A 230,686-nucleotide genomic window follows, 5' to 3' on the forward strand; every position below is an offset into this window, starting at 1 on the left:
AAAAGAAGCTACCTGTCGATACTGTACTTACAAAAAATATAGGAGAGCATCAAGTGTCTCTTTTATTTGGTGCATTACATCCGAATGAGGCAACGACATTAACATTTCAGTTTCAAGCGAAAAAGGGAGAAAAGCTGAAATTAAATTCAGGGAGAGGCGAAGTCAACGCGCTATATATCGTTGATGAAACGAGGGGACATTTTTTATATGCCATTCCTGTTGATACGGATGAGCAATTACAATATCGTATTACATTTCCAGAAGAAGGAACATATAAAATATGGGGGGATTTCTATATAAATGGTAAGAAGTATGAAAAGGAGTTTAGTATACAAGTGCAAAAACGAAAAAACAGCTAAGTACTTAGCTGTTTTTTCGTTTTCCTATTAATTTTGTTACAGAGAGCATTGTAATTGGTAAAGAATGATTCTTTCGAAATGCTAAATACTTTCCACTCCATGCAGGTTTGTATTTTTCTTTAAAATGTCGTAAACCGCTGAAGCTATATGTGTAACGAACGTTATTAAATATTGCAGCAGCAACTCGTTCAGACCAGAACGATTGCGTTGATAAACCGACATTTGAGAGTGGTGCCATACCAATATTAAAGGAATGGTATTCATTTTCTTTTGCCCAGTGGAATAAGTGGATAAAAATTGCATCCATAATTCCGCTAGGGGCATCTGGATAATAACGCATTAAATCAACAGATAATATGCCACTTTGATATACTGGCATAAAGGTTGTGAATGCAATGATTTTTCCTTCTGCATCAGATAATGTAGCGATAGGGGCACGACTAATATACTCACGATCGAAGTACCCAAGTGAAAATCCTTTCTCTTTTTTTCCGCCGAGCCAAGCATCAGAAACTTTCTTTAATTCCTCGTATAATTCGTCTGAGAATGGTGGCTGATGAATAGAGAATGTATAACCTTCTCGTTCAAAACGGTTGAAAGTGGCTCGCATACCAGCACGTTTCTTTCCTGTTATTGTAAACGTATTTAAATCAACGACAGCCTCTTCACCAAGTTTAAAGAAGTTGTAGCCAAAATCGTGGTATAAGCTCATCCATTTGCTTTCAATTTGATAGAATACGCAAATATACCCAAATCGATCAGCTTCAGTTAAAAATTCTTGCAACACAGTGCGGTAGGAGGATGGATCACCAATTGGATCACCTAGTACAACAAGACGCTTTCCAGTAATTGAAAAGAGAAGAAGTGCTTTTCCGTCACTACTGAAGAAGAACTGTTTATCTCCTAAAAAACCTAAATGACTAAGTACATTCCCGCCATGTTCATCTAAGAAGTTTTCTAACCTTTTATCATTAGCTGGTTGCCCGGGAAATTGACTACGGTAACGATTGGCAATTAGTGAGCCGATAAGTAAAAAAGTAGGAACGAAAAAGGCTGCTGCTAATGCACTTCGTTTAACTTGTGTAATATTTCGAACGACAAAATCAGGTTGGAACGCTTCTTTTGCACCCGCAAATAAAATACCTAAGTTTTTATATAAATATAGCGTAAGTAATAAGAAGATAAATACTTTTACGATATCAGAAAGTGAGACTTCCATTTTCTCGCGTATAAATCTTTTACGAAGCATATACAACACAGCAAGTACGATTAATAAAATAAAGGTTTCTTCAATGTCAATTCCTTTTAGGGTATTAAAGATTGCTGCTCCAATTAAAGAAACAATCGTCATATAGTAAGAACGCTTTGTTCCATAATATATGCCTCGCGAAAGAATCAGGAGGAGAATACCGAATGTTAATGATAAGCTAAAAGAAAATTGAATAAGGTGCTTTGGAGCTAAAATATGTAAGGCGTGAGCTCGATTTATACTAGTCGGTAAAATTGTTGATAGAATAACCATTAAGCCAGCGAATACTGTTAAAGCGGCGGATGCCCATGAACCTAATTTCCCTAAAAAATCACGTTGTAAAGTCCAAATTACACCAGTTGTTTCTAACGCAGGTGCAATAAATGGTTTATCTTCAATTTTTTTTATGGCAGCTCCTGTCATTTCAAAGGCTGCAAAAATGAGACCTAGGCAGAATGGTAAGATGTAATAGACAAGTCGGTATAATAACATAGCAGGTAGTAATACGCCTGTATCAACGCCGTATTGTCCTAGTCCAGTTAAGAAAACAAGGTCAAATGAACCAAGGCCACCAGGAACAAGACTTACGACACCAGCTAAAGCAGCAATTACGTAAACACCTAAAAACTTTTGAAATTCGATATCAATTCCAAACAATATTAAAATGACGTACATAACGATACCGGCAGATACCCACTCGACTAATGAAACTAATGAATATAAAACAGTTGGATTTTTCTCTTCTTCTTCTTCCTCTTGTCCGTCTAGCTGTTTTGTTTTTCTATTTTTAATTTTAGAAAACCCAATATATATAGGAACGAAAAGAGCAAAGAAGATAAGAACAGGCCATAACCACGGTTTTTCGTGCAGAATAAAACTAGTGTCTAATATTCCAATAAGGCCGAGGAATGACAGAATGGCTAATCCGTTAATAAAAGCGGTTGTCATCCAAGCAATACTTTTAATAAGTTTTCCATTATCTTTTATATGCGGACGATATAGCATTGTACGTACACCGGCACCAACAAGACCACCAAAACCGATAAATCCATTTAAAGTGTTGGCAATCCATGAGATGCGGAAGATCTTTTGTACAGGTATATCTGCTTTTAAGTAACGAAGCATAACAAAGTCATAAAAGAACATTGTTGAAACGGCAAATGCACCGAGTGTAATCGCTAAAAATACCCCACCAGTTGGAATGTTTTTAATTGTTTCAATTGCTTCTAAAAAAGAAATGCCTGCTAATTCTTTTTTAGCTTGAAAGAAAACAATTGTTAAGACAACAAATGGGAAGATTATTTTCCCGATTTGTAAGAAACGTTTCCATGAAAACGACATAAATACAACTCTCCTTGTGTAAGAAAACTGAGACAATAATATTATTATGACAAACTTCAAGAAAAATAAAAAGGTAAATTCCTGTATAGGGAAGCTATTTTTTATATAGGTTATATTTAAAAGAATATTTCGTTTATTAGAAAATTGAGTTAAGATAAGGTGAAAGAAGGAAGAGAGGGGAAGTAGATGATTATAATAGGTTATGCAGGATATGAGTTAGAAAAAGCAAAACCGAATACATCAGAAGATTTTTTTAATAGATCTGAAGTAACATATATATTAAATAATCAAGAGAAAACCTTTTCTGTCTTATATGTTCGATATTTTGAAGAAATTTTACAAGAAATTATCCCTTTTGAAGGAAATCCAGTTTATAAAGTAGAAGAACAAGACGTATATTTACGAGATATTGTAGCGATCGCTTGTTTAGTGAAGGATAAAGAGCTACGCGCGCAGAAGCGCTTGTATCTCAATGAAGTAACAGACTTTCAACGATACTTTGATGAGGGAACAGTGGTGAAAGTACAAGAAATATTAGCTGAATTACATAAAAATAAAAGAGTAGAAATAGCGTAAAACGGCAAAGGAGAGAGAAGCCATGTCTAATTTGATGGTTGAAAATCAAACAGAACAAGTTTCTATATTTTTAGAAGATGTAATTTCCTTGATAACTAATTATGTAAATTATCATACGTTACCTTCTTTATTGGAGGAGACACCAACAGGAAACGAGCAATACTATAAAGGGATATTAGCATCAATAAGAAGACTTCTTGTTTTTTGTGAAGAAGGACTTGATGCATGTTTTGTTTTGTTGAATAGCCAACCATTTCGAAAGACCGCAGCTGAAACAGTTTTATATAAGATTTACCATCAAGTAATTGCAGAGTTTTTTTCGCCAAAGAATGATCATTGGTATGAAAATAGTCGTTCTGCTTATACAGGGAAAAATTCTATTGTTTTTCAGCAAATCCCCCCTGGATCTATAGAACGAATGATGAAGGATTTAGAAGGGGAATTTCAATTGATGCGTGAAGAACTAGAATATTATGAGACAGATTACCAAACAAAAATGTTGCACAAATATTAATTAAGGAAAAGAAGCTAAGGATACTTAGCTTCTTTTCCTTTTGTCCAGTTATATAAGGGATTTTAATTGAATATAGTTAAAGTGGATAGCATCAAGGAGGTGTGACATGAGTCAGCAAGGTGTATTTACAGATTACTTTCATGAAGTAGAAAGCTGGTGTGAAAGTGTTCTTCAAGTATTAGATAGCCGTGCAATGGAAGTGTATGATGTCCATATGCTTGCTTATAAAATTCAAACGTTATTAGAGCGTATGAAAGAGCATGAATACGACACAGATGCCGAGTTTATGTATGAAATAAGTGATGATGTAGAACATATTCAACACCATTTACAGGAAGTATTTATGCAAGAAGGAGAGGAATATGAACTATGTGAAAGAGGGGATAGCGAACGAGCTGTTCCGATTGGGGGGCATACCCTTCCGCCATTACCTTATCCATATAATGCGCTAGAACCGTACATTTCACGAGAAATTATGATGTTACACCATGATAAACACCATCGTAGTTACGTGGAAGGATTAAATAAAGCAGAGAAGATGATGGAAGAAGCGAGAAAAACAAATCAATTTGATTTAATTAAGCATTGGGAAAGAGAAGCGGCTTTTCATGGATCAGGTCATTACTTACACACGATATTTTGGAATAACATGAAAAAAGATGGTGGTGGAAGTCCGAGAGGGGCTTTTTCACAACAAATTGAGCAAGATTTCGGAAGTTTTTTACGTTTTCAAAAGCATTTCACGGAAGCCGCTTCTAAAGTGGAAGGTTCAGGATGGGCAATTCTTGTATGGGTACCCCGTTCAGGAAGGTTAGAAATTTTGCAAAGCACGCTTCATCAATTGTTTACACAGTGGGATACGATACCACTCCTTGTACTGGATGTATGGGAACATGCGTATTATTTACAATATCAAAATCGAAAAGATGAATATATTAAAAATTGGTGGAATGTTGTAAATTGGCCAGATGTAGAAAAGAGATTTGAAAGTGCGAAGCAAATTGAATGGACACCGTATTAGACGCATATCTCATGCGTCTTTTTTAGTGGAGGTGGAAGGAAGATTTCGTTCATATTTTAAAAGGCCAAGCATACACTTGTACAAAAAGTGCCAAAAGGACGTGGGGGGAAATATGAGACGAATTTGTATAATAATTACGCTAATTATAATGTACGCAAGCGTTATGCCAATTCCTGCATATGCAAAAATGAACGGTGGTGTTAGTGCTCGTAACGCAGTCTTAATGGAACAACAATCCGGTCGTGTGCTATATGGGAAATTAGAACATGAGCCACAAAAAATTGCTAGTATAACAAAAATTATGACAGCATTGTTAGCTGCTGAATCAGGAAAAATGAAAGAGTTAGTATCGGTAAGTAATGAAGCGGTACGAGTAGAAGGATCGGCAATTTATTTAAAACCTGGACAAAAAGTTAAGTTAGAAGATTTAGTTTACGGATTAATGCTTAGATCTGGTAATGATGCAGCACAAGTAATTGCTGAAAATGTGGGAGGGAGTATAGAAGGATTTGTATATTTAATGAATGAAAAGGCGAAAGAAATCGGAATGAAAGATACGCATTTCTCAAACCCGCATGGCTTGGATGGGGATGGATCACATTATTCGTCGGCTTATGACATGGCATTATTAACGAAATATGCAATGGGGAACGAGACCTTTAAGAAAATTTTTGGAACAAAAACGTATAAATCAGATTCTTGGGATTATCCGTGGAAAAATAAACATAAGCTTGTGACATCTTATTATGAATTTGCAACAGGGGGAAAGACAGGTTTTACGAAGAAAGCAGGACGGACGCTTGTCACAACAGCTTCAAAAGATGGACTAGATTTAATTGTCGTAACTTTGAGTGCTTCTAGTGACTGGGATGATCATATGAATTTGTTTGATAAAGGCTTTGAACGCTATAAGCAAGCGAAAGTTTTAGGACAAGGCGCACTCGCTGAAATAAATGAAAAGAAATATGCCAATCATGTTTATACGAAAAATAGTTTTTCTGTACCTTTAACTGAAGAGGAAAGAAAGAGCGTGTTATTGAAAGTTGAGCTCGATAAAAGTGCAAAACTTACGGATGGAGTAAAGATTGGGAAGACAGAAATTTATGTAGGGAACGAGAAAGTTGGAGAACGAAATTTGTTTTACAGTAAACGAAAGTTAGTAGCTACAACGGGAATGTATTGGAATAACGTGAAAGAAATCTTCTCTTACATGATAGGTGTTGGGATAGATGGTTAATCTCGTATGGGCAGCGATGGCAGTTATAGGGATTGTGTATGCCATGATAAATGGAACGATGGAAGAAGTGACCAAAGCAGTGTTTGAAGGGTCAAAAGATGCTGTAACGATTTGTATTGGACTTATTAGTGTTTTAGTATTTTGGCTCGGTTTAATGAAAATTGCTGAGGAAGCTGGATTGTTAAAGAAGTTAGTATCACTTTTTATGCCGATAGTAAAAAGATTATTTCCAGAAATACCGAAGGATCACCCGTCAATGGGATTCATTTTATCAAATATGATGGCGAACTTTTTTGGGTTAGGTAATGCAGCAACACCTTTAGGTATTAAAGCAATGGAACAACTGAAAGAGTTAAATGGTGGAAAGGATTCAGCAAGTCGTTCTATGGTGACGTTTCTAGCATTAAATACTTCAGCGATTACATTAATTCCGACTACTGTCATTTCGATTCGAATGACTTATGAATCAGCAAACCCTACTGAAATCGTTGGCGTAACATTTATAGCACAAGTGTTATCGATGATTGGAGCGATTTGGATTGACCGCTATTTTTACCGGAGAAGGAGTAGAAAGGGGCGGAAAAAATGAGTATTGTAAATACAATTTCATTATGGGTAATTCCTTGTGTAATTGGTTTTATCCTTTTGTATGGCACGATAAAGAAAGTTCCAACGTACGAATCGTTCGTTGAGGGCGGAAAAGAAGGGATTCAAATTGCGGTTTCCATTTTGCCGTTTATGGTTGGAATGCTTGTATCTATTTCTATTTTCCGGGCATCAGGTGCTTTAGATGCGATGATATCGGTAATGAAGCCGGTGTTAGACTTTATTCATGTACCAGCCGAAATCGTTCCACTTGCACTTATACGTCCGATTTCGGGATCTGCTGGTTTAAGTATTACGACCGACTTAATCGCTACATATGGGCCAGACTCGTTTATTGGTAGGTTAGCTTCAACGATGCAAGGTAGCACAGATACGACTTTTTATATATTAACAGTATACTTTGGGGCTGTCGGTATTAGAAAAATGGGAGATGCATTAAAGGTAGGACTTTTTGCAGATTTAATCGGAATTATTTGTTCAATTGTGTTTGTTTCCCTATTGTTTCGGTAATGCTATTCATTTTTTGCGCTATTTAGCTTATAATACGTATACGACCACTATTAACGTGTAGTTTAATAGTGGTTTTTTTATGCGGTGTTTTTGACAAAATGATGAACTTTTAGCGTGGACAACATGAAAAAGTGTAAACAATAATAAAGGGTGAAAACGTGATATGCCTTTAGACGTTTATCATCATTGCTATGTTGTTAAAGATAGGCGAAGTAAATGGCATAAAGCTTAGGCGGTTGCCAAGTCTTTCTAATGTAAGGTAAGATAAATTTGAGGTGAAAAAAAGAAATGGAACGATTACAAAAAGTGATTGCGCAAGCAGGTATTGCATCGAGAAGAAAGGCTGAGGAATTAATTCAGCAAGGGAAAGTGAAAGTTAATGGGAAAATAGTAAAGGAGTTAGGAACAAAAGTAACTCCTCAAGATAAAGTGGAAGTAAATAACATCCCTCTTGAAAAAGAAGAACCTGTTTATTTTTTACTATATAAACCAACTGGTGTAATTTCAAGTGTATCAGATGATAAAGGAAGAAATGTTGTAACAGACTTTTTCCCTGAAATTAGACAACGTTTATTCCCAATCGGACGCTTAGATTATGATACGTCTGGCGTATTATTGATGACAAATGATGGTGAATTTGCAAATGTATTAATGCATCCGAGATATAAAGTTGAAAAAACGTATGTTGCAAAAATTAAAGGGCCATTAACAGGTGAGAAAATTCGCATGTTAGAACGAGGTGTTGCATTAGAAGATGGGAAAACAGCACCAGCACAAGCGAAAATTATTTCTTGGGACAAGCGTAAAGAGATGGCAATTGTACAATTAACGATTCATGAAGGACGTAATCGTCAAGTACGCCGCATGTTTGAAGCGTTAGATTGTAAAGTAGTGAAACTAAAGCGTGAACGCTACGCCTTTTTAGAAGTAGGTAGCTTGCGACCTGGTGATGCAAGAGAATTGACACCACATGAGGTGAAACAATTACGTGCATTGGCTTCTACAAAGCCGCGCTAATCGATAGTGTGAAACTTTCACCAGTGGAATGCTCCGCTGGTGATTTATTAAAAAATACATATATTCATCACTCGTCGAAGAGAGGGGAGACAATATGAAAAAAAATCGCTTATTATTTCGTGTTATTATTCTACTCATTTTATGCGGTGCTGTAGGATTTACACTTTATCAAGGATTTTTTGCTGATAAAGAGAAAATGCAAATTGGAAAAGAAGCACCTAACTTTGTTGTGACAGATTTAGAAGGAAAGAAAATTGAACTGAAAGATTTAAAGGGAAAAGGTGTATTTTTAAATTTTTGGGGCACTTGGTGTAAACCGTGTGAAAAAGAAATGCCTTATATGAACGAATTATATCCAAAGTATAAAGAAAAAGGCGTTGAAATTATTGCGTTAGATGCAGATGAAACAGATATTGCTGTTAAGAACTTTGTGAAACAATATGATTTGAAATTCCCAGTTGCTATTGATAAAGGAACAAAAATCATAAGCACATATGGGGTAGGACCATTACCGACAAGCTTTTTGATTGATAAAGATGGAATAGTAGTCGAACAAATTATAGGTGAACAAACGAAAGAACAGTTAGAAGGATATTTAAAGAAAATTACTCCGTAATAAAGAAAGCCTTTACATATGAGGTGCATCCTTATAGTGCCTCTGATTTAAAAATTCTGAGTATTGCGGTAACTTGAGGTTAGAATATACAATAGTACATATAGATATAGGGGCGGTGAGAGTGTTGAAAGAAATTAAGTGTGAATGTGGACATGTTAATCCGATAGGAACCATTTTTTGTGAAGCATGTGGGAAACCATTTGAAAGTAATGAAAATATAAAATTATTGGATATGAGATATGAGGGGAGTGCTCGGAGATCTCTCACACATACAAAAACGATAGTCGATAAAATTTGGAGTTTTTTCTCTTCTGTAAAAGTAGGTGTATGGTTAATCGTAATAACTTTAGCTGCATCGGCAATAGGAACTATCTTTCCCCAAGAAATGTACATAACTCCAGGAATCGAACCAGCTGAATATTATAAGACCGAGTATGGATTTTTAGGACAATTATACTATCAATTAGGATTTAATAATTTATATGGATCATGGTGGTACATGATTTTAATTGCTTCCATTGGTATTTCACTTGTTATATGTAGTTTAGACCGTGTCATTCCTCTTTATAAAGCTTTAAAAAAACAAGGGGTGAAAAGACACCCAAGTTTTTTGAAAAGACAGAGAGTGCACGGGACTGGTACGCCGCATGAAGGTGACTTAGAACGAGTTCAAATTAATTTAAAGAAACGTAATTATAATGTGAAAGTGGAAGACGGTAACATTTTAGCTGAAAAGGGACGGTTTTCACGCTGGGGTCCATATGTGAATCATATTGGTCTCATTATCTTTTTATTCGGTGCAATGCTCCGTTTTTTACCGAGTATGTACGTAGACGAAGCCCTTTGGTTACGTGACGGTGAAACGAAAGAAATACCAGGAACGGATGGTCAATACTATTTAAAAAACGAGAAATTTATTAAGGAAGTTTATGATAAAAGTAAGGACAAGGAAGTTTTTGATGAAGCGATTGATCGTGTAGGCGATAAAATGATTGCGAAAAACTTCCAAACGAATGCTGTATTATATAAAGCGGTCGGCGAAAATATAGCAGGACAAAAACCGAAATTAGAAAAAGTAAAAGAAGCGGAAATTCGAGTGAATGAACCGCTGAAATTTGATCAATTTGCTGTATATCAAGTGGATTACAAAGAAAGTGAATTTAAAAGCATGTCATTCCATTTGCAAAACAAAGAAAATAATCAAAAGTGGGGACCGATTAAAGTAGATTTAACGAATCCTACAGAAAAATTTGATTTAGGAAATGGTTATTCTTTAGAACTATTAAGCTATTTTCCAGATTTTTATTTTGACGAGAATGGAAGACCAAATACGAAAACGAAATTACCAAACAACCCTGCATTTGTGTTTAAAATGTTTACGCCTGAAACACCAGATGGTGAAGTGAGTTTTGTCGGTATTCAGCAAAATATAGAACCAGATGGGAATAACAAATATAAAATGTCCTTTGCAGGTGTGGAAATGCAAAATGCAACAGCACTTACTGTAAGGAAAGATTTAACGCTTTGGATTCTCGGTATTGGAGGATTTATATTTATGGTTGGTGTGATTCAAGGGATGTATTGGAATCATCGCCGTATTTGGATACAACGCGTTAATGATGAATGGTGGATTGCAGGACATACGAATAAAAATTGGTTCGGTTTAAAGAAAGATATTGAAAGAGTACTAGAAGGTACAGCAATTCCGCAGCCAAGCGATAAAGTAGTGGATAAAAAAATTAGTTAAGGTGGGGAAACGATATGGTGCAAATAAGTAGTAACTTTCTCTTTACCGCATTTATTTTATATTTAATTGCAACTCTATTTTTCGGGGGAGCAATTAAAGAAAAAGGTCATAAATGGGCAAATATAGGAATAACGATTACAATTTTAGGGTTTATTGCACAAACAGTATATTTTGTTACAAGATGGATTGCATCAGGACATGCACCAGTTAGTAACTTTTTTGAATTCGGTACGTTTTTCGGCATGATGCTTGTTGGAGCATTTATTGTCATGTATTTTATGTACCGCGTAAGTATAATTGGACTCTTTGCATTACCAGTTGCGCTTTTATTAATTGCATATGCGAGTATGTTTCCGAGGGAAATATCTCCGCTTATTCCATCTTTAAAAAGTAATTGGTTACATATTCACGTGACGACTGCAGCAGCAGGGCAAGCAATTTTAGCAATTAGTTTTATTACGGGCGTTATGTATTTATTGAAGAATGTAGATCAATCAACGAGAAGCAAACGTACATTTTGGTTAGAAACGGTAGTGTTCACACTTGTTTGTACAGTTGGTTTTATTGGAGTGACAACGGTATTTTCTAGTATGAAATATGAAGCGAAGTTTCAATGGGTTGATAAAAATGAACAACAAGTGGAAATGAAGTACAATCTTCCGGCTTTAGTGGGACCGCACGAAGGAAAGTTATTGTCAGAAAATAAATTAGAGCCGACAGTTGAAGTTCCGGCGATTGTAAATGCGAAAAAATTAAATACAGTAATTTGGTCTGTGTTAGTCGGAACATTGCTATATATCGTATTAAGGCTTACATTACGTAAACGAGTATCAGCGGCGCTTCAGCCGTTAGTGAAAAATACGAATAGTGATTTGTTAGATGAAATTGGATATCGCTCTATTGCAATTGGATTCCCAGTTTTCACATTAGGTGCATTAATTTTCGCCATGATTTGGGCTCAAATCGCTTGGACGCGCTTTTGGGGTTGGGATCCAAAAGAAGTTTGGGCGCTTATTACTTGGCTCTTTTATGCTGCGGTATTACATTTACGTTTATCTAAAGGATGGCATGGAGAAAAATCCGCCTGGCTTGCAGTGATTGGTTTTGCAATCATTATGTTTAACTTTATTGTAGTAAACTTAATTATTGCGGGTTTACATTCATATGCATAGAGAAATAAAATAGGAGAGTGTATGTCACTTTCCTATTTTATTTTTGTCAAATTTTCTTCTTTTTTGAGAAAAACATGACAAAGTAGCGGTTGATTCTGTAAAATGATGTCGAGGACCAAATATACTGTTCAAAAAAAATACATAGTTTTGGAAAAAAAATGAACAAACTTTATTATTCTTGTGAAGCATAATATGGGAAGTGGAACGTTAAAAAATGCTTAATTAAACGAGGATAGGTGCAACATTATATTGTAGAAGGGTAGGTGTAAACCGTTGTGGTAAAAGTACGCAGCGGGTAGAAATGGAAAATGAATCAAGAATTTTAATTGTAGACGATGAGGATCGTATTCGTCGTTTATTAAAGATGTATTTAGAAAGAGAGCAATACACAATTGAAGAAGCGGATAATGGTGATACAGCTTTAGAAATGGCGTTACAAAATGATTATGATTTAATCCTACTGGATATTATGATGCCTGGTAAAGATGGTATCGAAGTGTGTAAAGGGATTCGTGAGAAGAAAGCGACGCCAATTATTATGCTGACAGCAAAAGGTGAAGAAGTAAATAGGGTACAAGGGTTTGAAGTTGGAACTGATGATTATATTGTAAAGCCGTTTAGCCCGCGTGAAGTAGTACTTCGTGTGAAAGCGGTATTACGCCGCGCTGTACCAACGACATTCTTTACACAAGATACAACGACGAAAGATGTTACTGTTTTCCCTCATTTAACAATTGATAATGATGCGCACCGCGTTACAGCGGATGGTAATGAAGTAAACTTAACACCGAAAGAATATGAATTACTATTATTCTTAGCGAAATCCCCGGATAAAGTTTTTGACCGTGAGCAATTGTTAAAAGAAGTATGGCAATATGAGTTCTTCGGAGATTTACGTACAGTTGATACGCATGTAAAGCGTTTACGTGAAAAGTTAAGTAAACAATCACCAGATGCAGCGAAAATGATTGTTACCGTTTGGGGCGTAGGTTACAAGTTTGAGGTTGTGAACGACTGATGCTTTGGAGAAGTGTAGTAGGGAAGTTATGGATGACCATATTACTTCTCGTTTCGTTTGTTCTTGGATTTGTTGCTATTTTACTTTCACAGTTTTTTAGAACGTATTATGTTGATATGAGTGAAGCTAGGCTTCAGAAAGTTGCAACAAGTGTCACGGAATTAATTGAAGAAGGTGCCGATGTAAAAACGATTGAGGATATTGCTTACAAATTTTCTGATCCACTTTCAAGGATTATCATTGTAGAAGACGGTAAGGAAATTTCTTCTTCGCCGAAACAAGAAGGATTAGTTACTCTTACAATAGATGATTTGAAAAATGATAAAGAATTAGCAGCTGTTTTTACAGATAAAAAGGATATTAAGAATAATATTAGAAAAGCTTCTAATAGTAGGAAGAATAAAAATACTGAAAATGATATTATGATCGTCGGGAAACCAGTACAGTCAAAAAATCAAAGTGCAGTGTTTGTATATGAATCATTGCAAGTTCCAATACAAGGTATGGAGAGAACGACTGATTTTATTTTCTTATCAGCCGGGATTGCGATTATTTTAACGACTTTCTTTGCATTTTTCTTATCTACTCGAATTACGGCACCACTTCGTAAAATGCGTGAGGTTGCATTTGAGGTAGCGCGCGGGAAATTTGATACGAAAGCCCCTATGGTGTCGCAGGACGAAATTGGTGAGCTTGCAACTGCTTTAAATCAAATGGGAAAACAGTTGAAGTTTAATATGAATGCCCTGCAGCAAGAAAAAGAGCAGTTAGCTAGCATTTTGAGTAGTATGGCAGATGGTGTTGTTACGTTAAATCAAGAAGGTGAAGTCGTTGTTATCAACCCACCGGCAGAACACTTCTTACAAGTTTGGCAAGAAGAAAAAGAAGTAGAGTTAATTAAAAAACTGCCTTCTGAACTTGTTGAACTATTCCATCTCGTTGTAGAAAGTGAGCAACAACAAGTTGTTGAAATTAATTTGCAAAAAGGTAACTACGTAGTTCTTATGACACCGCTTTACAATCAAACAAAAATTCGTGGAGCTGTAGCAGTATTGCGAGATATGACGGAGGAGCGTCGTCTTGAGAAAATGCGTCAAGACTTTATTGCGAATGTATCACATGAACTTCGTACACCGATGGTAATGCTTCAAGGATATAGTGAAGCAATTTTAGATGATATTGTGCAAACGAAAGAAGAAATTAATGAGTTTGTTCAAATTATTTATGATGAATCTGTTCGTTTAGGTAAACTTGTAAATGAGTTATTAGATTTAGCCCGTATGGAAAGTGGACATGTAGAGTTACATATAGGGGAAGTAGATATTCATCCATTTGTCGAAAAAATTGGCCGTAAATTCCAGGGGATTGCAAAGGATAAAGAAGTCCAATTAACAGTGGATTTCCAAAGTCCAATTGAACAATATCCGTTTGATGCAGACCGTATGGAACAGGTACTGACGAATTTAATTGATAATGCAATCCGTCATACAAATGCAGGTGGACATGTTACACTTGTAATTAATACGAAAAATAGTGGCCTTACTTTCGAAGTGCAAGATTCAGGTGCTGGTATTCCAGAAGAAGATATTCCGTTCTTGTTCGATCGATTCTATAAAGCTGATAAAGCGAGAACTCGCGGGAAAAAAATTGGAACAGGACTCGGGCTTGCGATTGCTAAAAATATTGTTCAAGGTCATGACGGGAAGATTTTTGTATCAAGTGTCGTTGGAGAAGGAACTACATTCTCTGTATATTTACCAAATCGTATAATTTAGATATATATGTTTTTTGAAAGTTGATCATGAATAAAAGCTTTACTGTTTTTTTATTTTTTTGTAAGTGCAATTAAATAAAGAATGGTAGAGTTTTTTTCTTTAATAATCAGAATGAAAATAAAAAGAGAGGTGTCATAATGAAATGAAACTTTATACAAAAACAGGTGATAAAGGGGAAACGAGTGTCATAGGTGGCCGAGTGGATAAAGATCATATACGTGTAGAAGCTTATGGAACAATTGATGAGGCGAATTCTCATATCGGATATGCCATGTCTAAATTACAAGAGGAATGTTTTCGTAACATTTATAACGAACTTGAAAATATTCAACATGAACTATTTGATTGTGGAGGGGATTTAGCAATAGTAGAGAAGAAAATCCCTTATAAAGTAACGATAGAGATGGTCGAGTATTTAGAGAGACGAATTGATTCGTATACAGAAGAAGCGCCGCCTTTAGAGCGTTTTATTTTACCAGGCGGTAGCGAGATATCGGCTGCACTACACATTGCACGTACAGTTATAAGAAGAGCAGAACGTTGTATAGTGTCATTGCAAAAAGAAGGAGAAACCAATGAAATTGTTCTAAAGTATATAAATAGGTTATCTGATTATTTATTTGCGCTTGCTAGAGTAATAAATGCGCGTTTACAAGTGAAAGATGTGGAGTATAACCGCAGTGCACTTGTTTTTCGTAATAAAGAAGAGAAGGAAGTGGAGTAATACACTTTCTTTTTTTTGTATACTTTTTTCTGTAATATCCCACAATAGAGAAGGTATGACGGTTATTAGAAAACGGAGGATGTATATGAAAGCGTTAAAATGTGGCGTGGTGATATTGAGTGTATTATTTTTATCTCAATTACATGTTTACGCTGAAGGGAATCAGTGGATATGGCCTGTTGATGGGCAGATAAGTGATTATTTTGGGACAAGACATGGGAAACACTATGGTATTGATATAGCTGCGCCTATTGGAACGCCTGTTGCAGCTATTCAAAATGGTAAGGTGACAAAGTCTTATTTTTCAAGTAGTTATGGAAATGTTGTGTTTATTAAACATGGAGAATATGAGGCTGTTTATGCGCATTTAAATAAGAGATATGTAGTTCAAGGTGATAACATTTCAAAAGGAGAGCTAATTGGAGAGGTAGGGAATACAGGAGAATCGCGAGGAGCGCATTTACATTTAGAAGTGCATCAAGGGAGATGGACGATGGAGAAAAGGAATGCGATGAATCCGTTGCTTGTTTTAAATGAACAAAAAAATCAAGTTGTGTCATCATCACTATATATTGTACAAAAAGGTGATACTTTAGTTGGTATTGCCCGGAAATTTAGTATGACAGTTGAGGAAATTAAAGTGAGGAATGGATTGCGACAAGAGCAAATCTATCCGAACCAACAACTATACGTCAAGTAAAGGCAACGTCTCAAAAGCATAACTTTTGAATAAATTTATTTTTTTCTTATTTAAGATTGCGATAGTAAATGAAATTATATCGAACATAGCTCTTATTATATCGACATTTCGACAAGAATTATCGACTAACAATAAAATGCGACAGTAAGAGCAACCTATTCCTAACGAAAAACCGTCCCAAAAGATCTTTTGGGACGGCTTCTTTTACCAAAAAATAAAGACACATATAAATCCAGTAATAGCTAAGTAGCTATATAAGTAAAAGACTTTTGTTCTTGTTTTTTCTTTTGTCCGAAATAGTACGATAGTTGGTTCGATTAGACCAATTGTAAGACAAAGTAAACCAAGAAGCATAAAGCCAATTGAAAGAGAATACAGGGCGATTTGTGGTGCTTGAAATGGAATCATCCATTTTAATAAAAATGCAATAAGTGCAGTGTAACAAATGCAACCGATGTATTTATTCAATGGTGTATCAGAACGGAAACCAGGAAGTTTCTTGGAAAACGGACGGGAAACAACTTCCGTTTGTAAAGATGTATGTTCTTCAATTATTTTTTGAGCTTCTTTTCCTTTTTGGAAAAGGGATAAAATCCAGTTTCGCTCACCTTGGAAAATAAATTGAGAAGTTGTTAAATAGTGATCAACTTTTACCTTATTCCAACTCTTCCATGGATGACGCTCACACAATTTTAATTTACTTTCTGTTTTTTTATCATACTGATAAATACTTATGCCATCTTGGTCAAAAGTAGCGTAGTATGTCTCTCTTGAGAATGTGCCTAGATCAATTGGACAGTAGAAAAGTAATTCTTTTTTCAAATAAAAGTATTCTTTTCTTAAGTTCTTTTTCATTGCTTCTCGAATAGAGTGTCTTTTATCTTTCTTCATGACATTTCCTCCATAACTCAGAAAATGTTCTTATCTTAACAATTCAACATCTTATCACTTTTGACGACATATGACTAGGGGGATTCATAAGAGAAATACCGAATTATAAAAAATATGGGTTGTATTGTAAAATATAGTGATCGTTTCTTTAATTATATAAAATCAATAACTTATTTTTAGTAAGTTACACTTTTTTTGTTCACAATACGATCATGTTGTTGTATAATGAAGTGGAAAATAGAATATCGGTCTATCTTCGGGGCAGGGTGAAAATCCCGACCGGCGGTGATGAACATTTAATAATTTCGTTCTAAGCCCGCGAGCCGTTAAGGCAGGATTTGGTGTGATTCCAAAGCCGACAGTACAGTCTGGATGGGAGAAGATGGAGGTTCAAGCGTTCAAAAAAGATAAGTATTTGAACGTCTGTTTGATGTGCCTTAAAATTCTCCCTTTGTGTAAATCACAAAGGGTTTTTTCGTTCTATGAAAAAATAGGCATAGCAGAACCTTTCCACTTTCCATGAGAAGATCGATGGAAAAGGAGAGAGAAAGATGAAACAAAAAAACAGTGTAGTGCAGATGGTGAGTGTAGCGATGCTAAGTAGTATTGCGTATTTACTAATGATGTTGGATTTTCCATTCCCAGGGCTTCCGCCATTTTTAAAAATTGATTTTAGTGATGTGCCAGCTTTAATTGCGGCGATAATTTTTAGTCCAATTGCAGGTGTAATTGTAGAAGCGATAAAAAATATTTTGCATTACGGAATTCAAGGAAGTTTAACGGGAGTACCAGTAGGAGAAGTAGCAAACTTTATAGCGGGATGTTTATTTATTGGTCCAGCAGCATTCTTATTCCGAAAGTATCGCACAGTAAAAAGTTTAACGACAGGATTAATGCTAGGTACAATTACTATGACAGTTATTATGAGTGTGTTAAACTACTTTATTATTTTACCAGCGTACACTTGGTTTTTAAATTCACCAGCTATGTCTAGTGATATTATGCGACAAACTATTGTAACGGCGATATTACCGTTTAATGTAATTAAAGGAATTGTTGTAACAATTGTATTTGTAGCACTATTTTCACGCTTGAAAGTATGGGTATTTGCAAAAATGAAAAATGCTTAAAAATATTAAACCATTGGCAGCGTAACTGCTAATGGTTTTTTTGTTAGTGAGAATGAAAAAGAGTGCAAAAAATCCCCCTCATACTTATGAGGGGGATTTTTTGAAGTTAATAAAAGACTATTCGAATTTTAAAGAGTCGCCATCAAATGATTCGTCAGCAACTTTAATTGAGTCAGTTGGACAACCTTCGAATGCATCCATCATATCTTCAATTAATACATCTGGAATTTCAACGATACCTTGGTTATCGTCTAATGTTACAAATGCAATGCCTTCATCATCATAGTCATAAATGTCTGGTGCAGCAGCACCACAAGCACCGCATGCAATACAAGTATCTTTGTCAACGATTGTATATTTTGCCATATTTTTTCCCTCCTGATAATATGTATGTGAAAAGTTCGCCAAAAAATTATAATCTTATTGTAAAACGGTTTTAAAAACTTTTCAACATAAAATTATAATGATAATGCTTATCAATTAGAGTGTCAACTTATTTTTGAATTATTTCATAAGATTTTCAAAATACTTAAATGTTATTTCGTTTGATACAATAGAATATATACAAGCATGTAGTGTGAATATGATAAGTTAAATGAATAGCAGTTAATGTGCAATCGTATTGAAAAAGGAATGAAGTTAGACTGAGAGGTGGAAGCGGTAATGCAGCTACAATATACTTTATTATATTGTTTAAAACAATTGAATGGTGAAAGAACCGTTTCTTCGATTTATTATTTATTAAAAGGAAAGAGATCGTCGCAAACATTACAAGATGGGAATATGTTTCAAATTTCTTTTTTGTTTGGGATTTATAAGTCATTAAATAGAGCTGATTATGATCAAGAAGTTGCAAAGTTGTTACAAACGGATTTAGTTCAAGGTATACATGATAATACATATGTGTTAACGACGGCTGGTAACGTGCAATTAAACAAATGGGAAGGTGACTTTGCCTTTCCGACATATTTAAATGGTTTACACTATGGTGAAATAGGTGAAACGTTTTGGAAGAGGTTATCATTGATCGTTCAAACTATTTCGAATTTACAACAGGCGAATACGAAATTTATTCCAATTCAACAGGATACAGAAATAATGATGTGGGTGAAACGTTTTCTCACTGGAATACCGTATATGAGAAGTGAATTGGCTAAAAGATTATGGAAGGAAATGCATACTCTTTTACAAAAAAATAATCCAGTAGAGGCGACAATCGTAATATATCGGTTAACTGGGTATAAACGTATTGGGTGTACTTTACAACAATTAGCGGAAATTACGAAACAAGATATATTTCGAGTGTATTTTTTATTTTGGGGTACAATCCATTTCCTTATTCAAGAAGTTCGCAATAAAGAAAATGAGTTTCCATTATTAGCTGAAATTATATCTTATCCAAATGAGAAAGCTGATTTATTTAGTTTATCAACGAAAAAAACATATAATCTTTGGAGACAAGGACGCTCTTTAGAAGAAATAGCAACAATTCGGAATTTGAAGGTTGCCACGATAGAAGACCATTTTGTAGAAATTGCTTTACGAGAAAAAGAATTTTCTATTGAAATGTTTATGGAAAAAGAAAAAATGGAAAAAGTAACAAAAGTAATTGAAGCATTACAAACACGTAAATTGCGAGTGTTGAAGCAAGCGGTTGGAGAGGAAATCTCTTATTTTGAAGTACGTCTTGTATTGGCACGGATGGAGGGTATAAATGAAGCTTGAGGAATATTTATATAAGTGGTTTGGATATTCTGAATTTCGTCCGGGGCAAAAAGGAGTTATTACGGACTTATTGGAAGGAAAAGATGTTGTAGCAATGCTTCCGACTGGAAGGGGAAAGTCAATGTGTTATCAACTTCCGGGGCTTCTGCAAGAGGGTACGGTGCTTGTTGTATCACCATTATTATCTTTAATGGAAGACCAAGTTACGCAATTAAAGTATGTCGTGAAAAATCGAGTTATTGCATTGAATAGTTTTCGGACGTTAATTGAAAAAAGAGAAGCAATGAAAAAGCTATCTTTTTATAAATTTGTTTTCGTATCACCAGAGATGTTGCAGTCGGAACTTCTAATAAGAGAATTGAAAAAAATTCATATTTCATTATTTGTCGTAGATGAAGCGCATTGTATTTCACAATGGGGCTATGATTTTCGGCCAGATTATAAAAAATTAGATAAAGTAATTGAGAGTATCGGATCTCCGACAGTATTAGCATTAACAGCAACTGCGACAAAGGATGTATTGCGAGATATAGCGGAAAGTTTAAATCTAAAAAATATTGCTGAGCATGTGTACTCAATTGATCGTCCAAATATTGCGATGGAAGTGCAATTTGTGGAAACAATAGAAGAAAAAAAAGAGGCGCTTTTTGAGCATGTAATGTATTTGCAAGGGCCTGGTATTGTTTATTGTTCAAGTAGGGCCTGGACAGAGCGTTTAACCGAGTATTTAAGAGGAAAAGGAATTACAGGTGTAGCTTTTTATCATGGTGGTATGGAACATGAAGAGCGTATGTTAATTCAACAACAGTTTATGAATGACCAGTTGCAAATTGTAATATGTACAAGTGCTTTTGGGATGGGGGTAAATAAGGCGAATACAAGATATATTATTCATTTTCAATATCCGACAAATGTAGCTTCATATTTACAAGAAATTGGAAGAGCGGGAAGAGATGGAGAATTGAGTATAGCCATTTTATTATGTAGTCCATTGGATCACGATTTGCCAATTTCAATCATTGAAGATGAATTACCAAGTAAATCGCAAATACAATTTTTATTTTCGTTACTACAAGAAAGAATGTTTCAAACGAAAGTATTACCATTAGAAGATGTAGAAGAAATTTGTTATAATGCAGCAAGATTTAATGAACAGTATTGGCGCTTTACACGTTATCATCTCGAACATCTTGGAATCATACAACAGCGAAATCTCATGTTAGAGAGCTTGTCAGATGAAATAATGCACAGATTAATAGCGGAAGTGGAAGTGAGAATGCGTAATAAATATAGTGAGCTAGAAAATATGAAGTCATGGATACAAGTTCAAGGATGTAGACGTGAATATTTATTACAACAATTCGGTTATAGAAAAGAAAAAGAGATAGAAAACTGTTGTGATTACTGTGGTATTACAAAAACGGATTATAAAAAAAGACGAGCGCAACAGTTAGTTTTCGACTATAATTGGGAAACAGAGTTACAAAAGCTTTTCGGCCTAAGAAAGATGGAGGAATGATGAACATTCAAAGGCATAATGTTGAAGATATGAGTCCGAGAGAAATAAGACTGAATCTCTACATAACACAACTAATCATTATTGGTATCGGTTGTTTACTAGCATATATATTATTTCAAGATAAAAGAGAAGTTTATAGTTTATGGAAATGGGAACCGGTTTCTATACTTTTAATAGGTAGCTTGTTAGCGATTTGTATTGTGTTATTAGATTATGTTGCAATGCGAGTGTTTCCAGAATCTTGGTTTGATGATGGTGGCATTAACGATAGAATGTTTCAAGGGATTTCTGTCATGCATTTACTCGTTATCACGTTTATTATTGGCTTTGCGGAAGAGTTTTTATTTAGAGGTGTAGTGCAGACTCATTTCGGAATTGTAATAGCGAGTTTAATTTTTGCTGTGTTACATATTCGGTATATAACGAAGCCTTTTTTGTTTTGTTTCGTCTGCTTTATTAGTTTTGTTTTTGGTTATGTATTCGAGTGGACAGGAAATTTGTTTATAACAATCTTTGCACACTTTCTTGTTGATTTTATAATGGGGCTCCAATTAAGAAAATAAATGGAAGGTGGTGGTGAACAACATGAGAAAACGAATTCCTGATTTTGAAGAGGAGTTAGAAGTTGAGCAAGTGGAAGAAGATGAAAGTTTACCGCCGCGTAGTGAAATTCATAGAAATAAAGAGAACAAACCAAAGTTTAAAATGAATCACATTTTCGTCCGAGTGTTAACATTTTTGTTCATATTGTTACCTATTAGTATCCTATGGTATACAGATAAGTATATACAGGTAAAAAGTGATAGTAATAATGCTGAGAAAAGTGCGTTTGAAGTAATTTTCTTTGATTCCGCTAAGACTGAATCAAAGAAGCAGTCTGAGAAAGTAGCAACTCATGTTGTGAAAGATGGAGAAACTTTAGAAAGTATAGCGAAGCAATATTTCTCAGATGAAGATGGGATAGAAATAATAAAAAAGTATAATGATTTACAAGAAGACGAAGTGAAGGTAGGACAAGAATTGAAAATTCCTATAAAAGATAAGTCCACGAAGTATGAGAGCTAGCTAAATGAGTGATATATAGCTCCACATAAAATTAAGGACTATACTTTACGAGGAAGGAGAGTAAAAAATATATGTCATGGATTATATTATTATGTACTCTCATATGCATTGGTTTTGTATGTCTTCTTGGAATGTATAAAGAAGCGATGCGTAATACAGTGTTGGAACATACTTTAGTATTCGAAGAATTTCCGGAAAGTTTTCAAAAAGTTAAAGTTTTTTTTATTTCGGATATTCATAGAAGGATCATTTCTAGCTCGCTAATTGAACGAGTGAAAGGAAAAGCAGATATCGTAATTATTGGCGGTGATTTAGCTGAAAAAGGAGTACCTTTATCGCAAATCTCTTTAAATATTCAAAAGTTAAGAGGAATAGCCCCTGTATATTTTGTATGGGGAAATAATGACTATGAAATTGAATATCACGAATTAGATGCTTTATTAATAGAAAATAATGTGAAGGTATTAGATAATACAAGAGTTGTATTTGAATCTGAATTAGGAGAGAAAATTTGCTTACTCGGTATCGATGATGTTGGATTAGAACGAGATCGTTTAGATTTAGCGTTGTCTGATTGTAAAGAAGAAGGTTTTCGCATTTTAATTAGTCACAACCCAGATATAATAAAGAAAATGTCTGGTAATGAACAAATTTCGCTCGTATTAAGTGGACATACACATGGAGGCCAGATTCGGTTGTTTCCATCTGAAAAGTATTTAAAGGGTGGCATATATAAGCATTCTAATACGACTCTCTTTGTTAGTAATGGGTATGGAACAACATTGTTCCCTCTTCGTTTTCGGGCACCTTCCCAAACACATATCATTACGTTATGCGGAGGGAAATAATGCCGAATTCAAATGGAAAATATAATATAAAAGCTGTCTCAAATATACTCGGAATTCAACCGAGTACACTTCGCGCATGGGAAAGACGCTATCATATTATTGCCCCAAAGAGAAATCGTGCGGGGCATCGTTTATATACAGAAGAGCATATTCATATTTTGAAATGGTTAATGAACAAAGTTTCTGAGGGGATGATGATTGGACAAGCAGTTCAGTTATTAGAAGGGAATCGGTTGCAGAACAACGTTCAAAAAGAAAAAATTACTGATACAGAAGTTGTTTTAGTGGACGATATACTACAAGCTTTGTTAGAATTTGATGAAATTACAATTTCTGCATTATTAAACGAGGTTTTTAGTATATATTCAACGGAAAAGGTTGTTGCAAGCATCATTCTTCAAGTGGCAAACAAGTTGTTAACTTTAAAAAGTAATAATGAGATTACAATGTCGCAATTCAAATATGTTGTATCATTCTTACAAACACGTTTAGGAATGATCTATCATAATGCGTCGGTGTATTCTTCCGTTAACAAAGTTTTCGTTTTAGAAAATAATATATTAAAAGGATTTATTTTCGCGACGTATTTACGACTAAAAGGATATCAAACAATGTATATGGGGACAAGTTTAGATGAAGAAGGTATTTTACTAGCTATTGAACAATTACAACCTAAATATTTGTTTATATCTTTTGATGATGAACGAGAACTTGAAGAGGCAGTAGAGTTTATTGACTTGTTGCAAGAAAAAAATGAAAACATCTCTGGTGGTTTTATAGGAAGAAAAGGCATTGGAGATCAATTAAATCTTCAAAATATCCTAATTGGTAACACGAAAGAAGAATGGGATGGATGGTTAAAGATGTCGGAATAGTCGTTCGAAAAGAACCATCTATTTTCTATTTCATATAATAAAAATTAGATGCAATGGTTACGTAGGGAGGGTATGAGATGAGACTGGAACGTTTAAATTATAATAAGATTAAAATTTTCCTAACATTTGATGATTTATCTGAACGAGGATTAACGAAAGAAGATTTGTGGAGAAATGCACCGAAAGTACAGCAACTATTCCGTGATATGATGCAAGAAGCAAATACAGAATTAGGGTTTGAAGCGGATGGACCGATTGCTGTTGAAGTATTTTCTCTACAAGCTCAAGGTATGGTTGTAATTGTAACAAAAGAAAATCACGAAGTGGACACAGAAGATGAGTTCCGTGACGAGTTTATTGAAATGCAAGTGACTCTTGATGAAAGTGAACATATACTTTACGAGTTTGCTACATTAGATGATGTAATCAATTTGTCAAATCGCTTATATAACCTTGGTGTAACTGATGGGAAGTTGTATACGTGGGATGATCGTTTTTATCTTTGGATAGAAGAAGAAGAGCAATTTCAATTATTGAAGGCGGATTTTATAGCTATTTTAGCGGAGTACGGTAATCCGTCAACAGCAACAATTTACCGCGTAATGGAATATGGTAAAGAATTAATGGATTCTCAAGCGATTGAACAAATATACAATTACTTTGTGAAAAAACAAAACCTCAGCTAATGTAACGTAGCTTGAGGTTTTATTTTTATTCAGCTGAAAATCTAAAATCTATAAAACGAAGTGTAGGTAACAAGACTAGCCGATCTGTATGTTAAAATGTAATCAGTATTTCTTGATGAAATAATGGTTTTATCGAATGTATTTTGATGAAAATAAAAAATATTTAAATATTTAAGTATTTTACTTTTCTAAAAGCAATAAAAGGACTATAATAATAGTGAAAACGCTTGCAATACAAAATAGTTTGTATATATTTGTTAGCGTTTTCTATTGCATTCCAAATTTAACGGTGTATACTAGGCAATGAAGGTTTACTAAACAAGTGAAATTACAGGGGGTTTACTTACTATGGTAGCCGAAAAGGGAACTCAAACGAAAACACAACAACAAGGGGAACAACATTTTGAATTGTTAAATTCAACACAAATTGTAATTAATGAAGCATTAGAAAAATTGGGTTATCCAAACGAAGTATATGAATTATTGAAAGAACCAATTCGTATGATGACAGTGAAAATTCCAGTTCGTATGGATGACGGGACTGTTAAAATATTTACAGGATATCGTGCACAACATAATGATGCTGTTGGTCCAACGAAAGGTGGAATTCGCTTCCATCCAAACGTAACAGAAAATGAAGTGAAAGCACTTTCTATTTGGATGAGTTTAAAATGTGGTATTGTTGATTTACCATATGGTGGAGGTAAAGGTGGAATCATTTGTGACCCACGTGAGATGTCTTTCCGTGAATTAGAAAGATTAAGCCGCGGTTATGTACGAGCAATTAGCCAAATTGTTGGTCCGACAAAAGATATTCCGGCTCCAGATGTATTTACAAACTCACAAATTATGGCATGGATGATGGATGAGTATAGCCGTATCGATGAATTTAATTCACCAGGATTTATTACAGGTAAACCACTTGTATTAGGTGGATCACACGGACGTGAAACAGCGACTGCAAAAGGTGTAACAATTTGTATTCGTGAAGCTGCGAAAAAACGTGACATTGATATTAAAGGTGCACGCGTTGTTGTTCAAGGATTTGGTAATGCGGGTAGCTTCTTAGCTAAATTTATGCATGATGCAGGCGCGAAAGTAATTGCAATTTCAGATGCTTACGGTGCATTACATGATCCGAATGGATTAGATATTGACTACTTACTAGATCGTCGCGATAGCTTTGGTACTGTAACAAAACTATTTAATAATACAATTTCAAATACAGAACTGTTAGAACTTGATTGCGACATTTTAGTTCCTGCTGCAATTGAGAACCAAATTACAGAAGAAAATGCTGATAAGATTAAAGCGAAAATTGTGGTTGAAGCTGCAAATGGTCCAACTACATTAGAAGCAACAAAAATCTTAACAGATCGTGGTATCTTACTTGTTCCAGACGTATTAGCAAGTGCTGGTGGCGTTACGGTATCTTACTTTGAGTGGGTACAAAATAACCAAGGTTACTACTGGACTGAAGAAGAAGTAGAACAACGTTTAGAAAAAGTAATGGTAAAATCATTCGATTCAATTTATGAAACATCACAAGTTCGTAAAGTGAACATGCGCTTAGCTGCATACATGATTGGTGTTCGTAAAATGGCTGAGGCTAGTCGCTTCAGAGGTTGGGTATAATATATAATGTTTTGAGAAAACGTGATTTCCTTTCGAGGGAATCGCGTTTTTTTGTTGAAGTATTAAATGAGGTGTTGTATATGGGGAATGAAATAATGGAACGAGTAGACCAATTAGAAGAAAAGGTTAAGGTGTTAGAGGGTGAACTTGCAAGAGCTAAGAGCCCGAAAAACAAGTGTCGTTCGGGTGTTCGGCGAAGGATTATTATTTTTAATATTTGGTGCAGTTGTAGTTGGACCAATTATCGCGTTTATATTCACAATTATTACTTGGTTTGGTGAAAAATAGAATAAAAAATAAAAAAGAACGCTTGTTCTACACGAACAAACGTGCTATACTTTCCTTAGATAAGCAAAACGGAAATGATTTTAAGGAGAGATAAATGATGAAAATGACAGTAGACCAAAGATTTATGATGCCAGCAGATGTTGTAGAACGAGTGGAAGTATTACGAAACAAACAAAGCAAGCGTGGCACATTATTACAATCGGTAAATAAATTTTTCGGTTTAGATACGAAAGAAGATTGTATTTGGTTTTACGGTTTTTACGGAGTGGCTGTAAGTATTGTATTATTTATGGTATTCACATCAAATATTTTCGATGTTCTCTTCGCATAAGAAATATGCCATAAGGACATTGCCACCGAATACATATATAAGGAAGTAAGGTAATTTTTTAGAGCGGGAGTTGGTAGTAATGGCGATGTTCCCTATAGAGCGTAACTATATTGGGTATGGAAATTCACGACCAGGAATTCCTCTTTCAAAAGTAAGATTTATTGTAAGTCATGACACGGGGAACCCTGGTAGCAATGCGATAGGAAATCGGGATTACTTTAATGAAATACAACCGAAAGCTTCAGCGCATACATTTATTGATGATAAAACAATATTAGAAATTGTCCCTATAAATGAAGTTGCGTACCATGTTCGATACAATGTGCCAACGGATAATGAGTTATTCGGTTATGATGCGAATAAGGCTGCAATTGGGGTTGAACTTTGCTATGGTGGCGACGTAAACTTTTGGGAGGCGTATACTCGTTTTACGTGGTATCACGCTTATTTATGTCAAAATTTCGGTTTAAATCCTAAAAAGGCTATTGTGTCACACAAAACGTTGGATCCTACTCGGAAAATCGATCCTGAGAATGTATTAGGGCAACAAGGAATTAAATTTCAGCAGTTTTTAGCAGATGTCTATCGGATGTATGTTTCGTTTAGATGACAAATATATGAAAAATGAATACAATAAAGATAGATGCCTACTGCTGTAAGTAGGTTTTTTCTTGTTTATATAAATAGAGCAGAGGTAGAAGACTAGGAGTGAACTAAGTATGCAAAAAGAAACAGTTGTTATTATCGGAGGCGGTCCATGCGGATTAGCAGCGGCGATTTCGTTGCAAAAAGTGGGGTTAAATCCGTTAGTAATCGAAAAAGGAAACATTGTAAATGCAATTTATAATTATCCAACTCATCAAACATTTTTCTCCTCTAGTGAAAAATTAGAAATTGGTGAAGTTGCTTTTATTACAGAAAATCGTAAGCCATTTCGTAATCAGGCGCTTGCGTATTATCGTGAAGTAGTAAAGCGTAAATCTATACGTGTAAATGCATTTGAACGAGTGGAACAAGTTCAAAAAGATGGTGATGTTTTTAAAGTTGAAACGACGAAGCGTGACGGAAACAAAGAAATATATGTTGCGAAATATATTGTTGTCGCAACTGGATATTATGATAATCCGAATTATATGAATGTACCTGGTGAGAAACTTGAGAAAGTAGCTCATTATTTCAAAGAAGGACACCCTTATTTTGATCGAGATGTCGTTGTAATAGGTGGTAAAAATTCAAGTATAGATGCAGCGTTAGAGCTTGTTAAATCGGGTGCACGTGTAACAGTTCTATACCGTGGTGGGGAATACTCGCCAAGTATTAAGCCGTGGATTTTGCCGGAATTTGAGGCGTTAGTACGAAATGGGACAATTCAAATGCATTTCCATGCGCATGTAAAAGAAATTACTGAGCATACGTTGACGTATACAGTAGATGGTGAGGCAAATACAATTCAAAACGATTTTGTATTTGCTATGACGGGTTACCATCCAGACCACAGCTTCTTAACAAAAATGGGAGTTCGGATTGATGAAGAAACAGGGCGCCCGATTTATATAGAGGGTAGTATGGAAACAAACGCTGAAAATATTTTTATTGCAGGTGTAATTGCTGCGGGGAATAACGCAAATGAAATATTTATCGAGAACGGTAGATTCCATGGAGATGCGATTGCGCAAACCATTGCATCAAGAGAAGAATAAAAAGAAGCTGTCGAAATCTTCGACAGCTTCTTTTTTAATCGTGCATAAACATATGTTGGATTGTTTCGTGAGAGTTTGTGTTTTCTAGTGCGACTAGTAATTTAATTCGCGCCTTTTGAGCGTTTAAACCGTAGGTGAAAACAATGCCCATATCTTTTAATTGTTTTCCGCCACCTTCATAAGAGTATACGTCTTGAACGATACCGTTAAAGCAGCGTGAAACTAATACAATTGGAATGCCTTTTTCTATTAATCGCCTTAGACTAGGAAGTGTTCTTGGAGGTAAATTACCTTGTCCAAGTGCTTCAATAACAATTCCGTCTACTGGTAGTGTTTCGATTGCTGATAATAATGTATCATCCATACCTGCGTATGCTTTTAGAACGACAACGTTTTTAGAAATCTGTCGTACTGTGCATGTTTCGTGATGCACTAAAGCATGATGGAAAACAACACCACGTTTTGTTACCATGCCAATTGGTCCGTACTGTGGACTTTGGAATGTCGCGACATTACTTGTGTGCGTTTTTGTTACATTTGTAGCACAATGTATTTCGTCATTTAATACGACTAGAACACCTTTTTCAGCAGCTTCATTACTACTAGCAACTTTTACAGCTGATAAGAAATTATATAGACCATCGGCACCTAATTCATTACTAGAACGCATTGCCCCTGTCACAACGATTGGGATAGTTGCTTGAACTGTTAAATCAAGAAAATAAGCTGTCTCTTCTAATGTATCGGTACCATGCGTGATGACTACGCCGTGAATATCGTCTTGTTTTACTCTTTCGTCAATGATGACTTGCAATTGTAGCATTTCGCTAGGAGTCATGTGAGGAGATGGAAGATGGAACACATCTTCGACAATTAAATCAACATCGCCTTCTAAATCAGGAATGAATTTTAAAAGAGGATTCTTTTTACCTGGTTGTACGACCCCAGTTTCTTTATCTTCCTCCATTGCAATTGTTCCACCTGTGTGTAAAACTAGGATTCTTTTCAATGCTTATACCCCTTTCAAGTTGAAAAATACATTTAGAACATAACATGTTTTGAGTAAATTCGACAATGAAAATGTATAAAAGTATGCTTAGAAAATGACAATAAAATAAATTACTTTAAGTGTGCTCCGGTAAGTGGTTATTAGGTTAGGTTTTGTTTATGGAAATTTATGAGAGTGGATGTGTAAGTGTAGAGAGGGAAGGAGTGAGTTTTTTTGAAAAAAGTGGAGAAAATTATAATTCGTATATTACTGATTCAATTTATTTTTCTTTCTGTCGTCCAACTGCTTTTTATACATAAATCTTCAGTGAAATATTTATCGAAAATTGTTTATTACGAAGGTGTCGTCACGAAAAATAAGGCGGAAATCTTACAGGTGAATAAGTAGTTTTCATTTTCTTCTATGATGGATTATGCTACAATTATTGAGGATTTAATGACGTGAGGCAAATGAGAAGAAGCAGGGGGAAAATACCTGCTTTTCGTTTTGTTTTATAAGTGAAAAATGAGGTGTTACAATGGATAAACGAATTTCGATTGCTATAGATGGTCCAGCGGCTGCTGGGAAAAGTACAGTGGCAAAAGTTGTTGCAAAAAAACTTTCATATGTTTACATTGATACAGGCGCAATGTACCGTACTATTACATATGCAGCCCTTGAACAAAAAGTGGATATTGAAAATGAAGAAAAGTTAATGGAAGTTGTAAAAAATGTAAATATTGAATTTCAGCAAGGGGAAAATACACAACTTGTATTTTTAAATGGACAAGATGTTTCTGAAGTGATTCGTACGCCAGATGTGACGAATCGTGTATCTATTGTAGCGAAGCATCGTCTTGTTCGTGAAGAAATGGTACGTCGTCAACAAGGATTAGCTAAAAAAGGCGGCGTAGTAATGGATGGCCGTGATATTGGTACACATGTACTACCGGATGCTGAAGTGAAAATCTTTATGCTTGCTTCTGTAGAAGAAAGAGCGGAAAGAAGACATTTAGAAAATATGAATAAAGGTTTCGATTCTAATTTAGAGCAGTTAAGAGAAGAAATTGCTAGGCGTGATAAATTAGATTCAGAACGCGAAGTTTCTCCTTTGAAAAAAGCTGATGATGCATTGGAATTAGATACAACTTCTTTATCAATTGAAGAAGTTGTCCAAAAAATTATGGGTATTGTTTCAGGAGTATTTGCGAAATAAAGAAAGAGGACTATCCTCTTTCTTTTTTTTTTGAATTGTAAAGGATAAGTGAATTATAAGTCTCTTTTCTTGACAAATGGGCTAATTTGTAAGAAGTTAGTTACAGAGGAAAAAAACTGTCAGAATATATTCGCTATTATATTTCAAATCATACTTTCTTCAAGATGATTTTGCTGTATACTATTTATATAGATTTAATATAGTTTCTTGTGAACTGTATTGAAACAGAATATGTGATGATAAATTCTTAAACATGCAAATGAAAACATTTGTTTTCATTTCGTATATACATAAAAATGCTTTGTCAATTCTGTAGGGAGGTATTTCCATGGTAGAGAAAATGAATGAAGAAGTTATGAATTCAAAAGAATTACAAGTTGGTGACGTTGTTACAGGTTCTGTAACGAAAGTTGAAGAGAAACAAGTTCTTGTAAATGTTGGATACAAAACAGATGGCGTAATTCCGATTAGTGAATTAGCTAACGTTCATATTGAAAAAGCAAGCGATGTTGTAGAATTAGATCAAACACTTGAATTGAAAATTATTAAATTAGAAGATGATGATCTTGTTTTATCTAAGAGAGCTGTTGACGCAGAAAAAGCGTGGGTAGAATTACAAGAAAAATTTAATTCTGGTCATGTATTTGATGTTATTGTAAAAGATATCGTGAATGGTGGGTTAGTTGTGGACCTTGGTGTTCGTGGTTTTATCCCAGCTTCACTTGTAGAAGTACATTATGTAGAAGACTTTGCTGACTATAAAGGAAAAACATTAGCGGTGAAAATTGTTGAATTAGACCGTGAAAAAAATCGTGTTATTCTTTCACATAAAGCGGTAGTAGAACTAGAACTAGATTCTAAGAAAAAAGAAGCAATCTCTTCGTTAAAAGAAGGGGATATTGTTGAAGGAACAGTACAACGATTAACGGATTTTGGTGCTTTCGTTAACGTTGGTGGTGTGGACGGTTTAGTTCACATTTCACAAATTTCACACGAACGTGTAGAGCAACCTTCTGAGGTATTAGAGCAAGGTCAAAAGGTAAAGGTAAAAGTGTTATCTGTTGATGCTGATACGCAACGTATTTCTTTATCAATTAAAGCAGCTCAGCCAGGACCTTGGGAAAATGTTGCTGGCGAAATAAAAGCTGGAGATATTCGTGAGGGAGTAGTAAAACGCCTTGTTACATTCGGTGCATTTGTTGAAATTTTACCTGGTGTTGAAGGGCTTGTACATGTATCTCAAATTGCAAATCGTCACGTGAAAAATCCAAATGAAGTATTGGAAATGGGACAAGAAGTAAAAGTGAAAGTACTTGAAGTCCATGTAGCAGAAAAACGTATTTCTTTAAGCATAAAAGAAACGCTTGAAGAAAATAATGTAACAGAAGATTATAGCCAATATGAGCCAAATGCTGATTCGGCTACTTTCCAGTTAAGTGATATTATTGGTGAACAACTGAAAAAATTAAAGAAATAAAGAGGGGTACAAGTGGTAAGGGCAAAACGTAAATTAGATCATATTGAATATGCTCTTTCTACTGGTCAGTCTCGTACGCATGGCTTTCATGATATTGATTTTGTGCATCAAAGCTTGCCAAATTCAAGTTATGACACTATAACATGTGAAACAAAAATCGGCGAACTTTCACTAAGTTCGCCGATTTTTATCAATGCGATGACTGGTGGTGGAGGAGAGCAAACATTACATATTAATGAGCAATTAGCATATGTAGCGAAACATCATAACCTTGCTATGGCTGTAGGTTCGCAAATGGCAGCTTTAAAAGATGAAAGTGAAGCGGCTTCGTATAAAGTTGTTAGGAAAGTAAATCCGAATGGGATTTTTTTCGCAAACTTAGGAAGTGAGGCAACTGTCGAACAGGCAGAGCGTGCCGTTGATATGATTGAAGCGAATGCACTGCAAATTCATTTAAATGTCATACAGGAGTTAACGATGCCAGAAGGAGACCGTGATTTTACTGGTGTACTTCAGCGGATTGAGAAAATAGTTTTAAAAAGTAAAGTACCTGTCATCGTAAAAGAAGTCGGTTTTGGAATGAGTAAGGAAACAGTACAACAGTTAGCGAATATAGGTATAACAGCAATTGATATTGGCGGACAAGGTGGTACGAATTTTGCTGCTGTTGAAAATGAAAGAAGACAGCGAATGCTTTCTTATTTTAATAACTGGGGCATACAAACAGCTACCTCGATTATTGAAGCAACCTCTACAAATAATAACCTCTCTTTTATTGCATCTGGGGGTATACAAACAGCACTTGACGTGGCGAAGGCAATCGCATTAGGGGCGAATACAACTGCGTTTGCTGGATACTTTTTACGTATTTTAATGCAAGATGGTGTTGAGGATTTAGTGGATGAAATTGATCTTTTACATACAGATTTAAAATTTATTATGACAGCTCTTGGCGTGAAGACGATAGAAGAGTTACAATCTGTACCTCTTGTTGTAAAAGGTGAAACGTACCATTGGTTAGCGCAGCGAGGGATTGACACTGCACATTATAGTAGGCGATAAAAAATCAACCATCCGGTTGATTTTTTTGCGTTTTATTTTCGTAAAATGAAGAGGGAGGGCGAGAAGTTATCATTCTATATAATTCTATAAATGGAAAAAAGAGAGAATTTAAATTATAATAAAAGTATATATAAATATCGTGCGGAAAAACATGGTAAAAGTAAGAAAGTATTCTTCTCTATATAGCTGGTTAGCGATAAAACAAGATAAGAGATTGCTATTTAAGAGTCAAAAGAAACAAGGAAAAATTTACGATAATTTAGGGGATGAGGATGTTAATAAAAAAGGAGATAATGTATCTTCAAATAGTAAAAATACAATAGGACGCATTACATATAATAGTGAAGATGTTAACATCCATGCACGAAATATAAGAGAAGATACAGCGGTTTCTGGATATAATAAAAAGGTTGAAATTTCATTAACTTCAAATGTAAGAGAAGGAGATTCTAGTTCAACAACAGCACAATCAGCAATTAAAACGGCGAATATTACAATCGCAGTCGGGAATAAATTGTATAGGAATCCAACGGTGAATGCAGGAAGTGGAATAGAAGCACTAATTTTGCCAAGGGAATTAGGAGAAGACAAAAATCCATCGGAAGATTCGTATGCAAATTATTATTTTAATATACCAAATGAAGTGAGTTTAAGTAATGCTGAAGTAGTATTACTTTCTGATCAAGGATATACCATTGTGAGTAGGGAAATTAAAGGAGAAAAAGAAGATATTGTAGGTGCGAAAAAAGAGGTTGAGCGAAAGTTAAATGAGATAGGAGAGACAGATTATGTACGTGTAGAGGTAAAGAGTAAAAATCCTTCTCTACATACGTATTATGTTATTACATATTCTAAAAAACCAACAGGTGTAGTTACGATTGATGCCTCGTTGAGTGATAGGGTTTATAATGCGAAAACAAAAGAATTATATTACGAGTAGAAATAAATAAAATAATTGTGTGAAAAGACGGTTTCGTACAATATCGAAACCGTCTTTTTGTATTGCCTATTTGAGGGCAACTTGATTGGTGTGAGCTAATAATCAGTGGGGATGGATACCCCCCCACTGAGGTTTCACTTTATTTAATGCTGATTCTGCTTTCGAGCTTGTTCCGGTGTATCAAGACTTGTTGCACCGGGATATTGAAGTGATTGGTCGCGATCAGATTCAACGCGGCGTGATTCTCTTAGCTTTCGTTCTTGGCGATCTTTACCCATTGTGAGTTACACCTCCTTATTAAAAGTTTTGCTGTTATGAGAAAAACTATGCACAAAGAAAAGGAGGATTAACTTTCATAAAAAGTTCCCATAATGGAAATCATAGGAGGTGAAATGATGGATGGGAGTACTTTTTATTTTGTTGCTTGGATAGGGTGGATTGTCGTGACCTTTTTTATGAAAAAGGAATCTATTCGTTGGAAGATAAGTGCTTGTATATTAATTTTTATTATTTGTTCTCCGTTAAATGTGACGATTGCTTCTTTCACGATATCGGTAAATGCCCTTTTGCTTTGTATTATTTCTTTTGTAGGTATCGCGTTATATTCTATTTGGAAAAAATTATATACCTTACTTTCGGCACTTATTATTGCAATGTTATATACAAGCTTTCATTTGTTAGAAGTATATGATCCAATTTGGATTGTGGTTGATAGGTTGTTGCTGTTAAGTGGTGCACTTGTGTATGCATCGGTTTTATTGCACGGGGATCGCATATTACGATTATGCTCCTTATATATAGGGATGTTACAAGGAGAATTATTGGTGACGCTGATTTTTCGTAAATTACATTTTCCTTATGAATACGGCAGTTTAGCTTTTTTAGATGTTGCTGCTGTTTCCACTTTATTTATGGCGATTTTACTTTGGATTACAAAGGCATCGGTATATATGGAACAATTTAAGAGGAAAACACGTAAAAGAAAGGCGAGGGTAATACATGACTGAATATACACCAGCTATTTTATGTGGCGTAATTGCAGGTACAATAACTAGGTTGTTAATGCTTCGTACCGATACGAGGCAATATCCGACGAGGCTTCACGGGAAAATTATTCATATCGCGATGGGATTAATTGCGGCTGCCTTAGGAGCAATTGCGATTCCGTCTGTTTTGAAAAAAGATTTCTCTGCAATTACATTTCTTACGTTAGCAGCGACGCAATTTCGTGATGTGCGCAATATGGAAAGAAATACGCTTCAACAATTAGATGGATATGAGCTCGTACCACGTGGTAATACATACATTGAAGGAATTGCATTAGTATTTGAAAGTCGTAACTACTTGGCGATGTTAACGTCGTTTGTAACAACGTTTGCGTATATAGGATTCGATTCATGGATTGCCGGGGTAATTACTGGTATAGTAAGTTTTTTCATTGCGAAAAAATTAATGTCAGGTAAAAGACTTCATGACCTTGTAGAAATAGAGCACGTTCCACTTCGTTTTGAAGGAGCGGGACTTTATATTGATAATATTTACATTATGAATATTGGATTGCCAGCAAGGCAAGAAGAAATTATGAAATATGGAATGGGATTTATTTTAAAACCGAAATCGATAGATGCGATGGTTACAATCTCAAACTTAGGACAACGGCAAGCTATTTTACATGATGTTTCGGTTGCTTTAGGAATATATAGAGATTCTGGAACGCCGGCACTTGTACCGTTAGCGAAGCGTGATTTAGAGGATGGGAGAGTTGGGATTTTTGTTCTGCCGCAAGATCAAGATGCAGAAAAAGCGATAGGGGTAATCGGAAATGTACCAACATTAGAGAGTGCTGTTCATATGTCATCAGAAGCTCCGAAAGGAAGGGGAGATAAGAGATGATGTTAGAAAGTGTTATTCTCGCAGTCATTACAACAACGCCAGAGAAATTTGCAGGTGGTGCCCCTTTATTTATTTGCGAGTCGACAGAGGAACTGGAATTTGTTGCAAATAATTTAGAGGCTATTTTAGATGGTATTGCACATCGCTTACAAGATAATGTATATATTATTGTGAAACATTAGTAACGTGTGGTATAATGTGAGGTGTTTTGATACGTTGAGAAATATTCTGGAATGCAAATCCCTTCTTGCACAAAGAAGGGTTTTTTACATAATAAACAGAAGCAAGTTGAAAGGATGAAAGTATATGCCGAAACCAGTAATAGCGATAGTAGGCCGCCCGAACGTAGGGAAATCTACTATTTTCAATAGAATTGTTGGAGAAAGAGTTTCAATCGTAGAAGATATACCAGGTATAACGCGAGACCGTATTTATAGTGCGGGAGAATGGTTAAATCATGAGTTTAACATTATTGATACAGGTGGAATTGATATTGGAGACGAGCCGTTCTTGACACAAATTCGTCAACAGGCGGAAGTAGCGATTGATGAAGCAGATGTTATCATTTTTATGACGAATGGTCGCGATGGTGTAACTGCAGCAGATGAAGAAGTTGCTAAAATTTTATACCGTTCTAAAAAACCAATTGTACTTGCGGTAAATAAGGTTGATAATCCAGACATGCGTAGTGATATTTATGATTTTTATGCATTAGGATTTGGCGAGCCATTCCCGATTTCAGGTACACACGGTTTAGGACTTGGTGATTTGTTAGATGAAGCTGCAAATCATTTTCCAAAGATTGAAGAAGAAGCGTATGACGATGAAACAATCCGTTTCTCTTTAATTGGACGTCCAAACGTAGGGAAATCATCACTTGTAAATGCACTTCTTGGTCAAGAACGTGTAATTGTAAGTAATATAGCGGGAACGACACGTGATGCTGTTGATACACCATATAGTAAAGATGATCAAGATTATGTAATCATCGATACAGCTGGTATGCGTAAAAAAGGGAAAGTATACGAAAGTACAGAAAAGTATAGTGTACTTCGTGCACTTAGAGCGATTGAACGTTCTGACGTTGTTTTAGTCGTTTTAGACGGAGAAGAAGGAATTATTGAGCAAGATAAAAAAATCGCTGGATATGCTCATGATTCAGGACGAGCTGTTATTATCGTTGTAAACAAATGGGATGCAGTGAAAAAAGATGAAAAAACAATGAAAGCATTTGAAGAAAACATCCGTGCTCATTTCCAATTTTTAGAGTATGCACCGATTGTATTCTTATCTGCGAAAACGAAAAAGCGTACACAAACGTTATTACCGGTTATCAATGAGGTAAATGAAAGCCATAGCATCCGTGTACAAACGAATGTATTAAATGATGTAATTATGGATGCGGTAGCGATGAATCCAACGCCGACACATAATGGTAGCCGTCTGAAAATCTTCTATGCGACACAGGTTGCGGTAAAACCACCAACATTTGTTATATTTGTAAACGATACAGAATTAATGCACTTTTCATATGAGCGCTTCTTAAAGAACCGTTTACGTGAAGCGTTCGGTTTTGTAGGAACGCCGATTCACATTATCGCTAGAGCAAGAGACTAATGGAGAGGATGTGATTTTATGACAAAAATCACAGTAATAGGAGCAGGTAGCTGGGGAACAGCGTTAGCGATGGTATTAGCTGACAATGGGCATGATGTACGTATTTGGGGAAACCGTCCTGAACTCATGAATGAAATTAATACGAAGCGTGAGAACAGTAGATATCTTCCAGGGATTACATTGCCAAGCACAATCGTAGCCTATTCTTCTTTAGAAGAAGCATTAGTAGATGTAAATACAGTACTGCTAGTAGTACCGACGAAAGCGTACCGAGACGTATTGCAAGAGATGAAAGAAATTGTTACAGAGCCAATTACTTGGATTCATGCAAGTAAAGGAATCGAACCAGGTACGTCAAAACGTATTTCGGAAGTGATTGAGGAAGAAATTCCAGAGAGCTTGATTAAGGATGTTGTTGTACTATCTGGGCCGAGTCACGCTGAAGAAGTTGGATTGCGTCAAGCGACAACTGTTACGTCTGCAGCAAAGCGCATGGAAGCGGCTGAGGGAGTACAAGATTTGTTTATGAATAGCTATTTCCGTGTATATACAAACCCAGATATCGTTGGAGTTGAACTTGGTGGTGCTTTAAAAAATATTATTGCACTAGCTGCGGGGATATCTGACGGGCTTGGATTAGGTGATAATGCGAAAGCGGCATTAATGACACGTGGTTTAACAGAGATTGCTCGTTTAGGAAGAAAAATGGGCGGAAATCCGTTAACGTTTGCTGGTCTAACTGGTATGGGAGACTTAATTGTAACTTGTACAAGTGTGCATAGCCGAAATTGGCGCGCTGGAAATATGCTTGGAAAAGGGCACTCTTTAGAAGAAGTGCTAGAAAGTATGGGTATGGTTGTAGAAGGTGTAAGAACAACGAAAGCTGCTCATGAATTGGCAGAGAAAATGGAAGTTGAAATGCCGATTACAGCTGCTTTATATGACGTGCTGTTCAATGGGAATAATGTGAAAGATGCAGTAGGCTCATTGATGGGACGTGTTCGAAAACATGAAGTTGAAGCGATACCTGATTTGTTATAAAGAAAGCGGTAGAAGTACATTTCGTACTTCTACCGTTTTTTATTTTTTATGGGTCTTTTCACCAATTTTTCATCTCTGCATAGGATGAAGAGTAACTTGAGGAGAGGGTGAAAAGAATGGATAACAACATTTTTAATAACATTGAAAAAGAAGCGAAAGTGAACAAAGAAGATATTTTTAAATTAGCGTCGTCTGTTCAAAATGCGAACTTACGTGATGAGACAGTGCTTCGCCAATTGATTCATCAAGTTGCTCTAATGGCAGGACGCGAAGTGCCGAAAGAGCAAGAGGATCAAATTGTAAAAGCGATTATTAACAATAATATGCCGGCGGATTTTGGTTCGTTAAGTAAAATGTTTAAAAAATAAATTATGAGAAACAAAGAGTTTAGAGAATGCATATGATAGTTATGAAAGAATGGGAATAGAGCTGTTAAGGGCATATTTGGTCAACCGAAGCGCATTATTTCGTGCTTCGGTTTTATTATTTTAAATAAAAATCATCAATTCACGGAAAAATGATGATTTTTATTTGTTTAAAGATTTTAATTTGTTAAAATAGTATAAAAATAGATTGAAAGTAAAGGGGTGTATATATGTCGGAAGGGCTTATGAAAATGTGGTTTGCTTTAGGGGCAATTGGATTTATGTTTCTTGCAGTAAGTTTTATTTTATTGAGTAGGCATAAAATGAAGAATAAATTTTTGAAAGGGATTACAGCTTTAGTAGCGTACACCCTCATGATTGTATCGGGAATTGTTATTTTCCTTGTTGTATTTAGTGGCCCTATTGAGCAATAAAGGATGTGTAGTCGGTAAATGTTACAAAAGCAACAGTCCATACTAGCATGAAAAGGTGATTGTCAGTGAAAAAAATCCATATTATTTTAATATTTTGTTGTATGAGCATTTTAACAGGGTGTATGTATCCAAGAGAAAATATGAAACAAAGTGCTATTCCTTATGAAGACCAGTTGCAAGTTGTACAAAAAGCCATTAATACATATAAGGAGCAAACGGATGGTTTATTACCAATTAAGACGCGTGATATGAGTACGCCGATTTATCAGAAGTATCCAATTGATTTTCAAAAAATTGCTCCAAGGTACATACAAGAGGCACCAGGGAATGCGTATGAAAGTGGTGGAGTATATCAATATGTATTAATAGATGTTGAAAAAAATCCGACAGTAAAGTTAATTGATGTGAGAATGGCGGAACAAATTCAAGAAGTGGCATTGAAGCTAAGAATGTATCGTGATGAACATCAATATCCACCTTTTAAAAAAGTGATCACAGATGGTGTTTATGAATTAGACTTCAAAAAACTAGGATATAAAGATGTACCACAAGTGACAAGTCCGTACTCAGGAAAAGGTCTCCCTCTTGTAATTAATGAAAAAGGAGAATTGTTTGTTGATTATAGAATCGACTTATATGAAGCGTTGAAAAAAAATGAAGGACAATTTAAAGAAGGTGAAGATATCCGGAGTATACTATCGAAGGATTCCCCGTTTGTTCCTGCATATTCTTTGCCGTACACAGTAAAAAATGGAGAACCAATTTTTTTAAAATCATAAGTCATGAACCTTTCTTTTAGTGAATAAGTTCTAGAAGAAAGGTTTTTTATGTTATACAACTTGCGATGCAAACAAAAGGTATTTTTAAATAGTCATATGAAATTGGACAAAATTATATGATATATTGTCCGAACTTCTAGAATACCATTATATTATATCAGATATTATAGGCAACATTAGAGAAGGTATTAGTTGACTATAAACGTGGAATTATTCCCAAAAATATTGAGGGAGGGAATCACTTGGAAAAGGTAGATATTTTTAAAGATATTGCGGAACGCACAGGCGGTGATATTTATTTTGGAGTTGTAGGAGCTGTTCGAACAGGGAAATCAACATTTATTAAAAAATTTATGGAACTTGTTGTTATTCCCAATATTGAAAATGAGTCAGACCGTCAAAGAGCGCAGGATGAACTGCCTCAAAGTGCTGCTGGTCGTACAATAATGACGACGGAACCGAAGTTTGTTCCAAACCAAGCGGTTTCTATCGAAGTAGATGAAGGTCTTGAAGTGAATATTCGATTAGTAGATTGTGTTGGATATACGGTTCCAGGAGCAAAAGGCTATGAAGATGAGAATGGTCCGCGCATGATTAATACTCCTTGGTATGAAGAGCCTATTCCATTCCATGAAGCTGCAGAAATCGGAACACGTAAAGTAATTCAAGAGCATTCAACAATTGGTGTCGTTATTACAACAGATGGAACAATTGGTGAAATTCCAAGAAGAGATTATATAGAGGCAGAAGAACGCGTTGTAAATGAGTTAAAAGAAGTAGGAAAGCCTTTCATTATGATTATCAATACTGTACAGCCATACCATCCAGATACGGAGCAGTTACGTCAAAGTTTATCAGAAGAATATGATATCCCAGTAATTGCGATGAGTGTAGAGAGTTTAAGAGAAACAGATGTGTATAACGTACTGCGAGAAGCATTATTCGAGTTCCCGGTTTTAGAAGTGAATGTAAACCTTCCGAGCTGGGTAATGGTACTAAATGAAGGGCATTGGTTACGCCAAAGTTATCAGGAAGCGGTTCAAGAGACTGTAAAGGATATAAAACGTCTTCGTGATGTGGACCGTGTCGTTTGGCAGTTTAGTCAATATGAATTTATTGATCGAGCGAGTCTAGCTGGCATCGATATGGGGCAAGGTGTGGCAGAGATTGATTTATATGCGCCAGATGAATTGTATGATCAAATTTTAAAAGAAGTAGTAGGAGTAGAGATTCGAGGGAAAGATCATTTATTAAAGCTTATGCTCGATTTATCTCATGCGAAAACAGAATATGACCAAGTGGCGGATGCCTTGCGGATGGTAAAACAAACCGGATATGGAGTAGCAGCGCCTGCATTAGCTGATATGAGCTTAGATGAACCGGAAATTATTCGTCACGGCTCAAGGTTCGGTGTTAAATTAAAAGCGGTTGCGCCGTCTATTCATATGATTAAAGTGGATGTAGAATCAACATTTGAACCAATTATCGGTACTGAAAAACAAAGTGAAGAACTAGTTCGTTACTTGATGCAAGATTTTGAAGATGACCCGCTATCAATTTGGAATTCTGATATATTTGGGCGCTCTCTTAGCTCTATTGTTAGAGAAGGAATTCAAGCGAAGTTATCTCTAATGCCAGAAAACGCTCGTTATAAATTAAAAGAAACGCTAGAAAGAATTATTAATGAAGGATCTGGCGGATTAATTGCGATTATATTATAAGAAAAAAATCCCTCTAATTGCAGAGGGATTTTTTTCTTTTTGAGTACGTAATAGAAAAATAAACAGTCATTATCTAATATTTTGTTGTAAATTGTCAAGTTTCATCAGAATTTCACATTTTTAGAGTAACAATTTCCTTAAAAATATTGAATTATAAAGGAGAATCGTATAATATAGGCGTTGATAATGATTTATCTACATCTTTGTAGTATAGAATTTGTAAAAATTGCCTACAAATGAAAGTAAGACTCATTTTATGATCATTATACAGTCTTATCTTTGGGAGGAGGTGAATGGCATGAACAAGACAGATTTAATCAATGCTGTTGCAGAAGCAAGTTCCCTTTCTAAAAAGGACGCAACAAAAGCAGTGGACGCTGTTTTTGATTCTATCTTAGAAGCTTTAAAACAAGGTGATAAAGTACAACTAATCGGATTCGGTAACTTCGAAGTTCGTGAGCGTGCGGCTCGTAAAGGTCGTAACCCACAAACAGGTGAGGAGATTGAAATCGCTGCAAGTAAAGTACCTGCATTCAAACCTGGTAAAGCGTTAAAAGATGCGGTTAAATAATCCTTACATATTAACAGGGAAGAAGAGTTTCCTTTTTGGAAACTCTTCTTTTTGCTTTTAAAAACATAAATATGCTAGAATGTGTTCGTATCACTTTTAGGTTTTTCGGGAGGGCTAGCGGATGGCAAAAGTTAATTTAGAACAAATTGAACATGCAGTACGTCTTATTTTAGAGGCAATCGGAGATGACCCAAATCGCGAGGGAGTACTTGATACACCGAAACGTGTTGCGAAAATGTACGCAGAAGTATTCTCAGGAATGCATGAGGATCCGAAAGAGCATTTACACAAAGTATTCGGAGAAGACCACGAAGAGCTTGTGCTAGTAAAAGATATACCATTCTATTCGATGTGTGAGCATCATCTTGTTCCGTTTTATGGAGTTGCTCACGTTGCATATATTCCGCAAGGTGGAAAAGTAACGGGACTAAGTAAATTAGCTCGTACTGTAGACACAATTGCGCGTCGTCCGCAACTACAAGAACGTATTACATCAACAGTAGCTAACTCTATTATGGAAGTACTAGAGCCGCATGGTGTAATGGTAGTAGTAGAAGCAGAGCATATGTGTATGACGATGCGTGGTGTGAAAAAGCCTGGTGCGAAAACAGTAACGACTGCAGTGCGCGGCGTGTTAGAAAATGATGCAGCAGCACGTAGTGAAATTTTATCGTTTATTAAGACGAATTAAAGAAGAGCGGGAAACTGCTTTTCTTTTTTTTATATACAAAAAAATGATATAGTTTTAATGTTAAAGAGCAAGAATATAAAGGTTGAAAATTACTTCTGCCTTTTGTGTAAATGAATGTTTGTAGTTGTTAGAGACGAAGATAACTTGTATGAATAAAAGTTGAGGCTTTATTCGGTGGCAGTTTGGCAGAAGTAGCCAAGTTTTGATTATAGAAAATAGAATGTATGTGTTATAATAAATTTTATGAATTAGAAAACAAGGGTGATTTTTTGTGTGTGACATCTACGGAGGGTATGCGGGTATTAAAGAGAAATTGATGGAGAAATTACGCCATCCTTATTTTATAAACTATATTGAAGAACCATTTATTGATGAAGAAAAAATAGCGCTGTTATACGGTGCATTAAAAAGTGCAAATATACATAAAGAACAAATTGATCATTATGTCGTAACGATTATGCTTGTACAAATTGCTCTTGATACACATGAAAAAGTATCAAATAAAGCAAACGAAGAGACGAGTGGATTCCATAAGCGTCGTCAATTGACAGTTCTTGCAGGGGATTATTATAGTGGTCTATACTATTACTTATTGTCAATGAATTGTGATATTATCTTAATTCGTGCACTTGCTGAAGGAATTAAGGAGATTAATGAACATAAAATTATGCTGTATCAAAAAGCACATGTGACGATTCAAGACATAATGGAAAGTGTAGTAATAATTGAATCTGCGCTTTTGCAAAAAACATGTGATCATTTTCAGTTATCTAATTGGAAACCATATATAACTTATGTGTTAGGAAAAAATCGTCTTCAAAAAGAGTGTCAATTGTATGCTGATAAACAAAATTCACCTGTTTTTCAAGCAGTCCAAAAAATCTCATTGGATGATAATAAAAATTTGGAAACAGTTATTAATGAATGGCTTATGGAAATGAGAAAGCAAGAAGAAAATTTTTTAGAGAATCATACAGAAGTTAATGAGATAATTTCTATGTTAAGAGATAAATCAAGGACATAAGCAACTTTACATTGGAAGAAGGTACGAGCATGCAACAATCAAAAGAAGAAAGAGTACATGACGTATTTGAGAAAATTTCTGATAAATACGATGTGATGAATTCTGTAATTAGTTTTCAAAGGCATAAGGCATGGCGCAAAGAAACGATGCGAATTATGGATGTGAAACCCGGGAGTAAGGCACTTGACGTATGCTGCGGGACGGCAGATTGGACAATTGCACTAGCGGGAGCTGTAGGTGAAGATGGGAAGGTTTACGGTTTAGACTTTAGCGAAAATATGCTAGCTGTCGGTAAACAAAAGGTAGAAGCTTTAGAATTAAAGCAAGTAGAACTTATGCATGGAAATGCAATGGAACTTCCTTATGAAGATAATACGTTTGATTATGTAACGATTGGTTTTGGGTTACGTAACGTTCCGGATTACATGCAAGTATTAAAAGAAATGACGCGTGTAGTAAAGCCTGGTGGAAAAGTAATTTGCCTGGAAACATCTCAACCAACGATGATAGGTTTTCGTCAAGGATATGTCTTATACTTTAAATATATCATGCCGTTATTTGGAAAGATGTTTGCGAAAAGTTATAAAGAATATTCATGGCTTCAGGAATCTGCTAGTACATTCCCAGGGATGAAAGAGTTAGCACGTATGTTTGAAGAAGCTGGGCTTAAGAATGTGCAAGTGAAACCATTTACTTTTGGTGTAGCAGCTATGCATTTAGGTATTAAACCAGAATCAAAATAGAAAATAGAAAAAAGACGTTTTAGGTTAAGGTGAACAATATGAAGTTACAACTTATGTACTCTTTTTTACGATCGGATATTAATGTTATAGAAAAAGAATTGAAGAAGACAGTTGCTTCTGAGCAGCCGTTAGTAGAAGAAGCGGCATTACAGCTTATTGAAGCAGGTGGGAAGCGGATTCGCCCTGTTTTTGTTTTGCTTGCAGGGAAATTTGGGGATTATAAGTTAGATGCAATTAAGCATGTTGCGGTTGCATTAGAACTAATTCATATGGCTTCGCTTGTTCACGATGATGTCATTGATGCTGCGTTTTTACGACGCGGTAGCGCAACAGTGAATGCGAAATGGGGAGATCGTATTGCAATGTATACAGGAGACTACTTGTTTGCGAAGTCTCTTGAATGTATAACAAATATAGAAATTCCAGATGCACATCAAGCGTTGTCTCATACAATTTTAGAAGTTTGTAAAGGTGAAATCGAACAAATTAAAGATAAGTATAACTATGATCAAAATTTACGAACGTATTTAAGAAGGATAAAACGAAAAACAGCATTGTTAATCGCCGCAAGTTGTCAGTTGGGAGCGATTGCTGCTGGTGCTAATCGTGATACTGTAAATCGTCTATTTTGGTACGGATATTTTGTTGGTATGTCTTATCAAATTATTGATGATATTTTAGATTTCGTATCGACAGAAGAGAAGCTTGGAAAGCCTGCTGGTGGTGATTTATTACAAGGTAACATTACATTACCTGTTTTGTATGCCATGGAAGATCCAGTTCTTCGTCAAAAAATTACATCTGTGCATGAAAATACAACAGCAAGTGAAATGAAAGAAATTATTGATGATATTAAAGCGAGCGAAGCTATTGATAAAGCATTTTCGTTTAGTGAACGTTATTTACATAAAGCATTAGAAATAATAAAACCACTCCCTCGTGGACAGGCGAAGTATGCGTTGCAAAATGTCGCAAAGTATATTGGAAAACGAAAATTTTAGTGTTTTGTCTAAAAAATAAAATAATCTCTCTATTTCAAAACTATTGCGCAATTGTGATAAGGGTGTTAATATGTGTGTGGGGATATACAATTACATACATAATTCAGAAGTGGAGAGATTTTTTATGGAAAAAACATTTCTAATGGTAAAACCAGACGGTGTACAACGTGCCTTCATTGGGGAAATTGTAGCTCGTTTTGAGAAAAAGGGCTTTCAATTAGTTGGTGCAAAATTAATGCAAGTTACTCCGGAAATTGCTGAACAACACTACGGTGAGCATAAAGAAAGACCTTTCTTTGGTGAATTAGTAGACTTTATTACATCTGGTCCTGTATTCGCAATGGTATGGCAAGGTGAAGGTGTAGTAGATACAGCACGAAATATGATGGGTAAAACACGACCTCATGAAGCTGCTCCTGGAACAATTCGTGGAGATTTCGGTGTAACTGTTGCGAAAAACATTATCCACGGTTCGGATTCTTTAGAAAGTGCAGAACGCGAGATTGCTATTTTCTTTAAGGAAGAAGAATTAGTAGACTACTCAAAATTAATGAATCAATGGATTTACTAATTATTTTGAAATAATTTGTAAACGCTTTAATAACTGTGATAATAGTAAAAAGTGTGAGAAGAATAGGGGTATTCTTCTTGCACTTTTTTTATTTCGATCAGTTACGAAGTTAGGGCTGTTATGATATATTGGTATGTAAAGTAAAAGGTTTACTATTATGAAAATAATCGAACAATTACAAGTAGGGAAAGCAAACATTCGATTTACTATATAATTTCTTTGTATTTTAAAGAGTGATGGAAGATAATATAGCTGCTTTATGTAGCGGGATAAATACATATGCGAAAAGAGGAATAACGTATGCGATATATTACAGCTGGTGAATCCCACGGTCCGCAACTTACGACAATTTTAGAAGGTGTTCCGGCAGGGGTATCTTTAGTAGCGAATGATATAAATGAAGAATTAGCTAGAAGACAAAAAGGATATGGACGCGGTAGACGCATGCAAATTGAGAAAGACCAAGTGCAAATTGTAAGTGGTGTTAGGCATGGGAAGACGATGGGGTCACCGATTGCACTTGTTGTTGAAAATCGTGATTTTACACATTGGACAAAGGTTATGGGTGCAGAGCCGTTAACTGAGCAGGAAGAGAAAGAAATGAAAAGGCAAGTTACGAAACCTAGACCTGGACACGCAGATTTAAATGGTGCGATTAAATATGGTCATAGAGATATGAGGAATGTATTAGAGCGTTCTTCAGCACGTGAAACGACAGTTCGTGTTGCAGCTGGTGCAGTTGCAAAAAAAATATTAGCGGAATTAGGTATACAAGTAGCGGGACATGTTATCGAGATTGGTGGTGTACAGGCAGCAAATATTAAATATAACTCTATTGTGGAATTACAAAGTACTACAGAAGCATCTCCTGTACGTTGTTTAGATGAAGAGGCCGGTAAAAAGATGATGCAAGCAATTGATGATGCGAAGGCAAATGGTGATTCTATCGGTGGTATTGTTGAAGTAGTTGTAGAAGGAATGCCAATTGGAGTAGGTAGCTATGTACATTATGATAGAAAATTAGATGCAAAATTAGCAGCGGCAATTATGAGTATTAACGCTTTTAAAGGTGTTGAAATTGGAATTGGTTTTGAAGCAGCACATAGACCTGGAAGTGAAGTGCATGATGAAATCCTTTGGGATGAAGTGCAAGGGTACAGAAGAAAAACGAACAATGCAGGTGGATTAGAAGGTGGCATGACAACTGGTATGCCGGTTGTTGTGCGCGGTGTTATGAAACCGATACCGACATTATATAAACCGCTTCAAAGTGTTGATATTGATACGAAAGAACCTTTTACAGCGAGTATTGAACGTTCAGATAGTTGTGCAGTGCCAGCAGCTAGCGTTGTGGCTGAAGCTGTTGTGGCTTGGGAGCTCGCAACAGCTTTAATTGAACAATTTGGATTAGATCGTATCGATCTTATACGTGAAAATATTGAGAAACATAATGAATATGCGAGGGGATTTTAATGGAGAACATACATATTCAAACGAAATCAAAAGAATATGATGTACATGTTGGAAGGGAGGCGTTGTCACACTTAACAACGCTTATTCAAAAAATGAATCCTGCAGTATCTAACATAATGATCATTTCTGATGAAGCTGTTGCATCACTGCATTTACAGACAGTTGTTGATGCATTGCAAGTAGAGCAAAAAGTATTTTCGTTTGTTGTACCGAGTGGCGAAAAAGAGAAGTCTTTTGAAAATTTCTATGAGGCTCACACTTCGGCTCTTGAAAATAAATTAGATAGAAATTCTTTAATCATCGCACTTGGAGGCGGAATGATTGGAGATTTGGCTGGATTTGTTGCCGCGTCGTTTATGCGTGGTATTCGCTTTGTCCAAGTTCCAACGACTTTATTAGCTCACGATAGCGCAGTAGGCGGGAAAGTAGCAATTAACCATCCACTAGGAAAAAATATGATTGGAGCGTTTCATCAGCCAGAAGCTGTTGTATATCATACGCCATTTTTACATTCACTTCCTGAAAAAGAGTGGCGATCAGGTTATGCAGAAGTGATAAAGCATGCTCTTATTGGTGATGTAGAGCTATATCATTGGTTAAAAGAAGAAGTACAAACGTTAACGGATCTTCGTGATGAAAAGTTAATTCATATATTAACGAAGGCGATTCCTGTGAAAGCGAATATTGTGTCGCAAGACGAAACAGAAAAAGGTGTACGTGCCCATTTGAATTTTGGGCATACGTTAGGACATGCTCTTGAAAAAGAGTTAGGATATGGAAATATTACTCACGGTGATGGAGTAGCGGTTGGCATGCTATTTGCTATGTTTTTAAGTGAGCAAGTGTACAAAGTTGATCTTTCTTATAAAGAAATAAAGCAGTGGTTCTTGAAATACGGTTATCCAAAAATGCCAAGTGACTTGAATGTAGAACGTCTCGTTCAGTTGATGAAACAAGATAAAAAAGCAAATGCTGGAACAATTCATATGGTGCTTATGCAGGAATATGGGGGAGTGAATGTCGTATCTATTTCAGATGAGACTGTTCATATTGCGTTAGAAGCATTTCAAAAGGATATGGTGTAAAAAAGTCATAGAACAGGTATGAAATGCATATTTAAAGGTATTCTCGTAATGGTGACGGTTATGATTAAAGATGACAGTAAGACATTATAAATCATATCAATGACTGGGGGAAGAAAAGTGAGAGTAAAAGAGCAATTGTTAACTTTGAGAGCATATGTACCTGGGAAAAATATTGAGGAAGTAAAAAGAGAATACGGATTGTCAAAAATTGTAAAATTAGCATCGAATGAAAATCCGTTTGGCTGCTCTGCGCGTGTGACAGAAGCATTAACTTCGTTAGCTAATCATTATGCACTCTATCCGGACGGGGCGGCATTTGAGCTTCGTGAGAAAGTAGCAGAGCATTTAGGTGTAAAAGCGGAACAGCTTTTATTTGGTAGTGGGCTAGATGAAGTCATTCAAATGATTAGTCGTGCTTTGCTACATAATGGAACAAATGTTGTAATGGCGAACCCTACGTTCTCGCAATACCATCACCATGCTGTTATTGAAGGAGCAGAAGTTCGTGAAGTACCACTTAAAGATGGCATTCACGATTTAGATGCAATGTTACAACAAGTAGATGAGAAAACGAAGATTGTATGGATTTGTAATCCGAATAATCCGACAGGTACATATGTAGAAAAACAAAAATTACTTTCATTTTTAGAATCAGTTCCAAAGTCAGCGCTCGTTATTATGGACGAAGCATATTATGAATATGCTGGGGCAGAAGATTATCCGCAAACATTACCTCTTCTTGAAAAGTACGAAAATCTTATGGTGTTACGCACATTCTCAAAAGCATATGGATTAGCTGCTTTTCGTATTGGATATGCGATTGGTGATGCAAAGCTTATTGGGCAGCTAGAGGTAGCAAGACTACCATTTAACACATCAACTATCGCCCAAGCGGTAGCATTAGCGGCAATAGAGGATCAACAGTTTTTACAAGAGTGTGTGAAGAAAAATGCCGGAGGATTAAATCAATATTATGCATTTTGTAAGGAATATAACGTATTCTACTATCCATCTCAAACGAATTTTATTTTCTTGAAACTTGGTATACCTGGTAATGAAGCTTTCGAACGATTAATGAAAAAAGGATATATCGTTCGTTCTGGTGCAGCATTTGGTATGCATGATGGTATTCGTATTACTGTTGGATTAAAAGAAGAAAATGATGAGATTATTGAATTACTTACGGAACTTGTAAAAGAACAAGTGAAGAAAGAAGAAACGTATTCTTAAGAAATGGTGGAGGCTCCTGTTACAGGAGCCTTTTTCATTTGAACTGCAATAAGGGGAGTTGTTTGCACGTTCAAGAAAGAAAACGTTACAATAGAAGTAGACGTATAAGAAGAACTATTGTACATATAACTTATTTAAAATGTGAGGAGGATACAGTTTGAAACTAGTAGGACGAAAAAATAGTTTGAATGGGAAAATTGTTGTTCCAGGAGATAAATCTATTTCGCATCGCTCTGTTATGTTTGGAGCGATAGCGGAAGGGACGACGAAAGTATCAAATTTTTTATTAGGAGAAGATTGTTTAAGTACAATTGCATGTTTTCAAAAACTAGGTGTCCAGATTGAACAGTTTGGTAACGATGTCACGATTTACGGTAAAGGATTACATAATTTACAAGAACCGAAAGAAGTATTAGATGTGGGGAATTCAGGGACGACTATTCGTCTTATGCTTGGGATTTTAGCAAATACGCCGTTCCATAGTACGATAATTGGTGATGCATCAATTGGAAAACGTCCTATGAAACGTGTTACAGACCCGCTTAGTAAGATGAATGCTCAAATTGATGGTAGAGAAAACGGACAATATACACCTTTATCTATTCGCGGTGGTAAGGTAAAAGGTATGCATTACCATTCACCAGTAGCAAGCGCACAAGTGAAGTCAGCAGTTTTACTTGCGGGTTTGCAAGGGGAAGGGATTACTACGGTAACAGAGCCTATGCAATCTCGTGATCATACGGAAAGAATGTTGCGTGCATTCGGTTGTACCGTAGATGTTAATGGACGGACTGTTTCATTACAAGGTGGACAACAACTTAAAGGTGCAGACATAGAAGTTCCAGGAGATATTTCTTCGGCGGCATTTTTCTTAGTAGCTGGTGCAATTGTCCAAAATAGTAAGCTTGTATTGGAAAACGTTGGTTTAAATCCGACGAGAACAGGGGTTTTAGATGTATTAACAAAGATGGGTGCACTTATTTCTATCGATCATATTAGAAATGAAGAGTTTGAACCGTGCGGGGATATTACGATTGAAACATCTAAACTAAAAGGAATAGAAATTGGTGGAACTCTTATTCCAAGATTAATTGATGAAATTCCTGTAATTGCTTTATTGGCAACGCAGGCAGAAGGAATTACTGTTATTAAAAACGCTGAGGAGTTAAAAGTAAAAGAAACAAATCGTATCGATACGGTTGTAGATGAATTAGGCAAATTAGGTGCGAAGATTGAAGCTACACCAGATGGTATGATTATATATGGTAAACAAAGTTTAAAAGGAAATACTGTTAATAGTCACGGCGATCATCGTATTGGGATGATGCTTGCAATCGCATCGTGTATTATAGATGGAGAAGTGAAAATAGAGAATAGTGATGCGGTCGCTGTATCGTATCCGGAATTTTTCGAACAATTAGCTGCGCTATGAGAGAAAGTATAGGAAGAGGTAGCTCACTCAAAAGGTTGCGTTCTTACACCTAGTTGCTTATGATAAATGAACAGAAGAGAATATTTTTTGAATTAAAGGAGACGTTTATGCAAAAGTTTGAACAGGCTGTTTCTTATATTGAAAACGGTGAAGCAGAAAAAGGATTACAATTATTAAAAGAACAACTACGAGTTGCTAATGATGAAGAGAAGTATGATATCGCTCGTTACTATCATACACTTGGGTTTATGGATGAGGCGTTAGCAATTACTGAAGACTTACGCTTGCTATATCCGGAAGAAAGTGAATTTACGGTATTTTTAGCAGAATTATATATTGATTTAGATAAAGAAGATGAAGCGATTGAAGTGCTTCATGATATTCCAGAAAACGATGATTTATATGTTCAATCGTTATTACTTGTAGCGGATTTATTCCAAATGCAAGGTTTTGATGATGTAGCAGAACAAAAACTATTAAAGGCGAAAGAAATGATGCCAGACGAACCTGTTATTACGTTTGGGTTAGCAGAATTATATAGTAGTAAAGGTGAAGAGCAAAAGGCGATCACTTATTATGAATCGTTACTAGCAGAACATAAAGTTATGGGTGGTGTTGTCATTGCGCTTCGTCTAGCAGAAACTTTAAGTGCTATTGGAAACTGGGAAGAGGCAATCTCTTACTATGAAGCGGGGTTAGAAGAGCAAAAAGATATTCACTCATTATTTGGATATGCCTTCACATTATACCAAGGAGAAGAATATCAAAGAGCAATTGGTGCTTGGCAAGAATTAAAAGAATTAGATCCTGAATACGCATCGTTATACATGTATTTAGCGAAAAGCTATGAAAAAGAAGGCATGCTTCAAGAAAGCTATGAAGCACTTCAAGAAGGAATTAAAGTAGATGAGCTGTCTGTTCCTTTCTATGTAGAATTAGCGAATATTGCGGCGAAATTAGGTAAAATAGCGGAGGCAGAAGAAGTGCTTCAAAAAGCACTGGAGCTAGATCCGGGACATTTAGGTGCGATATTAAAATATGCGTATATTTTAAAAGAACAAGAGAAATACGAAGAGCTAATTGCAGTTGTAGAGCGTGCAATTGACAGTGGAGAACCAGATACACAACTACTTTGGGATCTTGCATTTGCAAAAAAACAATTAGAAATGTATTCGGATGCATTAAAACACTATGAAAGTGCATATACTTCTTTTAAGAATCATCCAGATTTCTTGGAAGAGTACGGTTATTTCTTATTAGAAGAAGGAATGCGAAAAGAGGCGAAAGAAGTATTTACGCAGTTAATACAACTAGACCCGACACAAATTCATATTGAAGAATTGTTATATAATTTAGAGGATTTTTCATAAGTTGGAAGGAAACTGAATGCCGCTTCTTGAATCTAAAAAGAAAAGAGAAAGACAGAGGAGGGACTTAATCGCTATGAATACCCCTGTTTCTGTAAACGAGAAGAAGGATTTTGTAAAATGGTTTTTGAATAATTACCAACTGAAACAGCGTGAATGTGTATGGATTTTGAATTATTTAATGAGTCACGATCAATTAATGCATAAAGTCCACTTCGTAGAACATGCAAAATATTGTCCGCGTGGCTTAGTAATGTCAGCAAATTGTGTGAAAGACACACCGTTTCACTTTTTCAAACAAAATGTAATGACAACAGATGCAGAAAAATCGTTTCATGATATTCGTTTGAATCGAGATGAGGATATTTATATTCAGCTTAATTTTAAATCATCGTTCCAAAATGCAAACTATGTAGCTGTATTAGAAGAAAACCCATATTTGCCAAAGCATATTGAAGTGAATGAAAAAGATCGATTGCTTGCAGAACGATTTTTAGAAGAAAGTGTATTCTCATTTAGAAGAGAACGTCTTTTGAAACAAATTGATGAAGCTTTGGATAAGCAAGATAAGGAAGCATTTCATAGGTTAACAGCAGAGTTGAAAATTTTATAGAATTCATTTTGATTATGTAATCTTTACGAAATTCAGACTTTTTAAGAAAAACTACTTAATAATAGGTAGTTTTTCTTTTTTTACCTCTTTTAGTATGGTTTAATATATATAAAGTGAAAGTTCTGTTATTTCGAATGGAGGAGGGGAGAAAAGGTGAAATGGATTGTAAAAGATGTAGAACAGTTTGAGCAAGCGAGGGAGTATGTAGATACAGGGATTATACCCCTTTTGTCTATTTCGGCAGCAAAAGGGATGAAAATGGTTGTAGAGCAAGGTGAATTTATTGAGGCTTTGAGTATGGAGTTGGAAAGGGAGTATAAAGGAAGAGTGCTTTTACTGCCCGCATTTACGTATTTGGTAGAGAGCCAAAAGAATGAAAAAGACCGTTTGCAAGAATGGACAGATCATTTAAAAAGGCAAGGTTTTAAGCATATTGCCTATGTGACAAGTGACTTTTCATGGAAAGAAGATATGAGAGATGTGCAGGGTGATTTATTTTGGTTTCCATCGTTATCATTAGAGCAATTTAGTGACCAAGCGAAAAGGGAAGTTATTCGTGCACACATAAAAAATATTATGGAAATGTTGGAAGAAAGATGGATAAAATAATAATAAACAGAAAGTTCTTATTATTATGAGTAGTATGATATTGACCTATGCAAGAGGGTATTATATCATGATAGTGTCCTAGTTTTTATTTTTTATATAATTTTTTCACGAGGGGACAATTTCTGATAGAGGGGGGAAATTTTCGTGAGCGAGAAAGAACATCGTGTGTCAAGAAGACAGTTTTTAAATTACACACTTACAGGGGTAGGAGGCTTTATGGCGGCGGGTATTTTAATGCCGATGACGAGGTTTGCGCTTGATCCGGTGTTAAGAAAAGAAGTGGGAACAGATATGGTTGCTGTTGGACAAGTAAAGGATATTACAACAGAGCCGAAGCGCTTCGATTTTAAGGTGAAGCAGGTTGACGGATGGTACAAGTCTGAAGAGCCAAAATCTGCTTGGGTGCATAAAGATGAAAGCGGAGACATTGTTGCATTTTCTCCAGTGTGTAAACATTTAGGTTGCACAGTGAACTGGAATTCGGACAAAGCACATCCTAATCAATTCTTTTGCCCATGTCACGGGGGACGTTACACAAAAGATGGGATGAACATTAAAGGCACACCGCCTCTTGCTCCGCTTGATGTGTACGAGTCTAAAGTGAAAGATGGAACGCTGTATTTAGGAAAAGCGAAGCCAAGAGGGGGTGCAAAGTAGATGTTAAATAAAATTTATGATTGGGTGGACGAACGTTTAGATATTACACCGATATGGCGTGATATCGCTGATCATGAAGTACCTGAGCATGTTAACCCGGCACATCACTTTTCTGCATTCGTCTATTGCTTTGGAGGACTTACCTTTTTCGTTACAGTAATTCAAATTTTGTCCGGAATGTTTTTGACGATGTATTATGTGCCGGATATTAAAAATGCTTGGGAGTCGGTTTATTATTTACAAAATGAAGTAGCTTACGGGCAAATTGTTCGTGGTATGCATCACTGGGGTGCTAGTCTCGTAATTGTAATGATGTTTTTACATACACTCAGAGTTTTCTTCCAAGGTGCGTATAAAAAGCCTCGTGAGTTAAACTGGATTGTTGGTGTTCTTATTTTCTTTGTTATGTTAGGTCTTGGTTTTACCGGATATTTATTACCGTGGGATATGAAAGCGTTATTTGCTACGAAAGTAGGGATTCAAATTGCAGAGCAAACGCCGCTCATTGGTCCTTATATTAAAACATTACTCGCTGGTCATTCCGAAATCGTTGGCGCTCAAACATTAACTCGCTTCTTTGCTATTCACGTCTTCTTCTTACCAGCAGCACTTCTAGGTTTAATGGCCTTCCACTTCATCATGATTCGCAAACAAGGTATTTCCGGTCCGCTATAAGAGATTGCTAAATTAAAGGGGAAAGAACAAAAGGAGGGAGATTATGCATCGCGGCAAAGGGATGAAGTTTGTAGGAGATTCTCGGGTACCAGTAGCCCGGAAACCAAATATTCCAAAAGATTATTCTGAATATCCAGGGAAAACAGAAGCGTTTTGGCCGAATTTCTTGTTAAAAGAATGGATGGTTGGTGCAGTTTTTTTAGTCGGTTATTTATGTTTAACAGTGGCGCATCCGTCACCGCTTGAGAGAATGGCGGATCCTACAGATGCAGGATATATACCACTTCCAGATTGGTATTTCTTATTCTTGTATCAGTTATTAAAGTATTCGTATGCTTCAGGCTCATTTACTGTAATTGGTGCGTTTATTATGCCGGGGATTGCGTTTGGAGCGTTACTATTAGCTCCGTTTCTAGATCGAGGCCCAGAAAGAGCACCATTGAAGCGTCCTGTAGCAACGGGGTTTATGCTTTTAGCAATTGCATCGATTATTTTTTTAACTTGGGAATCTGTAGCACACCACGATTGGGAAGCTGCAAAAAAACAAGGAGCAATTGTAAAAACAGCACCAGTTGATAAAAATGATGACGGCTACAAGTTGATGCAAAAAAATACTTGTTTAACATGTCATGGTGACAATTTACAGGGCGGAGCGGCAGCACCGGCTTTACAAAACTTAACTTTAAAACCAGAAGAAATCGCTAAAATTGCGAAAGATGGAAAAGGCTCAATGCCTAAAGGTGTATTTAAAGGTACAGATGAGGAACTGAAAAAGCTTTCGGAATTCGTTGCAAAGTATAATAAAAAATAATAGAAAAGCTGACTACAAAATCTGTAGTCAGCTTTTTATTTTGCGTGCCCAGCTAAGCTGGGCACTGTTTGATGGTGAAAGGTTTAAATAGAATTCTACAAGGATTCAAAAATTATTATAGCCTATCTTCAATTGGACAGAAGTGGCTCGGTAAAATAGATTGGTACGTCTTAGAACGGCTTAACCTTTTTTGGAATAAGAAAAGAAATGTTCGAAAGAAACATGGTCGTATCAAGGACTTGATGAAGAAAATAACATACACACTCGTGAAAGTAGGAAGCTAGAACAAACTGAAAGCTAAAGAAGGAAGAGCATCGGAAAGCCGTATGAGGGAAAACCTCACGTACGGTTTGATGAGGGGAAGCTGAAACAGAAAAGGGATAGCAAAGCCATCCCTAAAGAAAATTTAATCTGTTTCAGTTTTCTACTCTACGATGACGGAAAGTTTGCTATATAATAGAGTAGAGTTCGATGAAAGAATTACTTTGTTTGAAAGGTGTTGGACATACAGATTGGCTTACTTGTATGCAATGTTAAGGCAACGTTCGGTACTATTATTTTTATTGGTTGTTAACATATTAGGTACAATTTACGGATTCATATGGTATGGAAATCAATTAAAAGAAACCTCACCTATATTTTGGCCGTTTGTACCAGATAGCCCTATGGCGACTCTCTTTTTTGTCTTTGTTTTAATTGCTTTCTTGATGAAGAAGAACTGGGGGTTAATAGAAGCGCTAGCGATAGTTACTTTAATAAAATATGGTGTTTGGGCTGTTGTTGTAAATGCAATTATGATTTATGTAAAAGGCCCTATTGGCCTTATGGGATATATGTTAATGTTATCTCATTTTGCGATGGCAGTGCAGGGAATGTTATATGCTCCGTTTTATCGGATAAAAAAATGGCACTTCACTGTAGCTGGCATATGGACATTACATAATGATGCAATTGATTATTTATTTTGGCAAATGCCGAGATATGGGATTATGCATTTATTTGTAGAGAAAATTGGTTATTTTACGTTTTGGTTAAGTATTGCTGTACTGTGTATTACATATTATTATTGCTTACGTGAGAACCGAAAACAGTTTTCTTTATGATGGTGAGAACATTTAGGGGGAGAAAATGAAGAAAAATAAGAGCGGTATAAACATATTGGATCGATTGATCACTTTAGTAGTTTCCTATAGCATAGCATTTTCTGTTTTCGCTCTCGCGACAACGGTAGTTATATATGGAAAATGGTTGTATTATTTTGAAATTGATTTTTTAAATATTCCAGATTTAGCGGATATGACGAAAGATGAAATTAAGAGAAACTATGATGTGCTTATTACATATTTATCGCCGTTTTATGAAGGTGCATTACAATTGCCGACATTAGATATGTCCACAAATGGACGCATTCATTTTGTAGATGTTAAAAATATTGTAGTCAAGATTCAATATATAATGTATGGAACGATTGTAATTGCTGTATTAGGAGGAGCGTATTTATTAAAAAAGAAAAAGGAAAAGTTTTTACTTCACGGAGCGATTCTTACAATTATTTTTCCAATAGCTCTTACGTTACCAATTGCTATTAATTTTGAAAAGAGTTTCGTATTATTTCATAAGCTTTTATTTAGCAATGATTATTGGATGTTTGATATTGAAACAGATCCGGTTATTTTAATGTTACCGGAAGAATTCTTTATGCATGCTGCATGTATTATTTTATTATTGATTTTAGGTGGTAGCATGCTTTGTTACGGTGTGTATAAATATTTAGTGAAAAAGAAAAGGGTTTCAAAGAAAAAATTCTCTGTTTAAAGAGAATTTTTTTGTTTTCATAGAGATAATATATTTTTTGGTTTTGTTCTGTTCTATTCTTGTCCAATTCCACATATTTTGTACTAGTAGTTATAGGGGGGACCGGGATGAAGAGAACATTAATTGGACTGATAGCATTTCTAATTATAATGTTTCCAGTACGTATATATGCTGAAGAGTGGAGTGAACTAACTGGATTGCTAGATGACTCTTTGCAGTTAGTGAAGAAAAAAGAAGATGAAAAGGCAATACAAGTACTGTACCATTTCTCAGAGCAATTTCTATCAAAGGAGAATGAAAATAATTCAAAAGTAACTCCGGGACAAATTAGAGTCGTTTCTTTAGCATACGATAAGGCGAAACAATCTCTCGCGGAAGATTCAGATAGGCAAGTTAAAGTGGATAATATGTTAGCGTTACAACTTGCTGTTGATGCACAAGTATCTAAATATCAGCCACTTTGGATGGAAAGAGAAAGAAAGATAATGAATGCTTTTTCTCAAGTAGAAAAGGCGATGGAAAAAGAAGATGATGGACAGTTCCAACAGACGCTAAATACATTTTTAAATGAATTTAATATTATTTATCCTAGTTTAATGATTGCTCTGCCAGAAAACGAAGCGCAGCGTGTAAATGCACATTTATCTTATTTGGATGAATTTCGTAACGTTATGTTAAAAACGAAAGGTGGACAAATGCAACTAGGGATTATTAAAGGTGATTTGCAAAAAATATTTCATACAGTAAAAAAAGATGAGATTGCTCCCTCTCTCATTTGGTTTATGACAATTACTGGAGGACTTATTTTGTTCACTTTAACGTATGTTGGATGGAGAAAGTATAAAGGGGAGAGAGAGAAGCGGAGAAGCAACTTGCATTCTAAAGATAGATAATACGCATAAATAAAGATACGGATTGTAAGGTTTATTTATTGACAACGGTGGAAGAAAAAAATAGAATGAGAAGTACTATAATTAAAACTTCAATGGAGGTTTATGATGTTTTATTTAATTTACTTCGCGATCATTTTGATCATACCGTTGTATGCACAGTCAAAAGTACGTAGTGCCTATAGCAAGTATTCACAAGTTTATTCAACATCAGGTATGACAGGAGCGGAAGTGGCTCGAAAAATTTTAGATGAAAATGGATTGTACAATGTAGCCGTAGAAGAAACGCCAGGTCATTTGTCAGATCATTATGACCCGCGTGTAAAGACGGTTAGATTATCGACAGATAACTATTATGGTCATTCAGTTGCTGGTACAGCTGTAGCAGCACATGAAGTAGGACACGCAATTCAAGATGCGAAAGATTATAACTTTATGCGTGTACGCCATTCGTTAGTGCCAGTTGCTAATTTTGGTTCAAACATGTCATGGGTTTTTGTCCTAATTGGTGTATTTGCACAAATGTCTGGTTTGTTGTTACTAGGAATTATTTTAATGGCAGCAGGTGTTATTTTCCAACTTGTTACATTACCAGTTGAGTTTGATGCATCAAAACGCGCAATGCAACAAATTGAAGCACTTGGTATCGTATCAACAGATGAGTACGGTCAAGCTCGTAAAGTATTAAATGCGGCAGCATTAACATATGTAGCAGCAGCTGCTGTAGCAGTATTTGAATTATTACGTCTCGTATTAATTTATACTGGTATGCAGCGTAGCGACGATTAAAGACTATCAATTTTGATAGTCTTTTTTTTGTTTTGTGGATTGAATCTTATAATATGTTACAAATGGAAATAATAGAGAGAATATGGGGTATAGAACTAGTTAAAATAAAGATAAGTATGGAATGATGAAAGAAGGTGACGGACATAGAATATCCATATCATTTAGTTAAACAAGTGAAGGAGCGTAGTGCTATATACCAATTAGAAGGTTTTTTAAGTGGACAGGGCCCTAAAAACCCGAAATTAATGCTTGTTGGAGAAGCACCTGGTGAAACAGAAATTCATAATGGGATTCCATTTAGTGGGAGAGCGGGAAAACATTTAATGGAATTTTTAGAACGTATTCACGTTACAAGGGAAGAAGTATATATTACGAGTGCGGTCCGGAGTAGACCTTATAAATGGAGAGAGAAAAGGGAACGAAATGGCGAAATAATACAGAAGAAGTACAATAGAACACCGAATCAAGGTGAGATACTTGCCCATGCACCTTTGCTAGATTATGAACTGGAATTTATACAGCAGCCGGTTATTGTCACACTTGGTAATATTGCATTACAGCGTTTAGTTGGTAAAAATAATAAAATTACGGATGTTCATGGAGAATTGTTAAAGCAACCTGTGCAGCGATTGAAAGATAGCAGCAGTACAGAATTTATTTGGTCAGAAAAAGAATATCATATTTTTCCGACCTTTCATCCAGCTTCTATTTTCTATAATCGGAGTTTGTTGGAGCTTATTTATGAGGATTTGGAGAAACTTAAAAGATTTATAATAAAAAACTAGAAAAGCTACAGAGCTTTTCTAGCTGAATTTAATTATGTAACGGTTTTTTATTTTCATCTAATGTAAATCCTTCACCAACAACATCGTGTACATCACTTACAGCGACAAAGGCATGTGGATCTACTGAAATAATGATATTTTTTAATTTTACGATTTCATTTTTAGCAACAACACAATATAGTACATTACGTTCTATTTTTGTATAGGATCCAACTGCTTTTAAAAAGGTTGCTCCGCGCTCCATTTCTGATAAAATTTTTGAAGCAATTTCATCGTTTTTATCAGAAATAATAGTTGCTCCTTTTGCTGCATAAGCACCTTCTTGCATGAAATCAATAACCTTGGCCCCGATAAAAACAGCAACTAACGTATACATGCCCTCGCGATATGATAAATATGTAAGAATAGAGATAATGATAACGACCGCATCAAACATAAACATCGTTTTTCCCATACTCCAGCCAACATATTTGTGAGCTAGCCTTGCGATAATATCAACACCGCCAGTAGTCCCGCCGTATTTGAATATAATTCCAAGTCCTATGCCGATAAATGCCCCAGCGAATAAAGCAGCCAGTGTCATATCATTTTGCAAGTTTAAATGTAAGTTGAGAACCTCGTAGCGCTGAAACACCCAAAGGAATAAAGAGACGCTAAATGTACCGATTAATGTGTATAAAAATGTTGTTCGGCCGAGTAATTTCCAGCCAATGAAAAATAGAGGGACGTTTAAAATTAAGTTTGTATAGGAAGGATCAAGTGAAAATTTAAAATATAATAATAGCGTAATGCCGGTAAATCCACCCTCTGCAAGATGGTTTTCAATATTGATATTCACAATACCGAAAGAAAAAATAGCGGAACCGATTAAAATAAAAATGATATTCCGAATCTTCAAATTTGATGTCATTTAGAAATCCCCCTAATTATGTAATGATTGCATTGCTCCTCTTAAACGATAGAACATAATAATAAGTTATTTCTAGTTGATAGTAAAAATAGAGAATGGTATAAGAGCTTAATTAGTTCAGCCTGATATTGTGCGGAAAAACTGCAAAAGAAAGTTTCACTTTATCCCGTCCCAACGGCTGGTAGAGGGAAAAGCAAAGAAGAAAAGGTCGAACCAGCCGCAGGGACCCGATTGGTTCAGGCTGATCTTTTGCAAAAAACCGCAAAAGAAAGTTTCACTTTATTATAGTCTATCCTAAAAAGAGTCGTAAATAGTGATATGAGGGAATAATATTTGTCAAATCGCGATGAATTGGCTAACATGAAAGAGGAAGGAATAAGAGGTGACTAGTATGGAAGCAAAAACGATGAAAGATATGCAGAAAGAAGTAGATGCATATATCGGTCAATTTAAAGAAGGTTATTTTAGTCCGCTTGCAATGATGGCTCGTTTAACTGAAGAAATGGGAGAGCTTGCAAGAGAGGTTAATCATTATTATGGTGAGAAACCAAAGAAAACGACTGAGAAAGAACGAAGTGTTGAGGAAGAGCTTGGAGATGTTTTATTTGTTATGATTTGTATGGCAAATAGTTTAAATATTGATTTAGAAACAGCGCATAACATTGTAATGAATAAATTTAATACACGTGATAAAGATCGTTGGACACGTATTGATGAGGGAGAGAAAGACGCATGAAAGAAATTAAAGTAATTATCGCTGGACCACGAGGACGCATGGGATATGAAGCAGTCCTTCTTATGGAAAGAACAGCGCATTTCAATTTAGTAGCAGCAATTGATTATAAGCATGGCGGAGAAAAAATTTCTGATTTACCGGGAATGCCAGCGCTAGATGCACCTATTTACGCGGATTTACATACTTGTTTAGATGAAGTAGAAGCAGATGTATTGTTAGATTTAACAACACCAGAAATTGGAAAGAAACATGTGACACTTGCAGTTGAACGTGGACTTCGATCAGTTATTGGTACAACTGGATTTACTGAAGAAGAACTAAAGCAATTAACAGAAAATGCAAAAGAAAAAGAAGTAGGAACAATTATCGCTCCAAATTTTGCGATTGGTGCAGTTCTTATGATGAAGTTCTCTCAAATGGCAGCGAAGTACTTCCAAGATGTTGAAGTAATTGAATTACACCATGATCAAAAATTAGACGCACCATCTGGTACAGCTGTAAAAACAGTAGAATTAATCCGTCAAAATCGTGTACCAAAAGAGCAAGGGCACCCTAATGAAACGGAACAATTAGAAGGGGCACGTGGTGCAAATGTAGACGGTATTCACATTCATAGCGTACGTCTACCAGGGCTTATTGCACACCAAGAAGTAATGTTCGGCGGAGATGGACAAATGTTAACAGTTCGTCATGATTCATTCAACCGTGCATCATTTATGTCAGGTGTAAAACTATCAATTGAAACAGTAATGAACCTTGATCATCTTGTGTACGGTTTAGAAAATATTATCGACTAAAGGGAGAGACAACGGATGAAAATTGCCTTAATCGCACATGACAAAAAGAAAGATGATATGGTTTCGTTCGCATACGCATATAAACCAATTTTTGAAAAACATGAACTTTTTGCAACTGGAACGACAGGACTTCGTATTATGGAGGCAACTGGTTTAGTTGTAACAAGATATCAATCCGGTCCTCTAGGTGGCGATCAAGAAATTGGTGCAATGATTGCAAAAAATGAGATGGATATGGTGATTTTTTTCCGGGATCCACTAACAGCCCAGCCGCATGAACCAGATGTTAATGCGTTACTTCGTTTATGTGATGTATACGCCATCCCATTAGCAACAAATATGGCAAGTGCTGAAATGCTAATGCATGCATTAGAGCGGGGAGATTTAGATTACCGAAAGTTAAGAAAATGAGGGGAACAATTATGAGTGGATTACATATATTAGCGTTTGGTGCTCATGCCGATGATGTTGAAATCGGCATGGCAGGTACCATTGCAAAGTATACGAAGCAAGGATATGAAGTAGGCATTTGCGATTTAACAGAAGCTGATCTTTCTTCAAATGGAACGGTAGAACTAAGAAAAGAAGAAGCAAAGGCTGCAGCTCGTATTATGGGAGTAAAAACGAGAATTAATTTAGCAATGCCAGACCGTGGTTTGTATATGAAAGAAGAATATATACGTGAAATTGTAAAGATTATTCGTACATATAAACCAACACTAATTTTCGCACCATATTACGAAGATCGTCATCCAGACCATGCTAATTGCGCGAAACTTGTGGAAGAAGCTATCTTTTCAGCGGGAATTCGTAAATATATGCCTGAACTTCCGCCGCACCGTGTAGAGTCTTTTTATAATTATATGATTAATGGTTTTCATAAACCGAATTTTTGTATAGATATTAGTGAATACCTTTCTAAAAAGGTGGAAGCGTTAGAAGCGTATGAAAGTCAGTTTTCAACAGGGAGTGATGGTGTTAAGACGCCATTAACCGAAGGATACGTTGAAACTGTAATCGCTCGGGAGAAGATGTTTGGGAAAGAAGTTGGAGTGCTGTATGCCGAAGGATTTATGAGTAAGAAACCGGTTTTATTACATGCTGATTTAATAGGGGGATGTAAATGAAATTGAAAATAGGTATTACATGTTATCCTTCTGTAGGTGGTTCTGGGGTTGTTGGGACAGAGTTAGGAAAGCAATTGGCGGAACGCGGGCATGAAATTCATTTTATTACATCGGGTGTACCATTTCGGTTGAATAAAGTGTACCCGAACATTTATTTTCACGAAGTAACAGTAAATCAATATTCTGTTTTTCAATATCCACCTTACGATTTAGCATTAGCGAGTAAAATGGCAGAGGTTGCTCAAAGAGAAAACCTTGATATTTTACATGTGCATTATGCAATCCCGCATGCTATTTGTGCATATTTAGCAAAACAAATGATTGGGGAGCGTATTAAAATTGTTACGACCTTACATGGAACGGATATTACTGTGTTAGGTTCCGACCCTTCGTTAAATAATTTAATTCGCTTTGGTATTGAACAATCTGATGTTGTTACAGCTGTGTCACATTCGTTAATTGAAGAAACAAATGAACTTGTAAAACCAGATAAAGAAATTGAGACGGTATACAATTTTGTAGATGAACGTGTTTATTTCAAACGTGATATGTCTCAATTAAAAAAAGAATATGGTATACGAGAAAATGAAAAAGTGTTGATTCATATTTCAAATTTCCGAAAGGTTAAGCGTGTACAGGATGTTGTGCAGTCATTTGCCAAAATTGTAAAGGAAGTAGATGCGAAATTGCTTCTTGTTGGTGATGGACCAGAGTTCTGTACTATTTTACAATTGGTGAAAAGTTTACATATTGAGGAACGTGTCTTATTCCTAGGAAAGCAAGATAATGTTGCAGAGCTTCTTGCGATGAGTGATTTAATGCTACTTTTATCAGAAAAGGAAAGTTTTGGTCTTGTTATATTAGAAGCGATGGCGTGTGGTGTGCCTAGTATCGGAACGAGGGTTGGGGGCATTCCAGAGGTCATTCAACATGGTGAAACAGGATATATATGTGAAGTTGGAGATACAGACGGAATAGCTAAGCAAGCAATTCAGCTACTAGAAAATGAAGAACTTCACCGTAATATGGGAGAGCGAGCGATGAAATCTGTATATGAGCAGTTTCGTTCGGAAAAAATCGTTTCACAGTATGAGGCGATTTATTATGACATACTAAGGGATGACAAGAATGGAAAGATTTAAAAAAGCTAGTTCAATTATTGAGATGTTAAAAGAGCACGGACATGAGGCTTACTTCGTTGGTGGAAGTGTACGCGATCTTATTATCGATAGACCGATTGGAGATATCGATATCGCAACATCTGCTTTACCAGAAGAAGTAATGGCTATTTTCCCAAGACATGTTCCGGTTGGTCTTGAGCATGGAACTGTAATTGTTGTAGAAAATGGTGAACCGTATGAGGTAACTACTTTTCGAACAGAAAGCGAATATGAAGATTTTCGAAGACCTAGTAGTGTTCAATTTGTCCGTTCATTAGAAGAGGATTTAAAACGACGTGATTTCACGATGAATGCAATTGCAATGACAGAGGAAGGCGAAATGGTTGATTTATTTGCTGGGAAAGAAGCGATTCGTCTGAAGGAAATTACAACGGTTGGAGATGCTGCAGACCGTTTTCAAGAAGATGCACTGCGAATGATGCGTGGTATTCGGTTCGTAAGTACGTTAGGTTTCTCTTTGGAAATAAAGACGAAACAAGCAATTGAAACGTATGGGCATTTGCTCGAACATATAGCGATTGAAAGAATTACAGTTGAATTTGAAAAATTGTTGACCGGTACATATTGTGTGAATGGTCTTCAAGAGTTAGTAGAAACTAAGCTATTTTCTCATCTGCCATATTTGCAAATGTCAGAAGAAAGACTCTTGAAAGCTACGCAGTATAAATGGGATTCTTTCGAAACAGACGTTGAGGCGTGGGCATTTTTCCTATATTGTATCGGAGAAGAGCATCCATCTGTCTTTCTGCGTCAATGGAAGTTCTCGAATAAAAAGATTAAAGATATCGTAGCGGTTTTATTAGCAATTCGTTCTAGAAAGGAGAAGGAGTGGGATACAATCCTTCTTTATAAAACTGGGATTCGCATCGCTGAGATGGCGGAAAGAGTATATGAAGCGATAATAGAAAGTTATAATAGTGCGTCTGTTAAGCAAGTACAATCATTATTTCATGCATTGCCGATAAAAAATCGTCAAGAAATGAATGTGACTGGTAATGATTTATTAAGCTGGACAGATAAAAAGCCAGGTCCGTGGGTTGCCGAAATGCTTCAAAATATTGAAGAAGCAATCGTACAAGGAGATTTAGTTAATAAGAAAGAGGATATAAGGGAGTGGCTACAAAGATGCAATCTACTATAAGAAAGCAGTTATTACAAGTTTTTTCTGAAGCAGATGGTGCATTTGTATCTGGTCAAATACTTAGTGACAAACTTGGTTGTTCGAGAACCGCTGTATGGAAGCATATGGAGGACCTTCGTAATGAAGGGTATGAACTAGAAGCTGTACGCCGCTTAGGGTACCGAATTGCTAGTAAACCAGATAAAGTAACTGCGAATGAGATTCAATTAGGATTACAAACAGAGCGTATCGGTAGAACGGTTTATTTTGAAGAATCGGTTGAGTCTACTCAGCATATTGCAGCGAGACTTGCTTATGAAGGCGCAGAAGAGGGAACAATTGTCGTTGCTGAAGAACAAACAGCAGGTAGAGGACGTTTAAGTAGAAAATGGTATTCCCCAAAAGGAACAGGAATTTGGATGAGTATTATTTTGCGTCCCTCGATTCCAGTTCATCATGCACCACAGCTTACTTTATTAGCAGCTGTTAGCGTAGCGCAAGCAATTGAAAAATGTACCGGTGTAAACGTAGGGATTAAGTGGCCGAATGATATTTTAATTCAAGGTAAAAAAGCTGTCGGTATATTAACGGAGATGCAAGCTGATCCAGATAAAATTAATGCTGTTATTATGGGAATTGGCATTAATGCAAATCAGAAACAAGAACATTTTGATGAGGAAATTCAGCAAATTGCAACTTCATTAGCAATTGAATCGGGTAAGCCGATTGTTCGTGCGGAACTTATGCAACAAATTTTCTTGCAACTAGAGAAATTGTATGAAGAGTATTTAAAAAATGGCTTCTCTGTTATTAAAATTCTTTGGGAAAGTTACGCAGTAAGTATCGGAAAAGAAATTACAGCTCGAACGATGAAGGAAACTATTAATGGGCTAGCAAAAGGAATTACGGAGGATGGTGTATTGTTACTTGAGGATCATCAAGGACAAGTGCACCACATTCATTCTGCTGATATAGAAATTAAGTAAAAGAAGTTCCTATTTTGGAGCTTCTTTTTGTCATTTAGATACTAATAAATTTCACATACCGTAATAGGGATAAAAAATTATTTTTTCGAAAAAATGTAGCAATTCCTTTTCAGAGTTTGCTATAATTAGTTCGAATATGGGCAGTATCAAAGCGAACTGCACCATTATTTTACGCAGTATGAAAAAATAATAATTTGGATTCTGCCTTGATCCAATAATGGACTGGGACAGAGGGATGAATAATGCCGACTAACACACAACCCTTCTGCCCTTTTATGGCCAGAGGGGTTTTTTATATGATTTCGGCCATCTCCTCTCTCCTGCATAAAGGAGGAGTAGTTTTTGAAAACAAAAACAGATTTTTTGAAAATGAAAGAGCAAGGTGAGCCGATTACAATGCTAACGGCGTATGATTATCCATCTGCTAAATTAGCAGAAGAAGCTAAAGTCGATATGATTTTAGTGGGTGATTCTCTAGGAATGGTTGTACTTGGGTATGATTCAACAGTTCCAGTAACAGTAGAGGATATGATTCATCATACGAAAGCTGTACGCCGCGGAGCGAAAGAGACGTTTATTGTAACTGATATGCCATTTATGTCTTATCATGTCTCATTGCAAGATACGATGATTAATGCACGTCGCATTGTTCAAGAGAGCGGGGCACATGCATTAAAGGTAGAAGGTGCTGGAGAAGTTATATCAACTATTCACTACTTAACGAATGCGGGAATTCCCGTTGTGGCGCATTTAGGTTTAACTCCTCAATCTGTAGGAGTGCTAGGTGGGTATAAAGTACAAGGGAAAGATGCTGAAAGTGCAAAAAAATTAATAGAAGATGCAAAGAAATGTGAGGAAGCTGGTGCGATAGCACTTGTGCTAGAATGTGTGCCAATGCAATTAGCAGAACTTATTTCAGAGCAGTTAACAATTCCTACAATTGGAATTGGAGCAGGACAAAAAGTAGATGGGCAAGTTCTTGTATACCACGATCTTATCTCGTACGGCGTAAATCGTGTTCCGAAATTTGTGAAGCAATATACGTCTGTTCAAGAGGAGATTGTGCGAGGGATTTCGCAATACGTTACTGAAGTAAAGACAGGGCAATTTCCTGAAGAAAAACATTCATTTACAATGAAAGAGGAAGAGTGCTTAGCGTTATACGGAGGAAAACAATAATGAAAATCATAACTACAGTGCAAGAGATGCAGCAAATTACAAACGAACTGCATGCAAGTGGAAAAAGTATCGGTTTTGTTCCAACGATGGGGTATTTACACGAAGGGCATGCTACGTTACTACGTAAGGCAAGGGAAGAAAATGAAATTGTAGTTTTAAGTGTATTTGTAAATCCACTACAATTTGGACCAAATGAAGATTTAGATCGATACCCACTTGATATTGTTAGAGATGAAAATGTAGCAAAAGAAAATGGTGTTGATTATTTATTTTATCCGAGTGTAGAAGAGATGTATCCAGCAGAACAAACGACAACAGTAGAAGTTGTGAAGCGTACCGACGTATTATGTGGCAAACAAAGACCTGGTCATTTCGCTGGTGTGGCGACTGTACTAATGAAACTATTTAATATTACATTGCCAACGCGTGCTTATTTCGGTATGAAAGATGCACAGCAAGTAGCTGTAATTGAAGGATTCGTAACTGATTTTAATATTCCCGTTACGATCGTACCAGTTGATATTGTAAGGGAAGAAGATGGATTAGCGAAAAGTTCTCGTAATGTGTATTTATCACTAGAAGAACGTGAAGAGGCTCCTCATTTATACGGCAGTCTATGTATAGCGAAAGAACGAATTGAGGCAGGCGAACGTAATCCGGAAATCATTATGAATCTTGTGAAAGAGCATATTGAGAAGTATACGAAAGGCACTGTAGATTATGCTGATTTATATGCATATCCTTCATTAAAAGCAATAAATAAAATTGAAGGAAGAATCATTTTAGCGATTGCGGTTAAGTTTGAAAATGTACGATTAATTGACAATATAACATTAATGGGGAAATAAGGGGGAGCATCTATGTTTCGCACAATGATGAGAGCGAAGTTACATCGTGCAACTGTAACAGAAGCAAATTTAAATTATGTAGGTAGTATTACAATTGATGAAGATTTAATGGATGCGGTAAATATTGTAGAAAATGAAAAAGTACAAATTGTAAATAACAACAATGGAGCTCGCTTAGAGACATATGTTATTAAAGGAGAGCGCGGTAGCGGTGTTGTGTGTTTAAATGGTGCAGCTGCAAGGCTTGTACAACCGGGTGATAAAGTTATTATTATTTGCTATGGTTTAGTGGCAGAAGAAAATATTCATAAACAAGAGCCGAAAATTGCAGTATTAGACGATGATAATCAAATTATTGAAATGTTAGGTGCTGAAAAAGCTGGCACGATATTATAAGTAGGAAGGCTATCTCTAATTAAGGAGATAGCTTTTTTGTGCATCTTTTCATTAAGATGAGGTAAAACGTGGTATAGTAACATTATATAATTTTTGTGTTTGATAGGTAAGAAATTGAGGTGTTACATATATGAGTAAGCGTTATGTCGTTGTTGATTTAGAGACGACAGGGAACTCCTGGAAGGATGGGAAGGATAAAATCACCCAAATTGCAGCTGTTGTAGTGGAAGATGGAGAGATATTAGAGATTTTTTCATCTTTTATTAATCCGAAGAGAGAGATTCCCCTATTTATTACAGAATTAACTGGGATTGATGAAGATCTTGTAAAACAAGCCCCGTTATTTCGAGATGTAGCCCCGATGATTGTTGAGCTATTACAAGGTGCGGCTTTTGTTGCACATAACGTTCACTTTGATTGGAATTTTTTAAATGAAGAATTAAGGCAAGCTGGATATACAGAAGTACATTGTCCTAAAATTGATACAGTTGAATTGGCGCAAATTCTTTTGCCGACAGCTGATAGTTATAAATTACGTGATTTAGCTAAGCAGCATGAACTAGAGCACGATCAACCACATCGGGCGGATAGTGATGCTCTTGCAACAGCGGAGTTGTTTTTACAATTTTTAAGTGAAATTGAAAAGTTACCACTTGTCACATTACAATCGCTTTATGAATTAAGTGATGTTTTCCAAAGTGATATAGCTGATGTACTTTCTGAAAATATTTTAAAGAAAATGATGCATGGTAAAGAAGAGGCAGAGGAGTGTGAGGTGTATCGAAATATTGCGCTTCGAAAGCGGAATTATTCTTTAAGCCTCAGTGAAACATACTCATCTAAATTTGATGCTTTCTTACATAAGACAATCGATAAACTTGAATTGAATATGCCAAAGTTTGAAAAAAGAGAAAGCCAACAGATTATGATGAAGGAAATATATACAGCGCTAAGAGATTCTAGGTTTTCACTGATTGAAGCAGGAACAGGTACGGGGAAGACGCTTGCATATTTACTTCCAAGTATTTATTTCGCAAAGAAAAAAGAAGAACCTGTCATTATAAGTACACAAACTGTACAATTGCAACAACAAATACTAGAAAAAGAAATTCCTTTATTAAAGAAAATAATGCCATTTTCATTTGAAGTAGCTCTTCTGAAAGGAAGAAAGCATTACCTTTGTCTACACAAATTTGAATATGCTTTGCAAGAGGAAGAGAAAAATTATGATATGGCGCTCACAAAGGCAAAAATTTTAGTGTGGTTATTGCAAACGGAAACTGGCGATCGTGATGAATTGAATATTCCTGAGGGCGGCAAGTTACTTTGGAACCGTATTTGTAGTGATGTACATAGTCCAGGCGGGATGCAAAGTAACTGGTATAGTCGTTGTTTTTATCAAAGAGCAAAGAATAAAGCATTATTTGCAGATATCGTTATTACAAATCATGCGTTATTATTTCAAGATTTTTCAAGTGAAGAACCACTATTTGCTTCATGTGAACATATTATTTTTGATGAAGCTCATCATATCGAGGAAGCGGCGAGTAGAACATTAGGTGAACAGTTCTCATGCATGTATTTTCAATTAGCTTTATCTCGTCTTGGTACGCTAGAAACAGATGATGTACTTTCTAAAGTATATAAAATGATGAAAAAATCAGAGCAAGCATCGCGTTCGACTTTCCGTATGGTGAGTCATAGTTTGAAGGAATTGAAATTTGATGCGGATGAACTATTTCAAATGTTACGGACTTTCGTATTTAAACAAACAAAGCAGGAACAAGGGATGAGCAATATGCCACTCATTTATCGATATAACACGGAAGTAGAGAAAGGTAAGTTATGGGATAGCATTACCGAGTTAACAAATCGATTTGTGTATGATGTAAGAAAGTTATTGACTACACTTGAGAAGCAAGCTGAAATATTGCAAAGTAAATTAGAATGGGAGATGCACGTCGTTACAGGTGAATTTATGCATTTAATTGAGTTGTTGAGAAAGATGGCACAATCTTTACAATTACTCATTTTAGAAAAAAATTCATACGTGACATGGATGGAGACTGAAACGAAGGGAACGATTCATTCAACAGTTCTATATGCGCAGCCTGTTCATATTGGTGAAAGATTTGCTGATGAATTTTTAACCCAGAAAAAGAGTGTTATTTTCACATCAGCAACGTTAACAGTTAATGATTCATTCGACTATATAAAAGAGGAGCTAGGTTTACATGATTTTGCTCCCAATACATTAAAGGTTCCATCACCATTCCGTTTTGAAGAGCAAATGAAATTAATGGTTTCAACGGATGTACCTTTTATTAAGAAAGCAAGTAATGAAGAATATATTGAGTCTATATCGGCACATATTGCGAAAATAGCGAAAGCTACAAAAGGTAGAATGCTCGTTTTATTCACTTCGTATGAAATGTTGAAAGAAGCGTATACGAATTTGAAAAATGATGAGACATTAGAAGGATATTTATTATTAACGCAAAGTGTGAATAATAAGAGCCGAAGTCGTCTAATCCGCAAATTCCAGGAGTTCGACAAATCGATTTTGTTAGGAACAAGTAGTTTTTGGGAAGGGATAGATATACCTGGAGATGCCCTAAGCTGTCTTGTCATTGTCCGTCTGCCTTTTACCCCTCCTCATCAGCCGATGATGGAAGCAAAAGGAGAGTGGTTAAAAAATCAAGGAGAAGACGTATTCGATAAGTTGGCGCTCCCGCAAGCAATCTTGCGTTTCAAACAAGGGTTTGGTCGTCTTATTAGAACAAATACAGATACGGGAACTGTATTTGTATTAGATCGTCGTTTGACAAGTTCTTCCTATGGAAAACGATTTTTACAATCAATCCCAACTGTACCGCTCTATGAAGGACCGTTAGAAGAATTGTTAGTACAGTTAGAAGAATCGTCAAATGAATAAAATTGGAAGAAAAATACGCCTGAAGTACATTTAAACTTCAGGCGTAAAAAATGTGGGTAGGAGGAATTTTATTTTTCTTACTTCTTGTATACAAAATATATTGCTTTTCGATTTGAAACCTTTTTTTGCTGTACATGTCCTGCTATAATAGATGGGTGATGAAGCAGGGGTTGTAAAGAATGTACTCTTATTGTAACCGCATTGCGTTCTTCTATAATTAGAAATTTTTGTGTAACGGAGGAGTTTTTTCATGGATAAGAAAATCGAAGTCCTATCAACGACGCGTATTAAATATTCGTCTGACTTGTATAAAATTGTTGATGGTTTGAATCGTACGTTAAAAGAGCAGGACCTCATGTTCGGATTAGCATTAGACGAAAAAGATAAAGAAACAGCTGTATTTACGATTTACAGAACGTAGTGATACAATGAAAAAGTGGATCTTTACAATCATTATCGTTATCGTTGCTAGCGGAATATATGGGGCATATGTTTATAATAAAGCGATGGAAAAGAAAATTCCAAAAGAGTCAAAGTCTGTAGAAATTGCGAAAGAAAAGGCAAAGCTTACAAAGGTAAATACTGTTGATTATTATAATGGAAAATCTTCATATACAGTCGTACAAGGTACAGATGAAAAAGGAGAACAACTTATCGTTTGGGTGCCTGAGAAAAAAGGGGAAACTATAGTAAGGAAAAAGAGCGAAGGTATTTCTGAAAAAGATGCTTTACAAAGAACGATTGAACAAGTCGGAGATGAAAGTAAAGAACCCAAAAGTAAGCCGAAAGAAATTTTAAAAGCAAAATTAGGCTTTGAAAATAATATACCATTATGGGAAGTTACATATATTGATGATGACAATCGTTATAGTTACTACTATCTTGAATTTAAAGATGGGAACTTTTTAAGACGATACAGCATTGAAAAATAGATGTAGGGGGAACTACAAATGAAATTAGCAAAGCGAGTAGCTGCTTTAACACCATCTGCAACTTTAGAAATTACAGCAAAGGCACAAGCATTAAAAGCAGAAGGTCATGATGTAATTGGATTAGGAGCAGGAGAACCTGACTTTAATACGCCAAAACATATTATGGATGCTGCGCATAAAGCGATGTTAGAAGGACATACGAAATATACACCAACAGGTGGATTACAAGCGTTAAAACAAGAAATTGTGAAGAAGTTTACTCGTGATCAAGGAATTGCGTATGATCCATCTGAAATTATTGTATGTAATGGTGCCAAGCATGCATTATATACATTATTCCAAGTGTTACTTGATGAAGGAGATGAAGTTATCATCCCAACTCCTTATTGGGTAAGTTATCCTGAGCAAGTAAAGCTTGCTGGTGGTAAGCCAGTTTATGTAGAAGGTCTAGAAGGCAATGAGTACAAAATTACAGCAAAGCAGCTGCGTGAGGCAATTACAGAGAAAACGAAAGCTGTTATTATTAATTCACCGAGCAATCCAACAGGGATGATTTACAGCAAAGAAGAATTACAACAGCTTGGAGAAGTATGTTTAGAGCATGATATCTTAATCGTTTCAGATGAGATTTATGAAAAATTAATTTATGGTGACGCGGAATATACTTCAATTGCCCAGCTTTCTAATGTATTAAAAGAACAAACACTTATTATTAATGGTGTATCTAAATCGCATTCTATGACAGGTTGGCGTATTGGATATGCAGCAGGAAATAAGCAGCTTATTAAAGCGATGACGAACTTAGCGAGTCATAGTACGTCAAACCCTACTTCAATTGCTCAATATGGTGCAATTGCTGCGTATGCAGGCTCACAAGAACCTGTAGAAACAATGCGTCAAGCGTTTGAAGAAAGATTGAACATTATTTATGATAAATTAATTCAAATTCCTGGTTTCACTTGCATTAAGCCACAAGGTGCTTTTTACTTATTCCCAAATGTAAAAGAAGCCGTAGCGTTAGCTGGGTATGATACAGTTGATGAGTGGGCAAAAGCATTATTAGAAGAAGAAAAGGTGGCTCTTGTTCCAGGTACAGGATTTGGTGCACCAAATAACGTTCGATTATCGTATGCGACATCTCTTGAGCAAGTTGAGAAAGCATTAGAACGAATTCATACGTTCATGAAAAGTAAAGTACAGGCTTAATCGTCTGTTTCTTGTAGTAAATGGCAAAAAACCTCCCTATATATAGGGAGGTTTTTTTGACGAATTGTGGCAAAAAGAAATGGCTAAAGGTGTGTTATACTAGAGAACGAGGTGTTTGGTGATGAAAAAGAAAATGATGTTACAATGGTTTGAACAGGGAAGCATAGCGATTCCTAAATTGCTTATGATGCATTATAAAAAGCTAGGTTTAAATGAGACGGAATTTATGGTAGTACTTCATGTACACACATTTTTAGAATCAGGTAATTCGTTCCCGACTCCTTCAGAGATTTCAGAACGGATGACGATAACAGAAATGAAATGCATGGAAGTGATTCAGACTTTAATCCAAAAAGGTTTTTTAGCACTAGAAGGTGGACGAAGATCTGAAGCGATGATGTGTGAAAGTTATTCTTTACAACCACTGTGGGAAAAAATATTGCACTTTTTAATGAATGAATCTATAGAGGAAGAGCAAAAAGAACAAAAACAAATTCAAGTAAATTTATATACAGTATTTGAAAAAGAATTCGGAAGACCACTTTCGCCATTTGAATGTGAAACATTAGGGATGTGGGAAGATCAAGATCAACACCATCCGAATTTAATTCAAGCGGCTCTTCGTGAAGCTGTTATGAGTGGTAAACTTAATTTCCGGTATATTGATCGTATTTTGTTTGAGTGGAAAAAGAACGGAATTAAAACGGTAGATCAAGCGCAAAATCAAGGCCAGAAATTTAGAGCGAATCAACAACGCGCACAACAAACGACAAAACAAGAGACGAAATTTACTGGGAAAGTGCCTTTTTATAATTGGTTGGAGCAGTAGTGTAGGAGGAAAGATATGTTGAACAAAACGCAAATTCGTTATTGTTTAGATACAATGGCGGATATGTATCCAGAAGCGCATTGTGAATTAATTCATGATAATCCATTTGAACTTGTAATCGCAGTGGCATTATCTGCACAATGCACAGATGTACTTGTGAATAAAGTGACGAAAAACTTATTTCAAAAATATAAAACACCAGAAGATTATTTAAGTGTGTCTTTAGAAGAATTACAACAAGATATACGTTCCATTGGATTGTTTAGAAATAAGGCGAAAAATATTCAAAAATTGTGCCGGATGTTACTAGATGATTATAACGGGAAAGTTCCAGAAGACCGTGATGAGCTGACGAAATTACCAGGAGTAGGGAGAAAGACGGCGAATGTAGTTGTTTCGGTAGCGTTTGGGATTCCAGCGATTGCTGTTGATACGCATGTAGAGAGAGTGAGTAAACGGTTAGCAATTTGTAGATGGAAAGATTCTGTGTTAGAAGTGGAAAAGACATTGATGAAGAAAATTCCAATGGATGAGTGGGGAGTTACACACCACCGTATGATTTTCTTCGGACGTTATTACTGTAAGGCGCAGCGACCACAATGTGAAGAGTGTCGATTACTAGAAATATGTCGTGAAGGAAAGAAACGAATGAAGGGGAAATAAAGGATGGAGCGAGTTATAGAAATACCGAAAGAGTTTCGGTGCGTACCATTTTTTAAAGAGAGTGCAAATTCGATTACGTATCACACAGACCAATCTTTTGAAGAGATAATACAAAATACTTACTTTATATTTGATATTGAAAGAAAATATGAGCCATGGAATGAAATTGAAACAAGTATTCCAGCGGTGTTAAATATATGGAAAAGCAAGCATGAAGAAATTGCTATACTATTTCGGAACAGAAAAAAACAAGAAGCTGAGGGTCCGATGATTCTTTTTGCAGCGCACTTTCTATCGGTTATATATTGGTTAAATGAGCAGCCTGTTCATAGTTTGAATGAGATGCAAGTAAATACGAATAAATTGGAAGTACAACCTGTTAATTTTATGGAGCGATATTCATTTATTATAAAGAAACCGAGTAATTACCATTCGTATATTCAATTAGCACAGTTGTATATCGAAATAGAAAAGCTATATGTAAAGAAAATGATAACAAAAAAGAAGTCGGTTTCTCATTAAGAGAAACCGACTTCTTTTTTTGTTTATTAAGACTCTGTTGTAACAACATTTCCGTCCGCGTGAGGTGTATCTTCCCCGGTATTTTGTTGCTGTTGTTGCTGTTGTTGCTCTTCAGCTTTTTTTCTAGCTTCTTCGTCAGCTTTTCTCTTAGCTTCTTCGTCGGCTTTTCTCTTAGCTTCTTCGTCAGCTTTCTTCTTAGCCTCTTCGTCAGCGGCTTTCTTTTGAGCTTCTTCTTGCTGTTTACGTTGTTGTTCTTGTTGCTGCTGTTGTTCTTGTTGCTGCTGTTGTTCTTGTTGTTTACGTTGTTGTTCTTGTTGTTGTTGCTGTTGCTGCTGTTGCTGTTCTTGCTGTTTACGCTGATCTTCATCAGCTTTTTTCTTAGCTTCTTCTTGTTTTAGTTTATCTTCATTGGTCTTTTTCAGGGCTTCTTCGTCAGCTTTTTTCTTAGCTTCTTCATCAGCTTTTTTCGCATCTGGAGTTCCGCCAGGGGCAGTGAAGGATGCACCAACTGCAGGGCTTGTTCCAGTACCCTTTTTCGCTACTACAGAGAAACTGTAAGTAACACCTGGTTTAATACCACCAAGAGTAGCTGTCGTACCGCTTACTGATAAGCTACCACTAGAACCGTCAGTAGCTTTATAGCTTGCTGCGTATGCATCAACATTTGATGATGGTCCAGACCAGTTCAGTGTCACTGTGCTAGCGCCATCGAAAGCGACATTAAGACCACTAGGCGGATCTACTTTAATTTGTTTAATTGCATCTTTCTTCGCACCTTTTACGTATAACTCTCCGTTTATTTCTTGTACAGAAGAAGGACGTTCAAAACGAGATTTATCTGTAGCGAATTTGCTCATCATTACTTGGAACATTTGCTGTGCAATTCTAGTAGAGCGATCGCTAATGTAATTTTCTGGACTATCTTTTTCATAACCAGTCCATACAGCCATTGTATATTGTGGTGTATATCCAGCGAACCAGCTGTCTCTGTTTGCGTCATCTGGGATACCATATTTTTTTATAACTGACTTATCAAAGTTTTGTGTTCCGGTTTTACCTGCTACGTCTAAACCTGAAACATATGCTGTTGGACCTGTACCGCCAGAACCTGGTTTTACTACGTCACGAAGAACGTCAGTGACCATGTAAGCTGTATAGTCATGCATTGCGCGTTGTTCTTTCGGTTTAAAGCTTTTCTTTTTCCCGTCTGGGAAGATAACTTCTTTTACGAAGTGAGGTTTATTATAAACACCATCATTTCCAAATGCTGCATAGGCACCTGCCAATTCTAATGGAGAACTATCGTTACTACCGATTGCTGTTGATTCATATACTTTTCCTTCTTTAAATGTCATGCCTAAACCTTCAGCAAAGTCTTTTGATTTATTAAGACCAACCGCTTGAGCTGTCTTTAAAGCAGGGATATTTAAAGATTTTTTCAGTGCTTCACGTAGTGAAACGTCTCCTTTATAACTACCTGTAGCATTTTTAATCTTTGTTCCATCAGAGTAAGTATAGTCAGAGTCATTTAATTGATGATAAGTAGACCATTGAAGATTCTCAACGGCTGGACCATAATCGAAAACTGGTTTCATTGTTGAACCAACTTGGCGTTTTAAATCGATTGCCATATTATGACCTTTGAAAGTAGATTTACTTTCTTTACGACCAGCGCCGATTGCTCGAACTTCCCCAGACTGAGTATCCATAAATACGAATGATCCTTGGAATTGATCGTTTGGATACTTGATGAGATTCCCATCCATTATTTTATCAGCATAGTCTTGAGCATCAAGATCAAGAGTCGTTTGGATCGTTAAACCGTCCGAACCGATATTTATATCAGGAATTTCTTTTTCAACTTCTTTTACAACTGCATCTAAAAATGCTTGGTATTTCATTTCAGTTACTTCTGAAGATGGAAGAAGTCCTTGTATTACAGGGATTTGCATCGCATCATTCATTTCTTGTTTCGTTATATACCCGTGTCGGTTCATTAATGTTAATACGATATTACGACGTTTCGTTGCTCTATCAACGTTATCTGGTTTTGTTGGATCATAAATGTTAGGACCTTGGGGTAAACCAGCGAGCATTGCAGCTTCGTGTAGTTGTATGTCTTTTAAATCTTTGCCGTAATATTTTTTTGCTGCTGTTGAAATACCGTAAGAGCGATTACCGAGGTTAATCTTATTTAAGTACATTTCTAAAATTTCATGTTTTGAGTACTGTTGCTCTAACTTATAAGATAAGTACCATTCCTGCACTTTTCTTTTTGCAGTTTTGTCCATCGTTAGAAAATAGTTTTTAACTACTTGCTGTGTAATCGTACTACCACCTTGTGATCCAAAACCACCAGTGACATTTTCCATGACTGCCATTCCAGTACGTCTAAAATCAATTCCATTATGATCGTAGAAACGAGCATCCTCAGTCGCAAGGAATGCACTTTCAATTACTTTTGGAATTTGATCGTATGTAACATGGGTTCGTTTTTCAGCACCGTATTCATAGAAGAAATTCCCGTTTTTATCAAGGAATTTTGTTGATAAAGGATTGACTAGCTTTGATTTGTCTAGTTTTGGAGCGTCCTTTACCATAACAAAGAAGGCCGAAACGCCAGCTACGAGACCGACGATACCAAGAAGTAGACAACCTATAAGAAATCTCTTGAAAAAGGAACCTTTTTTCTTTGGTTTTTCTTCTTTATTATTTGTTTCTTTCGTTTGATTTTTTACATGATTTCGTTCTGTACGAGAACGATAATTATCTGACATTATACTTTCTCCTACCTTTCATTCTCTCCCCCAAAAGTCGAAAAAAGAGCCTTAGTGATGACTCTATCACGAAAAATAAACCGTGTCTAGTACGCGGATATAATCAATTCGAGGGTGATAACCGCATGATAATAAAGCCCCATGCTCTTCTATTTCTTGTTTTGTAATCGATTTACGTCCACCAGTATTTTGACGATTCCAAAATGCAATAATATGTTTTGCATCTAATAAATAAAATTCATCAAAAAGTGTAAATTTAATAATAACAAATGCAATTCCATTATGAGCGACTACTTGCTTCATATGTTCAATTTGATGAAGGTGGAAGTTTTGAAGTGGAAAACTGGTTTTATTTTTAGTTTCTTTCGCTTCAAAATCGATGTATTTCCCTTTGTATACACCGTTGTAATCTGTTGTAGAAGGTTGTTTGAAATACGCTTCTTTTACCACTGCAGCACTTCGAGCGGGGTAATCTACTTTTACAATTTGAAGAGGTGTAGGTTTTTTATGTACGCATGCAATATTATGGGTTAAGTAATATTGATTGGTGTCATTCAATTCCTCTTCAAGGGACATACCTCTATTACTGTAAGTATGTTTTTTTATTGGTGTTTTATGAGGTTGTGAAGCTTGATCGTACCTTTTTCCATTTGGGTAACGAATGGTCATATTTTGTCCACTCCCAACTTGATAAGATTTACTTACAAAGGTGATTATATCAAAAAATGAAAAAAGATGTGACCTTTTTCAAGAAAGGTATGGTGACTTACTCATGTTTCGATGGAATGATTACGAAAAAATTAAACAGACCCGTAATGATATTTTTTGTACAGAAGAGGAAAAAGCTATAGTTCTTACTATTAAGGAGAGCACGGATGTAGCTAACGTAGATAATATTTCACGTACACAATCTTACCAAGAATATTATTTGAGAAATAGAGAAATTAGATGGTCTTTTTTAGCAAGCATGGTTTCAAGGAATGGGGGATGGAACATGACAGATTTAGAAGGAGAATATTATTCTAATCTTTTATCTCAAACAGTTAAGAGACGATTATTTCATTTGTATGAGAAAGCCAATTGGCTCATTTTTTTAGATGCATTTCCTCAACTATTACTGTATGAGGAAAGTAAAAAGAGATGTGCGCCGCTCTTTCATTTGTTACAATTTTTCAACATATCAATTTTTATGGAAAAAGAATGGGTCGCGTTTTGGGAGAAAAAAGATATAAATAGGCTTATGACGGCACTTATTATTAATGAACAAAATAAAATTCAAAAACCAGTAATTGAGAATGCATACTTTCAAAAACATGTATTTGATACTGCACTATTCAAATTTCAAGAAATATTTCACGTTAGTGCAGTTATTTTTCCAACGGTGGAAGGGGGAATGTATGGATTTTCAGTTTATCAATTTGAAACGTTGCAAAAACGTATAGAACTGGGGAAACAATTAGCTTGGTTATTATTTCATTCAAAGTATAAGGCTTCTTTTTATAAATTTGCAGTGCAAACTAGGCATACAGGATCAAGGATGGATTATGAATGTAATATAAGGGGAATTAGAAAATCATGTACGCCGGCTCTTCGGGATGTGTATTCTATTGTCACTCATGAAAAATTAATTGAAAAAGATTGGTTTAGTGAAGGGGTGGAAATAGATTCATTATTTTTACTTGAAAAACCTAGGGGGGAAATTAATATAACAGAATGGTATAGAAAGAAGAGGGAGCAAATACATACTCTTTCTATATTAAGTAGTTTTGTTAAAAGAATAGATGAGTTCATGATATAATAAAGAAGTCCCGCCTTCTTAAATGAAGGCGGGACTTCTTTATTAAAAGTAATATGCTCTACAACAAGTTACTTTCTAATCGGTTATTTGCCAGCAGTACGACTTTAACTTCAACACTTATCGAAAGCGAAGAGGTAAGGTAGACTAGAAAATAGTTGTTTGTAAAAGCCACTTTGGTTAAAGTGTCTTTTTATCCCGCTATTTGCGGACAGTAAAACTCCCACCTCAAAATTTGGCTGGAGCAAAGAATGTAGGTGGAAGCCCTGCTGTCCGTAAACACCCGATTGGTGCGGGCTAATAATCAGTGGGGGATGAACAAAACCCCACTGATTAAAGTTTCACTTTATGTAGCGGGGAAATTTGGACCATCAAGCTTTGGATTACCAGTCTCAGGTTTGTTTTGTTGTTTGTTTTGCTTTTTCTTTTTTTCGTTTTTATTTTTTGTCATCGTAATACACCTCCTTTTTGTATTGTTACCATTTCTAAAAATGGCATACTAAATGATTTCTTTGACGAATATCAACTAGTTTTGTCATGTGAGAAGGAGTAAGTAATCAATCGGCGAAATTACATGACAAAGGAAAGGCAAAGAAGGGGGCGTTTTAAATATGGCGATGGTTCAGAAGGAAGATGTTATGAAAAAAATGGATCAAATGTTAAGTTCTCTCGATTTGCTGGAAATGAAGATTGGGATTAGAATGAATCATGCATTGAAGGATAAAGGTGAAAAAATACGCAATAAGATAGAAATAACAGAAATGCATATAGAACATATGGAAAATAAATTAGTGCATCACGAAGAAAAAGGGAGCTGGGTAAAGACATTTCAAAACGTCGTAGTGAGTGCATAATAAGGTGGGAACAAAATGGGACATGAAGCATTAATCCAGTCTTCGGAGAAGTTAATGCAGTATAATGATGAAGCGAATGTGAAAAAAAGAGAGATGGCTGAATACGATTTTTATAAGGATATGAAGCCATTTGTTGATATTGTAGATGCGGAGTTAGAGATGTGGAAAGAATTAGCTTATAGGTGGATAAAGGAAGAACGACCTAAGTATATACATGTACAACAAATTGATCAAGTGTATGATAATTTACAAACTAATGTGCTACAATGTTTTGTTAATAAGGGAAAAGGCAAACGTTTCTTTGAAACTCATCAAGCTATTTCGTATACTTTGCAAAATATCGTAGATCAATGTAAATAACAAGAGGGAAAACCCTCTTGTTTTTTTATGCCTCTGTCACTGTTGTAGGTTTTGTTGCACCGTTTATTTCTAATTCACGTATTAATGTCCGGTAATCTGAAATGCATATTTTTCCTTCAAGATAACAATGTCTTGCAAAGTCTAACAGTTCATTCAAATTTTCTGTGTAATACCCCTTTTTTTGAGAAAACGCTTGTTTTAAATCCCCTAATACCATGTTGATTCCTCCCCAATGAGAATCTTCTTCCTTATTATCATAGCATGGAAGGGTTACTTTCTAATTTTTTTAAAAATTTAAACTTCCGACAAAAACAGACAGATACTCCTTTACACATTTTATTTTATAGGTACATATTCTATATGTAGAAACTTATGTGAAGGAGGAGAGTATGCATGTTTCAACAACCTAATGTATATCAGCAAACAGATCCATATGCACAGCAAAATATGTACCAGTATAATCCGGATACATATTTACGGTATAATATGTATCCTTTCGAACCTCATTATGGAAACCAAAATTATTATCAACCATTTGAAGTGTCATTTGGGAATCAACCGCAGCAAGCGCATATGAATCAACTGCAGGAAGCGCATATGAATCAACCGCAACAACCGCATATGAATCAACCGCAACAAGCGTATACGAATCAACCGCAGCAAGCGCATATGAATCAACCGCAACAACCGCACATGGATCAGTCGCAACAACCACATATGAATCAACCGCAGCAAATGTATATGAATCAACCACAGCAAGCGTATATGAATTCACAAAACTACATGTCGCCAGCTCAATATGTAAATCAACAAGCTATGTTTTATCCACCAAAACAACCATATCCAAAGATGAATAAACAAAAGCAACAGCAACAGCAACCAAGTCAGTTTTCTAGTTTTGTTTCACAATTTAAATCATCAGATGGTAACTACGATGTAAATAAAATGATGAACACAGCTGGACAAATGATGAACGCGATGAATCAAGTAACAGGGATTGTTAAGCAAGTCGGGGGCTTTTTTGGTAAATAATAGTAGGGGGTTGTCTATAATAGGTATTACGTATGAAATTGGATACTAGACAAATTTCCATGAAATAAATGGGTATATATAACAAGCGGCTTTCCCCCCTCGCTCATATTGTAAAGTGTAGTCAGATTTTTTTAATGAGAGAGGAGAGAAAAAACTATGCATCATTGTCATCCTTGCTTTGGAGGGCATAAGCCTGTAGGACCGATTTGTACGACAGCTCCTGTCATTCATCCAACAAAACAATGCGTAACACATTCTTTTTCAACAACGGTGGTGCCACACATTTTTCCAACCCATACAACGCATGTTCATCATCAACAAATTAAAAATCAAAGCTTCTTCCCACAAACAAACTCGAACGTAAACGTTGTAGATCCTGGTGATCCAGGATTTGGCGGTGGATGTGGTCATGGTCATCATCACCATGGTCATCAAATATCACCATTTGGACCAGGACCGAATGTGTCACCATTTGGACCAAATATGGGACCGAATGTGTCACCATTTGGACCAAATATGGGACCGAATATATCACCATTTGGACCAAATATGGGACCAAACATTGGTGGAATGTTTAAAAAGTAAATGATATGTTAGAACTAGCAAAATGCTAGTTCTTTTTTTTGTAATTGGAGTGTTGATATGAAGGTTGTTGCTGTAACAGGATATAAGCCGTTTGAACTTGGAATATTTAAAAATGATCATCCAGGAGTAGAGTGTATAAAAAAGGCGCTGCGTCGTAAATTAACTGTTTTTGTAGAAGAAGGTTTGGAATGGGTTATTATAAGTGGTCAATTAGGAGTAGAGCTATGGGCTGCTGAAGTTGTTTTTGAAATTCAAGTAGAATATCCAAATTTAAAATTAGCTGTATTTACTCCTTTTTTAGAACAAGAGGAAAATTGGAAGGAAGATAACCGTGAATATTACGAATTTATTCTTTCACAAGCAGATCATATTGATAGTATTACGAAACGGAAGTACGAAAGCCCAGAGCAATTTAAATTAAAGAATCAATTTTTTATTGAAAAAAGCGATGCACTTTTAGCTGTATATGATGAAGAAAAGTCTGGGAGCCCTAAATATATTGTAGAAGCAGCTAAGAAAAAAGGAGAAATAGAAAATTATCACAGTTATTTCATTCTTTTTTCTGATTTACAAGATATAATGGAAGAGGAACAGTGGAATAATGCAGAGTAATATGTAATATAGTACTCGTATATTTGATTGACAAAAGGCGTTGTTTCTGAAAAAATTTAGTTAATGAAAGCTTTGGCAAAAATTTGAGGTGAAGAAAATGATTTCGGATAAAATTAAATTAACAGCGAAAGATATTTTAGAAAAAGAATTTAAAACAGGTATGAGAGGTTATCAACAAGAAGAAGTAGATAAGTTTCTTGATATGATTATTAAAGATTATGAAGCTTTTCATAAGGAATTTGATCAATTAAAACAACAAAATGCTCGTTTGAAACGTGAATTAGAAGAACAAAAAGTAGCGGCAACACAAGTTCCGCAACAACCGGTACAAACACCAGTTGCACAACCAGTGTATAACAATACGAATACGGATATTTTAAAACGTCTATCTAATTTAGAAAAAGCTGTATTTGGAAGTAAGTTATACGAATAAATTAAGGTAACAAAAAGGTTAAAGCATTTTACATAGAAAAAAACATTGCAAAATCTTTTTGTTTCCACTATACTAATGTTTGTCATAACGTTTGGGTAATCGCTGCAACGCCAACGTTGTAGAGGAAAGTCCATGCTCGCACGGCCTGAGATGGCTGTAGTGTTCGTGCCTAGCCAAGTCATAAGCTAGGGTATTCTGGCTGCAAGGCTGGTTTAACGGCAGGGAAAAAACCTAAGTCCTTTCGGATATGGTTTGACTACCTTTAAAGTGCCACAGTGACGAAGTCCTTGAAGAAATGATAGGAGTGGAACGAGGTAAACCCCACGAGCGAGAAACCCAAATAATGGTAGGGGAATCTTTTCCAAGGAAATGAACGACGGAAAAGGACAGGTTTTCGTAACCTGTAGATAGATGATTACCACCGGAGTACGAGGCGTGGGCCGTTTGCAGTACAAAGGAACAGAACATGGCTTACAGAACGTTATGAACCAACTATGAAATAACTCAGCTCTCCTTTGTTAGAGGAGGGCTTTTTATTTGTATGAAGTTATAAGTTGTGAGTTAAAATGGTAAGTGAGAATATTCTTCGTAATATGTGATAATTAATAGGACAACATGTTATTAATTATTGTTTGATTATACATAAGAGGTGAATGCAAATGGGAAAAGTTACTTTAATTGCAACAGCGGCAATGGGTATTGAAGCGTTAGTTGCCCGAGAAGTTCGCGATCTTGGTTATGAATGTGAAGTGGAAAACGGAAAGGTAACGTTTGAAGCGGATGAAAAAGCGATTTGTCGTACGAATTTATGGTTACGTACTGCAGACCGTGTGAAAATTAAAGTCGGCGAATTTAAAGCAACAACATTCGATGAGTTATTTGAAAAAACAAAAGCGTTAAACTGGGGAGATTATATTCCAGAGAACGGAGAATTTCCTGTTATTGGGAAATCTTTGAAGTCAACATTATTTAGCGTTTCAGACTGCCAACGTATCGTTAAAAAGGCTGTTGTTGAGAAATTAAAAACAACGTATAGACGCACAACTTGGTTTGAAGAAGATGGACCGTTATTCCGTATTGAAATTGCAATGCTCAAGGATATTGCGACGTTAACAATCGATGCAAGTGGTGTAGGTCTTCATAAACGTGGATACCGTCTTGAGCAAGGTGAAGCGCCTTTAAAAGAAACATTAGCTGCGTCTTTAATTAAGTTAACAAACTGGAAGGCGGATCGTCCTTTCGTTGATCCTTTCTGTGGATCTGGTACAATTCCAATTGAAGCTGCATTAATTGGACAAAATATCGCACCAGGATTTAACCGAGGCTTTGCATCGGATGAATGGGGCTGGGTTGGTAAACAAAATTGGCGCGAAGCTCGTCAAGAAGCTGAAGATTTAGCTAATTATAATCAACCATTGCAAATCATTGGATCAGATATCGATCACCGTATGATAAGAGTTGCCCAAGATAACGCAGAAGAAGTTGGATTAGGGGATCTTATATCATTTAAACAAATGCAAGTAAAAGATTTCACGACAAAAGAGGAATATGGCTATGTTGTAACGAATCCTCCATACGGAGAACGTTTAAGTGAAAGAGCGCTTGTTGAAAAATTATATAAAGAAATGGGAGAGGTATTCCGCCCATTAGATACGTGGTCAATGTATTTATTAACAAGTTATGAAGCATTTGAGAAATGTTATGGGAAAGATGCATCGAAAAAGCGTAAACTGTTTAACGGATTTATCCGTACAGATTACTATCAATACTTCGGAAAGCGTCCACCGCGTAATTCATAGTATAAAACTCCTCCAGCACGCATATACTGGCTATTATGTAATGCGTAAAGGAGGAAGTGATATGGATAGTTTCCAATTATCGATGATTCAAAAAGCTATTCACCGTACGTATGATGAGCTCGGAAAAGAAGTGGATAGTCAAGGTGCAATTGTAGATGGAATACAAAAAGCGCAGGAAGAATATTTGTCAGCTCTTTCACATGAAACAGCGATTGATAAACGTTATTTAAGGTTATTAATATAGAAAAAAATTTTCCTTTTTCGAAAGGAAAATTTTTTTTCGTGTATTTCTATGTATTGTAACAGGGGAAAGTGGCTGCGCACATGTGAGTAGCAGTTGCTATATCTTTTTATAGAAAAACTGTTTGGTTGGAGGCTAAGGATGTTTACTGAGAATAGGTTACCATTTGAAGTAGGAAAACAAGATAATTTTTATGATAAGTTGAATGAGTGGATTGGAGATGTGTTTTACGACATTCTTCCGGAAAAGGGCTTTGAAGAGCGTGATGAACAGATTTTTATGGCGTTTCAGTTAGAGCGCGCTTTCCAAGAGAAGAAAGTTATGTTTGCAGAAGCGGGTGTAGGAACAGGGAAAACAATTGTATATCTTCTATATGCAATTTGTTATGCACGTTATACAGGGAAGCCGGCTATTATCGCTTGTGCAGATGAAACGTTAATTGAGCAGCTTGTGAAAGAAGAAGGAGACATTGCTAAGTTATCTGAAGCATTAGGGCTATCTGTTGATGTTAGACTTGCGAAGTCAATGGATAATTATTTATGTTTACGTAAACTTGAAGATGTTATGAGTGGACGAGCTCCAGAAGTAATTGAAGATGTATATTACGAATTACCTCAGTTCGTATTCGATCATGGTACGATGCAGAACTTTACTCACTATGGTGATCGAAAAGAATTTCCACTGTTAAATGACGAGGAATGGTCAAAGGTAAACTGGGATTACTTCCAAGATTGCTTCACTTGTGATTCTCGTCATCGTTGTGGTCAAACTCTTTCGCGCGAGCATTATCGTAAAGCGGCAGATTTAATCATTTGTTCTCAAGATTTCTATATGGATCATATTTGGACGTACGAAGCTCGCAAACGTGAAGGACAAATTCCGTTATTACCAGAAAGTAGCTGCGTTGTATTCGATGAAGGGCATCTTGTAGAATATGCAGCTCAAAAAGCTTTAACGTACCGTTTAAAACAAACGATGATGGAGCAACTTTTAACGAGATTATTACAAAATGATATTCGTGAAGAGTTCGCACATTTAGTAGAAGAAACAATTTGGCAAACTGAACAATTCTTTGGGGTACTACAAGAGAATAAAAAGGAAATTGAAGGTTCTGATCGTTTAGAAATTACTGTGACAGAAAAGGTAACTGCAGAAGCGAAAAGACTTTATGCGAAAATCGGTGAAGTCGGTGATGCATTAGTATTTGAAAGTGAAATGCATACAGTAAACACATACGATTTAAATATTGTTGATGAGCATTTAGATGTGTTAGAGCATTCACTTCGTCTTTTCATGCACGAGAAAAATGTAATTACGTGGGGTGAAGAAGGCGATGGTGCTTTCACATTAGTTATTATGCCGCGTGCAGTTGAAGAAGTGTTACAAGAAAAAGTATTCTCAAAGAAGATTCCATATATTTTCTCTTCTGCGACATTATCTGACAATGATTCGTTCGCATTTACTGCAAATAGTCTAGGGGTAAAAGATTACTTATCATTCTCAGTTGCTTCGCCGTTTGATTATGAAGAGCAAATGACAGTAAACTTACTTCCGTATACGAAAGAAAATGAATGGGAAAGAAAGTGTCAATATACACTTGAAAATATACAAAAAACAAATGGACGTACACTCGTATTATTCCGTACAACGCAAGAACTTGCAGCGTTTAAAGAATATGTAAGTAAAGAGCAAATGTCAGTTCCGTTCCTATATGAAGGAGATCAAGAAATTAGTCAGCTCGTTTCTCGTTTCCAAAATGAAGAAGAGACTGTACTTTGTGCCGTTCATTTATGGGAAGGTTTAGACATTCCAGGTTCATCATTATCACATGTTATTATTTGGTCATTACCATTCCCTCCAAACGATCCTGTGTTTGAGGCGAAGCGTAAACATGTGAATGATCCATTCTGGGATGTAGATGTGCCTTATATGATTTTACGTCTTCGCCAAGGAATTGGACGTTTAATTCGTACAAGTGAAGATAAAGGTGCTATATCATTATTCTTATCAGATAATGAAGATGAAAAAGTTATAGAAGCAGTGAAGAAAGTACTTCCGGTAGAAGGAAAAGTACTTTAAGCGAAAAAATGTTGTAGGGAAAAGTTTGGCATTTGCCAAGCTTTTTTTCTATTAGAAAAGGAATTTATGTTTCAGTGTCGAAATAAGTTTGAGGTAGAAAAAGGAGGTTTTTTATACTATGACAGTTGCTACATATGAAGTGGAAAAACAATTTTTAACATATGTGAAGAAGATAGAGAATTACGGAGAGGCATTAAGCTTAATGTTTTGGGATTTAAGAACAGGTGCACCAAAGCAAGGAGTAGACCAGCGTTCAGAAGTAATTGGAATGCTTTCATCCGAAGTGTTTGTGATGTCGACTTCAGATGAGATGGGGAACTATTTAACTGAACTAGAATCTGTAATTGTTGAAAATAAACTTTCTGAAACGACAAAGAAAATGGTTGAAGAGTGTCGTAAAGAATATGATAGAAATAAGAAAATTCCACAAGCGGAATATGAAGCGTATGTGAAATTAGAAGCGAAAGCGGAAAGTGTATGGGAAGAAGCTCGCGAAAAATCTGACTTCGAAATGTTCCGTCCGTATTTAGAAAAAATTGTTGAATTCAAAAAGAAGTTTATTACATATTGGGGTTACGAAACGTACAAATATAACACGCTATTAGACATGTATGAGCCGGGAATCACAGTAGAAGTGTTAGATCATGTATTTGGTCAACTACGTGAACGTATCGTTCCGCTTGTGAAAGAAATTTCTGAGTCTAAAAAAGAATTAAAAACAAATGCTTTAGCTGAACATTTTTCAAAAGAAAAACAAAAGAATTTTACTTTAGAGTTATTAAAACAATTGAACTATAACTTTGAAGCGGGTCGTCTTGATGAAACGGTACATCCTTTTGAAATTACATTAAATAGAGGGGATGTTCGTATTACGACTCGTTACGATGAGAAAGACTTCCGTATGGCTGTTTTCGGCACGATTCATGAATGTGGTCATGCTGTATATGAACAAAATATTGCAGAGGAATTTGAAGGTACACCGCTATGTAGTGGAACTTCTATGGGTATTCATGAGTCACAATCATTATTCTTTGAGAACTTTATCGGTCGTAATAAATCATTCTGGAAGAAAAATTATGATTTATTAAAAGAGTATAGCGATGGTCAATTCAATGATATATCAGTAGATGAGTTTTATGATGCGATTAACGAATCGAAGCCATCGTTTATTCGTATAGAAGCAGATGAGCTTACATATCCGCTTCACGTCATGGTTCGTTATGAACTTGAGAAAGAATTATTTGATGGTACATTACAAGTGAAGGATTTGCCAGCGGCTTGGAATGATAAGATGGAAGCATATTTAGGAATTCGTCCGGAAAACGATGCACAAGGTGTATTGCAAGATGTTCACTGGGCTGGTGGTTCATTTGGATACTTCCCATCTTATGCGCTTGGTTATATGTATGCAGCGCAATTTAAACATAGGATGCTAAAGGATATTCCAAACTTTGATGCATTATTAGAAGAAGGAAACGTGACACCAATTCGTGAATGGTTAACAGAGAATATTCACCAATATGGCAAAACGAAAAAACCACTTGAAATTTTAAAAGATGTGACAGGTGAAGGTTTAAATGCAAACTACTTAGCTGATTATTTAGAAGCTAAATATAAAGAGATTTATGAGTTATAAAACAGGAGCTGCTTAATTGCAGCTTTTTTTTATGAGGGAGTGAGAGAAATGGGCTATATGTTTACAGTAATGTCGCAAGCGGAAGCAGAAGAAATTGCATATAACTGGCATTATGAAGGGGAGTATACCTTTTATGATATAGAGGCAGATGAAGAAGATTTAGCTGAGTTTTTAGAGGATGAGAGTAGAGGGAATCATACATTTTCTGTGAAGGAAAATAGTACTCTCATTGGTTTCTTTAGTTTTAGTAACATAAATAATCAAACGGTTGATATAGGTCTTGGAATGAGACCTGATATAACTGGGAATGGATTTGGTCTACAGTTCGTAAAAGCTGGACTAGCTTTTAGTAAAGAAAAATATGGATGCAATTATATAACACTATCAGTAGCGACATTTAATGAAAGAGCGATTAAAGTGTATAAAAGAGCAGGATTCGAAGCTGTTGGAACGTTTATACAGAAAACAAATGGTAGTTGTTTTGAGTTTTTGAAAATGAATTATATATGTAAAAATGATTAAAAAACAGAGGAGAACTTCTGTTTTTTTATTTTGATGTAGAAATAAATGATGTTTGTTTTTGTACTTGTTGTAATTAGAAGTTTTGAAATTTTGGAAGAGGATGTGTATGATTGAAGTTTAGTAGCAAATAGCAAGTTTAGTAAGGAGAGGTAGAGGTAGTATGATTACAATTAAAACGAAAAATGAAATAGATTTGATGCATGAATCGGGGAAGTTACTAGCTTCTTGTCATAGAGAAATTGCAAAAATGATGAAACCAGGTATCACTACACAAGAAATTGATACGTTTGTTGAAGCATATTTAGAAGAGCATGGTGCCAGATCCGAACAGAAAGGGTATAACGATTATCCATACGCAATATGTGCATCTGTGAACAATGAAATGTGTCATGGGTTTCCAACAGATGTTCCTTTAAGTGAAGGCGATATTGTGACAATTGACATGGTAGTAAACTTAAATGGTGCGCTTTCGGATTCTGCATGGACGTATATAGTTGGAGATATTTCTGATGAAGCAAAAAGGTTATTGTTAGTGGCAGAGAGTGCTTTATATAAAGGGATTGAGCAAGCAATAAGTGGTAACCATGTTGGAGATATTGGATACGCAATTGAAAGTTATGTAGCCTCTGAAGGGTTTTCTGTTGCAAGAGACTTTACGGGACACGGAATTGGTAAAGAAATTCATGAGGAACCAGCAATTTTTCATTTTGGTAAGCCAAGGCAAGGACCAGAATTACAAGAAGGAATGGTAATTACAATTGAACCTATTGTAAATGCCGGTATGCGATATTCTAAAGTAGATTTAAACGGATGGACTGCACGGACGATGGATGGGAAATTATCTGCACAGTATGAGCATACAATTGCGATTACGAAGGATGGTCCTATCATATTAACGACGTTGTAATATGAAATGTGAAAGTTTGAAAAACTCGAACAAAAATGGTGTTTTCATAAAATTCGTACGTGTTTTTTCGATAAATGCTTTTCAAAGTGAAAAAAGTGCGTTATAATCCTTCTATAAATAAATAAGTTAGCTACACTCATATAATCGCGGGGATATGGCCTGCAAGTTTCTACCGAAGTACCGTAAATACTTTGACTATGAGTGAGGACGAATATATTTGCTTGTTTAGCATTCTTTTTTGCGAAACTCCAAAAGCACGTCTCTCACTTGTAACGAGTGGTGGCGGCTTTTGGAGTTTTTTTATTTGCATAAGAGGAGGAACTAACATGAAAGTATTACAAGAAAAGATTTTGAACGAAGGAAAGGTTTTATCTGGTGATGTATTAAAGGTAGATGCATTTTTAAATCATCAAATTGATCCAGTACTTATGCAAGAAATCGGAAAAGAATTCGCTAAGCGTTTTAAAGAAGAGAACATTACAAAAATCGTGACGATTGAATCTTCAGGCATTGCACCAGCGGTTATGGCTGCTTTAGAGCTTGGTGTAAAAGTAGTTTTTGCAAGAAAGCGTAAATCGTTAACGTTACAAGATAATATGTATGTTGCAAACGTATACTCATTTACGAAACAAGAAACGAATGAAATTTCATTATCTCGAAATCATATCGATGAAAATGATCGCGTTTTAATTATCGATGACTTTTTAGCAAACGGTCAGGCTGCTTTAGGTTTAATGAGTTTAGTAGAGCAATCTGGAGCAAGTATTGCAGGAATTGGTATTGTTATTGAAAAAGCATTTCAAGATGGAGGAAAGAAGCTTCGCGAACAAGGAGTTCGTGTTGAGTCACTAGCAGAAATTGCATCACTTGATAACGGCACAGTTACATTTGTACAGCAAGAAACTGCGGAGGTGAAATAAACGATGAAGCAACATCCATTTAAAATCGCATCGCTTGGTATGCAGCACATGCTTGCCATGTACGCTGGCGCAATTATTGTTCCTCTTATTGTCGGCGGGGGACTTGGTTTAAATCAACAAGAGTTAACATATTTAGTCTCAATTGATTTATTAATGTGCGGCGTTGCGACAATTTTACAAGCATTATCAAATCGCTTTTTCGGTATTGGACTTCCAGTTGTACTTGGTTGTACATTTACAGCGGTTGGACCGATGATTGCAATCGGAAAACAATACGGGGTGTCTTCTATTTATGGAGCGATTATTGCTGCCGGGTTATTCGTTGTTATTTTTGCGAAATTATTTGGAAAGCTTGTAAAACTGTTTCCACCTGTTGTAACAGGATCTGTCGTTACCGTAATTGGAGTTACACTTGTTCCAGCAGCAATTAATGATATGGCTGGAGGAGTAGGAAGTAAAGATTTCGGTAGTCTTGAAAATTTAGCGTTAGCATTTGGTGTATTATTATTTATCATCATTATGTATCGTTTCTTTGACGGATTTATTCGTTCAATCTCTATTTTACTAGGTCTATTGTTCGGTACAATCGTTGCAGCATTTATGGGGAAAGTAAGTTTGCAAGCGGTTGGAGAAGCGGATTGGTTCCACGGTATTCAGCCATTTTACTTCGGTACACCAACATTTGAATTAACGCCAATTATTACGATGATTCTCGTTGCTTGCGTAGGAATTGTGGAAGCAACAGGGGTATATTTTGCATTATCTGATATTTGTAATAAAAAGATCGGTGAAAAAGAATTAACAAAAGGCTATCGCGCAGAAGGATTAGCGATGGTTCTAGGTGGTATTTTTAACGCATTTCCATACACAACATATTCTCAAAACGTAGGCCTTGTTCAATTAACTGGAGTAAGAAATCGCGTCATTATCTATACTTGTGGTGGTATGTTAATTGCTCTTGGGTTTATTCCTAAAATCGCAGCCATTACAACAATTATTCCGAAATCAGTACTTGGCGGTGCAATGCTAGCAATGTTCGGCATGGTTATGGCATATGGTATTAAAATGTTAAGCAGTGTTGATTTTGGAAAACAAGAAAATTTATTAATTGTTGCATGTTCTGTCGGAATCGGACTTGGAGTTACAGTCGTTCCAACGTTATTCTCACAGCTTCCGGAAAACATCCGTATTTTAACTGATAACGGAATTGTACTTGGAAGTGCATCAGCAGTACTTTTAAATATTGTATTTAATATGGTGCCGCAGCGTAAAGTGAAAGTAAAAGAAGAGCCAGTTCCGATGCAAAGTGCAGTAAGAGAAGCGTAAAAAAGCAAGGTCTCATTATGAGACCTTGCTTTTCTTTTTAAGTGGCATTATCTTACCGTATGTACCAAGGCGCCAAATGTATTCAAGTGGCCCATATTGGTAACGTGAAAGCCACCAGCGGCTAATAAAGATTTGTAACGTATAAAAGCCGATGCAAAATAGTGGTCCCACCCATAATGGAGCGGGATAATAATTTTTGAAAAATAGGCCGAATACAAGTAACGTAACAATCGTATGCGTGATGTAATTTGTTAACGCCATTCGTCCGACATATTGGAACGGACGTAATAATGTTTGCCATCTTTCTTTTTGTAATAAACGCATGAGCGTGAAAATGTAGAATATGAATAATGTTTTTCCACTAAACATTGTAAAGGCCTGCATATAAAATGGTTCATAAGATGGTTTTGATAAGAAGTAACGGACCATGAAGAACCACATTGGTAATGTCAAAATGAACATAATGATTTGCCATTTTTTAAGCTTTGGATCTAACTCTTTCGTGCGGCGGAAAATATCTTTTTTTCCGGCGTATAAACCAAGTAAAAATAGTCCAACTGTTTCTGGGAGCATGAATACATTTAGTCCAATTCCTTCAGAATAAAATGCATGGAAACGATTTTGTATTTGTGACACCCAGTCTTCAAGTGGCATGATCGGTAAGGAAAACCCTAACTCTGCCTTTGGTACTAAGGCAACCACTATACTAGCGATTAGCATGAAAAATTGAAAAATACTTAGTAAAACTAATGCCCATATTAAAATAGTACGAGGCTCTCTCTTATAAAATAACAATAAGAAAAATCCAGCGATGGCATAACTATGTAAGATGTCTCCGTCCCATAAAAGAACGTAATGCAAGAAACCAAATAATAATAAAATGAGCAAGCGGCGAACAAATAAAGTTTTTGGGCGATCTGTTTTCGCTTCAGCACGAGTCATAAAAATGTAAAAGCCTAGGCCGAATAAAAACGAAAAGATAGTATAAAACTTTGTTTGAATAAACATATCGTAAAATAGACGGATATAGCTATTTAGCCCCTCATAAACTCCTGAAAGATCACGTGAGTCGATCCCAGCGATAACAGGCCAGTTAACAAGAAAAATACCTAGTACAGCTATTCCTCTAATAATATCGATGGAATGTATCCTCTCGCCTTGTGAAATATTTTGTGTCATTATTTTCCTCCTTGTTAAGTAATTCCCTTTTATCCCGCATTAACAAGCAGTAAGACTCCCACCTCAAAATTCAGTGAATACGAGGAAGTTAGGTGGGAGATCAACTGCTTGTAAAAGCCCGATTGGTTCAACTAATAATTAGTGGGGATGGGAAATATCCCCACTAATTACAGTTTCACTCTATTATACAAAATGTAAAGAGGAGGGTATATAGGTAATTTCCAATTTTTAAAACTGCTAAGATGTGCATTATGAGATATAATAAGAGTGCACAGCAAGTTTTAAACTTCTTTAAAACAGGCAGTAAAGCTCCTTTTCCCGAAGGAGCTTTCTTTTTTTAGAAATTTGTTGATAATGATTCTCTTTAATGATAAAATGTATTCAAAAGTGATAATCATTATCAAAAAAGGTTGGTGTGTTAATATGGTGTATGCACTTGTTGCAGGAACGATTGCTATATATGTTGGTGTTACAAAGTATGTTTTAAATGGAGTAGGAACAACAAAATGAATAATATTACATAAAATCCCTTTCATTTGTAAAAAGAATGAAAGGGATTTTTTATTTTTGATGTGAATATGCTGAAAATTTAGTATGATAATAAAGTGAAACTTTAATCAGCGGGGAGGTCTATCTCTCACTGATTACTAGCCCGCACGAAACGGGTTTTTACTGTCCACAAATAGCGGGATAAAGTATATACATCTTGGATAAAGGGGAACAAGGGGATGACAAACATAGTACAGACAAACGGTATGAAAAAACTTGTTTGTTTTTATGAAGAGTGGCAAAAAAACGGCGATGTAGAGAATAGTTTGAAGTTGTTTGAAGTGATTCAAAAATATAAACAAGAGCAGCTTATGCTAGCTTTTTGTGGTCATTTTTCTGCGGGGAAATCGACAATGATGAATCACCTATATAAAGCGCAATTATTACCGACAAGTCCGATTCCAACGAGTGCTAACGTTGTTAAAATTGAAAGAGGATCTGATCGTGTTGTTGTAACGATTAAGTCTGGAGAACAGTATGAATATGACGGCGCATATTCAGCAGAAGAATTAAAACAGATATGTAAAGACGGTGATGAAGTAATTGGTGTTCATATTTATCGAAATGATGCGCCAATTCCTGATGGGGTTATGTTAGTTGATACGCCCGGAATTGATTCTACGGATGATGCCCACCAATTAGCGACGGAATCAACACTGCATCTAGCAGATGTTATTTTCTATATGATGGATTATAACCATGTCCAATCAGAGGTTAACTTACAGTTTGTTAAAGAATTGAAACAACGTAATAAAACGGTTTATCTCGTTGTAAACCAAATAGATAAACATAAAGCAAATGAGTTATCGTTTGAAGAGTATAGAGATAGTGTAAAACAGTCTTTTTCTAACTGGGATATTGAAGTAGATGGTATTTTCTATACATCATTGCGAATGATGAATCATCCATACAATGAAATTCAAAGTTTAGAAGCATTAATCTTTTCTATCATGAAAGAAAAAGAGCAGTATGTAAGAAAGGGAATGGAGCGAGAAACAGAATATTTACTGCAAGAACATTGTTCGTTTATTCTTTCTGAAAATGAAAAACATCTCATGAAATATGAAGAAGAATTAACATCACCACTGTCACTTTCAGAGATAGTTGAAAAAAAGGAAGAGTTAACTGAAAATAAAAATCGGGTGGCTAGTAAAGAATCTGATGTGAGAAATGAATTTATAAAAGGTTTACAAGCCATATTAGATAACGCGTATTTAATGCCATTTGAAATGAGAGAATTGGCAAATAAATATTTAGAAACGAAATTAACGAAGTTTAAAGTTGGTTTGTTATTTGCGAAAGGAAAGACGGAGCAAGAAAAACAGAGACGTGTAGATGCTTTTTATTCTGCTCTTCAAAAGACTGTTGAAACGCAACTTGATTTTCATGTGAAAGAATTTATTGTAGCCTTCTTAAAAGAAGAAGGGTTATTTACAGAGGAAATAGGGAAAGACATATATGCGTTAGAAATTGCTTTCGGACCGGAAGTGTTGGCTGAAACAATTAAACAGGGGGCTGGATTTACCGGTGATTACTTACTTCTTTATACTGCTGACGTTGCAAATGAGTTAAAGAAAAGATACTTTATGAAATCTCAGCAAATCTTTGGAAAAAGTACGGGTATATTGCAGAAGAAAGTGAAGATAGAGATTGCTCGTATTGAAGAAGAAATTGAAAAATACACGATGTTACAAACAGCAAAAGAAACAAAATTACAGTACATTAAGACGTATGAGGAATATGAGAGCTATTTAGGAGATATTTGGAATGAAAATATTTCTATACCAGATGGATTGCAAATAGACGAAATATTACAAAGTAAAAAACAAGTTGTTAGTGAGAAGTTTACACTACAAGAGCAAGAAATTGTAAATGATAACGTAGCGGCTAGTGAAGAAGAGATTAAAGGAACGAAAGCTTTAAATATTCAGCGTATATTAGAAAAGGTGAAGAAAGCTGAAACGATATTAGATCCATTGCCTACACTGAAACATCTACAGCAAGAAGTAGTTGGAAAAAGACAGCGTGTAGAAACGAAGCAATTTACAGTAGCGTTATTTGGAGCTTTTAGTGCTGGGAAATCATCATTTGCTAACGCATTGCTCGGTGAAAAGGTACTTCCTGTATCGCCAAACCCAACGACAGCAACAATAAATCAAATTTTGCCAGTTACAGAAGATAAACCACATGGAACGGTAATTGTCCAGTTTAAGTCAGAGCAAGCGCTGTTAGAAGATATGAAAGCTGTTTATAAAATGTTTCACTATGAAATTGCTACATTGGAAGAAGCGTTAACGAAAATTGATCAAATTATGAAATACCCTTCACCAAGCGGGAAGCAAAAAACAACATTTAGCTTTTTGCGAGCGGTACAAAAAGGATATGAGGCAGTTGCTAATCATTTAGGGGAACAATTACAAGTTACGTTAGAGGAGTTCTCTGATTATGTAGCTAATGAAGAAAAATCATGCTTTGTTGAGTATATGGAGCTTTATTATGATTGTGCTTTAACAAGGCAAGGAGTAGCTCTTGTAGATACACCAGGGGCGGATTCTATTAACGCGCGCCATACGGATGTTGCATTCCAGTATATTAAAAACGCAGATGCTATTTTATTCGTAACATACTATAATCATGTTTTCTCTCGTGCGGATCGTGAATTTTTAATTCAGCTCGGTCGTGTAAAGGATACATTTGCACTTGATAAAATGTTCTTCTTAATAAATGCTGCCGATTTAGCACAATCTGAAGAAGAACTTGAAATGGTAAAAGGTTATATTGCCGATCAGCTCCTGCAATACGGTATTAGAAGTCCACGTTTATTTGCAATTTCAAGTTTATGTGCGCTTGAAGAAAAGCAAGGGAAAAGTATTGATAAAGAAAAGTATGGTATTTTACAAAACTCCGGGATTACTAAGTTTGAAGAATCATTTACGTCCTTTATGATGAGGGATTTAATGCTTGTATCTGTGCATGCTTTATATGGTGCATTGCAAGGAGCGAATCAGCTTCTTGTAAATATGATAAATGGCGCAAAGCAGGGAAATGATGAGAAAGAGAAGCAAACAAAAAAATATGAAGCAGAGCGTAATCAGCTACTTCATATTATTTCATCATATAGTGTACTTGCTGAAGAGCAAGCAATGCAAAATGAAGTGAAAGAATTGCTTTATTATGTACACCAACGTCTATTTTTACGCTATAACGATGTGTTTACTGAATTTATTAATCCGGCGTCGTTACGAACAGATGGGAATGTGAAAATGCAGTTACAGCAATGTGTAATGGAATTAGTTTCATTTATTCAACATGATTTATTACAAGAAATGCGTGCGACATCATTACGTCTTGAAAAATGGATAGATGAAGCGATGAAGCGTGCAAAGGATGAAATTGTTGTGAATTGCAAAGTGGAAAATGAATCGATTTCTATGGGTGGAACAGTGGATTATGAATATAAAATTATTACACATAAAGAGCCGTTTCCTTCAATAGAAATAAAAGATTTTAAAAAGGCACTAGCACATTTTAAAAATGAGAAAAGCTTTTTTGAAAAAAATGATAAAGCTTTTATGCAAGAAGACGCTAAAGGAGTGTTAGAACCTTTCGTATCAAACTATGTAGTTGATGAAGAAGATTTATTCGTTCATCATTATAAGCAAGAGTGGGATGCAAAATGGAACCTATTCCAAAAAGTGATGCAGCAAGACGTTGAGAATTATTATGAAAGTATATTATTCGCTTTAGCTGAAACAATTGATGTATCGCTATACGAACAAAGTAAAGAAGAGCTACAAAAGCAGTTAGTAGAAATTGAAAAAGAAATTTATATTAAATAGCTGTTATGAAAAAAAGATTCGTTCAATTTTCTTTTGTAGTACAGTATCTAAAGATTTTACAAACCCTGCAAACTCATCAGTAGAAATCATATGGGTAAGAACTAAGCGTCTGCCGTCTGGTGTTTCACCGCATAAGACGAATGAAGAAAACTCATACGTTTTGTTTTCTACTACTAATTTTGGATAGGAATATGTGTCGCTCTTCTTTTTCTTTCCATCAATAGAGATGACGTTGCATTTTTTCTCATTGTTGTCCATGGTGAATCCCTCCTTTCTATTATCTATGGTAGACAAGGGGGGTTTAGAACAATAGAGGAGGGGGAATTTTTATGTCTGTTGTCATAGAGCGTATTTCGAAAGAAGCTATACCGAAATCTTTATTACTTCTTGCTGATCCAAGTGAAAGCCAAATTGATGCATATGTACAGAGAGGGTTTACGTATATAGCTAAACAAGAAGAAAGAATCATCGGTGTATATGTGCTTTTGGAAACAAGACCAAGGACAATGGAAATTATGAATATTGCGGTTGTAGAGCATTTGCAAGGAAAAGGGATTGGAAAGCAGCTATTAAGTCATGCCGTAGAAACTGCTAAAGGATATGGTATGTCAAAACTTGAAGTTGGTACAGGCAATTCTAGTGTTTCACAACTTGCTTTATATCAAAAATGTGGATTTCGTATTTTTTCTATTGATTTTGATTACTTTTCAAAGCATTATGAAGAAGAGATTATTGAAAATGGGATTGTATGTCGCGATATGATTCGGCTTGCAATGGAATTGAATAAGAACGTATAACTTATTTAGGGGGAAGAGAAGATGGAAGTACATAAAGCAATTACAGCACATTCTCGTAAACAAAATGAAAGTGTAAAAGCATGTTTACAATTAGATGCGCAGCGTGAAGCAGCTATTGAAGCAGCCGTATCTCTTGCGTTAAAGGGGAAAGAATTTTCGGTTGATATCATTAATGTTGTAACAAAGCAAATTAATGATCTTGCAAAAAATGGTGTTACACTGCAGCGTAAATTTGTTACAGAAGAAATGGTTATGGAGTATGTAAGTCGTTTGCAAGAGAAAGAAGGTCGTTAAAGATGATAGTTACAGTCGAATGGTTACGTGAGCATATAGAAGATGAGAATGTCCGTATAATCGATTGTCGTTTTGATTTAGCGAATCCTAATTGGGGTAGAGAAAAGTATGAGGAAGAACATATTCTTCATGCGTTATATTTTGATTTGAATGTAGATTTATCAAGTCCTGTAACAGAACATGGTGGTCGCCATCCATTGCCGAATATTGAGGAGTTTGCAGACAAGCTTTCACAAGCTGGTATTGGTGAACATACGACAGTAATTGCATACGACAGTCAAGCGGGTGCAAATGCTTCTCGTCTCTGGTGGTTATTAAACTATGTAGGACATGAGAAAGTATATATATTAGATGGCGGATTTCCAGCTTGGAAAGAGAATGGACTACACACAACGCCGAATATCCCAGTTATTGCACGAAAACCTTTTATACCGGAAATACAAGAAAATATGCTTGTAACGATGGAAGATGTGAGAGGGAATATTCGTGCAGGTGCAAATATGACATTAATTGATTCTAGGGAACCAAAACGTTATGCTGGTGCGGAAGAGCTCGTTGATTTGAAGGCAGGGCATATTCCGACGGCAGTAAACTATTTTTGGAAAGATGGGATTTTAGAATCGGGACACTTTAAAAACGAAGAGGAACAGCAAGGGCGTTTCCAAAATCTTGATAAAGAGAAGGAAACAATCGTATATTGTGGTTCTGGTGTTACAGCGTGTCCGAACATAGTTGCATTAAAATTAGCTGGTTTTCAAAATGTTAAATTGTATACAGGTAGCTGGAGTGATTGGATTTCTTATCCAGAAAATCAAATTGCAAAAGAAGAAGATTAATCACTTGCATGCAAAAATAATTTGTATTAAAATAAGGTCACAAGCAAGAGATTGCTTCAAAAAAATTATATTTTACACATTGGAAACAATGTGATAATATAACGACAAGTAAATAATACATCCTGCGGTGTGCGTAACTTATTTATGTCTAAAACCGATGTTAGTTTTACGGAAGCTCAATATTTAGTGACCATTATCAAGCCTTCCTTGTGGAGGAAGATATACGGTAACTGTGAGGGCATCCACCTGCGAGTAGCGGGTTTTTGGACATTTACGAGAGACGGCACTTGCGGGGGTCTTATTTCAACTAATAGTATATAAAATTCCTACGGTGTACGTAGCTTGTGTATGTCTTAAACCAATAAGTATAATGCGGAAGTTCAATATTTAAATGTAGATAGCAGGCCATCTTTTTAAGAAGGAAGTTACAAACATTTGTGAGAACATCCACCTGTGAAAGCAGGTTTATGGACATCTATAGATAACGGCATATGTGGGACTATATAAAAAACCTTACGTTTTATACGTAAGGTTTTTTTGTTGAATAAATATACTCATGTTATCTAGATTTACCTGTAAAGTTCCCATAATAAATATAGCACTTGCGGTCTTCATCAATTTCTCTTGAATCGAGGGTGAATTCCAAATGTATTCCATCCCGTTGAATATATATAATATCTGAATGGAGAGAGGGTAAGATATCCTCGTAATTCCAAATATCTTTACTTTCTATCATAATTGAGCAGGTTTCCTTTAGTTCTCTAATTTCAAAACCTATGTGCGAGTATGTAGGATCTGAAGGGTCGTTGAAAAAAACTTCCTTTTGTATATATAACACTGCTGTCCCGTCTGGATCTACTGAAGTTGCAGTAACGATATATGTATTTCCATCTTTTATAAAATATTCACAAGTCATGCGCGCGACAATTTCAGAATTAGAAATATTTGCGTAGTTCCATAAAGCTGGATACCCGTTTGTTTCATCATTGAGCCGATATTCCAATCGCATTTTATCCCTCTTCTTCCTTTTTCTTCTACTTTATCATGACATCTTATATAATAGAAATATAATTTAAAAAGGGGAGTGCAAAGGTGACAAAAACGAAATGGCTAGTAGGTGGTGTCCTAACATCTTTAATGACGGGCACTTTATTTGGCTGCGCGCAAGATATTCCCCCCGAACCGAATGATAATAGTTGTTCTGATTGGGATTGGGATGATGAGCTTGGTGTTTGGCAGTGTGATGATAGTAGTTCAGGTTATCGTGGACATTACTTTTATGGTGGTACATACTATCAAAATAAATCCACCTTCAAAAATTCATCAGAGTTTAAAACTTATCAATCTTCGGCCGAATTTAAAGGTGGAATTGGAAGCGGTTCAAAAGGTGGATTTGGAGGTTAAAATATGTCGCAATACATAAAGAAAAGAAAAGAATTTTATTCGAATTATCCTCATTTCTGGTCGGATTTATATGAATGTGAGTATAGTTTGTTTCATGTTTTCCCGATAACAGAGCAAACGATGAAACAATTACAAGTAGCAACTGAACGAATGGGGAAAATATTTTTTAAGACTGCTAGAATTCTTCGGAATTTATCTAATGAACAGCTTCTTGAACTCGGTTTTCCAACTGCAAGCTTGCCTTTTATTAGACTGAAAGGGATGTATCCTGAATCTGTTATTTCACGATTTGATTTTGCTTTAACAGAGGATAATCGTATTAAAATGCTTGAGTTTAATAGTGATACTCCAACTTTTATTGTGGAATGCTTTCAAATGAATGGAAAAGTTTGTGAAGAACTTGACTTTGATGATCCAAATGCAAATCAAGAGCGCTTACTTTCTTCTGGTATTACAAAAGCCGTAATGGAGTTTACAAAAGGAATGGAAGATCCAAATGTTGTTTTCACAGCTCATCCTGAACATATAGAAGATTGGAATACGACTATGTATTTGAGTAGGCTATGTCATGTTGAAAATAAAGTAATGCCAATGACAGAACTTAGAATTACAGATGATGCTTTAGTAGATAGAGATGGTGTACCAATTGATGTTTTGTATCGCCAAACATATCCAATTGAAGACTTAATTGAAGATCAAGATCCCGAAACGGGGGATTTGGTGGGAGTAGAACTTTTGCAACTTGTAAAAGAAGGAAAGCTTTTTATTATAAATCCTTTGTCGGCCTTTTTACTTCAGCCGAAATCAATTCAATGTCTTATTTGGGGATTAGCAGAAGAAGGTGCTTTTTACACAAGTGAGGAACAAAAGTGGATTAAAGAATATATGCTTCCTACATATTTAGAGCCAGATTTATTTTTGGGGAAAAGTCCGTTCGTTCAAAAACCTTCGTTCGGTAGGGAAGGTGACACGATTACGATTCGTGATAAGGATACAAATATTATGATTCGAAATGCACATGAAACGTATAAATCGTCACTGCCTATATTTCAGAAATATACAGAGCTTCCAGTTGTATTTTTGGAAACTGAAAAAGGAATTGAGAAGCTGTCGTACGTGTTTGGGGCTTTTTTAATTGCTGGAAAAGCGAGCAGCATCGGTATACGTGCCGGAGAAAAAATTACGGGAAATGAATCGTATTATTTACCGGTAGGTATTAAGAAGGAGGAAAATAAATGATTAATTTTTTACTATATTTAGCAGTATCACTTGTACTTTTGTGTATCGGTCTTTTTCTTATGGAAGTGACAACGAAAGTTAAGGAATTTAAGTTAATGGCTCAAGGGAATAAAGCGGTAAGCTATGTACTTGGAGGAAGACTACTTGGTCTTGCTATCGTTTTATATTCAACGGCTGCTAATTCTATTTCAATTCTTGATATGGTTTCATGGGGAGCTGTTGGGATCTTAGCTCAAATTATTGTCTTTTATTTAGCGGAATGGCTTACACCACGTTTTAATATTAATAAAAGTCTTGAAGAAGATAATCAAGCAGTTGGTCTTTTCCTTATGTTTTTATCACTTTCCATCGGAATTGTAATTGCTGGTTGTGTAACGTATTAAAACCCTTACATTTTAACGTAAGGGTTTTATTTTTCATTTGCTAATTTTTTGCAATATGTGTTCAATTAATTTATGTAGCCGAACGCTGAGCAGGATGCGTATTAGTGTACTAAACTCGAGATAGTTATTGTAATAAGGAAAAGTTTCCATACAAAGTGTTGACATCTATTTTAAATAAGAGTAACATTTTCTATGTAATTATAATAAGTCTCTGTTAGGTGAGGCTCCTGTATAGAGAAATGCTACTGCCCAAAAATGTCGAGAGACGCCAATGGGTCAACAGGAATGATCGAATTAAGGTTTTTCTTAACGTAGCTGGTAATGAACCTATGCTATACAGTGCTAAAACTCGGCGAGGGAGAGGTCCGTAGATTTCTAATTGTATTAGGAATCGCTTATTTGTGTATGCAATGACCTTTGCTCTCTTATGAGTAAGGGTCTTTTTTGTTACCAAGCTATGAGTAATTTCATAGTATAGATTATAACTAAAAAATTAAAGAGGAGGTGAGGAGCATGTCAAATTCTGACTCGGTTCCGTTACCCATATACTTCAAATCAAAAATATATGATGTAGGCAGGAAACGACTTGTTCCTCCCTCTATATTTATCATAATGTAGCGTTTATTCGAGTATTTAAGCGCTAGACACTTTCACAGTAAAGTGGATAAATTGAGAAACAAAGCGTTTCTTCCTATGTTGTAAAGGAGGAGACGATAATATGTTATATGTAAATAAAAGTGTGGGTAACACTTCGTATAAATTAAGTAAAAAAGCAATGAAAGAACAAACAATGCTTCAAAAAAATAAAGATTTATTAATTGAAATCGCAACAAGAGATGTAAAATCTGTATTTGCGTATTTTAAAACAACAAGAGACGGACTATCTATGAAAGAGGCACAAAAGCGTATTCAAGTATACGGCCGAAATGAATTAACTTCAAAAAGAGCGCGTATTGCGGAAGTAATGATGAAGCTAAGTGGAATGATCCCAGGTCTTTCAAAACAAAATATGGGTGATGAATTACAATGTGAAACAGTTACTGTTTCTAGAGTAGCTGGCTGTAGCGTAACAGGGCTAAACAGTGAACTAAAAATGATGAAATTACCAGTACAAGAGCTTGTACCTGGAGATATGATTTTTCTTGCAGAGGGCGATACAGTGCCAGCAGATGTACGTATTATTTATGCAAATGATTTATTAGTAAATGAATCTATGCTGACAGGAAATGATGCTAGTATTGAGAAATTTGAAAGTTGCTATCATCTTGAACGTAAACGATTTATTCCATTAAAACGGATGAAAGACTATAATCCACTTGAACTTGAAAATGTATGTTTCAAAGGTACGTATATTGTTGACGGAAATGCAAAGGCTGTAGTTGTTTCGACAGGTAAAAATACGTATTCAGGAATACTTCATACTTGCTGCGGTAGAATGTCTTAATGTGTTAATGATGCTAAATATACAAAAACAATGTATAATAGACAAAGTTGAACAAAAACGTAGAATGGTAATCTATATATAACCTTACGTGATAACGTGAGGTTATTATTTTTTGTTAGTAGGAGAGGAATTATGAAAAAAGTATTATTAGTTGATGGTATGGCACTATTATTTCGTGCTTTTTACGCAACAAGTGTATATGGACAATTTATGAAACGACAAGATGGTACCCCGACGAATGGGATTCATGGTTATATGAAGCATTTATTAACAGCAACACAAGCAATCGAACCAACGCACATTGTAACGTGCTGGGATATGGGAAGTACGACATTTAGAACGGAATCTTTCTCGAATTATAAAGCAAATCGTGCAGCACCGCCGGAAGAATTAATTCCGCAATTTGATTTAGTGCAAGAAATGACTGCGAAATTATCTATGCCTGTAATCGGTATGAAAGGTTATGAAGCGGATGATTGTATCGGTACGCTTGCAAAACAATATTGCAATGAAGCGGAAGTTTATATTTTGACAGGTGATACAGATTTACTTCAACTTGTTGATACGAATGTTACAGTTATGCTTCTTCGTAAAGGAATTGGAAATTACGAGTATTACACACCGGAAAAAATCATGGAAGAGAAAGGTGTAGAACCTTGGCAAATTGTTCATGCGAAAGCTTTCATGGGAGATACAAGTGATAATTATCCGGGTGTAAAAGGTATTGGTGAAAAAACAGCGTATAAGCTGATTCAAGAATACGGGACAGTATCGGCAGTGCTAGAAAATATAGCATCATTAACGAAAGCGCAGCGCACAAAAATTGAAAGTGATTTAGAGAATTTAAATATCTCTTTACAATTAGCGCAAATTCATTGTGAAGTTCCAATTTCATGCTTATTAGAAGAAGGGTTACACACGATGGACGAAGAAAAACTACGCTTTGTTTGTAACGAAATGAATTGGGGAAGACCTGAAATATTAATTAATATGCTTTAAAGAGCATGGAAAGGTTGATCAAATATATTTTTGATTAACCTTTCTTTTTTTTGTTCACAAAGTTGTCAGAAAATAAACGGAATTTTCATATGAAGTTCAAATGGAATTCACAACAATCAACTATTATAAGGACACACAGATAAATCCTTATCCCGCATTAACGGGAGATAGGACTTCTATCTCAGTATTATAGCTGAATAAAGAGTGATGATGGAAGAGTAACTCCCTGTAAAAGCCCGATTGATGTAGGCTAATAATTAGTGAGGGTAAATCCTCTCATTGATTAAAGTTTCAAGTTATCTTTTATATAAACCATCCCCCAAGGAGGAAAATAAACATGCGAAAAAAAGTGAGAAAATCCTTTAAACAATTATTAATAGAAAATAAACAATCCCTACTAACTAATAAAGAGAATATGAAAGAAATTGAAGAACGGATTGAGAAACGACATGTAGCATATAGTGCTGCTAGCAATTGATAATTTTGTTTATGAAAAAAGCTTGTAGTTTGGATATTATCCGAACTACAAGCTTTTTCTTTTTTGATTAACGCCACCAAATCCAAGTCCAAAAGTAATTTCGTATATTTCGAGGAGTAATGCGTATGAAACGTTCACCGTCAAAGAAACAATTTAAATTTGGAAGTGTTTCATCTGGATTTTCTGGAATGAAGGTGACGATGTTTTCGTTACTTGTAATGGTTACTGTGATTGGTGGATCGGTAGGAGAGACTTGAAGTTGTAAAGAAACGTTTGCCGTGTTTTTAAATTCATTATTAATAGGTGGACTTATCACTTGTACTGTGAATAACACGATAATTGTTTCGTTCGGTTCCAAATTAGTAGCGACTAGGAAACCGATATTCGGATTCGCTAGTGGAGAGCGTTCCCCATTAATGAAGACCGTACCGTTCATAAATTGTAAACCTGCTGGAATGGTGTCTTGTAATGAAATATTTGTAATTGAAAATTCCGAGGTATTCGTAATATGCACCGTATAATCAAAATATTGGTTTAAATAAGCAGAGCTAACGGAAGCGTTTTTAAGCACAGTTGCAGTTATAAATTGAACTGGTATGCGAACAATGTTCGAATTAACGATGAAAGTAATAATCGGATCCTGTGGTGTCAATTGGAAAGCAGCTGTAACTGTTGCGGAATTGATAATTGTACTGTTTGAAGGGATAGAAGTTACGAGAACTTTAAATGTTATAGTTGCTACTCCATCTGCCGATAAGGAACCAATGTTAATACCAGTGTCTGGCCGAATATTTGGAAATAGTATTCCATTAATTGTTACACTATTTTCAATAAATGTTGTACCCACTGGAATCGTATCTAAAATGGAAGTACTTATAGTCGGAATCGGAGAATGATTAAATACGTCTAGTGTGAATGTAATGATATCTCCTGTAATAGTAATAGATTTGTTAGCGATTTTTGCAATACCAACCATTGGATCCACTATTGTTGTTGTGACGACATTTGTTTGTTTGGTCATTGTAATAGGTGGTTCATTCGGATCAATGATAACAGTATAGGAAACAGAAGCATCGTTATTGATTGCAGGTAGAAGAGTCGAAGAAGATATTGTTACTTGGAACGTAATGACAACAGATTCATTAGGAGCAAGGTTTCCTAATGGAATACCATTTTCAGGATTCGCATTAGGCTGATTGATCCCGTTAATCGTAACACTGCCAGTAATGAAAATTGTATCTACTGGTACAGTGTCTATGGCAAGAAGGTCTTCAATCGTTACATTACCGCTATTAGTAATTGTAATTGTATACGTTAAAGTTTGACTAGGTAATGCATTCGTGGCATTAACAGATTTTATGGCAACGACATTATCATTTTGGACAGTTGTTGTGACAGTATTTGTTGTAGTCGTATTTGTAACAGGTAAGTTATTTGGGTTGACTATATAGTTAAAAGTAGTAATTGCTTTGTTGCTGAGTTCATTTGGTGTTGGAATAGAAGTTACAGTTACTTGGAAGGAAGCGATGGCATCTCCACCTACAATTATAGTACCAATTGGTATGCCGCTTACTGGATTAACTCCCGGAACAGTTTCTCCGTTTACAATGACACTATTTTCTATAAACGTAGTACCTTGAGGAATAATATCTTGAATGACTACATCATCTGCTGAAACATTACCAGTTTGATTTAGTGTAATCGTATACGTTAACGTATCACCGACTGTTGCAAATGCACGGTCAACGGCTTTATTACTATTCAAATTCGCATGATTAATTGTTGTTACGGTAGCTGATGAAATAGTAGTTTCTGTAATAGGTGGTTGATTCGGTAACGTGTATTGGTATTCAATTGTACTCGTGTTAGAGATTGGATTTGTTTGCGGAATCGAAGTAACCCGGACTTGTAATAGAATAGTTGCTGTCGTATTAGGCAGAATGTTGTCAATTGGTATACCGCTAAGTGGATTGTCATTTGGACGAGCGTTGCCATTCACAATAACACTATTCTCTATAAAGCTCGTATTTGCTGGAATGATATCTGTAACAATAATGTTTTCAACTTGTATATTCCCATTGTTCGTGATGGAAATTGTGTAAGGGATAATCGTTTGTAGGTCAGCGTATTGGATAGATGTTGTTTTTGTTGCAATTACATTAGCAGAAATAACTTCAGTGAAGGTAATGTTACTAGTCGATATTTGCTCTTCCCCGTTTATCGTATAACGAGAAGTTGATTGATTTTGAATACGATCGCTAGCTGGAAGAGCTACGACGGTAATAGAAAAGGTGACTGGGATAGAAACGTTAGGTGCAATCGTTCCTACAAGTATACCAGTACTTGGATTCGCGTTAAGCTGAGGAATATTATTTACTAAAACGCTACCTTCTATAAAGGTTGTTCCATCAGGTATATTGTCTGTAAATACAACAGCAGTAGCATCCGTATTTCCTATATTCGTTAAAGTTGTTGTATAAGTTAAAATGTCACCAATCGTTACAGAAGTCAAATCAACAGTTTTCAGTGAAACGATATCAGCGTCGTTAATTTGAACGAAAGTAGTATTGGAAGTAGTAGATTTTTGAATTGGTGCAAAATCAGGATTGAAAATAAAGTCATAGACGATGTTTGTCGTATTAGGTGTTGGATTTAAAGCTGGTAAATTCGTAACGGAAACTTGGAACGTTATTGTAGTCGCTTGCCCTGACGCAATATTAGGAATGAAAAAGCCGATATTCGGATCTGCTACAGGAAGTACAGTGTTGTTAACTGTTACACTTCCCGGAATAAATACTGTTCCATCTTCTATAGTATCTGTAAAAAAGATGGAGTTAGTTGTAGTAGATCCGTTATTTTGAATGAATACTGTATATTCAATGGTGTCATCAATATTAGCTAATACTTTATTAGCGGATTTTGTAGCGATAAGAATCACATCAATAAATTGTATATTTGTAGTATTGGAAGAGGTCGTTTCTGAAATTGGTGGTGCGCTTGGTTCCGGTTTATATTCATAGTGTATAACAGCGATATTATTAATAGTATTTTGTGTAGGTATAGAGACTACATTTACTTGGAACGTAACAATAATCGTATTATTTGGAAGGATAATACCAAGATTGATACCGGTAATTGGATTTTCATTAGGTCTTGGTATGCCATCTACAAGGATGCTATTTGGAACGAATGTAGTGCCAGCAGCAATTGCGTCAATTAGGAGAGTATTTGTAATAGGTACTGTACCAGCGTTTGTAACTGCGACTGTATATGTGATGATTTGACCGATACGTGTAATAGATCTGTTAGCAGATTTAATTGCACTAACATTTGCCGTCCGCACTTCAGTATTTACTGCATTTGATAATGATCTACGCTGAATAATCGGAGAACTAGGGTCAATTTGGTATTCATATGAAGTGTCTGAAATGTTAATGACTGTGTTGCCCTCTGGTATATTTGTAAGTTGTACTTGAAATGAAATAGTGACTGTTTCATTTTGTTGTATCGTGCCGAGAGTTACTCCATTTTGAGGATTTGCACCAGGCTGAATCACATTATTTATTGATAAGCTATCTTCAATGAATATAGTACCTTCTGGAATGTTGTCAATGAACACCGTATTGTTAGCTGGAACAGTTCCTATATTTTGTAGTGTATTTGTGTAGGTAATATTTTGCCCAATGGCTACGAAAGTAACATCCGCCTGTTTAACAGAAATAATATTTGCATTTTGAAGTGATGTTGTAACGATATTAGAATTTGCAGAGCGATTCACTGGTGGAGCTGTAGGAATACTTACATATTGGTAATTTACAGATGATTGATTTACAATTTCGGTTTCAGTTGGTGGATTATTTGTTTGTACTTGAAATAGTATTGTTTTGGAACTGTTTGGTGGAATCGTTCCAATTGGTATTCCGTTTTCAGGATTTGCACCAGGCTGAAGTACACCGTTAATTGTGACACTGTCGGGAACGAATGTAGTTCCAGCTGGAATAGAATCTGTAAAAATAATATTTATTGCGTCAACGTTGCCGATATTTTTCACTTCAGAAATATAAAGTATAGTTCCGCCAATATCTACAGTTATTGGATTGGACGTTTTTGTAACTGTCAATTGTGCTTGCACGAAATTTGTAATGACAATGTTACTTGTAGATGTTTCAGTAATAGGCGGTTGTCCTGGGTCTGGTTGAATTGTATATGTTGTATTAGATTGATTTGTAATCGATTGTTGCGAGAATGAATCGTTAATAAGAATTTGAAACGAAATAAGGTGAGTAGCGTTTGCTACTAGGTTAGGCAAAGTAACACCTGCATTTGGATTTGCACCAAGTATAGCTGTTCCGTTAAGTGTAAAACTATTTTCTACGAATGTAGTCCCTTCTGGAATCGTATCTGAAAATATGAGATTAGTAGCTGGAATATTTCCGGTATTTTCTAGCGTTATCGTATAGGTCAAAATGTCACCGGTTGTTGCTTGCTGTGCATTGACAGCTTTTAAAGAAAGAACATTCGCATCCGAAATTTGTGTGAAAGCTGGATTAGACGTAATTGTTCGAGAGATGATAGGAGCAGTTGGATCGGCGATAAAAGTATAGTCAATACGGGCTATATTAGAAATTGGATTCACGCTTGGAATGGATTGAACGATAACTTGGAATGTGACGGTGACGATTTCTGAAGGTGCAATGGCGTTTAAGGAGATTCCTACGTTTGGATCAGCACCCGGAGCTGAAACGCCATTTATGGTTACGCTATTCGGAATAAATGCAGTTCCTTCTGGGACCAAATCTGTTAAAGTAACTGTATTTGCAGTTGTATTTCCGTTATTTTGAACGACTACAGTGTAAGTGATTGTACCGTCAGTAGATTGTACGAGAGAATCTGTATTTTTAATTACAGATAGCGATGCATCAACGACAGCTGTATTTACCGTATTAGATGAAGATGTTGCTGTAACTGGAGGTTGACTTGGGTCGACAATATAAGTGTAACTTGTAAGTGCTTGATTTATAATCGCTCCTTGCGGTGGAATAGAACTTGCAAGAAATTGGAACGTAATAGTAGCAGAATCACCTGGTGCGATAATACCAACTGGAATACCGAGAGTTGGACTTGCATCTGGAAGTGAAATCCCGTTAAGCGTGACACTATTTGGAACAAATAATGCCCCTTCAGGAATTCCGTTAATGAGTAATACAGAATTTGCAGGGAAGTTTCCAGTATTCGTTAATGTTGCTGTATACGTAATTATATCTCCGATGGATACGATTGATCGATTTGCTTCTAAAACAGTAGTAACGGTAGCGTTATTAATTTGTGTTGAAGCGCCATTAGAATTTATTGTGCTTGTAACAGGAGGAGCTGCCGGGTCAACAATGAATGTGAATTGAATAGATGCAACGTTTGTAATTGGGTTTGAGGGTGGAGTAGATGTGACTATGACTTGGAAAGTAACAGTTAAGGAACTGTTCGTACTAACGGTTCCGATATTAACTCCGTTATTTGGATTTGCCCCTGGAATGATACTTCCATTTACAGAAAAACTATTTTCAACAAAGGTCGTTCCAGCTGGAATAAGATCTGAGAAATTTACATTCGTAGCGTTTGTATTGCCGCTGTTTTGAATCAAAACTGTATAAGTGATTGTGTCTCCGATATTCGAAAAGGCTGTATTAGCAGTTTTTACAGCTGAAAGTATTGCTGAATTAATAGAAGTAACGAAGACGTTCGTCTCCACATTGCCAGGCTGAGCCTGTAATGAATTGCCTACGTTATATTGGAAGTTAACAAATCCTAAGTTTTGGAGTTCAGGTGTGAAGGTTGTTGGATTGCTTATTATTTGGACTTGGAACATAATTGTTACGATTTGATTTGGAGTTATCGTATTTATGCCAACACCGCTAATAATAGAAGCGGATGGTAATGGAGTGCCATCAACAACAACTGATCCAGCAACAAATTGTGTCCATGTTGGTATAGGGTCTGAGAAAACAACGTTGTTAGCAGAGATATTTCCTGTGTTCGTAATAGTAGTTGTATACGTAATCGTATCACCGATAGTTGCAAAAGCTTTATCTCCTATTTTAATAGTGTTTAAAATTGCACTTTCAATTTTTGTTGTAACGCTATTAGAAGTAATATTTTTTGAAACAGGTGGATTAGCCGGATTAACGATATGCTGGAAGCTAACGCTAGCTTGATTGGTAATTGGATTTATAGGCGGAATTTCATTGGCATTAATATGAAATGCTACGATGACAGATTCGTTTGGCGCGATATCACCAATTGGAACGCCTGTAATGATATTTGCATTTGGGATGCTAATTCCGTTAAGTGTAAAACTATTCGGTTCAAAGGAAGTTCCGGCTGGAATAAGGTCGGTAAAAATAACATTCGTTGCACTAACATTTCCGCTATTTGTAATTGTAACGGAGTAGACAATATCCTGCCCGATATCTACCGTTTCCGCATTTGAATTTTTTTGTGCAGTAAGGATAGCACTATTAATTTGTGTTGTCGTTGTATTAGATTGATTGGAAGTTGTAATAGATGGCTGGCTAGGATCAACGACGTAATGATATGTGGTAGAAGCAAAATTAGAAATTGGATTAAGTGTTGGAAGTGTAGTAACAGTTGCTTGGAATGTAACGATTGCTGTATTACCTCCATTAATTGAACCTATGTTTACACCAGTAGACAAATCAGCGTTTGGAATGGTTTGCCCATTAACTGTGAAACTGTTTGGAATGAAACTTAAATTGCTATCAAGAATATCGATAATAGTTACATCAGTTGCAGCCGCATTCCCTGTATTAGGAAGGTTAAGTGTAAATGTTATTGTATTACCAACATCCGCAAAAGTAAGATTTGCTGTTTTTGTGCTAATAATATTTGCGTTGTTTATTTGAAGAAGTGTAGTGTTGGAGCTAGCTGTATTCGATACCGGCGGATTACCTGGATCAACAGTAAACTCATATGTCGTTGATGCTGTATTCGGTGCTGGATTAATAGGTGGAATGCTGTTCACTGTAACTTGAAAGACGATACTATATATTTCATTTGGTGGAAGTGCTGCAAGTAATACACCTGTATTTGGATCCGCATTAGGTTGTAAAATGCCATCGACAGTTAATGTGTTAGGAACAAATGTGAGTCCACTTGGTAATACATCTGTGAATACAATATTAGTTGCATCCGTATTGCCTACATTGGCAATAGAAGTAGTGTAAAAAGCAGTTTGCCCGACATCTGCAAAGGATAGACTTTCATTTTTCGTCATAGATAATATAGCTTCTCTAATTTGTGTTGAAACAGGATTACTAATTGAAGTTTCTGCATCAGGCGGTGAGACTAATTGATACGATGTTGATGAGAAATTTACAATTGGGTTTTCGGTTGGTAATGACGCCACGTTTACTTGGAATGAAACAGTTACTGTAGACCCAGCTGTTATAGGCCCAATATTTACACCGTTCGATGGGTCCGCACCACTTTGAGAAACCCCGTTAATAGAAAATGAGTTTGCAATAAATGTAGTTCCGCTCGGCATTGTATCTGAGAAAATGACATTTTGTGCGGATGAGTTTCCATTGTTTGTTAAAGTAACAGTATAGGTGAGTGTGTCTCCAACACGACTAAAGGATTTATCGACTTGTTTTAATGAAAGAATGGTAGCTGTGTTAATTGTAGTGAACACTGTGTTTGAAGTAACATTCCTTGAAACAATAGGGGCATTAGGGTCAGCGATAAATGTGTAAGAAGCACTAGCCGAATTGGCAATAGGATTTTGAACGGGAGTAGAAGTAGCGGTAACTTGAAATGCTATTGCTATTGAGCTGTTAGGAGCAATTGATCCAATTGTAATACCTGTATTAGGATTAAGACCAAGTTGTGTGATGCCATTTATTGTGACACTATCCGAAACGAACGTTGTACCGTCTGGAATAAGGTCAGTGAACGTAATATTCGTAGCATTTGTATTCCCACTATTCGTTAAAAGTGTCGTATAGGTAATAGTATCACCTAGTGTTACAAGTGTTTGATCAACTGATTTAATCATCGTTATCATAGCATCTAGTACAGGGTTTGTAACGATGTTCGTTGAAGTAGAAGTAGTAACAGGAGCTGCGCTTGGATCAACGGTATAAGAGTATAAAATTGTATCGTTATCCATAATTGAACTTGAAGGGGGAACAGAAATAACAGTTACTTGGAAAGTAACGGTTACTGTTGCGCCAGGAGCGATATTGGGTATATTGACTCCAAGTGCTGGCCGTGCACCAAGTTGCTGCATACCATTGATTGTGACCGAATTTGGTATAAATGTAGTGTTGGCTGGAATAGCGCTTGTGAAAGTAATATTCGTTGCTGCAGTATTTCCCGTATTTGTAATAGTAGTTGTATACGTAATCGTATCTCCGACAGAAAGAATGGATTTATCAGCACTTTTTGTAGTAGTTAATATAGCACTATTAATAGTTGTCGAAACAGTATTAGATATATTCGTTTGTGATACGGCAGGTTGGCTAGGATCGACCACATGTGAATACTGTACAGAACTAAAATTTGAAATTGGATTTATACTTGGAATGTTTGTTACAAGTACGTTTATCGTAATAGCAATCGTACTGCCAGGATTTATATTTCCAATTTGAATCCCGTTAGCGGGGTTTCCAATTTGCTGAGCACCAGAATCATTTACAAGAGTACCAGATATAAATGTCGTTCCATCAGGCAAAATATCCGTGAAAATTATATTTTGTGAAGTGACATTTCCAGGGTTGCTTAATGAAATTGTATAGGAAAGTGTATCCCCGATCTTTGCAAAAGTTTTATCTACAGATTTAACTGCCAAAATTTCTCCGGAATTTATTTGTGTTGAAACCGGATTAGATGTTGTACTTCGTGAAACAAGTGGTAAATTAGGTCCTGTCATAAATTGATAATTAATAGAAGCTCCGTTTACAACGGGTGAGTTTGGTCCTCCAGGTCCGATTGTAAAAATAGGATTTGGGATGCTAACTACTTGCACACGGAAGGTGACGTTTATAAAATCTCCTGCAATAATATCCCCAATTGGTATCCCATTCGCCGGATTTACTCCAGGTAATAAAACCCCACCTACTCGAACGCTATCTTCTATAAATACTGTATTATTTGGAATCGGATCTGTAAAAGTGATATTAGTAGCAGTTGTGTTTCCTATATTTTCTAATAAAACTGTATAAGTTAAAAATGAATTTCCGGGTGCGATGTCAGAAAATAGTCGATCGACACTTTTTGTTGCTTGAATAATTGCTTCGTTAATTTGCACTAAAGTTGGATTACTTGTAGCTGTTTCTGTCACTGGCGGCTGGGTAGGATCCACAATGATAGAATATGTCGTACTGGATTGATTCAACGTAGGATTTGTAGCTGGTATTGAGCCGACGATCGCTTGAAAACTAATTGTTGTCGTTCCTCCAACTGGAATTGGGTCTAAAGGAATCCCGTTATCTGGCCTAAATCCGAGTTGTGGGGTGGTATTAATTTGTACGCTATCAGGAACGAATGAAAGTTCAGGTGGTAATATATCGATAAAAACAGGTGTGTTTGCAGTTGTATTTCCGTTATTAGTGAGAGTAGTTGTATACGTAATTGTATCGCCAACAGCAGCAAATGCACTGCTCGCAGTTTTTGTTGCGATAACGGAAGCAGTATTTACTTGTGTAAAAGTTTTATTGGATTTAACTGTTCGTGAAACAGGTGGTTCATTAATATCTACAATAAAACTATATTGAAGCGATGATTTGTTAGGAATTGGATTCGGATTTGGGATCGTTGTAATGTTTACTTGAAAGCTGAGTATAACTGATGCATTTGAATTTATGTTACCGATATTGATACCATTTTGTGGATTTGCATTAGGAATGGTTGTTCCATTTATTGTAAAACTATTTGGAATAAACGTTGTACCATCTGGAATTAAATCTGTAAAAATAACATTGTTTGCGGTAGTGTTACCGGAATTAGTAATGGTAGAAGTGAAAGTAAGTGTATCTCCAATAGTAGCGAATGTTGAATTGACAGTTTTATTTATAGATAGAGTAGCATCAATAATTGGAGTAACCGTTGTGTTTGTAATTGTACTACCAACAGCAGGTGATTGGTTTGGATTCACTGTATATTCATAATTTACAAGGGCGTTATTTGTTAATGTGCCACTAAGCGGTATCGCTAAAATTTGTGCTTGAAAAGAAATAAATACAGTATTACCTGGTGGAATATCTGCTAAGTGAATACCAAGTGATGGATCTAATCCTGGTTGTGGAACATTATTGATAGTTACGGAATTTTGAATAAATGAAGCTCCTGCGCCAAGCCCATCCGTTAAAACATTTGCACTAGCAGGAATATTTCCAGTGTTTGTAACTGCAATCGTATAGGTAACGATATCTCCAATTGCAGCTGTCGGTGTATTCACTGATTTAGTAGCGACGATCGTAGCATTATTAATTTGAGTTGTTATTACGTTACTTAACGCATTGGCGGATGCTGGAGGTAAGTTAGGATTTACGAAATATTGGTACGTTGTATTACTTTGGTTCGGGATTGGATTTGGATTAGGGATGGAATTTACTATTACTTGAAATGAGATTGTTGTATTTGTATTGGGGTTTATTGGATCAATTGCTACGCCATTTGCTGGATTTACATTAGGGAGTGTATTCCCATTTACTGTTACACTATTAGGAATAAACGATGTCCCGTTTGGAATTACATCTGTAAATATTACATTTGATGCAAGTGTGTTCCCACTATTCGTTAAAGTAGTCGTGTACGTAATAATATCATTTACGTTAGCAAACTGTTTATCTGCAGATTTTGTAGCGGCAATTGAGGCGTTATTAATAGTTGTCTGTACCGTGTTAGAAGCCACCATCTGCATTACAGCTGGTTTGGATGAATCGTACGTATATTGGAATGTTGTGCCTGATTGATTTGTAATCGGATTTACAGCAGGGATATTTGGTACAAAAACCTGGAATGAAACGGTACGTGATGAATTCGCCCCGATCGTACCGATCAAAATACCGTTAGCAGGATTTGCATTTGCTATAGGGACATTGTTAATCGTTACAGTATTAGGAATGAACAGGGTACCCGCTGGAATGATATCTGTAAACGTTACATTAGAAGCAGGGATATTCCCGTTATTTGTTAAAATAGTCGCATATAATATGACATCACCAACATCAGCGAAATTTGTGCTCGTTAGTTTTGTAGCAACAATATTAGCAGTATTAATTTGTGTAGTTACTATATTACTAGTAGCGTTTTTCACAACAACAGGTAAATTTGGATCAGCGATAAAGCTATATTGAAGTGAAGCGCTATTTTGAATTGGATTTGGTGAAGGTAGCCCATTTGCACTTATTTGAAAAACAATCGTTGTAAAACCACCTGCAGGAATGGAGCCGACTTGAAGGCCGGTACTTGGGTCTGCACCTAGCTGTAAAGCGCCACCTATAAAAATACTATTTGGTACGATAGTGGTGCCGGGAGGGATTATATCGGTAACAACAACATTGTTTGCTGTAGTATTCCCAAGGTTAGCTAAGGAAATTGTATATGTGATTGGTTGCCCGACATCGGCAATAGTTAAATCTACCTCTTTGACAATAACTACATTTGCTAAATTAATTTGTGTACTTACAGTATTACTTAAAGATGTTTCTATAATTGGTGGATCACCTGGATTTAGAACGAAACTATACTGTGTACTCGATGAATTAGTTGTTGGATTTTGGGCTGGTAAAGCAGTGACAGTTACTTGATAAGAAACGGTAATTAATCCGCTAGCAGGAATAGAAGGTAACAGGACACCGATATTTGGATCTGCATTGTTTTGCAAAACGCCATTAATAAGAAAAGTATTTGGAATAAAGGTAGTACCATCTGGATTTATATCTATGAAAGTAGGATTATCAGCAGAAACGCTTCCTGCATTCGTTAAAATAACGGTATAAGTTAATATATCTCCAACAGTAGCGAACGCTCGATCCACTGATTTTGCCGAAATTACATTTGCATCATTAACTTGGATAAATGTAGTGTTTGTAGTTGTGTTTGTACTTACAGGAGAAGCGTTTGGATCAACGATAAAGTTATAGGAGATGGAAGCGCTATTCAAAATAGGATTAGGATTTGGAATACTAGTTATTAATATTTGGAATGAAGCTGTAATTGTAGTATTAGCATTGATGCTACCAATATTGATGCTAGCTGGTGTTGCGCCCGGCTGAGTAACACCGTTAACTATAACACTGTTCGGTACAAAGGAAGTGCCAGTCGCAATGGAATCGGATAGTAATACATTGTTCGCTGTAACATTTCCATCGTTTGTAAGAGCAAAGGTGTAAGTTAATACATCTCCAACTTCCGCAAACGTTTGACTTACAGATTTATTAGCATGAAGATTTGCTAGTCTAATTGTTGATGTAACAGAATTAGAATTTGCTGTTTTTGAAGTTGGTGGCAGGCTTGGATTTACAGTGTAAATATAAGAGGAGAAAGCGTTATTAATGATAGGGTTTTGTGCAGTAATGTTAATGACTGTTACTTGGAAGGATAAGGTGAAAGTAGCTCCACCAGGAATTGTGCCGATAGGTAAAGCAACGAGAGAATCTACATTTTGCAAAACGCCGTTGAGCGTTACAGAACCTAATGTTAATATCGTTCCATTTGGAAGTGGATCTGTTAGTTGAACGTTATTAGCGGGCGTATTTCCACTGTTTGTAATAAGGATTGTATAACTTATAGTTTCGCTAATTGTGGCAAATTGTTTATTTGTAGATTTTGTTAATGATAAATTCGCATTGTTAATTTGAGTAGAAACGAGATTAGAAGAAATGTTTTTCGTAACGGGCGATTGGCTAGGGTTGACGGTGTACTGATAAGAAGCGCTTGATCCGTTAGATACGACATTTGACGCGGGTATTGTATTAACTACTACTTGAAATGAAACGTTTTTGGTTGTGCCAGTTGCGATGGATCCTATATTCACACCGTTAGCCGGATTTGCTCCAACTTGTGTCGTACCATCTATTGTTAAACTGTTTAGGACAAAAGTTGTTCCTGTAGGAATGACATCTGTAAAAATAACATTGTTCGCATTCGTATTACCTGTTCCTGTAAAGGCAACAGTGTAAGTCAGTGTATCGCCAATATCTGCATAGTTTTTATCTACTGCTTTTGTCATTGTTACAGTAGCATTATTCACTTGAGTGGAGATAATATTTGTCGTATCAGTTCCACTTACTGCCGGCTGATTTGGTACAGGAATGTATTGATATGTTGTTGTACCACTATTTAATATTGGATTTGTTTGGGGGATAGAAGGAACGAATACTTGAAAGGAAATGGTAGTAGTAGAATTTGCAGCAATAGATCCAATTGATATACCATTAGCAGGATTTGCTCCCCCTTGAGTAACCCCGTTAACAGTTATACTCCCTGGAATGAAAGTAGTCCCGCTAGGAATCGGATCCGTATATATAACGTTCGTTGCAGCGATATTTCCTATATTAGCTAAGGCAATACTGTAAGTTAACGTTTCACCAATATCGGTAAAAAGTTTGTTAACTGATTTTGTGCCATTAATATCTGCGAGGTTAATTTGTGTTCCTGCAGAGTTACTTGTTGCAAGACCGTTAAAAGTCGTTCCTCCGGCAATCGGTGTATATTGAAATGTAATATTCGCAGTGTTAGAGATAGGATTTTGGCTTGGAAGAGAAACGACAGTCGCTTGGAAAGCTACTGTACGAGAAGAGCCATTATTAATTGTCCCCAGAGATATACCGGCGACCGGATTTGCGTTTGCTTGTGGTACGTTATCTATCGTTACGCTTCCAGGTATAAAGGAAGTACCGTTAGGGAGAACATCTGTAAAAGTAACGTTATTTGCAGGAAGAAGCCCGATGTTAGGAACAGTAACTGTATAGGTTAGAATATCTCCAATTGTAGCGACACTTTTATTCACGCTTTTAGTTGCTTGTATATTAGGTGAGTTTATATTGATTTGTAAACCGACTGTATTTAACATATATGCATCCCCGTTAGTAGTTAAACGAATTGCGGCAGATACTTGGGAATTTGTTAAATAAGGAGAAATATCAATGGAAGTAATGTCCCATCCTTGTCTTCCAGCGGAGATATTTGTACTTGTAGAGGCACTCTGGTTTCGCGTTCCAAATGTACCAGTTGTATCTAAGTTCCCTGCAGCATTATTAATTTGAGAACCGAAGAAATTATTAACAGCATTATTTGGCCCAGATAATGCATTTAATGAACTGAAATTTGGTCCAAATAAAGCTTGATCCCCAGTTAAATCAGCATCCCCTTCAGTAGAACTTAAAAATAATCTCCCGCTTACAGGTCCCCCTGCAGGTGTTAAAAACCCTGAGACAGATACATCTGCACTACCGGTTTCTACAGAAACACGGTTACCAGCTACGTAAATTGTTAAATTTCTTGCGGGTAAGGAACCGTTTTGATAAGCGACAATAAGCGTCCATCCTGCAGAATTAATGGCTCCATTAGAAGCGTCTAAAGGATCTACAAGTCCAGGAACAGAACCTGTTGTATAAGATCCAGATCCAGCAGCTTGAACGAGTGACGTTACATCCGCTGAGCGTGTATAAAATCCAAATGTGACAGATCCAGAAACGAATGTTTGATTTGAAGCTGTAACAGCCGAAGGGGTAATTGAGTATGTTGACACAGGTGTTGTAAAAGAAACGGGGTTTCCTAATACACTCGTAATGTTTTGATCCCGAGATAAATAGTTTCCACCCCAAACGAGTTCTGCGTAAAGAATAGTACTACCAGCAGGGATATTTAAAAGAGCGGTAGAACTATTTTGTGTATAGTTTAATGTTGTACCAGCAGGAAAAGTAGGTACTTGTAAAGCAGTATTCGTAGTTACGAATGCACCAATTGCACCGATTGTACCAGCACGGTTTAGATTGCTAATTTTACTTAAACCTAGTGTGTTTCCTGTAATAGCGAGTGCGCCGTTAGTGGTGGTAGAAAATCGATTCGTAATGGGCATGTTGTCACCTCATTTACAATATAGTCTTGGTCAAAATAGGATATGTGTGTGAGTGATAAAGGGAAACATGTACAAGTTGATTCATGCAGAATGGTTCAAACGTCTAAAGAAGGAGATGGAGAATGAGTGAATTGGAAATTAGAGTGGAGCGTCTTAGGAAAGGAAAAATAGAGGATATTGTAGCATTATCTTCTCATATTGGCTGGGATTACAACAGAGAGGAAATTGAGACGATTTTGCATACGGGTATAGTATATGGTGTAGTAAATGAGAGGGAAGAGCTTATTGCTAGCGCAGCAATTATACTATACGGGGAGACATTAGCTTCAATTGGAATGGTAATTGTACATCCAGATTATAAAGGAAGAGGGATTGGAAAGATAATAACGGATTCATGTGTTAAAAGCGTATCAACTCAAACCCCAATTATGCTTATTGCCACGGATGAGGGAAAAATTTTATATGAAAAACTAGGATTCAGGGCTGTTAGTTATGTTTCTAAATACATATGTAACTCGTACAATGCGAATTACCATTGTGTAGGAAATGAAGAGTATATTGTGAATTATGAAGAACGTGATTTAGAAGATATAATACAAATAGATAAAGATGCATTTGGAACAAATAGAGAAGAGTTTTTAAAGTATCGAATTATACAAAGTGAACAATGTATTGTTACAAAGGATGCACAACAGAATGTATTAGGATACGGTATAAGTATACAAACGCCAGAAAATAAAATAATAGGACCAATTGTTGCTAAAAATGATAAGATGGCAATGAGAATGGTACATTATTTAGCAAAAGGGCATAATGGGAAATTAAGAATGGATGTACCAGAAGGAAAGAAAGGTTTCATGAAAGAATTAGAGATTATCGGTTTTAAAAAGGTTAATACACCACCAATTATGATGAAAAATAGCGATAAATTATTAAAAAGGAATAATGAGCTATATAGTATTGCGGCACAAATTTTTGGATAAAAAAGAATCCTTCTGAATGAAGGATTCTTTTTCGTTAATCACGATATTGGTCGTGAGTTGGCTGAAAGAGATCTTCCTCGATATCTCTCACCATAGAAAAATGATCAACATTATAATGACCGTGTAGAGTTTTATTATGATGACCAATAATTTGCTCTGCAGACAATACGTCAGAATCAGTTGTGGAATGACCATTTTTAATTAATGTAACGTCAAATCCTTGTACAGTAGCTGTTCTAACTGCGGTGTCAATGCAATGTTCTGTTTTACATCCCCCTATAACAATATGATTAATTTTTTCTTCTTTTAAAAGTTCAAGTAAAGAAGTGCCATAGAATGAGTTTGTTGCTGCTTTATTAATAAGGATTGCAGACTGAGGTACTTTAATTTGATTATGTACTTCAAATCCTACACCACTACCAGAAGCAACATCGATATCTCTTACGAAAACAATAAGGGCATTTGAATCTATTGCTTTCTGTACGGCTGTATTTAGTGTAGATAATAGCTCGGTTTTACGAAAAACTTCATTTTCTTGTTCATTTCCATCAATTAATTCTTGCTGAGCATCGATAATTAATAGTGCTTGTTTCATTCGATATCCCCTTTAATATAAAATAAATTCCACTTTACATATTCTTTTATATTGTAAGGAACTCCTCTTTTTTCTAAGAAGTAGACGATAGATTTACAAAGTTGTCAAATAAATTTCATTCTCATAGAGTATAAAAACATGTATGATAAGAAGTGGAGAATTTTTGAGTAGGTGGGAATATCATGCAAACAGTAGAAGATTATCTTTCATTCTTACATACGAAAGGATTTAAATTATCAGAGGAAGCACAAGGATTTATTATGTTCGGACAAGGATATACTGGTGCATCTGATGGGATTGTGAACGTAGCAATAGAAGCGACGATTAAACATCAATTACAGTTTGATGGCAGTTATTTTGTTGCGTTATTAGAACGCTTGAAAGAAGAAGAAATTACAGATAAAAAAAGCGCTAAGGCTTTTATGCGGAAGTTACAAGCGTAACTTCACGCAGCCCGCGCTTCTTTTTTCGTTTTGGAAGGTAGTTCAACAAAAACCATACCTAGGAAAATACATAGACATCCAATAATGGCAGAAATAGAAAGCTGTTCATTTGCTACTAGAACACCTGTTAATGCTGCAAAAACAGGCTCCATTGCGAAGATTATTGCTACTCTCGTTGGAGAAGTGTGTTTTTGTGCAGAAGTTTGAATGAAAAAGGCAATTGATGTCGCAAATAGGGAAGTTAGAAATAGAGCGAATAAAAAGGATTGATTCGTCCATAGTGAAACTGAAAATGTTTTTTCCCAATCTTCAAACAAAAAAGCGCAAATAGAAGAAAATATACCGACAGCTAATACTTGAGAGGTGCTTAGTAATAAAGGTGATATTTTCTTAGAAAAGAAACCGTTAACAAGAATATGGGCAGCAAAAGCAACTGCACAACCGAGAACGAGTATATCTCCAATGTTTAATTGAAAAGAATCACCAGCCGTTAATAAGTATAAACCTGCTGTTGCTACAGCAATACCAAGTACGATGAAAATTGTAGCCCGCTGTTTTAAAAAGATAAAAGATAGGATTGGAACCATAACGATGCTAAGTCCAGTTAAGAAACCAGCTTTTGAAGAGGTTGTATAAAGTAAGCCGAATGTTTGTAATAAATAGCCAACACATAAAAAGAATCCAACAATCAATCCAGCGAGACTACTCTGTTTTATATCTTGTTTTGAAGTTTTTTGTGAGAAAATCATTTGAACGAATAATAAAATAATTCCAGCGAATAAAAAGCGAATCCCATTAAAAGTAAATGGACCAACGAAAGACATAGCATTTTGGACGACAACAAACGTAGCTCCCCAAATAAAAGAGACAAATAATAAAGCAAGAGGAGCAATCCAATCTTTTTTCACACTCATCCCCCCGTTAATTTTGTAAGATAGCTTTTCTAGCTAATTCATCAGCAACTTTATTTTGACTACTTGGAATCCACTTAATAAAAAAGAGATCGAAACTTTTTATGTACTGCAGTGCTTCCTCTAATAGTGGTGCGAATATTTTGTTTTTTGCGTATTCTTTTTCGACAGCTCGCTCGACAAGCTGCGAATCGGTACGAAAAGAGACAATGTTATAATTATGCTCTGTGCAATATTTTAATGCCGCAAGTAAAGCGTGGTATTCTGCTTCATGATTGGACATTGTCCCAAGGGGCAATGATAACTGTACAGCTGGTTGCACCCCTTTAATAAACACTCCTGCACCAGAAGGACCAGGATTTCCTTTTGATGCACCATCAATATATACTTCAATCAAAATGAGAAACCTCCAAATTATAAGATGATCCCCTACTTATATGTTTCTTTGAAGTAGGGGATAGAGTAACTTAGCCGATTGTAATACTATAACGACATGTAAATGTTTCATTCGTTTGTAAAGATTGAATTCCTTTTTTTTCCTTGAAATCTTTTGCCGGATTTACTTCATCAGCAATCCCGTACCAAGGTTCAATACATAAGAAAGGTGCGTTCTCGCCTGGTGTCCATACACCGACAAATGGGAATCCGTCAAATTCTACTTTTACAAATTTATTATGTTTATGAGAACGAATAGAGATTTCATCCGTATTCATATTTTCAAAAATAAGTGCATCATTTTTGAAAAAATCGTATGTAAGTGGTAATTCATTCGTATTTTCAGCGATTAATTGCTTTTTACTTGAAAGATAAGGTCCTTCTAATACGCTTGTTTCTAAGCGTTCAGAACCATTAAATGCTAAATGATAATCAGTAAATGATTCGCCCTCTAATAAGGGGAAGTTGAAACCAGGATGTGCTCCGATTGAGAAGAACATCTCTTTTGAAGCAGGATTATTTACTTCATATGTTACATGGACGATTTGTCCGTCTAGCTCATAAGAAACGAGTAATTCGAATTCGTATGGGTATTTTTTTAATGTTTCTTCATTACTAGTTACAATATAAGTGATTTTCGTTTCACTTTGTTCTTGTACAGAGAATGTAAGATCACGAGCAAAGCCGTGTTGTGTTAAAGAATACGGTTTACCATCTACGTAGTATGTATTATCTACTAATCGGCCGACAATTGGGAATAAAATTGGTGCGCGGCGCCCCCAATAAGTAGAATCGCCTTGCCATAAGTATTCAGTGTTATCTTCTTTTAAGCGAACGCTTTGTAATTCTGCACCTTTGTCAGAAATGGAAACGATCACTTTTTCATTTTGAATTGTTGCTGTCATGAAGTGAAACCTCCTAAAACTTTCATATGTTTTATTATACGTTTTCTAAAAGAAAAAAGGTAGTTAATGATAGGAATCTATTGACGAGAGAGTGTCTATTGCGTAGAATATATTCTTGTTGCTTAAAAAACGAATAACGTGGTTCGAAACCATCCCACGTAAAAAAACTAAGGAGATTTTGTCATGAATATAAGGACATTAGTCGGTAATGGTATTTTAGCGGCATTATATATTGCTGTTTCTATGCTTATTCAGCCATTTGGCTTTACCAGTGTACAGTTTCGTATTTCAGAGATGTTTAATCATCTTGTTGTATTCAATAAGAAAGCAATTTACGGGATTGTATTAGGTGTATTTTTAACGAATCTCTTTTTCTCACCTATGATCGCTTATGATTTAGTATTTGGAGTAGGGCAATCCATTCTTGCATTACTTGCAACTATTATTTCTATGCGCTTCATTAAAGGTGTTTGGGCTCGTATGATTTTTAATACAGTTATTTTTACAGTCACAATGTTTATGATTGCAATTGAACTTCATCTTGCGTTTGATCTGCCATTTTTATTGACATGGCTAACTTGTGCAGTTGGTGAATTTGTTGTAATGGCAATTGGTATGCCTGTAATGTACTGGATTAATAAGCGAGTGCAATTTGAAAGATTTATGCAATAGATGAAAGAGCTGTCCTTACTTAGGGTGGCTCTTTTTGTATGTGATTAAATTGTATATAATACTGTGACTCTTGGTCAACTATCACCACTGTGATGAAACGTTTCAGTGGGGGCTTGAGTTAGAACTCTAGGTCTTTTCATCTATCGCTAGACAGTTTGACGCTCTAGAATTCATGCCACCTTACGGTAACACCCCAAGTAAGTTTTTGGTTGGTACTAGAAACGAACAATCGTTTCCCCACTTGCACCACCCTTTTGAAAAAGAGCAGTTCTTCCTTATGGAAGAAGCCACCACTCAGATGAATCCGGCGTGCGCTACAAGCCCCGACAAGTCGAGTACACATGGATGGTTGACACACCCACTAAGCTATGCCGAAGCAACAGCCTTACGTGTTTGCACTTCTAATAGAATCGGCGTTTTCACTTTAAGATTTTCATCCAATTCTACAACTCTTGATTTTTCCAATGTATTCAACGCACCATTAATATCAGCATGGATACATGTTCCTGCTTTACTTTGGTACAGACCACGAGTGATTCGTTTGCCACTAAAGCGATAATGCGTCCTATCATCCTTAGACCAAACTGGAACCCTATCTTTATCAAGAAAACTAGCTTTTGAAGTATAGCTTTCTTCTTGTTTTAAAAATCGGATGCCTTCTTTTACACATTTATTCTCAATTGCTGCAATCAGTTTATGAAATGGAATTTGAACAAACTTTTGATTATTCTTTTTTCCTATATCAGATTTTTGTTTCCAACCAGTGTTATACCCTACGACAACCGTATCTATGTTACATGCTTTCACTTTTTTGAACAACAAACCTACAGTTTGTGAAATGTAACCATTTATTTGTCTTTCTCGTTTATGCCAAAGTGCAGCCATTTTATTCGTTACAACACGTTTGGAAAGTCCATTTTCCACATTTTTCAGTTGGAGATTACGTATCATTTTGTTGAAGTACTGGTTAATGGATTTTAATTTTTTCCCATCAATTAAAAATGCATCACCTGTATTTGTTACGCAACTTAATAATCTATCTACACCTAAATCGCAACTCAAAGCGTTACTAGTAGTCGTGGATTGTTTCTTCATTTGAGAAACGTGCATCTCATATGTGTAATGCACCTCAAAGAACCGACCTTTTTGCTTCGGTACAATCTCAATGTAGGAGATTTTTTTATGTCTTAAGTTTTTTGGCATACGTATTTTAATGGAACCGAATTTTTTTCTAAATGCCACATTCATGGGAATCATCCAATACCCGTTATCATCTACTTTTGGAACTTGATAGATTTCAATAATTCGTTTATCAGTTGAACGAGAATAATTCGGAAACTTAGGACGACCTGTGAAGGTTTCAGGTTTTTTCTTCCATTGTTCCAGTGCTTTAAAAAAGCTCTTCACTTCTGTAAATAAGGTTCTACGAATCGCTTGAACAGAGTTTGATTGAATGCCCCAGTAGTTCATATCGGCTTGCATGGCAGTGTCCACTTCTTTTACAGTAGCCATTTTATTATGGGTCAAATAACTTTGTTTAATCGTGTACAATCCAACATTTCGTAACGCTTTTGAACTATGTGACATGCGTTGCAGTAAGCGGAATTCTTTTGCTGTGAGACAAGCTCGTCCGATATTCTGTTTCTGCGTGAATCGTTGCATGGTTTCTCTTTTCTTTTGTTTACGTAATACTTTCACTGCTTTCTTTCTAGCCATTGTTTTCACCACCTCGTATGATTAAGTTAGGTTTTTTAGGAATGGGATTCACCTATAAACCCAAGAGTATCCAGCTTTATGAGATACTTATATTTGTAGATAGAGTGTTGCCGATCACCACCTTGAATCCTTGTATTCGATTGAAAGATTGGTACCTCTGTCTAATAAGTAGTTTACGAATGAGTTGGATGTTGATGACCATTGGTCATTCTTCGTATCTCTTACGAGGTAGTAGCGCTTATTAGTTCAGAGGAGGATAACACTATCTAAAAATCATCAAAATAGGGGTGTATACTATGTTCTACTTAGGTATTGATATTGCCAAACACAAGCACTATGCTTCCATCATTGATTCCACTGGGAAACCTATTACCAAGCCATTTCCTTTCCACAATCATAAAGAAGGTGGACAAGCTTTATTAACTTGGCTTTACCGATACATTAGTTCTCCGACAGAACTGTCAATCGGGATGGAGGCCACTGGTCACTATTGGATAGCTGTCTATTCTTTTCTACTAGATCATGGTTTTTCTGTGATTGTACTGAACCCACTCCAAACCAATGCATGGCGAAAGGGAACAGAAATTAGAAAGAGAAAAACAGATGCCATTGACGCCACTATGATTGCCGATGTCATACGATTTGGCCGCTTCCTTGAAACTCCACTCGTAGACGAGAAAATGTTCGCTTTAAAACAACTAAGCCGGTTTCGTAATTCTCTTGTACGTAATATAAGTGATTTAAAACGCAAGGCGCTTGTCGTGTTAGATCAAACCTTTCCAGAATATCAAAGTATTTTCTCTAATGTCTTTGGCAAGACGTCTTCACAGCTCCTAATTGAATATACATCTCCTAGCGATTATGAAAGACTGTCTATTGATGATTTGACACTAATAATTGAGCAAGCAAGTCGTTGCCGACTTGGAAAAAAAACAGCCAATCAACTGATGGAATTAGCCTCAAACTCATTTGGTGTCACCTTTTGTAAAGATGCTTTCTCATTCCAATTAAAAATGTTGATGGAGCAAATCCGCTTTATTGAAACTCAGTTGAGAGAATGTGAGAATCAAATGTCTCAACTATTAAGTGACTTAGATACACCAATCACTACTATTCCGGGTATTGGTCCTATATTAGGTGCCACCATATTAAGCGAGATTGGGGATATAGGCCGCTTTGACAAGCCTTCTAAACTTGTGGCTTATGCCGGTATTGATGCCACTATTTCTCAATCAGGTCAATACGAATCAACTGGTATGTCTATGTCCAAACGTGGCTCCTCTCATCTACGTAGAGCATTATTTCAAGCGGCTATTACTGCTTATAAACATGACCCTGTATTAAAAGCTTTTTATGAAAAGAAACGAAATCAAGGAAAACACTATTATGTTTGTATAGGAGCTGTAGCTAGGAAGTTGTGTTATATTGTCTATGCCATTCTAAAGAGTAATAAACCCTATAAAATTCCTCCATTCCCATGCCAGAGATAACTTTTTTATTTTTTGAGACTTCTCAAGGTTTATTTAAGTTACCCTTTTTTAGGGTAAACACTCTTCATTTATATTGTATTTCACGCTTGACATTTCATAGTTGGTCTTTCTCAGAGAGTTCATTAAAATTATTGCTTTCCTTGTGATTCAATGTACTTACGGATAGAATCTATAGGTACACCGCCCGTTGTTAAAAGACAATAACTTCGAGACCAAAACATTTCTTTCCATAGATCATGTTTTATCTTAGGAAAATCTCGTTTCAGGAAACGAGAACTAACACTTTTGTAACTGTTAATCGCTTTTGACAAAGCATTATTTGGAACGAAACGGAACAAAATATGAACATGATCTTCATCGTAATTCCTTTTGGCTCAAGTAACCAAATGATTATTATTATCCAATTTCGTTGTCTTACGATATATTCCCTCCTTATCTACGACAGATTATATCGTAAGACAAAAAGAAACAAATATTCGCCCTCAAAAAATTGTTATGAACGAAACAAAAGTGTTTGGTCTACCTTCTGACGGCAATTCATCTCCACCTGAATTGTTGGGTTTCACCCGTAACGCAAATCAGATGGAGTCTGCTTGCCGAAAGGGATAAAATAAAGTGAGGCTTTCATTAGCTGGCTACATATAAGAAGTCTTATAAAAGGGGAATCTAGTATGAAATATAAAATACATTGGTTGTATAAAACGAAGCGTGGTTTACAAACTGAATTAACAACAGATTATATGAACATAGAAGAAGTGCTTCAATTTGCGGAGGATTTTGAGAAAACAGGTAGGGTGAAAGAACTTTTATTTTTCGATGAAATGGACGCGGAATGGTCATTAAAAGAAATGAAAAAACTGAGTAAGCAAGTGGAGGAAGATCCGCAAGAAATTCAAGTTTATTTTGATGGTGGTTATGATGTACAGACGAAAGAAGCTGGGGTTGGTATATGTGTATACTATAAAAAAGGAAATACAAATTATCGAATTCGTCGCAATGCATACATAGAAGGCATATATGATAATAACGAAGCCGAGTATGCAGCATTATTATACGGGATGAATACACTCGGGGAATTAGGAATTAAATATGAAGCAGTTACACTTCGTGGAGATTCTCAAGTTGTACTGCAGCAATTAGCTGGTGAATGGCCTTGCTATGATGAACATTTAAATCATTACTTAGATCAAATTGAACAAAAAGCGAAGCAAATGAAATTAAAGCTTATTTGTGAACCGATATCTAGAAAACAAAATAAAGAGGCACATCAATTAGCAGCGCAAGCATTAGAAGGGACGACAATTGATAGTCATAAAGAAATAACCGAATAGAGAGGTGCACACGTGAAGAAGAAGCAACTCATTACAGAGGTAAATGACTTATTAGAAACGTATTGCGGAGGGTGTTTCCTGCAGGAACATAATCGGAAAAATCATAGTAAATACTATGCCCATTCTTTTTGTATACGGCAATGTACGGTTGGAGAGAAGTTGAAAAAGTATGGGGAGCAATTGTCATAAAAAAACATCCAGAGAATTTTCTCTGGATGTTTTTTAGTGCTTCGCTTCATGTAATTGATGCTCGCATTTACTTAATTTTTTTTCTTCATTCATTAGAAATGGCTCATCTAAATCCGTTGCAACGGATTTCATGATTTCAAGCTGAGAACGAGCCGATTCTACTGCAGTAGTGGCATGCTCTAATGTGTCTGGATCCATTGAAATTGTTGCAGAACCTACCATTTTTTGTGCAGTTTCTACACGGAATTTTACCTCTTCAAAATCATTTACATGTGACCCCATTGTTATTGCCTCCTTTGTATTTTGCGCATTTCATATAGTTTTTGCTCTGGAAAACGGAAATATACAAAGGAATAACAAAGGAGGTTACCAAGTAAGGTAACCTCCTGTCATATGTGGGATTAAAGTTTTGCTACGTTAGCAGCTTGAGGTCCACGGTTTCCTTCAGTAATGTCGAAAGATACTTCTTGACCTTCCTCTAAAGCCTTGTAGCCGTCGCTTTGAATAGCAGAGAAATGTACGAATACATCTTCAGAGCCTTCCATTTCGATAAATCCAAAACCTTTTTCATTGTTAAACCATTTTACTTTTCCTTGCATGTCACAATTCCTCCTAAAAACGATTCCTTTTTTCATTTAGTGAAATTCATTAAAAAATAATAAAAATAAAAAATGCTATATTATCGAATATTCTGCTAAATGATTAATTTAAATATACATGAATTGGTAGAATTTAGTCAAGTAAGCGTTTTTAAAATTTTGTATTTTTAATTAATTTTTCTCGGATTTTTAAAAAGGTATAGGACAAGCCTAGTATGTAATATTCTTAAGTGAATGCTGTACATAATGAGGTGAAAGAATGGATGAGTCTTATTTATTAGATAATGAAGGGATGAAAAATAGAGTCGACATACCGAATTGGGTTGCAAAAGAATTTCATGATTTTTCGAGTGTCGTGTTAGAACCAACCTTCCCGTGTTATTTCGGTTTAACAGCTTTGAAGAAGAATGAACTTCGTTATTCATTTCTCTCTCATAATGATTGGAGTCATTTGCCCAATACAATGTTAACTTTTTTGGAGCTAATGAAAGAGCGGCCGATTGTAAGAAGAGGATTTTTTCTTTTTGTGGAACCGGAATGTGAAGAAAAATCAATCGAATATTATCGAGATTATTTTTGGAAAGTACTACAATATTTGCATGAACAAGATAATCAATTATGGCCAAAGCAAATCCCGAAAAATCCAGACCATCATTTATGGGAATTTTCATTTGGTGGTGAACCAATATTTGCATTTGGGAATGCGCCAGCTTATAAACAGCGAAAGACTAGGCATTTAGGAAATTCTCTCGTTATTGGATTCCAGCCACGAACTATTTTCGATGGATTAGAAGGAGATCGTCCTAAAGGGTCGTATTCAAGACAAATGGTCCGTGAACGAGTTGAAAAGTGGGATCAGTTGCCGAAGCACCCTAACATTAGTCACTACGGCGATCCTAATCATCGTGAATGGAAACAATATTTCATAGGGGATGATATTGAGCCGATTAAAGGTAAATGTCCTTTTCATCATAGAGTAGAGAAATAAGAGCCATCAACTGGATGGCTCTTTTGCATATTTTGGATAAAAAAGGGTATTGTATTAGTGAATAATTTTTATGAAAGCTAGTCTATTTTCTTTATTTGCATCATTACTTAATAGTAAAAGAAGTAGAAAGGATAGAGTGATGTTTGGAGCAATTATACAACAAATAGTATTAGGTATTTCATTAGCTGCACCTGTAGGTCCGATTAATATTGAAATGTTAAAACGAGGAATTGAACGTGGATTTTGGCATGCGTGGATTGTTGGAATCGGAGGAATGACTGCTGATATTTTGTTTATGCTGCTTATTTATTTTGGTTTATCTTCTGTGTTTATGTATACATATGTACAAGCTTTTATGTATTGCGCTGGTTTTTTCTTATTGTTTTATTTAGGGTTTCAAAGTGTAAAACAAGGAATTTCTCACTCTAATATGGAATATAAACAAGAAGAGATAGGTGGACTTAAACAATCTTTTATGGCAGGATTTCTAATTGCGATATCCAATCCATTAAATCTCGTTTTTTGGTTTGGTATATATGGAAGTACACTTAGCTCGTTGCTTACAAAGGTAACGAAACAAGAAGCTTTTTTGTACAGTCTTTGTATTATTGTTGGTATTATTTTGTGGAATTTAAATATTGCTTTTTCTGTACATTTTGGAAGAACTTTATTAAAGAAAAAAGCACTTGGTTATATTACAGCCGGAGCAGGTATTATTTTAGTAGGATATTCTATCCATTTTGCATACAAAGCTTTACAGTTGTTCATATAAGATTGAAGGGGAGATTTTTATGTATCGAACCACTATTGACGGAAAAGAAATTATCATCACTTTAGCACCAAAAATCCGAAAAGAAATTACTGATAGGAATCCACTATATGAAGCGGTATTTAAAAATGCAGCAAGGTTACTGCAAACGAAACAACCAACGTTTGCGGTAAATCATGAAGTATTTGGTCTCATTATTGGAGAAGTACAAAGAGGAGAAGTAACAGTGTTTGCAGTAGAACACATTATCCCAAAGCAAAATATATTTGGTCCGAACACTTTTTTCTCGACAATAGAACAGCAGGCAAATTTGTAAAGTGAATAGAATAAGAATAAAATAGAAAAAAATGGTCGTAACGATATGTTGCGGCTGTTTTTGTGGAAAAGGGGGAAGTAAGATGAAGAGAGTGGTGAAAGAGTTTTTTTTACAACATGATATTGTTATTATGTATAGTGTTCTATTAATTTTTATTATTATTTTAAAAATGCAATTTTTTACATGGATTGGTATGTTAGCGTGTATGTTTGGGATTGTTTTTTATACGTTTAACGAATATATGACACACCGTTTTTTATTCCATTTAAAGCCGCCTAAAAACGCATTTTTATTAAAAATGTTAAGAAGATTACATTATGATCATCACGTATATCCAGATGATTTAAAACTTTTATTTTTGCCTGTATGGTTTAGTATACCTAGCTTTACTATATATTTACTTATAACGTATGGTATTACAAAAAGTGTTACTGTTACACTTTCATTCGGAATCGGAATGATTATCATGCTCCTCGTTTATGAATGGAAACATTATATTGCACATAAACCGATTCGTCCCTTCACTAAGTTTGGAAGATGGCTAAAAAAACAGCACATATTACACCATTATAAAAATGAAAAGTTTTGGTTCGGAGTTTCAAATCCAGTATTCGATTTTATATTTAGAACACTTAAAGATGGAAAAGACGTTGAATTAAGTGAAACAGCTCGTAATTTAGAAAAGGAGACAAAGAAAGAAGTAGTGCGATAAGCACTACTTCTTTCTTCTATTTTAATGGGAATAAAAGTTTAATCGAATCAATCAAATTTTATGTTAAAAAAGTATATTGAAAATTTAGGAGAAAATGACGAAAAATGTCTATCGAAAAATCTTTGCAGGAATGTATAGATTGTCTAAAATGGAAATAAGTTTCTGAATATTTATAAAATTTAGTCTTTAGGTATGCAAGGAGGAATTGTATTTTAAGTTAAGAGAGGGGACCAGAGAATGAAACGAGATGATACGTCAGCACGTAAGTTAAAAAATGAGGTGAATTATACAGAAGTTGTTCAGTCTGAAGAGTTTCAATTGTTATTAGATACGAAAAAGAAGTTTATCATTCCGATGAGTATTTTCTTTTTAAGTTTTTTTATAGCACTACCTATTTTAACATCGTATTCAAAGGTGCTTAATACACCGGCGTTTGGTGATGTGACATGGGCATGGGTATTTGCTTTTGCGCAATTTATTATGACATGGTCATTATGTATGATTTACAGCAAGAAAGCCGAATCCTTTGATGAAATTTCGCAAAAAATTCTGCAAGATATGCAAAAAGGGAGGGGCTGAATTTGAATACTACTGCGTTTGCACTATTTTTAATTATTGTTCTTGGTACGCTCGTCATAACCTATTTTGCATCAAAAAAAACGAAAAATGCGAGTGAATTTTATACGGCTGGAGGGGGATTAACTGGCTGGCAAAATGGTCTGGCTATTGCTGGGGATTACATGTCTGCTGCGTCATTTCTTGGTATAGCCGGAGCGATAGCGTTAACTGGGTTTGATGGGTTCTTTTATAGTATCGGCTTTTTAGTTGCTTATTTAGTTGTTCTATATCTTGTCGCAGAACCGCTTAGAAATTTAGGGAAGTACACGTTAGCAGATATGATTGCGGCACGTTTTGATGCGAAAAAAGTTCGTGGTATAGCAGCGCTTAATACGATGACGATTTCAATTTTTTATATGATTGCACAATTAGTTGGTGCGGGTGCACTTATTAAACTATTATTAGGTATTGAATATACAACATCTGTATTAATCGTAGGTACACTTATGACTGTGTATGTTATTTTTGGAGGAATGACAGCTACGAGCTGGGTTCAAATTGTAAAGGCTGTACTACTTATGGCAGGGACATTTATTATTTCTGTTATCGTTTTCTCCAAATTTAATTTCAGTGTGACTGAAATGTTCGCTCACATGAAAACAGCTACTCCATTAAAAGATTCGTTTTTAAATCCAGGAGTAAAGTATAAGGATGGTCTTGATACACTTTCTTTAAATTTAGGACTAGTCCTTGGTACAGCGGGATTACCACATATTCTTGTCCGCTTTTTTACAGTACGTGATGCAAAAACTGCACGTCAATCTGTTGTATATGCGACGTGGTTAATTGGCGCGTTTTATATTATGACAATTTTCTTAGGGTTTGGAGCAGCAGCGTTTGTAGGAAATGAGGCGATTATTAAAGCAAACCCTGCTGGTAATATGGCAGCACCTTTATTAGCAAAAGCATTAGGCGGAGATTTCTTATTTGCTTTCGTATCAGCAATTGCTTTTGCAACTATTTTAGCTGTAGTAGCAGGACTTGTGTTAACAGCAGCATCAGCATTCGCGCATGATTTTTATAATGAGATTATCCGTAAAGGAAAATCAACGGAAAAAGAGCAAGTGTCAATGGCTCGTTATGCGTCTATTGGAGTAGCGATAGTATCTATTATACTTGCTTTATTTGCTCAAACATTAAACGTAGCATTTTTAGTATCACTAGCATTTGCGGTTGCAGCGAGTGCAAATTTACCGGTTATATTATTTACAATCTATTGGAAGCGTTTTAATACAACAGGAGCAATTTCTGGTATGATTGTTGGTCTTGTATCAGCGATTGTTCTTGTAGCGTTAAGTCCAAATGTTTGGAACCCAGTAGCTGGAAAAGCTATTTTTGTTGGAGAAGCGATATTCCCATATACGACACCTGGAATTATTTCGATCCCGCTCGGGTTTCTTGCAGCATATTTAGGAACTGTTTTCTCTAGTAAGAAAGAAGATGCAGCGAAATTTGATGAAATTCTTGTGAAATCTAATACTGGTCATGGTATTAGTGATGCATCTTCGCATTAAAAAAGAGGAGCTTTTCGAAATATAAGAAAAGCTCCTCTTTCTTTTGACATTTTCTTATAAATATTACTTTAATTTTGGTAGGATTTGTCTTGTGTTTGTGGAATGAAAATAGGCAGGGAGAAATTTAACTCATCATGGCACCAGCGCAGCTTTGTGAAAAATAAGTTGTTATGGAAGGTGGAAGAAATGATGAAGACAAAACAAACCGATGAATTATTAGCAAAAGATGAGCAATATGTGTGGCACGGAATGCGTCCCTTTAGTCCAAGTAGTACAATGGTAGGGGCAAAAGCAGAAGGGTGCTGGGTTGAAGATATACAAGGAAAAAGATACTTAGATGGTATGAGTGGTCTTTGGTGTGTAAATAGCGGATATGGAAGAAAAGAGCTTGCAGAGGCAGCTTATAAGCAATTGCAAACATTATCATATTTTCCGATGTCACAATCACATGAACCAGCAATTAAGCTCGCTGAAAAGTTAAACGAGTGGCTTGGTGGAGAGTATGTTATTTTCTTCTCTAATAGTGGATCAGAAGCGAATGAAACCGCTTTTAAAATAGCAAGACAATATTATGCTCAAAAAGGTGAACCGCATCGTTACAAATTTATGTCACGTTATCGTGGTTATCACGGAAACACAATGGCAACGATGGCGGCAACTGGCCAAGCACAACGTAGATACCAATATGAGCCATTTGCTTCAGGGTTTTTACATGTAACGCCTCCAGATTGTTACCGCATGCCAGAAATGGAATCACAAAATATTTATGATGTAGAATGCGTAAAAGAAGTAGATCGTGTTATGACATGGGAATTAAGTGAAACGATAGCAGCATTTATTATGGAGCCAATTATTACAGGCGGAGGTATTTTAATGCCACCACAAGACTATATGAAAGCAATTCACGAAACATGTCAAAAACACGGAGCACTACTTATAAGTGATGAAGTTATTTGTGGTTTCGGGCGTACAGGAAAAGCATTTGGGTTTATGAACTATGACGTTAAGCCTGATATCGTTACGATGGCAAAAGGTATTACGAGCGCATATTTACCATTATCAGCAACAGCTGTAAAAAAAGAAATTTATAAGGCATTTAAAGGAACAGGAGAATATGAATTCTTCCGCCATATTAATACATTTGGTGGAAATCCAGCGGCTTGTGCATTAGCGCTTAAAAACTTAGAGATTATGGAAAATGAAAATTTAATTGAGCGCTCTGCACAAATGGGTTCGCTTTTATTAAATCAATTAAAAGAAGAAATTGGGGCACATCCGCTTGTTGGAAATATTAGAGGGAAAGGGTTATTAGTTGGAATCGAACTAGTAAATGATAAAGCGACGAAAGAACCAATTGATAATGACAAAATTGCAAGTGTTGTAAATGCTTGTAAAGAAAAAGGGCTCATTATCGGACGCAACGGTATGACAACAGCAGGATATAATAATGTCTTAACATTGGCACCGCCGCTCGTTATATCAAGTGAAGAAATTGCTTTCGTTGTTGGTACGTTGAAGACGGCGATGGAGCGTATTTAATTAATTGAGCGAGCTGTAATATACAGCTCGCTTTTGTTTATTACGTGAAATAGGATAGCTTTTTAAAGGAAGGGATATTAATGGAGAAATATGACCCTAGTAAACATTATCACATCGGATATTATGAAGATGGATATGATTTAGAAGTGACAGCGTATAAAAGAATAAATGAACCAATTTGGGATGCCTATATTCCACACTATGAGGTAGATGATTTTTACAAAAAAGTGGAGGAAATGAAGCTAGGTGAATATATAGATGATTATGGCATTAAGGTGTATTCATTTAGTAATGATATCGATGATGAAGAAGCGCGAACTATGTTTGAAAACTGGTTAAAAATGAATGGAATTGTTTAAAGATAAAATGAAAAAGGAGATTGCTATCTTATAAGAGAGCAATCTCCTTTTATTATATGAAACTTATTTACTTGCTTTTATTGCTTTATCTTTTGCACCAAAAGTGTATTTTAACATTGGTGGTGTAATCATCGTTGTTAAAATAACTACGATAACGATTGCTGTAAAGTAATCTTGTGCTAATAGGCCAGAAGAAAGTCCTGTTCCTGCGATGATAAGTGCAACTTCACCACGAGAAACCATACCAGCACCGATAATTGCAGAAGACTTTGCATCAAATCCAGTCATTCGTGCACCGAATCCACAACCAATTAGTTTTGTGAATACAGCGATAACTGTTAATGCTAAGATGAACCAAATTTGATCGCCAATACCGTCAAATGTAATATTCATACCGATACTAACAAAGAATACTGGAACGAACATAGCGTAAGCAATTGGTTCTACTTTCTTTTCTACTTCATGTTTGTAGTTCGTTTGAGAAATAGCGATACCAGCTGCGAAAGCACCGATAATACCAGCAATTCCTAATAGTTCGCCGAAGTATGCGAATGAGAAACAGATGATAAGCGCAGCACTAACGATAGACTCAGATACGCGAAGCGGTGATAACCAACGCATGATTGCTGGAACACCTTTCCAACCAATTAAAATGATAGAAGCAAAGAATACTACTTTCTTCAAGATAATCATTGTTAAGTTAACGTCATCTGTGCCTAAGAAGCTCATTGCAAATGCTAATAAAATAACAACAAGAATGTCATCAAATACAGCGGCTCCAAGCATCGTCGTACTTTCACGTGTTTTCATTTTACCTAAATCACGAAGTGTTTGAACGGAAATACTAACACTTGTTGCACATAGAAGTAATCCTAAAAAGACAGCATTCCCTTGTTCCATACCGACAACAAGACCGGCAACGTAACCACCTACGAATGGAAGAACGATACCTCCAAGTGCAACAGCTAAAGAAGAATTACGATTTGCGTTTAATTCTTCTAAGTCTGTTTCAAGTCCTGCCATAAACATTAAAAGAATAACTCCGACATTACTTAATTGTGTTAGAAGCTCTGAATTTTCAATCCATCCGAATATAGCTGGACCGATAACGATACCAACAATTAATTTACCGAGTACAGAAGGTTGACCTAATCTAACACTAAGGTCACCAGCGAGCTTTGTACTTAATAAAATAAGTGCAATCTGAAAGAAAAATTCGAATTCCATTTGATCCTCTCCTCATCATTTTTTATTTTTATCATACGATTTCTCGGAATTTGCCTAATGATAATATGTAAAGATCCATTAAACAAAGGGTCTGATTACGAGTTCTTTTGAACTTGTAATTTGAACCTGTAATTAATATATAATAAAATTTATTAAAAATCAATGAAAAAATAGCAGATTTTCATGAGAGGATTCGTTTTAGAAACGGGGGATATAGATATATAATAGGAAGTAATAAAGTTTACATATAATGAATGGAGAAAGAAAAATGTTATTAAATCAACGTTTTACAATTGGGGAAATGGCGAAAATGCATAATATAGCGGAATCTACATTACGTTATTATGATGAAAAAGGGATTTTTCATCCGTCAATTGTTGACCCTCAAACCAATTATCGTTATTACACAATTGATCAGTTTTCACTATTAGATACGATTAAATTTTTACGCCAATTGAACATCCCGTTAAAGGAAATAAAGAAATATATTGATGAACGAAATCCATCTTATGCACTGAATTTACTTGAAAAACAACAAGAAATGATGCTGAAAAAACAAAGAGAAATCGAGTATGCTTTGGCAAAAATGGAACATAAAATCCATTTAATGAAGAAAGCGACGAAATCTGAAGCAAATCAAATTATTTATAAAAAGATACCGAAGCGAAAAATTACAGCAATTGCAGTTGCACCAAATACAACGGATGATATGTTTGAATATTATATCCATTCGTTGCAAAAAAATATGAAGCAAATTGATAATAGTTTATTTTCAGGTGATATCGGTGTAACAGTTTCAAAAAAAGCATTAATGCAAAATGAGTTTCAAGCATATAACAGTGTGTTTATTTTATTGGATTACATGCCTTTTGAAGCGCATACTTCAGATGAAATAAAAGAAGGGATATTTGCCTGTTCTTATCACCATGGACCATATGAAGAAACAGACGCAACGTATACGGAATTATTAAAGCACATTGATAACGAAGGATATGAAGTGTGCGGAGATGCACTGGAACTTGCATTAATTGATTGGTCCGTAACAGAAAATCCGAAGGAGCAAGTAACGGAAATTCAAATACCTGTTGTTAAAAAATAGGCTTATATATTTTTCGATTCTCTATTGACCTTCAAGTAACTTGAAGGTTTAAACTGTGAACAGAGCATTGAAAAAGGAGCATTTATATGATGGAAACAACAGAAAAATTAAGAGAAAAACCAATTAAAAGTTTATTTATTACGTATTTAATACCAGCTGTTCTTGGGATGGTATTAATGTCGGTTAATATTGTGATTGATGCAGTCATGATTAGTAGAGGAGTTGGAGCGAACGGTTTAGCCGGAGTAAACGTAGCTATTCCAGCATTTTCAATTTTCTTCTCTATTTCATTATGGATTGGAATGGGCGGAGCAACGCTATATTCCATTGCACTAGGTGAAAATAAACTGGAAAGAGCAAGGTCTATCTTTACTCAATCTATGACAGTAGCAGTTGTTATCGTTGGCGTTTTAGCGGCTATTTGCTTATGGAGAATAGAAGATTTAGCATATTTATTTGGTGCGAATGAAGTGATTTTACCATACGCATTAGACTATTTACAGGTGTTATTAACATTTGGAATGATATACGTTTTAGAAAATATTTTAAGTACATTTATACGAAATGACGGAAATCCTAATTTAGCAATGGCAGGTCTTGTTGTAACGGCTGTATTAAATATAGTGTTCGACTATATTTTTATTTTCATCTTTGGATGGGGTGTAACTGGTGCTGCTTCAGCGACTATTCTTTCGGCAGCAATTGGTTTCCTTGTATTATTAACTCACTTCTTTAGAAAAAGTAGTATTTTAAAATGGACGAAATTCCACTTTGAATGGGATACGGTTAAACAAATTATGGTGATCGGTTTCCCAAGTTTTACAGCAGAAAGTACAGTGGCAATCGTAACGATTGGTTTTAACATCGCATTCGTTCAATATGCAGGAGAAATAGGAGTCGCTTCCTATGCGATGGTGAATAGTATTCATGCAATGACATTACTATTATTCTTCGGTGTTGGTGCAGCGTTACAACCAATCGCTAGTTTCCATTACGGTGCAAACTTATCAGAAAGATTGCGTGAAGGATTGCAGTTTGCTGTAAAAATTGCGCTTGTACTCGGAGGCATTGCGATTGTTGTCGGTTTATTCTTCGGGAAATATATTATAGGTTTATTTAATGTTCAATCGCCAGAACTATTGGAGTTAACGTTAACAGGTATTAGTTTATTCTTTATTCAATATGTATTTTTAGGATATAACATTGTGTATGGAGAGTATTTCCAATCAGTGCGACAAACGAAAAAATCAGTACTTATAATAATGAGCCGAGGTTTACTATTTGTTATCCCATTGTTATGGATTATGCCAAAAGTATTTGGTATAAACGGAATTTGGCTCGTGATGCCAGTAGCGGAAGTATTGACAGCAATTATCGTATTTACGATGAATCGTATGAAACATCCTGTTCCGTTAAACATGGCGAGAGAGAAAAAAGCAATATAGTGAAGAAAATCCCCTTGAACAAGTAATGGGATTTTTTTTCATTCTTTTAAACTAATCGCAAAAGATCCATCTGTCTCCTGCACAGAAGCGAAAGCCACATTTTTAATATTTGTAACGCCTTTCTCCATTAACTCTGCATGTAACCACTTTTCATTTTTATGGATTAATTTTAAGTTATCGTATTGAATTTGTGAATCAACGATAAGAGCAATTGGTAAGCCTGCATACTTAACATTTATATTCATATCTTTTGGAGTCAGAGGCACAAGTTCTCTTTTTGGTAAAATACTAATAGCTCCATTCGCTTCTAATATCGCATACTCAATTTCATGAACACTTGGATATCCTGCGACGCGAAGGTTAGAAAGCAATTCAGGGATCGGATATCTACTTTTTTGTAAGTTCTCAAAAATAATATCACCATGTTTAATTAAAATAATGGGGTGTCCGAGAATAAAACGATTTAGTTTGTTGAGTAGGCTTAATTTTGTAAGAAGCAAATGCAAACATGTAATAACGACCATACCGAGAAATGCTTGTAAAGCACCAGCGACTGGTATGGCTTGAAAAGCTAAATAAGATAAAAAGATAATAGCCCCAAAATCATGAGGAGTTAGTTGTGCTAATGCAGATTTACCAAGTAGCTTAAGTGATAGTAAAAATAAGATGAAAAAGAATGATACGTTACATAAAAAGAGAAGCAATAGGGACACTCCTTCGTGCGAAGTTGTACTTACTATTCCCAAAATTAATAGAAATATTACCTTTTGGAGGATAAATTAGGCTTAATTGGAATTCGTCTGTATACAAACGAATAAATGGATATTATGATAAAGGAAGTAAAGGGAATAGGGGTATATGGATATGAGAAAGAAGAAAATAATCAAGTATATTTTAGTTGTTATAATGATTTGCGCCGTATATGCGGGGTTTTTACAATATAACATTTATAAGCATGGGCATATGAATGCAATTGATGATGCGGATTATATAATTGTACTAGGATCGAAAGTAAATGGAACAAAACCTTCTTATTCATTGCAATATCGTATTGATAAAGCAGCTGAGTATTTAAAATTACATGATAAAACAATTGCTATTGTATCTGGAGGCCAAGGAAAAGGTGAAGATATTACAGAAGCATTAGCGATGAAACAAGGATTAATGAAACAAAATATTGCAGAAGACCGCATTATAATGGAAGATAAGTCGACGAGCACAGATGAAAATATTAAATTCTCAAAACCGTTAATTCCAGCCAATATGAAAAAAGGTATGATCGTAACAAACGATTTCCATATGTTTAGAGCGAAAAAAATAGCTACAAAACAAGGTTTGCAATTAGAAGGGCTTCCGGCCAAAACACCGAAGCCAATTATCATTCCATCGAATGTACGAGAATATTTAGCGATTACGCAATATTGGTTTATGAATCGAATATAGTTAAAGTAATCCCGCCCAAAATTTGAGGCGGGATTTATTTCGAGGAAAATCTTACAAAAATGTCATGTTCATGAAAGGTAAAGCGATAGTTTCTGGAAAGGTTTCCTGACATAATGAAGGTAACAAAAAACTTTAGAGGTGAATCGTATGAAAGGAAATAATATTTTATCCTCGCTATGTTATTTTAGTATCTTTTTTGCACCATTTTTACTACCAATTATCGTTTACTTCGTTGCGGAAGATGAAGTGAAATATCATGCGAAAAAAGCATTTTGGTCACATGTTTTCCCATATGCAATTTTATTTGGAGGGTTAGCTTTATCAGGAGTATACGGTTTAAGTTTCAATCAGTCTGAGAGCGTTGGAATTGGGATGGTTATAACGTATGCAGTGTTTATTCTTGTAGGGATTTACTACTTCATTTGGAATATGGTTAAAGGTATTAAAGTATTGAAAGCAGCTTAACGTTGTCGTTATGTGTGTAAAGTCGATATAATTTCATTTACCATATTAATATGTATTTAAAAAAGAGCAACTCACAAAGGAGTGCTCTTTTTTTGCTTATAAGTTGTGAATAATGAAAAAGATATGTTAATTTTTTATTATGAAGAGAAAAAAGGAGTGGTTTTTATGAATGAGATGATACATAAAATGGAGCAACACGTTTCAGTTCGTAAATATAAAGAAGAACCAATTTCAAAAGAGATAGTAGAAAGAATGGTGCAAGCTGCGCAGCATGCAGCTTCCTCACATTTTGTACAGGCGTATTCTCTTATATATGTAACAGATGAGGAACTAAAGGCTAAACTAGCTGAATTATCAGGGAATCGTCATGTGAAAGACTGCGCAGCATTCTTTGTATGCTGTGCGGATTTAAAACGTCTAGAAACTGCATGTGAGAAACATGGAACAGAAATTAAACATGAGGGAGTAGAGGACTTTATTGTAGCAACAGTAGATGCCTCATTATTTGCACAAAACTTAGCACTTGCAGCTGAATCATTAGGATACGGCATTTGTTATATTGGCGGAATTCGTAATAACCCGAAAGAAGTGAGTGAATTGCTTCATTTACCGGATAAAGTATATCCGGTATTCGGAATGACAGTGGGCGTACCAAATGAAGATCATGGAGTTAAGCCACGTTTACCGGTAGCGGCCATTCTTCATGAAAATGGATACGATGAAAAGAAATATGATGAATTATTAAACGAATATGATGAAACGATGAGTGCGTATTACAAAGAAAGATCGTCAAATCAAAAAAACGTAACATGGACGGAATCAATGAGCTCATTTATGTCCAAAGAGAAAAGAATGCATATGAAAGAGTTTTTAAATGAAAAAGGATTAAATAAGAAATAAGTAAAAAGGCAAACCTGGAATGCGGGTTTGTCTTTTTTGGAGGAGAAATGTATTTTTTTTGCTATCATATATATAGAAATAAAAATTAATAAATTTTTACAAAAGTAATAGAAAATGAGAATGAAATGCCAATAGTAAGTAAAAGCAGCTGCTAAAGGGGAACTGAGGAAGGATGATGTTTATGATTTTCGATTCTGAAGAGGATTTAATTATAGCTATGAAAAAACGTGATCAAGATGCTTTGAAAGAAGTCATTGATCAATATGGAAAATTAGTTTTATACATTATTCATAAATCATTAAGTACCCCTATTGAGAAACAATATGTAGATGATTGTTATAACGATGTATTTACTGTCATTTGGTTTAATATCGACCAATTTGATATAGAAAAGGGAAACTTAAAATCTTGGATGATAGGTATTACTAAATTAAAGGTATTGGAATATAAAAAGAAAGTATATAGAGAGAACAAAATGGATAAAGACGTAGAAATAGATAAAGGTATCCATGATAGTTATGAAATAGAACAAGAAGAAGAGATTATGGAAATAGTGCAAGATTTAAATAAAAAGGGTTTTTCTTATTTTTTAATATATTCGTGATAGTAAGTGCAGGTCTTTGCTTTATAAAATATTTAATGTAAAAAGCGGCATAATAGCCGCTTTTTATCGTTTTATTTAGTATTCGATTTAAAATATTTGTCTTATGAAAGAACGATTATTGCTAATTGTAAACTGCCAATAAAGTTATTTGAGTTTTGATATAGAATGCCCCATCGCACTTGAAAATGCAGCAATAATTTCGTTTGAACCTATCTATTATTGTGCACTATCTAAAGCACCCTCTATAACAAGTTCAAACTTTCAATAAGAAGATATCCCCCCGTACAACTTAAAAGGATATACGTAAATATTTTGAAAATCCGTTGATTAAGCCATTTGAAAATAATTTGACCTATATACAAACCTAGAAATACGATTGGAATAGCATAAAAACTTGATTCCCAAATTGTTTTGTTTGTGCCAGTAAAGAGTATTTGAGTTAGTAGACTAATGAAATATATAAATAGATAAAAAGCTAAAGTAGTTGCTCTTAACTTCTCTTTTTTCGTATCAGTTCCTGTAAAGTAAAGTAACAGGGGTGGTCCTGGCATACCGATACTGGTCGTTAAAAGCCCTGATAATCCACCAACTATAAAATCTCTAAATGGTGTTGGTTTAACCTTAAAGTTGCATATTAGCATCAATGTTAATAGTAAGAGCAGGATGCTAATTGCTAATTTAAAAGCGTTTATATTAATGGAAATGAAGAGTAAAATACCAAAAGGTACACCAACTATACTTCCAATAGTTAACCTTTTCAGTAGAATAAAGTCAATGTCCATTCTTATTTTCCAAATGAGTGATATTGAAATAACTAATGATAAAATAATATTAATTTGTATAGCTTCTTGTGGTAAGAATAACATTAGTAAAAAAGGTGTTGCCATTATGGAAAAGCCAAAACCTGTACTTGTTTGCAAAACAGAAGCCACCAATATAATACATATGAAACTTAATGTAATCTCCAAAATAGCCCTCCTATTTAATCAAATACAATAAATATTTTAATACCATGAAAATCGAATTTAGCTATTTTGAGCCTATAGCATAAGTGCAATGTTTCACAATCTTATTTTTATTTTAACATAAAAACTTAGTTTCTTCTCAAATAGCATTCACGTATAGGGCCCATTAACGAATATGGTTGACATTTTCAAATAATTGTATTGTTACGCAGCGCTAATAAATGAGATCAAATAAAATTTGGTGAAGAATCTATTGATTATCAATAGATTCTTCACCAAGCTCACCGCGATAAAACAAGAAAAGCCATATAAAACTAACAAAAATACAGCATATAGCTAACAAGCTACCAATCACTTGAGGAGAAAGGATTTCTAAAAACCATCCTGTAATAAACATAGATAACTGAATAAGCGATCCGTAGATGGAATAATGAAATGAAAAAACTTTACCAATCATGTTTTCTTGCGTATAGGTTTGTAGTAATGTCGTATCAAGTGGAACGATGATTCCTCCTGCTATACGCATACAGAGTAATGTAATGATACCGATAATAAATTGATCGGATAGAATGAATCCGAGAAAGAAAATTCCTTGTAGTAAATAGGCCCAACCAAATGCTCTTTTCATTTTGTCTTCATTTTTAGACATATAAAGATTAATGAAGAGACTGCCAATCATAAGTCCAGCCCCTTGAACCGCATATAAAATACCAATGTTAGTGTGGAAGATTCTTTCGGCATAGATTGTTAGAAGTAACTGATAGGCACCTCCAATAATGCCCCATGAAATGCCGACAAGAATTAATGTTAAAATAATTTTGCTTTGTAATATGTATGTATAACCATCTTTTATATCAGTGAAAAACGCTTTTTTCTTGCTAAAAGTGTCACGAGAAGGGATCTTTATTTTATAAATAATATAGGCTGAAATAAAGTATGATAGGCTATTAATAAAAAAGGCAATCTCGATACTTAAAGATTGTGCAATGAGCCCACCTAAAGAGGCTCCCATAATAGACATAAAACCATTGATTGTACTAGAAAGAGAGTTAGCGGTTACTAAATGCTTTTGATGTACGATATTTTTTAGGGTTGATTGCTTAGCAGGCTCGAATAAGCAAGAGAGTACCGCTAAACATATATTAGAAACGAAAATAATTTCAATCTTGTAGACTGCTAATAAATAAGTGAGGACGATAATTCCTCGTAAAATATCGGTAAAAATCATAATTTTCTTTTTTGAAAAACGGTCTACAATTCCGCCTATGAATGGGCTCAGAAGAAGTTGAGGTAACCCTTTGCTCATAAAGGTGAGTGCTAACATAAATGAAGATTCTGTTATGCTATAGACGAGTGTTAATAAAGCGACAGTATGAAACCAATCCCCAAGTACACTTAATGTTTGACCATAAAATAGTTTTTTAAAGTTTTTATTTGTTCTAAGAAGTGTGGAATAAGAAACTGATTGCACTGACATAAAAATTAATCCCTATCTATTGGCGATGTTTGTACATGCTTTTTCCATTCATTTAAATACATTTTCTCTGCTTTAGGTAGTCCAACAGGTAATTGTGCAATGAATTCTAAACTATTTCCATCAGGATCGTTAAAATATACGGAGGCGTGTGCTAATTCTGGAAAAACGATTGGCTCAATTGGCTCCATTCCAAAGTCTTTTCGCGCGCTGGAATTCCTTTCTGTTTGAGCCAGTGTATTGCGTTTTCTAAATCGTGTAAGCTTACTTGGAAGGCGATATGTCGTAAGGATGGATGATAATTGACTTTGTATTCTTTTCCTTCCCAAAGGCCAATCCAACTTTCATTTTCTACAATCCAAAAGAAGGCGCTATCGTTGTCTCTTTTATATAATTTTAATCCCAGTGATTCATAAAAAGGTATCGAAATTTCTAAATTACAGACAGGTAAATGTGCTTCATAAAGACCCTTAATCATTATAATCCTCCTTAGTAAAAATGTTTCTTATTCCATAGTAAACGATTTCTTGTTAGTTGAAATCACAAAAAAGATGGACATAAATTCATACGAAAGTATGAAAAAACAGCTCAAATATGAGCTGTTTTCGTATAGTTTTTAGTTAACATATTTCATTCATTTAGAGTTTAGCGAAAAGGATACGTATTATATTTAAAACCCTCCGCCGCCACCCCAACAGCTACATCCGATAATGATTAGAAGGATGAATAGCACGATGAGTAAAGCAAATCCACCGCCGAAACCAGCGCAACTACCACCAAAGCTCATGTTTTTTCCTCCTTTTTAGGAAATTAATCTATATAACTAATGGATTACTTTATAAGATATGTTTTTATTTAGAAAAGGAGCAAGTCTTACTTCTAATTAGACAAGAGCCTGTGATCGGATTTAAATGTGATATTTACTTTGTTTAATAGCGCTTTTTTTAAAATGGTAAAACAATATGGAAGTGTATACTAGGTGAATGTATTGCAAATGAAAGGGGTATGTAACTTACAATTACATTAAAATTTCTTTTCATAAATATAAAATTTGTAAAAAAAGCCATTTTTTTATTTTTTTATGAGTGGAAATGTACTATAATTTTACAAGTAATATTATGGGAAAAGGGAGTTTTAGTATAGAGATGGAGATGGGACAATTACACAATAAAATAGAGCACAAAAAGAAAGAGTTAATTCAACTTGTTGCTAGGCATGGATTAGATCATGATAAAGTTTTGTTATTTAGTCGAGATTTAGATATACTAATTAATAAGTTTATGAATATAAAAGGCAAAGTATGTAAGTGATTAATCTTTAATTTTTTATATTAGGATTATTTACTGATAAAGGAGAGAACAGTTATTGGAACATTTACAAGAAGAGTTGTATAAACAAATAAAAGAAGAAAAAGGTGCAGTTACTATATTTTTAAAGAGCGGAGTAAGAATAGTAGGGGAAGTAGTTGGAGTAGATAGATTTACAGTATTAATATTAGTAGATGGAAAACAACAACTTATTTATAAGCAGGCAATATCAACAATTATGAAATAAGACACTCATTTTGAGTGTCTTATTTCATAATTAAATGGTTATTGTTTACATGCTTCAACGTCAATGCCAGCAGCTAGTAATTTTTTTTCTCCGTCTTGTTCAATGATTTTTTGTAATCTAGATAAGAAAGAGTCAAAATCTGTATGTTTACCAACTTGGAAAGTCATTTTATGCTCAATTGGTAGCCAAGTATCAATATCAGCTTCGTTATGCTGAATTTTTACTTCAAGTTTATCAAGTGCGTTAGCAACTTTTGCTTCATACGTTTCTTTCGCTTCGAACTCCATCCATAAATCGTATAATTCCACACCGAGGGAACCTTCTAGTGTACGTTTAATATTTAAAATGGCCTTTTGCTCATTTTTTTGTTTTTGTAATTGTAATTCACGGCTATTCATCGTATCAAAGGCAGGAATATCACCAGCTTCTGCTTCGACAAGGTCATGAATAATAACCATTTTAAGTAATTTTTCTATATTTACTTTTTGATCCAAATAAGGCTCAACTAAGATAGCCATTAGGGACATACGCCACGTATGTTCAGCAACACTTTCTTGACGTCCGTTAGAAAGCCAACTATGTCGCATTTCATATTTTAGTTTTTCTGCTAATGCAATGACTTGTAAAATGTTATGTTCCATCGTGATCCTCCTCATATTTCCATACTATAATTCTAATATAGAAATGAAATGTGTCAATTTAATGAGTATATTGCGATAAATAGATGATACGCGTATAATGATTGTTATATGTGAAAACGCATTATTAAAATAAAAAAATGTTTTACGAAAACGAAAAAGGAAGGGCAGGAATATGGGAGACGAAAATCAAGGATTAGCTAGACCGCAAAGGAAAAAAAGGAAGTTTGATATTTCTAGCCCCTTTGGCATTGTAGTAGGTTTCGTTATTTTAATTGCAGCGATCATGCTTGGCGGTGGTGGAATAAAAGCTTTTAAAAATTTCTTAGATGTTTCATCTATTTTGATCGTTATAGGGGGAACAACAGCGACAATTATTGTGGCATATAGATTTGGAGAAATAAAAAAATATACGAAAAGTATTTTTACTGTTTTACATAGAAGAGAGGAAAATCTAGAACAGTTAACGGATTTGTTCGTTGATTTTTCAAAGAAGTCTAAAAAACATGGTTTACTCTCGTTAGAAGTTGATGGAGAGCAAGTAGACAATCCTTTTATTCAAAAGGGGATTCGTTTAATGTTAAGTGGATATGATGAAGCAGAATTAAAAGAAGTATTAATGAGAGATGTTGAAACAGAAGTATATGAGTTAAGAAAAGGAGCAACATTATTAGATAAGATTGGTGATTTCGCTCCAGCGTGGGGTATGATAGGAACTTTAATTGGTCTTATTATTATGCTTCAAAACTTGCAAGATACATCGCAAATTGGTACAGGAATGGCAGTTGCTATGTTGACGACATTGTATGGATCTGTTATTGCAAACATGATTGCAATACCGTTATCTGAAAAAGTGTATCGTGGCATTGAAGATTTGTATACAGAGAAGAAGTTTGTAATAGAAGCAATCACAGAGCTTTACCGAGGACAAATTCCTTCTAAGTTAAAGTTAAAACTTGATACATACGTATATGAAACGAAGATAAAAAAAGAAAAACGAGCAGCCTAATATTTCAAGGAGTGGTATGGTGATGATAAAACGACCGCAAAAAGGATCGCCTCGTTGGATGACGACTTTTACTGATTTAACGATGTTGTTATTGACTTTTTTTGTACTATTAGTTGCTACATCAAAACAAGATACAGTAAAATTATCGAAGATGCTTGAAAAGTTTAGTGATGCAGAACAAGTGGATGCGAAAGTAATGGAAGGTACAATACCAGATATTTCACATGAAAAAAATGATGAAAAAGCAGTTTCAAAAAAACGAATGGATGAATTGTATAAAAAGTTAAAAGCATATGTAGATAATAATGGTGTTAGTCAAGTGAATGTATATCGAGAAGATACAGGTGTTAGCATCGTTATAGTAGATAACTTAATATTCGATACAGGCGATGCGAATGTTAAGCCGGAAGCAAAAGAAGTAATTAGTCAATTAGTAGGGTTCTTTCAATCGGTACCAAACCCAATTGTTGTAGAAGGACATACAGATAGTAGACCGATTCATAATGAAAAATTTCCTTCCAACTGGGAATTATCTTCAGCACGAGCAGCTAATATGATTCACCACTTAATTGAAGTGTATAATGTAGATGATAAACGATTAGCAGCGGTAGGATATGCGGACACAAAACCAGTAGCATCAAATGATTCACCGCAAAATTGGGAGAAAAACCGGCGCGTTGTAATATATATTAAAGAATAATATATTTCCATTTTATTAATAAAATAATAAAAATACAGAAATTCTTTTAAAAAAATATTAAATTTTCTCGTTTTATTTTGTATAATGAGTGAGAATGATAAGATGAAATATTAAGATATATTTATACATAAAAGGAGAGAACCGAAAAGAATGGCACATAAAATTTTAGTTGTAGACGATGCGATGTTTATGCGAACAATGATTAAAAACTTATTAAAAAGTAATTCAGAATTTGAAGTTATCGGTGAAGCAGAGAATGGGGTAGAAGCGATTCAAAAGTATAAAGAACTTCAACCTGATATTGTAACACTAGATATTACTATGCCAGAAATGGACGGACTTGAAGCATTAAAAGAAATTATGAAAATTGATTCGAGTGCAAAGGTTGTTATTTGTTCTGCAATGGGACAACAAGGTATGGTATTAGATGCAATTAAAGGCGGGGCAAAAGACTTTATTGTAAAGCCATTCCAAGCCGATCGTGTTATCGAAGCTTTAACAAAAGTAGCAAATAGCTAATATAGAAGGGGTGCCACAAAGAATCAAATCAATGATAGCGGATAGACGTGTGGCCCCCTTTTTTCTCGTTATAAAACACTAAATTGTTATACATAAATGAAATGTTTGTTAGACAGGTAGGGGATTAAAATGCAAACAGATCTATTAAATATATTTTTTGAAGAAGCAGAAGAACATTTACAGTCGCTAAATGAAAATGTGCTAAATTTAGAACAGAATCCTGCCGATATGGGTGTTGTAGGGGAAATATTCCGCTCAGCTCATACATTTAAAGGTATGTCTGCGAGTATGGAATTTGCGGAAATGGCAGATTTAACTCATAAGATGGAAAATGTTTTAGACGAAATCCGTCATGGAAATATGATGGTGAATGCTAATATTATTGATGTTATTTTTGAGTGCATTGATAATTTAGAAAAGATGGTTACAGATGTGCAGCAGGGCGGAATGGGTAATATTGATGTTGTATCTACAAAGCATAAATTAGAAGCATTATTAAATGGGAATGTAGAAGCTTCTATGGAACAAGTAGAGCAAAGTAGTATAAACAATGATGATACAGTTTCACATGAAGTATATATAACCGTCGAACAACAAGCCATTTTAAAAGCAGTACGTGCCATTATGTGTATTGAAGCATTACAAAATGTAGGGGATATACAAAAAACGGTTCCAAGCATTGAAGAAATCGAAGCGGATGCTTTTGGATTTGAGTTTACAGTATATATGGATACTGATCGTAGTGTTGAAGAATTGAAACAGGTGGTGCTTCACGTTTCTGAAATTGAGAAAGTAGAAGTGAAGCAAGGAAATATAGCTGAAGAAGGAATCGTACAATCTATTGCAGCAACGCAGCTGGATCCATCTCTAGAGGCACGAACTCCAACAGCTAGTACTACACCGGCTAAAAGTAATACAAAAACGAAAAATGCTAAAGTAGAGAATCGTTCTATTCGTGTTCAGTTAGAAAAAATCGAAAGATTAATGAATATGTTTGAAGAAAGTGTAATTGAGCGTGGACGAATTGATGAATTAGCAGAAACGATTCAAAATAAAGAGTTAATCGAGCATTTAAATCGATTAGGGGATATTTCAAAAGATATCCAAAATGTATTATTAAATATGCGTATGGTACCGATTGAAACGGTCTTCAATCGTTTTCCACGTATGGTACGTATGTTAGCGAAAGATTTAGGTAAAAAAATCGATTTACAAATTAAAGGTGAAGATACTGAAGTTGATAAAATTGTTATTGACGAAATTGGTGATCCACTCGTTCATTTAATTCGTAATGCAATTGATCATGGTATTGAAACTGTCGAAAACCGACGTGATGCCGGGAAAAATGAGACAGGTACTATTAAATTAGAGGCGTTTCATAGTGGAAATCATGTCGTAATTCAAATTACTGATGATGGAAATGGTATTCATAAAGGAAAAGTATTAGAAAAAGCGATAAAAAATGGTGTTGTAACGGAATCAGAGGCAAATAAATTAACGGATCGTGAAGTGTTTGATCTTATCTTCCAACCGGGATTTAGTACAGCGGAAGTTGTATCTGACCTTTCTGGACGTGGGGTTGGATTAGATGTTGTTAAACATACGATTCATAGTTTAGGTGGGCATTTAATTATTGATTCTGAAGAAGGAAAAGGAAGTACATTCAGAATTGAACTTCCTTTAACATTGTCTATTATTCAATCAATGCTTGTTCAAACAAATGATAAGCGTTATGCCTTGCCTCTTGGCAATATTGCTGAAGCCATTCGAATTAAGAAAGAAGACATACAATCGTTACAAGGGAAAGACGTTTTAAACTATCGCAATCAAATTATTGAAGTGAAACATTTAAGTACTGTATTTGGTGAAAAAACAGTAGATGAGGCGTTCGCATCATATGATAGTCAAATGGTTCCTGTGTTAATTGTTCGTAATACACATCGTAGCTATGGACTTATCGTAAACACAATTATCGGTCAAAGAGAAATAGTTTTAAAGTCATTAGGTGATTTCTTTGCAGAGAGCTCTAACTATTTCTCTGGTGCGACAATTCTCGGTGATGGACGAGTGGTCCTCATTTTAAACCCAGAAGGTTTATAATAGGAATGAAGGAAGCTCCCCACTTGTATACAATTGGGGAGCTTTTTGGGTAGAATTAATAATATAAGTATATGAAAACCGTCGTTTACACATATTGTGGAAGTAAATACATGTTCACAATTCGGATGATAAGTTTGGTAAAATATAACGAGTGTAATAGAGAGTTTAAATCATTTGATAGAAAAACAAAAATGAGGAGGCAGGAAAAATGCCTGAGCAACACACAAAAGGGGATACTGGCACAATTGTGCTAGAAAAAGAAAATGAACATTTAACGCCTCAAGAATGCGATATTCTTGGTGAGATTGCTAATATATCATTTGGTTCAGCTTCGACTGTATTATCAACAATTTTAAATAGGCAAGTAAGTATTACTGCTCCTCAAGTAGAATTGGTAGATTTATATGATACAAGTGATGTTGAAATTCCACATGTTGTATTAAATATCCATTTCACAAAAGGATTAGATATGGAAAATCTTCTTGTTCTTCAACAAGATGTTGCTTTATCTATTGCTGATTTAATGATGATGGGAACAGGTGAAGTTGAAGAGGGAAAAGAGCTTGGTGAATTAGAGCTAAGTGCAGTACAAGAAGCTATGAATCAAATGATGGGATTCGCAGCAACATCTATGTCAGAATTCTTCCAAGATACGGTAGACATGTCTCCGCCAACAATTAAAGTTGTGCAACTTACAGAAGAGATGGAGAAGATTTCTGGTATTAATGGGAATAATATGGTTGTTAAAGTATCGTTTGAATTAAAAATAGATAATCTTGTGAATTCTCAGCTTGTACAGGTTGTTTCAGTTGAACATGCGAAGCGAATGATAAATAAATTGTTACAATTATCTGGTGGTGTGGAAGAAGAAATAGATGAGCCGGCGGAAGTGCAGGAAACTGAGATTGTAGAAGAGCATGTAGAAAAAGAGCAATTAACACAAGAAGAGAAAGATGTGCTTGGTGAAATTGCGAATATTTCAATCGGTTCGGCTTCAACAGTACTATCGACGCTTTTAAATCAGCCTGTCACTATTAGTACACCAAATGTAGAGGCGATTAATGTTCGTCATTATGAAGGAGTACCGGTTCCGTTTGTTATTTTAAATGTCGATTTTGTTGAAGGACTAAAAAATGAGAATGTATTCGTATTTACGAAAGATGTTGCTTTAACAATGGTAGATTTAATGATGATGGGAACGGGTGAAATTGATCCGGAGAAAGAGCTAAGTGAATTAGAGTTAAGTGGCATTAAAGAAATTATGAACCAAATGATGGGGCATGCTGCAACAGCGATGTCAGAAATGTTTAAAGAAAAAATGGATATGACACCACCAGACGTTAAATTTGTTTCTTTAAAAGAAGAAATGGAATATTTGGGAGAGTCGATGGCAGTTGACGAACTCGTTCAAATTACTTTTAATCTTGAAATTGGTGATCTCCTTCAATCAAAGATGTATCAAATACTACCGATATCAGAAGCGAAAGAAATGGTTAGAAGACTTCTATATCCGATGGTGGAAGAGCAAGAAGAAATAGTTGAGGAAGTTGTTGAAGAGGAAGAAATTCCTGCACCAGTCGTACAGCCAATTGAATATAAAGAAGTCAAGCAAGTTGAGCCAGTATATATGGATACATCTATTCTACAAAATGTAGAAATGAATGTTAAATTTGTATTTGGAAGTACAGTGAGAACAATTCAAGATATTTTAAGTCTACAAGAAAATGAAGCGGTCGTACTTGATGAAGATATTGATGAACCGATTCAAATTTATGTGAACGATGTATTAGTGGCGTATGGAGAACTTGTAAATGTAGATGGGTTTTTCGGAGTAAAAATGACGAAATCGCTATAAGGCGTCAAAATAGGAGTTTGAACAAATAGATGAAAAACGTAAAGTTTTTTCTAGTTAGTTGGCTATTCTTACATATATGTATATTTTTACCATCGCAAGGACAGGCAGAAGAAAAAAGTGTACAAGATCAAAATATAAGCGAAATGAATGACCAAGAGGGAAAAAATAAAGAAGTTCAGGAACAGCCGGAACAAGTGGAAATGCCCTCGGTTGAAGATGAAAAAAAAGCAGTAGAAAATGAGCAAGGGAAAGAAAAAAAAGAAGAAAGAACGATAGAAACAGACCGAGGGGTTATTACAGTTAATAAGCAGGAGCTAAAGGTTGGCGAAGAAGTGCGGATTGCTGTAGAATCAAATGAAAAAAACATTCAAAGTGTAAAAGGCATATTACAATTACAAAAAAATGGTGAGCAGTACAGACAAGAGAGAATAATATCTTTTGAGTATGAAGAAGAAACGAAGCGATGGATCGCTAATTATAAGGCCGGAATATATGATTTACAAGGTGATTGGAACCTTAGGCTCGTTGAAAGCTATAAAGAAGATGAGAAGGAAGAAGTAATAGAGAACGAATTAAATGTCCCGCTCATTCGTATAAACAATGAAGCACCAACTATAGATAAAGAATTGCCAAAGTTAGAGAAAGTTAGTATTGATGAGGAAAAAGGGAACTTAATTGAACGGAAAAAGGGAGAATCCGTTCATATACGAGTACAAACGGTAGATATAGAATCGGTTGTTAAAGAAGTGCGCGTTATATTAAAAGGAAAAGAAGACGGTAACGATATTACTTTTTTATTAGACTATAATAAACGCGACATGGATTGGCAGAAAATATTTGAAATAACAGAAGCTTTACCTGTTGGGCCGCATCAACTTATTGTGGAAGTAACAGATGGGGCAGGTAACAAACTTGTGACAGAGAGTGAATATATCGTTTCTATCATCGAACAAAAAGTGAAAGATGATGAAAAGATAGAAGAGCAAGAGAATCAAAATGAAGTAGAAGATAAGAAAGAAATTGAGAAGCAGGAAGATCCGAAAATAGAGATGCCGCTTCCAGAAGAAAAACTTCCAGTTGTTCAAATTCCAAAGCAAGAAGAGAAAGTGAACTCTTATATAAAAGAGCCGTTGAAAGAAAAAGAGGAAATCAACTACGTTATAAAAGAGTCGTTAACAGACAACAAGGAAGTAAATAATGTGAAGGTTCATAAAGAGAAAAAAAGCGGAAATGACAATCAAGTCGTTTCTAAAAAGAAAGAGAAAATAGAAGAACAACAAGAAAAGAAAGAGGAAAAAAGTGAGCAGGGAGTACAGGCTTCTAATGTGTTTGCTGTTATGTCAGGATTATTTGTACTATTTTTAGTTTTAAAGAGTAATAAAGAGTGGGGCTAATAATTTGATAGTAGTGGAGGCGCTTAGATGGAAATTAAACGTACTACAATTGAAAATAAGACGCTACACCCATTAAAACAGCCTGCAGCTATTTCAGAACATGAAATTCAAAAAGAGCGAAAACGGAGTAATCTTGTGTTTACCGGGCGGTCCCAAATCATTTCGAAAAATAATGAAATAGGGATTCTACTTGCGAGTTTAGGTGATGGAAAGATTGTAAAAGATATGCTTTCTAAGGAAATGGATACGGTGTTGCAGTTGTTTTCAAAGCTACATATGTTGTCTGAGGAAGGAAAGCAATCGGAAAAAATATATGAACAAATTGTTAAAAGTTTGCAGGGGCTTATTAAACAAGCTCATATAAAGGGAGTTCCGTTATTAGACGGAACGTATGATTTCGCTGAAGTGCAGCTTTCGTTTGGAAGAAAAGTGCATATTCCGTTACTTGATGTAAGTGCGCTCATTTCTAGAGTGGAACAAGATACATCAGAAGGAAATACGAATTTAATGATAACAGTTATTACAGCTTACATGACAAAATTGTCTAATGAAACAATCTTAATTAGCGGTACAGATCGTATTTCTAAAGAACGTGATGTGAGCGTGTGGAGAGCACTTGCAGAAATGAATATGACGCAATTATCTCATGCGTTGAAACATACGATTCAAGAGCATAAATGGTCTGTTACAGCTCTATTTCTCTTTATATGGGTTATAGGTATCATATTGATTCGTATTATATAATAAAAAAAGGTCGTCATTTCAATTATGACGACCTTTTTCTATATTTTTTCGTAGAAGAATGTATCAAAACGCTGAAGGTTGTAGCGTTCGGGTGTTAAAATTTGTTCTGTGCTACCAACGAATAGTACGCCGCCTTTTCGTAAAGAACGACTAAACTTTTCATAAAGCTTTATTCTTGCTTCTTCTGTAAAGTAAATCATTACATTTCGACAAATGATTAAATCGTAGTTCGTATCAAATGTCTGCATTAATAAATCATGTTGTTTAAATGTAACTTGCTGTTTAATATTTTGATGCAATATATATGTATCATCTTCTTTTGTGAAATAACGTTGTTTTAAATCATTAGGTAATTCTTTCAAAGAGCGTTCTGTATATTGACCACGTTTTGCAGTTTCTAAAACATGAAAATCAAGATCCGTTGCTTGAATGTCATAACGAAACGGAGCTAGATGCTTCGATAATATTAAAGAAAGTGTATATGGTTCTTCACCGGCAGCGCAAGCAGCACTCCAAATTTTTAATTTACCGTTATTTTGTTCAAGTAGCTTTGGTAGAGCTTTCGTCTCTAACGTTTGCCAGCGCTCTTTATTTCTGAAAAACTCTGATACATTAATTGTAATATAGTCAATAAAACTTAAAAATAACGTTTGATCGGTGCGTAAATTATTTAAAAAATTTGTGTAATTTTCAAAACCTTTTCTCGAAATGAAAGCGTCGATTCTTCGGCGCATTCTATCTTGCTTATAGGAAGCGATATCCATATTAAAGTGCTGTTTAAAACTTACGACAAATTGATTATAATCTTGTTCAGTTATCATATTTACAATAGGCACAATAACGATATTGTGCCTCCCCCTTTACATCATACGAATTTTTTGTTCAAAGCTTTTTTTCATCTGCTTTTCATGTAAGCCTGGTAAATCATAAATAACAGCATCAATTCCTGCTTCTTTTGCAACGTCAACGGGAATGACAGACGTATGTTTATCTCCGTTATAAAAACAGAGAACTAAATCGGTATCTTCGACAATTTGCTTTACAAAAAACATATAATCTGATCGATAAATGGAGTCGGAAGGATGATCAAAAGCAATATACTCGGCTCCGTGTTTTTTTAAGTAATCAACGACTTCTTGAAATTCGTCTGTTAATACTTGTAACGGTTGTAGTGTGTAAAGACATAAATTTTGAGCAAGTCTTTCGTTTTCAATGAAGAAACGAAGAACCTCATTTTCAATAGATTTATAACATAATATGTAAATTTTATGTTTGTGAGCATAGTCAATTAAAAATTTTTTTATTTCTTCCTGATCTAATGCTGTTAATTGATTTGAACCACAAAGAAAAATATTCATAGATTTGTGCCACCTCATGCTAAATTGTAACATATCTTCTATAAAAAATAACTGCAAAATATCATTGTACAGAGTATAATTATAAATAACTAGATTTTACGATTAAGTTTAGAAGGAAATAAAAAAATAAATAGGTGATATATATGCTACGTTCTATCTCGCATAATCCAATTTTATCGCATATACCGCCTGCTACTCAAATGCCGAAAGAAGCAAATGTCAGGACAGGACTTGCTTTTTCGGATAATTTGCATGCAGATCCGAAAAACGATAAATTGTTAGAACAAATGGAAGCACTTGTTGATAACATTGGAGAAATTAAAGAGAAAATCGAATTAGAGTTAACGCTCGATAATGTAATGGAATACAAAAATACTGTAAAATCATTTTTGAATTTTTACGTTGATAACGTATTGCAGTATAAAGATGTTATGTCTCGTCATCCGCGTTACGGATATTCGCAGAAAATGACGATCGTAAAACAAGCTGAAATGGGATTAACTGAGTTAGAAGATGTTATGAATTTAATTAATACGAAAACAGGGCATTTAGAAATGTTAAATCAAATTGGAGAAATTCATGGTTTGATTGTAAATTTAGTCTTGTAAAGGAAAGGAAGCTATATGTACATACAATTATATGAAAAGCTCGTTATTATTCAAAAGGCATATGAAAATATTCAAACGCTTGGGGAACAAATATATGAGAATTTAAAAAATAAAAATGTAAATGCAGTTCAAAAGTTGCAAGTAGAGCAATTGCAGTACATAGAAGGTGTTAAAGGATTATCGCGATCTTTTGAGGAAATGGTTGTTCAGCTTTGTAAAGAAAAACAAGTTGAACCGTTGCGTATGCGTTCGCTATTTTCGTATTTTTCACAGGAAGAAAATGAAAAAATGGAAGAATTACAAAAAAGTTTAAATGAATTAGAAGAAAATGTAAAAATGATTCTTTTGAAAAATCAATATTACTTAAACGTACTATTAAAAACTACAGAAAGTATTGTGGATTCCGTTTCTGAATACAATTTGGAGAAAAACAATAATTCGCAAATCTTCATGAATGAACTATTGTAAAGGAGAAGTGAAGCATTATGAGATTATCTGATTATAATACGCCGTTATCTGGTATGCTAGCGGCCCAAATGGGATTACAAACGACAAAACAAAACTTATCTAACATTCATACGCCGGGTTATGTTCGTCAAATGGTAAATTACGGATCTGTTGGAGCAAGTAACGGTCATACGCCTGAACAGAGAATCGGTTATGGTGTACAAACATTAGGAGTTGACCGTATTACAGATGAAGTGAAAACGAAGCAATTTAATGATCAGTTGTCACAGTTCTCTTACTACGCATATATGAATTCTACTTTATCACGAGTAGAGTCTATGGTAGGAACGACAGGGAAAAATTCATTATCTAGTTTAATGGATGGATTCTTCAATGCTTTTCGTGAAGTTGCAAAAAATCCAGAACAACCAAACTACTACGATACATTAGTTTCTGAAACTGGGAAGTTCACAAGTCAGATAAATCGTCTTGCGAAAAACTTAGATACAGCAGAAGCACAGACGACAGAAGATATTGAAGCACACGTGAATGAATTTAATCGTCTTGGTGCTAGTTTAGCAGAAGCGAATAAAAAAATCGGACAAGCTGGCACGCAAGTACCGAATCAACTTTTAGACGAACGTGATCGCATCATTACAGAGATGTCTAAGTATGCCAATATAGAAGTATCTTATGAATCTATGAATCCTAATATCGCAAGTGTTAGAATGAATGGTGCTTTAACAGTAAATGGACAAGATACATATCCACTTCAATTAAATAAAGAAAAAGAACCAATGTCTGTTGCGATTTATGGATCGGATATTCCTTTAAATGGTGGAGCAATTCAATCAGCGATAGATACGAAAGCGAAGATTGCTAGTTATAAGAAAAACCTTGAAGAATTAATGAGTTCTGTAAAAGGTCAAGTGAATACAGTGATGGGAAAAGATTTCTTCGTTGGAGATCATGCGAAAGATATTCAGTTAAACCCTGAGTTCGCAAAAGATGTTTCGAAAATGAAAATCTCCGCTGAAACAGCAAATAAACTAGCAGGAATTACAGATGGAGATTATAAAGAAGGTCTTTCTTATAAACAAGCATTAGACCAATTTATAGTTGGTGTAGCTTCTGATAAAAGTGCAGTGAATGCTTATCAAAATATTCATAAAGATTTATTAGAAGGTATTCAACAAGAAAAAATGAGTATTGAAGGCGTAAATATGGAAGAAGAAATGGTTAATTTAATGGCTTTCCAAAAATATTTTGTCGCAAACTCTAAAGCTATTACGACGATGAATGAAGTGTTTGATAGTTTGTTTTCGATCATTAGATAATGCGAAGTAGAAACGAAGCCCCTTTTTCTTTTATGTTTAGAGAGAGGGTCCTGCGTTGGGTAGAGGCGGACAGTGCCTATTAGTGGACCGAGCGATGTGAGACCAGAGATATGAAATGGTTGAAGGGTAAGCTAGCTAAGAGGAAAGCCATGTTTAGTGAATGCATCGCCCTCGTGTTAAATAAAAATGACAAAGCTCTCTTTTATGAGGAAAGAGAGTATCCGTCGTAGTGTAGAAGCAGAGAGCCGTATATAGTTGTGGTTGCTTCCCCGCACCAATTCAAATATAGATAAAGGAGAAGGTAAAGATGAGAGTATCTACATTTCAAAATGCAAACTGGGCAAAGAATCAGATGATGGATTTGAATGTGCAACAGCAATATCATCGAAATCAAGTAACTTCTGGGAAGAAAAATCTTTTTATGAGTGAAGATCCACTTGCGGCAAGTAAATCATTTGCGATTCAGCATTCGTTAGCAAATATTGAACAAATGCAAAAAGATTTAGCAGATTCGAAAAATGTATTAACACAAACTGAAAATACATTACAAGGTGTTTTTAAATCTTTAACAAGAGCGGATCAATTAACATTACAAGCGCTAAATGGGACGAATAGTGAAAAAGAATTGAAGGCAATCGGTGCAGAGATTGATCAAATTTTAAAACAAGTTGTATATTTAGCGAATACGAAAGAGCAAGGCCGTTATATTTTCGGTGGGGATAGTGCTGAACAGGTTCCATTTACAGAAGATGGTACGTATCAAGGTGGAAAAAATGATGTGAACTGGCAGCTAAATGATGGTTATGATTTAAAAGCATTTCGTAACGGAGAAGAATTATTATCACCAGTTATAAAAACGTTAAAACAGATGAGTGAAGCGCTGAATAACGGTGATCAAAAAGCTTTGCAACCGTTATTGGGAGAAAATAAGAAAAACTTAGATAGCGTCATTAACCGTACAACTGAAGTTGGTTCAACTATGAACACGATGGAGACGTTTAAAACAATTTTAAGCGAGCAAAATTTAGCGCTTCAAGAAAATCGTAAAGAAATTGAAGATGTTGATTTAGCGGTAGCAATTTCTGACCTAGCGTATATTAATGCAACTTATGAAGCAACGCTTAAAGCAGTTAGTACGATGAGTAAAACGAGCATTTTAGATTACATGTAAATGATAAGGAGTGAAAAATATGGCAGGGACAATATCTAATTATGGTGACAGACAGCAAATATGGAATTTAGGAAATAACATGATAGATACAAAGAAGTTAGTAGATTTAGAGTTACAAGCATTGGAAATGAAAAAATCACCATATACTACACAAAAACAAACGTTAACAAATGAAAACAAAGTGTATGCGAGCATGAAAAAAGAGTTTGCAAATTTTGTGCAAGTATTCAAAGATTTAAACACATTTAAAGGTGATGAAAAGAAAACAACTCTATCCAAAGATGGTTTTATGACAGCACAGGCGGATGCTGCTGCAATTCCTGGAACATACACAATTACAGTAGAGCGAGTAGCAGAAAGGCATCAAATAACTACAGCTCCACTTACTCCCCCAAAAACTCCTGAAGGTACGGAGCAAAAATTCAGTTTAGATTTAAAGCTTGGAGTAGATGATGTATTTCAGATAAATGGAAAAGAAGTTAAAATTTCGGAAGATATGACGTATAAAGATCTTGTCAATAAAATTAATAATGGAAATTATGGTGTATCCGTATACACATTAGGGGATCAACTATTTTTCACATCTACTATTGCAGGAAAAGAGGGAGAGCTGAAATTAACGGATGGTGCCAATGGCTTTTTACAAAATATAGGGCTGGTTACTTCTGCGAAAAATACGGATGGAACGAATGCCATTGCACATCAAGTGACAGGAGCAGTAAATGCAGAATATACAATAAATGGAATTAAAGGAACTAGTAAAACAAATAAGATTGATACAATTCCAGGATTAACTATTAACTTAGAAAAGGTAACTACAGAGCCAATTAAATTAACTATCGAAGATTCAGATATAAAAAATTCGATAGATTTAATCAAAAAAATGAAAGATGAGTATAATAACGCTGTTAAAAGTTTAGATTTGTTTTCTGGTGAAAATGGAGTAATGCAAGGGAATAATGTTTCATTTGCTATCAGTAATGCAATGACAAGCATTTTTAGATTTTCCCAAGATGATAAGTATTTATTTTCTTTTGGGATTCAAATTGATAAAACAGGAAATATGACTCTTGATGAAGAGAAATTGAAAATAGCTTTTAAAGAGAATCCAGAATCTACAAAACAATTTTTCTTTGGTTTTAATGGCATTGGTCATGATATAGATAAAAAGCTCGAGGGAATCTTTGGAGATGAAGGGATTATTGGAAAACGCTCTAAAAGTATTGAAAAGCAAGTAACTGATTTAGAGAGAAAAATTCAAGATATTGATACAATTAATAAGAAAAAACAAGAATCAATTATTGATAAATATGCAAAGTTGGAAAGCCAGCTAGCATTGCTTGATAGTCAGCTGCAGACAATCAAAGCAATGACAAAAACAAAAAGTGATGATTAATGAAAGCTGAGGAAGTGATTATATGCAAGCATGGCAACGTTATATGCAAAACGATATTATGACGAGTAATCCGATTAAAAATACAATATTTATTTATGAAAGATGTATCGTAGAGTTTCGTAAATTAGAAGAACTTTTAAATACATTTAAACTTCAAGAAGGAGACGACCTTCTTGAAAAGTTAGAACGTATATTTGAAGAGTTGAAGCTTCAATTAAATCCTGATATTTCGAAAGATTTATATGACAGTCTATTCGGTTTATACGATTGGATTAGCATTCAAATTCAAACGATGAAAGTAACGCGTGAAGCAAAAGACATTGATGCGATTGTACAAGTGTTACAAGATTTAATAGACGGTTACCGTGGAGCGCTCGAAAATGAACAATGATATTTATCGAACGTTTGTCAGTTGTTTTAATGGAATCGGTGAATTGCAGGTTTCAGATGAAGAATTTGCTGAGAAAAGTGAGATGTTAAATCGTTGGATGATGACATTGGATGAAGAAACGCGCGCAGATGTTGCAACGGAAGTTACCCCGTGGATTATTAAGGCAGCGCAGCATATTCGAGATAAGCAAAAGATTTTGGAAGAAATGATTATGGAAAATGATGGGCGAATGAAAGCTAATTCATTTTATGGTAAATATTAATGATAAAGTATGGAAACGGATTCCCCTTTTTAAAAGGGAATCCATTCCTTGTTTAAATAAAGAGTTCCGCTGATTGAGGTTTCACTTTATGCCTGTAATGAGAAAGTAATCTAAATAATATAAAAATTAACTTTGATTTGTATTTCATATATCGAAATATTTCATGGATTACTCCGTGTATACATTTTTTTGTATTCTTTTTTATATTTTTGTATTTTTCTAAAGACAACAATGGAAAAATGGAATAAAATATGTAAGGGTACATAATAGTGAATATTTTAATAAATACATATAAGGAAATAAATAATGAAGTGAAACTTCCATCAGTGGATCATTAAGTTAGAAAAGGAAGGGTGTGGAATATGCCAGATTTAGTTAGTGATGTAAGTCATTATATGAACTATTTAGTAACGAAGCGAAATACCGTTTCTAGTAATATTGCAAATGCGAATACACCTGGCTATAAAGCACAAGATGTAACATTTGCTGAGAAAATGAATATGAGCAGTGGATTATACAAAAAAAATGCTGCGGATTTAAAGAGTAATCCAGATTTATATCAAACGAATGTAATGCACTTACCGACAGCAAATACGAAAAATACATACGCAAAGATTCAAACGAAATCAATGCAAACGAATAAAGATGGAAACAGTGTTGATGTAACGACAGAAATGCTAGATTTAATGAAAACAAACCAATTATACGGTGTTTCAATTAATGCAATTAATACGCAATACGCTATTAACCAAGCAGCACGTGGACGTTAATAGTAAAAGGAGAGACAAAGATGTTTCAGGCAATTAATGCAAGTGGTTCAGGGCTAACTACAGCGAGAAAATGGATGGAAGTTACTTCTAACAATATCGTAAATGCAAATACGACGGGAGCACCGGGTGCAGAGCCGTATCACCGTCGAAGTGTGGTGTTGGAATCAAATAATAGTTTTGCAAGCATGCTAGATGGAGCTCCTACTAACGGAGTGAAAATAAAAAGTATTGAAACGGATCGAAATGAAAATCTTGTGTATGATCCGACGCATCCGCATGCAAATGAAGAAGGATATGTACGTTATCCGAACATTGATGTGACAGCTGAGATGACGAATGTAATGGTTGCTCAAAAAATGTATGAAGCAAATACAAGTGTATTAAATGCGAACAAAAAAATGCTCGATAAAGATTTAGAAATCGGCCGAGGATAAGAGGGAAGAGGGGAAATATGAAAATTCAACCAATGTTAAATACACAGCCATTTGGAGCGATTCAGCCGATTGGCACACAGAAAACTTCAGAAACATCTGTAGTTGAAGGCAAAAAGTTTATTGATTTATTGGAAGATATGAATCAAACGCAAAATAATGCCCAAACAGCAGTATATGATTTACTGACAAAAGGGGTAGGAGAAACGCATGACGTTTTAATTCAGCAGAAGAAAGCTGAATCACAAATGAAAACAGCTGCTCTCGTACGCGATAATCTTATTGAAAATTATAAGTCACTAATTAATATGCAAATTTAGGAAAATGGACGGGTGTATTTAAATGGAAAAGATAAAAAATGTTTTCCAATCGTTGAAAACGTGGCATAAGTTAGTGATTGGTGCTGCGCTTTTAGCGATTGCAACAGGAGCACTTTTATACTTCACCTTGCCAGATAAATATGTTGTTGTATATCAAAATTTAAATGATACAGATAAGCAAGAGATTACAGCAGAATTATCGAAGCTAGGTGTTGATTACCAATTAGCAGCCGATGGTTCGATTCGAGTGCAAAAGAATGATGCTCCATGGGTTCGAAAAGAAATGAATGGAATGGGCTTACCGTTTAATTCAAAAAGCGGTGAGGAAATTTTATTAGAAAGCTCGCTCGGTTCAAGTGAACAAGATAAGAAAATGAAGCAGATTGTCGGTACGAAAAAGCAATTGGAGCAAGATATTGTACGAAATTTTGCGACGATTGAAACGGCAAATGTGCAAATTACATTACCTGAAAAAGAAACAATTTTTGATGAAGAAAAAGCAAAAGGAACAGCGGCGATTACTGTTGGTGTGAAGCGTGGACAACTATTAACAGCTGATCAAGTTGCTGGTATACAGCAAATGATTAGTGCGGCAGTTCCTGGCGTGAAAGCAGAAGAAGTAAGTGTTATTGATAGTAAAAAAGGTATCATCTCAAAAGGAGCAGATGAAGCGCATTCTAACAGCTCCTCTTCTTATGAAAAGGAAGTAGAGATGCAGCATCAAATTGAAGGTAAATTAAAGCAAGATATTGACGCAACGTTAATGACGATGTTTAAATCAAATGAATATAAAGTGAATACGAAAGTGTCTGTAAACTACGATGAAGTTACACGTCAGTCAGAAAAATATGGCGATAAAGGTGTACTTCGCAGTAAACAAGAGCAAGAGGAAAGCTCTACTGCGCAAGAAGGAGCAGATACGAAGCAAGGTGCGGGTATTACAGCGAACGGTGAAGTGCCGAACTACGGTACGAACAATAATCAAAACGGTAAAGTTGTCTACGATAATAAAAATGGTAACAAAATTGAAAACTATGAAATAGATAAAACAGTTGAAACAATTAAGAAACATCCGGAATTAACAAAAACAAATGTTGTTGTATGGGTAGATAACGATACGTTAGTAAAACGAAAAATTGATATGACAACATTTAAAGAAGCGATTGGCACAGCAGCTGGGCTTCAAGCTGATCCGAATGGAAACTTTACAAACGGTCAAGTTAACGTTGTAACTGTTCAGTTCGACCAGCCGAAAGTTGAAAAAGAGAAAGAGCCAGAAAAAAGTGGTATGAACTGGTGGTTATTAGGTGGAATTACAGCTGGCTTGCTAGCACTAATTGGCCTAGTATGGTTCTTCTTAGCAAGACGTAAGAAAAAGAGAGAAGAAGAGGAATATGAAGAATACTTAGCAGAAGAGGAAGTTGCTGCTAGTAGTGAAAGTATTTTTGAAATTCCTGAAGAAAAAATAGTACCAGAACCAAAACCAGAGCCAGTAGAACCATCAGAGCCTACATTAGATGATCAAGTGCAGGAAGCTACGAAAGAGCATGTAGAAGGTACTGCAAAAGTAATTAAAAAATGGTTAAACGGACAGTAAGGGAGGAAAAACAATGTTAGATGAAATCTCCTCCAAAGAGAAAGCTGCCATCCTCATTCGTACATTAAACGAAGAGGTGGCAGCAAAAGTCATTGAATATATGACGGCTGAGGAAAAAGAAGTATTACTTCGTGAAATCGCGAAGTTTCGTGTATATAAACCAGAAACGTTAGAAAATGTATTAGGGGAGTTTTTGTATGAACTAAATGTAAAAGAATTGAATTTAGTAACTCCAGATAAAGAATACATTCGTCGTATATTTAAAAATATGCCAGAAGACGAGCTGGAAAAGTTATTGGAAGACCTTTGGTACAACAAAGATAATCCATTTGAATTCTTAAATTCACTTACAGATTTAGAGCCACTGCTTACAGTGCTTAATGATGAATCGCCACAAACGATAGCGATTATTGCTTCTTATATTAAGCCGCAACTTGCTTCTCAATTAATTGAGAGATTACCAGATCATAAACGTGTAGAAACGGTAATGGGCATTGCAAAGCTTGAACAAGTAGATGGTGAATTAATCAATCAAATTGGTGAGTTATTAAAAGCAAAATTAAATAATATGGCATTTAGTGCTATTAATAAAACGGATGGATTGAAAACAATAGTGAACATTTTAAATAATGTTTCACGAGGTGTTGAAAAAACAGTCTTTCAAAAGCTGGATGAAGTCGATTATGCGTTATCTGAGAAAATTAAAGAAAATATGTTTGTCTTTGAAGACTTACTTGGTCTTGAAGATCTTGCGCTTCGCCGTGTATTAGAGGAAATTACAGATAACGGTGTTATCGCGAAAGCACTTAAAATTGCAAAAGAAGAAATTAAAGAGAAACTATTTACATGTATGTCTTCAAACCGTAGAGAGATGATTCTTGAAGAGTTAGATGGCTTAGGACCGCTTAAGATGACGGATGCTGAAAAAGCACAACAAACGATTACAGGTACGGTGAAAAAGCTAGAAAAAGAAGGAAGAATTATCGTTCAAAGAGGTGAAGATGATGTCCTTATTTAAAAACAGAATTCCGAAGAATTCTGTTTCTTTTTCTGAAGAAACGTATGAATTACAATTTCCGAAACCAGTATCAGTTCACATTGAAGAAGAGATACAAGTGGATCATGCAGAACTTCTTGCACAGCAAGATGCATTACATATTGAAATGAATCAGCTAAGGCAGCAGCAGCAAATGCTAGAACGAGAGCGTCAGCAGTTGTTGCAAGATAAAGAACAGTTTCAAATGCATATTCATGAACAAATGGAACAGATGGAAGCAGCGCGTATACAGTTTCAAAAAGAACAACAAGAAACAGCATACGAATGGACAGAGTTATTATGGAATCAATCTTTTCAGTTAGCAGAAAAAGTAGTGAATCAAGCGGTAGATTCGCGCTTACTAGACGTTTTGCCGATTTTAACAGGCATCGTGCAAACATTGCCTACTTCATTTGAAAAATTAATTATAACGGTTCATCCAGAAACATTTGAACGTATACAAGAAGAGAAAGAAAATACGAAAGAGTATTGGCTACTACAATTAGTAGAATGGAAGTATGATTTTTCTTTACAGTTTGGCGAATTTGTTCTGGAAGAAGAGAAAGAGTTTTTTGAATTTAAATTTGCACCGATATTTGCGAAACTTCGTCATAAATTGGAAGAAGAGAAGTTGTTTGAGGAGCAAAACGTATGAACAACGAGCTAATGAATGAGCATAATAAATGGAATACATTTATTGAAACACCGTTTTATACGAAAGTTGGCAAAGTTCATAGTGTACAAGAGCAGTTTTTTGTAGCGAAAGGTCCAAAAGCGAAGATTGGAGATGTTTGTCTCGTTGGAGAGCATAGCGTCTTATGTGAAGTTATTGCAATTGAAAAAGAAAACAATAGGTTACTCCCATTTGAACAGACAGAAAAAGTATGTTACGGAGATTTAGTTACATTAATTACAGAAGATGTCGTTGTTCCCCGTGGTAATCATTTACTTGGCAAAGTGTTAAGTGCAAATGGAAAAGTGTTAAACGAAGATGCCGAGAACATTCCACTGCAAAAAATAAAATTGGATGCACCGCCGATTCATGCATTTGAGCGTGAAGAAATTACAGATGTATTTGAAACGGGAATTAAATCAATTGATTCTATGTTAACGATTGGGATCGGTCAAAAGATAGGTATTTTTGCTGGATCAGGTGTTGGTAAATCTACTTTACTTGGAATGATTGCGAAAAACGCAAAAGCTGATATTAACGTTATTAGTTTAGTAGGTGAGCGTGGCCGGGAAGTAAAAGACTTTATTCGAAAAGAGTTAGGCGAAGAAGGTATGAAAAAAAGCGTCGTTGTTGTAGCGACGTCAGATGAAAGTCATCTTATGCAACTTCGCGCTGCAAAGCTTGCAACATCAATTGCCGAATATTTCCGCGATCAAGGTAATAACGTACTACTTATGATGGATTCTGTTACACGCTTCGCTGACGCACGCCGAAGTGTTGATATTGCAGTAAAGGAATTACCCATCGGTGGTAAAACACTGTTAATGGAAAGTTATATGAAGAAGTTATTAGAGAGGTCAGGAAAAACACAAAAAGGATCCATAACAGGTATTTATACAGTACTCGTTGATGGTGACGATTTAAATGGTCCTGTACCAGATTTGGCGCGTGGTATTTTAGACGGACATATTGTATTAAAGCGTGAGCTTGCAACGCTTAGTCATTACCCTGCAATCTCTGTACTAGATTCGGTAAGTAGGATTATGGAAGAAATCGTATCGCCGAACCATTGGCAGGTTGCAAATGAAATGAGAAAAATTTTATCTATTTATAAAGAAAATGAATTGTATTTCAAATTAGGAACAATTCAAGAGAATGAAGAAAATGCCTATATTTTTGAATGTAAAAATAAAGTAGAAGGTATAAATACGTTTTTAAAACAAGGTCGAACGGATAGTTTTCATTTTGAAGATATTGTCCAAGCGATGCACCATATTGTATAAGACCTCATGCTCATGCCTTGGGGTCTTATTTTTTTGTTTTTTAATATTTCACAGATTTTTTTGTAAAAAAACTATATAATAGAAAAAGGTAACGTTATAATAGGAAGGAGCTATGAAAACAGGTGAATAAACAGCAGTACGACACGATTAAATTGCAGATTAATCAAGAGAAAGAACATATCTTGAAAGAAGTGTACGAACTAACAGCTGAAAAAAGAAAAATAGAACGAAAAAAAGAATATGATCTATATGTTGTGAAATCACGCAATAAGGTTGTACAAACGGGACAACGTATTATGGCTGGTATGCTGTCTTCACATACATTTTCACCTGAAAGAATAGAAGAATGGAATCGAAAAATTAAAAAAACAGAAGGTTTTATTCAAAAAAATGAAAGCCTTTTAGAGCAAATAAAAGAAAAAGAACGTGTCATTGATGAAATGTATCAAGAAGATTGTAAGAAGCTTGCGAAAGTAAAAGAAAAGCTGGAAGAAAAAATGCTTCTTGATTTAAAAATGTGTATGAACGGATGAGGTGGATGTAGTGATACAGTTTGTATTACCGGTGCAGCAAAGTTTACCTCCGCAAAAAGAAAAAGGGCTAGAAGTACAATCGAAAAATGAAAATTCTTCATTCGATAATACAATGAGAATTGAAAATAAAAAACAGCCGAAAACGGAGAAACCGAAACGAGAAGAAGCACCAGAAGAAGAGAAGAAAGAATATATTCTCGCAAAAAAAACGGTAACGAAAGAAGAGCCGATTGTAAAGAAAGAAGAAAAGAAAGAGACAGAACAGTTATTGTTAGCTGTATCTGAGCAGATGGTTGCAATTGAGCAATTGCGTATGCAGCCAGAATTGTTATATCAATACATACAAAAAATACAGGCGTTATATAAAGAATACGGAAATATTAAACTGAACGAATTGCCCGCAGCTGAATTACAGCAATTACAAGAGCTTTTTTCTAACATGAATATTAAAAATGCCATATGTTTAGAAGATACAATGCAAATGGTGCTAGACAAGGTGACGATGCCAGAGCAAACGTTGCAAGTATTAAAAGTCGTAGAAACAGAAACTTGTAATATCGCAAAGAAACAAGAGGAGTCCAAGGAAGTAGAACTCCAGAAAGCTGAAAGCGATGATGTGAAGTTAGAGTTACCAGAAGTCGATCAATTAAACGATTCAAGTTCGACGGGAGCTGAATTATTAAATAAGGCAACGGGGACTGATCAAATAGGAAAACAAAATAGTGGAGCTGAGAAGGTTACATTACCTGACTTAGGCAAGAAAATGGAAGCACAAGTAGAGGCTCTGCAAAAGTTTGTAGTGAAACAAGAACGTGTTTTATTCCAGCTAAATCCAGAGAAACTTGGTTCATTAACTGTATTTATGAAAAAGCATGGAGATCAAATTGAAGTCCATGTAGAAATGGAAAAACACGATGCGAAAAAGCGTGTTGAAATAATTTTTGACGAATTGAAGCTGAAATTAAAAGAAAAAGAAATTAATATTCAAATAAGTTATTCAGAAAAAGATGAACAACGTAAAGAACAGCGAGAACAAGAGCAAAGACAAAAACAAAAATTAGCAAGTACGAAGCAAGAGAAACAAGAATCGAAAGAATTTGCAGGATTATTGGAGGAATAAAGCGTGCCAACAGTTGGATTAAACACAACGAGTACAAATCATATTCCATTGCAGGCAGGAGCGCAAAAAAGTAATGCACCTGTTAATGGTGTACAGTCGCCAGTTCAACAAACAAACGGAGTATCAGAAAGTGCTCAAAAAACTCCTGGTGTAATGGGGAAAGACGATTTTCTAAAATTATTTTTATCGAGTTTCCAGCACCAAGATCCGTTCAATGCGATGGATATGAATCAAATGATGAACCAAACAGCGCAGTTATCTCTTATGGAACAAGTGCAGAATATGACAAAAGCAGTTGACTCTTTAAGAACGACGATGTATTCGACAGCGCTTGATGGTGGAATGAAATTTTTAGGGAAATACGTAAGAGGTATTGACGGTGAAGGGAACAAAGTAACTGGTCAAGTAGAGACAGTTCGCCTTGCAGAAAATAACGATGTACAGCTCGTTATTAATAATAAAGTAGTATCTCTTCGTTTCGTTGAAAGAGTGTCTGATAAACCGATTGGAGAAACGAATCCAGAAGATGTAAAGGAAGACGATCAAAAAGTAGCTGAAGAAGTAAAAACTACAAATTCATAAGGAAGTGTCCATACGTTATGATTAAAGCGTTATATACAAGTATTACAGGAATGAATGCAACACAAAATGCATTAAGTGTAACTTCAAATAATATTGCCAATGCACAAACAGTTGGTTACAAAAAACAAAAAGCAATGTTTGATGATTTACTGTACAACAATTCAATTGGTTCAAAAGGTGACGATAGATACGCAGGGACGAATCCGAAAAGTATTGGTAACGGTGTGAAAATGAGCGGAACAGTTACAGACTATAGCGATGGTACAATTACGTTAACAGGTGGCAAAACACAAGCTGCGATGGAAGGTAATGGTTTCTTCGTAGTTGGTGATTCAAAAGGCGGCAACATGGAATTTACGCGTAAAGGTACGTTCGGGATATCTTCAGAGTATTATATTACGAACACAGAAGGGCAATATGTGTTCGCTTATCCAGCAGATCCAGCAACTGGTAATGTTAATTTATCTGGTATTCCAGGACCGTTGCAAATTCCGATGGGATCAGCAATCGGTGGCATTCGGACGTCAAAAGGCGTAATTGGAGGGAATATTCCAGCGGATGCAAAACAAATTACACAAGATTTACCTGTATATGATAATGCAGGGAATACATGGACAATGCGTGTAGAATTTAAACAAACGAGCGAACATAATTATACATATAAAGTACAGATGCGTAATGATTCGAAAAAAGAAACAGAGTTTCAGGATGTTCAAGGTGCAGGTGGTAATATGACATTTGATGCAGTAGGAAATCCAAATCAGCAAAATCCTGGAGCAGCTATTCCGTTTAATGGTGGAACAGTAAATTTAGATTTTAGTAAATTAACAAACCATCCGACAGATAAAACATTATCAGTAACAAACGTAGATGGTAGAGCGGCGGCGACTGTTAAAGATTGCTTTATTGCTGACGGTGGATATGTGATGGTAAAATATTCTGATGGAAGTATGAAATCTGCTGGTCAATTAGCTGTTGCGATGTTCCCGAATGAAGGCGGTTTGATGAAAACTGGAAATGGTAACTATACAGCGACGAATACAACTGGTATTTTAGCGTTAGGTGCATCTGGCCAAAACGGTGCAGGAAAAATACGTGGTGGTGCACAAGAAGGTGCAAACGTAGATTTATCTGTAGAATTCGTTGATTTAATGTTATACCAACGCGGATTCCAAGGAAATGCGAAAGTAATCAAAATTTCAGATGAAGTATTAAATGAAGTTGTGAACTTAATTCGATAATAAATCGTAAAGAAAAATTGTAACGTAGTAGAAAGGGTTTTATATTCGTATGACAAGACAAGAGCGAATTTTACAATTGCCTTTTTTCGAAAATAAACGTGAGCTTGCTGAGCAAGTGTTAAAAATAGAACGAGAAGAGCATGTATATTTACCAGATCAATTTGAAATCAAACAAGTGCCTCCATATTCGTTTGGTGAAAAACAAGCAATCATTGGCCGTATACACGAGTTTTATTTCGTAAGTATTGGTAGCGATAGTGTTTGGAAGTATCAACTGTTTAAAGATGAGATGAAGTGCCGTGAGTTTTTCGTTATGTTGCCTGATATTACGGATCAGCAGCTCGCTTTTTGGTTCAATAACATTGAGCTGTTGAAGGGGGCTTAAAATCTCTTAAAAGCTTTCTTTTAGGTTTTGAGAGAGGGCGCCTAGCGATGAGTAGTAGCGGTTAGTGCCTATGAGTGGCTCGCGCATTGTGAGAACAGAGATATGGAGTGGTTCTAGGTTAGTTGAAGAGGAGAGGGCCTAGCGATGAGTAGTAGCGGTCAGTGCCTATGAGCGGCTCGCATGTTGTAAGACGAGAGGTATGGAGTGGTTCTAAGGTAGTTGAAGAGGCCAAAAGCCAAGTGTTTAGGTGGTGCCTCTTCACTTTTTGGAGAGAGGATTTATCCGAGTCTAGAAGCATTGATTTGAAATAGATTTAGATTAATTAAGATATTGTACAATTAGACTAAATTTATATAAAAGGAGAGGTGAGGAGGATGGCGCAGAATAAGTACCGCGTTACATTCATTTCGCCAAGTGAGGTTGAGCAACGTACTGTAATGGCGGCGAGTAGTTTACCTAATTTAATACGTCAAGTAGAGAGTATTATTGCAGATCCGAACGGTTATTTTGTAAATGATAAAAAAAATAATTGCTATTTTAAAGTTATTAAAGAAAATGTTACGTATATTCAATATGAGTTACTATTTTCTGATAAGGAAATTCACATTGAAAAATTAAAGCATATGGCGCCTAGTGTACTGAAGAAATTATTTGAGAAAATAAATGATCCTGAACTATACGCTCTTTCGCTTCTCGATGTTGATATAGCGACGAAAGAATATGTGCTAGGAGAAATGGGTCCAGAGCTAAGAATGAGAGTGGAAACAGAGCTTTCAAAAAAATGGGAAGCGATGCCGACAGAAATTGTAGGAGCACAAGAAGTGTTACTAGAGGCACTTGCTTCGTTTATACAAGATTAAGTTTTACCGGTAGTATTACTACTTTAAAACTGTGAGGATCACTCAACTATCTATATTTTTCATATAGGTAGTTGACTTTTTGGTTTTAATAAAGCTTAATAATTAGATATACGGAATTAACGGAAGGGGAGCGACACCTTAATGTCACAAGCACAAAGTATTTTATTAGAAAGTGGAACAAACGAATTAGAGATCGTAACGTATACTGTTGGTGAAAATTTATTTAGCATCAATGTAATGAAAGTGCGTGAAATTATTAATCCATTCCCTGTTACAACTGTGCCAGAATCTCATCATGCAGTTGAAGGTGTTGTTCAAGTACGTGGTGAAATTTTACCTGTTATTAACTTAGCAACGGCTCTTAATTTAAAATCTATAAAACCACTTGATCAAACGAAATTTATCATTTCAGAATTAAACCAAATGAAAGTTATTTTCCGTGTTGATGAAGTGCATCGTATTCAACGTATTTCATGGGAACAAATTGATGAACCAGCTTCATTATCTATGGGACTAGAAGAAACGACGTCTGGAATTGTAAAACTAGATGGGAAAATTATCTTACTGTTAGATTATGAAAAAATTGTTTGCGAAATTAGTAACACTGGTTATGACAATAAAACACTTTCAGGATTAGAGCAAAAAACAGATCGCGCTGAAAAAGTTATTTATATTGCAGAAGATTCAGCGATGCTTCGTCAAGTACTAGAAGAAACATTATCATCAGCTGGATATACGAAAATGAACTTCTTCAGTAATGGTGCTGAAGCGTTAGCACAAATTGAAAAACTAGCAAAAGAGCAAGGTGAAAGAATGTTTGAACATATTCATCTGCTTATTACAGATATTGAAATGCCAAAAATGGATGGGCACCATTTAACGAAAGTAATTAAAGATAGTGAAGTAATGAATCAATTACCAGTCATTATTTTCTCTTCATTAATTACGAATGAGTTGTTCCATAAAGGTGAGGCAGTTGGAGCGAATGCTCAAGTAAGTAAGCCAGATATCCAAGAATTAATCGGGCTAGTTGATAAGTTAGTACTATAAAGCTTCTTTTAGTTGGAAGAGAGGAGCCAGCCATGTGTGTAAAGACAGAAAGGTAGAGTGTTGCTGAGATATTTTTGTTTTTCTGTAGCCACGGTGGTAATAATGGTCATTCTTTCGGTTAATTAGTTAGCGTTGTGTAAAACCCTCACCTTTATAGTAAAGGTGAGGGTTTTTTTACATGATGTTCAATTATTTCATCTATAAGATTTCGTGGTGGCGCAAACTTTTTCGGTGAAAATATATTAGGAATACCATATAATATAATTAAGTAGAATTTTTCTGATATAATATTTTGCTTAGCTATTTTTTATTTTTTAATATTTGTTAAAAATCATTTTTTATTTCGATACTTTTTATACCTTTTTGTATGTTAATTATTTGACAGATAATTTCGAAATGTTATAATATGGATATGTAAAAATTTCTATTTTCTTAAAGGGCATGGGAGTCATATGAGAATTGTGAAAGGATGAGGGGGAGTGACACAGATTATGTATCACCACACAGCAATCAATGTATTAAGTCTTTTACAAAACATGTCAAATAATAAAACGAACGATATGAAATTAGAGGCGGAATTTAAAAAAATAGAGAAACAATTCCAAGTCAGGTATGAAGAGCTAATCGATTTATATAATAGAATGGTATTATTTCAAATAGATATAGAAAAAAATGGCGGTATGCGAGTATATGAAAAATCAGCGATTACTTGGTTGAAGTCTGAACTAGAACTATTGTATGAAGTGTATCAATTTTGTCAACGTCATGGCTTAAACATCGCAAATATTTCAAAATATGTTAGTAAAAATGAAATGAATCTTTTCCGAAAAACGGAAAGTCAATTGCAAAACACGTATTATAAATTAAAAAAACAAGAGATGCCGTTTGAAAATATTGAAAAACAAAAGCCGGGGCGAAAACGTAAGTATACACCTGTAAAAGAGACAATTGTTGAGACAAAACAAGAAAGCAAGCAGGAAGTAAATGAAGACGTTCGAAATGAAGAAGATGAAAAAAGCCTCGTAACAGTTATGTCTGGCATCGTGGATAACTTTGAAACAATTAGTCAATGTAGTGAAAAGAGAGAACACGAATTGCATCAGTTCATGGAGGGAATCTATAAGCTTTCTAGCATGGCGGCAGAGCGTTCGAAGGATGAGAAGAACGCACGTGGTCTTGAAGGCGAATTACATTCATTACGAGCTGAAAATGAAAGATTAACACGAGAGAAGGCCGAGCTCGTTCATGATATTAAAGAAATGACGCATCATTTAATTCATTTCATTACGAGCTCGGATATCGATCAAATTCGTACATTGCCTTACTTCGTAAAAGAATGCAAACAAGATCTACATAAGCTAGGGTTATATAACGCTCAAGACGGAAAAATGAAAATTATGGTTGACCGTAGTGGACAAGTTATGACCGTAACACAATAAAAAAATGGGTACAAAATAAAAGGGAGATACATAGTGTATATGTATTTCCCTTTTGTTTTGTATGGAATCATTTCGGGCAGAGGAAAAGTTATAATTAATTTTAGTAAATCAAAAATTTGTACAAAAGGAAGGAGCTAGGTCTTACTTTGTAGTATTGTGATCCGAAAAATACTGAGAATATGCGTATTGTCACTGTGAAAGGGCTTAATACATAATGATTTTAAAGATAAACCGACTCTTCCTCAATATTTAACTGATTTAATTGAGGTGAATAAGTTGTATAATCGTACAGTTGTTATTACATTTCATCAACAAACTTTTAATACGGAGACTTGAAGAGTAAAGTAGGATTCCAAAGCATAGCCAAAAAGGTGGCTGTTATAAGTTATTTGCCTACCAAAATAATTAATACTTGTTTAAAATATAAGATTACTATTTTATTATACCGAGTAATTATTCACATTATATAATAATTACTTACTACATAATTAACATGGTTATCTTACAAAAATGTAAGGTTTTTTTAATTGACACTCGTACATACGAGTAACTATACTGGTTACACGACGTTGGTTAATATATTTAATAGTCTCTATCTATAAGTGTATGTCTCAGGATTCTTTTCGGAATAATAGTTCGATTTGCATTTGCTATCTTTAATATAGGGATAATGCGGTTTTTGATCTATTCTTTATTCTAAGTCGTATTATTTAAAGATTAACTATAAATGATATATTTACCAAGTTGTAATAATTTTTTAGAGGTGTTACATTTTGAAATACAAATTAATTGCTACAGGAATTCTTGCTGGAAGTCTACTATCCTATTCATCTAGTGCATTTGCAAATACTCATAAATTCCCAGATGTTCCTGCATGGGCTGACAAATCCGTTAATTATTTAGTTGATAAAAAAGTATTGAGTGGTTATCCAGATGGAACTTTTGGTTCAAGCGATACATTAGATAGAGCTTCTGCGGCAACAATTATGACAAAGGCCCTTGGTATACATATGGACTTAAATGCAAAACCATCTTTTACAGATTCACAAAACCACTGGGGAACGCCATACATTGCCGCAGCTGAAAAAGCAGGAATAATTAAAGGTGAAGGAAATGGAATATTTAATCCTTCTGGAAAAGTTACTCGTGCTGCTATGGCTACCATGCTAGTGAATGCATATAAATTACAAAATATAAGCACTAGCAATGGACAAAGTAAATTTGAAGATTTAAAAGGGCATTGGGGTGAAAAATTCGCCAATATTTTAATTGATTTAAAAATTTCAGTTGGTACAGATAATGGCTGGCAACCAAATAAATTCATAACACGTGCAGAAGCAGCACAACTTACTGCCAAAACAGATACCCTTCAATACAGTCCGAAAAACCCTTTAGAAAGTAAAACAATCATTATTGATCCTGGACATGGTGGTGCAGATCCCGGAAAGTCCACAAAAGGATTGCCTGAAAGTAAAATCGTATTAGACACTTCCTTACGCCTACAACAATTGCTCGAAAAACATACACCATTTACAGTTTTACTAACTCGTGAATCTGATACTAGACCTGGACATGACCAAAAAAGCTCTTTACAGGAACGTGTTAAATTTGCTAAGCAAAATGAGGGGGATATCTTTATAAGCATTCATGCAAATGCTTTTAATGGTAATGCAAAAGGGACAGAAACATACTACTATAAATCTTCTGAATCCGAAAAAACAAATCCTCATGTGGAAGAAAGTCGTGTGTTAGCGGAAAAAATTCAAACACGTTTAGTAGAGGCTCTTCAAACACGTGATAGAGGCGTTAAACATGGAGATCTTCATGTTATAAGAGAAAACGACATGCCAGCTGTGTTAACGGAACTGGCTTTTATAGATAATGGTATCGATTACAGTAAACTATCTACGGCAAACGGCAGACAGATTGCAGCAGAAGCCATTTATGAAGGGGTTTTAGATTATTATGAATGGAAAGGAAATAATGTATCTGAATATAGATTGTAATAGGTAAAAGAAAGTTTAGTAATTCTAGGAATATGAAATTTATAAATTGCTAAAGTATAGTTTTGTTATTTGAAATGTGTTTTAGTTTTATAGTGTATACTAGCACCGACTTATTAAGGATTATAAATAAGTCGGTGTTTAAGTTAGCGTACTTAATGAATACTATAGAAGTTATGAAGAAAAAAAGATAAATAGATAGGGGCATACACCTACATTCATTATTTTTACGTGAAATTTTAATTTAAAAATAGTTAAGTTATATGATTCAGATGGGCAGTATACAATTAGTTCAAAGAAAACATTCTTTGAACTAATTAGCTATTAAATAAACTTGTTACATAAATAGTTCGTATAACAATAATTGATAGTGTTAAGGACATAGCTGTTCATATTTTTTTGTAATTCCTGTTATGGAATTGTTAAATATTTGCAGGTGTAATGTAAGGCTGCTTTATTTTGAAAGAAATCTTTTGAAATGGTCATAATATGAATAATAATTAGAAACAAATTTTTAAAAAAATGATGAAAGACTTAAGAAGGTGAATATATTGCTTAAACATTCACATTTGCAATTTATCTTATTAACAATAGCTCTAATATTCTATATAAGCTTTTGTTTTATATTTTTATTTGTTTTTCCGAATCATTATTTTGTATCAGATTTTAATATCCGACTATCATCCTTAGTTGTTGAAACTACTGTATTTATCTCATTAATTTATTCTATATTATCCGGAAAAATTAAGTTAGGAGTATTCTGGGTTTGCATTACTATTGCAATAGGGTGTTTCTTGATCGGGAATTTTATATCCGCTTTTCAAGTACTTAATGTAGAATTACCGATACAAAATTTTAATATCTCTGATGTGTTTTTGTTGTTTTTCTTATTCTTCTTTCTCTTTGCATTCTTTTATAAAATCATTATGGAATGTAACAAGTGGGAAAAAGCGTATTTAATTTGTGATTTATGTATTGTTGTTACTGCTATTTTTACATTAGAGTGGTACCTGTTTAATAAACCTTCTGCAAATATCTTATTCTTATCAATTGGAGATGTTTTTCTCTCATTTATTTTTCCGATTATAGATTTATTACTTCTTTTATTAGGAGTTAGTCTAATCTTTCGACCAGCTATTTTTAATGCGAAAAGTAAATTATTTATTTTTATTCTCGTATTAACTGGATTGGCTATTACGGACTACTTGTATTTTTACTTACAAGATGATTTGTCAGATCGTTCACTTATATTATTAAGGTGTTTGTATAGAGTTTTCCTATTATTAATTGCTATTGCTGCTTCGATCTCAAAGAATGCATCTTCTAGAAGGAATTATTTCATTATCGATCCCACATTTGGGAAGAAACTTCTTGTTATATTTCCTTATCTTGCAGTTGCGGTATTAATTGGCTTTACTTTAAAAGAGCAAACTTCCTCGGCTACACTTATTACTGGGAATTGTATTGCATTTGTATTTGTGCTGATTCGTCATACTATCGTACGAATGCAAAACAGCGATTTAACCGAAATGTTAAAAGTGTTTAATAATCAATTAGAACAAAAAGTATCTCAAAGAACAGAAGATTTAATAAAAAAATCCAATGACTTGGTCAAAAATCAAGAGAGATTTAAGTCATTATATGAGTATCATCCAGATCCTATTTTAACGATTAATTCAAATGGTACTGTGTTAAATATAAACCAGGCTGGAAGTATGTTATTAGGAAAAAACAGTGATGAATTAATAGGTAAAGAGTGCTTCTCGATTTTTTTAGACGAAGATAGATCTGAATTGGAAGCAGCTCTACAGGAAGGGAAACGATGCAGTTCGGCTTCGTTACAATTACGTGTGAAAAATAATAATGAGAAGGACATTCATTTTTGGTACGTCACCATTGTTCCTATTATGATAGAAGGACAAACTTTTGGGAGTTATGTAATGGTAAAAGACATTACGAGAATGAAGAAACAACAAGATGAGATAAACTATCTAGCATTCCATGATACAGTGACGGAGATTGGAAATCGAATATTCTTCCAAAAAGAATTAGAAAAATCCATTGAGCGTGCACGAAAAACGCAGGGTGAATTTGGACTCTTGTATATAGATTTAAATCGTTTTAAGACTATTAATGATACACTGGGACATTCAATTGGTGACAGTGTTTTAAAAGAAGTTGCTAAACGTTTTAGGACATGTCTGTTACCGGCTATTCCTCTAGCGAGAATAGGGGGAGATGAGTTTGCAATCATAGTCCATAACCATACAGAGCAACAGCTATTGGATTTGTGTGAAACTCTATTTCGTATAAATGAAGAAGCATTTGTAGTAAATCAGCATAGCTTTTACTTATCTCTTAGTATAGGAATAGCGGTGTATCCGTTTGGAGGAATAAATACTACTACACTTTTACAACATGCTGATATTGCTATGTATAGTGCAAAGGAAAAAGGTAATAATGCTGTTTGCATGTATGACGAGACATTATCAAAAAAAATAACAAGACGATTACGATTAGAACAGGATTTACCGAAGGCATTAGAAAATAATGAGTTGTTTTTATTATATCAACCACAAGTTGACAGTAAGACTGGTATGGTTATTGGTGCAGAGGCTTTAATTCGTTGGCAACATCCAGAACTGGGACTTATTTCTCCTTTTGAATTTATACCTATCGCGGAAGAAACATCGCAGATTATTTCAATTGGGAAATGGACGTTACAGGAAGCGTGTCGACAACTGAAAGAATGGCATTCTGCGGGCTATTCAAATCTAAAAATGGGGATAAATTTATCTGCTATAGAGTTTGAACAGAAAGATTTTGTTCAAGCAATCATATCTACTATAGAAGAAGTAGGGGTACCTGCTAGTTCGATTGATTTAGAATTAACAGAGAGAATAGCAATGGTAGATGAAAAAGAAACCTTATCGAAGTTAAAAGCATTAAAATCATATGGTGTACATTTATCAATTGACGATTTTGGTACAGGGTATTCTTCATTAGCATATCTCCCTTTGTATCCAATTGATACCTTGAAAATTCCAAGAGAATTTGTTAATAGGATCGGAAATTCTACTGATGGAAATGAAATTATTCATACCATTATTTCACTAGCGCATACTTTAAACATGAAAGTGATCGCAGAAGGGGTAGAAACGAAGGAACAATTAACAGTGTTACAACGTAATGCATGTTATCTAATTCAGGGCTATTACTACAGTAAACCTGTAAGTGAAGATGAATTCATCAAGTTTTTAAGCACAATGTAGCGTCACCTTTTCTAAGAAAACCACAATCTAGATTTGTTTTTTGTTGAAATTATAACAAATAGAGGACAGCAAAGTAACTGTCAAAATGTTTTAGCATTTAATTTGGCTTAATAGGAAATTCTAATGAGCAAAGACCTTATCTGATTTTAGTTTTAGAAAGGAGAGAAGCGGATGGATTCAATATGGTTAGAGTACGCTTGGGCATTATTAATTCTAATTGGATTAGAAGGATTGTTATCGGCTGACAATGCCCTTGTACTAGCAGTTATAGCCAAGCATTTACCCGAAGAAGAGAAAAAAAGAGCTATAAATTACGGGATTATTATGGCCTTTGTTTTTCGATTCGCAGCCCTTTTTGCTATATCATTTATTGCAAATGTTTGGCAAATACAGGCGATAGGAGCAGCTTATCTTCTTTACTTAGGATTAAAGCATGTCATTCAGGCGCAATTCGGAAAAAATAATCAAAATATTCACAAGGAAGATGAAAAGGAAGCAGCAGGAAAAAGCTACTGGTTCACAGTAGGAAAGATTGCATTAGCTGACCTTGCCTTTGCGATTGATTCAATATTAGCCGCAGTTGCTCTTGCTCTGGGGCTTCCGGATTCTCCGCTTGATGATTTCGGAGGTATGGATGGAGGACAGTTCATTGTTGTACTTCTTGGAGGGATAGCTGGACTTATTTTAATTAAATTTGCGGCAACTTGGTTTGTACAATTACTGGAGAAACGTCCAGCACTAGAAACAACAGCATATGCAATTGTTGCCTGGATCGGCGTCAAACTTGCTGTAATTACACTTGCCCATGAGGATATAGGTATTTTAGATCATGATTTTCCACACAGTACAACTTGGACTTTAATCTTCTACGGAGTATTAGTTGCCATCGCACTAATTGGTTGGTTTGCACCGGGAAGTAAGTCATCTCAGAATAATCCTAAAATGTAATACAAAGGTCAGAGCATTATGTGCTTTGTCCTTTGTAATGATAATTATATTGTGTATTTTTCGATTTAACGCTATAATTACAGTGTTAAAGATGGAATCGTGATATGACCTGTTATGAATCTATCATTTTATTTATGAATAAATGGATTGGTATTTTAGCAAGATGTGCTAATAAACTACTCCACCATGATGATAACGTGCCAAAAATGTGGTGCGTATATTTTCGTGGTGGAGTTTTTTTTATTCTCAAAAAGGGGGAGTAACCATGAACGACAGCATGGTTCATATTACAATTAACGGCAAAGAGTATAATGCTGAGCCTGGTTCAACTATACTGGGCATTATTAATGAGAACGGAATTGAACATCCGCAAATTTGTTACGTGCCGGAAGTGGATCCTATTCAAACGTGTGATACTTGTATTGTAGAAGTTAACGGAAAGCTTGTGCGATCCTGTTCTACTGTAGTGACGAGCGGTATGAATATTGAGTTGTCCTCTACTAGTGCGAAGGCAGCACAACATGAGGCGATGGACCGTTTACTAGAAAATCATTTACTTTACTGTACGGTTTGTGACAACAATAATGGGAATTGTAAACTGCATAATACGGCAGAATTAATGGAAATTGAGCATCAAAAATATCCTTATGAGTCAAAAGTTGATGCAAGCGAAGTTGATATGTCTCATCCATTTTATCGCTATGATCCGAATCAATGTATCGCGTGCGGTCAATGTGTAGAGGTGTGTCAAAACTTACAAGTTAATGAAACGTTATCTATTGATTGGGAGGCAGAGCGCCCACGTGTTATTTGGGATGAAGGAGTAGATATTAACGATTCTTCATGTGTAAGCTGCGGTCAATGTGTAACGATTTGTCCTTGTAATGCTTTAATGGAGAAATCGATGCTCGGTGAAGCTGGATTTATGACTGGGCTGAAGCCGGATATTCTTGAACCTATGGTCGATCTTATTAAAGAGGTTGAACCTGGATATAGCGGTATTTTCGCTGTGTCAGAAGTAGAAGCTGCGATGCGTGACACTCGTACGAAGAAGACGAAAACAGTATGTACGTTTTGTGGTGTAGGTTGTTCATTTGAAGTATGGACGAAGGGACGTAAAATTCTTAAAGTACAACCAACTTCTGAAGCGCCGGTTAATGCAATTTCTACTTGTGTGAAAGGGAAATTTGGTTGGGATTTCGTTAATTCTGAAAAACGAATTACGAAACCTTTAATTCGTAAAAATGGAGTGTTCGTGGAATCAACTTGGGAAGAAGCGCTTCATGTAGTGGCGAATAAATTGGGCTCTATTAAAGAAGAGTACGGTAAAGGTTCTATCGGCTTTATTTCTTCTTCTAAAATTACGAATGAAGACAACTATGTCATTCAAAAATTAGCTCGACAAGTGTTTGAAACGAACAACATTGATAACTGCTCACGCTATTGTCAATCGCCAGCAACAGATGGATTGTTCCGCACTATTGGAATGGGCGGGGATGCAGGAACGATTAAAGATATTGCGCAATCAGGTCTTGTTATTATCGCCGGTTGTAATCCAACAGAAGGTCATCCTGTGCTAGCGACTCGTGTGAAACGTGCGCATAAACTTCACGGTCAAAAACTAATTGTCGCAGATCTTCGTAAAACTGAAATGGCAGAGCGTTCAGATATCTTTATTAGTCCAAAGCAAGGAACAGACCAAGTTTGGTTAATGGCTGTTACGAAATATATGATTGATCAAGGTTGGCATAATCAACAGTTCATCGACGAGAATGTAAACTTCTTTGATGATTTCAAAGATAGTCTCGCGGAATATACGCTTGAATATGCAGAAGAGATTACAGGCATTTCAAAAGAAACGCTCGTTAAAATGGCAGAAATGATTCGTGATGCAGACGGTACGTGTATTCTTTGGGGAATGGGCGTAACGCAAAATACAGGTGGTTCAGATACTTCCGCTGCGATTTCAAACTTACTTCTTGCAACAGGAAACTATCGCCGTTCAGGTGCTGGTGCATATCCGCTTCGAGGTCATAATAACGTACAAGGTGCTTGTGATATGGGAACACTTCCAGGCTGGCTTCCAGGATATCAGCACGTTACTGACGATGTAGAGCGTGCGAAATTTGAAATAGCTTACGGAGTAAAAATTGATAACAAACCAGGTCTTAATAACATTGAAATGCTTCACGCAATTGATGAAGGAAAAATGAAAGCTATGTATCTTGTTGGAGAAGATATGGCTCTTGTAGACTCTAACGCAAATCACGTACATGAAGTGTTATCAAGCCTTGAATTCTTTGTCGTTCAAGATGTGTTCCTTTCTAAAACAGCTCAATACGCTGATGTAGTATTACCAGCAGCGCCATCTCTTGAGAAAGAAGGTACTTTTACAAATACAGAGCGTCGTGTACAAAGATTATATCAAGTGCTTCCAACGCTAGGAGATGCGAAACCAGACTGGTGGATCGTGCAGGCAATTGCTAATAAATTAGGTGCAAACTGGAGCTATAATCACCCAAGTGAAATCTTTGCGGAAATGGCGAGTTTATCACCACTATTTGCACATGCAAACTATGAGGTGCTGGAAGGATGGAACAGTTTCCACTGGGGAAGTTTTGATGGAACGAATACGCCGCTGCTATTTAAAGATGGATTTAACTTCCCGGACAAAAAAGCTCGGTTTGCGATAGCTGATTGGGTACGTCCTGCTGCATTCCCAGCAGAATACGATCTTCACATTAATAACGGCCGTATGCTTGAACATTTCCATGAAGGGAACATGACAAATAAATCAACTGGTATTCAATCGAAAGTACCAGGTGTTTTCGTCGAAGTTTCTCCAGAACTTGCAAGGGAACGCGGAGTGAAAACTGGTTCGTTAGTACGCCTTGTTTCTCCATTTGGAGCACTTAAATTACGTGTACTTGTAACGGATCGTGTAAAAGCGAATGAACTGTATTTACCGATGAACTCGACGGATAAAGAATCGGCAATTAATTTCTTAACAGGTCCTGCCGTTGACTTGCGTACAAACACGCCGGCATATAAGCAAACGAAAGTACGTATGGAAGTGTTAGAAGTTGATGGCGAAAATCCGATGCCAAAAACGAACCCACGTAATAAAAAGCGTCATCCTCAAAACGGAATTGAGGTAAATCGTAAGTGGGCTCGTCCAGGATACGTACATTTAACGGATAACTAAGGGGGAGAAAAGAATATGGCAGCACCTATTCAGGCGATCCAGAAGCAGGAGTTAACTGAGGAAGAACTTAAACAACAAAAACTCGAAGCTTTAAAAGAACTGCTAGCTAATAATGAAGATGCTTTAAATCAAATGTTTAATATAGTAGGTGAATTAAATGACATTGGGATGCTAGAAGCTGCAAATTCTATGCTGAAAGCGAAAGAACCAATCGCAAAAATCGTTCTAGGCCAAGTCACTCGTGAACCAGTTACAAATTTAATTAATAATATGATGGGCGCTGCAGGAGCTTTAACAGAACTTGATCCGGAACTTACGAAAAAGCTTATAGGTAGCGTATTGACAGGTATGGATGAAGGAAACCAGCATTTGCAAAACAATAAAAAAGTAGGAATATTAGACCTTATGAAAGTACTGAAGGATCCAGATATTAATCGTGCTATCGGATTTGGTCTTCATTTCTTAAAAGGTATGGGTAAAGGGTTAAAAGAAGAATAGATAAGTAACAATAATAGTATTTCATATGTTGTTTGCGTACTTGAGATAATTGTAAAAGATGATCCATTTCGTCTCATTATTAAATAGTTTAGACGAAATGATCATTTTGTTAAAATAGTTGTGATGGAATAACTAGGAAGGAATGAGAGTATGTCAAAAATGGTACATGAATTTAATGATATGATCCGAAAGCTTCGAAAAGAGTTGTTCGGGAAAGGGCCGGAAAGAATTCATACTGTATTTACCGAGAACATGGCTATTGCAACACTTTATGGGAATTTAACACCTACTGAGAAATTTATTTCGGGAACTACGGATGGGGCGGAAATGGTTCATATGGCTCGAACGAAAATGATTCAAGAAGTGTATGTGGCTAATCCCCATGAACATTTAGAAGAACTTGTTGGTGCGAAGTTAGTTCATCTGTTTTCTGATATGAAAGTAGATGAGGATATTGCAGTTTCCGTGTTTGTTTTTGATAAAAATATAACGTGAGAGAAGGATGCTCATCGTGAAATCGATTCAGGTGGAACGGAAAATTTTTAAATATGAGCAAGGGGAATTTAAACATATAGAGGACAGCATTGTAACAGAGTTTCCTGTTACGGTTAAAATTAACGGCCAGGAATTTGTTACAATGGTTAGTACTCCAGAGTATATTGAAGATATGGTAATTGGCTTTTTAGCCTCTGAAGGCATTATCCGAAAGTATGAAGATATTGATGAAATATGGATGCAAGAAAAAGAAGGCTATGTACATGTAAAAACGACGAAAATTAATCCTTATTATCGTGACATACAAAACAAACGTTATATTACTTCGTGCTGTGGAATGAGTAGGCAAGGGTTTGTTTTTGCGAACGATGCGCTGACTGCGAAAGAAATGAATGATATTCGCGTAAAGATCTCTGCCGAGGATTGTTTTCGGTTAATGAATGATATGCAGCAATCTGCGTCTACGTTTCAACATACAGGCGGCGTTCATAATGCAGCTTTATGTAATGTGAGTGGAATTGTTTTAAGCCGCATGGATATAGGAAGACATAACGCTTTAGACAAAATTTACGGCTATTGTTTAAAAAATAACATTTCGATTGGTGATAAAATTATTGTTTTTAGTGGACGTATCTCTTCTGAAATTCTATTAAAAGTTGCGAAAATTGGCTGTGAAGTAATATTGTCAAAGTCAGCTCCAACTGAGTTAGCGTTAGAACTAGCGGAGCAGTTAGGGATTACTACAATAGGCTTCATTCGTAATAAATCTTTAAATGTATATACGTATCCAGAGCGGATTATAAATATAAAATAAGTAGAAACGAGGCAATAATCATGAAATCTGTTACATTAGACAAATTAGATCGTCCTTTAAAGGATTTACGTATTTCTGTTACTGATCGCTGTAATTTTCGCTGTCGATATTGTATGCCAGAAGAAATATTTGGTCGTGATTATTCTTTTTTGTCTAATGATAAAATTTTATCTTTTGATGAAATTGAAAGGATTACACGTATTTTCGTTTCTTTAGGTGTAAGAAAGTTACGTATTACAGGAGGAGAGCCTTTACTTCGAAAAGACTTACCTGAACTCATACAGCGGTTAAACGAAATTGATGGAGTAGAGGATATTGGTTTAACGACAAATGGATCATTACTTAAAAAGTTTGCTCCAGATTTATATAAGGCGGGTTTATCTCGTGTAACAGTTAGTTTAGACTCGTTAAATGAAGAACGATTCTCTTATTTAAATGGGAATAGAAGTAAAGTAAAAACGGTTCTTGCGGGAATACAGGCTGCAGCGGAAGCCGGAATGAAAATTAAAATGAACATGGTTGTCCAAAAAGGGAAAAATGAAGAAGACATCGTTCAGATGGCAGAGTACTTTAAAGAGAATAAGCATATCCTTCGGTTCATTGAATATATGGATGTCGGAAATTTTAACGGCTGGGAATTAGGTGAAGTAGTTTCTAAGCAGGAAATAGTAGAGATGATTCATAAAGTGATGCCGCTTGAACATATTGAAGCGAACTATCCTGGTGAAGTTGCAACACGTTATCGTTATGTTGGTAGCGAAGAAGAAATAGGAATTATTTCATCTGTAACGGATTCGTTCTGCTCATCATGTACAAGAGCGCGTATTTCTGCAGAAGGAAAATTGTATACATGTTTGTTTGCTTCTAAAGGAAACGATCTTAAAGAATTACTTCGCTTTGGATATACGGATGAGGAGATTACTAATGTTATTCGTGACATTTGGAATAATCGTTCAGACCGTTATTCAGACGAACGGTTAAGCAATACGAATAAAAAAGCAATGCCGAAAATTGAAATGTCGCATATCGGTGGCTGAGAAGCTACTAAGAATGTAGATTCTCTTTGTTAACGTAAATAGTGGGAAATGTGCAAGTTTTGTACACTTTCTATGAGTATAGTAAAAATGATGATTGATATTTCTGTAAGAGATATGCAGAGAGATTAAGCAGCATTCAAAAATCCTTACGATGGTAAGGGTTTTTGGTGCTGCTTTTTTTAGATGAGAAAAATGGAGGAATTGGTTATGGCATTTCATAAACCGGAACAAATTGCTGCGCTTGTGATTGAATCCGGTGTTCAAAAGGTGAGGCAACCGCTATCAGCGATGCTTATTCTTGGTTTTTTAGGAGGAGCATTCATTTCATTAGGATTTTTACTTAATATTCGTGTTCTAGGTAATGTATCGGAGCAGTGGGGAAGTTTAGTCAATTTTATAGGAGGAGCGGTTTTTCCTATTGGACTTATGCTCGTTGTTTTAGCAGGAGGAGAATTAATTACGGGAAATATGATGTCGATGGCCATGGCACTGTATGCACGGAAAATTTCATTGAAACATGTGTTAAACAATTGGGCGTGGATCACTTTAACGAACTTCGCAGGTGCACTTTTCGTAGCGTATTGTTTCGGTCACCTTGGCGGGTTAACTGAAGGTGCGTATTTAAATAAGACGATAGCGATAGCTCAAGATAAATTACATGAATCTTTCGGAAGAACATTAATTTTAGCGATTGGCTGTAACTGGCTCGTTTGCCTTGCAATTTGGTTAGCGTATGGAACGAACGATTTAATCGGAAAGATTGTTGGGATTTGGATTCCGATTATGGCGTTTGTCGTAATTGGGTTTCAGCAATTAGTAGCAAATATGTTTGTCATTTCAGCAGTTATTTTTGCTGGTCACCTTACGTGGATGGATCTTGCGAAAAACTTTGTGCCAGTCTTTATCGGAAATGTAATTGGAGGAGCTGGATTTGTTGGATTCGCTTATTTTTCTTGTTATCAGAAACAAAGTGCTACCGAAGAAGATGTATTGAAAAAATAACAGTATTTGAAGCTGATTTTTACATGAAAGGAAGGTTACCTCATGATAGAGCGGTATTCACGACAACAGTTGTTCACTCCTATTGGAAAAGAAGGGCAAGAGAAAATTAGAAATAAGCATGTATTAATAGTAGGGGCAGGTGCATTAGGAAGTGCCAGTGCAGAGGCGTTTGTACGTGCAGGTATCGGGAAATTAACGATTATTGATCGCGATTACGTAGAATGGAGCAATTTACAGCGGCAACAACTTTACGCTGAACAAGATGCGATAGAAAAGTTGCCAAAAGCAATCGCAGCGCAGAATCGTCTCAAACAAATTAATTCAGACGTGCAAATTCAAGCTCTTGTAATGGATGCAAGAGTAGATAATATGGAAGCTTTACTAGGTGGTGTCGATGTCATTATTGATGCAACAGATAATTTCGATATTCGGTTCGTGATTAATGATACATCACAAAAACACAATATTCCTTGGATTTACGGTTCTTGTGTCGGAAGTTATGGCATGAGCTATACAATTATTCCGAAGAAAACACCGTGCTTACATTGCGTGTTGAAAAGTGTTCCTGTCACAGGGGCGACGTGTGACACAGTTGGAATTATTAGCCCAGCTGTTCAAATCGTTGCAGCGTACCAAGTGGCAGAAGCTTTCAAAATTTTAGTAGAAGATTACGCAGCAATTAGAAAAACTTTTTTAATGTTTGATATATGGAGTAATCAATATCATTCTATCAAACTAGGGAAAATCAAAACGGAAGACTGTCCTTCGTGCGGAACAAATAGAACTTATCCTTATTTATCATACGAAAATCAAACGAAGACAGCTGTTTTATGCGGAAGAAATACAGTTCAAATTAGACCGGCGCATAATAGTTATTACAACTTTGGCGAGTTAGAAAAAGTATTAAAGAACCACGGAAAAGTTGATCGGAATCCGTATTTGCTCTCTTGCCAATTAGAAGAGTATCGCATCGTCATTTTTCAAGATGGGCGTGTATTTATTCACGGAACAAATGAAATTCAAAAAGCAAAACAACTTTACTATCGGTTATTAGGGTAATAGAAAGGGATTGGTAATGATGGAAAGAAGAGTGGCAATTACAGTTGAAGAGGCTGTTCGTAAAGTGATGGAATTTGCTAATTATGGTGTAAAAGAACTAGTACCACTGGAATTAGCATACGGACGTACATTAGCAGACGATTTAGTAGCTGATCACGATGTGCCTTCTTTCGACCGCTCACCATATGATGGATTTGCTATTAGGGCAGAAGATACTTTACGAGCAAGTCGTGAGAATCCGATCGTATTTGAAGTCATCGGTGAAATTGGAGCAGGTTCCGTATTTCCTAAAGAAGTAGGAGCGTTTCAAGCAGTTCGAATTATGACAGGGGCACAAATTCCGAAAGGATGTAACGCGGTCGTCATGCTAGAACTGACTCGTCATCGTCAATATGAGAATATCGGAAAAAGCTATATGGAAGTGAGACGCTCATTTAAAGAAGGAAACAATATATCCTTTCAAGGTGAAGATGCACGTAAAGGAACCGTTCTCGCAAAAAGGGGTTGTTACATTAATCCAGGTATTTCTGCTGTGCTTGCTACATTCGGTTATAGCGAAGTGCCAGTAGCGAAAAAGCCTGTTATTGGACTATTAGCGACTGGGAGTGAACTTCTCGATGTAAATGCAGAACTACAACCTGGGAAAATTCGAAATAGTAATACGTATATGATATCGTCTCAAATTCGAAGAGCAGGTGGAAGAGTAAAATACTTTGGGAAGTTTAGTGACGATTTTAATACGTGCTACGAGGCAGTGAAAAAAGCGTTAAGCGAAGTGGATATGTTAATTACAACTGGTGGTGTTTCGGTAGGTGACTATGACTATTTACCAGCTATATATGAAAAATTAGGCGCATCAGTTCTTTTTAATAAATTAGCCATGCGGCCGGGGAGCGTCACGACTGTAGCGCAATTAAACGGGAAATTATTATTTGGATTATCAGGAAATCCTTCTGCTTGTTACGTAGGCTTTGAATTATTCGTAAAACCTAGCATTCGTATGTATATGTTTAGCGAAACACCACATGTAAAACGAGAAAAAGCAATGCTCGGAGAAGACTTTCTAAAACCAAATCCATTTACAAGATTTGTACGAGCGAAGCTTCAGTATAACGAAGGACAACTAATCGCTTATCCATCAGGATTTGATAAATCTAGTTCCGTTTCTTCATTAGCAGAATCAAACATTTTTATTGTACTACCGGGCGGTACGAGAGGATATAAGAAAGGGATGTTTGTAGACGTTCTTTTATTAGAAGATAACGAAGGTAGTGAATGGCCTTGGACATTCCGTAAAGTAGGGAGAGGTTTTGATGGGACAAGCACGATTTGAAATTGTCGATAATCCGATTGTAGTTGAAGAAGTAACGAATAAAGTAGCGAGACGAGAAGCTGGAGCAATTACAACTTTTATAGGAACGGTTAGAGAATTAACGAAAGGAAAACGAACGTTACATCTTGAGTATGAAGCATATAAACCGATGGCGGTAAAAAAGCTTACTGCAATTGGAGAAGAAATTAAGAAAAAGTGGCCGGATGCGAAAATAGCAATCACGCACCGAGTAGGAAGATTAGAAATAATGGATATCGCAGTTGTTATTGCAGTATCGTCACCACATCGTAAAGTAGCGTACGAAGCGAATGAATACGCAATTGAACGTATAAAGAGAATTGTCCCGATTTGGAAAAAAGAATTTTGGGAAGATGGAACGGAGTGGATAGGAGATCAGCTCGAAAATACTCCGTATCCAGAAGGAAAACCAAAGAAAGAAGAATGAGAGAATGATTACAATTTTACTGTTCGCAAATTTACGAGAAGAAGTCGGCTCAGAGAGATTAGTAATAATAGAAAAACGAGAGATGAACGTTCATCAATTGAAAAAATGGCTGAAAGAAAACTATCAATTACAGACGCTAGATAAAGTTATGGTGGCGATTAATGAAGAATTTGTAACGTACGAAGATATTGTAAGAGCTGGAGATACTATCGCGTTTATCCCGCCTGTAAGTGGAGGTTAATTCTTTCTATTTGAATATCGCACAAGGAGGATCATTATGATTGAATTTTCGCATTGGAATGAAGAGGGAAGAGCTAAAATGGTTGATATTTCTCAAAAGGACATTTCAACACGCACAGCTGTTGCGCAAAGTACAATTTCTTTATCAAATGAATTATTTGAGGCAATTCAAAGTGGAGGAATGAAAAAAGGCGATCCGCTTCAGGTAGCGCAAGTTGCTGGAATAATCGGTGCTAAAAAAACAGCCGATATTATTCCGATGTGTCACCCGATATTAATACAAGGGACAGACTTTACGTTCCATTATGAAAAGACAATTGATGGGTATGAGTTGATTATACGAGCGACAGTAAAATGCAGTGGGAAAACAGGTGTGGAAATGGAAGCACTAACAGCCGTATTGATTGCCGCTCTTACTTTTTACGATATGTGTAAAGCTGTTGATAAAACGATGGTTATGAAAGAAACGTATTTAGTGCAAAAAACGGGTGGGAAAAGCGGAGCCTTTTTTCATCCCGTAAAATAATTACAATGGAAGGAATGTGTATGATGATTACTCACGAACAAATTATGAACGCTTTAAGCCATGTAGAAGATCCAGAGTTACACAAAAGTATTGTGGAATTAAACATGGTAAGAAATATACAAATTGATGGTACAGAAGTTGGGCTAGAAGTAGTTTTAACAATTCTAGGTTGTCCGTTGAAAGCGAAAATTCAAAAAGATATTGAAGATTCCCTTCGAAACATTGGAGCGTCGAAAGTTTCCTTAACATTCGGTTTTATGACACCAGAAGAACGCGCGGCATTAACAGCGTCTTTAAAGAAAGAAGCTAGAACAGAAACAGGTATGCCTAGTATGCTCCGACCTGATTCAGGTGTACGCTTTATTACTATAACGAGCGGAAAAGGTGGAGTCGGAAAATCAACTGTGACGATTAACCTTGCTACTGCTTTAGCACGTATGGGCAAAAAGGTTGGGATTTTAGATGCAGATATATACGGATTCAGTATTCCAGCTATGATGGAAACGAATGAAAAGCCAACAATGATCGATCAAACCGCAATTCCAGTCTTTAGTCACGGTGTTAAAATTATGTCGATGGGATTCTTTACAGATGGTAATAACCCAGTAATGTGGAGAGGGCCGATGTTAAACAAATGGATCCAAAACTTCCTTGCGAACACGCACTGGGGAGAACTAGACTATCTTCTTCTTGATTTACCACCTGGAACAGGAGACGTTGCGATAGATGTCGCTGCGATGATCCCACAAGCGAAGGAAATTATCGTTACAACTCCTCATAACGTAGCTTCATTTGTCGCGTCTAGAGTAGGAGTAATGGCGAAACATACGAAACACGATATTTTAGGTATCGTTGAAAATATGGCATATTATGAAGAACAAGATGGTTCAAGAAACTATCTCTTCGGAAAAGGTGGCGGCGAAATGTTAGCAGAACAACTGCAAACAGAAGTAATCGCTCAAATACCGTTTGCGAAACGTGAAGAAAATAATGGTTCATGTGTATATGACGAAGATTCGCTTGTTGGGGAGATATTTACTTCTTTAGCTGAGGATATTATTTATAATGAATAAACTAGTGTAAAAGTAAAAGGGAGATACATAAACGCTATGTATCTCCCTTTTATCTTTTTATGAATCATTCCAATAATTATGAAGGTATATTTACGATTGTAGTAACTTAGAAACCATTTGCGGTATTTGATTTGCTTGTGAAACCATACTAAGTGCAACTTCAGTTAACAATTTAAACTTAAAAAAATCGCTCATTTCCTGCGCCATATCCGCGTCTTCAATTCGAGAAGAAGCACCTGTTAGGGCCAGACTCTGATTATTTAAATTTTCAATATTAAACTGTAAACGCTTCATCATAGCCCCAAGATCAGCACGATAAAGTGATATATTTTGTAAAGCCTCTTCAATTTTACGAATCGCCACTTGTATACCACTCGCTCTCGCATGCATACGAGTCACAATAGCTACATTCGCTGGAGTATCAGAAGCAGTATTTAACTTCTTACCAGTCGCCATCTTCATGCGCTTCTCATTCTCATACAACGACTGGCTAGCATTCATACTCAAAACATTCGTACCAATACGCATAATAGACACTCCTTATAGATTGATATAGTTAGTGTTCTAAAAGTAATAAACGGCTATGGAAGGATAAAAAGACTTATGCTTATTTTATCTTTTTGTTTTAATACAAGGGACGAGGGTAAAGTAAGCCCTGACCGCTACTAAATATAGAGCTTCTATTTAAGCAAAAGAGAAGTCTTTAATCTGTTTATATAGAAAAAATAAACCTCTCTGCAAGCAGAGAGGTTTATTCATGAAACTAATTCAAATGGCTTATTGTAATAATTTAGAAACCATTTGTGGAGTTTGGTTAGCTTGAGAAAGCATGCTGATGCCTGCTTCATTCAAGATTTTAAACTTTGTCATGTTAGACATTTCTTTTGCCATGTCAGCATCTTCAATTTGAGAAGCAGAAGATGCCATATTAGTAGCTTGGCTCGTTACGTTGTTTAAGTTATGGTCTAAACGGTTTAATTGAGAACCGAAAGTTGCTCTTGCGTCAGCAATACCTTGAATAGCAGTGTCAAGAGCTGTGATTTGAGCTGGTGCAGAAGCTGCATTTAAAGCCTTATCTGGGCCTGTAGCTGTAGCTGTAGCTAAAGTTGCAGTTGTTATAGCTTTTGTATCGATAGCTGTGATTTTCATTGTATCACTTGAAGCATCAGAAAGTTGAATCGTGATATCTTTCCCACCAGCACCAGTACCACCTAAAAATGCGTTACCGTTGAAATTTGTTTTATCAGCAATATGATCAATTTCTTGTGCTAATGCTTGATACTCTTTGTCCATAGATGCGATATCTTTATCGTTGTTTGTACCGCTTGATGCTTGTGTTGCAAGGTCACGCATACGAAGTAAGATGTTTGAAACTGAACCTAATGCAGCGTCACCAGTACGTAAAGCAGACATAGCGTCTTGTGTGTTACGTGCTCCAACGTTTAAGCCGCCTTCTTTCGCACGCATACGAGTAGCGATAGCTAAGCCAGCCGCATCGTCAGCTGCACTGTTGATTGATTTACCGCTAGATAAACGGTTCATAGATGTATTCATTTTGTCTTGGTTTTGTCGCATGTACTCTTGTGTACGCATGCTGTTAATGTTTGTATTAATTCTCATGATAAGAACCCCCATTAATTTTTAATTATTTAAAAGAAAACTCTTTATATACTACAGAGAGTATATGTTCAAATGGCTTATTGTAATAATTTAGAAACCATTTGTGGTGTTTGGTTAGCTTGAGAAAGCATGCTGATGCCTGCTTCGTTTAAAATCTTGAACTTGGTCATGTTAGACATTTCTTTTGCCATATCAGCATCTTCAATTTGAGAAGCAGAAGCTGCCATATTAGTAGCTTGGCTCGTTACGTTGTTTAAGTTATGGTCTAAACGGTTTAATTGAGAACCGAAAGTTGCTCTTGCGTCAGCAATATTTTGAATAGCAGTGTCAAGAGCTGTGATTTCAGTTGCTGCAGTTGTAGCAGTTAAATTCTTAACTGCATCATCTGGATCAGGTCCAACTGCTAACTTATCAGTTGTTATAGACTTTGTTTGGATAGCTGCGATTGTCATTGTATCACTTGAAGCATCAGAAAGTTGAATCGTGATATCTTTACCCTCACCAGGATTCGTACCTTGATTTAAAAATGCGTTACCATTGAAATTTGTTTTATCAGCAATATGATTAATTTCTTGTGCTAATGCTTGATACTCTTTGTTCATAGATTTGATATCTTTATCGTTGTTAGTACCGCTTGAAGCTTGTGTTGCAAGATCACGCATACGAAGTAAGATGTTTGAAACTGAACCTAATGCAGCGTCACCAGTACGTAAAGCAGACATAGCGTCTTGTGTGTTACGTGCTCCAACGTTTAAGCCGCCTTCTTTCGCACGCATACGAGTAGCGATAGCTAAACCAGCTGCATCGTCAGCGGCACTGTTAATTGATTTACCGCTAGATAAACGGTTCATAGATGTATTCATTTTGTCTTGGTTTTGTCGCATGTACTCTTGTGTACGCATGCTGTTAATGTTTGTGTTAATTCTCATGTTAAAAACCCCCATTAGTTTTTAATTGTTTATAAGAAATCTCTCTTTTTAAATGGCTTATTGTAATAATTTAGAAACCATTTGTGGTGTTTGGTTAGCTTGAGAAAGCATGCTAATACCAGCTTCGTTCAAGATTTTAAACTTTGTCATGTTAGACATTTCTTTTGCCATATCAGCGTCTTCGATTTGTGAAGCAGAAGCTGCCATATTAGTAGCTTGGCTCGTTACGTTGTTTAAGTTATGGTCTAAACGGTTTAATTGAGAACCGAAAGTTGCTCTTGCGTCAGCAATATTTTGAATAGCATCGTCAAGTTTTGTGATTTCACTTGCTGCATTTGTAGCATCTAATTTCTTTGTTCCATCAGTTGCTGTTGCTAAAGTACCAGTTGTTAATTTCTTTGTTTCGATAGCTGCGATTGTCATTGTATCACTTGAAGCATCAGAAAGTTGAATCGTGATATCTTTACCATCAGTACCTTTATTTAAAAATGCATTACCATTGAAATTTGTTTTGTCAGCAATATGATCAATTTCTTGTGCTAATGCTTGATACTCTTTGTCCATAGATGCGATATCTTTATCGTTGTTAGTACCGCTTGAAGCTTGTGTTGCAAGATCACGCATACGAAGTAAGATGTTTGAAACTGAACCTAATGCAGCGTCACCAGTACGTAAAGCAGACATAGCGTCTTGTGTGTTACGTGCTCCAACGTTTAAGCCGCCTTCTTTCGCACGCATACGAGTAGCGATAGCTAAGCCAGCCGCATCGTCAGCTGCACTGTTGATTGATTTACCGCTAGATAAACGGTTCATAGATGTATTCATTTTGTCTTGGTTTTGTCGCATGTACTCTTGCGTACGCATGCTGTTAATGTTTGTATTAATTCTCATGATAAGAACCCCCATTTTTTTATATTGATTTTTCTGTTAATTGATAAACGTAAATATGCAAAAAAATCAATTTCGAGATTAATTGTAATCCTTGGTATATATCGTGTCAACGATTAATTGTAATTATTGAATATAAAAAAATGATAATTTTCTATTTGTTCATTTTTTTATTACAATATTATCAAAAGGATTATTGCAAACTTTTTAAAAAAACTCTAATATTAGATTATCTTTGTTTACCGAAAAGGTGATATTATGGTAGTTGGAAATATAGTAAAAGAAGTTCTTGCATATAAAAAAGGACAAATGCAGCAAAAGTTAAGTAGTCCACAGGCATTCGTTAGTAGCCGTTTTCAAGATCAATTGCAGAGTGAATCTGCGAAGGAGACGAAAGTTGCTAAAGAGCCGGCAAAAGTAGAAGATATGAGTCAGCCGGTACAATCTACGAAAATAGAAACGTTTGTTAATAAACCGGAAGAATCTATTAATAAAGTAGAGGAAGCGAGTAAGCCTGAGGAGACGGAGAAAGCTGAAACGAAGAAAGTAGATGAAGTGCAAGTCGCACAAAAAGAGTTTGAACGACGTTTCCCAGAAACGAAAAATGAGGCTGCTGATACGTGGGAATTAACGAAGAAGTATAATATTCAAAAAATACGTTCTTCCAATGAAGGTAAGTATGGGGATATTATTGATCGTGTAAGTAATACATATGGAATTCCGAAAACGTTAATTCAAAAAATGATTGAAGTAGAGTCTAATTTTAATCCAAAAACGGTGTCACATGCAGGGGCGATGGGGCTGATGCAGCTTATGCCAGCAAATGTGAAAGAGATGGGTATAAAAAATCCATTTTCACCAGCTGAAAGTATTGAAGGCGGCGTGAAAGAGTTAAGCGGTTATTTAAAGAAAAATAACGGTGATCTCGTATTGGCGCTTGCTTCTTATAATGCTGGCCCTGGTAATGTGAGAAAGTACGGAGGCGTACCGCCATTTAAAGAAACGCAAGGATATATTAAAAAAATATTAAATATCGACGTTTCAAAATAAGAAATTTCATATATAGAGAGAACATGAAATTTTCGTGAACATGATATGGGAGTTGGCTAGATTTGAAATTACAAGATGATATTCCGTTAACAATTTATTTTGAAATCGGAAATACGAAAAAGAAAATTGAAGATCTGCTTCATATTACGAAAGGTACATTGTATCGTCTTGAAAATTCAACGAAAAATACGGTGCGTCTTATGCTTGAAAATGAAGAGATTGGAACCGGAAAGATTTTGACGAAGAATGGGAAAATGTACGTTGAAATCGTTGAATTGAAAAGGTAGGGAAGGGGATTGTCATGAGTGGCGAAAAATTAAGCCAAGAGCAAATTGATGCCCTGCTGAAGGCGGTAAATGAAGGCGAGGAAATGCCAGCTTTCGCACAAGAAGCAGGGAAGCAAGATAAATTTCAAGAGTATGATTTTAATAGACCAGAGAAGTTTGGTGTTGAACATTTACGTAGTTTGCAGGCGATTGCGTCTACATTTGGAAAGCAGACGTCACAGACGTTGTCAGCTCGTATGCGTATTCCAATTGAACTAGAGCCTTCAACGGTTGAGCAAGTTCCATTTACGAGTGAGTATGTAGAGAAAATGCCGAAAGATTATTATTTATATTGCGTGATAGATCTAGGTTTACCAGAGCTTGGAGAAATTGTTATTGAGATTGATTTAGCGTTCGTCATTTATATTCATGAATGCTGGCTTGGCGGAGATAGTAAGCGTAACTTTACGATGCGTAGACCGCTAACGGCGTTTGAATTTTTAACGCTTGATAATATATTCTTGCTTCTTTGTAAAAATTTAGAGCAATCATTTGAAAGCGTTGTTGCGATTGAACCGAAGTTTGTAACGACGGAGACAGATCCGAATGCGCTGAAGATTACAACGCCAAGCGATATTATTTCATTACTGAATGTAAATATGAAAACAGAGTTTTGGAATACGACAGTTCGTATCGGTATTCCGTTCTTATCTGTTGAAGAAATTATGGATAAGTTAACGTCTGAAAATATTGTCGAACATTCTTCGGATAAGCGTAAAAAGTATACGTCTGAAGTAGAAGTGAAAGTAAATCAAGTGTACAAACCTGTTCACGTTGCGATTGGTGAGCAAAAGATGACGATTGGTGAGATTGAGAAAATTGAAGAAGGCGATATTATTCCGCTTCATACAAAGGTTTCAGACCAACTACGTGGTTATGTAGATGGAAAACATAAATTTAATTGTTTTATCGGGAAAGATGGAACGCGTAAGGCGCTCCTATTTAAAAGTTTTATAGAGTAGGAGGATCCATATGAAGCATGAAGTATCTCCTGTGTCATTAATGGGATTAGAAGAATTTGCAGGGAAGCGAAATGAAGCAGGTAAAGCGCATATTGATACCGTTTCGGATATTTCGATTGAACTTGGTGTAAAGCTTGGGAAGTCATCGATTCAGCTTGGCGATGTGAAACAATTAAAAATTGGCGATGTTCTTGAAGTAGAGAAAAATTTAGGTCATAAAGTAGATGTATATTTAAGTGATATGAAGGTCGGTATTGGTGAAGCTATAGTAATGGACGAGAAGTTTGGCATTATTATTTCTGAAATTGAAGCTGACAAGAAACACGCGGCGCTTATGAAGGCGCAAAATCAAATGCAAGATAAAGAGTAGAGGAGGAGTCATATGTCGTATATGACGACCTTATTTCAAGTCGTTTTACTGTTTGGTGCGCTCGGCTATGGTGCATATTATATGACGAAAAAGACGCGCAAACAGCAGTTTTTTAAGCAAGGTGAAAACGGACATATTCAAGTGAAAGACGGTGTTTATTTAAATCATCAAACGAGCGCCTTTTTATTTGAAGTGGACGGAAAGCAAGTGTTCACTGTTATTAGTAATAACGGTGTACAATCTGTGCAGTTAACAGGAACAGGAAATCAGTTTCAACAAGCGTTAGAAGACGCGGTGAAGAGTGAAACGAAAAAAGTAGAGGATCCATCATGAGAATAAAGAAACAGTTATCGTTATTTGCCGTTATTTTCGCATTTTCTATTATTTTTTCATTTGTTTTTGTAAATCCAGCGTATGCAGCCCCGAACGGCTTTATTAATTTCGAAAATGGAAAAGAGTTTACGAGTAATTCAAGTGTACAACTATTCGCGCTCGTTACCCTTCTATCATTATCTTCTTCTATCGTTCTTTTATTTACGCATTTTACTTATTTTATGATTGTTCTTGGGATTACTCGTCAAGGGCTTGGGGTTATGAATTTACCACCGAACCAAGTGCTTGTTGGACTCGCATTATTTTTATCGCTGTTTACAATGCAGCCAGTGCTTGGTCAATTAAAGAGTGATGTGTGGGACCCGATGACGAAAGAAAAAATAACAGTAAGTCAAGCTGCGGAGACGACAGCTCCGATTATGAAAGATTATATGTCGAAGCATACGTATAAGCATGATTTGAAAATGATGCTGAAAGTGCGTGGAGAAGAGTTGCCGAAAGATTTAAAGGATCTTTCATTGTTTACGCTTGTGCCATCCTTTACGTTAACGCAAATTCAAAAAGGTTTACTTACAGGGATGTTCATTTATTTAGCGTTTGTCTTTATTGATTTAATTATTAGTACACTTTTAATGTACCTTGGGATGATGATGGTACCGCCGATGATTTTAAGTTTACCATTTAAAATACTTGTTTTCGTATATTTAGGTGGATATACAAAAATCGTCGATATTATGTTTAAAACGGTCGCCTGAAGCGTTTGATGCTATGTGATAGGAGTCATATAAATGAATACGTCACCAATTATAGATATTTTCCAAACCTTTTTTTATAAAGGGGTTATGATTTTAATGCCGATTGCCGTTGTAAGTATGATTGTCGTTATTATTATCGCCGTTATTATGGCGATGATGCAAATTCAAGAGCAAACGCTGACGTTTTTACCGAAAATGGCGAGTATTGTGCTCGTTATTATCATTTTAGGTCCGTGGATGTTTCAAGAGTTAACGATGCTTATTTTAGATTTATTTGATAAAATCCCATCGCTATTGCGTTCGTACTAAGATAGGTGAACTGAAATGAATATGGAATTATGGGCGGCGACGTTTTTTGCGTTTTGTCGCATTACTTCATTTTTATATTTTCTACCGTTTTTCTCAGGCCGATCAATTCCGGCGATGGCAAAGGTTACATTTGGACTCGCTCTTTCGATTACAGTGGCAGATCAAGTGGATGTCTCTCACATAAAGACAGTTTGGGATGTAGCAGCTTATGCAGGAACGCAAATTGTAATTGGGTTATCACTTTCAAAAATTGTAGAGATGCTGTGGAACATTCCGAAAATGGCAGGGCATATTTTAGACTTTGATATCGGTTTATCACAGGCGAGTTTATTTGATGTAAATGCAGGGTCACAGTCCACTTTGCTATCAACAATTTTTGATATATTTTTTCTTATTATTTTTATTTCACTGGGCGGCATTAACTATTTCGTTGCCACGATTTTAAAGTCGTTTCAATATACAGAGGCGATTTCAAAATTGTTGACGACTAGTTTTTTAGATAGTCTACTTGCAACGTTATTATTTGCAATTACATCAGCGGTTGAAATTGCTTTGCCACTTATGGGCAGTCTATTCATTATTAATTTCGTCCTTATTTTAATCGCAAAAAATGCACCGCAATTAAACGTTTTTATGAATGCGTACGTAATTAAAATAACGTGTGGTATTTTGTTTATTGCGATGAGTGTACCGATGCTCGGTTATGTGTTTAAAAATATGACAGACGTATTACTGGAAGAGTATACGAAACTATTTAACTTTTTCTTAACGAAGTAGGGGGACGCGCATGGCAAAGGATAATAAAACAGAAAAGGCCACCCCGCAGAAGCGTAAAAAATCGCGTGAAGAAGGGAATATCGCCCGGAGTAAAGATTTAAATAATTTATTTTCCATTCTTGTATTAGCAGTTGTCGTTTACTTTTTCGGAGATTGGCTCGGTTATGAGATCGCACATTCCGTAGCGGTACTGTTTGATCAAATTGGAAAAAATACAGATTCGACCGAGTATTTTTATTTAATGGGCATATTACTTCTGAAAGTATCGGCTCCTATATTAATACTTGTATATGCTTTTCATTTGTTCAATTATATGATTCAAGTTGGTTTCTTATTTTCTTCTAAAGTACTTAAGCCGAAAGCATCACGTATTAATCCGAAAAACTATTTTACGAGATTGTTTAGTCGTAAAAGTTTAGTAGATATTTTGAAATCACTGTTTTATATGGGATTAATCGGTTACGTTTCGTACGTTCTCTTTAAAAAGAATTTAGAGAAGATTGTTAGTATGATTGGATTTAACTGGACAGCGTCACTTACTGAAATTATTAGCCAAATTAAATTTATCTTTTTAGCCATTTTAATTATTTTAATCGTTCTTTCTATTATTGATTTCATTTATCAAAAATGGGAGTACGAACAAGATATTAAGATGAAAAAAGAAGAAGTGAAACAAGAGCATAAAGATAATGAAGGGGACCCACAAGTAAAGGGGAAACGAAAAAATTTTATGCATGCCATCTTGCAAGGGACAATTGCGAAGAAGATGGATGGTGCAACGTTTATTGTGAATAATCCGACGCACATTTCGGTTGTGCTTCGTTACAATAAACAAGTTGATGCGGCGCCAATTGTCGTTGCAAAAGGGGAAGATGAGCTCGCATTATATATACGAACGCTTGCCCGTGAACAAGAAATACCAATGGTAGAGAACCGTCCGCTCGCTCGTTCTTTATATTATCAAGTCGAGGAAGATGAGACGATTCCAGAAGATTTATATGTAGCTGTAATTGAAGTTATGCGCTATTTAATTCAAACGAAAGAACTTGAAGTATAATAGCGCGTTTGGAGGGGATCTCTTTGTTTAAGATGGATTCTGCAAGAACCTATTTTTCTATCTTTTTAGCAGCGTCATTCGTTGTGGCGCTCTTAATTCCACTTCCACCATTTATACTTGATATCGTTATCGTTTTTCTACTAAGTATGTCAGTGCTTATTTATATGCGAGCTACAAGTATTAACGAGTGGGATGAATTAAAGTCATTTCCGACGATGTTGTTATTAATCGGGATTTTCCGCGTATCGATTAACGTTTCGACGACGCGAGCGATTTTAACAGACGGAAATGCGGGTCATGTTATTGAAGAGTTCGGTCAGTTCGTAATTGGCGGGAACTTATTAATTGGTATCGTTATTTTTATAGTATTAATCATATTCCAGTTTATCGTTGCAAACGGTGCGTCTCGTACAGCTGAAGTAGCAGCTCGTTTTACACTTGATTCTTTACCAGGGAAACAAATGTCTATCGATGCTGACTTGAATCAGCGTCTTATTACAGAAAAAGATGCACAGGCAAAACGAAAAAAATTAAATATGGAAACAGAGTTTTACGGAGCGATGGATGGTGCCGGAAAGTTCATTAAAGGGGACGTTATTTTCGGGATTGTCATTTTATTCGTAAACATTATTTTCGGTTTAATTGTCGGTATGATGCAGCAAGGAATGAGCTTTGCAGATGCGGCTATTCACTATACACAGTTAACTGTCGGTGACGGAATTGTAAACCAAATCGGTTCGTTAATGCTTGCGATTTCAACAGGTATTATCGTAACGCGAGTATTTGACGGTTCATCTGATACAGTAACTGAAGGAATCTTTAAAGAGTTATTAGCGCATGAAGTTGTTGTATATGCACTCGGTGGTTTATTTATCGCAATGGGTGTTTTTACACCGTTACCATTTCTACCCTTTGCTCTCGTTGGAGGCACGATTGTTTTCTTAGGAGTTCGTAATAAAAAGCGAATAAAGAAAGAAAAAGAAGACGAGCTTCAAAAAGAATTAGAAATGATTCAAGGCGATGAAGAGCAACTACAACAAGTGGAAGATTCATTCGGCGTCTTTACGGATAAATATCCAATTATTGTAGAGCTCGGTTTAGATTTAGCGGCACTTGTAAAGCAGAAGATTAACGGGGAAACAGCTCGTGATAAAGTTGTTCTTATGAGGAAGTCGATTATTACTGACCTTGGTATTAACGTTCCTGGAATTAACTTTAAAGATAATACGAGCTTTAGACCACGCGGACGTTACATTATTCGTATTAAAGGTGCGAAGGCGGCTGAAGGTGTTTTAAAATCAGGTTATTTATTAGCACTGAAAACACCGAATGTAATGGCTGATTTAGATGCAGAGCCGGCGAAAGATCCAATTTTTGGTGAAGATGGATATTGGATTTTGGAGCATATGGTACAAGATGCACAAATGAAAGGCTATCAAGTGTTAGAGCCGCTCAGCATATTAATTACGCATTTAGATGTTGTCGTTAGACGTAATCTTCATGAGTTAATTCAGCGTCAACATGTGAAAGACTTGATTAACTCGCTTGAAACTGATAATGGCGTTTTATTAGAAGAAATTAAGAAGAAAGAAATCGATTTATCACTCGTGCAAAATGTTATTAAACAACTTCTGAAAGAAGGAATTTCAATTCGTGATTTACCAACAATTATTGAAGGTATTATTGACGGGAAAGAAATTTATCAAAACCATGTTGATGGTGTCACTGCATTTGTTCGTGAATGTATTTCAAAAGTTATTTGTGAGAGTGCGAAAAATCCTGATGGAAAAATTTATGCAGCGCTTTTCGCTGATTCAATCGAGTTAGATGCGGATGTTGTTAATAATTCATACCAAGGTTATTTATTAAACTGGGATTTAGATTTAGAAACGCGAGTAGTAGAGCAAGTACAGCGCGTTTTCAAACAAGCTCGTTTAATGGGAAGAGAGCCAGTATTATTAACACGCAGAAAAGATTTCAGGTTTGCGATTGTGAGACTTCTTGAACGTTATCAAATAGAAGCTAAAGTATTATGTATTAGTGAATTAGCACCAGAAATTGTTGTAGATCAAATTGCTTATATTGAATAGTAGGGGGTGAAGTAATGGAAAGTACAGAAAAAAAAGAAGCGTTAATGCGAATAAAAGCAGCTTCGAAAAATGAATTGTATCGAAAGTTATTTGACCAATATGGTACAGATTATTACTACGTTGTCGATGAAAGTGTAAAACGAAACATCCCGTTTTTTTGGAAGAAGAATTATGAAATGTTAGTCGCTTTTCCTGAAGATAAACAGGAAGAAAGTAACGAAGGCGTAACTCAATTTCATGAACAATTAATGGATGTTGTAAATGAACCTTCAGAAGAAATTGTGAAGGCAAATGGAATTCAATCGGTACTGCAAAATTTAGAAAACGTAACGACTTCTATGCCGTACGCAGCGATGCAAACAGGAAATAGTGAAGAATGGGCAAGAAAAAAAGAGAAACTATTACAACTGTTTGAAAAAGGAATTGTCGTTGTGAAACATACGGAGGCGACGAAAGTAACGAAAAAACAGCCTACTGTGAAACAAGCTGTTCCTGTAAAGAAAGAAGAAGTAGTTGTTAAAAAAGAAAAGCAGGAATCTGTGCCATTTATTATTCAAAAAGTAATTCGGATGTTAGAACAAAACGATGTGGAACAATATTTCATTCATGCATATGCTGAAAAATTAAAAGTGAAGTTTGAGAATGCAACGATGATTACAGAAGAGGAAGTCATCGGATACATATTGGAAGATATGAGATCTCATTTCAATACTGAAAACGTATTTGAAAAAGAAGTACAAACGATTGCATTAATAGGTCCAACTGGTGTTGGAAAAACGACGACACTTGCGAAAATGGCATGGCAGTTTCATGCTAAGAGAAAAACAGTTGGTTTTATTACGACGGACCACTCTCGCATTGGAACAGTACAGCAATTACAAGATTACGTAAAAACAATTGGGTCAGAAGTAATAGCTGTGCGAGATGAAGCAGCTATGACAAGGGCACTCACTTATTTTAAAGAAGAAGCACGCGTCGATTATATATTAATAGATACAGCAGGGAAGAATTATCGTACGTCAGAAACGGTTGAAGAAATGATTGAAACGATGGGACAAGTAGAGCCAGACTATATTTGTTTAACGTTATCAGCTTCTATGAAAAGTAAAGACATGATTGAAATCATTACGAACTTTAAAGATATTCATATTGATGGTATCGTGTTTACGAAATTTGATGAAACAGCGAGTAGTGGTGAATTGTTGAAAATTCCAGCTGTATCATCAGCTCCAATTGTATTAATGACAGATGGACAAGACGTGAAGCAACATATACATATCGCTACAGCTGAACATTTAGCAAAACAAATGTTACAAACATCGTAAGAAAAGAGGTGAAGAATAAGGCACTTGCCTTATTCAAACGAGTATGAACGGTCTTTATATAGGTTCTATGGGTATGATGAATTACATGCAGCATATTAATGTTCATTCGAATAACGTCGCAAATGCCCAAACGACAGGATTTAAAGCAGAAAACATGACGTCTAAAGTATTTGATGTGCAAGACACATATCGCCGCGGAGACGGATCGGCGACAAATATTGGCTCGGTCGATTACGCTGTCGTACCAGCTGCGACGCATGTGAACTTAGTACAAGGAAATGTACAAATGACAAATAGTGCTACAGATTTCTTTTTAGACGACGGTGCGGCTGGCACATCATCATTTTTCGTTACATCTAAAAATGATGAAACATTTTTAACGAGAGATGGTAGCTTTACATTAAATAGTGATCGTTATTTACAAACAGCATCTGGTGCTTTCGTAATGGGTGAGAATAATGAACGTATTCGTATTCCAGAAGGAGCAAAGGTAGCTGTACAAGCAGACGGTACATTATACGATGAAGTAACACAAAATAATATTGGCCGCTTGCAAACGAAAACAGTAGATGCAGAAACGAATGCTCGCCTCGTGCAACGAGAAAATAAAAGTTTTACACTAGCAGAAGGTAACCTCGCTGATTTACCGAATGGAACAGGGATTGTGAAAAATCATATGCTAGAAAATTCAAATGTAGATATGACGAAAGAGATGGCAGATCTTATGTCGAGTCAAAAAATGATTCAAGCATCGCAACGTATTATGACTTCATTTGATAAAATTTATGAAAAAGAAGCAAATGAAATATTGAGATAAAGGACTCCCATTAGCGGGAGTCTTTTTTTTATCGGGCAAAAGTCCGATGGGGGAACCCCCCTCTGATTAAAGTTTCATTTTATTGTTGCTTTTATTATAGTTACATCATAAAATGATAATGATTATCAATATCATTTTAATCATTTCATGTGTTATAAAAAATACAAGATGTGATGGTCGCATCACTTGTTTAACTAGGTGAATTAAAAATAAGGGGAAGGTGTGTACATATGTCTACAAAAAAACAGCTTTGCATTGGACTATGTTTGATTTCTAGAAAGAAAGAACAAGAGAATGAGTTTGATTCGGGAATTGATGAGCAAGTAGAGTTAGCGAAGCAAGCAGAAAAATCGAAGTTAGATTTTGTTTTTAAAGCGGATTATTTAGTGGCACATCCAGATTTAATTGCACGTAATAAGGGGAATGTAATTTTAGATCCAACATTACTTTTTACTGCAATTGCTTATGCAACAGAAAAAATTGGAGTGGTTACGACAGCTTCAACATCGTTTTATCCACCATATATACTAGCGAGGCAATTACAATCTTTACACTGGATTAGTAACGGCCGAGTAGGTTGGAATATTGTCACATCCATTGACGGTGCTGAAAACTTTGGTGAGACAGGGATGCCACCATCTGAGGAACGATACGCGAAAGCGGCAGAATGTACAGAGTTAGTAAGAAAACTTTGGAGGAGCCATCCTTATGAAGTTTTAAAAGAAGCTAACACAGATGTAATTAGAGAGATGGTAAAGCCAATTGAGCATCGTGGTGAGCATTTTGAGGTGAAAGGTCCACTTAATATCCCACAACATATTTCTGGGGAAATGCCTTTATTTCAAGCCGGTGCTTCAGAGTCAGGCCGGAATTTCGCTGCTTCTGTTGCGGATGCAATTTTCGCCGCAATGCCAGATGTAGAATCAGGAATCGAACTTCGTCAAGATTTAAGAAGAAGGGCAGAAAAGCATGGCCGAAAGCAAGATGATATACGTGTATTGCCAGGTTTATATTTCTTTATTGGTGATTCATATGAAGAAGCACTAGAAATGCACAGGCAAGCTCATCAACACCTTACAAAAGAGAAGAGGTACGCTTTACTCGAAATGGTTCTTGGATTAGACGTTAGAGGGCTTCCATTAGAAAGTAAGGTTACTGAACATATGCTACCAAGTAGAAATCAAACTGTACGCAGTAAAACACATGCCGAATTATTACGGAATTTCATCATAAAAAATGAACCAACTGTTGAGCAAATACTAGAACGACCAGAAGTTGTTGGTTCTGCTCATTGGGTCGCTATTGGCACACCACAAGATATTTGTAAGCAAATTATGGAAAGATTTGAAGCAGGGGCACTAGATGGATTTATTGCAATTCCAGGCGGTCCTCCAAAATCATTGGATTTATTCTTTAGTGAAGTCATTCCTTTATTCGTGAGAGCAGGTGTATTTAGAGAAGAGTATACAGGTTCAACCTTACGTGAGCATTTGGAGGGTAATATATCAAATGCTCTACAGCTGAAATAATTCATTATGCACAAAAAGCCTTTCAAAAGAAGGCTTTTTATTTCGAATAAAAATTCGGAATTATCAGTTGACTTGTAGAGGCTTCTTTTTTATATTAGTAGGTATAGCAATAACTACTAATGGAAAGTGAAATCGTAGTTTTGAAATTAGAGCTATATAAATTGTGAGGGGTTACCGATGGATGAAATAATAAAGGAGTTACAAAAGTTAGGTTTTTCCCAGTACGAATGTAAAGCGTATATTGGACTATTAAAACATTATCCAGTAACAGGTTATGAAGTGAGTAAACAAACAGGCGTACCCCGTTCAATGATTTATGAAGTACTTGGCAAGTTGATGGATAAAGGAGCGGTGCATATCGTTCCTTCTGAACCAGTGAAATATGTACCAGTGCCAGCTACGGAATTAATGGATCGAATGCGAAAAGATTTTGAAAAGTCCTTTGAATTTTTAGACCGAAAATTAAATTGTTTAGAACAAGAGCGACAAATTGATGTAATTTCGCATATTCGCTCAAATGATCGTGTTTTGAAAGAAATATGCAATATAATTAATAGAGCAAAAGAAGAGTTATGGATTTCTGTATGGGAAGATCAAGTGCAAGAGATTGAGCCATTCATTCATCAAAAGGAAGCGGAAGGCGTACATATTTTTTCAATTTTATTTGGTGCTCCAGAAACAAAAATAGGAGCGACATTTCACCATAATTATATGACACCTCACGTCGTTGAAAAGAGAATGGGTGGTCATTTAACTGTTATCGCGCGTGATGGGGAAGAAGTATTAATTGCTAATTTTTCAAATGATAGCACTTCATGGGCTGTTACAACGTACGATCCAGCTTTAGTTCTCGTCGCTACAGAATATGTTCGGCACGACATTATGGTGGAGGAGATTACGAAGGAGTTTGGAGCTGATAAATTAGATACATTATGGCGTGAAAACATAGATTTAGTTCATGTCGTAACAGGAAAACGTACTATGGAAGAAATGGGGGGAGATAATGGTGAATAAAGCTCAAGCACATATGACACTGCAGAGCGATGATTCATTTCAGCAAGGTGTAAAGGATTGTTTACCAACTGTATTTGGATATTTGAGCATCGGTATAGCGGCTGGTGTTATTGCGAAAACAGCAGGTTTCTCGATCATAGAAATTGCTTTTATGTCCACATTAATTTACGCAGGTTCTGCTCAGTTTATATTAGCGGGTATGTATGCAGCGGGTGCCCCAGCCTCGGCAATTATTTTTACTGTGTTCTTTGTTAATTTACGTCACTTATTAATGAGTGCTGCACTCGCACCTTACTTCACCAAGATACCTCTTTTTAAAAATTTAATAATTGGTTCGCAAATTACAGATGAAACTTTCAGCGTTGCAGTGCAACAAGCAGCACAAAAAGGCCATTTAGGCGAGAAATGGATGATGGGACTTAATGTAACAGCATATTTAAATTGGATTTTAGCTACAGTTCTCGGAGGGCTTTTTGGAGAGTGGATACCAGATCCTCATACGTACGGGATGGATTATGCCTTGCCAGCAATGTTTATTGGATTATTTGTTCTCCAGCTTATAAGTAGTAAACCGAAACTAGCAATTCATCTTACTGTTGCGATTGTAGCTATTGTTATTGCATATGTTTCACACTTGTTTATGCCAGATAGCATAGCAGTTATTATCGCAACACTTTTAGCTGCGACAATCGGGGTGGTGATTGAAAAATGGAAGTAAGAGTGGACGTATTATTACTTTTACTAGCAGCCGGAGCTGTCACACTAATGCCGCGTATTTTACCTCTTCTCGTATTTAGTAAACTACAAATTCCAGACTGGGGTTTAAAATGGTTAAATTACATACCAATTGCGATATTAGCAGCACTTTTAGCACAAGTATTATTTATGCATGAGACAGTGCAGTGGGATTATATCATTGCGGCAATTCCTACATTTTTCGTAGCGATATATACTCGTAGTTTATTAGGAACAGTATTAACAGGAGTCATTGTAATTATTTTGTTACGTTTATTTTTCTAAAAAGGATTCAGCTCATATAATAGCGAAAGGTGTAATAACATGAAATATATAGGGGTGGTGTTATGATACTTTTAACGATAGGCGCTATTTTATTAACGGTATTCATTTTCTTTATTATCGGTTTTATTACGTTTATGATGGTGGTCGATAAGGCGACACCACAAATTTACTACACACCTTGTGAATCAGGAACAGTGAAATCTAAAGGTAAACATAGAAGGAAGAAAAGTTGAATGTTGGCTTTTCTTCCTTCTGTTTTTACATTCCCGAAAGAACTAACAACAATAATCCAAATAGAAAACTAATAAAAGAAAGAAAACCGATAGATATGGAAAAAACACGATTGTTTTTCCATTCGCGTGTGAAAACGATTAAACCTAAAACGCAAAGGAAAAACCAAATGGGTAGGAATATAAATCGACTAACTTTCTCAGGCAGTAATGAATAAAAATTTGTTAAATATAATATCCAATTCGTAAAAAATAGAGCACATACGATGAATGATTGTAAGTATGGTCGGTTTAGAAAAGTTCCTTTTTTAACCGTCATAAAAATGAGAGCTAATGCTGAAATGAAAGGAATTATTATGAATATGAGTAATAGTAATGTTAGTGGCATATGAAACTCCTTTACAATATAGTTTTCATAAGAAACGAATCTATTATTTTGTATACTTGCGTTGTAGATTGTTCGTTATATGTTACTGCGGATGGATTTAAAAATCCATGTTCGCCATGTAGTTGTTTTATTTCTAATAGAGGATTCCTTTGTTGCTGCAATGCTTTCATTAAAGAGGATACTGAAAAACTAGCTTCTTGTTCAGGGAAAATAAGTAATGTAGCACATGTAGGTTTAATGTGAACATAGTCACGTATACGGGAACCGTAACATCCAATGATAAAATCTATTGTTGGATTGTTACTACAGAGCCAAGCGATGGTAGCCCCAACACTAAAGCCGATAAGTCCTATATGCGTGTAATCATTTGAAAGGGTAGAAATTACCTCATTAATTTGTTCTTTCCCATAATCAAATCCAATATGATTCATAAAATATTGATATGCTTTTTCTTCATCACTATAATGAAATGAATTTTGTAGTTGTAAAAGGTTAGGACAGAATACATCTATATGAGATGTATTGAAGTGGTCAATAACACGATGCATATGATCGTTCACACCGTATATTTCATGAATAGCAACGAGAGCCAATTTTTTCTTCATAAGTTACAAGGTATCTCTATGAAACTTATATTCTTTCTCAACAAGGCAGATACGCAGGTGGAAGTTTTCATACCATTGCTCACGGCCTCTTTTTTTCGCTTCTTTATGTAAGGCGTTCTGTTTCCAATTTTCAATTGCCGCAAGTGATTCCCAATAAGAAATTGTGATTCCGAGTCCCGAATGATCTCGTGCACTTTCTATACCTAGAAATCCAGGTTGCTGTTTCGCAAGTTCCTCCATTTTTTCGGAAACGGTACTATAGTCTGTTGTATCATTTGATAGATTTGAAGTGAATATAACTGCATAATAGGGCTTGTTTTTTTCTAAATCATATTTCATTATTTTCCCCCCTTAATGTATAGTGCGAATAATTAATTCATAGTTTGTATTTTAGCAGGTTAAAAAAAGAAGTAGAAGATTCTTATTTTTTTTAGGTGTTGTAAAACAGAGGATAGAAGGGATTTATATTAAGTAATCTAAAGTAAGAAAAACGCCACTTCAAAAAAAAGAAGTGGCATTTTTTATATTTCCTCTAAGCTATTAACTGGAACAGTTAATTCGCGTTTTGGATTTGTTACTTCATATATGCGGGCGGTTTCGTTGCTTTCATCGACGTGTTGAATCATAACAGGCATGCCTTGGAAACTGACATTGGCTTCTTCAGATGACTCGGAAAGCTCTTTTGCGCGTTGTATATTCATTTATATTCCTCCCATCATTATTATCTTTGCAAAAAAGGAGGAATAATATACCATTTCGAGACGTTTTTAAAGTTTTTGTATTATTTGTAATGTTTCTTTAATAAAAGAAGAAAAGATGGAATCAGGATAGTCATCTATCGCTTGAACTGCTTCTTTTGCTTCTTTCAGAGCAGATTTTTTATCTTGAAGTTCTATATAGCAAAGAGCACGATAAGATCCAGCTGTTAATAACCACGATTGATCAAGTGGATGACTCATATAATCCGGTATGATAGCACGCTCTAATACTTCTAAAGCTTCCTCGTAACGTTTTAAACCATACAAATATTTTCCTTTTTCAAGATAATACAATCCATCGTCTTGAAAAATTGGTTCATCTTTTAGTTTTTCTCGAAATTGTTCTAAATGTTCTAATGCGATTGTATATTCATTCGTAATTGTATTGTAGTAATAAGCTTTTAATATATCTATATTTGCAGCGGATAAAGTATCTTCTGTAAAAATGGCAAATTGCTCAGATTTTTTTATGTAATATAAATATCTTTCTTTATCCGCCGTAATGATTTTTTGATAAGATAAAATACGATAAAAATCATCTGTTTTATAATACACTTGATGTTTTTTGGAAAAGGCAAGTGCATCTAAGATGACTCTTTCACATTTTTCATAATTGCCATATGCGAGTAAAATAATTGCTTCTTTTAAGTATAACTGTATATGTGTAATAAGATCCATTTCTAAATTCTTCGTTTTATATTCATCACGAATAATGGTAATCATCTGTAAACATTCTTTATATTTTTTACGTTTGAAGAGCATATAGTAAAACAGTAGTTTCGTTTCAGTGCTTTCTCGATATAAAGTATATTTTTCAAATATAGAAATAGCGGTTTCGACGTAATATTCAATATTATAATCGTTCATAATAGCTGCCCCAGTTATGAACTGTTTATATACACGAGCGGTATTTAAAGTAGAAGGTAGCTCTTTTTGAACGATAGGTAGTAAAGTCTCATATACTTCATCACATTTATTTGCCTTTATTAGTTGTTCCATTTGTTGAATGATTTCTACAATTTCTACATCATCTTCTTCTAGTAAAAAACTCGTTTCGCATCCAAGTTTTTCAGCGATGTATTGTAATGTTTTCATGGAAGGTGTAGCTTTTCCATTTTCAATTTGACTTAACATACTTTTTGTCAGTTCTGAACCTGCTAATTCAGTTTGAGTAAGCTTTTTTTCTTTTCGTAACGTTTTAATTTTCTCGCCGAGAGTAGCCATCATATGCTCCTTTATAATCAAAAAGTTAAATATAATTAAACTTTTCGTTGTGAAAATTGGAAAGTTGTATATATAATAAGTTTAACACAATTTAACTTTTAAAGGGAGAGTGTCATAATGGGGGATGTAAGTATAGGTCAAAATGATTGGAAAATGAAGATTGCAACGAGAAATATTATTTTAATGATGATTGGAAAAATGACGTCCTTGTTAGGGGCGGGTATTTATACGTTTGCAATGGGATTATACGTATTAAAGACAACTGGTTCAGGAATGGGGTTTGCAACTACTCTTATTTGCGGATCAATACCAAGAATGATCTGTGGCCCAATTGCAGGTGCTGTAGCTGACCGTGTGAACCGAAGATGGCTTGTAATTGGCACTGATTTATTAAGTAGCTTAACAATGCTTATCATGTTTATTCTTGCTACTATATTTGGACCATCACTTCTGTTTATTTATGTATCAGCGGCATTATTATCAATTTGTGCAAGTTTTTATTCTGTTTCATTAACTTCGTCTATTCCTAATTTAGTAGATGAGGGGCGTATTCAAAAAGCGAGTGCTTTAAATCAGACGGCATCATCTTTATCGAATATTTTAGCGCCGATTATTGGAGGAGTTGTATTTGGTTTCTTTTCAATCAAAACATTTTTCCTGTTAAATAGTATTACATTCTTTTTAGCAGTTATTGTACAATTATTCATCGTATTTGATTTATATAAAAAAGAATTGGCCGAAAGTAAAGAGCATTTCTTGACGAGTATAAAAGAAGGTTTTTCATATGTGAAACGACAGCATGAAATATATGGTTTAATGAAAATTGCAGTAGGGGTAAACTTTTTTGCGAGTGCACTTTTCGTTTCGCTTCCATATATTATTATTAAAAATTTGCATTTATCCTCGAAGCAACTCGGTGTTGTAGAGGGAATGTTAGCAGTCGGGATGCTAATAGGTGCAATTGTTTTATCAGTACGTAAAGAAGTGAATAATCCGTTTCGCTCTGTTTATATTGGACTGTTTTTATTTGCGGGCTTGAGTTTATGCACAGTCTTTCCGTTGTTAGTTATCATTCCGAAAGTAGCAAGTTTTATTTACTATATCACTTTTATGATTTTAACTGGTATATCAATGATGGTTGTAAATATCCCGATGCAAGTACATATGCAAAAGACGACAGATCCAAACTATTTAGGACGTGTATTCGGTCTACTTGAAACAATTTCTACTGCAATCGCACCGCTTGGAATGATTGTATATGGATTATTATTAGATATGTTACCGACTAGCATTGTTATGATGACATTAGGTGGAGGATTATTGTTAGTTGTATTAGTTGGAGTAAAGCAGCATATGGCGAAAAAACAAGTGGATGTATCGGTTTAAAAGAAAATTTTAACAATATAAAAATGACCATATTAGTATTTTAGTTTTTGAAACTCCTTTTCATGTATGTTACAGTAAAGTGAGCAGGCAAAGAAAAGGAGAAAACATCATGAGAAAATTAAGTTTTGTAATGCTTTTTCTGTTAGTCGTAATGACTGGATGTAGTAATTATGACACGTATATTGAAACAGGTATGCAATCATTGGAAAATGAAAAATATAGTGATGCGATTATGTGGTTTGAAAAAGCGGAAAAAGAGAAATCAGGAAATGAAGCGAAGGCATATAAAGAAGTCGCTCAGTTACTAGATCGCGGTGCGACAGCATTAAAAGACGGTAAGTATTTAGAAACGAAAGATATTGCAAATGAAGTGTTACAAAAGAAAAAAGATGATGCACTTGAAAAAGCTGTGACATCAAATGCAGAGAATATGCTTCAAAAAGCAAAAGATGTGGAAGAGAAAGTAAATGAAAGAGTAGCGAAACGAAAAAAGGTAAATGAAGAAGGAATCGATAAATTAATTAAAGCTGTTGATAGTATAGATGATGTAAAAGAAAAAGAGAAAAAAGTTTCAGAAGCATTAGATAAGGCTGAAGAGGCACAAGCAAAAATTGAGGATAAGAAAAACAAATAGAGTTATAGTTTAAAAGGCTGTCGTGTATAACGACAGCCTTTTAATTTTTTTCTGCAAAAGAAGTAATGCTATGTAGTAAAAAAGAAATTATTTTAGAATTCCATCTGTCCTCATGATGAATGGTATAAATATTACGCTGAAATTCAAAATCAGGGATCGGTATATAGCATAGCTCATTTCGTTGTACTTCTTGCTCAATAGCAAGTTTTGAAATAAAGGCAACCCCATTACCATATTTTAAAATTTGTTTCATCGTTTCTAATGAATCTAGTTCAATTTCTGATTGGAATGTAATGTTATGTGCTAACGTCCATTGTGTAAGTAAATCTCTCGTTGTAGATGGGTTACGATGCAATAATATACGTTCTTTTTCGATATCTTGTAATGATACATTTGTTCTTTTAGAAAGATGATGTTCTTTGGAAAAGGCAAGAACAAGTGTATCAGGCATTACATTCATTTGTTTTAGAAGTGGTTCGTCAAACGGTGCCGCAGAAATTACCCCGAGATCAATTTCATGATTTTGTAGCATCGTTCGAATTTCAGGAGCTGTTTTTACTATGAGTGTTATTTTTATATTTGGAAATTCGCATTGAAATTGGTGAACAACTTCTGGTAAAAGATAAGTCGCGGGTACATAACTAGCACCAATTGTTATAGCGCCTTTATTAAAATCTTTAAACTCTTGTGTGACCCGCCTAGCTTCTTTCATAAGTGCATCTATTTTACAAGCATAATGATGCAATGCCTCACCAGCTTCTGTTAAGAAATACCTTCCGGAACGTAATTCAAATAAAGGCACACCAAGTTCCTCTTCTAAGCTTTTTATATGAAACGTAATAGTAGGTTGTTTAACGCCAAGTTTTTCTGCAACAATAGTAAGCTTTTTGTATTTCTTAATAAGCACTACAATTTCTAATTTTAAGAGATTCATGATAAGTTGGCCCCTTTTTCTTCTAACTATAGAAAAAATCTATAGAAATAAATAGTTTATTAGAGATTTTTTAATTTAATCTTTACAGTACATTAACATTCAGTATAAAACTTCCAGATAGAATGAAAGCAGGTTAAGAATGAGGGGAGAGAGGTGAAACGATGGATATTAAAATTCATGGATTAGAAAAGGCATTTGGGAAAACACAGGCGTTAAAGCCGTTACAGATTGTAATGAAAAAAGGGGAATTCACCACACTTTTAGGACCTTCAGGATGCGGGAAAACGACTTTACTTAGAATGATTGCAGGGCTTGAGGAACCGGATAAAGGTGAAATATATTTTGGAGATAAGTGCATGTATTCTTCTGCTAAAAAGATAAAAACATCTCCTCATGAGCGGAATATCGGCATGGTATTTCAAGATTTTGCTTTATGGCCGCATATGACTGTATTTGAAAATGTTGCATTTGGTTTAAGGGCTACAAAGCAAACGAATCAATTAAGAGAAAAGGTAGAAGATGCGATAAAGCGAGTTCGTTTGCAAGGTATGGAGAAAAGATATCCGCATGAACTCTCAGGTGGACAGCAGCAACGTGTCGCATTTGCTAGAGCAATTGTAACGAAACCTCATTTTATTTTGTTCGATGAACCGTTAAGTGCACTCGATGCAATTTTGCGAGAAGAAATGCGATTAGAACTTATGGACATCGTTCATTCAATTGGTTTAACGGCATTGTATGTAACACATGATCAAACAGAAGCTATGTCAATGTCAGACCAAATTATTGTCATGAAGCAGGGTGAAGTATTACAAAAAGGAACACCAGAAGACATTTATGTGAAACCGTCTCATGAATTTGTTGCAAAATTTGTTGGTAAGGCAAATTGGCTTGTAGAGGGGAAAAAAATGATTCGTCCAGAGCATGTGAGCTGGACAAAAAATGACTTGTGCGAAATGTATACAGGTGAAGTTCAGCACGTTACATATGTAGGAGAACGTTATGAAGTGAAAGTAAACATGGGGACACTCGGTGTATGGACAGCTTATCACAATAGTAAGCTAAGCGTTGGTAAACCGGTATCGTTATATGTACCAAAAAAATGTATTCATCATATAGGGGGAGAATCGTATGAAGAAATTCAGTTCGCTTAAGTCTTTATTTGTATGTACTTTACTATTTTCTGCTGTAGTAACAGGTTGTAGCCCAAAGACAGGCAGTGTAGATGCAAAAAATAAAAACACTAATGAAAAGAAAATTGTTGTATATAGTGCAGGACCAAAAGGATTAGCAGAAAAAATTCAAAAGGACTTTGAAAAGAAAACAGGGATAAAAGTAGAAATGTTTCAAGGAACAACAGGTAAGATTTTAGCAAGAATGGAGGCTGAAAAGAAAAATCCAGTCGTTGACGTTGTCGTACTTGCTTCTTTACCAGCGATGGAAGGATTAAAAAAAGATGGGCAAACGTTAGCTTATAAAGAAGCAAAACAAGCTGATAAGCTTCGTTCTGAATGGTCGGATGATAAAGGACATTATTTTGGATATAGTGCTTCAGCATTAGGAATTGTGTATAACACAAAAAATGTGAAGACAGCACCTGAAGATTGGAGCGATATAACGAAAGGAGAATGGAAAGGGAAAGTGAATCTTCCAGATCCAGCACTTTCAGGTTCAGCTTTAGACTTTGTAACAGGATATGTGAAAAAGAATGGACAAGATGGATGGAATTTATTTGAACAGCTTAAGAAAAATGAAGTTACAGTAGCTGGGGCAAACCAAGAAGCGTTAGACCCAGTTGTAACAGGTGCGAAAGATATGGTAATTGCGGGTGTTGACTATATGACGTACAGTGCAAAAGCAAAGGGTGAACCGGTTGATATCGTATATCCAAAAAGCGGAACAGTCATTAGTCCACGTGCAGCAGGCATTATGAAGGATAGTAAAAATGTAGAAGGTGCAAAAGAGTTTATTGATTATTTATTATCAGATGATGTGCAAAAACAAGTTTCTAAAGCGTATTTGTTGCCCGGTAGAAAAGATATAAAAGCTGAAAATAGACCGAATGTAGAAGAGATTCCAGTATTAAATATTGATTGGAAAACAGTTGAGAAAGAACAAGATGAAATAGCAAAACAATTTAAGAAAGTATTTCAATAAGATGGTGATTACATGGTAAATCGATTCGTATCAGTAAGACAAGTTGGAATGACAGTAGCGTTGTTACTTGTGGCGATGTTAATCGTCATTCCGCTTTTTCTCATTTTATTTTCTAGTGTATATGAAAATAGCAGTTGGAATTTTTTAAAGCCTTTTGAAGTCATGCAGAGTGGTGGATTAGCTGGGATTTTTCTAAATTCGATGCTTCTAGGTGTACTCGTTGTAATAGGAGCTACAATATTTGCGTTTCCATTGGCGTTCATTATGAGCAAAACAGATGTAGGAAAGTATAGTAAGTTAGATATTGTTTTTATGATCCCATTTATGACCCCGCCCTATATCGGATCGATGGGCTGGATTTTGTTCATGCAACCTAACGGTTATTTTGAACAATTTTTTCCGGCTTTAAAGCCGATTTCATCATCGTTTTTTAGTTTAGGCGGTATGGTTTTAATTATGAGTCTGCATTTATTCCCATTCCTTTACTTCATGTTGAAAAACACGTTACTTCAGATTGGGAGTAGTAAAGAAGAAGCTGCAGCAGTTCATGGTGGAAGTTTTTTCTATCGTTTAAGAAAAATAATACTACCGTTATTGTTATCAAGTTATGTAATGGGTGCTTTACTCATTTTCGTAAAGACGATTGCTGAATTTGGAACACCAGCTACATTCGGACGTAGAATAGGATTCCATGTGTTAACATCTGAGATTCATAAATTTATCTCTAGTTGGCCGATTGATTTTGGCAGTGCCACAGCACTATCTTCTTTATTACTTAGTGCGTGTATGCTCATTTGGTATATGCAAAATGTATTGAATCGAAAGTATACATATGCAATGGTTAGTGGAAAAGGTGTGAAATCTAAAAGGTATACTTTGTCTATATTTGCGCGCGTTATAGCATGGGTTTATGTAATTGGCTTACTAATAGTAGCAATTGGAATTCCATACTTTTCTATACTTATTGCTTCTTTGTCGAAGTTAAGAGGCGGTGGCTTACATTTTAATAACTTTACAACAAGCCATTATGAAGCATTATTTACAATTGGTTCTCCGGGATTAGAAGCTTTATGGAACAGTTTTCTTTTTTCACTCGTAACGGCGATTGTTGCTGTAATAATTGGCGTATTTTTGGCGCTTATGATTCGAAAGGGGAAAAAGTCCTCTGAAAAATGGCTTGATATGTGCGGCATGTTACCGAATATGGTACCAGGAATAGTGATGGTTGTAGGGCTTATTTTATTTTGGAATTCACCCTATATGCCTATGTCAATTTACAATACACCAGTCATGGTTATCGTAACGTATGTTGTTCTCTTTTTACCTTATACGGTGCAGTATGTAAAAGCATCGCTCGGACAAATTGATGATTCTCTTGTACAGGCAGGAAGTATTTTTTCCGGGAATTATATTTATATTTTTAGAAAAATAATATTGCCGCTTATTATTCCAGGAATTCTTGCTGGATGGGCGATGACATTTACGATTTCGATAAGAGAGTTAGTAGCATCGCTTCTCGTACTACCTCCATCAGTAGAAACGTCAGCAACGTTTATTTTTGCTCAATTTGAACAAGGAGAAGTATCTATAGGAATGGCAATGGCTGTTGTTTCTGTTGGGCTTACAACAATGTGCTTATTACTTCTGCAACATATGGAGCAAAAACGAAAAGGGGTAGCATGATGAGGATGGAAGTATGGGGAGGAGCGGGAGAATACGGTCGTTCCTGCTATTTTGTAAAAAATAAAGAGACAAAAATAGTATTTGATTGTGGTATTAATCGATCATATGAGGATAGTTATCCCAAAATAGAAAGAGAAGTTGTTCCATTTTTGGATGCAGTATTTTTATCACATATTCATGAAGACCATACGATGGGTTTACCTTTATTGACGAAGTATGGATATAAGAAAAAAATTTGGACGACTCGTTATACGAAGGAGCAACTTCCAGCTTATTTTGAAAAATGGAGAAACTACAATCTTTCAAAAGGGTGGAATTTACCTTATAACGATCAAAATATTAAAGATTTAAATTATGTATGTATTGATGAGATTAGTAATCCAAATGAATGGATACAGATTACACCAACGTTGCGGTTTCAATGGGGGTATAGTGGGCATGTATTAGGAGCTGTTTGGTTTTTAGTGGATATGTGTAATACATACGTATTTTATTCTGGTGATTATTCAGCAGAATCTAATATACTACGAGCTAATTTACCTGAAGATTTGCGAAGCGATATAAAAATTGCAATTGTAGATGCCGCTTATCACACTGATGATGTTTCACAAAAGGAACGAGTAGACGAATTATGTGCAGAAATTGAACGAGTTGCTCAAAATAAAGGAACAGCATTACTACCACTGCCCTCACTTGGTAGGGCGCAAGATATAGTATTGTATTTATATGAACGATATAAAGAACTTCCAATTATAGTAGATAAAGAAATTTTTGCTGGATTTGAAGAGATGTTCGTATATAAAGATTGGTTAAAAAATAATGAAAAACTTGAACGGGTTCTGGAGGGTTTAAAAAGAAACATAATAGTTATGGATAAGGACATTTGTATGCAAAATAGTTACGGAATAGTTGTAATGAGTGATGCGAATATGCAAACGAAACGAGCACAGTTGTATTATGAACAACTTCGGCATAAAGAACGAAATTCCATTATCTTTACTGGACATATTGCTAAAGGAAGTTTTGCAGAAAAAGTTTTGAAGGAACGTGTAGGTAAAGAATGTAGGGTGAAGCGAGTTCCATATAAAGTTCATCAAAGTATAAGTGACGTTAAGGAAATGTTAAATACACTATTACCAGAACATACGGTGTTAGTACATGCTTTGAAAGAGGATACGGATCGATTACAACAAAAGCTAAGCACAGCAGGATATGAAAATGTGTATTCGCTTACTATGGAACGTATAGAAGTAATTTAAAATGTAAAGGAGATCGGTATATGAAAAAGGTATTTGTATTCGTAAGTATTTTCTTTTGTTGTTTCCTTTATCATGTTAAGGAAGGGTTTGCTGCTAGTCCACTGAAACCTAGCTTTGAAGTGAAGTTATTATTAAAGCCAGAACAAGTATTAGGTTATAACAAAGAGATGAACCAAGAGGTACTAGAATATTTCCAGGCTGGTACAAATTATGAAAGAATACAATTGCAATTTTTAGATACAGCGAATAAAAATTTAAGTAATGAAGGTTGGTTTGCGAGAATTCGAAAGAAAGAATTTAGTAAAGATTTTGAACTAACATATAAAAAAAGATATCCTATTCCAAATGGTGTAATTCAAGATGCACTAGAAGTGGCTAAAAAGGATGGATTTGATAGTAAAACTGATAATTATGAGGCGGAAATAGATTGGGGATTTGAGAAAAAAACGTTAAGTATTTCAAATAAGAAAAGTTACAGCGCTAAAGGGTATGGAGTACTTGATTTACCAAACGAACGAGCCGCTCAAAACATGTTAATAGAAAAGTTGCCAGGGAAAATGAACAAATGGTTGTATACGAATTGGGGAGAAGAAATGCTCAAGAATTCTCGTATTTACGGTCCTGTATTAATGAAACGGTATACAGGGGAGTTTGAAAATATAAAAACGAATATTGAAGTTTGGCCACTAAGTAATACAGGGAAAATAGAAGATGATTTCGTAATAGAAGTGTCATTTAAAACAAATGAGGAAAGTATTGCAACAAAACAAAGAGAATTATTAATGAAGAGTTTAGAACAAAAAGGATGGTTGTTACCGAAAGATAGTTTGAAGACAGAGCTTATTTTTCAGTAAATAGGAAAGAAGGAATCCATGTGCCATGGATTCCTTCTTCTAATATATGAGTATTAAGCTAAATCAGCTGACACGAACATATCATTATTTTGAAGGTTTTGAGAGCGTAAACTATAAGCAACTACCTTCTTTTTATGTTGTTTTACTACATCAACATGCTCTTCATGACTATAAATATAAAATGTAAAATCTTTTTTGCCACGTTTTGCATTGATAATTAAAGGAGTGCCTTCATTGTGTGGTGGTGCATAATAGCGATCTAAAAATAATCCTTCGTTAAAATCATGAATAATTTTGGATTTCTTTTCGCCTTCTAAGTTATTTCCATTGATTGTAACAGTCACATTCTCTTCTTCAAGTTGTGGATGTGTTTCGTACTTGCTAATAATGGATTCAATAGCAGAGTTAGGAAGGCTAGAAACAATAATTTTAAATGCTCCAAATACAACTAACATTACAATAAACCAAGTCGTCATAGTATTTCATCCCCTTTATCCCACAGTAACGGTCCGTAAAATCCTGGTTGGTGCGGGCTAATAATCAGTGTGGGATAGATACCCCGTACTGACTAAAATTTCACTTTATCCTATTTAACAATATAACTCATGTGGCAATAGTACATATGGTGAAGTTTTGTATAATTTGTGAAAAATATTCCATTTTTACGAACGAAATATTAGAAAAATCAATTTTGTTACAAAAAGTTGAAATCGAAGTATTTTAAAAGAAAAAGGTTTATAATAAAAATATAACTAATAACAACATTACTAATTATAAGGAAGTGTAACTATGAGTACTGTAACAATCGTATATGGTATTATTCTTTCTACAATTATTGTTTTATTTATTGTCGGGGTATCGCGTTATATTCATAAATGGAAAGAAGGAGTTGCGAAATTAAATCACATTGAAGAAGAACTTAGTGATTTAATGTTACATCATGGTAAGTAAAAAGTTTATTTTTTAACTAAACAATGTGAAAAAAATCACAAAACATGCTCTCATCATGAAGGCATGTTTTTTTGTTATGTTGTTAATAGGCACATTTATAAAATTTCCCCATACGATACAGTGTAAAATCAGAAATGTTCGGAGCGGGAAAGAGGGATTGAATGAGTAATTCAGGTTATGTTACAGATAATAAAAATTTAAAGAAAAGCTCAGGAACGCCAAATCTTTTCTTTGATTCGAGAAAAAATGTCTTTTTTAAAAGAGATGAGAAAAACGTTGCATATGAAGTTACCTCAACGCAGTTACCTGCGATGATAGGAGGGGCGTTTGTTGATTTATTTATGACGAAAGGGCATATGCGGGAACCACATTGGCATCCGAATGCGTGGGAATTAGATGTTGTTGTATCAGGAGAAGCAGTTACATCCATTTTAAATCCCGAAACGAATCAATTGCAAAATTATCATGTGAAAGCGGGGCAAACTGTCTTTATTCCAATGGGATGGTGGCATTGGATTACAGCGGTAACAGAAGAAGTACAATTACATTTGTTCTTTAATAACGATCAGTTTGAAACAGCAGAGGGATCAGACATACTTAGATTAACACCGCCAGAAGTATTTCAAGCTGCATACGGTGTAAGTGCAGAAAAATTAGGAAAGGACCTTTCGCCAATTAAGGAGTCAGTTGTAATTGGTCCTCCTAACTCAAATCGACTAAATAGAGTTAAAGAAAGTGACGACTCAAATATAGTTGTTACGTTAAATGGACAAATAACATCATGTGAAATAGAGTAACTCTTTCTTTTTTTAGGAAGAGTTACTCTGTTTTGTATAATTTTGTATTTTTATTCGTTATAATTATTATATAGAAGGGAATTTATAGAGGGGGCATATTGTGAACATATTAAAGATTATAGGAATTGTTGCAGGAGTGATTGTAGTAGCTGTTATAGCTTTCTTTGTTA

The 230,686-nt window shown here is 35.5% G+C and carries 237 protein-coding genes, 3 other RNA genes, 7 pseudogenes and 4 riboswitches (2 of these 251 running past the window's edge); of the genes and pseudogenes, 205 read left to right on the plus strand and 42 right to left on the minus strand.

Translation table 11 applies throughout. The features are described 5' to 3' along the window. Positions 1 to 359 carry the 3' portion of a hypothetical protein gene (locus tag QCI77_RS07545; protein WP_044438004.1) on the plus strand. 436 nt of this gene lie to the left of the window's left edge, so only the last 359 of its 795 coding nucleotides appear in the window; its start codon lies beyond the left edge, outside the window; the stop codon is at positions 357 to 359. Positions 360 to 363: 4 nt separating this feature from the next. On the opposite strand, the gene mprF is transcribed toward QCI77_RS07545, so the two are convergent. Then, the gene (gene mprF / locus QCI77_RS07550) at positions 364 to 2,949 is read right to left on the minus strand and encodes a bifunctional lysylphosphatidylglycerol flippase/synthetase MprF (RefSeq protein WP_002030726.1); all 2,586 of its coding nucleotides are present in this window, start codon (positions 2,947 to 2,949) and stop codon (positions 364 to 366) included. Between the two features lie 186 nt (positions 2,950 to 3,135). On the opposite strand from mprF, the gene QCI77_RS07555 reads away from it, so the two are divergent. From QCI77_RS07555 to QCI77_RS07620, 14 genes are all read left to right on the plus strand, one after another. Beyond that, positions 3,136 to 3,525 carry a hypothetical protein gene (locus QCI77_RS07555; protein ID WP_002030727.1) on the plus strand — a complete coding sequence of 130 codons (390 nt, stop codon included), beginning with the start codon at positions 3,136 to 3,138 and terminating at the stop codon, positions 3,523 to 3,525. Positions 3,526 to 3,547: 22 nt separating this feature from the next. Then, positions 3,548 to 4,039 carry a YpuI family protein gene (locus QCI77_RS07560; protein WP_113770087.1) on the plus strand — a complete coding sequence of 164 codons (492 nt, stop codon included), beginning with the start codon at positions 3,548 to 3,550 and terminating at the stop codon, positions 4,037 to 4,039. 106 nt (positions 4,040 to 4,145) lie between these two features. Further along, positions 4,146 to 5,060: a superoxide dismutase gene (locus tag QCI77_RS07565; protein ID WP_002030730.1), complete on the plus strand. Its 915-nt coding sequence runs from the start codon at positions 4,146 to 4,148 to the stop codon at positions 5,058 to 5,060. A 112-nt stretch (positions 5,061 to 5,172) separates the two neighbouring features. Continuing rightward, a complete protein-coding gene (locus QCI77_RS07570) occupies positions 5,173 to 6,297 on the plus strand; it encodes a D-alanyl-D-alanine carboxypeptidase family protein (protein WP_002086664.1) in 1,125 nt (374 codons plus the stop codon). After that, a complete protein-coding gene (spmA, locus tag QCI77_RS07575) occupies positions 6,290 to 6,886 on the plus strand; it encodes a spore maturation protein SpmA (RefSeq protein ID WP_002086662.1) in 597 nt (198 codons plus the stop codon). Before QCI77_RS07570 ends, spmA begins: the two co-directional genes overlap by 8 nt. Beyond that, entirely contained in the window at positions 6,883 to 7,413 is a 531-nt protein-coding gene (spmB, locus tag QCI77_RS07580; protein ID WP_113770085.1) for a spore maturation protein SpmB, read from the plus strand. Before spmA ends, spmB begins: the two co-directional genes overlap by 4 nt. 288 nt (positions 7,414 to 7,701) lie before the next feature. After that, a complete protein-coding gene (rluB, locus tag QCI77_RS07585) occupies positions 7,702 to 8,430 on the plus strand; it encodes a 23S rRNA pseudouridine(2605) synthase RluB (protein WP_002011753.1) in 729 nt (242 codons plus the stop codon). Between the two features lie 94 nt (positions 8,431 to 8,524). Continuing rightward, positions 8,525 to 9,046 carry a thiol-disulfide oxidoreductase ResA gene (gene resA / locus QCI77_RS07590; RefSeq protein WP_002141016.1) on the plus strand — a complete coding sequence of 174 codons (522 nt, stop codon included), beginning with the start codon at positions 8,525 to 8,527 and terminating at the stop codon, positions 9,044 to 9,046. Positions 9,047 to 9,167: 121 nt separating this feature from the next. After that, a complete protein-coding gene (resB, locus tag QCI77_RS07595) occupies positions 9,168 to 10,793 on the plus strand; it encodes a cytochrome c biogenesis protein ResB (protein ID WP_061675123.1) in 1,626 nt (541 codons plus the stop codon). 14 nt (positions 10,794 to 10,807) lie between these two features. Next, positions 10,808 to 11,965, plus strand: a complete 1,158-nt coding sequence (gene resC, locus QCI77_RS07600; protein WP_113770084.1) for a cytochrome c biogenesis protein ResC — start codon at positions 10,808 to 10,810, stop codon at positions 11,963 to 11,965. Positions 11,966 to 12,266: 301 nt separating this feature from the next. After that, positions 12,267 to 12,983 carry a DNA-binding response regulator ResD gene (gene resD / locus QCI77_RS07605; protein ID WP_002011758.1) on the plus strand — a complete coding sequence of 239 codons (717 nt, stop codon included), beginning with the start codon at positions 12,267 to 12,269 and terminating at the stop codon, positions 12,981 to 12,983. Next, a complete protein-coding gene (gene resE, locus QCI77_RS07610) occupies positions 12,983 to 14,758 on the plus strand; it encodes a sensor histidine kinase ResE (protein ID WP_002011760.1) in 1,776 nt (591 codons plus the stop codon). The genes resD and resE overlap by 1 nt, the downstream gene beginning before the upstream one ends. 142 nt (positions 14,759 to 14,900) lie before the next feature. After that, positions 14,901 to 15,482, plus strand: a complete 582-nt coding sequence (locus tag QCI77_RS07615) for a cob(I)yrinic acid a,c-diamide adenosyltransferase (protein WP_002086651.1) — start codon at positions 14,901 to 14,903, stop codon at positions 15,480 to 15,482. Between the two features lie 85 nt (positions 15,483 to 15,567). Then, positions 15,568 to 16,182: a peptidoglycan DD-metalloendopeptidase family protein gene (locus QCI77_RS07620; protein ID WP_002141020.1), complete on the plus strand. Its 615-nt coding sequence runs from the start codon at positions 15,568 to 15,570 to the stop codon at positions 16,180 to 16,182. A gap of 204 nt (positions 16,183 to 16,386) precedes the next feature. On the opposite strand, the gene QCI77_RS07625 is transcribed toward QCI77_RS07620, so the two are convergent. Continuing rightward, the gene (locus tag QCI77_RS07625) at positions 16,387 to 17,073 is read right to left on the minus strand and encodes a hypothetical protein (protein ID WP_002030740.1); all 687 of its coding nucleotides are present in this window, start codon (positions 17,071 to 17,073) and stop codon (positions 16,387 to 16,389) included. A gap of 248 nt (positions 17,074 to 17,321) precedes the next feature. Further along, positions 17,322 to 17,461, plus strand: a riboswitch (FMN riboswitch). Positions 17,462 to 17,624: 163 nt separating this feature from the next. Here QCI77_RS07625 and QCI77_RS07630 point away from each other — a divergent pair. Beyond that, the gene (locus QCI77_RS07630; protein ID WP_002011769.1) at positions 17,625 to 18,203 is read left to right on the plus strand and encodes an ECF transporter S component; all 579 of its coding nucleotides are present in this window, start codon (positions 17,625 to 17,627) and stop codon (positions 18,201 to 18,203) included. A 117-nt stretch (positions 18,204 to 18,320) separates the two neighbouring features. Here the strand turns inward: QCI77_RS07630 and QCI77_RS07635 are convergent, their stop codons facing one another. Beyond that, positions 18,321 to 18,569: a ferredoxin gene (locus QCI77_RS07635; protein WP_001151994.1), complete on the minus strand. Its 249-nt coding sequence runs from the start codon at positions 18,567 to 18,569 to the stop codon at positions 18,321 to 18,323. Between the two features lie 297 nt (positions 18,570 to 18,866). Between QCI77_RS07635 and QCI77_RS07640 the strand changes: the two genes are divergently transcribed. From QCI77_RS07640 to QCI77_RS07695, 12 genes and pseudogenes are all read left to right on the plus strand, one after another. Next, positions 18,867 to 19,928 carry a YpbB family protein gene (locus QCI77_RS07640; protein WP_002086645.1) on the plus strand — a complete coding sequence of 354 codons (1,062 nt, stop codon included), beginning with the start codon at positions 18,867 to 18,869 and terminating at the stop codon, positions 19,926 to 19,928. Beyond that, the gene (locus QCI77_RS07645; protein WP_002188974.1) at positions 19,918 to 21,447 is read left to right on the plus strand and encodes a RecQ family ATP-dependent DNA helicase; all 1,530 of its coding nucleotides are present in this window, start codon (positions 19,918 to 19,920) and stop codon (positions 21,445 to 21,447) included. The genes QCI77_RS07640 and QCI77_RS07645 overlap by 11 nt, the downstream gene beginning before the upstream one ends. Then, positions 21,447 to 22,010 carry a CPBP family intramembrane glutamic endopeptidase gene (locus QCI77_RS07650; protein ID WP_002064506.1) on the plus strand — a complete coding sequence of 188 codons (564 nt, stop codon included), beginning with the start codon at positions 21,447 to 21,449 and terminating at the stop codon, positions 22,008 to 22,010. Before QCI77_RS07645 ends, QCI77_RS07650 begins: the two co-directional genes overlap by 1 nt. Positions 22,011 to 22,032: 22 nt before the next feature. Further along, positions 22,033 to 22,512 (plus strand): LysM peptidoglycan-binding domain-containing protein, encoded by a 480-nt coding sequence (locus QCI77_RS07655; protein ID WP_002030746.1) that lies wholly within the window; start codon positions 22,033 to 22,035, stop codon positions 22,510 to 22,512. A gap of 71 nt (positions 22,513 to 22,583) precedes the next feature. Next, positions 22,584 to 23,360 carry a metallophosphoesterase gene (locus QCI77_RS07660; protein ID WP_353824714.1) on the plus strand — a complete coding sequence of 259 codons (777 nt, stop codon included), beginning with the start codon at positions 22,584 to 22,586 and terminating at the stop codon, positions 23,358 to 23,360. Continuing rightward, entirely contained in the window at positions 23,360 to 24,235 is an 876-nt protein-coding gene (locus QCI77_RS07665; RefSeq protein WP_002166076.1) for a MerR family transcriptional regulator, read from the plus strand. Before QCI77_RS07660 ends, QCI77_RS07665 begins: the two co-directional genes overlap by 1 nt. A 77-nt stretch (positions 24,236 to 24,312) precedes the next feature. Continuing rightward, positions 24,313 to 24,921: a genetic competence negative regulator gene (locus QCI77_RS07670; RefSeq protein ID WP_002011786.1), complete on the plus strand. Its 609-nt coding sequence runs from the start codon at positions 24,313 to 24,315 to the stop codon at positions 24,919 to 24,921. A gap of 348 nt (positions 24,922 to 25,269) precedes the next feature. Then, the gene (gene gudB / locus QCI77_RS07675; protein WP_000225168.1) at positions 25,270 to 26,556 is read left to right on the plus strand and encodes an NAD-specific glutamate dehydrogenase; all 1,287 of its coding nucleotides are present in this window, start codon (positions 25,270 to 25,272) and stop codon (positions 26,554 to 26,556) included. Positions 26,557 to 26,636: 80 nt separating this feature from the next. Beyond that, positions 26,637 to 26,844 (plus strand): annotated as a pseudogene (locus tag QCI77_RS07680) (hypothetical protein). A gap of 94 nt (positions 26,845 to 26,938) precedes the next feature. Continuing rightward, positions 26,939 to 27,175 carry a DUF3961 domain-containing protein gene (locus tag QCI77_RS07685; protein WP_002011789.1) on the plus strand — a complete coding sequence of 79 codons (237 nt, stop codon included), beginning with the start codon at positions 26,939 to 26,941 and terminating at the stop codon, positions 27,173 to 27,175. Between the two features lie 79 nt (positions 27,176 to 27,254). Continuing rightward, positions 27,255 to 27,785, plus strand: coding sequence for a peptidoglycan recognition protein family protein (locus QCI77_RS07690; protein WP_002011791.1), 531 nt, complete (start codon positions 27,255 to 27,257; stop codon positions 27,783 to 27,785). A gap of 109 nt (positions 27,786 to 27,894) precedes the next feature. Next, positions 27,895 to 28,875, plus strand: coding sequence for a YpdA family putative bacillithiol disulfide reductase (locus QCI77_RS07695; RefSeq protein ID WP_113770081.1), 981 nt, complete (start codon positions 27,895 to 27,897; stop codon positions 28,873 to 28,875). Between the two features lie 34 nt (positions 28,876 to 28,909). On the opposite strand, the gene ansA is transcribed toward QCI77_RS07695, so the two are convergent. Then, complete coding sequence (ansA, locus tag QCI77_RS07700; RefSeq protein ID WP_088030883.1) at positions 28,910 to 29,884, minus strand: asparaginase; 975 nt, start codon at positions 29,882 to 29,884, stop codon at positions 28,910 to 28,912. Positions 29,885 to 30,097: 213 nt separating this feature from the next. On the opposite strand from ansA, the gene QCI77_RS07705 reads away from it, so the two are divergent. The 5 genes from QCI77_RS07705 to QCI77_RS07725 all read left to right on the plus strand — a co-directional run bounded on the left by QCI77_RS07705 (position 30,098) and on the right by QCI77_RS07725 (position 34,558). Beyond that, entirely contained in the window at positions 30,098 to 30,271 is a 174-nt protein-coding gene (locus QCI77_RS07705) for a DUF5359 family protein (RefSeq protein WP_002135263.1), read from the plus strand. A 130-nt stretch (positions 30,272 to 30,401) separates the two neighbouring features. Then, complete coding sequence (gene cmk / locus QCI77_RS07710) at positions 30,402 to 31,079, plus strand: (d)CMP kinase (protein WP_002011798.1); 678 nt, start codon at positions 30,402 to 30,404, stop codon at positions 31,077 to 31,079. A gap of 328 nt (positions 31,080 to 31,407) precedes the next feature. After that, positions 31,408 to 32,556, plus strand: coding sequence for a 30S ribosomal protein S1 (gene rpsA / locus QCI77_RS07715; protein ID WP_002126412.1), 1,149 nt, complete (start codon positions 31,408 to 31,410; stop codon positions 32,554 to 32,556). Between the two features lie 12 nt (positions 32,557 to 32,568). Next, complete coding sequence (locus tag QCI77_RS07720) at positions 32,569 to 33,618, plus strand: type 2 isopentenyl-diphosphate Delta-isomerase (RefSeq protein ID WP_353824715.1); 1,050 nt, start codon at positions 32,569 to 32,571, stop codon at positions 33,616 to 33,618. A gap of 151 nt (positions 33,619 to 33,769) precedes the next feature. Beyond that, positions 33,770 to 34,558, plus strand: coding sequence for a hypothetical protein (locus QCI77_RS07725; protein ID WP_353824716.1), 789 nt, complete (start codon positions 33,770 to 33,772; stop codon positions 34,556 to 34,558). 143 nt (positions 34,559 to 34,701) lie between these two features. Here QCI77_RS07725 and QCI77_RS07730 read toward each other — a convergent pair whose 3' ends face one another. After that, positions 34,702 to 34,836 carry a YpzI family protein gene (locus QCI77_RS07730; RefSeq protein WP_000513901.1) on the minus strand — a complete coding sequence of 45 codons (135 nt, stop codon included), beginning with the start codon at positions 34,834 to 34,836 and terminating at the stop codon, positions 34,702 to 34,704. Positions 34,837 to 34,953: 117 nt separating this feature from the next. On the opposite strand from QCI77_RS07730, the gene QCI77_RS07735 reads away from it, so the two are divergent. The 30 genes from QCI77_RS07735 (at position 34,954) to QCI77_RS07880 (ending at position 61,240) form a co-directional block, all read left to right on the plus strand. After that, positions 34,954 to 35,565 (plus strand): YphA family membrane protein, encoded by a 612-nt coding sequence (locus QCI77_RS07735; protein WP_002086626.1) that lies wholly within the window; start codon positions 34,954 to 34,956, stop codon positions 35,563 to 35,565. Next, a complete protein-coding gene (locus tag QCI77_RS07740) occupies positions 35,558 to 36,451 on the plus strand; it encodes a YIEGIA family protein (protein WP_002086625.1) in 894 nt (297 codons plus the stop codon). The genes QCI77_RS07735 and QCI77_RS07740 overlap by 8 nt, the downstream gene beginning before the upstream one ends. Further along, positions 36,448 to 36,633, plus strand: a complete 186-nt coding sequence (locus QCI77_RS07745; protein ID WP_002086624.1) for a capping complex subunit for YIEGIA — start codon at positions 36,448 to 36,450, stop codon at positions 36,631 to 36,633. Before QCI77_RS07740 ends, QCI77_RS07745 begins: the two co-directional genes overlap by 4 nt. A 124-nt stretch (positions 36,634 to 36,757) precedes the next feature. Next, complete coding sequence (gene der / locus QCI77_RS07750; RefSeq protein WP_002011811.1) at positions 36,758 to 38,068, plus strand: ribosome biogenesis GTPase Der; 1,311 nt, start codon at positions 36,758 to 36,760, stop codon at positions 38,066 to 38,068. Between the two features lie 18 nt (positions 38,069 to 38,086). Then, entirely contained in the window at positions 38,087 to 39,109 is a 1,023-nt protein-coding gene (locus QCI77_RS07755) for an NAD(P)H-dependent glycerol-3-phosphate dehydrogenase (RefSeq protein ID WP_002011813.1), read from the plus strand. 116 nt (positions 39,110 to 39,225) lie between these two features. Continuing rightward, positions 39,226 to 39,477 carry a stage VI sporulation protein F gene (locus tag QCI77_RS07760; protein WP_000369753.1) on the plus strand — a complete coding sequence of 84 codons (252 nt, stop codon included), beginning with the start codon at positions 39,226 to 39,228 and terminating at the stop codon, positions 39,475 to 39,477. A 227-nt stretch (positions 39,478 to 39,704) separates the two neighbouring features. Further along, positions 39,705 to 39,908, plus strand: coding sequence for a DUF2768 domain-containing protein (locus QCI77_RS07765; RefSeq protein ID WP_002011815.1), 204 nt, complete (start codon positions 39,705 to 39,707; stop codon positions 39,906 to 39,908). 65 nt (positions 39,909 to 39,973) lie between these two features. Then, positions 39,974 to 40,687, plus strand: coding sequence for a hypothetical protein (locus QCI77_RS07770; protein ID WP_002126422.1), 714 nt, complete (start codon positions 39,974 to 39,976; stop codon positions 40,685 to 40,687). Positions 40,688 to 40,929: 242 nt separating this feature from the next. Continuing rightward, entirely contained in the window at positions 40,930 to 42,408 is a 1,479-nt protein-coding gene (spoIVA, locus tag QCI77_RS07775; protein WP_000416521.1) for a stage IV sporulation protein A, read from the plus strand. 298 nt (positions 42,409 to 42,706) lie between these two features. Further along, entirely contained in the window at positions 42,707 to 42,979 is a 273-nt protein-coding gene (locus QCI77_RS07780; RefSeq protein WP_001043860.1) for an HU family DNA-binding protein, read from the plus strand. 121 nt (positions 42,980 to 43,100) lie between these two features. Then, entirely contained in the window at positions 43,101 to 43,670 is a 570-nt protein-coding gene (folE, locus tag QCI77_RS07785; protein WP_002011819.1) for a GTP cyclohydrolase I FolE, read from the plus strand. 271 nt (positions 43,671 to 43,941) lie between these two features. After that, on the plus strand, positions 43,942 to 44,694 hold the full coding sequence (locus tag QCI77_RS07790; RefSeq protein ID WP_113770079.1) for a heptaprenyl diphosphate synthase component 1: 753 nt from the start codon (positions 43,942 to 43,944) through the stop codon (positions 44,692 to 44,694). 29 nt (positions 44,695 to 44,723) lie between these two features. Continuing rightward, positions 44,724 to 45,437 (plus strand): 2-heptaprenyl-1,4-naphthoquinone methyltransferase, encoded by a 714-nt coding sequence (gene menG / locus QCI77_RS07795; protein ID WP_002086620.1) that lies wholly within the window; start codon positions 44,724 to 44,726, stop codon positions 45,435 to 45,437. 38 nt (positions 45,438 to 45,475) lie between these two features. Further along, complete coding sequence (hepT, locus tag QCI77_RS07800) at positions 45,476 to 46,438, plus strand: heptaprenyl diphosphate synthase component II (protein WP_002011823.1); 963 nt, start codon at positions 45,476 to 45,478, stop codon at positions 46,436 to 46,438. A 124-nt stretch (positions 46,439 to 46,562) separates the two neighbouring features. Further along, positions 46,563 to 47,009, plus strand: a complete 447-nt coding sequence (gene ndk, locus QCI77_RS07805; RefSeq protein WP_000415879.1) for a nucleoside-diphosphate kinase — start codon at positions 46,563 to 46,565, stop codon at positions 47,007 to 47,009. Positions 47,010 to 47,309: 300 nt separating this feature from the next. Next, complete coding sequence (gene aroC, locus QCI77_RS07810) at positions 47,310 to 48,482, plus strand: chorismate synthase (protein WP_063218614.1); 1,173 nt, start codon at positions 47,310 to 47,312, stop codon at positions 48,480 to 48,482. Beyond that, positions 48,482 to 49,567, plus strand: a complete 1,086-nt coding sequence (gene aroB, locus QCI77_RS07815) for a 3-dehydroquinate synthase (protein ID WP_061675130.1) — start codon at positions 48,482 to 48,484, stop codon at positions 49,565 to 49,567. The genes aroC and aroB overlap by 1 nt, the downstream gene beginning before the upstream one ends. A 117-nt stretch (positions 49,568 to 49,684) precedes the next feature. Further along, on the plus strand, positions 49,685 to 50,797 hold the full coding sequence (gene hisC / locus QCI77_RS07820) for a histidinol-phosphate transaminase (protein ID WP_113770078.1): 1,113 nt from the start codon (positions 49,685 to 49,687) through the stop codon (positions 50,795 to 50,797). 157 nt (positions 50,798 to 50,954) lie between these two features. Continuing rightward, positions 50,955 to 52,229 carry a 3-phosphoshikimate 1-carboxyvinyltransferase gene (gene aroA / locus QCI77_RS07825; RefSeq protein WP_002086617.1) on the plus strand — a complete coding sequence of 425 codons (1,275 nt, stop codon included), beginning with the start codon at positions 50,955 to 50,957 and terminating at the stop codon, positions 52,227 to 52,229. 107 nt (positions 52,230 to 52,336) lie between these two features. Then, the gene (locus QCI77_RS07830; RefSeq protein ID WP_353824717.1) at positions 52,337 to 53,599 is read left to right on the plus strand and encodes a tetratricopeptide repeat protein; all 1,263 of its coding nucleotides are present in this window, start codon (positions 52,337 to 52,339) and stop codon (positions 53,597 to 53,599) included. Positions 53,600 to 53,672: 73 nt separating this feature from the next. After that, entirely contained in the window at positions 53,673 to 54,209 is a 537-nt protein-coding gene (locus tag QCI77_RS07835) for a ReoY family proteolytic degradation factor (protein WP_002086615.1), read from the plus strand. 153 nt (positions 54,210 to 54,362) lie between these two features. Continuing rightward, entirely contained in the window at positions 54,363 to 54,818 is a 456-nt protein-coding gene (locus tag QCI77_RS07840) for a YpiF family protein (RefSeq protein ID WP_113770076.1), read from the plus strand. Positions 54,819 to 54,962: 144 nt separating this feature from the next. Further along, positions 54,963 to 55,475, plus strand: a complete 513-nt coding sequence (gene qcrA, locus QCI77_RS07845; RefSeq protein ID WP_002030772.1) for a menaquinol-cytochrome c reductase iron-sulfur subunit — start codon at positions 54,963 to 54,965, stop codon at positions 55,473 to 55,475. Then, a complete protein-coding gene (qcrB, locus tag QCI77_RS07850; RefSeq protein ID WP_000932700.1) occupies positions 55,476 to 56,150 on the plus strand; it encodes a menaquinol-cytochrome c reductase cytochrome b subunit in 675 nt (224 codons plus the stop codon). It begins immediately after the preceding gene. 43 nt (positions 56,151 to 56,193) lie between these two features. Continuing rightward, positions 56,194 to 56,961 carry a menaquinol-cytochrome c reductase cytochrome b/c subunit gene (qcrC, locus tag QCI77_RS07855; protein WP_002011836.1) on the plus strand — a complete coding sequence of 256 codons (768 nt, stop codon included), beginning with the start codon at positions 56,194 to 56,196 and terminating at the stop codon, positions 56,959 to 56,961. A 512-nt stretch (positions 56,962 to 57,473) separates the two neighbouring features. After that, positions 57,474 to 58,064, plus strand: a complete 591-nt coding sequence (gene lhaT, locus QCI77_RS07860) for a lipoprotein heptaprenylglyceryl N-acetyltransferase LhaT (RefSeq protein WP_002086612.1) — start codon at positions 57,474 to 57,476, stop codon at positions 58,062 to 58,064. Between the two features lie 25 nt (positions 58,065 to 58,089). After that, positions 58,090 to 58,776 (plus strand): lipoprotein intramolecular transacylase Lit, encoded by a 687-nt coding sequence (gene lit, locus QCI77_RS07865; RefSeq protein WP_002030775.1) that lies wholly within the window; start codon positions 58,090 to 58,092, stop codon positions 58,774 to 58,776. A 107-nt stretch (positions 58,777 to 58,883) separates the two neighbouring features. Next, a complete protein-coding gene (gene ypjB, locus QCI77_RS07870) occupies positions 58,884 to 59,669 on the plus strand; it encodes a sporulation protein YpjB (protein ID WP_002141040.1) in 786 nt (261 codons plus the stop codon). 105 nt (positions 59,670 to 59,774) lie between these two features. Beyond that, positions 59,775 to 60,455 (plus strand): zinc metallopeptidase, encoded by a 681-nt coding sequence (locus QCI77_RS07875; RefSeq protein ID WP_002086606.1) that lies wholly within the window; start codon positions 59,775 to 59,777, stop codon positions 60,453 to 60,455. 134 nt (positions 60,456 to 60,589) lie between these two features. After that, a complete protein-coding gene (locus QCI77_RS07880) occupies positions 60,590 to 61,240 on the plus strand; it encodes a uracil-DNA glycosylase (protein WP_002188995.1) in 651 nt (216 codons plus the stop codon). Positions 61,241 to 61,268: 28 nt separating this feature from the next. Here the strand turns inward: QCI77_RS07880 and QCI77_RS07885 are convergent, their stop codons facing one another. After that, positions 61,269 to 62,150 carry a YitT family protein gene (locus tag QCI77_RS07885; protein WP_002011845.1) on the minus strand — a complete coding sequence of 294 codons (882 nt, stop codon included), beginning with the start codon at positions 62,148 to 62,150 and terminating at the stop codon, positions 61,269 to 61,271. 391 nt (positions 62,151 to 62,541) lie between these two features. On the opposite strand from QCI77_RS07885, the gene QCI77_RS07890 reads away from it, so the two are divergent. From QCI77_RS07890 to QCI77_RS07970, 17 genes are all read left to right on the plus strand, one after another. Further along, positions 62,542 to 62,886 (plus strand): nucleotide pyrophosphohydrolase, encoded by a 345-nt coding sequence (locus QCI77_RS07890; protein ID WP_002011846.1) that lies wholly within the window; start codon positions 62,542 to 62,544, stop codon positions 62,884 to 62,886. Further along, positions 62,883 to 63,683, plus strand: coding sequence for a dihydrodipicolinate reductase (gene dapB / locus QCI77_RS07895; protein WP_002126457.1), 801 nt, complete (start codon positions 62,883 to 62,885; stop codon positions 63,681 to 63,683). The genes QCI77_RS07890 and dapB overlap by 4 nt, the downstream gene beginning before the upstream one ends. Before the next feature lie 15 nt (positions 63,684 to 63,698). After that, positions 63,699 to 64,094 (plus strand): methylglyoxal synthase, encoded by a 396-nt coding sequence (gene mgsA / locus QCI77_RS07900; RefSeq protein WP_000684753.1) that lies wholly within the window; start codon positions 63,699 to 63,701, stop codon positions 64,092 to 64,094. Positions 64,095 to 64,105: 11 nt separating this feature from the next. Then, entirely contained in the window at positions 64,106 to 64,810 is a 705-nt protein-coding gene (gene bshB1, locus QCI77_RS07905) for a bacillithiol biosynthesis deacetylase BshB1 (protein ID WP_002011848.1), read from the plus strand. Next, positions 64,807 to 65,952 carry an N-acetyl-alpha-D-glucosaminyl L-malate synthase BshA gene (gene bshA / locus QCI77_RS07910; protein WP_002086596.1) on the plus strand — a complete coding sequence of 382 codons (1,146 nt, stop codon included), beginning with the start codon at positions 64,807 to 64,809 and terminating at the stop codon, positions 65,950 to 65,952. Before bshB1 ends, bshA begins: the two co-directional genes overlap by 4 nt. Next, entirely contained in the window at positions 65,939 to 67,132 is a 1,194-nt protein-coding gene (locus QCI77_RS07915; protein ID WP_078204380.1) for a CCA tRNA nucleotidyltransferase, read from the plus strand. The genes bshA and QCI77_RS07915 overlap by 14 nt, the downstream gene beginning before the upstream one ends. Beyond that, complete coding sequence (locus QCI77_RS07920; protein WP_002086594.1) at positions 67,117 to 68,097, plus strand: biotin--[acetyl-CoA-carboxylase] ligase; 981 nt, start codon at positions 67,117 to 67,119, stop codon at positions 68,095 to 68,097. The genes QCI77_RS07915 and QCI77_RS07920 overlap by 16 nt, the downstream gene beginning before the upstream one ends. Positions 68,098 to 68,439: 342 nt before the next feature. Then, positions 68,440 to 69,276 carry a 3-methyl-2-oxobutanoate hydroxymethyltransferase gene (panB, locus tag QCI77_RS07925; RefSeq protein ID WP_002011854.1) on the plus strand — a complete coding sequence of 279 codons (837 nt, stop codon included), beginning with the start codon at positions 68,440 to 68,442 and terminating at the stop codon, positions 69,274 to 69,276. Further along, a complete protein-coding gene (gene panC / locus QCI77_RS07930; RefSeq protein WP_353824719.1) occupies positions 69,276 to 70,124 on the plus strand; it encodes a pantoate--beta-alanine ligase in 849 nt (282 codons plus the stop codon). Before panB ends, panC begins: the two co-directional genes overlap by 1 nt. A gap of 12 nt (positions 70,125 to 70,136) precedes the next feature. Next, positions 70,137 to 70,520: an aspartate 1-decarboxylase gene (panD, locus tag QCI77_RS07935; protein WP_000490176.1), complete on the plus strand. Its 384-nt coding sequence runs from the start codon at positions 70,137 to 70,139 to the stop codon at positions 70,518 to 70,520. Between the two features lie 130 nt (positions 70,521 to 70,650). Continuing rightward, positions 70,651 to 73,455 (plus strand): ATP-dependent DNA helicase DinG, encoded by a 2,805-nt coding sequence (gene dinG / locus QCI77_RS07940; protein WP_002166066.1) that lies wholly within the window; start codon positions 70,651 to 70,653, stop codon positions 73,453 to 73,455. A gap of 250 nt (positions 73,456 to 73,705) precedes the next feature. Continuing rightward, positions 73,706 to 73,876 (plus strand): YpmA family protein, encoded by a 171-nt coding sequence (locus tag QCI77_RS07945; protein WP_002086589.1) that lies wholly within the window; start codon positions 73,706 to 73,708, stop codon positions 73,874 to 73,876. Positions 73,877 to 73,883: 7 nt separating this feature from the next. Further along, positions 73,884 to 74,387: a cell wall elongation regulator TseB-like domain-containing protein gene (locus tag QCI77_RS07950; RefSeq protein ID WP_002030789.1), complete on the plus strand. Its 504-nt coding sequence runs from the start codon at positions 73,884 to 73,886 to the stop codon at positions 74,385 to 74,387. Positions 74,388 to 74,405: 18 nt separating this feature from the next. Continuing rightward, positions 74,406 to 75,593: an aspartate transaminase AspB gene (aspB, locus tag QCI77_RS07955; RefSeq protein WP_002011860.1), complete on the plus strand. Its 1,188-nt coding sequence runs from the start codon at positions 74,406 to 74,408 to the stop codon at positions 75,591 to 75,593. Between the two features lie 121 nt (positions 75,594 to 75,714). Continuing rightward, positions 75,715 to 76,422 (plus strand): DNA replication protein DnaD, encoded by a 708-nt coding sequence (gene dnaD / locus QCI77_RS07960; protein WP_012260639.1) that lies wholly within the window; start codon positions 75,715 to 75,717, stop codon positions 76,420 to 76,422. Positions 76,423 to 76,437: 15 nt separating this feature from the next. After that, entirely contained in the window at positions 76,438 to 77,085 is a 648-nt protein-coding gene (gene nth, locus QCI77_RS07965; RefSeq protein ID WP_002030794.1) for an endonuclease III, read from the plus strand. Positions 77,086 to 77,088: 3 nt separating this feature from the next. Further along, on the plus strand, positions 77,089 to 77,607 hold the full coding sequence (locus QCI77_RS07970; RefSeq protein ID WP_002030796.1) for a YpoC family protein: 519 nt from the start codon (positions 77,089 to 77,091) through the stop codon (positions 77,605 to 77,607). 26 nt (positions 77,608 to 77,633) lie between these two features. Here the strand turns inward: QCI77_RS07970 and QCI77_RS07975 are convergent, their stop codons facing one another. Beyond that, entirely contained in the window at positions 77,634 to 80,384 is a 2,751-nt protein-coding gene (locus QCI77_RS07975; protein ID WP_353824720.1) for a PBP1A family penicillin-binding protein, read from the minus strand. A 66-nt stretch (positions 80,385 to 80,450) separates the two neighbouring features. Then, positions 80,451 to 81,053, minus strand: coding sequence for a Holliday junction resolvase RecU (recU, locus tag QCI77_RS07980; RefSeq protein ID WP_105583987.1), 603 nt, complete (start codon positions 81,051 to 81,053; stop codon positions 80,451 to 80,453). 103 nt (positions 81,054 to 81,156) lie between these two features. Here recU and QCI77_RS07985 point away from each other — a divergent pair, with 103 nt between their 5' ends. Beyond that, a complete protein-coding gene (locus QCI77_RS07985) occupies positions 81,157 to 82,182 on the plus strand; it encodes a DUF2515 domain-containing protein (protein ID WP_353824721.1) in 1,026 nt (341 codons plus the stop codon). 343 nt (positions 82,183 to 82,525) lie between these two features. Here the strand turns inward: QCI77_RS07985 and QCI77_RS07990 are convergent, their stop codons facing one another. Next, a complete protein-coding gene (locus tag QCI77_RS07990; protein WP_307838389.1) occupies positions 82,526 to 82,672 on the minus strand; it encodes a phage portal protein in 147 nt (48 codons plus the stop codon). 118 nt (positions 82,673 to 82,790) lie between these two features. On the opposite strand from QCI77_RS07990, the gene QCI77_RS07995 reads away from it, so the two are divergent. Continuing rightward, complete coding sequence (locus QCI77_RS07995; RefSeq protein WP_002030820.1) at positions 82,791 to 83,033, plus strand: hypothetical protein; 243 nt, start codon at positions 82,791 to 82,793, stop codon at positions 83,031 to 83,033. Positions 83,034 to 83,048: 15 nt separating this feature from the next. Beyond that, complete coding sequence (locus tag QCI77_RS08000) at positions 83,049 to 83,393, plus strand: YppE family protein (RefSeq protein WP_002011864.1); 345 nt, start codon at positions 83,049 to 83,051, stop codon at positions 83,391 to 83,393. A gap of 25 nt (positions 83,394 to 83,418) precedes the next feature. Here QCI77_RS08000 and QCI77_RS08005 read toward each other — a convergent pair whose 3' ends face one another. After that, positions 83,419 to 83,610: a YppF family protein gene (locus tag QCI77_RS08005; protein WP_105583985.1), complete on the minus strand. Its 192-nt coding sequence runs from the start codon at positions 83,608 to 83,610 to the stop codon at positions 83,419 to 83,421. Positions 83,611 to 83,786: 176 nt separating this feature from the next. Here QCI77_RS08005 and QCI77_RS08010 point away from each other — a divergent pair, with 176 nt between their 5' ends. The 13 genes from QCI77_RS08010 (at position 83,787) to pbuX (ending at position 95,485) form a co-directional block, all read left to right on the plus strand. Next, positions 83,787 to 84,425, plus strand: coding sequence for a YppG family protein (locus QCI77_RS08010; protein ID WP_060751469.1), 639 nt, complete (start codon positions 83,787 to 83,789; stop codon positions 84,423 to 84,425). A 156-nt stretch (positions 84,426 to 84,581) separates the two neighbouring features. Beyond that, positions 84,582 to 85,010 (plus strand): spore coat protein, encoded by a 429-nt coding sequence (locus tag QCI77_RS08015; protein ID WP_113770069.1) that lies wholly within the window; start codon positions 84,582 to 84,584, stop codon positions 85,008 to 85,010. 57 nt (positions 85,011 to 85,067) lie between these two features. After that, positions 85,068 to 85,622, plus strand: a complete 555-nt coding sequence (locus QCI77_RS08020) for an SLOG family protein (protein WP_002030808.1) — start codon at positions 85,068 to 85,070, stop codon at positions 85,620 to 85,622. Between the two features lie 97 nt (positions 85,623 to 85,719). Next, positions 85,720 to 86,055 (plus strand): cell division regulator GpsB, encoded by a 336-nt coding sequence (gpsB, locus tag QCI77_RS08025; RefSeq protein WP_000622426.1) that lies wholly within the window; start codon positions 85,720 to 85,722, stop codon positions 86,053 to 86,055. A gap of 87 nt (positions 86,056 to 86,142) precedes the next feature. Then, an RNA gene (gene rnpB, locus QCI77_RS08030) (RNase P RNA component class B) lies at positions 86,143 to 86,534 on the plus strand. A gap of 180 nt (positions 86,535 to 86,714) precedes the next feature. Then, on the plus strand, positions 86,715 to 87,854 hold the full coding sequence (locus QCI77_RS08035; protein WP_002011868.1) for a THUMP domain-containing class I SAM-dependent RNA methyltransferase: 1,140 nt from the start codon (positions 86,715 to 86,717) through the stop codon (positions 87,852 to 87,854). 61 nt (positions 87,855 to 87,915) lie between these two features. Beyond that, positions 87,916 to 88,098, plus strand: coding sequence for a DUF3921 family protein (locus QCI77_RS08040; protein WP_113770068.1), 183 nt, complete (start codon positions 87,916 to 87,918; stop codon positions 88,096 to 88,098). Positions 88,099 to 88,236: 138 nt separating this feature from the next. Beyond that, on the plus strand, positions 88,237 to 90,174 hold the full coding sequence (locus QCI77_RS08045; protein ID WP_002011942.1) for an ATP-dependent DNA helicase: 1,938 nt from the start codon (positions 88,237 to 88,239) through the stop codon (positions 90,172 to 90,174). Between the two features lie 118 nt (positions 90,175 to 90,292). After that, complete coding sequence (gene ypwA, locus QCI77_RS08050) at positions 90,293 to 91,810, plus strand: carboxypeptidase (RefSeq protein ID WP_353824722.1); 1,518 nt, start codon at positions 90,293 to 90,295, stop codon at positions 91,808 to 91,810. Between the two features lie 48 nt (positions 91,811 to 91,858). Continuing rightward, a complete protein-coding gene (locus QCI77_RS08055; RefSeq protein ID WP_353824723.1) occupies positions 91,859 to 92,332 on the plus strand; it encodes a GNAT family N-acetyltransferase in 474 nt (157 codons plus the stop codon). A gap of 160 nt (positions 92,333 to 92,492) precedes the next feature. Beyond that, entirely contained in the window at positions 92,493 to 93,239 is a 747-nt protein-coding gene (locus QCI77_RS08060) for a type I methionyl aminopeptidase (RefSeq protein WP_044438057.1), read from the plus strand. A gap of 116 nt (positions 93,240 to 93,355) precedes the next feature. Next, positions 93,356 to 93,457: riboswitch (purine riboswitch) on the plus strand. Between the two features lie 108 nt (positions 93,458 to 93,565). Beyond that, positions 93,566 to 94,159, plus strand: a complete 594-nt coding sequence (locus QCI77_RS08065) for a xanthine phosphoribosyltransferase (RefSeq protein ID WP_353824724.1) — start codon at positions 93,566 to 93,568, stop codon at positions 94,157 to 94,159. A gap of 3 nt (positions 94,160 to 94,162) precedes the next feature. Further along, positions 94,163 to 95,485: a xanthine permease PbuX gene (gene pbuX / locus QCI77_RS08070; RefSeq protein WP_289403529.1), complete on the plus strand. Its 1,323-nt coding sequence runs from the start codon at positions 94,163 to 94,165 to the stop codon at positions 95,483 to 95,485. 15 nt (positions 95,486 to 95,500) lie between these two features. Here pbuX and QCI77_RS08075 read toward each other — a convergent pair whose 3' ends face one another. Then, positions 95,501 to 96,664, minus strand: coding sequence for a DUF418 domain-containing protein (locus QCI77_RS08075; protein WP_353824726.1), 1,164 nt, complete (start codon positions 96,662 to 96,664; stop codon positions 95,501 to 95,503). 354 nt (positions 96,665 to 97,018) lie between these two features. Here QCI77_RS08075 and QCI77_RS08080 point away from each other — a divergent pair, with 354 nt between their 5' ends. Beyond that, complete coding sequence (locus QCI77_RS08080; RefSeq protein WP_002011935.1) at positions 97,019 to 97,174, plus strand: hypothetical protein; 156 nt, start codon at positions 97,019 to 97,021, stop codon at positions 97,172 to 97,174. Positions 97,175 to 97,392: 218 nt separating this feature from the next. Continuing rightward, positions 97,393 to 101,052, plus strand: coding sequence for a dynamin family protein (locus tag QCI77_RS08085; RefSeq protein ID WP_353824727.1), 3,660 nt, complete (start codon positions 97,393 to 97,395; stop codon positions 101,050 to 101,052). 3 nt (positions 101,053 to 101,055) lie between these two features. On the opposite strand, the gene QCI77_RS08090 is transcribed toward QCI77_RS08085, so the two are convergent. Continuing rightward, positions 101,056 to 101,310, minus strand: a complete 255-nt coding sequence (locus QCI77_RS08090) for a DUF3931 domain-containing protein (protein ID WP_000369740.1) — start codon at positions 101,308 to 101,310, stop codon at positions 101,056 to 101,058. Positions 101,311 to 101,381: 71 nt separating this feature from the next. Here QCI77_RS08090 and QCI77_RS08095 point away from each other — a divergent pair, with 71 nt between their 5' ends. The 5 genes from QCI77_RS08095 (at position 101,382) to ssrS (QCI77_RS08115) (ending at position 103,483) form a co-directional block, all read left to right on the plus strand. After that, the gene (locus tag QCI77_RS08095; RefSeq protein WP_002086567.1) at positions 101,382 to 101,849 is read left to right on the plus strand and encodes a GNAT family N-acetyltransferase; all 468 of its coding nucleotides are present in this window, start codon (positions 101,382 to 101,384) and stop codon (positions 101,847 to 101,849) included. A 21-nt stretch (positions 101,850 to 101,870) separates the two neighbouring features. Beyond that, positions 101,871 to 102,143: a YpbS family protein gene (locus QCI77_RS08100; protein ID WP_353824728.1), complete on the plus strand. Its 273-nt coding sequence runs from the start codon at positions 101,871 to 101,873 to the stop codon at positions 102,141 to 102,143. A 2-nt stretch (positions 102,144 to 102,145) separates the two neighbouring features. Then, complete coding sequence (locus QCI77_RS08105; RefSeq protein ID WP_044438068.1) at positions 102,146 to 102,979, plus strand: sulfurtransferase; 834 nt, start codon at positions 102,146 to 102,148, stop codon at positions 102,977 to 102,979. Positions 102,980 to 103,095: 116 nt separating this feature from the next. After that, a non-coding RNA gene (gene ssrS, locus QCI77_RS08110) (6S RNA) lies at positions 103,096 to 103,278 on the plus strand. 21 nt (positions 103,279 to 103,299) lie between these two features. Continuing rightward, a non-coding RNA gene (gene ssrS / locus QCI77_RS08115) (6S RNA) lies at positions 103,300 to 103,483 on the plus strand. 55 nt (positions 103,484 to 103,538) lie between these two features. On the opposite strand, the gene QCI77_RS08120 is transcribed toward ssrS (QCI77_RS08115), so the two are convergent. Further along, positions 103,539 to 103,988, minus strand: coding sequence for a hypothetical protein (locus QCI77_RS08120; RefSeq protein WP_353824729.1), 450 nt, complete (start codon positions 103,986 to 103,988; stop codon positions 103,539 to 103,541). An 83-nt stretch (positions 103,989 to 104,071) separates the two neighbouring features. On the opposite strand from QCI77_RS08120, the gene QCI77_RS08125 reads away from it, so the two are divergent. From QCI77_RS08125 to QCI77_RS08150, 6 genes are all read left to right on the plus strand, one after another. Then, positions 104,072 to 104,383: a hypothetical protein gene (locus tag QCI77_RS08125; RefSeq protein ID WP_002126505.1), complete on the plus strand. Its 312-nt coding sequence runs from the start codon at positions 104,072 to 104,074 to the stop codon at positions 104,381 to 104,383. Positions 104,384 to 104,386: 3 nt separating this feature from the next. Continuing rightward, positions 104,387 to 105,622, plus strand: a complete 1,236-nt coding sequence (locus QCI77_RS08130) for a glutathionylspermidine synthase family protein (RefSeq protein ID WP_353824730.1) — start codon at positions 104,387 to 104,389, stop codon at positions 105,620 to 105,622. Beyond that, positions 105,619 to 106,005 carry a DUF350 domain-containing protein gene (locus QCI77_RS08135; RefSeq protein ID WP_002086561.1) on the plus strand — a complete coding sequence of 129 codons (387 nt, stop codon included), beginning with the start codon at positions 105,619 to 105,621 and terminating at the stop codon, positions 106,003 to 106,005. Before QCI77_RS08130 ends, QCI77_RS08135 begins: the two co-directional genes overlap by 4 nt. 203 nt (positions 106,006 to 106,208) lie before the next feature. Further along, positions 106,209 to 106,374: riboswitch (M-box (ykoK) riboswitch) on the plus strand. A 349-nt stretch (positions 106,375 to 106,723) separates the two neighbouring features. Further along, positions 106,724 to 107,449: a P-type ATPase actuator domain-containing protein gene (locus QCI77_RS08140; RefSeq protein ID WP_002011924.1), complete on the plus strand. Its 726-nt coding sequence runs from the start codon at positions 106,724 to 106,726 to the stop codon at positions 107,447 to 107,449. Between the two features lie 132 nt (positions 107,450 to 107,581). Then, complete coding sequence (locus QCI77_RS08145; RefSeq protein ID WP_002135339.1) at positions 107,582 to 108,448, plus strand: 5'-3' exonuclease; 867 nt, start codon at positions 107,582 to 107,584, stop codon at positions 108,446 to 108,448. Between the two features lie 337 nt (positions 108,449 to 108,785). Next, entirely contained in the window at positions 108,786 to 108,926 is a 141-nt protein-coding gene (locus QCI77_RS08150; protein ID WP_001228051.1) for an FbpB family small basic protein, read from the plus strand. Between the two features lie 67 nt (positions 108,927 to 108,993). On the opposite strand, the gene QCI77_RS08155 is transcribed toward QCI77_RS08150, so the two are convergent. Further along, a complete protein-coding gene (locus tag QCI77_RS08155; protein WP_353824731.1) occupies positions 108,994 to 124,026 on the minus strand; it encodes a DUF7507 domain-containing protein in 15,033 nt (5,010 codons plus the stop codon). Positions 124,027 to 124,148: 122 nt separating this feature from the next. Between QCI77_RS08155 and QCI77_RS08160 the strand changes: the two genes are divergently transcribed. Then, complete coding sequence (locus QCI77_RS08160) at positions 124,149 to 125,009, plus strand: GNAT family N-acetyltransferase (RefSeq protein ID WP_353824732.1); 861 nt, start codon at positions 124,149 to 124,151, stop codon at positions 125,007 to 125,009. A gap of 34 nt (positions 125,010 to 125,043) precedes the next feature. On the opposite strand, the gene QCI77_RS08165 is transcribed toward QCI77_RS08160, so the two are convergent. Further along, positions 125,044 to 125,604 carry a cysteine hydrolase family protein gene (locus QCI77_RS08165; protein ID WP_002064579.1) on the minus strand — a complete coding sequence of 187 codons (561 nt, stop codon included), beginning with the start codon at positions 125,602 to 125,604 and terminating at the stop codon, positions 125,044 to 125,046. Between the two features lie 182 nt (positions 125,605 to 125,786). Here QCI77_RS08165 and QCI77_RS08170 point away from each other — a divergent pair, with 182 nt between their 5' ends. Then, positions 125,787 to 126,047 carry a DUF6123 family protein gene (locus QCI77_RS08170; protein WP_001195213.1) on the plus strand — a complete coding sequence of 87 codons (261 nt, stop codon included), beginning with the start codon at positions 125,787 to 125,789 and terminating at the stop codon, positions 126,045 to 126,047. Between the two features lie 2 nt (positions 126,048 to 126,049). Here the strand turns inward: QCI77_RS08170 and QCI77_RS08175 are convergent, their stop codons facing one another. The 3 genes from QCI77_RS08175 to QCI77_RS08185 form a co-directional block, all read right to left on the minus strand. Further along, the gene (locus QCI77_RS08175) at positions 126,050 to 126,955 is read right to left on the minus strand and encodes a DMT family transporter (RefSeq protein ID WP_353824733.1); all 906 of its coding nucleotides are present in this window, start codon (positions 126,953 to 126,955) and stop codon (positions 126,050 to 126,052) included. A 13-nt stretch (positions 126,956 to 126,968) separates the two neighbouring features. After that, complete coding sequence (locus QCI77_RS08180) at positions 126,969 to 127,355, minus strand: reverse transcriptase-like protein (protein WP_002011911.1); 387 nt, start codon at positions 127,353 to 127,355, stop codon at positions 126,969 to 126,971. A 70-nt stretch (positions 127,356 to 127,425) separates the two neighbouring features. Further along, positions 127,426 to 128,298 carry an aldose 1-epimerase family protein gene (locus QCI77_RS08185; protein WP_353824735.1) on the minus strand — a complete coding sequence of 291 codons (873 nt, stop codon included), beginning with the start codon at positions 128,296 to 128,298 and terminating at the stop codon, positions 127,426 to 127,428. A 132-nt stretch (positions 128,299 to 128,430) separates the two neighbouring features. Beyond that, a riboswitch (PreQ1 riboswitch) is annotated at positions 128,431 to 128,475 on the plus strand. Between the two features lie 6 nt (positions 128,476 to 128,481). Here QCI77_RS08185 and QCI77_RS08190 point away from each other — a divergent pair. Continuing rightward, positions 128,482 to 128,970: a QueT transporter family protein gene (locus QCI77_RS08190; protein ID WP_002011909.1), complete on the plus strand. Its 489-nt coding sequence runs from the start codon at positions 128,482 to 128,484 to the stop codon at positions 128,968 to 128,970. 366 nt (positions 128,971 to 129,336) lie between these two features. Here QCI77_RS08190 and QCI77_RS08195 read toward each other — a convergent pair whose 3' ends face one another. After that, entirely contained in the window at positions 129,337 to 130,686 is a 1,350-nt protein-coding gene (locus tag QCI77_RS08195) for an RNA-guided endonuclease TnpB family protein (RefSeq protein ID WP_353824736.1), read from the minus strand. 296 nt (positions 130,687 to 130,982) lie between these two features. Here QCI77_RS08195 and QCI77_RS08200 point away from each other — a divergent pair, with 296 nt between their 5' ends. Next, entirely contained in the window at positions 130,983 to 132,176 is a 1,194-nt protein-coding gene (locus QCI77_RS08200) for an IS110 family RNA-guided transposase (RefSeq protein ID WP_016079095.1), read from the plus strand. 128 nt (positions 132,177 to 132,304) lie between these two features. Here QCI77_RS08200 and tnpA read toward each other — a convergent pair. Beyond that, positions 132,305 to 132,541: pseudogene (gene tnpA / locus QCI77_RS08205) on the minus strand (IS200/IS605 family transposase); the annotation flags it as partial. A gap of 306 nt (positions 132,542 to 132,847) precedes the next feature. Between tnpA and QCI77_RS08210 the strand changes: the two are divergent. Next, positions 132,848 to 133,507, plus strand: a complete 660-nt coding sequence (locus QCI77_RS08210; protein WP_012260647.1) for a ribonuclease H family protein — start codon at positions 132,848 to 132,850, stop codon at positions 133,505 to 133,507. A gap of 12 nt (positions 133,508 to 133,519) precedes the next feature. Further along, positions 133,520 to 133,696, plus strand: a complete 177-nt coding sequence (locus tag QCI77_RS08215; protein WP_002011906.1) for a zinc-finger domain-containing protein — start codon at positions 133,520 to 133,522, stop codon at positions 133,694 to 133,696. A gap of 33 nt (positions 133,697 to 133,729) precedes the next feature. Here the strand turns inward: QCI77_RS08215 and QCI77_RS08220 are convergent, their stop codons facing one another. Both QCI77_RS08220 and cspB read right to left on the minus strand, forming a co-directional pair. Continuing rightward, positions 133,730 to 133,978: a DUF2564 family protein gene (locus QCI77_RS08220; RefSeq protein WP_002011905.1), complete on the minus strand. Its 249-nt coding sequence runs from the start codon at positions 133,976 to 133,978 to the stop codon at positions 133,730 to 133,732. A 119-nt stretch (positions 133,979 to 134,097) separates the two neighbouring features. Next, positions 134,098 to 134,295, minus strand: coding sequence for a cold shock-like protein CspB (cspB, locus tag QCI77_RS08225; protein ID WP_002011904.1), 198 nt, complete (start codon positions 134,293 to 134,295; stop codon positions 134,098 to 134,100). A gap of 259 nt (positions 134,296 to 134,554) precedes the next feature. Here cspB and QCI77_RS08230 point away from each other — a divergent pair, with 259 nt between their 5' ends. The 8 genes from QCI77_RS08230 (at position 134,555) to QCI77_RS08265 (ending at position 141,110) form a co-directional block, all read left to right on the plus strand. Continuing rightward, the gene (locus tag QCI77_RS08230; RefSeq protein ID WP_002030884.1) at positions 134,555 to 135,283 is read left to right on the plus strand and encodes a YqcI/YcgG family protein; all 729 of its coding nucleotides are present in this window, start codon (positions 134,555 to 134,557) and stop codon (positions 135,281 to 135,283) included. Between the two features lie 139 nt (positions 135,284 to 135,422). Continuing rightward, positions 135,423 to 136,055 (plus strand): LysE family transporter, encoded by a 633-nt coding sequence (locus tag QCI77_RS08235; RefSeq protein WP_002030886.1) that lies wholly within the window; start codon positions 135,423 to 135,425, stop codon positions 136,053 to 136,055. Positions 136,056 to 136,074: 19 nt separating this feature from the next. Next, positions 136,075 to 136,368, plus strand: a complete 294-nt coding sequence (locus QCI77_RS08240; protein WP_002011898.1) for a hypothetical protein — start codon at positions 136,075 to 136,077, stop codon at positions 136,366 to 136,368. A gap of 82 nt (positions 136,369 to 136,450) precedes the next feature. After that, positions 136,451 to 137,080, plus strand: coding sequence for a sterol desaturase family protein (locus tag QCI77_RS08245; RefSeq protein WP_002126527.1), 630 nt, complete (start codon positions 136,451 to 136,453; stop codon positions 137,078 to 137,080). Positions 137,081 to 137,317: 237 nt separating this feature from the next. Continuing rightward, entirely contained in the window at positions 137,318 to 137,659 is a 342-nt protein-coding gene (locus QCI77_RS08250; RefSeq protein ID WP_060751451.1) for a DUF485 domain-containing protein, read from the plus strand. A 2-nt stretch (positions 137,660 to 137,661) separates the two neighbouring features. Continuing rightward, positions 137,662 to 139,212, plus strand: coding sequence for a solute symporter family protein (locus tag QCI77_RS08255; protein WP_002011892.1), 1,551 nt, complete (start codon positions 137,662 to 137,664; stop codon positions 139,210 to 139,212). Positions 139,213 to 139,401: 189 nt separating this feature from the next. Further along, positions 139,402 to 140,751, plus strand: coding sequence for an aspartate aminotransferase family protein (locus tag QCI77_RS08260; RefSeq protein ID WP_353824737.1), 1,350 nt, complete (start codon positions 139,402 to 139,404; stop codon positions 140,749 to 140,751). Positions 140,752 to 140,831: 80 nt separating this feature from the next. Beyond that, positions 140,832 to 141,110: a DUF3986 family protein gene (locus tag QCI77_RS08265; RefSeq protein ID WP_002030895.1), complete on the plus strand. Its 279-nt coding sequence runs from the start codon at positions 140,832 to 140,834 to the stop codon at positions 141,108 to 141,110. Positions 141,111 to 141,173: 63 nt separating this feature from the next. On the opposite strand, the gene QCI77_RS08270 is transcribed toward QCI77_RS08265, so the two are convergent. Continuing rightward, entirely contained in the window at positions 141,174 to 142,337 is a 1,164-nt protein-coding gene (locus QCI77_RS08270) for a cation:proton antiporter (protein ID WP_353824738.1), read from the minus strand. A 268-nt stretch (positions 142,338 to 142,605) separates the two neighbouring features. Here QCI77_RS08270 and QCI77_RS08275 point away from each other — a divergent pair, with 268 nt between their 5' ends. Both QCI77_RS08275 and QCI77_RS08280 read left to right on the plus strand, forming a co-directional pair. Beyond that, positions 142,606 to 143,436: a MerR family transcriptional regulator gene (locus tag QCI77_RS08275; RefSeq protein ID WP_002086530.1), complete on the plus strand. Its 831-nt coding sequence runs from the start codon at positions 142,606 to 142,608 to the stop codon at positions 143,434 to 143,436. 89 nt (positions 143,437 to 143,525) lie between these two features. Next, positions 143,526 to 144,881, plus strand: a complete 1,356-nt coding sequence (locus tag QCI77_RS08280) for an MATE family efflux transporter (protein ID WP_003188403.1) — start codon at positions 143,526 to 143,528, stop codon at positions 144,879 to 144,881. A 38-nt stretch (positions 144,882 to 144,919) separates the two neighbouring features. Here the strand turns inward: QCI77_RS08280 and QCI77_RS08285 are convergent, their stop codons facing one another. Then, positions 144,920 to 145,585, minus strand: coding sequence for a DUF421 domain-containing protein (locus QCI77_RS08285; protein WP_002011883.1), 666 nt, complete (start codon positions 145,583 to 145,585; stop codon positions 144,920 to 144,922). Positions 145,586 to 145,787: 202 nt separating this feature from the next. On the opposite strand from QCI77_RS08285, the gene QCI77_RS08290 reads away from it, so the two are divergent. From QCI77_RS08290 to QCI77_RS08305, 4 genes and pseudogenes are all read left to right on the plus strand, one after another. Further along, on the plus strand, positions 145,788 to 146,324 hold the full coding sequence (locus tag QCI77_RS08290) for a YdcF family protein (RefSeq protein ID WP_353824739.1): 537 nt from the start codon (positions 145,788 to 145,790) through the stop codon (positions 146,322 to 146,324). A gap of 147 nt (positions 146,325 to 146,471) precedes the next feature. Continuing rightward, on the plus strand, positions 146,472 to 146,789 hold the full coding sequence (locus tag QCI77_RS08295; protein WP_353824740.1) for a magnetosome magnetite crystal formation protein family: 318 nt from the start codon (positions 146,472 to 146,474) through the stop codon (positions 146,787 to 146,789). 165 nt (positions 146,790 to 146,954) lie between these two features. Beyond that, on the plus strand, positions 146,955 to 147,689 hold the full coding sequence (gene nfsA / locus QCI77_RS08300; protein ID WP_353824741.1) for an oxygen-insensitive NADPH nitroreductase: 735 nt from the start codon (positions 146,955 to 146,957) through the stop codon (positions 147,687 to 147,689). 175 nt (positions 147,690 to 147,864) lie between these two features. Next, positions 147,865 to 148,281 (plus strand): annotated as a pseudogene (locus QCI77_RS08305) (sigma factor); the annotation flags it as partial. Between the two features lie 254 nt (positions 148,282 to 148,535). Here the strand turns inward: QCI77_RS08305 and QCI77_RS08310 are convergent. The 4 genes and pseudogenes from QCI77_RS08310 to QCI77_RS08325 all read right to left on the minus strand — a co-directional run bounded on the left by QCI77_RS08310 (position 148,536) and on the right by QCI77_RS08325 (position 151,519). Then, complete coding sequence (locus QCI77_RS08310) at positions 148,536 to 149,261, minus strand: sulfite exporter TauE/SafE family protein (protein ID WP_113770058.1); 726 nt, start codon at positions 149,259 to 149,261, stop codon at positions 148,536 to 148,538. A 247-nt stretch (positions 149,262 to 149,508) separates the two neighbouring features. After that, positions 149,509 to 150,735 carry an MFS transporter gene (locus QCI77_RS08315; protein ID WP_353824742.1) on the minus strand — a complete coding sequence of 409 codons (1,227 nt, stop codon included), beginning with the start codon at positions 150,733 to 150,735 and terminating at the stop codon, positions 149,509 to 149,511. 5 nt (positions 150,736 to 150,740) lie between these two features. Continuing rightward, a pseudogene (locus QCI77_RS08320) lies at positions 150,741 to 151,210 on the minus strand (VOC family protein). 192 nt (positions 151,211 to 151,402) lie between these two features. Continuing rightward, complete coding sequence (locus QCI77_RS08325; protein WP_000007805.1) at positions 151,403 to 151,519, minus strand: YjcZ family sporulation protein; 117 nt, start codon at positions 151,517 to 151,519, stop codon at positions 151,403 to 151,405. Between the two features lie 304 nt (positions 151,520 to 151,823). Between QCI77_RS08325 and QCI77_RS08330 the strand changes: the two genes are divergently transcribed. Both QCI77_RS08330 and hfq read left to right on the plus strand, forming a co-directional pair. Continuing rightward, complete coding sequence (locus QCI77_RS08330) at positions 151,824 to 152,042, plus strand: aspartyl-phosphate phosphatase Spo0E family protein (protein ID WP_002141097.1); 219 nt, start codon at positions 151,824 to 151,826, stop codon at positions 152,040 to 152,042. Positions 152,043 to 152,097: 55 nt separating this feature from the next. Continuing rightward, a complete protein-coding gene (gene hfq / locus QCI77_RS08335; RefSeq protein ID WP_002012071.1) occupies positions 152,098 to 152,286 on the plus strand; it encodes an RNA chaperone Hfq in 189 nt (62 codons plus the stop codon). 38 nt (positions 152,287 to 152,324) lie between these two features. Here the strand turns inward: hfq and QCI77_RS08340 are convergent, their stop codons facing one another. After that, on the minus strand, positions 152,325 to 152,927 hold the full coding sequence (locus tag QCI77_RS08340) for an HD domain-containing protein (protein WP_002086514.1): 603 nt from the start codon (positions 152,925 to 152,927) through the stop codon (positions 152,325 to 152,327). 172 nt (positions 152,928 to 153,099) lie between these two features. Between QCI77_RS08340 and QCI77_RS08345 the strand changes: the two genes are divergently transcribed. The 7 genes from QCI77_RS08345 (at position 153,100) to QCI77_RS08375 (ending at position 161,245) form a co-directional block, all read left to right on the plus strand. Further along, positions 153,100 to 153,933 (plus strand): flagellar motor protein MotP, encoded by an 834-nt coding sequence (locus QCI77_RS08345; protein ID WP_002012069.1) that lies wholly within the window; start codon positions 153,100 to 153,102, stop codon positions 153,931 to 153,933. A gap of 22 nt (positions 153,934 to 153,955) precedes the next feature. Next, positions 153,956 to 154,633, plus strand: coding sequence for an OmpA family protein (locus tag QCI77_RS08350; protein WP_002012067.1), 678 nt, complete (start codon positions 153,956 to 153,958; stop codon positions 154,631 to 154,633). Between the two features lie 150 nt (positions 154,634 to 154,783). Then, the gene (locus QCI77_RS08355; protein ID WP_000940577.1) at positions 154,784 to 155,152 is read left to right on the plus strand and encodes a response regulator; all 369 of its coding nucleotides are present in this window, start codon (positions 154,784 to 154,786) and stop codon (positions 155,150 to 155,152) included. Between the two features lie 129 nt (positions 155,153 to 155,281). Next, on the plus strand, positions 155,282 to 157,252 hold the full coding sequence (locus QCI77_RS08360; RefSeq protein WP_002012065.1) for a chemotaxis protein CheA: 1,971 nt from the start codon (positions 155,282 to 155,284) through the stop codon (positions 157,250 to 157,252). A gap of 208 nt (positions 157,253 to 157,460) precedes the next feature. Then, a complete protein-coding gene (locus QCI77_RS08365) occupies positions 157,461 to 159,107 on the plus strand; it encodes a flagellar motor switch protein (RefSeq protein ID WP_002086512.1) in 1,647 nt (548 codons plus the stop codon). Between the two features lie 29 nt (positions 159,108 to 159,136). Continuing rightward, positions 159,137 to 160,501 (plus strand): transglycosylase, encoded by a 1,365-nt coding sequence (locus tag QCI77_RS08370; protein ID WP_353824743.1) that lies wholly within the window; start codon positions 159,137 to 159,139, stop codon positions 160,499 to 160,501. Positions 160,502 to 160,528: 27 nt separating this feature from the next. Next, positions 160,529 to 161,245 carry a hypothetical protein gene (locus QCI77_RS08375; RefSeq protein ID WP_002030922.1) on the plus strand — a complete coding sequence of 239 codons (717 nt, stop codon included), beginning with the start codon at positions 160,529 to 160,531 and terminating at the stop codon, positions 161,243 to 161,245. A gap of 38 nt (positions 161,246 to 161,283) precedes the next feature. Here the strand turns inward: QCI77_RS08375 and QCI77_RS08380 are convergent, their stop codons facing one another. Together QCI77_RS08380 and QCI77_RS08385 are read right to left on the minus strand one after the other, a co-directional pair. Continuing rightward, on the minus strand, positions 161,284 to 162,066 hold the full coding sequence (locus QCI77_RS08380; RefSeq protein ID WP_353824744.1) for a CheR family methyltransferase: 783 nt from the start codon (positions 162,064 to 162,066) through the stop codon (positions 161,284 to 161,286). 39 nt (positions 162,067 to 162,105) lie between these two features. Beyond that, positions 162,106 to 162,603, minus strand: coding sequence for a flagellar motor switch protein FliG (locus QCI77_RS08385; protein ID WP_002030924.1), 498 nt, complete (start codon positions 162,601 to 162,603; stop codon positions 162,106 to 162,108). Between the two features lie 143 nt (positions 162,604 to 162,746). Between QCI77_RS08385 and QCI77_RS08390 the strand changes: the two genes are divergently transcribed. The 39 genes and pseudogenes from QCI77_RS08390 to QCI77_RS08580 all read left to right on the plus strand — a co-directional run bounded on the left by QCI77_RS08390 (position 162,747) and on the right by QCI77_RS08580 (position 199,485). Next, the gene (locus QCI77_RS08390; RefSeq protein WP_002141107.1) at positions 162,747 to 163,211 is read left to right on the plus strand and encodes a YaaR family protein; all 465 of its coding nucleotides are present in this window, start codon (positions 162,747 to 162,749) and stop codon (positions 163,209 to 163,211) included. 15 nt (positions 163,212 to 163,226) lie between these two features. Further along, the gene (locus tag QCI77_RS08395) at positions 163,227 to 163,679 is read left to right on the plus strand and encodes a flagellar export chaperone FlgN (protein ID WP_002064619.1); all 453 of its coding nucleotides are present in this window, start codon (positions 163,227 to 163,229) and stop codon (positions 163,677 to 163,679) included. Between the two features lie 17 nt (positions 163,680 to 163,696). Beyond that, complete coding sequence (gene flgK / locus QCI77_RS08400; RefSeq protein ID WP_353824745.1) at positions 163,697 to 164,995, plus strand: flagellar hook-associated protein FlgK; 1,299 nt, start codon at positions 163,697 to 163,699, stop codon at positions 164,993 to 164,995. A 307-nt stretch (positions 164,996 to 165,302) separates the two neighbouring features. Further along, entirely contained in the window at positions 165,303 to 166,166 is an 864-nt protein-coding gene (locus QCI77_RS08405; RefSeq protein ID WP_012260663.1) for a flagellar hook-associated protein 3, read from the plus strand. A gap of 19 nt (positions 166,167 to 166,185) precedes the next feature. Beyond that, positions 166,186 to 167,562: a flagellar hook-associated protein 2 gene (locus tag QCI77_RS08410; protein WP_012260664.1), complete on the plus strand. Its 1,377-nt coding sequence runs from the start codon at positions 166,186 to 166,188 to the stop codon at positions 167,560 to 167,562. Positions 167,563 to 167,584: 22 nt separating this feature from the next. Then, positions 167,585 to 167,953 (plus strand): flagellar export chaperone FliS, encoded by a 369-nt coding sequence (locus QCI77_RS08415; protein ID WP_012260665.1) that lies wholly within the window; start codon positions 167,585 to 167,587, stop codon positions 167,951 to 167,953. Continuing rightward, positions 167,943 to 168,215: a hypothetical protein gene (locus tag QCI77_RS08420; RefSeq protein ID WP_002135383.1), complete on the plus strand. Its 273-nt coding sequence runs from the start codon at positions 167,943 to 167,945 to the stop codon at positions 168,213 to 168,215. Before QCI77_RS08415 ends, QCI77_RS08420 begins: the two co-directional genes overlap by 11 nt. A gap of 362 nt (positions 168,216 to 168,577) precedes the next feature. Next, on the plus strand, positions 168,578 to 168,985 hold the full coding sequence (gene flgB, locus QCI77_RS08425) for a flagellar basal body rod protein FlgB (protein ID WP_012260666.1): 408 nt from the start codon (positions 168,578 to 168,580) through the stop codon (positions 168,983 to 168,985). Positions 168,986 to 169,005: 20 nt separating this feature from the next. After that, the gene (flgC, locus tag QCI77_RS08430) at positions 169,006 to 169,419 is read left to right on the plus strand and encodes a flagellar basal body rod protein FlgC (RefSeq protein WP_002030933.1); all 414 of its coding nucleotides are present in this window, start codon (positions 169,006 to 169,008) and stop codon (positions 169,417 to 169,419) included. A 17-nt stretch (positions 169,420 to 169,436) separates the two neighbouring features. Further along, the gene (gene fliE / locus QCI77_RS08435; protein ID WP_002064631.1) at positions 169,437 to 169,736 is read left to right on the plus strand and encodes a flagellar hook-basal body complex protein FliE; all 300 of its coding nucleotides are present in this window, start codon (positions 169,437 to 169,439) and stop codon (positions 169,734 to 169,736) included. Positions 169,737 to 169,758: 22 nt separating this feature from the next. After that, entirely contained in the window at positions 169,759 to 171,333 is a 1,575-nt protein-coding gene (fliF, locus tag QCI77_RS08440) for a flagellar basal-body MS-ring/collar protein FliF (RefSeq protein WP_353824746.1), read from the plus strand. Between the two features lie 13 nt (positions 171,334 to 171,346). Then, complete coding sequence (gene fliG / locus QCI77_RS08445) at positions 171,347 to 172,351, plus strand: flagellar motor switch protein FliG (protein ID WP_002030936.1); 1,005 nt, start codon at positions 171,347 to 171,349, stop codon at positions 172,349 to 172,351. Further along, a complete protein-coding gene (locus QCI77_RS08450) occupies positions 172,338 to 173,024 on the plus strand; it encodes a FliH/SctL family protein (RefSeq protein ID WP_353824748.1) in 687 nt (228 codons plus the stop codon). Before fliG ends, QCI77_RS08450 begins: the two co-directional genes overlap by 14 nt. Further along, positions 173,021 to 174,325, plus strand: a complete 1,305-nt coding sequence (locus QCI77_RS08455) for a flagellar protein export ATPase FliI (protein WP_353824749.1) — start codon at positions 173,021 to 173,023, stop codon at positions 174,323 to 174,325. Before QCI77_RS08450 ends, QCI77_RS08455 begins: the two co-directional genes overlap by 4 nt. Before the next feature lie 122 nt (positions 174,326 to 174,447). After that, positions 174,448 to 174,858 carry a hypothetical protein gene (locus tag QCI77_RS08460; RefSeq protein WP_012260670.1) on the plus strand — a complete coding sequence of 137 codons (411 nt, stop codon included), beginning with the start codon at positions 174,448 to 174,450 and terminating at the stop codon, positions 174,856 to 174,858. Between the two features lie 10 nt (positions 174,859 to 174,868). Beyond that, positions 174,869 to 175,978, plus strand: a complete 1,110-nt coding sequence (locus tag QCI77_RS08465) for a flagellar hook-length control protein FliK (RefSeq protein WP_289403563.1) — start codon at positions 174,869 to 174,871, stop codon at positions 175,976 to 175,978. Between the two features lie 3 nt (positions 175,979 to 175,981). Continuing rightward, a complete protein-coding gene (locus QCI77_RS08470) occupies positions 175,982 to 176,560 on the plus strand; it encodes a flagellar hook assembly protein FlgD (RefSeq protein ID WP_341307197.1) in 579 nt (192 codons plus the stop codon). Between the two features lie 17 nt (positions 176,561 to 176,577). After that, the gene (locus tag QCI77_RS08475; protein ID WP_088031640.1) at positions 176,578 to 177,801 is read left to right on the plus strand and encodes a flagellar hook protein FlgE; all 1,224 of its coding nucleotides are present in this window, start codon (positions 176,578 to 176,580) and stop codon (positions 177,799 to 177,801) included. 49 nt (positions 177,802 to 177,850) lie between these two features. Next, entirely contained in the window at positions 177,851 to 178,186 is a 336-nt protein-coding gene (locus QCI77_RS08480; RefSeq protein ID WP_002012031.1) for a DUF3964 family protein, read from the plus strand. A 374-nt stretch (positions 178,187 to 178,560) separates the two neighbouring features. Next, a complete protein-coding gene (locus tag QCI77_RS08485) occupies positions 178,561 to 179,046 on the plus strand; it encodes a LysR family transcriptional regulator (protein WP_327902707.1) in 486 nt (161 codons plus the stop codon). Positions 179,047 to 179,187: 141 nt separating this feature from the next. Continuing rightward, a complete protein-coding gene (locus QCI77_RS08490; RefSeq protein ID WP_353824750.1) occupies positions 179,188 to 180,096 on the plus strand; it encodes a chemotaxis protein in 909 nt (302 codons plus the stop codon). Between the two features lie 491 nt (positions 180,097 to 180,587). After that, positions 180,588 to 181,535 carry a DNA-binding domain-containing protein gene (locus QCI77_RS08495; protein WP_016119942.1) on the plus strand — a complete coding sequence of 316 codons (948 nt, stop codon included), beginning with the start codon at positions 180,588 to 180,590 and terminating at the stop codon, positions 181,533 to 181,535. 94 nt (positions 181,536 to 181,629) lie between these two features. Further along, positions 181,630 to 181,859, plus strand: a pseudogene (locus QCI77_RS08500) (Ger(x)C family spore germination protein); the annotation flags it as partial. A gap of 449 nt (positions 181,860 to 182,308) precedes the next feature. Next, positions 182,309 to 183,541, plus strand: a complete 1,233-nt coding sequence (locus QCI77_RS08505) for an N-acetylmuramoyl-L-alanine amidase (protein ID WP_193652544.1) — start codon at positions 182,309 to 182,311, stop codon at positions 183,539 to 183,541. A 548-nt stretch (positions 183,542 to 184,089) separates the two neighbouring features. Continuing rightward, a complete protein-coding gene (locus QCI77_RS08510) occupies positions 184,090 to 186,810 on the plus strand; it encodes a sensor domain-containing protein (RefSeq protein WP_353824752.1) in 2,721 nt (906 codons plus the stop codon). A 171-nt stretch (positions 186,811 to 186,981) separates the two neighbouring features. Further along, positions 186,982 to 187,758, plus strand: coding sequence for a TerC family protein (locus QCI77_RS08515; RefSeq protein ID WP_353824753.1), 777 nt, complete (start codon positions 186,982 to 186,984; stop codon positions 187,756 to 187,758). 104 nt (positions 187,759 to 187,862) lie between these two features. Continuing rightward, positions 187,863 to 188,055: pseudogene (locus tag QCI77_RS08520) on the plus strand (hypothetical protein). Further along, positions 188,024 to 190,963, plus strand: a complete 2,940-nt coding sequence (gene fdhF / locus QCI77_RS08525) for a formate dehydrogenase subunit alpha (protein ID WP_353824754.1) — start codon at positions 188,024 to 188,026, stop codon at positions 190,961 to 190,963. The pseudogene QCI77_RS08520 and the gene fdhF overlap by 32 nt, the downstream one beginning before the upstream one ends. A gap of 15 nt (positions 190,964 to 190,978) precedes the next feature. After that, the gene (locus QCI77_RS08530; RefSeq protein WP_353824755.1) at positions 190,979 to 191,461 is read left to right on the plus strand and encodes a helical membrane plugin domain-containing protein; all 483 of its coding nucleotides are present in this window, start codon (positions 190,979 to 190,981) and stop codon (positions 191,459 to 191,461) included. A gap of 150 nt (positions 191,462 to 191,611) precedes the next feature. Then, positions 191,612 to 191,956, plus strand: a complete 345-nt coding sequence (locus QCI77_RS08535) for a Na-translocating system protein MpsC family protein (RefSeq protein WP_002012015.1) — start codon at positions 191,612 to 191,614, stop codon at positions 191,954 to 191,956. Between the two features lie 16 nt (positions 191,957 to 191,972). Continuing rightward, the gene (gene fdhD, locus QCI77_RS08540) at positions 191,973 to 192,770 is read left to right on the plus strand and encodes a formate dehydrogenase accessory sulfurtransferase FdhD (protein WP_353824756.1); all 798 of its coding nucleotides are present in this window, start codon (positions 191,973 to 191,975) and stop codon (positions 192,768 to 192,770) included. Positions 192,771 to 192,790: 20 nt separating this feature from the next. Continuing rightward, positions 192,791 to 193,807, plus strand: a complete 1,017-nt coding sequence (moaA, locus tag QCI77_RS08545; RefSeq protein ID WP_016119949.1) for a GTP 3',8-cyclase MoaA — start codon at positions 192,791 to 192,793, stop codon at positions 193,805 to 193,807. Positions 193,808 to 194,014: 207 nt separating this feature from the next. After that, positions 194,015 to 194,809 (plus strand): formate channel, encoded by a 795-nt coding sequence (locus QCI77_RS08550; protein WP_353824757.1) that lies wholly within the window; start codon positions 194,015 to 194,017, stop codon positions 194,807 to 194,809. Between the two features lie 42 nt (positions 194,810 to 194,851). Next, entirely contained in the window at positions 194,852 to 195,868 is a 1,017-nt protein-coding gene (locus QCI77_RS08555; RefSeq protein WP_353824758.1) for a molybdopterin-synthase adenylyltransferase MoeB, read from the plus strand. Between the two features lie 19 nt (positions 195,869 to 195,887). Further along, the gene (locus QCI77_RS08560) at positions 195,888 to 197,201 is read left to right on the plus strand and encodes a molybdopterin molybdotransferase MoeA (protein WP_353824759.1); all 1,314 of its coding nucleotides are present in this window, start codon (positions 195,888 to 195,890) and stop codon (positions 197,199 to 197,201) included. Next, positions 197,182 to 197,646, plus strand: coding sequence for a molybdenum cofactor biosynthesis protein MoaE (locus tag QCI77_RS08565; protein ID WP_016119953.1), 465 nt, complete (start codon positions 197,182 to 197,184; stop codon positions 197,644 to 197,646). The genes QCI77_RS08560 and QCI77_RS08565 overlap by 20 nt, the downstream gene beginning before the upstream one ends. 4 nt (positions 197,647 to 197,650) lie before the next feature. Next, positions 197,651 to 197,887 (plus strand): molybdopterin converting factor subunit 1, encoded by a 237-nt coding sequence (gene moaD, locus QCI77_RS08570; RefSeq protein ID WP_353824760.1) that lies wholly within the window; start codon positions 197,651 to 197,653, stop codon positions 197,885 to 197,887. 36 nt (positions 197,888 to 197,923) lie between these two features. Further along, positions 197,924 to 198,412 (plus strand): cyclic pyranopterin monophosphate synthase MoaC, encoded by a 489-nt coding sequence (gene moaC, locus QCI77_RS08575; protein WP_353824761.1) that lies wholly within the window; start codon positions 197,924 to 197,926, stop codon positions 198,410 to 198,412. A 20-nt stretch (positions 198,413 to 198,432) separates the two neighbouring features. After that, positions 198,433 to 199,485, plus strand: coding sequence for a P-loop NTPase (locus tag QCI77_RS08580; RefSeq protein ID WP_353824763.1), 1,053 nt, complete (start codon positions 198,433 to 198,435; stop codon positions 199,483 to 199,485). Positions 199,486 to 199,575: 90 nt separating this feature from the next. Here the strand turns inward: QCI77_RS08580 and QCI77_RS08585 are convergent, their stop codons facing one another. The 4 genes from QCI77_RS08585 to QCI77_RS08600 all read right to left on the minus strand — a co-directional run bounded on the left by QCI77_RS08585 (position 199,576) and on the right by QCI77_RS08600 (position 202,925). Further along, the gene (locus QCI77_RS08585) at positions 199,576 to 200,013 is read right to left on the minus strand and encodes a flagellin (RefSeq protein ID WP_353824764.1); all 438 of its coding nucleotides are present in this window, start codon (positions 200,011 to 200,013) and stop codon (positions 199,576 to 199,578) included. 249 nt (positions 200,014 to 200,262) lie between these two features. Next, positions 200,263 to 201,105: a flagellin N-terminal helical domain-containing protein gene (locus QCI77_RS08590; protein ID WP_353824765.1), complete on the minus strand. Its 843-nt coding sequence runs from the start codon at positions 201,103 to 201,105 to the stop codon at positions 200,263 to 200,265. Between the two features lie 77 nt (positions 201,106 to 201,182). Next, on the minus strand, positions 201,183 to 202,034 hold the full coding sequence (locus QCI77_RS08595; RefSeq protein WP_353824766.1) for a flagellin N-terminal helical domain-containing protein: 852 nt from the start codon (positions 202,032 to 202,034) through the stop codon (positions 201,183 to 201,185). A 57-nt stretch (positions 202,035 to 202,091) separates the two neighbouring features. Next, the gene (locus QCI77_RS08600) at positions 202,092 to 202,925 is read right to left on the minus strand and encodes a flagellin N-terminal helical domain-containing protein (RefSeq protein ID WP_201051770.1); all 834 of its coding nucleotides are present in this window, start codon (positions 202,923 to 202,925) and stop codon (positions 202,092 to 202,094) included. A gap of 255 nt (positions 202,926 to 203,180) precedes the next feature. Here QCI77_RS08600 and QCI77_RS08605 point away from each other — a divergent pair, with 255 nt between their 5' ends. The 17 genes from QCI77_RS08605 (at position 203,181) to QCI77_RS08685 (ending at position 216,889) form a co-directional block, all read left to right on the plus strand. Continuing rightward, the gene (locus QCI77_RS08605; protein WP_353824767.1) at positions 203,181 to 203,972 is read left to right on the plus strand and encodes a lytic transglycosylase domain-containing protein; all 792 of its coding nucleotides are present in this window, start codon (positions 203,181 to 203,183) and stop codon (positions 203,970 to 203,972) included. 62 nt (positions 203,973 to 204,034) lie between these two features. Continuing rightward, entirely contained in the window at positions 204,035 to 204,259 is a 225-nt protein-coding gene (locus QCI77_RS08610; RefSeq protein ID WP_000775712.1) for a flagellar motor switch protein FliN, read from the plus strand. Positions 204,260 to 204,273: 14 nt separating this feature from the next. Then, positions 204,274 to 205,260 carry a flagellar motor switch protein FliM gene (gene fliM, locus QCI77_RS08615; RefSeq protein ID WP_002086450.1) on the plus strand — a complete coding sequence of 329 codons (987 nt, stop codon included), beginning with the start codon at positions 204,274 to 204,276 and terminating at the stop codon, positions 205,258 to 205,260. Positions 205,261 to 205,270: 10 nt separating this feature from the next. Next, the gene (gene fliN, locus QCI77_RS08620; RefSeq protein WP_353824768.1) at positions 205,271 to 205,630 is read left to right on the plus strand and encodes a flagellar motor switch protein FliN; all 360 of its coding nucleotides are present in this window, start codon (positions 205,271 to 205,273) and stop codon (positions 205,628 to 205,630) included. A 12-nt stretch (positions 205,631 to 205,642) separates the two neighbouring features. Further along, on the plus strand, positions 205,643 to 205,963 hold the full coding sequence (locus tag QCI77_RS08625; RefSeq protein WP_000121176.1) for a hypothetical protein: 321 nt from the start codon (positions 205,643 to 205,645) through the stop codon (positions 205,961 to 205,963). Then, positions 205,960 to 206,718, plus strand: coding sequence for a flagellar type III secretion system pore protein FliP (locus QCI77_RS08630; protein ID WP_002126633.1), 759 nt, complete (start codon positions 205,960 to 205,962; stop codon positions 206,716 to 206,718). The genes QCI77_RS08625 and QCI77_RS08630 overlap by 4 nt, the downstream gene beginning before the upstream one ends. A 33-nt stretch (positions 206,719 to 206,751) precedes the next feature. After that, on the plus strand, positions 206,752 to 207,027 hold the full coding sequence (locus QCI77_RS08635) for a flagellar biosynthetic protein FliQ (RefSeq protein ID WP_002011993.1): 276 nt from the start codon (positions 206,752 to 206,754) through the stop codon (positions 207,025 to 207,027). A gap of 15 nt (positions 207,028 to 207,042) precedes the next feature. After that, entirely contained in the window at positions 207,043 to 207,804 is a 762-nt protein-coding gene (locus tag QCI77_RS08640; protein WP_001055697.1) for a flagellar biosynthetic protein FliR, read from the plus strand. Positions 207,805 to 207,814: 10 nt separating this feature from the next. Beyond that, positions 207,815 to 208,861 carry a flagellar type III secretion system protein FlhB gene (flhB, locus tag QCI77_RS08645; RefSeq protein ID WP_002126637.1) on the plus strand — a complete coding sequence of 349 codons (1,047 nt, stop codon included), beginning with the start codon at positions 207,815 to 207,817 and terminating at the stop codon, positions 208,859 to 208,861. 23 nt (positions 208,862 to 208,884) lie between these two features. Continuing rightward, entirely contained in the window at positions 208,885 to 210,951 is a 2,067-nt protein-coding gene (gene flhA, locus QCI77_RS08650) for a flagellar biosynthesis protein FlhA (RefSeq protein ID WP_002189082.1), read from the plus strand. Between the two features lie 14 nt (positions 210,952 to 210,965). Further along, complete coding sequence (gene flhF / locus QCI77_RS08655) at positions 210,966 to 212,276, plus strand: flagellar biosynthesis GTPase FlhF (RefSeq protein WP_353824769.1); 1,311 nt, start codon at positions 210,966 to 210,968, stop codon at positions 212,274 to 212,276. A gap of 43 nt (positions 212,277 to 212,319) precedes the next feature. Beyond that, a complete protein-coding gene (locus tag QCI77_RS08660) occupies positions 212,320 to 213,093 on the plus strand; it encodes a flagellar basal-body rod protein FlgG (RefSeq protein WP_098168663.1) in 774 nt (257 codons plus the stop codon). 230 nt (positions 213,094 to 213,323) lie between these two features. Next, the gene (locus tag QCI77_RS08665) at positions 213,324 to 214,622 is read left to right on the plus strand and encodes an NtaA/DmoA family FMN-dependent monooxygenase (protein ID WP_353824770.1); all 1,299 of its coding nucleotides are present in this window, start codon (positions 213,324 to 213,326) and stop codon (positions 214,620 to 214,622) included. A gap of 177 nt (positions 214,623 to 214,799) precedes the next feature. Further along, entirely contained in the window at positions 214,800 to 215,636 is an 837-nt protein-coding gene (locus tag QCI77_RS08670) for a TrmB family transcriptional regulator (protein WP_113770033.1), read from the plus strand. Continuing rightward, a complete protein-coding gene (locus QCI77_RS08675) occupies positions 215,626 to 216,354 on the plus strand; it encodes an AzlC family ABC transporter permease (RefSeq protein ID WP_353824771.1) in 729 nt (242 codons plus the stop codon). Before QCI77_RS08670 ends, QCI77_RS08675 begins: the two co-directional genes overlap by 11 nt. Next, positions 216,345 to 216,656, plus strand: a complete 312-nt coding sequence (locus QCI77_RS08680) for an AzlD domain-containing protein (protein WP_113770031.1) — start codon at positions 216,345 to 216,347, stop codon at positions 216,654 to 216,656. Before QCI77_RS08675 ends, QCI77_RS08680 begins: the two co-directional genes overlap by 10 nt. 62 nt (positions 216,657 to 216,718) lie before the next feature. Next, complete coding sequence (locus QCI77_RS08685) at positions 216,719 to 216,889, plus strand: DUF3951 domain-containing protein (protein WP_098776912.1); 171 nt, start codon at positions 216,719 to 216,721, stop codon at positions 216,887 to 216,889. A 25-nt stretch (positions 216,890 to 216,914) separates the two neighbouring features. On the opposite strand, the gene QCI77_RS08690 is transcribed toward QCI77_RS08685, so the two are convergent. The 5 genes from QCI77_RS08690 to QCI77_RS08710 all read right to left on the minus strand — a co-directional run bounded on the left by QCI77_RS08690 (position 216,915) and on the right by QCI77_RS08710 (position 219,861). Then, positions 216,915 to 217,274 carry a hypothetical protein gene (locus QCI77_RS08690; protein ID WP_193652661.1) on the minus strand — a complete coding sequence of 120 codons (360 nt, stop codon included), beginning with the start codon at positions 217,272 to 217,274 and terminating at the stop codon, positions 216,915 to 216,917. A gap of 11 nt (positions 217,275 to 217,285) precedes the next feature. Beyond that, positions 217,286 to 217,879, minus strand: a complete 594-nt coding sequence (locus QCI77_RS08695; protein ID WP_353824772.1) for a dienelactone hydrolase family protein — start codon at positions 217,877 to 217,879, stop codon at positions 217,286 to 217,288. 3 nt (positions 217,880 to 217,882) lie between these two features. After that, entirely contained in the window at positions 217,883 to 218,218 is a 336-nt protein-coding gene (locus tag QCI77_RS08700) for an antibiotic biosynthesis monooxygenase family protein (protein ID WP_353824773.1), read from the minus strand. Between the two features lie 182 nt (positions 218,219 to 218,400). Then, positions 218,401 to 218,580: an H-type small acid-soluble spore protein gene (locus tag QCI77_RS08705; protein WP_001025736.1), complete on the minus strand. Its 180-nt coding sequence runs from the start codon at positions 218,578 to 218,580 to the stop codon at positions 218,401 to 218,403. 66 nt (positions 218,581 to 218,646) lie between these two features. After that, positions 218,647 to 219,861 carry a helix-turn-helix domain-containing protein gene (locus QCI77_RS08710; RefSeq protein WP_353824774.1) on the minus strand — a complete coding sequence of 405 codons (1,215 nt, stop codon included), beginning with the start codon at positions 219,859 to 219,861 and terminating at the stop codon, positions 218,647 to 218,649. Between the two features lie 117 nt (positions 219,862 to 219,978). On the opposite strand from QCI77_RS08710, the gene QCI77_RS08715 reads away from it, so the two are divergent. Both QCI77_RS08715 and QCI77_RS08720 read left to right on the plus strand, forming a co-directional pair. Beyond that, the gene (locus QCI77_RS08715; protein ID WP_353824775.1) at positions 219,979 to 221,247 is read left to right on the plus strand and encodes an MFS transporter; all 1,269 of its coding nucleotides are present in this window, start codon (positions 219,979 to 219,981) and stop codon (positions 221,245 to 221,247) included. A 109-nt stretch (positions 221,248 to 221,356) separates the two neighbouring features. After that, positions 221,357 to 221,881: an outer membrane protein assembly factor BamD gene (locus QCI77_RS08720; protein ID WP_353824776.1), complete on the plus strand. Its 525-nt coding sequence runs from the start codon at positions 221,357 to 221,359 to the stop codon at positions 221,879 to 221,881. A gap of 40 nt (positions 221,882 to 221,921) precedes the next feature. Here QCI77_RS08720 and QCI77_RS08725 read toward each other — a convergent pair whose 3' ends face one another. Continuing rightward, positions 221,922 to 222,815, minus strand: coding sequence for a LysR family transcriptional regulator (locus QCI77_RS08725; RefSeq protein WP_002126660.1), 894 nt, complete (start codon positions 222,813 to 222,815; stop codon positions 221,922 to 221,924). A gap of 161 nt (positions 222,816 to 222,976) precedes the next feature. Between QCI77_RS08725 and QCI77_RS08730 the strand changes: the two genes are divergently transcribed. From QCI77_RS08730 to QCI77_RS08750, 5 genes are read left to right on the plus strand one after another with little or no spacing between them, the layout of a single operon-like run. After that, positions 222,977 to 223,969 carry an ABC transporter ATP-binding protein gene (locus tag QCI77_RS08730; RefSeq protein ID WP_002011954.1) on the plus strand — a complete coding sequence of 331 codons (993 nt, stop codon included), beginning with the start codon at positions 222,977 to 222,979 and terminating at the stop codon, positions 223,967 to 223,969. After that, complete coding sequence (locus tag QCI77_RS08735) at positions 223,947 to 224,972, plus strand: ABC transporter substrate-binding protein (protein WP_000714677.1); 1,026 nt, start codon at positions 223,947 to 223,949, stop codon at positions 224,970 to 224,972. The genes QCI77_RS08730 and QCI77_RS08735 overlap by 23 nt, the downstream gene beginning before the upstream one ends. Positions 224,973 to 224,984: 12 nt before the next feature. Continuing rightward, the gene (locus tag QCI77_RS08740; RefSeq protein ID WP_002031009.1) at positions 224,985 to 226,655 is read left to right on the plus strand and encodes an ABC transporter permease; all 1,671 of its coding nucleotides are present in this window, start codon (positions 224,985 to 224,987) and stop codon (positions 226,653 to 226,655) included. Beyond that, the gene (locus QCI77_RS08745) at positions 226,652 to 227,914 is read left to right on the plus strand and encodes an MBL fold metallo-hydrolase (protein WP_113770026.1); all 1,263 of its coding nucleotides are present in this window, start codon (positions 226,652 to 226,654) and stop codon (positions 227,912 to 227,914) included. The genes QCI77_RS08740 and QCI77_RS08745 overlap by 4 nt, the downstream gene beginning before the upstream one ends. 20 nt (positions 227,915 to 227,934) lie before the next feature. Continuing rightward, positions 227,935 to 228,768 carry a hypothetical protein gene (locus tag QCI77_RS08750; RefSeq protein ID WP_113770025.1) on the plus strand — a complete coding sequence of 278 codons (834 nt, stop codon included), beginning with the start codon at positions 227,935 to 227,937 and terminating at the stop codon, positions 228,766 to 228,768. Between the two features lie 53 nt (positions 228,769 to 228,821). On the opposite strand, the gene QCI77_RS08755 is transcribed toward QCI77_RS08750, so the two are convergent. Then, entirely contained in the window at positions 228,822 to 229,244 is a 423-nt protein-coding gene (locus tag QCI77_RS08755; protein ID WP_113770024.1) for a YfmQ family protein, read from the minus strand. A gap of 131 nt (positions 229,245 to 229,375) precedes the next feature. Between QCI77_RS08755 and QCI77_RS08760 the strand changes: the two genes are divergently transcribed. The 4 genes and pseudogenes from QCI77_RS08760 to QCI77_RS08775 all read left to right on the plus strand — a co-directional run. Beyond that, positions 229,376 to 229,492 (plus strand): multidrug transporter MatE, encoded by a 117-nt coding sequence (locus QCI77_RS08760; protein WP_080118797.1) that lies wholly within the window; start codon positions 229,376 to 229,378, stop codon positions 229,490 to 229,492. Positions 229,493 to 229,557: 65 nt separating this feature from the next. Beyond that, entirely contained in the window at positions 229,558 to 229,719 is a 162-nt protein-coding gene (locus tag QCI77_RS08765) for a hypothetical protein (RefSeq protein WP_000109008.1), read from the plus strand. A 161-nt stretch (positions 229,720 to 229,880) separates the two neighbouring features. Beyond that, positions 229,881 to 230,516, plus strand: coding sequence for a cupin domain-containing protein (locus QCI77_RS08770; protein ID WP_002086416.1), 636 nt, complete (start codon positions 229,881 to 229,883; stop codon positions 230,514 to 230,516). Between the two features lie 100 nt (positions 230,517 to 230,616). Then, positions 230,617 to 230,686, plus strand: a pseudogene (locus tag QCI77_RS08775) (serine hydrolase) (its annotated part continues 359 nt past the right edge of the window); the annotation flags it as partial.

The sequence above is a fragment of the Bacillus cereus group sp. MG9 genome, from assembly GCF_040459995.1.
In the GTDB taxonomy this organism is placed as follows: Bacteria; Bacillota; Bacilli; order Bacillales; family Bacillaceae_G; genus Bacillus_A; species Bacillus_A mycoides.

Bases quoted from the DNA above. Each gene is read 5' to 3' on its own strand.
- mprF (WP_002030726.1), bottom strand. From the start codon at position 2,949: ATGTCGTTTTCATGGAAACGTTTCTTACAAATCGGGAAAATAATCTTC.
- QCI77_RS07555 (WP_002030727.1), top strand. From the start codon at position 3,136: ATGATTATAATAGGTTATGCAGGATATGAGTTAGAAAAAGCAAAACCG.
- QCI77_RS07560 (WP_113770087.1), top strand. From the start codon at position 3,548: ATGTCTAATTTGATGGTTGAAAATCAAACAGAACAAGTTTCTATATTT.
- QCI77_RS07565 (WP_002030730.1), top strand. From the start codon at position 4,146: ATGAGTCAGCAAGGTGTATTTACAGATTACTTTCATGAAGTAGAAAGC.
- QCI77_RS07570 (WP_002086664.1), top strand. From the start codon at position 5,173: ATGAGACGAATTTGTATAATAATTACGCTAATTATAATGTACGCAAGC.
- spmA (WP_002086662.1), top strand. From the start codon at position 6,290: ATGGTTAATCTCGTATGGGCAGCGATGGCAGTTATAGGGATTGTGTAT.
- spmB (WP_113770085.1), top strand. From the start codon at position 6,883: ATGAGTATTGTAAATACAATTTCATTATGGGTAATTCCTTGTGTAATT.
- rluB (WP_002011753.1), top strand. From the start codon at position 7,702: ATGGAACGATTACAAAAAGTGATTGCGCAAGCAGGTATTGCATCGAGA.
- resA (WP_002141016.1), top strand. From the start codon at position 8,525: ATGAAAAAAAATCGCTTATTATTTCGTGTTATTATTCTACTCATTTTA.
- resC (WP_113770084.1), top strand. From the start codon at position 10,808: ATGGTGCAAATAAGTAGTAACTTTCTCTTTACCGCATTTATTTTATAT.
- resD (WP_002011758.1), top strand. From the start codon at position 12,267: ATGGAAAATGAATCAAGAATTTTAATTGTAGACGATGAGGATCGTATT.
- resE (WP_002011760.1), top strand. From the start codon at position 12,983: ATGCTTTGGAGAAGTGTAGTAGGGAAGTTATGGATGACCATATTACTT.
- QCI77_RS07615 (WP_002086651.1), top strand. From the start codon at position 14,901: ATGAAACTTTATACAAAAACAGGTGATAAAGGGGAAACGAGTGTCATA.
- QCI77_RS07620 (WP_002141020.1), top strand. From the start codon at position 15,568: ATGAAAGCGTTAAAATGTGGCGTGGTGATATTGAGTGTATTATTTTTA.
- QCI77_RS07625 (WP_002030740.1), bottom strand. From the start codon at position 17,073: ATGAAGAAAGATAAAAGACACTCTATTCGAGAAGCAATGAAAAAGAAC.
- QCI77_RS07630 (WP_002011769.1), top strand. From the start codon at position 17,625: ATGAAACAAAAAAACAGTGTAGTGCAGATGGTGAGTGTAGCGATGCTA.
- QCI77_RS07635 (WP_001151994.1), bottom strand. From the start codon at position 18,569: ATGGCAAAATATACAATCGTTGACAAAGATACTTGTATTGCATGCGGT.
- QCI77_RS07640 (WP_002086645.1), top strand. From the start codon at position 18,867: ATGCAGCTACAATATACTTTATTATATTGTTTAAAACAATTGAATGGT.
- QCI77_RS07645 (WP_002188974.1), top strand. From the start codon at position 19,918: ATGAAGCTTGAGGAATATTTATATAAGTGGTTTGGATATTCTGAATTT.
- QCI77_RS07650 (WP_002064506.1), top strand. From the start codon at position 21,447: ATGAACATTCAAAGGCATAATGTTGAAGATATGAGTCCGAGAGAAATA.
- QCI77_RS07655 (WP_002030746.1), top strand. From the start codon at position 22,033: ATGAGAAAACGAATTCCTGATTTTGAAGAGGAGTTAGAAGTTGAGCAA.
- QCI77_RS07660 (WP_353824714.1), top strand. From the start codon at position 22,584: ATGTCATGGATTATATTATTATGTACTCTCATATGCATTGGTTTTGTA.
- QCI77_RS07665 (WP_002166076.1), top strand. From the start codon at position 23,360: ATGCCGAATTCAAATGGAAAATATAATATAAAAGCTGTCTCAAATATA.
- QCI77_RS07670 (WP_002011786.1), top strand. From the start codon at position 24,313: ATGAGACTGGAACGTTTAAATTATAATAAGATTAAAATTTTCCTAACA.
- gudB (WP_000225168.1), top strand. From the start codon at position 25,270: ATGGTAGCCGAAAAGGGAACTCAAACGAAAACACAACAACAAGGGGAA.
- QCI77_RS07685 (WP_002011789.1), top strand. From the start codon at position 26,939: ATGATGAAAATGACAGTAGACCAAAGATTTATGATGCCAGCAGATGTT.
- QCI77_RS07690 (WP_002011791.1), top strand. From the start codon at position 27,255: ATGGCGATGTTCCCTATAGAGCGTAACTATATTGGGTATGGAAATTCA.
- QCI77_RS07695 (WP_113770081.1), top strand. From the start codon at position 27,895: ATGCAAAAAGAAACAGTTGTTATTATCGGAGGCGGTCCATGCGGATTA.
- cmk (WP_002011798.1), top strand. From the start codon at position 30,402: ATGGATAAACGAATTTCGATTGCTATAGATGGTCCAGCGGCTGCTGGG.
- rpsA (WP_002126412.1), top strand. From the start codon at position 31,408: ATGGTAGAGAAAATGAATGAAGAAGTTATGAATTCAAAAGAATTACAA.
- QCI77_RS07725 (WP_353824716.1), top strand. From the start codon at position 33,770: ATGGTAAAAGTAAGAAAGTATTCTTCTCTATATAGCTGGTTAGCGATA.
- QCI77_RS07730 (WP_000513901.1), bottom strand. From the start codon at position 34,836: ATGGGTAAAGATCGCCAAGAACGAAAGCTAAGAGAATCACGCCGCGTT.
- QCI77_RS07735 (WP_002086626.1), top strand. From the start codon at position 34,954: ATGGATGGGAGTACTTTTTATTTTGTTGCTTGGATAGGGTGGATTGTC.
- QCI77_RS07740 (WP_002086625.1), top strand. From the start codon at position 35,558: ATGACTGAATATACACCAGCTATTTTATGTGGCGTAATTGCAGGTACA.
- QCI77_RS07745 (WP_002086624.1), top strand. From the start codon at position 36,448: ATGATGTTAGAAAGTGTTATTCTCGCAGTCATTACAACAACGCCAGAG.
- der (WP_002011811.1), top strand. From the start codon at position 36,758: ATGCCGAAACCAGTAATAGCGATAGTAGGCCGCCCGAACGTAGGGAAA.
- QCI77_RS07755 (WP_002011813.1), top strand. From the start codon at position 38,087: ATGACAAAAATCACAGTAATAGGAGCAGGTAGCTGGGGAACAGCGTTA.
- QCI77_RS07760 (WP_000369753.1), top strand. From the start codon at position 39,226: ATGGATAACAACATTTTTAATAACATTGAAAAAGAAGCGAAAGTGAAC.
- QCI77_RS07765 (WP_002011815.1), top strand. From the start codon at position 39,705: ATGTCGGAAGGGCTTATGAAAATGTGGTTTGCTTTAGGGGCAATTGGA.
- QCI77_RS07780 (WP_001043860.1), top strand. From the start codon at position 42,707: ATGAACAAGACAGATTTAATCAATGCTGTTGCAGAAGCAAGTTCCCTT.
- folE (WP_002011819.1), top strand. From the start codon at position 43,101: ATGGCAAAAGTTAATTTAGAACAAATTGAACATGCAGTACGTCTTATT.
- menG (WP_002086620.1), top strand. From the start codon at position 44,724: ATGCAACAATCAAAAGAAGAAAGAGTACATGACGTATTTGAGAAAATT.
- hepT (WP_002011823.1), top strand. From the start codon at position 45,476: ATGAAGTTACAACTTATGTACTCTTTTTTACGATCGGATATTAATGTT.
- ndk (WP_000415879.1), top strand. From the start codon at position 46,563: ATGGAAAAAACATTTCTAATGGTAAAACCAGACGGTGTACAACGTGCC.
- aroC (WP_063218614.1), top strand. From the start codon at position 47,310: ATGCGATATATTACAGCTGGTGAATCCCACGGTCCGCAACTTACGACA.
- aroB (WP_061675130.1), top strand. From the start codon at position 48,482: ATGGAGAACATACATATTCAAACGAAATCAAAAGAATATGATGTACAT.
- QCI77_RS07830 (WP_353824717.1), top strand. From the start codon at position 52,337: ATGCAAAAGTTTGAACAGGCTGTTTCTTATATTGAAAACGGTGAAGCA.
- QCI77_RS07835 (WP_002086615.1), top strand. From the start codon at position 53,673: ATGAATACCCCTGTTTCTGTAAACGAGAAGAAGGATTTTGTAAAATGG.
- qcrB (WP_000932700.1), top strand. From the start codon at position 55,476: ATGTTAAATAAAATTTATGATTGGGTGGACGAACGTTTAGATATTACA.
- qcrC (WP_002011836.1), top strand. From the start codon at position 56,194: ATGCATCGCGGCAAAGGGATGAAGTTTGTAGGAGATTCTCGGGTACCA.
- lit (WP_002030775.1), top strand. From the start codon at position 58,090: ATGAAGAAAAATAAGAGCGGTATAAACATATTGGATCGATTGATCACT.
- ypjB (WP_002141040.1), top strand. From the start codon at position 58,884: ATGAAGAGAACATTAATTGGACTGATAGCATTTCTAATTATAATGTTT.
- QCI77_RS07875 (WP_002086606.1), top strand. From the start codon at position 59,775: ATGTTTTATTTAATTTACTTCGCGATCATTTTGATCATACCGTTGTAT.
- QCI77_RS07885 (WP_002011845.1), bottom strand. From the start codon at position 62,150: ATGACATCAAATTTGAAGATTCGGAATATCATTTTTATTTTAATCGGT.
- QCI77_RS07890 (WP_002011846.1), top strand. From the start codon at position 62,542: ATGGAAGCAAAAACGATGAAAGATATGCAGAAAGAAGTAGATGCATAT.
- dapB (WP_002126457.1), top strand. From the start codon at position 62,883: ATGAAAGAAATTAAAGTAATTATCGCTGGACCACGAGGACGCATGGGA.
- mgsA (WP_000684753.1), top strand. From the start codon at position 63,699: ATGAAAATTGCCTTAATCGCACATGACAAAAAGAAAGATGATATGGTT.
- bshB1 (WP_002011848.1), top strand. From the start codon at position 64,106: ATGAGTGGATTACATATATTAGCGTTTGGTGCTCATGCCGATGATGTT.
- bshA (WP_002086596.1), top strand. From the start codon at position 64,807: ATGAAATTGAAAATAGGTATTACATGTTATCCTTCTGTAGGTGGTTCT.
- QCI77_RS07915 (WP_078204380.1), top strand. From the start codon at position 65,939: ATGGAAAGATTTAAAAAAGCTAGTTCAATTATTGAGATGTTAAAAGAG.
- QCI77_RS07920 (WP_002086594.1), top strand. From the start codon at position 67,117: ATGCAATCTACTATAAGAAAGCAGTTATTACAAGTTTTTTCTGAAGCA.
- panC (WP_353824719.1), top strand. From the start codon at position 69,276: ATGAAAATCATAACTACAGTGCAAGAGATGCAGCAAATTACAAACGAA.
- panD (WP_000490176.1), top strand. From the start codon at position 70,137: ATGTTTCGCACAATGATGAGAGCGAAGTTACATCGTGCAACTGTAACA.
- dinG (WP_002166066.1), top strand. From the start codon at position 70,651: ATGAGTAAGCGTTATGTCGTTGTTGATTTAGAGACGACAGGGAACTCC.
- QCI77_RS07945 (WP_002086589.1), top strand. From the start codon at position 73,706: ATGGATAAGAAAATCGAAGTCCTATCAACGACGCGTATTAAATATTCG.
- QCI77_RS07950 (WP_002030789.1), top strand. From the start codon at position 73,884: ATGAAAAAGTGGATCTTTACAATCATTATCGTTATCGTTGCTAGCGGA.
- aspB (WP_002011860.1), top strand. From the start codon at position 74,406: ATGAAATTAGCAAAGCGAGTAGCTGCTTTAACACCATCTGCAACTTTA.
- dnaD (WP_012260639.1), top strand. From the start codon at position 75,715: ATGAAAAAGAAAATGATGTTACAATGGTTTGAACAGGGAAGCATAGCG.
- nth (WP_002030794.1), top strand. From the start codon at position 76,438: ATGTTGAACAAAACGCAAATTCGTTATTGTTTAGATACAATGGCGGAT.
- QCI77_RS07970 (WP_002030796.1), top strand. From the start codon at position 77,089: ATGGAGCGAGTTATAGAAATACCGAAAGAGTTTCGGTGCGTACCATTT.
- QCI77_RS07975 (WP_353824720.1), bottom strand. From the start codon at position 80,384: ATGTCAGATAATTATCGTTCTCGTACAGAACGAAATCATGTAAAAAAT.
- recU (WP_105583987.1), bottom strand. From the start codon at position 81,053: ATGACCATTCGTTACCCAAATGGAAAAAGGTACGATCAAGCTTCACAA.
- QCI77_RS07985 (WP_353824721.1), top strand. From the start codon at position 81,157: ATGTTTCGATGGAATGATTACGAAAAAATTAAACAGACCCGTAATGAT.
- QCI77_RS07995 (WP_002030820.1), top strand. From the start codon at position 82,791: ATGGCGATGGTTCAGAAGGAAGATGTTATGAAAAAAATGGATCAAATG.
- QCI77_RS08000 (WP_002011864.1), top strand. From the start codon at position 83,049: ATGGGACATGAAGCATTAATCCAGTCTTCGGAGAAGTTAATGCAGTAT.
- QCI77_RS08005 (WP_105583985.1), bottom strand. From the start codon at position 83,610: ATGGTATTAGGGGATTTAAAACAAGCGTTTTCTCAAAAAAAGGGGTAT.
- QCI77_RS08010 (WP_060751469.1), top strand. From the start codon at position 83,787: ATGTTTCAACAACCTAATGTATATCAGCAAACAGATCCATATGCACAG.
- QCI77_RS08015 (WP_113770069.1), top strand. From the start codon at position 84,582: ATGCATCATTGTCATCCTTGCTTTGGAGGGCATAAGCCTGTAGGACCG.
- QCI77_RS08020 (WP_002030808.1), top strand. From the start codon at position 85,068: ATGAAGGTTGTTGCTGTAACAGGATATAAGCCGTTTGAACTTGGAATA.
- gpsB (WP_000622426.1), top strand. From the start codon at position 85,720: ATGATTTCGGATAAAATTAAATTAACAGCGAAAGATATTTTAGAAAAA.
- QCI77_RS08035 (WP_002011868.1), top strand. From the start codon at position 86,715: ATGGGAAAAGTTACTTTAATTGCAACAGCGGCAATGGGTATTGAAGCG.
- QCI77_RS08040 (WP_113770068.1), top strand. From the start codon at position 87,916: ATGGATAGTTTCCAATTATCGATGATTCAAAAAGCTATTCACCGTACG.
- QCI77_RS08045 (WP_002011942.1), top strand. From the start codon at position 88,237: ATGTTTACTGAGAATAGGTTACCATTTGAAGTAGGAAAACAAGATAAT.
- ypwA (WP_353824722.1), top strand. From the start codon at position 90,293: ATGACAGTTGCTACATATGAAGTGGAAAAACAATTTTTAACATATGTG.
- QCI77_RS08055 (WP_353824723.1), top strand. From the start codon at position 91,859: ATGGGCTATATGTTTACAGTAATGTCGCAAGCGGAAGCAGAAGAAATT.
- QCI77_RS08060 (WP_044438057.1), top strand. From the start codon at position 92,493: ATGATTACAATTAAAACGAAAAATGAAATAGATTTGATGCATGAATCG.
- QCI77_RS08065 (WP_353824724.1), top strand. From the start codon at position 93,566: ATGAAAGTATTACAAGAAAAGATTTTGAACGAAGGAAAGGTTTTATCT.
- pbuX (WP_289403529.1), top strand. From the start codon at position 94,163: ATGAAGCAACATCCATTTAAAATCGCATCGCTTGGTATGCAGCACATG.
- QCI77_RS08075 (WP_353824726.1), bottom strand. From the start codon at position 96,664: ATGACACAAAATATTTCACAAGGCGAGAGGATACATTCCATCGATATT.
- QCI77_RS08080 (WP_002011935.1), top strand. From the start codon at position 97,019: ATGATTCTCTTTAATGATAAAATGTATTCAAAAGTGATAATCATTATC.
- QCI77_RS08085 (WP_353824727.1), top strand. From the start codon at position 97,393: ATGACAAACATAGTACAGACAAACGGTATGAAAAAACTTGTTTGTTTT.
- QCI77_RS08090 (WP_000369740.1), bottom strand. From the start codon at position 101,310: ATGGACAACAATGAGAAAAAATGCAACGTCATCTCTATTGATGGAAAG.
- QCI77_RS08095 (WP_002086567.1), top strand. From the start codon at position 101,382: ATGTCTGTTGTCATAGAGCGTATTTCGAAAGAAGCTATACCGAAATCT.
- QCI77_RS08100 (WP_353824728.1), top strand. From the start codon at position 101,871: ATGGAAGTACATAAAGCAATTACAGCACATTCTCGTAAACAAAATGAA.
- QCI77_RS08105 (WP_044438068.1), top strand. From the start codon at position 102,146: ATGATAGTTACAGTCGAATGGTTACGTGAGCATATAGAAGATGAGAAT.
- QCI77_RS08120 (WP_353824729.1), bottom strand. From the start codon at position 103,988: ATGCGATTGGAATATCGGCTCAATGATGAAACAAACGGGTATCCAGCT.
- QCI77_RS08130 (WP_353824730.1), top strand. From the start codon at position 104,387: ATGTCGCAATACATAAAGAAAAGAAAAGAATTTTATTCGAATTATCCT.
- QCI77_RS08135 (WP_002086561.1), top strand. From the start codon at position 105,619: ATGATTAATTTTTTACTATATTTAGCAGTATCACTTGTACTTTTGTGT.
- QCI77_RS08140 (WP_002011924.1), top strand. From the start codon at position 106,724: ATGTTATATGTAAATAAAAGTGTGGGTAACACTTCGTATAAATTAAGT.
- QCI77_RS08145 (WP_002135339.1), top strand. From the start codon at position 107,582: ATGAAAAAAGTATTATTAGTTGATGGTATGGCACTATTATTTCGTGCT.
- QCI77_RS08150 (WP_001228051.1), top strand. From the start codon at position 108,786: ATGCGAAAAAAAGTGAGAAAATCCTTTAAACAATTATTAATAGAAAAT.
- QCI77_RS08155 (WP_353824731.1), bottom strand. From the start codon at position 124,026: ATGCCCATTACGAATCGATTTTCTACCACCACTAACGGCGCACTCGCT.
- QCI77_RS08160 (WP_353824732.1), top strand. From the start codon at position 124,149: ATGAGTGAATTGGAAATTAGAGTGGAGCGTCTTAGGAAAGGAAAAATA.
- QCI77_RS08165 (WP_002064579.1), bottom strand. From the start codon at position 125,604: ATGAAACAAGCACTATTAATTATCGATGCTCAGCAAGAATTAATTGAT.
- QCI77_RS08170 (WP_001195213.1), top strand. From the start codon at position 125,787: ATGCAAACAGTAGAAGATTATCTTTCATTCTTACATACGAAAGGATTT.
- QCI77_RS08185 (WP_353824735.1), bottom strand. From the start codon at position 128,298: ATGACAGCAACAATTCAAAATGAAAAAGTGATCGTTTCCATTTCTGAC.
- QCI77_RS08190 (WP_002011909.1), top strand. From the start codon at position 128,482: ATGAATATAAGGACATTAGTCGGTAATGGTATTTTAGCGGCATTATAT.
- QCI77_RS08195 (WP_353824736.1), bottom strand. From the start codon at position 130,686: ATGGCTAGAAAGAAAGCAGTGAAAGTATTACGTAAACAAAAGAAAAGA.
- QCI77_RS08200 (WP_016079095.1), top strand. From the start codon at position 130,983: ATGTTCTACTTAGGTATTGATATTGCCAAACACAAGCACTATGCTTCC.
- QCI77_RS08210 (WP_012260647.1), top strand. From the start codon at position 132,848: ATGAAATATAAAATACATTGGTTGTATAAAACGAAGCGTGGTTTACAA.
- QCI77_RS08220 (WP_002011905.1), bottom strand. From the start codon at position 133,978: ATGGGGTCACATGTAAATGATTTTGAAGAGGTAAAATTCCGTGTAGAA.
- cspB (WP_002011904.1), bottom strand. From the start codon at position 134,295: ATGCAAGGAAAAGTAAAATGGTTTAACAATGAAAAAGGTTTTGGATTT.
- QCI77_RS08230 (WP_002030884.1), top strand. From the start codon at position 134,555: ATGGATGAGTCTTATTTATTAGATAATGAAGGGATGAAAAATAGAGTC.
- QCI77_RS08235 (WP_002030886.1), top strand. From the start codon at position 135,423: ATGTTTGGAGCAATTATACAACAAATAGTATTAGGTATTTCATTAGCT.
- QCI77_RS08240 (WP_002011898.1), top strand. From the start codon at position 136,075: ATGTATCGAACCACTATTGACGGAAAAGAAATTATCATCACTTTAGCA.
- QCI77_RS08245 (WP_002126527.1), top strand. From the start codon at position 136,451: ATGAAGAGAGTGGTGAAAGAGTTTTTTTTACAACATGATATTGTTATT.
- QCI77_RS08250 (WP_060751451.1), top strand. From the start codon at position 137,318: ATGAAACGAGATGATACGTCAGCACGTAAGTTAAAAAATGAGGTGAAT.
- QCI77_RS08260 (WP_353824737.1), top strand. From the start codon at position 139,402: ATGAAGACAAAACAAACCGATGAATTATTAGCAAAAGATGAGCAATAT.
- QCI77_RS08265 (WP_002030895.1), top strand. From the start codon at position 140,832: ATGGAGAAATATGACCCTAGTAAACATTATCACATCGGATATTATGAA.
- QCI77_RS08270 (WP_353824738.1), bottom strand. From the start codon at position 142,337: ATGGAATTCGAATTTTTCTTTCAGATTGCACTTATTTTATTAAGTACA.
- QCI77_RS08275 (WP_002086530.1), top strand. From the start codon at position 142,606: ATGTTATTAAATCAACGTTTTACAATTGGGGAAATGGCGAAAATGCAT.
- QCI77_RS08280 (WP_003188403.1), top strand. From the start codon at position 143,526: ATGGAAACAACAGAAAAATTAAGAGAAAAACCAATTAAAAGTTTATTT.
- QCI77_RS08290 (WP_353824739.1), top strand. From the start codon at position 145,788: ATGATTTGCGCCGTATATGCGGGGTTTTTACAATATAACATTTATAAG.
- QCI77_RS08295 (WP_353824740.1), top strand. From the start codon at position 146,472: ATGAAAGGAAATAATATTTTATCCTCGCTATGTTATTTTAGTATCTTT.
- nfsA (WP_353824741.1), top strand. From the start codon at position 146,955: ATGAATGAGATGATACATAAAATGGAGCAACACGTTTCAGTTCGTAAA.
- QCI77_RS08315 (WP_353824742.1), bottom strand. From the start codon at position 150,735: ATGTCAGTGCAATCAGTTTCTTATTCCACACTTCTTAGAACAAATAAA.
- QCI77_RS08325 (WP_000007805.1), bottom strand. From the start codon at position 151,519: ATGAGCTTTGGTGGTAGTTGCGCTGGTTTCGGCGGTGGATTTGCTTTA.
- QCI77_RS08330 (WP_002141097.1), top strand. From the start codon at position 151,824: ATGTACTATAATTTTACAAGTAATATTATGGGAAAAGGGAGTTTTAGT.
- QCI77_RS08340 (WP_002086514.1), bottom strand. From the start codon at position 152,927: ATGGAACATAACATTTTACAAGTCATTGCATTAGCAGAAAAACTAAAA.
- QCI77_RS08345 (WP_002012069.1), top strand. From the start codon at position 153,100: ATGGGAGACGAAAATCAAGGATTAGCTAGACCGCAAAGGAAAAAAAGG.
- QCI77_RS08350 (WP_002012067.1), top strand. From the start codon at position 153,956: ATGATAAAACGACCGCAAAAAGGATCGCCTCGTTGGATGACGACTTTT.
- QCI77_RS08355 (WP_000940577.1), top strand. From the start codon at position 154,784: ATGGCACATAAAATTTTAGTTGTAGACGATGCGATGTTTATGCGAACA.
- QCI77_RS08360 (WP_002012065.1), top strand. From the start codon at position 155,282: ATGCAAACAGATCTATTAAATATATTTTTTGAAGAAGCAGAAGAACAT.
- QCI77_RS08365 (WP_002086512.1), top strand. From the start codon at position 157,461: ATGCCTGAGCAACACACAAAAGGGGATACTGGCACAATTGTGCTAGAA.
- QCI77_RS08370 (WP_353824743.1), top strand. From the start codon at position 159,137: ATGAAAAACGTAAAGTTTTTTCTAGTTAGTTGGCTATTCTTACATATA.
- QCI77_RS08375 (WP_002030922.1), top strand. From the start codon at position 160,529: ATGGAAATTAAACGTACTACAATTGAAAATAAGACGCTACACCCATTA.
- QCI77_RS08380 (WP_353824744.1), bottom strand. From the start codon at position 162,066: ATGATAACTGAACAAGATTATAATCAATTTGTCGTAAGTTTTAAACAG.
- QCI77_RS08385 (WP_002030924.1), bottom strand. From the start codon at position 162,603: ATGAATATTTTTCTTTGTGGTTCAAATCAATTAACAGCATTAGATCAG.
- QCI77_RS08390 (WP_002141107.1), top strand. From the start codon at position 162,747: ATGCTACGTTCTATCTCGCATAATCCAATTTTATCGCATATACCGCCT.
- QCI77_RS08395 (WP_002064619.1), top strand. From the start codon at position 163,227: ATGTACATACAATTATATGAAAAGCTCGTTATTATTCAAAAGGCATAT.
- flgK (WP_353824745.1), top strand. From the start codon at position 163,697: ATGAGATTATCTGATTATAATACGCCGTTATCTGGTATGCTAGCGGCC.
- QCI77_RS08405 (WP_012260663.1), top strand. From the start codon at position 165,303: ATGAGAGTATCTACATTTCAAAATGCAAACTGGGCAAAGAATCAGATG.
- QCI77_RS08410 (WP_012260664.1), top strand. From the start codon at position 166,186: ATGGCAGGGACAATATCTAATTATGGTGACAGACAGCAAATATGGAAT.
- QCI77_RS08415 (WP_012260665.1), top strand. From the start codon at position 167,585: ATGCAAGCATGGCAACGTTATATGCAAAACGATATTATGACGAGTAAT.
- QCI77_RS08420 (WP_002135383.1), top strand. From the start codon at position 167,943: ATGAACAATGATATTTATCGAACGTTTGTCAGTTGTTTTAATGGAATC.
- flgB (WP_012260666.1), top strand. From the start codon at position 168,578: ATGCCAGATTTAGTTAGTGATGTAAGTCATTATATGAACTATTTAGTA.
- flgC (WP_002030933.1), top strand. From the start codon at position 169,006: ATGTTTCAGGCAATTAATGCAAGTGGTTCAGGGCTAACTACAGCGAGA.
- fliE (WP_002064631.1), top strand. From the start codon at position 169,437: ATGAAAATTCAACCAATGTTAAATACACAGCCATTTGGAGCGATTCAG.
- fliF (WP_353824746.1), top strand. From the start codon at position 169,759: ATGGAAAAGATAAAAAATGTTTTCCAATCGTTGAAAACGTGGCATAAG.
- fliG (WP_002030936.1), top strand. From the start codon at position 171,347: ATGTTAGATGAAATCTCCTCCAAAGAGAAAGCTGCCATCCTCATTCGT.
- QCI77_RS08450 (WP_353824748.1), top strand. From the start codon at position 172,338: ATGTCCTTATTTAAAAACAGAATTCCGAAGAATTCTGTTTCTTTTTCT.
- QCI77_RS08455 (WP_353824749.1), top strand. From the start codon at position 173,021: ATGAACAACGAGCTAATGAATGAGCATAATAAATGGAATACATTTATT.
- QCI77_RS08475 (WP_088031640.1), top strand. From the start codon at position 176,578: ATGATTAAAGCGTTATATACAAGTATTACAGGAATGAATGCAACACAA.
- QCI77_RS08480 (WP_002012031.1), top strand. From the start codon at position 177,851: ATGACAAGACAAGAGCGAATTTTACAATTGCCTTTTTTCGAAAATAAA.
- QCI77_RS08485 (WP_327902707.1), top strand. From the start codon at position 178,561: ATGGCGCAGAATAAGTACCGCGTTACATTCATTTCGCCAAGTGAGGTT.
- QCI77_RS08490 (WP_353824750.1), top strand. From the start codon at position 179,188: ATGTCACAAGCACAAAGTATTTTATTAGAAAGTGGAACAAACGAATTA.
- QCI77_RS08495 (WP_016119942.1), top strand. From the start codon at position 180,588: ATGTATCACCACACAGCAATCAATGTATTAAGTCTTTTACAAAACATG.
- QCI77_RS08515 (WP_353824753.1), top strand. From the start codon at position 186,982: ATGGATTCAATATGGTTAGAGTACGCTTGGGCATTATTAATTCTAATT.
- fdhF (WP_353824754.1), top strand. From the start codon at position 188,024: ATGAACGACAGCATGGTTCATATTACAATTAACGGCAAAGAGTATAAT.
- QCI77_RS08530 (WP_353824755.1), top strand. From the start codon at position 190,979: ATGGCAGCACCTATTCAGGCGATCCAGAAGCAGGAGTTAACTGAGGAA.
- QCI77_RS08535 (WP_002012015.1), top strand. From the start codon at position 191,612: ATGTCAAAAATGGTACATGAATTTAATGATATGATCCGAAAGCTTCGA.
- moaA (WP_016119949.1), top strand. From the start codon at position 192,791: ATGAAATCTGTTACATTAGACAAATTAGATCGTCCTTTAAAGGATTTA.
- QCI77_RS08550 (WP_353824757.1), top strand. From the start codon at position 194,015: ATGGCATTTCATAAACCGGAACAAATTGCTGCGCTTGTGATTGAATCC.
- QCI77_RS08555 (WP_353824758.1), top strand. From the start codon at position 194,852: ATGATAGAGCGGTATTCACGACAACAGTTGTTCACTCCTATTGGAAAA.
- QCI77_RS08560 (WP_353824759.1), top strand. From the start codon at position 195,888: ATGGAAAGAAGAGTGGCAATTACAGTTGAAGAGGCTGTTCGTAAAGTG.
- QCI77_RS08565 (WP_016119953.1), top strand. From the start codon at position 197,182: ATGGGACAAGCACGATTTGAAATTGTCGATAATCCGATTGTAGTTGAA.
- moaD (WP_353824760.1), top strand. From the start codon at position 197,651: ATGATTACAATTTTACTGTTCGCAAATTTACGAGAAGAAGTCGGCTCA.
- moaC (WP_353824761.1), top strand. From the start codon at position 197,924: ATGATTGAATTTTCGCATTGGAATGAAGAGGGAAGAGCTAAAATGGTT.
- QCI77_RS08580 (WP_353824763.1), top strand. From the start codon at position 198,433: ATGATGATTACTCACGAACAAATTATGAACGCTTTAAGCCATGTAGAA.
- QCI77_RS08585 (WP_353824764.1), bottom strand. From the start codon at position 200,013: ATGCGTATTGGTACGAATGTTTTGAGTATGAATGCTAGCCAGTCGTTG.
- QCI77_RS08590 (WP_353824765.1), bottom strand. From the start codon at position 201,105: ATGAGAATTAATACAAACATTAACAGCATGCGTACACAAGAGTACATG.
- QCI77_RS08595 (WP_353824766.1), bottom strand. From the start codon at position 202,034: ATGAGAATTAACACAAACATTAACAGCATGCGTACACAAGAGTACATG.
- QCI77_RS08600 (WP_201051770.1), bottom strand. From the start codon at position 202,925: ATGAGAATTAATACAAACATTAACAGCATGCGTACGCAAGAGTACATG.
- QCI77_RS08605 (WP_353824767.1), top strand. From the start codon at position 203,181: ATGGTAGTTGGAAATATAGTAAAAGAAGTTCTTGCATATAAAAAAGGA.
- fliM (WP_002086450.1), top strand. From the start codon at position 204,274: ATGAGTGGCGAAAAATTAAGCCAAGAGCAAATTGATGCCCTGCTGAAG.
- fliN (WP_353824768.1), top strand. From the start codon at position 205,271: ATGAAGCATGAAGTATCTCCTGTGTCATTAATGGGATTAGAAGAATTT.
- QCI77_RS08625 (WP_000121176.1), top strand. From the start codon at position 205,643: ATGTCGTATATGACGACCTTATTTCAAGTCGTTTTACTGTTTGGTGCG.
- QCI77_RS08630 (WP_002126633.1), top strand. From the start codon at position 205,960: ATGAGAATAAAGAAACAGTTATCGTTATTTGCCGTTATTTTCGCATTT.
- QCI77_RS08635 (WP_002011993.1), top strand. From the start codon at position 206,752: ATGAATACGTCACCAATTATAGATATTTTCCAAACCTTTTTTTATAAA.
- QCI77_RS08640 (WP_001055697.1), top strand. From the start codon at position 207,043: ATGAATATGGAATTATGGGCGGCGACGTTTTTTGCGTTTTGTCGCATT.
- flhB (WP_002126637.1), top strand. From the start codon at position 207,815: ATGGCAAAGGATAATAAAACAGAAAAGGCCACCCCGCAGAAGCGTAAA.
- flhF (WP_353824769.1), top strand. From the start codon at position 210,966: ATGGAAAGTACAGAAAAAAAAGAAGCGTTAATGCGAATAAAAGCAGCT.
- QCI77_RS08660 (WP_098168663.1), top strand. From the start codon at position 212,320: ATGAACGGTCTTTATATAGGTTCTATGGGTATGATGAATTACATGCAG.
- QCI77_RS08665 (WP_353824770.1), top strand. From the start codon at position 213,324: ATGTCTACAAAAAAACAGCTTTGCATTGGACTATGTTTGATTTCTAGA.
- QCI77_RS08670 (WP_113770033.1), top strand. From the start codon at position 214,800: ATGGATGAAATAATAAAGGAGTTACAAAAGTTAGGTTTTTCCCAGTAC.
- QCI77_RS08675 (WP_353824771.1), top strand. From the start codon at position 215,626: ATGGTGAATAAAGCTCAAGCACATATGACACTGCAGAGCGATGATTCA.
- QCI77_RS08680 (WP_113770031.1), top strand. From the start codon at position 216,345: ATGGAAGTAAGAGTGGACGTATTATTACTTTTACTAGCAGCCGGAGCT.
- QCI77_RS08685 (WP_098776912.1), top strand. From the start codon at position 216,719: ATGATACTTTTAACGATAGGCGCTATTTTATTAACGGTATTCATTTTC.
- QCI77_RS08690 (WP_193652661.1), bottom strand. From the start codon at position 217,274: ATGCCACTAACATTACTATTACTCATATTCATAATAATTCCTTTCATT.
- QCI77_RS08695 (WP_353824772.1), bottom strand. From the start codon at position 217,879: ATGAAGAAAAAATTGGCTCTCGTTGCTATTCATGAAATATACGGTGTG.
- QCI77_RS08700 (WP_353824773.1), bottom strand. From the start codon at position 218,218: ATGAAATATGATTTAGAAAAAAACAAGCCCTATTATGCAGTTATATTC.
- QCI77_RS08705 (WP_001025736.1), bottom strand. From the start codon at position 218,580: ATGAATATACAACGCGCAAAAGAGCTTTCCGAGTCATCTGAAGAAGCC.
- QCI77_RS08710 (WP_353824774.1), bottom strand. From the start codon at position 219,861: ATGGCTACTCTCGGCGAGAAAATTAAAACGTTACGAAAAGAAAAAAAG.
- QCI77_RS08715 (WP_353824775.1), top strand. From the start codon at position 219,979: ATGGGGGATGTAAGTATAGGTCAAAATGATTGGAAAATGAAGATTGCA.
- QCI77_RS08720 (WP_353824776.1), top strand. From the start codon at position 221,357: ATGAGAAAATTAAGTTTTGTAATGCTTTTTCTGTTAGTCGTAATGACT.
- QCI77_RS08725 (WP_002126660.1), bottom strand. From the start codon at position 222,815: ATGAATCTCTTAAAATTAGAAATTGTAGTGCTTATTAAGAAATACAAA.
- QCI77_RS08730 (WP_002011954.1), top strand. From the start codon at position 222,977: ATGGATATTAAAATTCATGGATTAGAAAAGGCATTTGGGAAAACACAG.
- QCI77_RS08735 (WP_000714677.1), top strand. From the start codon at position 223,947: ATGAAGAAATTCAGTTCGCTTAAGTCTTTATTTGTATGTACTTTACTA.
- QCI77_RS08740 (WP_002031009.1), top strand. From the start codon at position 224,985: ATGGTAAATCGATTCGTATCAGTAAGACAAGTTGGAATGACAGTAGCG.
- QCI77_RS08745 (WP_113770026.1), top strand. From the start codon at position 226,652: ATGATGAGGATGGAAGTATGGGGAGGAGCGGGAGAATACGGTCGTTCC.
- QCI77_RS08750 (WP_113770025.1), top strand. From the start codon at position 227,935: ATGAAAAAGGTATTTGTATTCGTAAGTATTTTCTTTTGTTGTTTCCTT.
- QCI77_RS08755 (WP_113770024.1), bottom strand. From the start codon at position 229,244: ATGACGACTTGGTTTATTGTAATGTTAGTTGTATTTGGAGCATTTAAA.
- QCI77_RS08765 (WP_000109008.1), top strand. From the start codon at position 229,558: ATGAGTACTGTAACAATCGTATATGGTATTATTCTTTCTACAATTATT.
- QCI77_RS08770 (WP_002086416.1), top strand. From the start codon at position 229,881: ATGAGTAATTCAGGTTATGTTACAGATAATAAAAATTTAAAGAAAAGC.